This is a genomic window from Mesorhizobium sp. GW821-FHT04C10 (assembly GCF_059420305.1).
Window position 1 is genome coordinate 1,982,501 of sequence record NZ_JBWKTL010000001.1, and the last position, 225,495, is coordinate 2,207,995.

The 225,495-nt window shown below is 63.6% G+C and carries 214 protein-coding genes, 2 tRNA genes and 2 rRNA genes (2 of these 218 only partly in view); 103 read left to right on the forward strand and 115 right to left on the reverse strand.

From position 1 onward, the window contains the following. The 3 genes from AC07UC_RS09600 to AC07UC_RS09610 all read left to right on the forward strand — a co-directional run. Positions 1-2,585: ribosomal RNA gene (locus AC07UC_RS09600) — 23S ribosomal RNA — on the forward strand; it begins 270 nt to the left of the window's first position. Between the two features lie 148 nt (positions 2,586-2,733). Beyond that, positions 2,734-2,848: ribosomal RNA gene (rrf, locus tag AC07UC_RS09605) — 5S ribosomal RNA — on the forward strand. A 297-nt stretch (positions 2,849-3,145) separates the two neighbouring features. Then, positions 3,146-3,222 (forward strand) — tRNA-Met (locus AC07UC_RS09610). Positions 3,223-3,775: 553 nt separating this feature from the next. Here the strand turns inward: AC07UC_RS09610 and AC07UC_RS09615 are convergent. Further along, positions 3,776-4,558, reverse strand: a complete 783-nt coding sequence (locus tag AC07UC_RS09615) for a hypothetical protein (RefSeq protein ID WP_494905357.1) — start codon at positions 4,556-4,558, stop codon at positions 3,776-3,778. A gap of 180 nt (positions 4,559-4,738) precedes the next feature. Here AC07UC_RS09615 and AC07UC_RS09620 point away from each other — a divergent pair, with 180 nt between their 5' ends. Next, positions 4,739-5,518, forward strand: a complete 780-nt coding sequence (locus AC07UC_RS09620) for a DeoR/GlpR family DNA-binding transcription regulator (RefSeq protein ID WP_494905358.1) — start codon at positions 4,739-4,741, stop codon at positions 5,516-5,518. An 18-nt stretch (positions 5,519-5,536) separates the two neighbouring features. Here the strand turns inward: AC07UC_RS09620 and AC07UC_RS09625 are convergent, their stop codons facing one another. Both AC07UC_RS09625 and AC07UC_RS09630 read right to left on the reverse strand, forming a co-directional pair. Continuing rightward, a complete protein-coding gene (locus tag AC07UC_RS09625) occupies positions 5,537-6,982 on the reverse strand; it encodes an ROK family protein (protein ID WP_494905359.1) in 1,446 nt (481 codons plus the stop codon). Between the two features lie 84 nt (positions 6,983-7,066). Then, positions 7,067-7,975 (reverse strand): tagatose-bisphosphate aldolase, encoded by a 909-nt coding sequence (locus tag AC07UC_RS09630; protein WP_494905360.1) that lies wholly within the window; start codon positions 7,973-7,975, stop codon positions 7,067-7,069. Between the two features lie 288 nt (positions 7,976-8,263). On the opposite strand from AC07UC_RS09630, the gene AC07UC_RS09635 reads away from it, so the two are divergent. The 4 genes from AC07UC_RS09635 to AC07UC_RS09650 all read left to right on the forward strand — a co-directional run bounded on the left by AC07UC_RS09635 (position 8,264) and on the right by AC07UC_RS09650 (position 12,506). Next, entirely contained in the window at positions 8,264-9,169 is a 906-nt protein-coding gene (locus AC07UC_RS09635) for a sugar-binding transcriptional regulator (RefSeq protein ID WP_140772214.1), read from the forward strand. Positions 9,170-9,618: 449 nt separating this feature from the next. Continuing rightward, a complete protein-coding gene (locus tag AC07UC_RS09640) occupies positions 9,619-10,596 on the forward strand; it encodes an ABC transporter substrate-binding protein (RefSeq protein WP_140772212.1) in 978 nt (325 codons plus the stop codon). A 100-nt stretch (positions 10,597-10,696) separates the two neighbouring features. Continuing rightward, positions 10,697-11,758, forward strand: coding sequence for an ABC transporter permease subunit (locus tag AC07UC_RS09645; protein WP_140772210.1), 1,062 nt, complete (start codon positions 10,697-10,699; stop codon positions 11,756-11,758). Beyond that, positions 11,751-12,506, forward strand: a complete 756-nt coding sequence (locus AC07UC_RS09650; RefSeq protein ID WP_494905361.1) for an ATP-binding cassette domain-containing protein — start codon at positions 11,751-11,753, stop codon at positions 12,504-12,506. The genes AC07UC_RS09645 and AC07UC_RS09650 overlap by 8 nt, the downstream gene beginning before the upstream one ends. Positions 12,507-12,662: 156 nt before the next feature. Here the strand turns inward: AC07UC_RS09650 and AC07UC_RS09655 are convergent, their stop codons facing one another. The 6 genes from AC07UC_RS09655 to AC07UC_RS09680 all read right to left on the reverse strand — a co-directional run bounded on the left by AC07UC_RS09655 (position 12,663) and on the right by AC07UC_RS09680 (position 18,481). Continuing rightward, positions 12,663-13,169, reverse strand: a complete 507-nt coding sequence (locus tag AC07UC_RS09655; RefSeq protein WP_494905363.1) for an L-2-amino-thiazoline-4-carboxylic acid hydrolase — start codon at positions 13,167-13,169, stop codon at positions 12,663-12,665. Next, positions 13,166-13,951, reverse strand: coding sequence for an ATP-binding cassette domain-containing protein (locus AC07UC_RS09660; RefSeq protein WP_494905364.1), 786 nt, complete (start codon positions 13,949-13,951; stop codon positions 13,166-13,168). The genes AC07UC_RS09655 and AC07UC_RS09660 overlap by 4 nt, the downstream gene beginning before the upstream one ends. Beyond that, on the reverse strand, positions 13,948-14,793 hold the full coding sequence (locus AC07UC_RS09665; RefSeq protein ID WP_494905365.1) for an ABC transporter ATP-binding protein: 846 nt from the start codon (positions 14,791-14,793) through the stop codon (positions 13,948-13,950). The genes AC07UC_RS09660 and AC07UC_RS09665 overlap by 4 nt, the downstream gene beginning before the upstream one ends. Further along, positions 14,790-15,620, reverse strand: a complete 831-nt coding sequence (locus AC07UC_RS09670) for an ABC transporter permease (RefSeq protein ID WP_494905366.1) — start codon at positions 15,618-15,620, stop codon at positions 14,790-14,792. Before AC07UC_RS09670 ends, AC07UC_RS09665 begins: the two co-directional genes overlap by 4 nt. Further along, the gene (locus AC07UC_RS09675) at positions 15,617-16,603 is read right to left on the reverse strand and encodes an ABC transporter permease (protein ID WP_494905367.1); all 987 of its coding nucleotides are present in this window, start codon (positions 16,601-16,603) and stop codon (positions 15,617-15,619) included. The genes AC07UC_RS09670 and AC07UC_RS09675 overlap by 4 nt, the downstream gene beginning before the upstream one ends. A gap of 267 nt (positions 16,604-16,870) precedes the next feature. Further along, positions 16,871-18,481, reverse strand: coding sequence for an ABC transporter substrate-binding protein (locus tag AC07UC_RS09680; protein WP_494905369.1), 1,611 nt, complete (start codon positions 18,479-18,481; stop codon positions 16,871-16,873). A 367-nt stretch (positions 18,482-18,848) separates the two neighbouring features. Between AC07UC_RS09680 and AC07UC_RS09685 the strand changes: the two genes are divergently transcribed. After that, the gene (locus AC07UC_RS09685) at positions 18,849-20,039 is read left to right on the forward strand and encodes a M24 family metallopeptidase (protein WP_494905371.1); all 1,191 of its coding nucleotides are present in this window, start codon (positions 18,849-18,851) and stop codon (positions 20,037-20,039) included. Here the strand turns inward: AC07UC_RS09685 and AC07UC_RS09690 are convergent. From AC07UC_RS09690 to AC07UC_RS09705, 4 genes are all read right to left on the reverse strand, one after another. Then, positions 20,036-20,404, reverse strand: a complete 369-nt coding sequence (locus tag AC07UC_RS09690) for a hypothetical protein (RefSeq protein ID WP_494905373.1) — start codon at positions 20,402-20,404, stop codon at positions 20,036-20,038. The genes AC07UC_RS09685 and AC07UC_RS09690 overlap by 4 nt on opposite strands. Positions 20,405-20,656: 252 nt before the next feature. Next, entirely contained in the window at positions 20,657-21,073 is a 417-nt protein-coding gene (locus tag AC07UC_RS09695) for a cupin domain-containing protein (protein ID WP_494905375.1), read from the reverse strand. A 7-nt stretch (positions 21,074-21,080) separates the two neighbouring features. Beyond that, the gene (locus tag AC07UC_RS09700; RefSeq protein WP_140772192.1) at positions 21,081-21,947 is read right to left on the reverse strand and encodes a phosphoenolpyruvate hydrolase family protein; all 867 of its coding nucleotides are present in this window, start codon (positions 21,945-21,947) and stop codon (positions 21,081-21,083) included. Between the two features lie 11 nt (positions 21,948-21,958). Beyond that, on the reverse strand, positions 21,959-23,155 hold the full coding sequence (locus AC07UC_RS09705) for a Tm-1-like ATP-binding domain-containing protein (RefSeq protein WP_494905378.1): 1,197 nt from the start codon (positions 23,153-23,155) through the stop codon (positions 21,959-21,961). A gap of 51 nt (positions 23,156-23,206) precedes the next feature. Here AC07UC_RS09705 and AC07UC_RS09710 point away from each other — a divergent pair, with 51 nt between their 5' ends. The 7 genes from AC07UC_RS09710 (at position 23,207) to AC07UC_RS09740 (ending at position 29,919) form a co-directional block, all read left to right on the forward strand. After that, entirely contained in the window at positions 23,207-23,902 is a 696-nt protein-coding gene (locus AC07UC_RS09710) for a TetR/AcrR family transcriptional regulator (RefSeq protein ID WP_494905380.1), read from the forward strand. A gap of 359 nt (positions 23,903-24,261) precedes the next feature. Then, positions 24,262-25,578: an ABC transporter substrate-binding protein gene (locus AC07UC_RS09715; protein ID WP_140772186.1), complete on the forward strand. Its 1,317-nt coding sequence runs from the start codon at positions 24,262-24,264 to the stop codon at positions 25,576-25,578. Positions 25,579-25,646: 68 nt separating this feature from the next. Further along, on the forward strand, positions 25,647-26,552 hold the full coding sequence (locus AC07UC_RS09720) for a carbohydrate ABC transporter permease (RefSeq protein ID WP_056568286.1): 906 nt from the start codon (positions 25,647-25,649) through the stop codon (positions 26,550-26,552). A gap of 1 nt (position 26,553) precedes the next feature. Next, positions 26,554-27,513 carry a carbohydrate ABC transporter permease gene (locus AC07UC_RS09725; RefSeq protein WP_056568289.1) on the forward strand — a complete coding sequence of 320 codons (960 nt, stop codon included), beginning with the start codon at positions 26,554-26,556 and terminating at the stop codon, positions 27,511-27,513. Continuing rightward, entirely contained in the window at positions 27,510-27,734 is a 225-nt protein-coding gene (locus AC07UC_RS09730; RefSeq protein WP_140772182.1) for a hypothetical protein, read from the forward strand. Before AC07UC_RS09725 ends, AC07UC_RS09730 begins: the two co-directional genes overlap by 4 nt. Continuing rightward, positions 27,731-28,834 carry an ABC transporter ATP-binding protein gene (locus AC07UC_RS09735; protein WP_140772180.1) on the forward strand — a complete coding sequence of 368 codons (1,104 nt, stop codon included), beginning with the start codon at positions 27,731-27,733 and terminating at the stop codon, positions 28,832-28,834. Before AC07UC_RS09730 ends, AC07UC_RS09735 begins: the two co-directional genes overlap by 4 nt. Further along, positions 28,834-29,919, forward strand: coding sequence for an ABC transporter ATP-binding protein (locus tag AC07UC_RS09740; RefSeq protein ID WP_202325855.1), 1,086 nt, complete (start codon positions 28,834-28,836; stop codon positions 29,917-29,919). The genes AC07UC_RS09735 and AC07UC_RS09740 overlap by 1 nt, the downstream gene beginning before the upstream one ends. A gap of 48 nt (positions 29,920-29,967) precedes the next feature. Here AC07UC_RS09740 and AC07UC_RS09745 read toward each other — a convergent pair whose 3' ends face one another. Further along, positions 29,968-30,954 (reverse strand): AraC family transcriptional regulator, encoded by a 987-nt coding sequence (locus tag AC07UC_RS09745; RefSeq protein WP_140772176.1) that lies wholly within the window; start codon positions 30,952-30,954, stop codon positions 29,968-29,970. 91 nt (positions 30,955-31,045) lie between these two features. Between AC07UC_RS09745 and AC07UC_RS09750 the strand changes: the two genes are divergently transcribed. Beyond that, positions 31,046-32,260, forward strand: a complete 1,215-nt coding sequence (locus AC07UC_RS09750; RefSeq protein WP_494905385.1) for an MFS transporter — start codon at positions 31,046-31,048, stop codon at positions 32,258-32,260. Positions 32,261-32,297: 37 nt separating this feature from the next. Here AC07UC_RS09750 and AC07UC_RS09755 read toward each other — a convergent pair whose 3' ends face one another. Then, complete coding sequence (locus AC07UC_RS09755; protein ID WP_494905387.1) at positions 32,298-32,876, reverse strand: TetR/AcrR family transcriptional regulator; 579 nt, start codon at positions 32,874-32,876, stop codon at positions 32,298-32,300. Positions 32,877-32,974: 98 nt separating this feature from the next. Between AC07UC_RS09755 and AC07UC_RS09760 the strand changes: the two genes are divergently transcribed. After that, positions 32,975-33,883, forward strand: a complete 909-nt coding sequence (locus tag AC07UC_RS09760) for an SDR family oxidoreductase (RefSeq protein ID WP_494905389.1) — start codon at positions 32,975-32,977, stop codon at positions 33,881-33,883. A gap of 16 nt (positions 33,884-33,899) precedes the next feature. Here the strand turns inward: AC07UC_RS09760 and AC07UC_RS09765 are convergent, their stop codons facing one another. Next, the gene (locus AC07UC_RS09765) at positions 33,900-34,247 is read right to left on the reverse strand and encodes a GFA family protein (RefSeq protein ID WP_494905391.1); all 348 of its coding nucleotides are present in this window, start codon (positions 34,245-34,247) and stop codon (positions 33,900-33,902) included. 200 nt (positions 34,248-34,447) lie between these two features. On the opposite strand from AC07UC_RS09765, the gene AC07UC_RS09770 reads away from it, so the two are divergent. Next, on the forward strand, positions 34,448-35,743 hold the full coding sequence (locus AC07UC_RS09770; RefSeq protein ID WP_494905393.1) for an amidase: 1,296 nt from the start codon (positions 34,448-34,450) through the stop codon (positions 35,741-35,743). A 25-nt stretch (positions 35,744-35,768) separates the two neighbouring features. On the opposite strand, the gene AC07UC_RS09775 is transcribed toward AC07UC_RS09770, so the two are convergent. Genes AC07UC_RS09775 through AC07UC_RS09795 form a run of 5 tightly spaced genes read right to left on the reverse strand, consistent with a single transcriptional unit; the run spans position 35,769 to position 40,031 of the window. Further along, positions 35,769-36,158 (reverse strand): hypothetical protein, encoded by a 390-nt coding sequence (locus AC07UC_RS09775; protein WP_494905395.1) that lies wholly within the window; start codon positions 36,156-36,158, stop codon positions 35,769-35,771. A 41-nt stretch (positions 36,159-36,199) separates the two neighbouring features. After that, positions 36,200-37,192 carry a hydroxyacid dehydrogenase gene (locus AC07UC_RS09780; RefSeq protein ID WP_494905397.1) on the reverse strand — a complete coding sequence of 331 codons (993 nt, stop codon included), beginning with the start codon at positions 37,190-37,192 and terminating at the stop codon, positions 36,200-36,202. Between the two features lie 2 nt (positions 37,193-37,194). Next, positions 37,195-37,911 carry a FadR/GntR family transcriptional regulator gene (locus AC07UC_RS09785; protein WP_140772164.1) on the reverse strand — a complete coding sequence of 239 codons (717 nt, stop codon included), beginning with the start codon at positions 37,909-37,911 and terminating at the stop codon, positions 37,195-37,197. A 2-nt stretch (positions 37,912-37,913) separates the two neighbouring features. Continuing rightward, positions 37,914-39,083, reverse strand: coding sequence for a mandelate racemase/muconate lactonizing enzyme family protein (locus AC07UC_RS09790; protein ID WP_056568326.1), 1,170 nt, complete (start codon positions 39,081-39,083; stop codon positions 37,914-37,916). Positions 39,084-39,143: 60 nt separating this feature from the next. Next, positions 39,144-40,031, reverse strand: coding sequence for a sugar phosphate isomerase/epimerase family protein (locus AC07UC_RS09795; RefSeq protein ID WP_140772162.1), 888 nt, complete (start codon positions 40,029-40,031; stop codon positions 39,144-39,146). Between the two features lie 401 nt (positions 40,032-40,432). On the opposite strand from AC07UC_RS09795, the gene AC07UC_RS09800 reads away from it, so the two are divergent. The 3 genes from AC07UC_RS09800 (at position 40,433) to AC07UC_RS09810 (ending at position 43,848) form a co-directional block, all read left to right on the forward strand. Then, positions 40,433-41,488, forward strand: a complete 1,056-nt coding sequence (locus AC07UC_RS09800; protein ID WP_494905400.1) for a sugar phosphate isomerase/epimerase family protein — start codon at positions 40,433-40,435, stop codon at positions 41,486-41,488. Positions 41,489-41,635: 147 nt separating this feature from the next. Next, positions 41,636-42,823: a Gfo/Idh/MocA family protein gene (locus AC07UC_RS09805; protein WP_494905402.1), complete on the forward strand. Its 1,188-nt coding sequence runs from the start codon at positions 41,636-41,638 to the stop codon at positions 42,821-42,823. 173 nt (positions 42,824-42,996) lie between these two features. Beyond that, a complete protein-coding gene (locus tag AC07UC_RS09810) occupies positions 42,997-43,848 on the forward strand; it encodes a sugar phosphate isomerase/epimerase family protein (RefSeq protein ID WP_494905404.1) in 852 nt (283 codons plus the stop codon). Between the two features lie 87 nt (positions 43,849-43,935). Here the strand turns inward: AC07UC_RS09810 and phnE (AC07UC_RS09815) are convergent, their stop codons facing one another. From phnE (AC07UC_RS09815) to phnG, 13 genes are all read right to left on the reverse strand, one after another. Further along, positions 43,936-45,312, reverse strand: a complete 1,377-nt coding sequence (gene phnE / locus AC07UC_RS09815) for a phosphonate ABC transporter, permease protein PhnE (protein ID WP_494905406.1) — start codon at positions 45,310-45,312, stop codon at positions 43,936-43,938. 95 nt (positions 45,313-45,407) lie between these two features. Further along, on the reverse strand, positions 45,408-46,364 hold the full coding sequence (phnE, locus tag AC07UC_RS09820) for a phosphonate ABC transporter, permease protein PhnE (protein WP_140772155.1): 957 nt from the start codon (positions 46,362-46,364) through the stop codon (positions 45,408-45,410). Between the two features lie 56 nt (positions 46,365-46,420). Next, positions 46,421-47,329, reverse strand: a complete 909-nt coding sequence (phnD, locus tag AC07UC_RS09825; RefSeq protein WP_140772153.1) for a phosphonate ABC transporter substrate-binding protein — start codon at positions 47,327-47,329, stop codon at positions 46,421-46,423. A 102-nt stretch (positions 47,330-47,431) separates the two neighbouring features. Then, positions 47,432-48,289, reverse strand: a complete 858-nt coding sequence (gene phnC / locus AC07UC_RS09830; protein ID WP_494905409.1) for a phosphonate ABC transporter ATP-binding protein — start codon at positions 48,287-48,289, stop codon at positions 47,432-47,434. Between the two features lie 233 nt (positions 48,290-48,522). After that, positions 48,523-49,233 (reverse strand): DUF1868 domain-containing protein, encoded by a 711-nt coding sequence (locus AC07UC_RS09835; RefSeq protein WP_494905411.1) that lies wholly within the window; start codon positions 49,231-49,233, stop codon positions 48,523-48,525. A 103-nt stretch (positions 49,234-49,336) separates the two neighbouring features. Next, complete coding sequence (locus AC07UC_RS09840) at positions 49,337-49,954, reverse strand: DapH/DapD/GlmU-related protein (RefSeq protein WP_494905413.1); 618 nt, start codon at positions 49,952-49,954, stop codon at positions 49,337-49,339. Next, positions 49,951-50,658: a phosphonate C-P lyase system protein PhnL gene (phnL, locus tag AC07UC_RS09845; protein WP_140772145.1), complete on the reverse strand. Its 708-nt coding sequence runs from the start codon at positions 50,656-50,658 to the stop codon at positions 49,951-49,953. The genes AC07UC_RS09840 and phnL overlap by 4 nt, the downstream gene beginning before the upstream one ends. A gap of 69 nt (positions 50,659-50,727) precedes the next feature. Beyond that, positions 50,728-51,504 carry a phosphonate C-P lyase system protein PhnK gene (gene phnK, locus AC07UC_RS09850; RefSeq protein WP_013892928.1) on the reverse strand — a complete coding sequence of 259 codons (777 nt, stop codon included), beginning with the start codon at positions 51,502-51,504 and terminating at the stop codon, positions 50,728-50,730. Beyond that, positions 51,501-52,400, reverse strand: a complete 900-nt coding sequence (locus AC07UC_RS09855) for an alpha-D-ribose 1-methylphosphonate 5-phosphate C-P-lyase PhnJ (protein WP_494905416.1) — start codon at positions 52,398-52,400, stop codon at positions 51,501-51,503. Before AC07UC_RS09855 ends, phnK begins: the two co-directional genes overlap by 4 nt. Further along, positions 52,397-52,816, reverse strand: coding sequence for a FosX/FosE/FosI family fosfomycin resistance hydrolase (gene fosX / locus AC07UC_RS09860; protein WP_494905418.1), 420 nt, complete (start codon positions 52,814-52,816; stop codon positions 52,397-52,399). The genes AC07UC_RS09855 and fosX overlap by 4 nt, the downstream gene beginning before the upstream one ends. Beyond that, positions 52,813-53,925, reverse strand: coding sequence for a carbon-phosphorus lyase complex subunit (locus tag AC07UC_RS09865; RefSeq protein WP_494905420.1), 1,113 nt, complete (start codon positions 53,923-53,925; stop codon positions 52,813-52,815). The genes fosX and AC07UC_RS09865 overlap by 4 nt, the downstream gene beginning before the upstream one ends. 1 nt (position 53,926) lies before the next feature. Beyond that, on the reverse strand, positions 53,927-54,538 hold the full coding sequence (gene phnH, locus AC07UC_RS09870; RefSeq protein ID WP_494905422.1) for a phosphonate C-P lyase system protein PhnH: 612 nt from the start codon (positions 54,536-54,538) through the stop codon (positions 53,927-53,929). Continuing rightward, positions 54,538-54,999, reverse strand: a complete 462-nt coding sequence (phnG, locus tag AC07UC_RS09875) for a phosphonate C-P lyase system protein PhnG (RefSeq protein ID WP_494905424.1) — start codon at positions 54,997-54,999, stop codon at positions 54,538-54,540. Before phnG ends, phnH begins: the two co-directional genes overlap by 1 nt. 121 nt (positions 55,000-55,120) lie before the next feature. Between phnG and phnF the strand changes: the two genes are divergently transcribed. Next, a complete protein-coding gene (gene phnF, locus AC07UC_RS09880; RefSeq protein ID WP_494905426.1) occupies positions 55,121-55,870 on the forward strand; it encodes a phosphonate metabolism transcriptional regulator PhnF in 750 nt (249 codons plus the stop codon). Positions 55,871-56,158: 288 nt separating this feature from the next. Here phnF and AC07UC_RS09885 read toward each other — a convergent pair whose 3' ends face one another. The 6 genes from AC07UC_RS09885 to AC07UC_RS09910 all read right to left on the reverse strand — a co-directional run bounded on the left by AC07UC_RS09885 (position 56,159) and on the right by AC07UC_RS09910 (position 63,939). Continuing rightward, positions 56,159-57,178, reverse strand: a complete 1,020-nt coding sequence (locus tag AC07UC_RS09885) for a zinc-binding alcohol dehydrogenase family protein (RefSeq protein ID WP_494905428.1) — start codon at positions 57,176-57,178, stop codon at positions 56,159-56,161. 123 nt (positions 57,179-57,301) lie between these two features. After that, positions 57,302-58,270 (reverse strand): ABC transporter permease, encoded by a 969-nt coding sequence (locus AC07UC_RS09890; protein WP_056577896.1) that lies wholly within the window; start codon positions 58,268-58,270, stop codon positions 57,302-57,304. Then, positions 58,267-59,820, reverse strand: a complete 1,554-nt coding sequence (locus AC07UC_RS09895) for a sugar ABC transporter ATP-binding protein (protein WP_494905430.1) — start codon at positions 59,818-59,820, stop codon at positions 58,267-58,269. The genes AC07UC_RS09890 and AC07UC_RS09895 overlap by 4 nt, the downstream gene beginning before the upstream one ends. A 167-nt stretch (positions 59,821-59,987) precedes the next feature. Then, the gene (locus AC07UC_RS09900) at positions 59,988-60,983 is read right to left on the reverse strand and encodes an ABC transporter substrate-binding protein (RefSeq protein ID WP_056577892.1); all 996 of its coding nucleotides are present in this window, start codon (positions 60,981-60,983) and stop codon (positions 59,988-59,990) included. A 329-nt stretch (positions 60,984-61,312) separates the two neighbouring features. Beyond that, positions 61,313-62,311: an aldo/keto reductase gene (locus AC07UC_RS09905; RefSeq protein ID WP_494905432.1), complete on the reverse strand. Its 999-nt coding sequence runs from the start codon at positions 62,309-62,311 to the stop codon at positions 61,313-61,315. A 122-nt stretch (positions 62,312-62,433) separates the two neighbouring features. Continuing rightward, positions 62,434-63,939, reverse strand: coding sequence for a UxaA family hydrolase (locus AC07UC_RS09910; RefSeq protein WP_494905434.1), 1,506 nt, complete (start codon positions 63,937-63,939; stop codon positions 62,434-62,436). A gap of 253 nt (positions 63,940-64,192) precedes the next feature. On the opposite strand from AC07UC_RS09910, the gene AC07UC_RS09915 reads away from it, so the two are divergent. The 6 genes from AC07UC_RS09915 to gnd all read left to right on the forward strand — a co-directional run bounded on the left by AC07UC_RS09915 (position 64,193) and on the right by gnd (position 70,191). Continuing rightward, positions 64,193-65,095 carry a GntR family transcriptional regulator gene (locus AC07UC_RS09915; RefSeq protein ID WP_140772122.1) on the forward strand — a complete coding sequence of 301 codons (903 nt, stop codon included), beginning with the start codon at positions 64,193-64,195 and terminating at the stop codon, positions 65,093-65,095. 257 nt (positions 65,096-65,352) lie between these two features. Then, positions 65,353-65,709, forward strand: a complete 357-nt coding sequence (locus AC07UC_RS09920) for a DUF2946 family protein (protein ID WP_140772799.1) — start codon at positions 65,353-65,355, stop codon at positions 65,707-65,709. A 96-nt stretch (positions 65,710-65,805) separates the two neighbouring features. Next, positions 65,806-66,342 carry a copper chaperone PCu(A)C gene (locus AC07UC_RS09925; RefSeq protein ID WP_202325875.1) on the forward strand — a complete coding sequence of 179 codons (537 nt, stop codon included), beginning with the start codon at positions 65,806-65,808 and terminating at the stop codon, positions 66,340-66,342. 39 nt (positions 66,343-66,381) lie between these two features. Beyond that, positions 66,382-66,900, forward strand: a complete 519-nt coding sequence (locus AC07UC_RS09930) for a YcnI family copper-binding membrane protein (protein ID WP_494905437.1) — start codon at positions 66,382-66,384, stop codon at positions 66,898-66,900. A 53-nt stretch (positions 66,901-66,953) separates the two neighbouring features. Next, complete coding sequence (locus tag AC07UC_RS09935; protein ID WP_494905439.1) at positions 66,954-68,582, forward strand: copper resistance CopC/CopD family protein; 1,629 nt, start codon at positions 66,954-66,956, stop codon at positions 68,580-68,582. A gap of 181 nt (positions 68,583-68,763) precedes the next feature. After that, positions 68,764-70,191, forward strand: a complete 1,428-nt coding sequence (gene gnd, locus AC07UC_RS09940; protein ID WP_494905441.1) for an NADP-dependent phosphogluconate dehydrogenase — start codon at positions 68,764-68,766, stop codon at positions 70,189-70,191. A gap of 58 nt (positions 70,192-70,249) precedes the next feature. Here the strand turns inward: gnd and AC07UC_RS09945 are convergent, their stop codons facing one another. Further along, positions 70,250-71,293, reverse strand: coding sequence for a LacI family transcriptional regulator (locus AC07UC_RS09945; protein ID WP_140772113.1), 1,044 nt, complete (start codon positions 71,291-71,293; stop codon positions 70,250-70,252). A gap of 394 nt (positions 71,294-71,687) precedes the next feature. On the opposite strand from AC07UC_RS09945, the gene AC07UC_RS09950 reads away from it, so the two are divergent. The 7 genes from AC07UC_RS09950 (at position 71,688) to mgrA (ending at position 79,071) form a co-directional block, all read left to right on the forward strand. Continuing rightward, positions 71,688-72,926 carry an ABC transporter substrate-binding protein gene (locus AC07UC_RS09950; RefSeq protein ID WP_140772111.1) on the forward strand — a complete coding sequence of 413 codons (1,239 nt, stop codon included), beginning with the start codon at positions 71,688-71,690 and terminating at the stop codon, positions 72,924-72,926. Between the two features lie 82 nt (positions 72,927-73,008). Then, the gene (locus AC07UC_RS09955; protein WP_140772109.1) at positions 73,009-73,902 is read left to right on the forward strand and encodes a carbohydrate ABC transporter permease; all 894 of its coding nucleotides are present in this window, start codon (positions 73,009-73,011) and stop codon (positions 73,900-73,902) included. Beyond that, positions 73,895-74,830 carry a carbohydrate ABC transporter permease gene (locus AC07UC_RS09960; RefSeq protein WP_056577868.1) on the forward strand — a complete coding sequence of 312 codons (936 nt, stop codon included), beginning with the start codon at positions 73,895-73,897 and terminating at the stop codon, positions 74,828-74,830. The genes AC07UC_RS09955 and AC07UC_RS09960 overlap by 8 nt, the downstream gene beginning before the upstream one ends. Positions 74,831-74,832: 2 nt before the next feature. Further along, entirely contained in the window at positions 74,833-75,936 is a 1,104-nt protein-coding gene (locus AC07UC_RS09965; RefSeq protein WP_140772105.1) for an ABC transporter ATP-binding protein, read from the forward strand. 51 nt (positions 75,937-75,987) lie between these two features. Beyond that, positions 75,988-76,734, forward strand: a complete 747-nt coding sequence (locus tag AC07UC_RS09970; RefSeq protein WP_494905444.1) for a sugar phosphate isomerase/epimerase family protein — start codon at positions 75,988-75,990, stop codon at positions 76,732-76,734. Positions 76,735-76,745: 11 nt separating this feature from the next. Continuing rightward, the gene (locus AC07UC_RS09975) at positions 76,746-77,888 is read left to right on the forward strand and encodes a Gfo/Idh/MocA family protein (RefSeq protein WP_494905446.1); all 1,143 of its coding nucleotides are present in this window, start codon (positions 76,746-76,748) and stop codon (positions 77,886-77,888) included. A 136-nt stretch (positions 77,889-78,024) separates the two neighbouring features. After that, positions 78,025-79,071 carry an L-glyceraldehyde 3-phosphate reductase gene (mgrA, locus tag AC07UC_RS09980; RefSeq protein ID WP_494905448.1) on the forward strand — a complete coding sequence of 349 codons (1,047 nt, stop codon included), beginning with the start codon at positions 78,025-78,027 and terminating at the stop codon, positions 79,069-79,071. A 91-nt stretch (positions 79,072-79,162) separates the two neighbouring features. On the opposite strand, the gene AC07UC_RS09985 is transcribed toward mgrA, so the two are convergent. Next, a complete protein-coding gene (locus AC07UC_RS09985; RefSeq protein WP_494905450.1) occupies positions 79,163-80,260 on the reverse strand; it encodes a serine protease in 1,098 nt (365 codons plus the stop codon). A 400-nt stretch (positions 80,261-80,660) separates the two neighbouring features. On the opposite strand from AC07UC_RS09985, the gene AC07UC_RS09990 reads away from it, so the two are divergent. After that, complete coding sequence (locus AC07UC_RS09990) at positions 80,661-81,755, forward strand: trypsin-like serine peptidase (protein ID WP_140772095.1); 1,095 nt, start codon at positions 80,661-80,663, stop codon at positions 81,753-81,755. Between the two features lie 171 nt (positions 81,756-81,926). Continuing rightward, complete coding sequence (locus tag AC07UC_RS09995; RefSeq protein WP_494905452.1) at positions 81,927-83,732, forward strand: MORN repeat-containing protein; 1,806 nt, start codon at positions 81,927-81,929, stop codon at positions 83,730-83,732. A 179-nt stretch (positions 83,733-83,911) separates the two neighbouring features. On the opposite strand, the gene amrB is transcribed toward AC07UC_RS09995, so the two are convergent. From amrB to AC07UC_RS10020, 5 genes are all read right to left on the reverse strand, one after another. Beyond that, entirely contained in the window at positions 83,912-85,576 is a 1,665-nt protein-coding gene (gene amrB / locus AC07UC_RS10000) for an AmmeMemoRadiSam system protein B (RefSeq protein WP_494905454.1), read from the reverse strand. Between the two features lie 59 nt (positions 85,577-85,635). Then, positions 85,636-88,668 (reverse strand): caspase family protein, encoded by a 3,033-nt coding sequence (locus AC07UC_RS10005; protein WP_494905456.1) that lies wholly within the window; start codon positions 88,666-88,668, stop codon positions 85,636-85,638. A 2-nt stretch (positions 88,669-88,670) separates the two neighbouring features. Then, the gene (locus AC07UC_RS10010; protein WP_494905457.1) at positions 88,671-89,378 is read right to left on the reverse strand and encodes a DUF4760 domain-containing protein; all 708 of its coding nucleotides are present in this window, start codon (positions 89,376-89,378) and stop codon (positions 88,671-88,673) included. Then, the gene (locus tag AC07UC_RS10015) at positions 89,375-89,755 is read right to left on the reverse strand and encodes a hypothetical protein (protein WP_494905458.1); all 381 of its coding nucleotides are present in this window, start codon (positions 89,753-89,755) and stop codon (positions 89,375-89,377) included. Before AC07UC_RS10015 ends, AC07UC_RS10010 begins: the two co-directional genes overlap by 4 nt. A gap of 117 nt (positions 89,756-89,872) precedes the next feature. Then, on the reverse strand, positions 89,873-92,074 hold the full coding sequence (locus AC07UC_RS10020; RefSeq protein ID WP_494905459.1) for a caspase family protein: 2,202 nt from the start codon (positions 92,072-92,074) through the stop codon (positions 89,873-89,875). A 245-nt stretch (positions 92,075-92,319) separates the two neighbouring features. Here AC07UC_RS10020 and AC07UC_RS10025 point away from each other — a divergent pair, with 245 nt between their 5' ends. Beyond that, positions 92,320-92,724 carry a Fur family transcriptional regulator gene (locus AC07UC_RS10025; RefSeq protein WP_140772085.1) on the forward strand — a complete coding sequence of 135 codons (405 nt, stop codon included), beginning with the start codon at positions 92,320-92,322 and terminating at the stop codon, positions 92,722-92,724. A 95-nt stretch (positions 92,725-92,819) separates the two neighbouring features. On the opposite strand, the gene AC07UC_RS10030 is transcribed toward AC07UC_RS10025, so the two are convergent. Both AC07UC_RS10030 and polA read right to left on the reverse strand, forming a co-directional pair. After that, positions 92,820-93,440 (reverse strand): LysE family translocator, encoded by a 621-nt coding sequence (locus AC07UC_RS10030; RefSeq protein ID WP_202327235.1) that lies wholly within the window; start codon positions 93,438-93,440, stop codon positions 92,820-92,822. A 10-nt stretch (positions 93,441-93,450) separates the two neighbouring features. Then, positions 93,451-96,414: a DNA polymerase I gene (gene polA, locus AC07UC_RS10035; protein ID WP_494905460.1), complete on the reverse strand. Its 2,964-nt coding sequence runs from the start codon at positions 96,412-96,414 to the stop codon at positions 93,451-93,453. Between the two features lie 421 nt (positions 96,415-96,835). On the opposite strand from polA, the gene AC07UC_RS10040 reads away from it, so the two are divergent. The 9 genes from AC07UC_RS10040 (at position 96,836) to AC07UC_RS10080 (ending at position 105,030) form a co-directional block, all read left to right on the forward strand. Continuing rightward, complete coding sequence (locus AC07UC_RS10040; RefSeq protein WP_494905462.1) at positions 96,836-98,221, forward strand: M20/M25/M40 family metallo-hydrolase; 1,386 nt, start codon at positions 96,836-96,838, stop codon at positions 98,219-98,221. Between the two features lie 77 nt (positions 98,222-98,298). After that, positions 98,299-98,919 carry a ribonuclease D gene (locus AC07UC_RS10045; protein ID WP_494905463.1) on the forward strand — a complete coding sequence of 207 codons (621 nt, stop codon included), beginning with the start codon at positions 98,299-98,301 and terminating at the stop codon, positions 98,917-98,919. A 143-nt stretch (positions 98,920-99,062) separates the two neighbouring features. Further along, a complete protein-coding gene (locus AC07UC_RS10050; protein WP_140772080.1) occupies positions 99,063-99,266 on the forward strand; it encodes a hypothetical protein in 204 nt (67 codons plus the stop codon). Between the two features lie 108 nt (positions 99,267-99,374). Then, positions 99,375-99,629: a GlsB/YeaQ/YmgE family stress response membrane protein gene (locus AC07UC_RS10055; protein WP_027056594.1), complete on the forward strand. Its 255-nt coding sequence runs from the start codon at positions 99,375-99,377 to the stop codon at positions 99,627-99,629. A 25-nt stretch (positions 99,630-99,654) separates the two neighbouring features. Then, positions 99,655-99,801 carry a hypothetical protein gene (locus AC07UC_RS10060; protein ID WP_027031097.1) on the forward strand — a complete coding sequence of 49 codons (147 nt, stop codon included), beginning with the start codon at positions 99,655-99,657 and terminating at the stop codon, positions 99,799-99,801. Positions 99,802-100,075: 274 nt separating this feature from the next. Further along, positions 100,076-101,086 (forward strand): SMP-30/gluconolactonase/LRE family protein, encoded by a 1,011-nt coding sequence (locus tag AC07UC_RS10065; protein ID WP_494905466.1) that lies wholly within the window; start codon positions 100,076-100,078, stop codon positions 101,084-101,086. A gap of 114 nt (positions 101,087-101,200) precedes the next feature. Then, positions 101,201-101,584, forward strand: coding sequence for a hypothetical protein (locus AC07UC_RS10070; protein WP_140772078.1), 384 nt, complete (start codon positions 101,201-101,203; stop codon positions 101,582-101,584). A 354-nt stretch (positions 101,585-101,938) separates the two neighbouring features. Next, the gene (locus tag AC07UC_RS10075) at positions 101,939-104,197 is read left to right on the forward strand and encodes a transglycosylase domain-containing protein (protein ID WP_202325890.1); all 2,259 of its coding nucleotides are present in this window, start codon (positions 101,939-101,941) and stop codon (positions 104,195-104,197) included. Positions 104,198-104,277: 80 nt separating this feature from the next. Next, entirely contained in the window at positions 104,278-105,030 is a 753-nt protein-coding gene (locus AC07UC_RS10080) for an SDR family NAD(P)-dependent oxidoreductase (protein ID WP_056577838.1), read from the forward strand. Between the two features lie 10 nt (positions 105,031-105,040). Here the strand turns inward: AC07UC_RS10080 and AC07UC_RS10085 are convergent, their stop codons facing one another. Next, the gene (locus tag AC07UC_RS10085; protein ID WP_494905469.1) at positions 105,041-105,961 is read right to left on the reverse strand and encodes a zinc-binding dehydrogenase; all 921 of its coding nucleotides are present in this window, start codon (positions 105,959-105,961) and stop codon (positions 105,041-105,043) included. Between the two features lie 105 nt (positions 105,962-106,066). On the opposite strand from AC07UC_RS10085, the gene AC07UC_RS10090 reads away from it, so the two are divergent. After that, the gene (locus tag AC07UC_RS10090) at positions 106,067-106,873 is read left to right on the forward strand and encodes an AraC family transcriptional regulator (RefSeq protein WP_494905471.1); all 807 of its coding nucleotides are present in this window, start codon (positions 106,067-106,069) and stop codon (positions 106,871-106,873) included. Here the strand turns inward: AC07UC_RS10090 and AC07UC_RS10095 are convergent, their stop codons facing one another. The 3 genes from AC07UC_RS10095 to AC07UC_RS10105 all read right to left on the reverse strand — a co-directional run bounded on the left by AC07UC_RS10095 (position 106,874) and on the right by AC07UC_RS10105 (position 109,758). Further along, the gene (locus tag AC07UC_RS10095; RefSeq protein ID WP_494905473.1) at positions 106,874-108,658 is read right to left on the reverse strand and encodes a cation:proton antiporter domain-containing protein; all 1,785 of its coding nucleotides are present in this window, start codon (positions 108,656-108,658) and stop codon (positions 106,874-106,876) included. Positions 108,659-108,879: 221 nt separating this feature from the next. Beyond that, complete coding sequence (locus tag AC07UC_RS10100) at positions 108,880-109,329, reverse strand: baeRF12 domain-containing protein (RefSeq protein ID WP_140772791.1); 450 nt, start codon at positions 109,327-109,329, stop codon at positions 108,880-108,882. A gap of 198 nt (positions 109,330-109,527) precedes the next feature. Then, positions 109,528-109,758, reverse strand: a complete 231-nt coding sequence (locus AC07UC_RS10105) for a hypothetical protein (protein ID WP_494905475.1) — start codon at positions 109,756-109,758, stop codon at positions 109,528-109,530. Between AC07UC_RS10105 and cysG the strand changes: the two genes are divergently transcribed. The 7 genes from cysG (at position 109,759) to AC07UC_RS10140 (ending at position 117,162) form a co-directional block, all read left to right on the forward strand. Next, complete coding sequence (gene cysG / locus AC07UC_RS10110; protein ID WP_140772070.1) at positions 109,759-111,210, forward strand: siroheme synthase CysG; 1,452 nt, start codon at positions 109,759-109,761, stop codon at positions 111,208-111,210. Continuing rightward, a complete protein-coding gene (locus AC07UC_RS10115) occupies positions 111,207-111,500 on the forward strand; it encodes a DUF2849 domain-containing protein (RefSeq protein WP_140772068.1) in 294 nt (97 codons plus the stop codon). The genes cysG and AC07UC_RS10115 overlap by 4 nt, the downstream gene beginning before the upstream one ends. Positions 111,501-111,545: 45 nt before the next feature. After that, positions 111,546-113,216: a nitrite/sulfite reductase gene (locus AC07UC_RS10120; RefSeq protein ID WP_494905477.1), complete on the forward strand. Its 1,671-nt coding sequence runs from the start codon at positions 111,546-111,548 to the stop codon at positions 113,214-113,216. Further along, positions 113,191-113,955 carry a phosphoadenylyl-sulfate reductase gene (locus AC07UC_RS10125; RefSeq protein ID WP_202325895.1) on the forward strand — a complete coding sequence of 255 codons (765 nt, stop codon included), beginning with the start codon at positions 113,191-113,193 and terminating at the stop codon, positions 113,953-113,955. Before AC07UC_RS10120 ends, AC07UC_RS10125 begins: the two co-directional genes overlap by 26 nt. Before the next feature lie 165 nt (positions 113,956-114,120). Continuing rightward, positions 114,121-114,654, forward strand: coding sequence for a DUF934 domain-containing protein (locus AC07UC_RS10130; RefSeq protein ID WP_494905478.1), 534 nt, complete (start codon positions 114,121-114,123; stop codon positions 114,652-114,654). 96 nt (positions 114,655-114,750) lie between these two features. Continuing rightward, positions 114,751-116,358 carry a GMC family oxidoreductase gene (locus AC07UC_RS10135; protein WP_494905479.1) on the forward strand — a complete coding sequence of 536 codons (1,608 nt, stop codon included), beginning with the start codon at positions 114,751-114,753 and terminating at the stop codon, positions 116,356-116,358. Between the two features lie 183 nt (positions 116,359-116,541). After that, complete coding sequence (locus AC07UC_RS10140; RefSeq protein WP_494905481.1) at positions 116,542-117,162, forward strand: DJ-1/PfpI family protein; 621 nt, start codon at positions 116,542-116,544, stop codon at positions 117,160-117,162. 39 nt (positions 117,163-117,201) lie between these two features. Here the strand turns inward: AC07UC_RS10140 and AC07UC_RS10145 are convergent, their stop codons facing one another. Beyond that, positions 117,202-118,224, reverse strand: a complete 1,023-nt coding sequence (locus AC07UC_RS10145; protein ID WP_140772057.1) for a fatty acid desaturase — start codon at positions 118,222-118,224, stop codon at positions 117,202-117,204. A gap of 134 nt (positions 118,225-118,358) precedes the next feature. Next, positions 118,359-118,559: a hypothetical protein gene (locus AC07UC_RS10150; RefSeq protein WP_140772055.1), complete on the reverse strand. Its 201-nt coding sequence runs from the start codon at positions 118,557-118,559 to the stop codon at positions 118,359-118,361. 227 nt (positions 118,560-118,786) lie between these two features. Between AC07UC_RS10150 and grpE the strand changes: the two genes are divergently transcribed. Both grpE and AC07UC_RS10160 read left to right on the forward strand, forming a co-directional pair. Continuing rightward, positions 118,787-119,419, forward strand: coding sequence for a nucleotide exchange factor GrpE (gene grpE, locus AC07UC_RS10155; RefSeq protein WP_494905483.1), 633 nt, complete (start codon positions 118,787-118,789; stop codon positions 119,417-119,419). A 120-nt stretch (positions 119,420-119,539) separates the two neighbouring features. Beyond that, entirely contained in the window at positions 119,540-120,178 is a 639-nt protein-coding gene (locus AC07UC_RS10160) for a trimeric intracellular cation channel family protein (RefSeq protein WP_494905485.1), read from the forward strand. 75 nt (positions 120,179-120,253) lie between these two features. On the opposite strand, the gene olsB is transcribed toward AC07UC_RS10160, so the two are convergent. The 6 genes from olsB to AC07UC_RS10190 form a co-directional block, all read right to left on the reverse strand. Next, on the reverse strand, positions 120,254-121,129 hold the full coding sequence (gene olsB, locus AC07UC_RS10165) for a l-ornithine N(alpha)-acyltransferase (RefSeq protein WP_056577807.1): 876 nt from the start codon (positions 121,127-121,129) through the stop codon (positions 120,254-120,256). A 285-nt stretch (positions 121,130-121,414) separates the two neighbouring features. After that, positions 121,415-123,703 (reverse strand): hybrid sensor histidine kinase/response regulator, encoded by a 2,289-nt coding sequence (locus tag AC07UC_RS10170; RefSeq protein ID WP_494905487.1) that lies wholly within the window; start codon positions 123,701-123,703, stop codon positions 121,415-121,417. A gap of 142 nt (positions 123,704-123,845) precedes the next feature. Next, positions 123,846-124,835 (reverse strand): acrylyl-CoA reductase (NADPH), encoded by a 990-nt coding sequence (gene acuI / locus AC07UC_RS10175; RefSeq protein WP_202325900.1) that lies wholly within the window; start codon positions 124,833-124,835, stop codon positions 123,846-123,848. A 57-nt stretch (positions 124,836-124,892) separates the two neighbouring features. Beyond that, entirely contained in the window at positions 124,893-125,390 is a 498-nt protein-coding gene (gene lspA, locus AC07UC_RS10180; protein ID WP_494905490.1) for a signal peptidase II, read from the reverse strand. A gap of 25 nt (positions 125,391-125,415) precedes the next feature. Then, the gene (locus tag AC07UC_RS10185; RefSeq protein WP_140772048.1) at positions 125,416-126,273 is read right to left on the reverse strand and encodes a TrmH family RNA methyltransferase; all 858 of its coding nucleotides are present in this window, start codon (positions 126,271-126,273) and stop codon (positions 125,416-125,418) included. 17 nt (positions 126,274-126,290) lie between these two features. Further along, positions 126,291-127,376 (reverse strand): RsmD family RNA methyltransferase, encoded by a 1,086-nt coding sequence (locus AC07UC_RS10190; RefSeq protein ID WP_494905492.1) that lies wholly within the window; start codon positions 127,374-127,376, stop codon positions 126,291-126,293. Positions 127,377-127,511: 135 nt separating this feature from the next. On the opposite strand from AC07UC_RS10190, the gene AC07UC_RS10195 reads away from it, so the two are divergent. From AC07UC_RS10195 to AC07UC_RS10205, 3 genes are all read left to right on the forward strand, one after another. Continuing rightward, positions 127,512-128,201 (forward strand): helix-turn-helix transcriptional regulator, encoded by a 690-nt coding sequence (locus AC07UC_RS10195; RefSeq protein WP_494905493.1) that lies wholly within the window; start codon positions 127,512-127,514, stop codon positions 128,199-128,201. Between the two features lie 73 nt (positions 128,202-128,274). Then, positions 128,275-128,655, forward strand: coding sequence for a VOC family protein (locus AC07UC_RS10200; RefSeq protein WP_494905495.1), 381 nt, complete (start codon positions 128,275-128,277; stop codon positions 128,653-128,655). Further along, the gene (locus tag AC07UC_RS10205) at positions 128,652-129,089 is read left to right on the forward strand and encodes an EVE domain-containing protein (RefSeq protein ID WP_494905496.1); all 438 of its coding nucleotides are present in this window, start codon (positions 128,652-128,654) and stop codon (positions 129,087-129,089) included. Before AC07UC_RS10200 ends, AC07UC_RS10205 begins: the two co-directional genes overlap by 4 nt. On the opposite strand, the gene lhpI is transcribed toward AC07UC_RS10205, so the two are convergent. From lhpI to sppA, 4 genes are all read right to left on the reverse strand, one after another. Further along, the gene (gene lhpI, locus AC07UC_RS10210) at positions 129,086-130,051 is read right to left on the reverse strand and encodes a bifunctional Delta(1)-pyrroline-2-carboxylate/Delta(1)-piperideine-2-carboxylate reductase (RefSeq protein WP_494905498.1); all 966 of its coding nucleotides are present in this window, start codon (positions 130,049-130,051) and stop codon (positions 129,086-129,088) included. The genes AC07UC_RS10205 and lhpI overlap by 4 nt on opposite strands. 37 nt (positions 130,052-130,088) lie before the next feature. Next, entirely contained in the window at positions 130,089-130,445 is a 357-nt protein-coding gene (locus tag AC07UC_RS10215; protein WP_494905499.1) for a DUF1049 domain-containing protein, read from the reverse strand. 53 nt (positions 130,446-130,498) lie between these two features. Then, positions 130,499-130,783, reverse strand: a complete 285-nt coding sequence (locus AC07UC_RS10220; RefSeq protein WP_006200394.1) for an integration host factor subunit beta — start codon at positions 130,781-130,783, stop codon at positions 130,499-130,501. An 80-nt stretch (positions 130,784-130,863) separates the two neighbouring features. Continuing rightward, a complete protein-coding gene (gene sppA / locus AC07UC_RS10225; RefSeq protein ID WP_494905502.1) occupies positions 130,864-131,820 on the reverse strand; it encodes a signal peptide peptidase SppA in 957 nt (318 codons plus the stop codon). Positions 131,821-132,155: 335 nt separating this feature from the next. Here sppA and lptC point away from each other — a divergent pair, with 335 nt between their 5' ends. From lptC to ptsN, 6 genes are all read left to right on the forward strand, one after another. After that, positions 132,156-132,869 (forward strand): LPS export ABC transporter periplasmic protein LptC, encoded by a 714-nt coding sequence (gene lptC, locus AC07UC_RS10230; protein WP_140772036.1) that lies wholly within the window; start codon positions 132,156-132,158, stop codon positions 132,867-132,869. Further along, the gene (locus AC07UC_RS10235; protein ID WP_202325908.1) at positions 132,856-133,461 is read left to right on the forward strand and encodes an LptA/OstA family protein; all 606 of its coding nucleotides are present in this window, start codon (positions 132,856-132,858) and stop codon (positions 133,459-133,461) included. The genes lptC and AC07UC_RS10235 overlap by 14 nt, the downstream gene beginning before the upstream one ends. Next, positions 133,461-134,279: an LPS export ABC transporter ATP-binding protein gene (gene lptB / locus AC07UC_RS10240; protein ID WP_010911489.1), complete on the forward strand. Its 819-nt coding sequence runs from the start codon at positions 133,461-133,463 to the stop codon at positions 134,277-134,279. The genes AC07UC_RS10235 and lptB overlap by 1 nt, the downstream gene beginning before the upstream one ends. 260 nt (positions 134,280-134,539) lie before the next feature. Then, positions 134,540-136,066, forward strand: a complete 1,527-nt coding sequence (rpoN, locus tag AC07UC_RS10245) for an RNA polymerase factor sigma-54 (protein ID WP_494905506.1) — start codon at positions 134,540-134,542, stop codon at positions 136,064-136,066. Positions 136,067-136,434: 368 nt separating this feature from the next. Beyond that, positions 136,435-137,019 (forward strand): ribosome hibernation-promoting factor, HPF/YfiA family, encoded by a 585-nt coding sequence (hpf, locus tag AC07UC_RS10250; RefSeq protein ID WP_027043252.1) that lies wholly within the window; start codon positions 136,435-136,437, stop codon positions 137,017-137,019. 59 nt (positions 137,020-137,078) lie between these two features. Continuing rightward, positions 137,079-137,543, forward strand: a complete 465-nt coding sequence (gene ptsN, locus AC07UC_RS10255) for a PTS IIA-like nitrogen regulatory protein PtsN (protein ID WP_010911486.1) — start codon at positions 137,079-137,081, stop codon at positions 137,541-137,543. A 78-nt stretch (positions 137,544-137,621) separates the two neighbouring features. Here the strand turns inward: ptsN and AC07UC_RS10260 are convergent, their stop codons facing one another. Continuing rightward, positions 137,622-137,879 (reverse strand): BQ00720 family protein, encoded by a 258-nt coding sequence (locus tag AC07UC_RS10260; RefSeq protein ID WP_140772032.1) that lies wholly within the window; start codon positions 137,877-137,879, stop codon positions 137,622-137,624. 64 nt (positions 137,880-137,943) lie between these two features. Beyond that, positions 137,944-138,369, reverse strand: a complete 426-nt coding sequence (locus AC07UC_RS10265; protein WP_096450220.1) for an Hsp20 family protein — start codon at positions 138,367-138,369, stop codon at positions 137,944-137,946. Between the two features lie 303 nt (positions 138,370-138,672). On the opposite strand from AC07UC_RS10265, the gene AC07UC_RS10270 reads away from it, so the two are divergent. Beyond that, positions 138,673-139,614: a nucleoside hydrolase gene (locus AC07UC_RS10270; RefSeq protein ID WP_494905510.1), complete on the forward strand. Its 942-nt coding sequence runs from the start codon at positions 138,673-138,675 to the stop codon at positions 139,612-139,614. A 156-nt stretch (positions 139,615-139,770) separates the two neighbouring features. Here the strand turns inward: AC07UC_RS10270 and AC07UC_RS10275 are convergent, their stop codons facing one another. From AC07UC_RS10275 to AC07UC_RS10310, 8 genes are all read right to left on the reverse strand, one after another. Then, positions 139,771-140,385 (reverse strand): LysE family translocator, encoded by a 615-nt coding sequence (locus tag AC07UC_RS10275; RefSeq protein WP_010911482.1) that lies wholly within the window; start codon positions 140,383-140,385, stop codon positions 139,771-139,773. Between the two features lie 107 nt (positions 140,386-140,492). Continuing rightward, positions 140,493-141,938: an amidase gene (locus AC07UC_RS10280; protein ID WP_494905512.1), complete on the reverse strand. Its 1,446-nt coding sequence runs from the start codon at positions 141,936-141,938 to the stop codon at positions 140,493-140,495. 1 nt (position 141,939) lies between these two features. Then, positions 141,940-142,845: a ribokinase gene (locus AC07UC_RS10285; RefSeq protein WP_494905514.1), complete on the reverse strand. Its 906-nt coding sequence runs from the start codon at positions 142,843-142,845 to the stop codon at positions 141,940-141,942. Positions 142,846-142,999: 154 nt separating this feature from the next. Next, positions 143,000-143,482: a hypothetical protein gene (locus AC07UC_RS10290; RefSeq protein ID WP_202325913.1), complete on the reverse strand. Its 483-nt coding sequence runs from the start codon at positions 143,480-143,482 to the stop codon at positions 143,000-143,002. Beyond that, positions 143,457-143,984, reverse strand: coding sequence for a hypothetical protein (locus AC07UC_RS10295; protein WP_494905516.1), 528 nt, complete (start codon positions 143,982-143,984; stop codon positions 143,457-143,459). The genes AC07UC_RS10290 and AC07UC_RS10295 overlap by 26 nt, the downstream gene beginning before the upstream one ends. Next, the gene (locus tag AC07UC_RS10300; RefSeq protein WP_140772022.1) at positions 143,951-144,343 is read right to left on the reverse strand and encodes a hypothetical protein; all 393 of its coding nucleotides are present in this window, start codon (positions 144,341-144,343) and stop codon (positions 143,951-143,953) included. Before AC07UC_RS10300 ends, AC07UC_RS10295 begins: the two co-directional genes overlap by 34 nt. A gap of 22 nt (positions 144,344-144,365) precedes the next feature. Then, positions 144,366-144,836 carry a hypothetical protein gene (locus AC07UC_RS10305; protein WP_172348593.1) on the reverse strand — a complete coding sequence of 157 codons (471 nt, stop codon included), beginning with the start codon at positions 144,834-144,836 and terminating at the stop codon, positions 144,366-144,368. A 221-nt stretch (positions 144,837-145,057) separates the two neighbouring features. Continuing rightward, the gene (locus AC07UC_RS10310) at positions 145,058-145,936 is read right to left on the reverse strand and encodes a methylated-DNA--[protein]-cysteine S-methyltransferase (protein ID WP_494905518.1); all 879 of its coding nucleotides are present in this window, start codon (positions 145,934-145,936) and stop codon (positions 145,058-145,060) included. 115 nt (positions 145,937-146,051) lie between these two features. Here AC07UC_RS10310 and AC07UC_RS10315 point away from each other — a divergent pair, with 115 nt between their 5' ends. After that, positions 146,052-146,867, forward strand: coding sequence for a class I SAM-dependent methyltransferase (locus tag AC07UC_RS10315; RefSeq protein ID WP_202325916.1), 816 nt, complete (start codon positions 146,052-146,054; stop codon positions 146,865-146,867). A 2-nt stretch (positions 146,868-146,869) separates the two neighbouring features. Here AC07UC_RS10315 and AC07UC_RS10320 read toward each other — a convergent pair whose 3' ends face one another. Continuing rightward, entirely contained in the window at positions 146,870-147,364 is a 495-nt protein-coding gene (locus AC07UC_RS10320; protein WP_140772016.1) for a DUF2244 domain-containing protein, read from the reverse strand. Positions 147,365-147,386: 22 nt separating this feature from the next. On the opposite strand from AC07UC_RS10320, the gene nth reads away from it, so the two are divergent. Then, the gene (gene nth / locus AC07UC_RS10325; protein ID WP_494905521.1) at positions 147,387-148,193 is read left to right on the forward strand and encodes an endonuclease III; all 807 of its coding nucleotides are present in this window, start codon (positions 147,387-147,389) and stop codon (positions 148,191-148,193) included. Here the strand turns inward: nth and AC07UC_RS10330 are convergent. After that, entirely contained in the window at positions 148,187-148,642 is a 456-nt protein-coding gene (locus AC07UC_RS10330; protein WP_494905522.1) for a DUF2214 family protein, read from the reverse strand. The genes nth and AC07UC_RS10330 overlap by 7 nt on opposite strands. A gap of 220 nt (positions 148,643-148,862) precedes the next feature. Here AC07UC_RS10330 and AC07UC_RS10335 point away from each other — a divergent pair, with 220 nt between their 5' ends. Continuing rightward, positions 148,863-149,396, forward strand: a complete 534-nt coding sequence (locus tag AC07UC_RS10335) for a GNAT family N-acetyltransferase (protein WP_494905524.1) — start codon at positions 148,863-148,865, stop codon at positions 149,394-149,396. A gap of 16 nt (positions 149,397-149,412) precedes the next feature. On the opposite strand, the gene AC07UC_RS10340 is transcribed toward AC07UC_RS10335, so the two are convergent. The 3 genes from AC07UC_RS10340 to AC07UC_RS10350 form a co-directional block, all read right to left on the reverse strand. Further along, complete coding sequence (locus AC07UC_RS10340) at positions 149,413-151,911, reverse strand: EAL domain-containing protein (protein WP_494905526.1); 2,499 nt, start codon at positions 151,909-151,911, stop codon at positions 149,413-149,415. Positions 151,912-152,299: 388 nt separating this feature from the next. Next, positions 152,300-152,776 carry an NUDIX hydrolase gene (locus AC07UC_RS10345; RefSeq protein WP_140772008.1) on the reverse strand — a complete coding sequence of 159 codons (477 nt, stop codon included), beginning with the start codon at positions 152,774-152,776 and terminating at the stop codon, positions 152,300-152,302. Positions 152,777-152,903: 127 nt separating this feature from the next. After that, positions 152,904-153,287, reverse strand: a complete 384-nt coding sequence (locus AC07UC_RS10350) for a hypothetical protein (protein ID WP_494905528.1) — start codon at positions 153,285-153,287, stop codon at positions 152,904-152,906. A 521-nt stretch (positions 153,288-153,808) separates the two neighbouring features. On the opposite strand from AC07UC_RS10350, the gene AC07UC_RS10355 reads away from it, so the two are divergent. Continuing rightward, a complete protein-coding gene (locus AC07UC_RS10355; RefSeq protein WP_494905530.1) occupies positions 153,809-161,884 on the forward strand; it encodes an autotransporter outer membrane beta-barrel domain-containing protein in 8,076 nt (2,691 codons plus the stop codon). Positions 161,885-161,919: 35 nt separating this feature from the next. After that, positions 161,920-162,498 carry an invasion associated locus B family protein gene (locus AC07UC_RS10360; protein WP_140772005.1) on the forward strand — a complete coding sequence of 193 codons (579 nt, stop codon included), beginning with the start codon at positions 161,920-161,922 and terminating at the stop codon, positions 162,496-162,498. Between the two features lie 63 nt (positions 162,499-162,561). On the opposite strand, the gene coaBC is transcribed toward AC07UC_RS10360, so the two are convergent. The 4 genes from coaBC to ubiE all read right to left on the reverse strand — a co-directional run bounded on the left by coaBC (position 162,562) and on the right by ubiE (position 166,870). Next, a complete protein-coding gene (gene coaBC / locus AC07UC_RS10365; RefSeq protein ID WP_494905532.1) occupies positions 162,562-164,034 on the reverse strand; it encodes a bifunctional phosphopantothenoylcysteine decarboxylase/phosphopantothenate--cysteine ligase CoaBC in 1,473 nt (490 codons plus the stop codon). Between the two features lie 73 nt (positions 164,035-164,107). Next, a complete protein-coding gene (locus AC07UC_RS10370; protein WP_494905534.1) occupies positions 164,108-164,401 on the reverse strand; it encodes a hypothetical protein in 294 nt (97 codons plus the stop codon). A 50-nt stretch (positions 164,402-164,451) separates the two neighbouring features. Beyond that, a complete protein-coding gene (gene ubiB / locus AC07UC_RS10375; protein WP_140772003.1) occupies positions 164,452-166,026 on the reverse strand; it encodes a 2-polyprenylphenol 6-hydroxylase in 1,575 nt (524 codons plus the stop codon). A gap of 67 nt (positions 166,027-166,093) precedes the next feature. Beyond that, positions 166,094-166,870 carry a bifunctional demethylmenaquinone methyltransferase/2-methoxy-6-polyprenyl-1,4-benzoquinol methylase UbiE gene (gene ubiE / locus AC07UC_RS10380; protein ID WP_056577729.1) on the reverse strand — a complete coding sequence of 259 codons (777 nt, stop codon included), beginning with the start codon at positions 166,868-166,870 and terminating at the stop codon, positions 166,094-166,096. Positions 166,871-167,004: 134 nt separating this feature from the next. On the opposite strand from ubiE, the gene AC07UC_RS10385 reads away from it, so the two are divergent. The 3 genes from AC07UC_RS10385 to AC07UC_RS10395 all read left to right on the forward strand — a co-directional run bounded on the left by AC07UC_RS10385 (position 167,005) and on the right by AC07UC_RS10395 (position 169,441). After that, positions 167,005-167,979: an adenosine deaminase gene (locus AC07UC_RS10385; protein WP_056577727.1), complete on the forward strand. Its 975-nt coding sequence runs from the start codon at positions 167,005-167,007 to the stop codon at positions 167,977-167,979. 148 nt (positions 167,980-168,127) lie between these two features. Next, positions 168,128-168,757, forward strand: coding sequence for a uracil phosphoribosyltransferase (gene upp, locus AC07UC_RS10390; RefSeq protein ID WP_010911460.1), 630 nt, complete (start codon positions 168,128-168,130; stop codon positions 168,755-168,757). 120 nt (positions 168,758-168,877) lie between these two features. Then, on the forward strand, positions 168,878-169,441 hold the full coding sequence (locus AC07UC_RS10395; RefSeq protein WP_140772002.1) for a TIGR02281 family clan AA aspartic protease: 564 nt from the start codon (positions 168,878-168,880) through the stop codon (positions 169,439-169,441). Here the strand turns inward: AC07UC_RS10395 and deoA are convergent, their stop codons facing one another. From deoA to AC07UC_RS10425, 6 genes are all read right to left on the reverse strand, one after another. Further along, positions 169,442-170,761, reverse strand: a complete 1,320-nt coding sequence (gene deoA / locus AC07UC_RS10400) for a thymidine phosphorylase (RefSeq protein WP_494905537.1) — start codon at positions 170,759-170,761, stop codon at positions 169,442-169,444. Then, a complete protein-coding gene (locus tag AC07UC_RS10405; protein WP_202325929.1) occupies positions 170,761-171,570 on the reverse strand; it encodes a purine-nucleoside phosphorylase in 810 nt (269 codons plus the stop codon). The genes deoA and AC07UC_RS10405 overlap by 1 nt, the downstream gene beginning before the upstream one ends. A 13-nt stretch (positions 171,571-171,583) precedes the next feature. Further along, positions 171,584-171,976, reverse strand: a complete 393-nt coding sequence (cdd, locus tag AC07UC_RS10410; RefSeq protein WP_140771997.1) for a cytidine deaminase — start codon at positions 171,974-171,976, stop codon at positions 171,584-171,586. Between the two features lie 167 nt (positions 171,977-172,143). Further along, positions 172,144-173,214, reverse strand: a complete 1,071-nt coding sequence (locus tag AC07UC_RS10415; protein WP_172372180.1) for an ABC transporter permease — start codon at positions 173,212-173,214, stop codon at positions 172,144-172,146. Between the two features lies 1 nt (position 173,215). Beyond that, on the reverse strand, positions 173,216-174,355 hold the full coding sequence (locus tag AC07UC_RS10420) for an ABC transporter permease (RefSeq protein ID WP_483126145.1): 1,140 nt from the start codon (positions 174,353-174,355) through the stop codon (positions 173,216-173,218). Beyond that, the gene (locus tag AC07UC_RS10425) at positions 174,352-175,884 is read right to left on the reverse strand and encodes an ABC transporter ATP-binding protein (protein ID WP_494905541.1); all 1,533 of its coding nucleotides are present in this window, start codon (positions 175,882-175,884) and stop codon (positions 174,352-174,354) included. The genes AC07UC_RS10420 and AC07UC_RS10425 overlap by 4 nt, the downstream gene beginning before the upstream one ends. A 216-nt stretch (positions 175,885-176,100) precedes the next feature. On the opposite strand from AC07UC_RS10425, the gene AC07UC_RS10430 reads away from it, so the two are divergent. Together AC07UC_RS10430 and AC07UC_RS10435 are read left to right on the forward strand one after the other, a co-directional pair. Then, complete coding sequence (locus AC07UC_RS10430) at positions 176,101-176,310, forward strand: SlyX family protein (RefSeq protein ID WP_056577711.1); 210 nt, start codon at positions 176,101-176,103, stop codon at positions 176,308-176,310. 17 nt (positions 176,311-176,327) lie between these two features. After that, the gene (locus AC07UC_RS10435; protein ID WP_494905543.1) at positions 176,328-176,765 is read left to right on the forward strand and encodes a hypothetical protein; all 438 of its coding nucleotides are present in this window, start codon (positions 176,328-176,330) and stop codon (positions 176,763-176,765) included. A 115-nt stretch (positions 176,766-176,880) separates the two neighbouring features. Here the strand turns inward: AC07UC_RS10435 and AC07UC_RS10440 are convergent, their stop codons facing one another. The 4 genes from AC07UC_RS10440 to AC07UC_RS10455 form a co-directional block, all read right to left on the reverse strand. Beyond that, the gene (locus AC07UC_RS10440) at positions 176,881-177,870 is read right to left on the reverse strand and encodes a BMP family lipoprotein (protein WP_140771989.1); all 990 of its coding nucleotides are present in this window, start codon (positions 177,868-177,870) and stop codon (positions 176,881-176,883) included. A 336-nt stretch (positions 177,871-178,206) separates the two neighbouring features. Then, positions 178,207-178,869 (reverse strand): peptide-methionine (S)-S-oxide reductase MsrA, encoded by a 663-nt coding sequence (gene msrA / locus AC07UC_RS10445; RefSeq protein WP_202325932.1) that lies wholly within the window; start codon positions 178,867-178,869, stop codon positions 178,207-178,209. 39 nt (positions 178,870-178,908) lie between these two features. Next, positions 178,909-179,232, reverse strand: coding sequence for a hypothetical protein (locus AC07UC_RS10450; protein ID WP_494905545.1), 324 nt, complete (start codon positions 179,230-179,232; stop codon positions 178,909-178,911). 130 nt (positions 179,233-179,362) lie between these two features. Next, positions 179,363-180,046, reverse strand: a complete 684-nt coding sequence (locus AC07UC_RS10455) for a hypothetical protein (protein WP_494905547.1) — start codon at positions 180,044-180,046, stop codon at positions 179,363-179,365. A gap of 403 nt (positions 180,047-180,449) precedes the next feature. Between AC07UC_RS10455 and AC07UC_RS10460 the strand changes: the two genes are divergently transcribed. Then, positions 180,450-180,539 (forward strand) — tRNA-Ser (locus AC07UC_RS10460). A 499-nt stretch (positions 180,540-181,038) separates the two neighbouring features. Here AC07UC_RS10460 and AC07UC_RS10465 read toward each other — a convergent pair. Together AC07UC_RS10465 and AC07UC_RS10470 are read right to left on the reverse strand one after the other, a co-directional pair. Then, positions 181,039-181,434 (reverse strand): ArsR/SmtB family transcription factor, encoded by a 396-nt coding sequence (locus AC07UC_RS10465; RefSeq protein WP_140771982.1) that lies wholly within the window; start codon positions 181,432-181,434, stop codon positions 181,039-181,041. A 390-nt stretch (positions 181,435-181,824) separates the two neighbouring features. Then, positions 181,825-182,658 (reverse strand): class I SAM-dependent methyltransferase, encoded by an 834-nt coding sequence (locus tag AC07UC_RS10470; protein WP_494905549.1) that lies wholly within the window; start codon positions 182,656-182,658, stop codon positions 181,825-181,827. Between the two features lie 257 nt (positions 182,659-182,915). On the opposite strand from AC07UC_RS10470, the gene AC07UC_RS10475 reads away from it, so the two are divergent. Beyond that, positions 182,916-183,218 carry a DUF982 domain-containing protein gene (locus AC07UC_RS10475; protein WP_172348624.1) on the forward strand — a complete coding sequence of 101 codons (303 nt, stop codon included), beginning with the start codon at positions 182,916-182,918 and terminating at the stop codon, positions 183,216-183,218. A 154-nt stretch (positions 183,219-183,372) separates the two neighbouring features. On the opposite strand, the gene AC07UC_RS10480 is transcribed toward AC07UC_RS10475, so the two are convergent. Both AC07UC_RS10480 and AC07UC_RS10485 read right to left on the reverse strand, forming a co-directional pair. Then, positions 183,373-183,570, reverse strand: a complete 198-nt coding sequence (locus AC07UC_RS10480; protein ID WP_494905552.1) for a hypothetical protein — start codon at positions 183,568-183,570, stop codon at positions 183,373-183,375. Positions 183,571-183,723: 153 nt separating this feature from the next. Next, positions 183,724-183,960, reverse strand: a complete 237-nt coding sequence (locus AC07UC_RS10485; protein WP_140771976.1) for a DUF6894 family protein — start codon at positions 183,958-183,960, stop codon at positions 183,724-183,726. 219 nt (positions 183,961-184,179) lie between these two features. On the opposite strand from AC07UC_RS10485, the gene AC07UC_RS10490 reads away from it, so the two are divergent. Next, positions 184,180-184,899 carry a Crp/Fnr family transcriptional regulator gene (locus AC07UC_RS10490; RefSeq protein WP_202325935.1) on the forward strand — a complete coding sequence of 240 codons (720 nt, stop codon included), beginning with the start codon at positions 184,180-184,182 and terminating at the stop codon, positions 184,897-184,899. 101 nt (positions 184,900-185,000) lie between these two features. On the opposite strand, the gene AC07UC_RS10495 is transcribed toward AC07UC_RS10490, so the two are convergent. Together AC07UC_RS10495 and AC07UC_RS10500 are read right to left on the reverse strand one after the other, a co-directional pair. Then, positions 185,001-185,498 carry a YciE/YciF ferroxidase family protein gene (locus tag AC07UC_RS10495; protein ID WP_202325936.1) on the reverse strand — a complete coding sequence of 166 codons (498 nt, stop codon included), beginning with the start codon at positions 185,496-185,498 and terminating at the stop codon, positions 185,001-185,003. 81 nt (positions 185,499-185,579) lie between these two features. Then, a complete protein-coding gene (locus AC07UC_RS10500; protein WP_202325937.1) occupies positions 185,580-185,861 on the reverse strand; it encodes a hypothetical protein in 282 nt (93 codons plus the stop codon). On the opposite strand from AC07UC_RS10500, the gene kdpF reads away from it, so the two are divergent. The 6 genes from kdpF (at position 185,860) to AC07UC_RS10530 (ending at position 194,032) form a co-directional block, all read left to right on the forward strand. Next, on the forward strand, positions 185,860-185,949 hold the full coding sequence (kdpF, locus tag AC07UC_RS10505; RefSeq protein ID WP_019861144.1) for a K(+)-transporting ATPase subunit F: 90 nt from the start codon (positions 185,860-185,862) through the stop codon (positions 185,947-185,949). The genes AC07UC_RS10500 and kdpF overlap by 2 nt on opposite strands. 20 nt (positions 185,950-185,969) lie before the next feature. Next, positions 185,970-187,673, forward strand: coding sequence for a potassium-transporting ATPase subunit KdpA (gene kdpA, locus AC07UC_RS10510; protein WP_140771971.1), 1,704 nt, complete (start codon positions 185,970-185,972; stop codon positions 187,671-187,673). A gap of 213 nt (positions 187,674-187,886) precedes the next feature. Beyond that, positions 187,887-189,980 (forward strand): potassium-transporting ATPase subunit KdpB, encoded by a 2,094-nt coding sequence (kdpB, locus tag AC07UC_RS10515; RefSeq protein ID WP_494905556.1) that lies wholly within the window; start codon positions 187,887-187,889, stop codon positions 189,978-189,980. 11 nt (positions 189,981-189,991) lie between these two features. Beyond that, positions 189,992-190,555 (forward strand): potassium-transporting ATPase subunit KdpC, encoded by a 564-nt coding sequence (gene kdpC / locus AC07UC_RS10520; RefSeq protein WP_494905558.1) that lies wholly within the window; start codon positions 189,992-189,994, stop codon positions 190,553-190,555. Positions 190,556-190,613: 58 nt separating this feature from the next. Beyond that, positions 190,614-193,343, forward strand: coding sequence for a DUF4118 domain-containing protein (locus tag AC07UC_RS10525; protein ID WP_494905559.1), 2,730 nt, complete (start codon positions 190,614-190,616; stop codon positions 193,341-193,343). Beyond that, positions 193,343-194,032 (forward strand): response regulator transcription factor, encoded by a 690-nt coding sequence (locus AC07UC_RS10530; protein WP_140771964.1) that lies wholly within the window; start codon positions 193,343-193,345, stop codon positions 194,030-194,032. The genes AC07UC_RS10525 and AC07UC_RS10530 overlap by 1 nt, the downstream gene beginning before the upstream one ends. A 27-nt stretch (positions 194,033-194,059) precedes the next feature. Here the strand turns inward: AC07UC_RS10530 and AC07UC_RS10535 are convergent, their stop codons facing one another. From AC07UC_RS10535 to AC07UC_RS10560, 6 genes are all read right to left on the reverse strand, one after another. Continuing rightward, the gene (locus tag AC07UC_RS10535; protein WP_494905560.1) at positions 194,060-195,496 is read right to left on the reverse strand and encodes an MFS transporter; all 1,437 of its coding nucleotides are present in this window, start codon (positions 195,494-195,496) and stop codon (positions 194,060-194,062) included. Positions 195,497-195,789: 293 nt separating this feature from the next. Next, a complete protein-coding gene (locus AC07UC_RS10540; RefSeq protein WP_140771961.1) occupies positions 195,790-196,275 on the reverse strand; it encodes a DUF992 domain-containing protein in 486 nt (161 codons plus the stop codon). Positions 196,276-196,437: 162 nt separating this feature from the next. Beyond that, positions 196,438-196,914, reverse strand: coding sequence for a DUF992 domain-containing protein (locus AC07UC_RS10545; RefSeq protein ID WP_202325941.1), 477 nt, complete (start codon positions 196,912-196,914; stop codon positions 196,438-196,440). 206 nt (positions 196,915-197,120) lie between these two features. Beyond that, positions 197,121-197,960 (reverse strand): tetratricopeptide repeat protein, encoded by an 840-nt coding sequence (locus AC07UC_RS10550; RefSeq protein ID WP_140771959.1) that lies wholly within the window; start codon positions 197,958-197,960, stop codon positions 197,121-197,123. 192 nt (positions 197,961-198,152) lie between these two features. Then, positions 198,153-198,419 (reverse strand): 30S ribosomal protein S21, encoded by a 267-nt coding sequence (gene rpsU, locus AC07UC_RS10555; RefSeq protein ID WP_010911429.1) that lies wholly within the window; start codon positions 198,417-198,419, stop codon positions 198,153-198,155. Positions 198,420-198,595: 176 nt separating this feature from the next. Beyond that, positions 198,596-198,982 carry an SET domain-containing protein gene (locus AC07UC_RS10560; protein ID WP_064981678.1) on the reverse strand — a complete coding sequence of 129 codons (387 nt, stop codon included), beginning with the start codon at positions 198,980-198,982 and terminating at the stop codon, positions 198,596-198,598. Between the two features lie 319 nt (positions 198,983-199,301). On the opposite strand from AC07UC_RS10560, the gene AC07UC_RS10565 reads away from it, so the two are divergent. The 8 genes from AC07UC_RS10565 (at position 199,302) to AC07UC_RS10600 (ending at position 207,091) form a co-directional block, all read left to right on the forward strand. After that, the gene (locus AC07UC_RS10565) at positions 199,302-200,555 is read left to right on the forward strand and encodes a sarcosine oxidase subunit beta (protein WP_140771954.1); all 1,254 of its coding nucleotides are present in this window, start codon (positions 199,302-199,304) and stop codon (positions 200,553-200,555) included. Positions 200,556-200,557: 2 nt separating this feature from the next. After that, a complete protein-coding gene (locus tag AC07UC_RS10570; RefSeq protein ID WP_494908919.1) occupies positions 200,558-200,980 on the forward strand; it encodes a hypothetical protein in 423 nt (140 codons plus the stop codon). A gap of 11 nt (positions 200,981-200,991) precedes the next feature. Further along, positions 200,992-201,303: a sarcosine oxidase subunit delta gene (locus tag AC07UC_RS10575; protein ID WP_023765878.1), complete on the forward strand. Its 312-nt coding sequence runs from the start codon at positions 200,992-200,994 to the stop codon at positions 201,301-201,303. Further along, a complete protein-coding gene (locus tag AC07UC_RS10580; protein ID WP_494905562.1) occupies positions 201,300-204,308 on the forward strand; it encodes a sarcosine oxidase subunit alpha in 3,009 nt (1,002 codons plus the stop codon). Before AC07UC_RS10575 ends, AC07UC_RS10580 begins: the two co-directional genes overlap by 4 nt. Beyond that, positions 204,301-204,885, forward strand: coding sequence for a sarcosine oxidase subunit gamma (locus AC07UC_RS10585; protein ID WP_494905563.1), 585 nt, complete (start codon positions 204,301-204,303; stop codon positions 204,883-204,885). Before AC07UC_RS10580 ends, AC07UC_RS10585 begins: the two co-directional genes overlap by 8 nt. A gap of 59 nt (positions 204,886-204,944) precedes the next feature. Beyond that, on the forward strand, positions 204,945-205,178 hold the full coding sequence (locus AC07UC_RS10590) for a hypothetical protein (RefSeq protein WP_140771947.1): 234 nt from the start codon (positions 204,945-204,947) through the stop codon (positions 205,176-205,178). A 78-nt stretch (positions 205,179-205,256) separates the two neighbouring features. Then, the gene (locus AC07UC_RS10595; RefSeq protein ID WP_494905565.1) at positions 205,257-206,042 is read left to right on the forward strand and encodes a ThuA domain-containing protein; all 786 of its coding nucleotides are present in this window, start codon (positions 205,257-205,259) and stop codon (positions 206,040-206,042) included. Next, entirely contained in the window at positions 206,042-207,091 is a 1,050-nt protein-coding gene (locus tag AC07UC_RS10600) for a Gfo/Idh/MocA family protein (protein WP_494905567.1), read from the forward strand. The genes AC07UC_RS10595 and AC07UC_RS10600 overlap by 1 nt, the downstream gene beginning before the upstream one ends. Positions 207,092-207,222: 131 nt before the next feature. On the opposite strand, the gene AC07UC_RS10605 is transcribed toward AC07UC_RS10600, so the two are convergent. The 6 genes from AC07UC_RS10605 to AC07UC_RS10630 form a co-directional block, all read right to left on the reverse strand. Then, complete coding sequence (locus AC07UC_RS10605) at positions 207,223-207,471, reverse strand: DUF680 domain-containing protein (RefSeq protein WP_202325947.1); 249 nt, start codon at positions 207,469-207,471, stop codon at positions 207,223-207,225. Between the two features lie 189 nt (positions 207,472-207,660). Further along, positions 207,661-208,305 (reverse strand): TetR/AcrR family transcriptional regulator, encoded by a 645-nt coding sequence (locus AC07UC_RS10610; protein WP_494905568.1) that lies wholly within the window; start codon positions 208,303-208,305, stop codon positions 207,661-207,663. Positions 208,306-208,396: 91 nt separating this feature from the next. Continuing rightward, positions 208,397-209,173 (reverse strand): SDR family NAD(P)-dependent oxidoreductase, encoded by a 777-nt coding sequence (locus tag AC07UC_RS10615; protein WP_494905569.1) that lies wholly within the window; start codon positions 209,171-209,173, stop codon positions 208,397-208,399. Positions 209,174-209,185: 12 nt separating this feature from the next. Then, complete coding sequence (locus tag AC07UC_RS10620; protein WP_140771938.1) at positions 209,186-210,220, reverse strand: phosphotransferase family protein; 1,035 nt, start codon at positions 210,218-210,220, stop codon at positions 209,186-209,188. Further along, positions 210,217-210,702: a MaoC family dehydratase gene (locus AC07UC_RS10625; protein ID WP_019861112.1), complete on the reverse strand. Its 486-nt coding sequence runs from the start codon at positions 210,700-210,702 to the stop codon at positions 210,217-210,219. Before AC07UC_RS10625 ends, AC07UC_RS10620 begins: the two co-directional genes overlap by 4 nt. Before the next feature lie 39 nt (positions 210,703-210,741). Then, a complete protein-coding gene (locus AC07UC_RS10630; protein WP_202325949.1) occupies positions 210,742-211,557 on the reverse strand; it encodes an SDR family oxidoreductase in 816 nt (271 codons plus the stop codon). 120 nt (positions 211,558-211,677) lie between these two features. Here AC07UC_RS10630 and AC07UC_RS10635 point away from each other — a divergent pair, with 120 nt between their 5' ends. From AC07UC_RS10635 to AC07UC_RS10660, 6 genes are all read left to right on the forward strand, one after another. Continuing rightward, the gene (locus tag AC07UC_RS10635; RefSeq protein WP_202325950.1) at positions 211,678-212,919 is read left to right on the forward strand and encodes an acyl-CoA dehydrogenase family protein; all 1,242 of its coding nucleotides are present in this window, start codon (positions 211,678-211,680) and stop codon (positions 212,917-212,919) included. Positions 212,920-212,971: 52 nt separating this feature from the next. Then, positions 212,972-214,009: a zinc-binding dehydrogenase gene (locus tag AC07UC_RS10640; RefSeq protein ID WP_494905571.1), complete on the forward strand. Its 1,038-nt coding sequence runs from the start codon at positions 212,972-212,974 to the stop codon at positions 214,007-214,009. Positions 214,010-214,229: 220 nt separating this feature from the next. Next, entirely contained in the window at positions 214,230-215,426 is a 1,197-nt protein-coding gene (locus AC07UC_RS10645; protein WP_494905572.1) for a glycosyltransferase family 87 protein, read from the forward strand. Further along, positions 215,419-216,405: a glycosyltransferase family 2 protein gene (locus tag AC07UC_RS10650; RefSeq protein WP_140771930.1), complete on the forward strand. Its 987-nt coding sequence runs from the start codon at positions 215,419-215,421 to the stop codon at positions 216,403-216,405. Before AC07UC_RS10645 ends, AC07UC_RS10650 begins: the two co-directional genes overlap by 8 nt. Then, the gene (locus AC07UC_RS10655) at positions 216,402-217,217 is read left to right on the forward strand and encodes a ChbG/HpnK family deacetylase (RefSeq protein WP_494905573.1); all 816 of its coding nucleotides are present in this window, start codon (positions 216,402-216,404) and stop codon (positions 217,215-217,217) included. The genes AC07UC_RS10650 and AC07UC_RS10655 overlap by 4 nt, the downstream gene beginning before the upstream one ends. Next, complete coding sequence (locus tag AC07UC_RS10660; RefSeq protein ID WP_140771927.1) at positions 217,214-217,624, forward strand: GtrA family protein; 411 nt, start codon at positions 217,214-217,216, stop codon at positions 217,622-217,624. Before AC07UC_RS10655 ends, AC07UC_RS10660 begins: the two co-directional genes overlap by 4 nt. Before the next feature lie 63 nt (positions 217,625-217,687). On the opposite strand, the gene AC07UC_RS10665 is transcribed toward AC07UC_RS10660, so the two are convergent. The 3 genes from AC07UC_RS10665 to AC07UC_RS10675 all read right to left on the reverse strand — a co-directional run bounded on the left by AC07UC_RS10665 (position 217,688) and on the right by AC07UC_RS10675 (position 222,988). Continuing rightward, complete coding sequence (locus tag AC07UC_RS10665; RefSeq protein ID WP_494905576.1) at positions 217,688-220,819, reverse strand: efflux RND transporter permease subunit; 3,132 nt, start codon at positions 220,817-220,819, stop codon at positions 217,688-217,690. Further along, positions 220,816-221,976, reverse strand: coding sequence for an efflux RND transporter periplasmic adaptor subunit (locus AC07UC_RS10670; protein WP_494905578.1), 1,161 nt, complete (start codon positions 221,974-221,976; stop codon positions 220,816-220,818). Before AC07UC_RS10670 ends, AC07UC_RS10665 begins: the two co-directional genes overlap by 4 nt. A gap of 184 nt (positions 221,977-222,160) precedes the next feature. Continuing rightward, a complete protein-coding gene (locus AC07UC_RS10675) occupies positions 222,161-222,988 on the reverse strand; it encodes a MurR/RpiR family transcriptional regulator (protein WP_135881356.1) in 828 nt (275 codons plus the stop codon). A gap of 136 nt (positions 222,989-223,124) precedes the next feature. Here AC07UC_RS10675 and AC07UC_RS10680 point away from each other — a divergent pair, with 136 nt between their 5' ends. Together AC07UC_RS10680 and AC07UC_RS10685 are read left to right on the forward strand one after the other, a co-directional pair. Next, positions 223,125-223,943, forward strand: coding sequence for an N-formylglutamate amidohydrolase (locus AC07UC_RS10680; RefSeq protein ID WP_494905580.1), 819 nt, complete (start codon positions 223,125-223,127; stop codon positions 223,941-223,943). Between the two features lie 21 nt (positions 223,944-223,964). Then, positions 223,965-225,495: the 5' portion of an amino acid permease gene (locus AC07UC_RS10685; RefSeq protein WP_140771919.1), read on the forward strand. Its footprint extends 29 nt past the window's final position; 1,531 of the gene's 1,560 nt are visible here — the first part of the coding sequence; it begins with the start codon at positions 223,965-223,967; its stop codon lies off the right edge, out of view.

The following is a 225,495-nucleotide window of genomic DNA, read 5'->3' on the forward strand; positions in this document are numbered from 1 at the left end:
ATACATAGGGGTAAAGTGGCGAACGCGGGGAACTGAAACATCTAAGTACCCGTAGGAAAGGACATCAACCGAGACTCCGGAAGTAGTGGCGAGCGAACCCGGACCAGGCCAGTGGCGATTGAGAGACAAGCGGAACCTTCTGGAAAGTAGGGCCATAGTGGGTGACAGCCCCGTACGCGTAATGCAATCAATCGTCCTCGAGTAAGGCGGGACACGTGAAATCCTGTCTGAAATTGGGGGGACCACCCTCCAAGCCTAAGTACTCGTGCATGACCGATAGCGAACTAGTACCGTGAGGGAAAGGTGAAAAGCACCCCGACAAGGGGAGTGAAAGAGTACCTGAAACCGATTGCCTACAAACAGTGGGAGCCCGCAAGGGTGACCACGTACCTTTTGTATAATGGGTCAGCGACTTAGTGTGACGAGCAAGCTTAAACCGCTAGGTGTAGGCGCAGCGAAAGCGAGTCTGAACAGGGCGTTCAGTTCGTCGCATTAGACCCGAAACCGAGTGATCTAGCCATGAGCAGGTTGAAGGTAAGGTAACACTTACTGGAGGACCGAACCCATAACTGTTGCAATAGTTCGGGATGACTTGTGGCTAGGGGTGAAAGGCCAATCAAACTCGGAAATAGCTGGTTCTCCGCGAAATCTATTTAGGTAGAGCGTCGACCGAATACCCCAGGGGGTAGAGCACTGGATGGGCTAGGGGTCCTCACCGGATTACCAAACCTAACCAAACTCCGAATACCTGGGAGTACTAGTCGGCAGACACACGGCGGGTGCTAACGTCCGTCGTGAAAAGGGAAACAACCCTGACCTACAGCTAAGGTCCCCAAGTTATGGCTAAGTGGGAAAGGATGTGAGGATCCCAAAACAACCAGGATGTTGGCTTAGAAGCAGCCATCATTTAAAGAAAGCGTAACAGCTCACTGGTCTAAATAAGGGTCTTTGCGCCGAAAATGTAACGGGGCTAAAGCCATACACCGAAGCTTAGGGTTCGTAGCAATACGAGCGGTAGCGGAGCGTTCTGTAAGCTGATGAAGCCATACCCGTGAGGGGTGGTGGAGGTATCAGAAGTGCGAATGCTGACATGAGTAACGTAAGGGGAGTGAGAGACTCCCCCGCCGAAAGACCAAGGGTTCCTGCTTAAAGCTAATCTGAGCAGGGTTAGCCGGCCCCTAAGACGAGGCGGAAACGCGTAGTCGATGGGAACCACGTTAATATTCGTGGGCTTGGAGGTAGTGACGGATCATTGAGGTAGTCCAATCTTATCGGATTGAACGGGCTGCTGCGTGGTTCCAGGAAATAGCTCCTCCTTATAAACCGTACCCGAAACCGACACTGGTGGTCTGGTAGAGTATACCAAGGCGCTTGAGAGAACTATGCTGAAGGAACTCGGCAAATTGCACGCGTAACTTCGGAAGAAGCGTGACCCTTTTCTACGCAAGTAGAGGAGGGTGGCACAGACCAGGGGGTAGCGACTGTTTATCAAAAACACAGGGCTCTGCGAAGTCGCAAGACGACGTATAGGGTCTGACGCCTGCCCGGTGCTGGAAGGTTAAGAGGAGGGGTGCAAGCTCTGAATCGAAGCCCCAGTAAACGGCGGCCGTAACTATAACGGTCCTAAGGTAGCGAAATTCCTTGTCGGGTAAGTTCCGACCTGCACGAATGGCGTAACGACTTCCCCGCTGTCTCCAGCATAGACTCAGTGAAATTGAATTCCCCGTGAAGATGCGGGGTTCCTGCGGTTAGACGGAAAGACCCCGTGCACCTTTACTATAGCTTTACATTGGCATTCGTAGTGGCATGTGTAGGATAGGTGGTAGGCTTTGAAACCTGGGCGCCAGCTCAGGTGGAGCCACCCTTGAAATACCACCCTTATTACTATGGATGTCTAACCGCGGCCCGTTATCCGGGTCCGGGACAATGTATGGTGGGTAGTTTGACTGGGGCGGTCGCCTCCTAAAGAGTAACGGAGGCGCGCGATGGTGGGCTCAGAACGGTCGGAAATCGTTCGCTGAGTGCAATGGCATAAGCCTGCCTGACTGCGAGACTGACAAGTCGAGCAGAGACGAAAGTCGGTCATAGTGATCCGGTGGTCCCGCGTGGAAGGGCCATCGCTCAACGGATAAAAGGTACGCCGGGGATAACAGGCTGATGACCCCCAAGAGTCCATATCGACGGGGTTGTTTGGCACCTCGATGTCGACTCATCGCATCCTGGGGCTGGAGCAGGTCCCAAGGGTATGGCTGTTCGCCATTTAAAGCGGTACGTGAGTTGGGTTCAGAACGTCGTGAGACAGTTCGGTCCCTATCTGCCGTGGGTGTAGGAATATTGAAAGGATCTGTCCCTAGTACGAGAGGACCGGGATGGACGGATCTCTGGTGGACCTGTTGTGGCGCCAGCCGCATAGCAGGGTAGCTATATCCGGACGGGATAACCGCTGAAGGCATCTAAGCGGGAAACCCACCTTAAAACGAGTATTCCCTGAGAACCGTGGAAGACGACCACGTTGATAGGCCGGGTGTGGAAGAGCGGCAACGCTTGAAGCTTACCGGTACTAATAGTTCGATCGGCTTGATCGTTCTCATTCCTTATGCTCATCGCTCCAATGGAGGATGACAGGCACATAAAGACCAGCGAACAGCCCCGAGAGGCACCCGACAGCTCCGCTGCCGACGCCTCTTCGTGCTCTTTGCTCAAAAGCTTCTCGAATAACGTGCGTTTTGCCGACCTGGTGGTTATGGCGGAGCGGCTGCACCCGATCCCATTCCGAACTCGGCCGTGAAACGCTCCAGCGCTGATGGTACTTCGTCTCAAGACGCGGGAGAGTAGGTCGCTGCCAGGTCTGCTAAACGCACGTTTTATGTGTCACATCGTACTTTCCAAAAATCGAAGCCGATTTTTGGGGCGACGTGATGAAATCTTCTCTCTACGAACAAGGCCCGCCAACGGGAAACACGGGCCGCGTAAGCGGCCCTTTCATTTGGTGAGCCATCTACCTATTTGTAGGCCATCCTATTCGTAGGTGTGCGCTTACGTCCAAAGCAAGCAAACGCTTGCTCGGATCAGCAAGCAAACGCTTGCTTAGTTCGGCAAGAAAACGCTTGCCTAGGTCAGCAAGCAAGCGCTTGCCTAGGGTTGACGCGGGGTGGAGCAGCCCGGTAGCTCGTCAGGCTCATAACCTGAAGGTCACAGGTTCAAATCCTGTCCCCGCAACCAAATACAAAAGAGCCCGCCATCGTGCGGGCTCTTTTGCATTTTGCCGTGGGGCCGGCCGATTTTAACCCGCCATCAGGGGCCCCAAGGAGGCAAAGCCGACGCCGCGGGACAGAAAACTCAAATTCTGCCCCAAAACCAACATCACAAACGGCCCGCCCGGCATCCCCGCCGGCGGGCCGTTTTGCTATCCGGATGAACCACAACACCCGAAATCAGCCCGCCTGGCTCACAGCCCGCGGGCCGTTCCCGTCTCGGAAGGCGGCCGCCGCCATCAATCCGCTCCCAGCATCCGGGGGCTCAGCCTCCGCTGACGCGGCCCGGCAAAGCCCAGACCCAAGCCAGTCCCAAACGCCCGGCCCAACGGCGAAGGCCGAATCAGAGCCGCCATCCAAAACCAGGCCCAGACGAATAATGCCGGTCAGGTTCCCTCCCTCCCGCCTTCACTGCGCCTATGACCAGAAAATCGACCCACCATAAAAATCCCAAACCAAGCATCCCCGACGGCGTCGGCATCGGCACGCTTCTCGCCTCGGGCAAGGGCGGAAAGCCGGCCTCAGCCGAGCCCGGCCGATGCCAATCGCATCAAGGCCTCACGGACGCCGACGCGGCGATAGGTTTCGGTGACGAGGCCGTCCCGTCTCAACTCTTGGCGGCGGCGTTCGACAAAGGCGCGTTCCTCGGCGGTCAAATCGTGCTCGCGCTTGCGAAGCCAGTCCTGGTAGGACGAGTCGAGTTCCTTGACCGGCTTGGCCGCCGTTGAAACAGAAGCCGGCCGGCTGTCGGTGTAGCGCGGTCGCAAGGCACTGTTGGGATTGTATTCGGTCCGCTTGTCGTTGCCAGAAATGACCAGGTCGGGATCCGGGACCCGGCCCGACGGACTGTAAACGAATGCCGAGGCAATGCGGTCCAGCGCGGCATCGACCTCCTTCGGCCGATGCACGACATCGCGCGGTGCGCGGTCGGGAACGGCCAGCCTCGTGATGCCGCGATCATTGATGGCGTCGAGTACCTCGCGATGATCGCGCGAGGTGATCACCTCACGCCGGGCCGGCCAGAAATCATATGGTGCATGCGCGCCATGACCCTTGCCGATGTGGAAGGCATAGATCTCCGGATAGACCGTGAGCTCGGTGCGGCGGCTTGGCTTGATGTCGTAGAAGGAGGTGATGGCGATCTGCAGCAGATGGGTGGCACCGATGCCGCCAAGCGCATCGTCGATCACCAGGCCGAACCGGTCATGCGGGTTCCAGTCCGGCAAGGCCTGCGCGATCGAAGCGGGCTTGCCGTCGATCTCGACGTCGAACATATCAGCCTTCAGCAATGTCACGACATGCATTGCGATCTCCGTCGTTTTGCGGCGATTCGTCAGGACGTCATCTGATCAGCAGCGCTTGCACTTGTCAGCCGGCATCCGGCTTGAACCGCTCGACCCGAGGCAAATCAGCCGGGCCCCGCGAGACTCCTTTCCCATCCGCTTCGGCATGGTTAATAGTGTCAATTTCGCGGAGGATCGATCATGGAACAAAGCCGGCTATCGAAGAAGGAGCGGCATGAGCTCATTCTGTCGGAAGTGCGGCGCTCGGCCTCCATCCGTATCTCCAGGCTCGCAATGCGCCTTGGTGTCGCCGGCGAAACGATTCGGCGCGATCTTATCGAGCTTGGCGACGCGGGATTGCTCAACCGGACCTATGGCGGCGCGACGATCTCGCTGGTGACATCCGAGCCTGTGATCGCCGAGCGCAGCCAGACCATGATCGAGGAGCGCGCCCGGATCGGGCGTGGCGTAGCCGGGCTGGTTGAGAAAGGCCAGATCGTGATGATCGACGGCGGCTCGACGACTTACGAGGCGGCGCGCAATCTCTCGCAGCTAAGGCGCGACCTGACCATCATCACCAACTCCATCGGTGTCGCCTCGGTGGCCGGCGCCAATCCAACCTTCCGGGTTATCCTGTGCCCCGGCACCTATGACAGCCGCGAAGCCAGCGTGCTCGGCGAGGACACTGTGGAATTCGTCAGGCGCTACAATGCCGATGTTGCGATCATCGGCGCCTCAAGCCTGTCCGTGGATGGGCCCAGCGACATGATCTCGGGGGCGGCCGCCGTGAAACGAGCAATGATTGCACGAGCGCTGTCGACAGCGCTTGTGGTGACCCATGACAAGTTCGGCCGCAACAGCCTCGAACGCGTCTGCGCAATCGGCGAGCTTTCCGACATCGTCACCGATCGTGAGCCGCAGCCGGCGCTGCGCGCCGTCATCGAAGCGGCTGGCACGGAACTCCACGTCCTGGGCGGCTGAACGGGACCGCCCGGCTATCTATGCGTCGCCAGCCATTTTGGCTCGCAGCCAGGCCGTGATCGCATCGAAGTCGATCGGTTTCGTGGTGTCGACGTTGAAGAGCGGCCCGCGCCGCAACGGCTCGGCGCGCTTGGCGAGCTCGATCAGTTCGGGAATATAGGCGGCACCGGGATGGCCGGCGGGGCGCTGGTCGAGTCGGGCGCCGTATCGCTCGGCAAGCACTTCGCCTGGCGCGTGGCACCATACTTCAACGGTCTGCCCGACACCGGCTTTTCGCAGATGATCCTCCAGAACCTCGCGTGGCTGGAAGCCGAACCAGGCGTCGACGATTACGGTGGTCCCGGCGGGAGCTTCGCCGACGACGGACCAGATCGCCTGGTAGCTGGCGCGGCCGAGCGTGCGGTTGAACAGGCGGTCGCCGCCGCCGAGCACTTCGAGAAACGGGTTCTTGATCGTGTCGAGCGCCAGCAAGGGCCAGCCCATGCGATCGGCGATGCCGCGCGAGACGGTGCTCTTGCCGCTGGCGGGGATTCCGTTGACGAGCACCGCGCGCTTGATCTGGCCGGACAGGGCCGAGGGGGCAACCGAAACGGCATGCGGCTCCCCCGCCAGGGCCTGCAGGCCGGCTCCGATCACACCGGCGTCATCACCGAGCTGCGCGGGTTCGACCTGGCATTGATACCAGGGCGCCAGCGCCGGTGCGCGGCCGAGCGCTAGGTGCGCCGCCCGGCCGAGGCCGCCGCCAAGCAGCACCAGGTCGGGATCGAGCACCGCAACGGCGGTGTCGATGGCGGCGCGCAGCGGCCTCGCCCAGGCATCCAGTACGCCGCGCGCGGTGGTGTCGCCCGCCGTATCGCGGGCAAAGAGCTGATCGACCGAAATGCCGGGGCCGAGCCCGGCGCGTGCAATGTGACGGCCGAGCGCCGTGCCCGAACTGGTGGTCTCGACGCAGCCGCGGCGGCCGCAGGCGCAGACCTCGCCATCGACGTCGACAGTGATGTGGCCAAGCTGCCCTGCCGTTGCCGAGCCACGCGTGATCCGCCGATCCTGGGCGACAGCGCCGCCAATGCCGGTGCCGATAGTGAACATGACAATGTTGCCGTGACCACGCCCGGCGCCGAGCGCCATCTCGGCGGCCAGCGCCATGTTGCAGTCATTGTCGATGACGACAGGCTTGCCCGTCATGTCTTCCAGGCGCCGCGCCAGTGCAACCGAGGCGAGGTTGACATAGCCGCCTGACAGGACCGCGCCGCGCCGCGCGTCGACGCGGCCGGGAACACCGACGCCGATGGCCTTCACATCAGGCGTGTCGAGAAGGCGCACCATGTCGGCGATGCGGCCGAGCACCAGCTCGGGGTCGGGCGCGCTCTTTTCGGAAACGCGCTTGAGGATCTCACCGGTCTCGGCGATGCGGGCGGCACGCAGATTGGTGCCGCCGATGTCGATTCCTATGCTGAGAGGCATGGCGTCCTGCATTTGTTTTCACGCAATTCCGGACGCAAACCGCTTCACACTTTTGCTGGAATAGCTCTAGTCCAAATTCGACTATCAGGCAGCGGCTTTTTGCCGGTAGTGCCCGATCACGGCCTGGATCTCACGCAATCGCGGCACCGCGATGGTCTTAAGCCTTTCGCGCTGGATGTCACGGTCGAGCGAGATGCAGTCCTTCCAAAGCGAGCGGCCGGCGATGACGCCCGAGGCGCCGTTCTGCATGGCGATCTCGACCTGGCCGAGGAAGGTGGCGTGGTTGACGCCGGCCGAAAGCACGGCCCAAGGCACCTCACCGGCCATTTTGGTGATGTTGGCGCAAGCTTGCGGCGTTCCGGGGTAGGGAAGCTTCAGCACCTTGGCGCCGCAGTCGAGCGAAATCCTGGTGCCTTCCTCGACCAGCCACGGTGTCTTGGCCGCATAGTCCTCGGGGCTTTCGCCTTCGAGCTGATAGGTCAGGAACTCGACGACCAGCAGCAGGTCTTCCTGCCCGAAATCGGCGATGCACTGGCGCAGGATGGCGATGTTGTGCTCGTTGGCTTCAGGCTTGTCGGCCCGCAGATACACCATGATCTTGCCGCCCGTGCCGCCGAGTGCGCGGACACGGCGCGCGTCGATGTCTGGAACCAGGCGCGACAGACGGTAACCCTCGGGCGAGACGTCGAAACCGGAAGCGTCGAGGCCGATGAGAAGCGCCGTATCGCGGTTCAGCACACCCTCGTCGACAATGCGCGGCACCGCGCAGAGCGGGTCGAGCAGCACGCAGGATGCGGCACTGGCGAGGTAGCGCGTGATATCCGCCTTGGTGTCGCCAAGCATGTCGTTGGTGATCCTGGCCTGTTCGGCCGGGTCGGACGCCAGCAAGGTCCGCATGCCGCCGCGCTGGTCGCAGGCTATGGCCACCATGGCCCCGTCCTTGCCGCATATCTGCTGATAGCCGCGCAGTTCCGCGGTGGTCATCTTCGTCATGGTCTCAATCCGATGTTGGCGCTCTCTCACGAAGGGCGCGGATCCGTGAAAACAAGAATATTCGGTTCTGCCCGCCTTGCCGGCAGACAGGGAGATTTGCCGAGGTGCTGCGCCATCCGCCCTCGCGAACGACGCCTCGCCGGCCTTGTGACCAGGGATCGGCGGCAAGTTGCGAGTTGGCTGGATTTGCGCGATAACTCCCGTCGGCGTATGTGTGTGTAACACGTTGCTGAAAGGAATTGCAAGCTGTCTGTTTCTCCCATCCAGGATGCCACCCCATCGCGGACGATGCTGCACACGGTGGCCAAGCTGCATTACGTGGAGGAGATGTCGCAGGTCGACATCGCCCGGCAGCTCGGTGTCTCCACCGCGACGATTTCGCGTCTGCTGCAGCGGGCGCGGGCCGAGGGTATTGTCCGCATCGAGGTTCTCGACCTTGCGACACCGGAGGACATCACAAGGCAGCTGGTCGACGGCTTGAAATTGCGGGATGCCGCGGTGGTGGAGACGCCGGCGGCGGGTACGCTGGCGGCGCTCGCGGCGCCGCTTGGCGGTCTGCTCAGGCAGGCGCAACTGGTGGCGGGCTCCGTCGTCGCCATCGGCTGGGGACGCGCGGTGCGCGAGGTCATCCGGGCCGGCCTGCCGCGCATGCCGGGCGTGCTGACCGTGGCCGCCACCGGCGGCATGCAGCAGCAGGCGGCGCATTTTCAGGTCAACGAATTCGTGCGACTCGCCGCCGAGGAGTTCGGCGGCACACCGCATTTCATCCATGCGCCTTATCTGCCGTCCACCGAATTGCGAGAGGTCTTCCTGCGCGACACCGCCATTCGCGATGCCGTCGCTTTGTGGGAGAGGACCGATGTCGCGATCGTTGGCATCGGCTTGCCGCACGCCATCAATGCCCCGGAGGCAAGTGCCGCCACGCCCAGTGAGCAGGCGCTCGTTCATGCGGCCGGCGACGTGCTTCGCCATTATTTTGATGCCGAGGGCACGCTGATCGCTTGGGAAGGGGAGAGCCGGATGATCGCAATGTCGCCGGCGCAGCTGCGAGCCGTGCCGCTGGTCATCGGCGTTGCCGCATCGCCGGAGAAGGCGACGGCGATCATTGCCGCCGTTCGCGCCGGACTCATCAACACGCTGGTGACGGATACCAAGACCGCGCAGGCCATTCTGGCCACCCTCTCGCAGACATAGACCGGCGGCAATAGCGCGTTGACGCTGCCCTTCTGGAGGTGGCTCCAGGGCGCTGCCGCGAAATAGGTTGTGTCGCCGAAGGCGCGGAGCAATAGTTGGCCGGGGCTCCACGGAGCGGTCAGATGTTGGACTGTGTGAATATCCCGGCGCTGCAAGCTCGGAAAAACCGGGTTGCAATTTATTTCTGCAAAGTATTACAAGTTCGAACGCCCGCTGGCAAAGCGTGGCGCGGGGCACAGTTTGTCGGACCTCTCGGAGGCAGAGGACGGGGCTGTGGCCCAGTGCGCCGGTCGGCTGACCGGCCGACATGTTGACTGGAGGGCGCTTGGGAGGAGCTGCCCGCGAAAGGCAAACAGGCGTTCACGGCCGTTGGCATCCGTCTCTGCACGGATGACGGCCATTCCAATGTCACTCGCAACGGCAGATCTGCCAATAATGAGGAGGATGTCATGAAGAAGATCGTTGCCGCGCTCGCGGCGCTCGCCGTCAGCGCGACGGTGTTGATCGCGCCCGCGCAGGCGCAGGACAAGAAATACACCATCGCGCTCATTCCGGGCCTCACCACCGACGGCTTCTACATCACCATGCGCAAGGGTGCCCAGGCAGCGGCTGACGCGCTCGGCGTGAACCTGGTTTTCCAGGGAGCTTCGGACTTCAACCCGGTCACACAGGTGCCGGTGCTTGACGCGGTCATCGCCAAGAAGCCGGACGCGATCCTGATCGCACCGACCGACAAGGTCCAGTTGGTCGAGCCGTTGCGCAAGGCCAATGATGCCGGCATTCCGGTCATCACCGTCGACACCTTCATCGGCAGCGGTGTCTACCAGACCGGTGCCGGCGATGCCGATTTCCCGCTGTCCTACATCGCCTCGGACAATGTTCTCGGCGGCGAGATCGCGGCGCGCGCGCTGGCAACCGCCATTGGCGACAAGGGCAAGGTCTATGTCTCGAACGTCAAGCCTGGCGTCTCGACCACCGACCAGCGCGAGGAGGGCTTCAAGAAGGAGATGGCAAATCATCCCGGCATCACCGTGCTGGAGACCCAGTTCAATGACGACGACGCCAACAAGGCGGCTTCGCAGCTGCAGGCGGTGTTCGCGCGCAATCCCGACCTGGTCGGCGTGTTCGGCGCCAATCTGTTCTCGGCGCTGGGTGCCGCCAATGGCGTCAAGCAGGCCGGCCAGACGGGCACCGTCAAGGTGGTTGCCTTCGATGCTCCGACCAGCATCGTCGACAACATCAACACCGGCCTGGTCGACGTGGCGATTGCCCAGCATCCCGCCGAGATCGGTTATTATGGCGTTGTCTCGGCCTACGCCCACCTGACCGGCCACTCGATCCCGGTCACGATCGGCACCGGCTTCACGATCATGAACAAGTCCAACATCGCGGACCCGAACATCTCGAAGTATCTCTACTCCGAGTAAGTCCAGACGTGCTTGGCTCCTCCCGCTCAACGGGAGGAGCCTGTGCCGGTCCTCGCCAGAGGCGGGACCTGTTTGAAGGCAGCCGCACCGCGGAGTATCCATGACCTCGACATCACCAGCCCAACCGGCCGAGAAGCATGTCGCCCCTCAGGCCGACCACGGCGATCCGGCCAGAAGCCTGATCGGACGTATCGCCGAAGCGCGCGCCTGGCTGTTCCTCGCCGGCCTGATCGTCTGTTTCGAGATCTGGTCGAGGCTCGCCTTCGGTGTGACCTTCGTCCTCAATCCGTTCAACCTGCAGTCCATCGCGATATTCGCCGTGGCGCCGCTGCTGCTGGCGACCGGGCAGACCTTTGTCATCATTTCGGGCGGTATCGACCTGTCGCTCGGCTTCATCATGGGGCTTGCCGCCGTCGTCGCCGCGCACGCCACCAACATGGCGGGTGCTGCCATCCCCTTGCCGCTGGCCATGCTGGCGGGCATCCTCGCCGCGGTCATCGTTGCCGGCGTGCCCGGCGTCATCAACGGCCTGCTCATCTCGCGCCTCAGGGTGCCGCCCTTCATCGGCACGCTCGGCATGTTCGGCGTCGCGCGCGGTGCTGCGTTCCTGCTTGCCGGCGGCACGACCGTGCCGGTGCAGAATTCCTGGTTCGCGCTGCTCGGCAACGGCAAGGTCCTTGGCGTGCCCTATCTGGTGCTGATCACCGCTATCTTCGTCGTCGTGATGCACTATCTGCTCAGCCAGACCCGGTTCGGCCAGCACAATTATGCCATCGGCGCCAATGTGCAGGCGGCGCGTCGCTCCGGTATCGATATCAGGGGCCACATATTGCGGCTCTATGTGCTGTCGGCAATGTGTGCCGGCCTTGGCGGCGCGCTCTATGCCGCGCGCTTCACGGCGGGTGCGGCGCAAGCCGGCGAGCCCTTGCTGCTCGACAGCGTCGCGGCGGTGGTGATCGGCGGCGCCAGCCTGTTCGGCGGTTCCGGCACCATCTTCGGCACGGTCGCCGGCGCGCTGGTAATCGCGGTCATCCAGTACGGGCTGGTCTTCGTCAATGTCGAGCCGTTCTGGCAGTTCATCGCCGTCGGCGTCGTCATCATCATTTCCGTCCTTATCGACCAGGCGCAACGCCGGTTCAGTGGAGCCCGTCAGGATGAATAGCAGCAACCAGACCACGCCCCTGCTGGAGGTTCGAAACCTGTCCAAGCACTTCGGCGCCGTGCGCGCGCTCAACGACTTCTCCATGGCCGTGCGACCGGGCGAAGTGGTGGCGCTGGCCGGTGACAACGGTGCCGGCAAGACGACGCTGATCAAGGCGATATCGGGGGTGTTCCAGCCGACGGGCGGCGAAATCCTGCTCAGGGGCCAGCCGGTGACGTTCGCGACGCCGCAAGAGGCGCGCGAAAAGGGCATCGAGACGATCTACCAGGATCTCGCGCTCGCCGATAATCTGTCGATCGGCGCCAACATATTCCTCGGCCGCGAACCGATGCGCAAGGCGTTCGGCTTCCTGCCGGTGCTAGACCGCAAGGCCATGGCCGAGGCGGCCAAGGCGACGATGGGCCGGCTGGACTTCCATGTCAGCCGGCTCGAGGCCCCGGTCAGCAACTTCTCCGGCGGCCAGCGCCAGGCCGTCGCCATCGGCCGCGCCGTCTACTGGGATGCACAGATCCTGATCATGGACGAGCCGACCGCCGCGCTTGGCGTGCCGGAGCAGCGCAAGGTCATTTCGCTGATCCACCAGCTCAAGGCGCAAGGGCGCGGCGTGATCTTCATCTCGCATAATCTGCAGGACATCTTTGCGGCCTCGGATCGCATCGTCGTGCTGCGGCGCGGCGTCCAGGCCGGTGAGCGCAAGATCTCCGAGACCAATCATGACGAAGTCGTCAAACTGATGGTTGGCGGCTAAGGTGGATTGATATTCAGGTGATGCCGGTCTGCAAACGACGGCCTCCTGCGCTTCCGGTGCTCGCGTACTTTAAGTACGCTCCGCTCCGGTTCTCGGAAGCCATCGTTTTCGACTCGGCCTGACCTGAATCTCAACACACCTTAGACCGTCGATTGCTTAGGCGGCATCGCGGTTGGTCAATGCGATGTGGCAGCAGCCGGAGCCGTGGCCCGGCGTCCAGGTGACGTTGTCGAAGCGCACGCCGGTCGCCTCGAACAGGCCACGGTCGAAGGCGCCGGCGATGCGGCAGAGCGTGGCGAGCTTTTCATCGCCGACGCCGGCCTCGACCCAGGCATCCTTCAGCGGGCAGCGTTTGACCTTGAAGGCGATGCGGTCATCGCCGCGCTCGACATCGGTCGGATACATCTGGCCGCCATCCGGGCTGACGGCCAGGAAGGCCTCGCCGATGGCGCGCGCATCATTGGCGCCGAAGCTGGCGAAGGCAGCCGCGGCCACTTCCTTGCCGCGCTGTTCGATGGCGCGGATCATGATCGCCTCCGCCTTCTCGGTGCCCAGCTCTCCGGTCAGTTCGTCGAGGAAGAGGCGGTAGAGATCGGCGCGGTTGCGGAAGGCGGAATCGAGTTCGCGCGACAGTTTCTCGGCTCTGGCTTCTGGGTCGGTCATGATGCGTCCTGTGTGGTTCTTTTGAGCCTTGGCGCAGCTGCCACCAACGCCTTGCCAATGGCCGATTGCGGTGCGTCGATGACGGCACGGGCGTCGCCGCTCTCGGCAATCCGCCCGGCATCGAGCAGGATGACGCGGTGGGCGACCGCGCGGACGACGCCGAGATCATGGGAAATGAAGAGATAGGCGATCCGTTCCTGTCTTTGCAGGTCAAGCAACAGGTCGAGGATCTGGCCGCGTATCGAAACGTCGAGTGCCGACACGGCCTCGTCGAGTACGATCAGCGATGGCTTCGTGGCGATGGCGCGGGCGATGGCTACACGCTGCCGCTGGCCGCCGGAAATTTCATGGATGGCGCGCGGCGCCAGATCGGCCGTCAGCCCGACACGCTCGAGCAAGGCAGCAATGCGGCGCGGGCGTTCAGTGCGAGAGGCGATACCATGGATGCGCAAGGGATCGTCGAGCACGCGCGCCACCGTGGCGCGCGGATTGAAGGCGGCAAGCGGATCCTGGAACACCATTTGCAGGCGAGCGCGGCGTGCTCTAAGCGCAGCGCCACTCAAGGCCAGGAAATCATCGCCTTCGAATTCGATGCGACCGGCGTCCGGTTCGATCAGGCGCAGCACCAGCCGCGCGATCGTCGACTTGCCGCTGCCGGAGGGGCCGGCCAGCGCCAATGTTTCGCCGGGCTCGATATGAAAAGAGACATCGTCGGCCGCAATGACGGTCTTGCCGCTGCGACGGTAGCGTTTGGTGAGATTGGACACCGAGAGCAAGCTCATCCGTGGAGCTCGCTTCGGTTCAGCAGCGGTTCGGCGTCGAGGCCGATATGGGCGTCGAGCAGCGCGCGGGTGTAGGGCTGGGCCGGCGCGCCGACAATCCGCGCCGCCGTGCCAAGCTCGACCAGCTGGCCGTGGCGGAAGACGGCGATGCGCTCGGCGAGATCTGCCGCCAGCGCGATGTCGTGGCTGATGAACAGCAGCGTCATGCCATCCTCGGCCACCAGCCTGCGGATCAAGTCGACGATCTCGGCCTGCACGATGGTGTCGAGCGCGCTGGTCGCTTCGTCGGCGATCAGCAGTTTCGGTTCGGCAGCGATCGCGGCGGCAATCGCCACGCGCTGCTTCTGGCCGCCGGAGAGTTGATGCGGAAAGGCATGCAGGGCCGAGTCCGGGTCGGGCAGGTGGACGCGCTGGAGCAAGGTCTTTGCCTTCGCGTATGCCTGAGGCCAGGTAAGGCCGAGATGAGTGCGGGCGACTTCGGCGATCTGTTTGCCGATGGTCATGACGGGGTCGAGGCTGGCGGAAGGGTCCTGAAAGACGAAGCCGATGTCGCGACCGAGGAGGGGAACTCCACCGCGAAGATGACGAAGTTGGCGCTCTACGGTGCCCAAGATTGGTTGTGTTCGCCAGAACCAATCGATCCGCCCTTCAACCCTGGCGCTCGCCGGCAAAAGCCCCGCAATCGCCAACGCCAGCGTGCTTTTCCCTGAACCGCTTTCGCCGATAATCGCCAGACGCTCGCCAGCCACAATATCGAAGCCGACGCCTTTCAGCGCTGCCACTTCGCGACCGTCGCGGCGGTAGGTCACCGTCAGGTCGCGGTTCGAAGCCAGCACGGTCACGACAGGCCTCTCCTGACCGCCGTCGTCTCGACGATGCCTTCGCCGGCGAGATAGACGCCGAGCACGGTGAGCACCAGGGCGATGCCCGGGACGATCGACAGGAAGGGCGCGGTGCGCAGAACCGCGCGGCCTTCGGCGATCATCCCGCCCCAGGTGACAAGGTTGGGATCGCCAAGGCCGAGAAACGACAAGGCCGCCTCGGTGAGGATGGCGGCGGCGACGATCACCGAGGACATCGCCAGCACCGGCGGCAAGGCGTTAGGCAGCACCTCGCGAAAGGCGATTTCGAGCGGGTGCATGCCGATGGCGCGCGCACTGGCGACATAATCGCGTTCGCGAATGGAGAGGACTTCGGCGCGGGCTATTCGAGCCGGTCCGGTCCAGGTGCCGAGCGCTATTGCCACAACGACAATGCCGAGCGACGGGCCGACGACGCTGACGAAGGCCAGCGCGAGCAGGAAGCTGGGTACTGTCTGGAAGGCATCGGTGATGCGCATCAGCACCTCGTCGGCGAGGCCGCCGGCAAAGCCGGCCAGCGTACCTATCACCGCGCCGATGGCGAGTGCCGCCGCCGCCGCTGCTAGGCCGACAACCAGGGAGGTGCGGGCGCCATGGAAAAGCTCCGCCAGCACGTCGCGGCCGAGCCGGTCGGTGCCGAGTGGCAGCGACCAATCCTGGAAAGGCGGCAGCAGCGCCGGGCCGGCGATGGCTTGCGGGTCACCTGGAAACAGCAGCGGCGCGATGAGCGCCATCGCAATCAGCGCGGCCAAGAGGATGGCGCCGGCGACGGCCTCGGGCGTGCGCAGAAAGCGGCGCAGCGGGTTCATGCGCTGGCCTCGCCGGCACCAACGCGCGGGTCGAGGAAGGCATAGGCGATGTCGACGAGAAGGTTGATGATGATGACCAGGACGGCGCTGGTGAGGATGATGCCGAGCAGCAGGGGCGTGTCGCGCGAAGCCACCGCTTCCTGCGCCAGCCGGCCGAGGCCGGGCACGGAAAAGACGCTCTCGATGACGACGCTGCCGCCGAGCATCTGCGCCGACTGCAGGCCAAGCATGGTGACCAGTGGCAGCAGCGCGTTGCGGGCGACGTGGGCGAGCACGATGCGGCGACGCGAAAGCCCCCTGGCGCGGGCGGCCAGCACGAAATCCTGGCGCCAGGCCTCGGCCATGCCGGCGCGCATCATGCGCAGGTAGAGCGCCAGATAGATGAAGCCAAGGGCGCAAACCGGCAAGACGAGATGGACGGCGATGTCGGCCGCACGGTCGAGGCCGGTCTTGTCCGAGGCGAGCGTCTCGATACCGCCGATCGGCAGCCAGCGCAGGTCGACGGCAAAGACCACGATCAGCACTAGGCCGAGCCAGAAACCCGGCACGGCATAGAGCGCCAGCGAACCGATCGACAGGAAGCGGTCGCGGGCGCTGCCGGGCCTGGCGCCGGCATAGATGCCGAGTGCCGAGCCGAGGCCGAAGGACAGCGCGGTGGCGCTGACCATCAACAGCAGCGTGTTGGGCAGGCGCTCGAGGATGACGTCGCGGATCGGCCTGGAGAAGGTCACCGACTGGCCGAGATCCAGATGCAGCAGCGCCCAGAGGTAGCTGGCCAGCCGCGTCAGTTCCGATTGGTCGAGGCCCCAGCGATGGCGCAGCAATTCGATCATGCCGGCGTCGCCGCCGGTCGAGACGATGTAGGCGTCGACCGCGTCGCCGGGTGCGGCCTCGAGCAAGAGGAAGGTGCCGATGACGACGATCAGCAGCACGAAGATGCTGCCGAGGAGGCGGCGGCGGATGAGGGTGAGGGCGCGGTTCATGGGAAAGCCGCACTCGGATTAAGCCATAAGGGTCGAGTTCTACGGCGCCCCCCTCTGTCCTGCCGGACATCTCCCCCACAAGGGGGGAGATCAGCTGTTGTCTCTGTCTTCGCTAATTTCCAACGCTGCAGGATTGAGCGAGGCGCAAAAACTGCCAATCTCCCCCCTTGTGGGGGAGATGTCCGGTAGGACAGAGGGGGGCGCGACGGAACTCTCACCGTGGAAGCTGAGCACCCGACTACACGATGCGCAAGCCTTGAGAGTACACTAGCCCGCCAGATACGTGTCCGCCCAGTTAGACACCGCCCAGCGCGGATTGTTGGCGATGTTGCCCACCGTGTCGCGGGCAACGCTGATGAAACTCCATTCGGCGACGTTGATCAGCGGCAGGTCGGCCGCCACCTCCTTCTGGAACTCCTTGTAGAGGTCGGTGCGGGCCGTGGTGTCGAGCGTTTCCGAGGCCTTGGTGATCAGCGCGTCGAGCGCATCGTTCTTGTAGCCACCCTGGTTGGAGAACGGCACGCCGTCGGGAATGCCGCTCTGCACCAGGATGGTGGTCGAGATCGCCGGGTCGCCGCGGAATACGGGCGGGCCGACGGCGAGGTCGAAGGCGTGGTCGGTGTAGACCGCCTTGATGTGCGCGGCGGAGTCGTTGTTGACCAGCTGCGCGTCGATACCGATGGCTGCCAGCGCCTGGCGCAGATAGTCGCCGAACTGCTTGGTCTCGTTGAAATAGGGCGCCGGCAAAAGTTTCAGCGTGAAGCGCTTGCCGTCCGGGCCTTTCTTGTAGCCAGCTTCGTCGAGCAGCGCGTTGGCCTTGGCAACGTCGAAGGCATAGATCGGCACATTGGCGGTGTAGAATTGCGGATCGTTCTTGGGCACCGGGCCGGTGGCTGTCGCGGCATAGCCGAGGAACACCGTCTTGACGACGAAATCCTTATCGATGGCATGCGCGATGGCCTGGCGCACTTTCAGATCGGCCAGTTCCTTGCGGCGATGGTTGATCTCGACGACGAGCTGATAGGTCAGCCCCTCATAGCCCTTGGAGATCACCTTCAGGCCCGGCACCTTGGAGATGCGGTCGAGGTCGGCCAGCGGCACTGCGGAAAAGGCGGCGAGCTGGATCTCTTCGGCTTCGAGCGCGCTCGCCGCCGACGTCCGGTCGGGCAGAACCTGGTAGATGATCTCGTCGAGATAGGGCTCGTCCTTGCCCCAGTAATCGGTGTTCTTGATCAGCCGGTAATACTGGCCGGCCTTGTAATCGCCGAATTTGAATGGGCCGGTGCCGATGGGGGCGGTGTTGGCCGGGTTGTCCTCGATCTTGCCGACTTCGTAGACGTGTTTCGGCACGACGCTCGACAGCGCCGGCAGCGCGTTGCGGATCAGCTGGAACGGCGTCGGCTTGGCGAATTTGAAGACGGCGGTGAAATCGTCCGGAGTGTCGACGGCCGCAAGGTCCTTGAACACGGTGCGGCCGAGATTCTGCAGCGGCTTCCAGATCTGCAGCGCCGAGAAGGCGACGTCGGCAGCGGTGAACGGCTTGCCGTCATGCCATTTGACGCCTTCGCGCAGTTTGAACGTCACTGAAAGTCCATCGGCGGAACCTTCCCAGCTCAGCGCCAGGCGTGGCGCGAGCCCGTCCTTGCCATCGAAGGAGGCTTCGGCCAGCGTTTCGACGATCTTGCTGGAGATGAAGAAGACGCCGTTCGAGGCGACGATCGCCGGGTTGAGGTTGCGCGGTTCGGAGTCCGCGGCCAATACCAGCCGTCCACCCTTCTTCGGCGTCTGCGCCCAGCCCAATGTCGGCATGGCCGTGGAAGCCAGAAGCATCGCCGAGCCGGCAAGCATCGTGCGTCTGGAAATCGTGGAACCTGGCATGATCGAACTCCGTCCTCTCCGCGACCCGACCGGGCGCGACAACACCCCTCGGATGCCGGCATCGGCATCCTTGCGGCGGCGATTATGAGCCTTGCCGAGGGTTTCGCCAGAGACGGAATTGGCGCATCCTTGCTTGGCTTTGAAATTTTCGTCCGCTGGACCAGTTTGAGAGAACGGGCTCAAGCCAAACAATCTGGTAGGACCAGATTTGGCGCATATGCGACAGATGACGAGTTGGTGACCGTTCAGAAGCGCCGGTCGCGTATTTCTGGCTAGACCAGAGTGGGCAAAATGGTGCAGATTTGATCCACCGCCAAGGGATATGGGCGAAACAGCATCGATCCCAGGCAAATTCAGGGAGAGAGACATGAACATTGCGCCGGGCAAGAATGCCGTCAGCAATATCCCTTTTGACCAGGCGAGGGTCGACCGGCTGATGGAGGAGGCCGGCATCGATGTGCTGCTCGCAACTTCCAAGCACAACACGCAGTACCTGCTGGGCGGCTACAAGTTCATCTTCTTCGCCGCCATGGATGCGATCGGCCACAGCCGTTACCTGCCCATCGTCGTCTACGAAAAGGGCGGTCCGGATCACGCCGCCTATATCGGCAACCGCATGGAGGGCGGCGAGCACCAGAACAACCCGTTCTGGACGCCGACGCTGCATGCCGCCTGTTGGGGCACGCTGGATGCCGCGAACCTGGCTGTCGAGCATGTCAGGAAGATCGGCAAGGATGGGGCGCGCATCGGCATCGAGCCGGGCTTCCTGCCGTCGGACGCCTATGCGCTGATCCGCAAGGCGCTGCCCGACGCCAAGCTGATCGATGCGACAACGATGCTGGAGAGCATGCGCGCCATCAAGACCGATGCGGAACTGGAGAAACTGCGCACCGCCTCCGAGCTGATCACCGATTCCATGCTGGCGACCATCGCCTGGGCGCGCGAAGGCACGACCAAGGCCGAGATGATCGAACATCTGCGGCGCGAGGAAACCAATCGCGGCGCGCATTTCGAATATTGCCTGCTGACCCTGGGCTCCAGCCACAACCGCGCGGCATCGCCGCAGGCGTGGAAAAAGGGTGAGGTGCTGTCGATCGATTCCGGTGGCAATTATCACGGCTATATCGGCGACCTCTGCCGCATGGGCACTCTGGGCGAGCCGGATGCCGAGCTGGAGGATCTCCTGGCCGAAGTCGAGACAGTGCAGCAGGCCGCCTTCTCGAAGGTGAGGGCGGGCACGCTGGGCGGCGACATGATTTCGCATGCCGAGGGCGTGCTGAAGTCATCGAAGGTCGCGGCCTACACGGATTTCTTCGCGCACGGCATGGGCCTGATCACGCATGAGGCGCCGTTCCTGATGACCAACCACCCGGTGGCCTATGAAGGCACCTACGCGGCCAAGCCGCTGGAGAAAAACATGGTGCTGTCGGTCGAGACGACCATGCTCCACCCGACGCGCGGCTTCATCAAGCTGGAGGATACGCTTGCGGTGACCGACAGCGGTTATGTGATGTTTGGCGATCGCGGGAGGGGGTGGAACAGGGGCGGGGTGGCTTAATTGTAGTACGCAAGAATTGCTATTTTCAGGCTCGGTATAACGACAAGCTCTCCGGACAGCTTTGTCGTGAAATACGAGCCAGGCATTTTTAACGCATCGGATATGGCTTTGTCCGTTTCGCGTGAATTGTTCATGCACTGCAAAGATAGCGAGAAAAAGCCCTCTGGGCCGACCCAGCCTTGTGGTACCGGCGTCTTCTGCCATTCCGCATAGCTGAAGTAGTAGGCGTTCCGATCCGTGGCCGGATAGCCCCTACCCTGACGGGCATTTTGGAAAAACGCTAACCCCTGTTGGCCAATTGCGGAAAGTGTTTCATCGGTCAGGTCGAAAATGACTCCGCCACATGCCTTCCCCAGAAGAAGCACTGCGTCGCTTCCCTGTGTGTTGACGCTATATGTCTGAATTTTGTCGGGTAGCGCTTTCGTATAAAAAGCATCCCTATAGTGATCCCAGGCAATCCAAATCGATAGCGCGCCCACTATCGGAATTATCACTAAGGACCGGCGCAAGAATACGTCCTTTTCTGAGCGGAAAGTCAGCTATCTCGTAGCCCATGGTTTCGCCTCGAAGCCGGATATTCGAAGGCGTTTATGTGCAAATTTCTACGATTTGGAAATCTATGCGCCCGCCGGGAGCAGCTTGAAATCCGGCAGCTCCCGTAAAACCAGCTCCGGCCCGGCCGGCGAGTAAACGACGAAGAGTTGCATCGGTTCGTCGCCGGTATTCAGCGTCGAGTGGAAACGGCTCTCAGGCACGTAGATGGTGCAGCCGGGGCCGACCTTGGCGACCACCGCATTGCCCTTTTCGTCCTCGACCATCTGTTCGCCATGGCCGGAGATGACGAAGATGATCTCCTCGGCGCCCGGATGGTTGTGGCGGGTGTGGCCCTTGCCGGAAGGCAGGTCGACGACGCCGCCGGAAAAGCGGGTCGCGCCATTCACTTCCGGCGCCACCGTCAGCGCCAGCCTGCCCCAGTCGAAGCCGAAGGCGCTGACGTCCTTCGGATAGACAAACACCTTGCTCTTGTCGGTCATCTCTCTCTCATCCCTTCTTTTTCTTCGTGGTCGCTTTGTCGCCGCCCAGTGTGACAGCCTTGAAATCGGCCGTCTGTCTGGCGATCGCGGCTTCCGCCGGCAGCCGTTCCATCGAACTCGCGCCGTAGAAGCCATGCAGGCCCTTGGCGCGAGACAGAATGTAGCGGGCGTCATCCGGCATCGAGATCGGGCCGCCATGGCAAAGCAGGATGACATCCTTGCGTACCGAGCGTGCCGCCTCGGCGATGGCGTCGATCGCGACCACGCAGTCGTCGAGCGACTTGGCCGAGGTGGCGCCGATCGAGCCGCCCGTCGTCACGCCCATATGGGCAACCACGATGTCGGCGCCGGCCTTGGTCATGGCGCGCGCCTCGTCGGGGTTGAAGACATAGGGCGTGGTCAAGAGGTCAAGCTTGTGCGCCTCGGCGATCATGTCGACCTCGAGCCCGAAGCCCATGCCGGTTTCCTCGAAACTCTGCCGCATGGTGCCGTCGAACAGGCCGATGGTCGGGAAATTCTGCACGCCGGAAAAGCCCATCGTCTTCAGTTCGGCCAGCAGCAGCGGCATGATGACGAAGGGGTCGGTGCCGTTGACGCCGGCCAGCACCGGCGTCTTCTTGACCACCGGCAGCACCTCATAGGCCATTTCCTTGACGATCTCGTTGGCGTTGCCATAGGCGAGCAGGCCGGCGGCGGAGCCACGGCCGGCCATGCGATAGCGGCCGGAATTGTAGATGATGATAAGGTCGATGCCGCCGGCCTCCTCGGCCTTGGCCGACAGGCCGGTGCCGGCCCCGCCGCCGACGATCGGCACGCCCTTGTCGATCATTCCACGGAATTTCTTCAGTATGTCCTTGCGCGGTATTGCGGGCATTTCTTGGAACCTCAGTGTCTGGCTATTTCGAGAAAAGCCGCGACCGCGGCCCTGGCGAATTCGGGGTCGTTGATGTGCAATGGCAAGCGCGTGACGCGACGGTTGGCACTTGGCTTGATCGAGCGCTCGATGGCTTCGAACAGGGCGGCGTCGGCTTCTCGATCGAAGAAGGCGCCACCTTCGATGTCGAGTGCCGAGACGCCTTTTTCAGGAATGAGAAAATGCACCGATCCCTCGCAGAGGGCGAGCCTGGTGCCGATCCACTCGCCGATCGCGCGGCATTCGTCCGCGCTTGTGCGCATCAGCGTGACGTTGGGATTGTGCTCGTAGAACAGCCGGCCGCGATAGCGTTCCGGTATGGTCGACGGCGCCCAGAAGTTGACCATGTCGAGCGCGCCGACCGAACCGATGTAGGGTAGCTTGCCGCGGGCAATCGCGCCGAAGCGATCCTCCGTTGCCGGCAGCACTCCGCCGAATAGGAGATCGCAGACCTCGGTGGTGGTGATGTCCAGGACGCCGGACAGCAGGCCGCTGTCGGCCAGCTTCTCCATGCTGCGGCCGCCGGTGCCGGTGGCGTGGAAGACCATGCAGTCATATCCGGAGCGGAGCTGGTCGGCGATCGCCGTCACGCAAGGCGTGGTGACGCCGAACATGGTGAGCCCGATCGACGGCTTGCCGTCGGGCGCCGGCGCCGGGCTCGCCGCCATGCCCGCTATCGCCTGGGCGGCGTTGTGCAGCACGACGCGGGAAAGCCGATTCAGTCCCGCCATGTCGGTCACCGATGGCATCATGATGATGTCCGAGACGTCGACATAAGGCGCCGTGTCACCGGAGGCCAGCGTCGAGACCATGATTTTCGGCAGGCCGAGCGGCAGCGCGCGCATGCCCGACGTGATGATCGAGGTGCCGCCGCCGCCGCCTATGCCGATCAGGGCGGCGATGTCGTTTCGCGATTGGACGAAGCGGGTGAAGGCGACACCCATGGCGGCAACCGCGGCGCCACGGTCATCGCCGCCGAGCACGGCCGCACTGCCGTCAGGATGATGACCGGCCACCTGCTTCGCGCTGATGTCGACGGGAACGGTTGAAGCGCGTGTTCCGACATCAACGCGAGAAACGGCAGCGCCCGTGGCGGCGATAGCGTCGGCCAGGAAGGCAAGTTCCTCGCCCTTGGTGTCGGCGGTGCCCACGACGTAGATGCGCTTCATGGGCGGTTCCCAGGTCATTGCAAATTTTTGAGACGCGCGTATCATATTGATATGGATATCTCACGTCAACGAGCCACTGCAGGCGACGACACGGAGCGGGGAACCGGCCTGGCCGCCGAGCGTGGACCCCGGGCGCGCACGAAACGGCTGATGCTTGAGACGGCGACACGGCTGATGCAGGCGGGCGTCACGCCGTCGGTGAGCGAGCTGGCGGAAGCGGCGGAGGTTTCCCGCGCCACCGCCTATCGCTATTTCCCCAGTCAGGCGGCACTGGTGCAGGCCGTCGTCGACGAGGGGCTGGGACCAATCCTGACCTGGCAATCGACCTCTGCGGACGCCGAGCGCCGGGTCGCGGATCTGTTCGACACGGCGATGCCGCGCATCGAGGCTTTTGAGGCGACGTTCAAGGCGGCACTGAAACTGTCGCTCGATCAATGGGCGCGACGCCAGGCCGGTACGCTGGGCGGTGAGCCGGCCTTCACCCGCGGTCATCGCGTCGATCTGCTGCAGCAGGCGATTGCCCCGCTCAAGGGCCATTTGCCGCCGCGCGACTTCAAGCGCCTGGCGCAGGCGCTGTCGCTGATCTTCGGTGTCGAGGTGCTGATCGTGCTCAAGGATATCTGGGGTCTGGACAGCCGCAAGACGCGGTCCGTCGCGCAATGGGCGGCAGGCGCCCTGGTGCGCGCGGCGGTGGCGGAATCGATTGGTGAAGGAGGTGGCGACGGTTCAAGCGTGGTCGTGAAGTAGGACCCATCTGGTTCGACCAGATTTGCATGCCGACTATCAATATTGTCCCTGACGCAGGGATCTGTGCAACGCCCCTGTGTATCACTGAGTAGGAAAATCATTGGAAAACAGGCAGATAAAGCCTGAATTCCGTCGGAATGACCAAGCCCGTCTTCCAAGAAAGGGCTTGACGACGATGCAAAATTGGTAATACCAGATTAGAAAAGAAAAGTGGATCAAAAGTGAGGGCTGCGATCCATTTTCCGGCAGGGCGAGGAGGCCCGAAACCGGAAAGGTGCGATCACGGGAGGAACTACCGGAGCCGGCCCCGTTGCCGGCTCGCATGACAGGGTAGAATGCGCACAAGGGAGGAAATCATTATGCGCAAGTTAGTGACCAGCGTGCTTGCTGGTATCGGCTTAACGCTTGCCTGCGGAACGTCAGTCTACGCGCAGGAAAAGTCGCTCACCATCTTCTGGGCGGAATGGGATCCAGCCAATTACCTGCAGGAACTCGGCAACGAATACGAGAAGGAAACCGGCGTCAAGATCACGGTGGAGACCACGCCGTGGGCCGACTTCCAGACGAAGGCCTTCACCGAGTTCAACGCCCATGGCGACGCCTATGACCTGGTCGTCGGCGACTCGCAATGGCTGGGCGCCGGCTCGACCGGTGGCCACTATGTCGACCTGACGGACTTCTTCAAGAAGCACGATCTCGGCAATGTCATGGCACCGGCGACGGTGAAATATTACGCCGAATATCCCGGCAACAGCGGCAAGTACTGGGCCATTCCGCTCGAAGGCGACGCTGTCGGCTGGTCCTACCGCAAGGACTGGTTCGAGGATCCCAAGGAGAAGGAAGCGTTCAAGGCCAAATATGGCTACGACCTCGATGTGCCGAAGGATTTCAAGGCGCTGCGCGACATAGCCGAGTTCTTCTATCGGCCCGACCAGAAGCGCTACGGCATCGCGATCTATACCGACAATTCCTATGATGCGATGGCAATGGGCTTCGAGAACGCGCTGTTCTCCTACGGCGGCGAGCTGGGTGACTATGCGACCTACAAGGTCGATGGCCACATCAATTCCGACAAGGCCGTAGCCGCGCTCGACGCCTACAAGGAACTCTACAAGTTCACGCCTCCCGGCTGGGCCAAATCGTTCTTCGTCGAGGACAACCAGGCGATCACCGAGAACCTGGCGGCGATGAGCATGAACTTCTTCGCCTTCTTCCCCTCGCTGATAAACGAGGCGTCGAACCCGAACGCCAAAAACACCGGCTTCTTCGCCAACCCGCCGGGACCGAATGGCGACCAGTTCGCCGCACTCGGTGGTCAGGGCATCTCCGTCATCTCGTATTCGAAGAAGCAGGACGAGGCGATGAAGTTCCTTGAATGGTTCATCAAGGACGAGACCCAGAAGAAGTGGGCGGCCCTTGGCGGTTATACCTGCAGCGCGGCGGTGCTCAAATCGCCGGAATTCCAGAGCGCAACGCCTTACAACAAGGCCTTCTACGAGACCATGTTCAAGGTGAAGGACTTCTGGGCGGTGCCGGAATACGCCGAACTGCTGCAGCAGCTCAACCAGCGCATCTATCCCTACATGATCGGCGGCGACGGCACCGCCAAGGAAACGCTGGACGCGCTGGCCGCCGACTGGAACGCGACGTTCAAGAAGTACGGCCGCGTTCAGTAACAATCATGCCTCACGGAGGGGGCGTTGGTGCCTCCTCCGTTTCTTTTTCTGCAAATGGGAGAGGGGTCTTGGCGACCACGATGATCACAACGCTGGACAGGTCCTCGCGGGCGGCCACGCGCGGCCTGAGCGACATTTCGATCCGCAACCTCTTCATTGTTCCGACGGTCCTGTTCCTGATCGTCTTCAACATCTTTCCGCTGATCTATTCGCTTGGCTATTCCTTCACCGACTTCCGCGCCTCGACCAACGCGCCGGCGAATTTCGTGGGGCTGCAGAACTATCGCGACCTGCTCAACGATCCCTATGTCTGGTCCAACTTCGCCATCACGGCGAAATATGTCATCATCTCGGTCGCCGGTCAGCTGCTTGTCGGCTTCGGCGTGGCGATGCTGCTCAACCGCGATATCCCGCTCAAGGGCCTTATCACCACGCTGCTGCTGCTGCCGATGATGCTGTCGATGGCTGTTGTCGGCTTGTTCTGGAAGCTTCTCTACGACCCGTCATGGGGCGTCATCAATTATGCGCTCGGGCTCGGCAATTTCGAGTGGCTGGCCGATCCCAAGATGGCGCTCTACGCCGTCGCGCTGACCGACATCTGGATGTGGTCGCCCTTCGTCATGCTGTTGTCGCTGGCGGGTCTCTCGGCGGTGCCGAAACATCTCTACGAGGCCGCCGCGATCGACCGCGCCGGGCCGTTCTATACGTTCTTCCGCATCACACTGCCGCTGGTGGCGCCGATCCTCATGATCGCGGTCATCTTCCGGACCATGGAAGCCTTCAAGACTTTCGACCTCGCCTACATCCTGACCAGCCAGCCGACGGCCGAACTGATCTCGATCCGGCTCTACAAGATGGCGTTCCAGGAATGGCAGACCGGGCGCTCCTGCGCGATGGCCTACATCGTGCTGATCATGGTGCTGGCCATCACCAACATCTACGTCAAATACCTCAACAAGGTGAAGGAGCGCTGAGATGGCCGCCGTCCGCACTTCTTCCGAGATCGGCTTCAACCGCGTCGCCATCGTCGCCGTGCTGGTGGTGACGATCATCTTCCTCGCCCCAATCTACTGGATCGCCTCGACGGCATTCAAGCCGCGCAACCTGGCCACGACCATCCCGCCGACGGTCGTCTTCCAGCCGGAAATCTCGCCTTTCGTGAAGCTGTTCACCAAACGCTCGCAATTGCGCAGCCCGCCGACGCCCGAAGAATACGCGGCGGCGCCATGGTGGGAGCGGGTCGTTTTCGATGGCGGCGAGAAGATCGTGCGCGACGGCAAGGGCCAGGTGCAGTGGTCGGGCTATCCGAGCCGCTTCCTGAATTCGCTGATCATCGCCATCACCTCGACAGTGCTGGCGGTCGGCATGGGCACGTTCACCGCCTACGGCTTCTCGCGCTTCAAGGTGAAGGGAGAGGCGGATCTGCTCTTCTTCATCCTGTCGACACGCATGCTGCCGCCGGTGGTGGTGGCGATCCCGATGTTCCTCATGTACCGCGCGGTCGGCCTCAACGACACCCATATCGGCCTGATCATTCTCTACACCGCCTTCAACCTGTCCTTCTCGGTGTGGCTGATGAAGGGTTTCATGGACGAGATTCCGAAAGAATATGAGGAAGCGGCCCTCGTCGACGGTTACACGCGCATGGAGGCCTTCTTCAAGATCGTGCTGCCGGAGGCCGCTACCGGCATCGCCGCCACCGCGGTGTTCTGCTTCATCACGGCGTGGAACGAGTACGCCTTCGCGCTGATCATGACCAATCGCCGTGCGCAGACAGCGCCGCCCTTCATCCCCAGCCAGGTCGGTTCCGGCCTGCCCGACTGGACGGTGATCGCCGCCGGAACGTTCCTGTTCCTGCTGCCGGTCGCCATCTTCACCTTCCTGCTCCGCAATCATTTGCTGCGCGGCATGTCCTTCGGAGCGATCCGCAAATGAGCTTTCGCGCCATCAATCAGAAATACCTGGAGCCTGGTTCGCAGGTGCTCATGGTGCTCGGCATCGTGGCACTGTGCCAGCCCTGGAACATGCTGCTGCACACATACGGCCTGACCATCATCCTGATCGGGCTGATCGGCTTCAACATCACCTCGAAAATCGCGCCTGAGGAGGAAGCCGGCACCGGCCATGCCGCGCGAAATCCGGGAGCAGAGCATTGACCCAGATAGAGCTTCGCGGCGTGCAGAAATTCTTCGGCGCCGTCCAGGTCATCAAGGACCTCAACCTCAAGATTGCCGACAACGAGTTCATCGTGCTGCTCGGCCAATCGGGCTGCGGCAAGACGACGACGCTGCGCGCGATCGCCGGGCTGGAGACGATCGACGAGGGCGACATCCTCATCGACGGCAAGCCGGTCCAGCATCTGAAGGCCGCCGACCGCGACATCGCCATGGTGTTCCAGTCGTTCTCGCTCTACCCGCATATGAGCGTCTACGAGAACATCGCCTTCCCCTTGCGCGCCACGCGCAAAAGCAAGGCCGAGATCGACAGCGAGGTGCGCTCGGTCGCCAAGACCCTGCAGATATCGGATCTGCTCGGCAAGAAGCCATCGGCACTTTCGGGCGGCGACATGCAGCGCGTCGCCATCGGCCGGGCGCTGGTGCGGCGGCCGAAGGCTATGCTGATGGACGAGCCGATCGGCGCGCTCGATGCCAAGTTGCGCGAGGAGATGCGGGCCGAGATCAAGCGGCTGCACATCAAGCAGGGCTCGACCACGATCTATGTCACGCACGACCAGATCGAGGCGATGAGCCTCGCCGACCGCATCGTCATCATGCATGAAGGCGTGCTGCAGCAGGTGGGCACGCCCGACGAGGTCTATTCGCGCCCGGCCAATCTGTTCGTGGCGCAATTCGTCGGCAGCCCGGTGATGAATGTCGCCGACGCGGCGGTGGCCGAGAAAGCCGCGTCCGCATCGGTGACGGTCGGTGACGCGGCCACCGGCTTCGAGTTTCCGCGCGCTCTGCTGTCGAAGCTCAACGGCCATGCCGGCGGCCAGCTGGCGCTCGGCATCCGTCCGGAAGGCGTGCTCATTCGCCGTGACGCGGCCGACGGCTTCATGGCCGTCGAGACGCAGATCGTCGAACCGCTGGGGTCCTTCGATATCGTCGACCTGAAGGTCGGCTCCAAGATGCTGCGCGCCCGTACCAAGAGCGGCTTCATCTCGGGGCCCGGCGAGAAGGTCTTTGCGCGGATCGATCCGACGCAGGCGCATTTCTTCGACAAGGCAAGCGGCAAGTCGCTGGAAGTGAGATTGTGATGGCCCATATCCAGCTCAAGAATATCTCCAAGAGTTTCGGTAATCACACGGCCCTGACCGGGCTCGATCTCGACATCGCCGATGGCGAGTTCTTCGTGTTGCTCGGCGAGACGGGCGCCGGCAAGACGACGACGCTGCGGCTGATCGCAGGCCTCGAGAAACCGAGCGAGGGGCAGGTCCTCATCGACGGCGTCGACGTTGCCGACTGGGGCGCGGCCGAACGTGACGTGGCGCTGGTGCTGCAGCAATATTCGCTCTATCCGCGCTACACGGTGCGTGAAAACCTCGAATTCCCGCTGAAGCCAAAGATCCGCCGGCTGCCCGATGCCGAGATCAAGGACCGCGTCGACCGCGCTGCCCGCACACTGCGCATCGAGCACCTGCTCGACCGCAAGACCGACCGCCTGTCCGGCGGCGAGATGCAGCGCGTCTCGATCGGCCGCGCCATCGTGCGCAAGCCGCGCGTGTTCCTGATGGACGAGCCGCTGTCGGCGCTCGATGCCAAATTGCGCGAGGCGCTGCGCACGGAACTGAAGAACCTGCAGATACAGCTCGGCGCCACGTTCCTGTTCGTCACCCACGACCAGATCGAGGCGATGTCGATGGGCGACAAGGTTGGCGTGCTCAACCATGGCCGCATCGTCCAGACCGGCACGCCGCACGAGATCTACAACAACCCGCGCGACACCTATGTGGCAAGCTTCGTCGGCTCGCCGCCGATGAACCTCATCGACGGCAAGCTGGTCAACAACCGCGCGGTGATGGCACCGATGAATTTCGAGCTGCCGCTTTCTGGGGGAGCCAAGACGAGTGCGGCGACCGACGGTCGCCCGCTCGTCTTCGGCATCCGTCCCGAAGATGTCTATCTGGAAAGCGGCGCTCCGGTCGAGGCGCGTGTCCATGACGTGGAAAATCATGGCGTCGAGAAGATCCTGACGCTGCGCGTCGGCGACACAACACTGCGCGCAACGGTGCCGGCCAGGACCGATGTCGCGATCGAACAGCCGGTGCGTTTTGCCTGGAACCCGGACAAGGTGGTGCTGTTCGACAAGGGCAGCGGTGTCAGCTTGCGCCACGCCGGGTGACGCGCTGTTTCTGATCAGCCGGGTAGCCTTGCTACGAAGGATACTGGCTCAACTGGCCTGGCGGATTTCGGCCTGTTCCTCGGCGCGAAGGTGGCTGGGCGCCGCGCCGATGACCCGCTTGAAGGCACGGCTGAAGGCGGCGTCCGATTCATAGCCAAGGCGGGCGGCAACGACTGATATTTTCATCCGGTCGCGGACCAGCCACTGACGCGCCTGATGCATCCTGACCTGGGTGACATATCTTGCCGGCGTTTCGCCGACGATGGTGGCGAAACGTTCGGCAAAACCCGAGCGCGAGGCGCCCATCATCCGGGCCAGCGACTCGACCGTCCAGTCATGGTCAGGTTCGAGATGGATGGCGGCCAGCACGCGACCGATGTCGCGGTCCTTGACCGCGGCGATCCAGCCGGAGGAGTCGCCGCAACCACGTTCGACCCAGGAGCGGATGACGGTGGCGGCAAGCACATCGGCCAGCCGTGCCAGGATGCCGCCGGAGCCGACACGCTCCATCGTCACTTCGCGCGCCATGGACTCCAGCAGGTGTGGAATGCCGGGCTCGTAGGCTTCCAGCTCGTGCGTGCGCATCACGTCCGGCATCATGCCGAGCAGGGGGTGCAGGCCGTCGATGTTGAAATACATCGCGGCGCAGAAAAGCAGCGTTCCGGGCTGACAATTCTTGTCGCACATCTCCGCGTTTGACGTGCAATAGACATCCTTGCAGACTTCCTCGAGCTCGTAGCCATGGATCGGCCAGGCCTGCGCCCCGGGTTCGCTGGCCAGCACATGCGCCTCGCCTCGTGGAAGCAGCACCGCGTCGCCAGCATTGAGCTGCACCCATTCGCCGGATGGCTGCTTGAGCCAGCAGCCCTTGCGGCCGATGAAATGAAACCGCGCTCCGGGCTGAGCCGGGAACTGGATACCCCAAGGCTCCTTCATTTCGCAGCGGCCATACTCGACACCGTCGAGACGCAGGCCCCGCAATATGTCCGTCAGCGGGTCGCCGGTAATCGGGATTTTGGACGAACGGTCATGCATGATGGGGTTTCTAGCATGGAAACTCCAACCCGTCACTCCCTATGTTGCATCGCAGCCAAATGTTGCGCCGCAAACAAATCGGAGACTGACCATGGCCGAACCCGCGACAGGCGTCATCGACGCCGCACTTCTGAACCCCACAGAAACCGATGAGCGAGCCGAGCCGGCATGGGGTGCCGTGGTTTCGCTGGCGCTTGGCGTTTTCGGCCTCGTCACCGCCGAATTCCTGCCCGCCAGCCTGCTGACGCCGATGGCGCGCGATCTCGGTGTCAGCGAAGGCGTGGCCGGGCAAGCGGTGACGGCAACCGCCATAGTCGGCGCCATCGCAGCGCCCACCATGGCCATCATCACAAGGCGCATGGACCGCAGGTTCGTGATGTGGATGCTTACGGCATTCCTCATCCTGTCCAACCTCCTGGCCACCTTTGCCTCATCGCTGTCCATGCTTCTGCTTGCCCGCGTCGTGCTCGGCGTTGCGCTCGGCGGCTTCTGGGCGATGTCGGCGGCCATGGCGTTGCGGCTGGTGCCGATGCGGCTGATGCCGCGCGCCATGTCGATCATCCTGACCGGGGTCTCGCTGGCCACCGTCACCGCCGCTCCGGTCGGCGCCTATGTCGGCGACATCTGGGGATGGCGCACGGCGTTCATGATTGCCACCATCGTCGGCGCCTTGGCGCTGCTGGTGCAATTGGCCACCATTCCGAAGCTGCCACCGGTGGGTGTCGCAAGCTTCCGCACCTTGCTCGATGTGCTGGAGCGGCCGTCGATCCGGGTGGCGCTGCTGGTCGTGCTGCTGGTCGCGTCCGGGCATTTTGCCGGCTTCACCTATGTGCGCCCCTTCCTCGAAAAGGTGCCGGTGCTCGACATCGAGACGATCTCGCTGGTGCTGCTGGCCTATGGCGTAGGCGGTTTCTTCGGCAATATCGCCGGCGGCATCCTGGCGGAGCGTAACCTCAAGGCGGCCGTTGCCCTGGCGCCCTTGCTGATTGCGCTGGCCGCCGCCTCGATGCTGATCTTTGGCGCTTCGCCGACGATTGCCGCCACCGCCGTCGCCGCCTGGGGTTTTGCCTTCGGCGCGGTGCCGGTCGGGCTGCAGAGCTGGCTGGTGCGGGCAGCGCCGGACCAGGCCGAAAGTGCCGGCGGCTTGATGGTGGCGACCTTCCAGGTGGCGATCGCGCTGGGCGCCGTCTTCGGCGGCTTGCTGGTCGACCATACCGGCGTGGCCAGCGCCTTCGCCTATTGCGGCATCGCAACGCTGCTGGCGGCGATCGTCGTGTTCCTGCGCGGCCCGAAGCAGGCCGAATAGTCTCCCATCCCTGACCTGCCCAGCGGCCCGAGAACCATCATGGTTCTCGGGCCGCTGCCGTTGTGATGGCAGCAACGAAGCGGTTGAGGCTGTCCTCGATATAGGTGGCGACTTCAACTGCCGGATCGAAGCTCCACCAAAGGAGGGAGCCTTGCCAGTGCGACGCCATCAGCAGGCCGATGTCCCGCGGAGGTGTGGGCGTTGCCGCGAAACAAGCCGCCAGTGCATTGCAAAGGGCTGTCTTCCAGGCCGCACCGCGCGTCCTGAGCACGGGGTCTCGCAAATCCTCGCGCAAGACGAGCAGGCCTTCGGCATAGGCTTCGATGCCGCCATAGCCTTGCGACAACGCCACCAGCAATTCAATGGCGCCGGCCGGAGTCTTGGGCACGCTGGCGGCCAGCATCCTGGTCCTGTCGTCGAGGCCGTCCCAGGCATGCAGCAAGGTGCGCTGCTTCAACCGCGCCTTATTGCCAAAGCGCTGCACCAGTGTTGCACCGGAGAGGCCGCAGGCCTTTGCCAGGCGCTCGAAGGTAAGCGCCTCCGGGCCATGCTCGTGCATCAGCCGCAATGCGCTCTCCAGTACCTGCTCGTCGGATTGGGTCTTGGGACGGGTCATCTTGACATTCCATTATAACCGAACGATCATTTATATATGATGGACGTGGCGCAAGCCATCCTTATTTGATCGATGCATGCCGTTCTTGGGAGAGTTCAATGACGTTGCAAGGAAAAGTTGCCCTGGTTGCCGGTGGCACACGAGGTGCCGGGCGCGGCATAGCGGTCGAGCTCGGCGCTGCCGGCGCCACTGTCTATGTCACCGGGCGGAGCACGCGCGCGCAGCAATCGGAGTATGCGCGGCCCGAAACAATCGAGGAGACGGCGGAAATGGTCACGGCGACCGGCGGCAGGGGCATCGCCGTGCAGGTCGACCATCTCGTGTCCGACGATGTGCGCAGGCTGGTCGAGCGCATCCGCACCGAACAGGGCCGTCTCGATATCCTGGTCAACGACATCTGGGGCGGTGAAAAGCTCTTCGAATGGGACAAGCCAGTCTGGGACCACAATCTGGAGAACGGTTTGCGCATGCTGCGTCTGGCCATAGACACGCATCTGATCACCGCCCACCATGCGCTGCCCCTCATGATCGAGCAGCCGGGCGGGCTGCTGGTCGAAGTCACGGACGGCACCGCCGAATACAATGCCGATCACTACCGCCTGTCGCCTTTCTACGATCTCGCCAAGGTTGCGGTGAACCGCATGGCCTGGGCCCATGCCAAGGACCTTGCGAAACACGGAGCCACCTCAGTCTCGTTGACGCCCGGCTGGCTGCGATCGGAGATGATGCTGGAGGCTTTTGGAGTACGCGAGGAAAATTGGCGTGATGCGACGGCAAAGGTGCCGCATTTCATCATTTCGGAGACGCCGCGCTTCGTTGGGCGCGCCGTTGCCGCGTTGGCTGCGGATCCTGATCGCTCACGCTGGAACGGGCAGTCGCTGTCCAGCGGCGGGCTGGCGCAGGTCTACGGCTTTACCGATCTCGACGGTTCGCGGCCCGATGCCTGGCGCTATGTGCCGGAGGTCCAGGACGCCGGCAAGCCAGCCGACGCAACGGGTTACCGGTGATGCGGTCTGGGGTCGCTCAGGCCGAACGCCCGTCGAAATCGAAGACCGGCAAGGTGGACGGGTCGATATCGGCGACGCAGTTGAGGTTGATGTAAGCGTTGCGTTCGCCGCTTTCGCGGATATCCTCGGCGAAAGGGTGGATGCCGCAGGTGCGGCAGAAGCGGTGCGCCATGGTGTGGCTGCCGAATGTGTAGGTGCCCAGATCATCGCCCCAGGCCAGGACCGTCAGGCTCTCATGCGGGATGGCGCACAGCAGGGCGCCCTTGCGTGAGCAGATCGAACAATTGCACCTGATGGCACCGGTCAGTTCCGCCTTGAATTCCAGGCCGACCTTGCCGCAGTGACAGCTGCCTTTGTACAGCATCAGTATCTTCCTATCGCTGGCAGGTGCAAAGGCACGCTGGCCGGGTTATCCCTTTCGCAGGCCCAACCGGCTGCGTTAAGTCTTTGTTTTTTCGCAATTCCCAAGGGCAAAGCGCCATGCGCTTTGCCCGGGGAAAACCGCACACACTTTTCCTGGAATTGCTTTAAAGACGTTGCATTCTGGCGGAGTCCGACATCGACATGCAATCCATCCGTGACCGTCTCGAAATCATCCTGTCACGTCTTGCCAATCGTGCGGCCGACGAGAAGGTCTTCACCAGGCTCTATGCCGAACCCGCGCGGGCCGCGGCGGCCGCCAGCGATGCCCGCAAGCGCGCCGGTGTGACGCTTGGGCCGCTCGACGGCACCATCGTCTCGATCAAGGATCTGTTCGATGTCGCGGGCGAACAAACGACGGCGGGCTCGCTGATGCTCAGAACCGCCGCGCCCGCGTCGGGTGACGCCGCCATCGTCCTTCGTCTGCGGCAAGCCGGTGCGGTCATCATCGGCAAGACCAACATGACCGAATTCGCCTTCACCGCGATCGGCGACAACATGCACTACGGCACGCCAGGCAATGCCGCTGACGCCACCCGCATCCCCGGCGGTTCGTCGTCCGGCGCCGGCGTTTCCGTCGGCGAGGGGACGAGCGACGTCTCGATCGGATCCGACACCGGCGGGTCGATCCGCATTCCTGCCGCGCTCAATGGCGTCGTCGGCTTCAAGCCGACGGCGCGGCGCGTGCCGCTGGCCGGCGCCTTTCCGCTGTCTGGCACCTTGGACTCGATCGGGCCGCTTGCCCGAACCGTCGCGCAATGTGCCGCCACCGATGCCGTGATGGCCGGCGAGGTGCCGACCGAGCTGGTGGCCGTATCGCTCGCGGGACTTCGCGTTGGTGTGCCGCGCGGCGTTCTTTTCGGCGACACGGAAGGTGAGGTCATGACGTCGTTCGAGCGTTGTCTCGGCAAGATCGAACAGGCTGGCGCGCGCATTGCGGATCTGTCGATCGACGACATGATTGCCGATCTGCGCGCGGCGACCAAACGTGGCTCGATCGCTGCCATGGAAGGGGCCGAGGTGCATGCCGACTGGCTGGCGACAGGCGCATCGGCGCCAGTCGACCCGCATGTCAGCGGGCCTTTGTCGCGAGCGGCGATGCTGCCGGTGCCGGTCTATATCAGGGCCTTGCGCCGCCGCCGCGCGCTTGTCGCCGCCATGGATGAGCGGCTGACGGCGATCGATGTGCTGGCGCTGCCGACCACGCCGGTGGCGGCGCCGACCATCGTCTCCATGGCCGAGAATGCCGAGTTGCGCGATCACGTCGAAGGCCTGCTGTTGCGCAACACCCAGGTCGCCAACCAGTTCGACCTCTGCGCGATCTCGCTGCCGATGCCCGATATGGCGCTGCCGGCGGGGCTGATGCTGGTCGCACGCAATGGCCACGATCGGCATCTGCTGCGGATTGCCGCCGAGGTGGAGAGGCTGCTGGCTGATTGATCGGTAGGGAGCCGCGAATTGCGGATCAGTGTGACGAACAATGCTTGCGTTCGCTGTCCTTGGCGGTGCGCACGATGCGGGTCGCGACCAGCCAGGGCAGGCTGTGGTCCTTGCCGGTGATGGTCTGGGTGCGGTGCTCGATCGAGCCCCTGACGACGATCTCCCCGCTGTACAGCACGTCGGACTGATCCGTTATCGCCTTGTCGGCCTGCGGCAAACCGCTGGTGTCGATCGACACACCCTTGATGATCGTGCCAGTGGCAAGATCAAGCGCGCTGTTCGATGGGCAGGGCGCCTTGAAGCAGCGCAGCCCATTGTCACAATAGACATAGCTGCTCTCGGCTGCGGCGACTGCCGGCAAGGCGCAGATGGACGAGGCTGCGGCAATCAGAAATGCGAGGCGAAGACCGGACATGGCCGCACCGTCGCGAAGAATTGGGGCGAAACCGCGATGCTCTAGATGTCGAGTGGAAACCGTCTCCGGTAATGATCGACAACTTCCGGATTGCGCAGATTGACCGGTAGCTTGCCGGCCAGCACGAGCAAGGCTTCGCCCGCCGCGCCGACGCCCATGCGCATCATCGATTCCTCGGTAATCCCTGCCATATGCGGGGTGATGATGACGTTGTCGAAGCCGAAATAGGGATGATTGGACGGCAGCGGCTGCGTCGAGAACACGTCGAGCGCGGCGCCGCCGATGCGGCGCTCCCGCAAGGCCTCGATCAGGGCGTCGTCATCGACGACCGGCCCACGCGAAACGTTGATCAAAAGCGCGTTGGGTTTCATGCGGGCGATGCGCTCACGGCTGATCAGGCCACGCGTCTCCGGCGTCAGCGGACAGCACAGCACGATGATGTCGCTCTGCTCGACCAGCGCGTCGATCGACAGGAAGCCGACTTTGTCCGGCGCCGGCTGCATGCTGCGCGTCGTTGCCACCACCTTCAGGTCGAAACCATGCGCCGCGATATGGCCGACGGCCTGGCCGACGGCGCCGAGGCCGACGACGCCGATGGTCTTGCCGGCAAGCTCGATATTGGCGTTGGCATGCTCGCGTCCGGCGAGCCAGCCTTTGGCGCGCAGGTCGCGGTCGACCCTGCGGAATTGCCGCAGCAGCGCCAGCGCGGTGAACATGACGTGTTCTGCGACCGAGCGCGCATTGACCGCCGGCACGTTGGCCACCAGCACGCCGGCGGCGGCCGCCGCTTCCATTGGTATCATGTCGAGCCCGGCGCCATGGCGGATCGCCGCCCGCAGCTTCCAGGCACCCTCAAACAGGGCTGGTGGCAACGGCGCGCGCACGATGACGATGTCGGAATCCTTCGCCTCCCGGGTCAAGGTGGCGGCATCGAGGGCCGAAGCGATGACGAGTTGACCGGCACCGGCGAGCTTGGCCGAGGCGCGCGGGTGCAGCGGATGGGTCGACAGGATCTTTGGCACGGACTGGACCACGGTCAGGCCTTTTCGAGCGCCGGGCTCGCGGCAACCGCGTTGCCGCCCTCGATCAGCCCCTTCCAATAGCTCTCCGCGCCTTGAAGGTGGGCACTCATCAGCGCCTGGGCGAGGTTGCCGTCGCGGCGCAGCAGAGCCTCGTAGATCTGCACGTGCTCGGCATGCGAGCGAACGCTGCGTTCGGGATCGTTGAAGTAGATCGGCAGGCGCTGTTCGCCCATCAGATAGTAGACGCTGCAGATGTTGTGGAAGACGCTGTTCTTGGTGGCGCGAACGATCTCGAGGTGAAACTCGCGGTCTTCCTTGGCGAGGCCTTCGCCGGCGGCGATGCGCTCCTCGGAAGCCCTGAGGATTTCACGCAGCCGCTCGAAATTCTCCTCGGTGGCGCGCGAGCAGGCAAGCTCGGCGGCCTTGATTTCGTGGATCTTGCGCAACTCGACCGTCTCGTAGATCTGCAGCGGATCGAGCGGCAGGCCGGCGCGCGCGAACAGGGCCAGCGCCTCGACGCTCGCCTGCTTGGTGTCGATGTAGATGCCGGACTTCGCCCGACGCTCGACGATGCGCATGGCTTCCAGAATGGCCAGCGCCTCGCGGATCTGGCCGCGGCTGACGCCGAAATGCTCGGCCAGTTCACGCTCCGACGGCGTGCGGCCGGTCTCGCTGTCCGAGTGGGAGAACAGATAGGCGGCGAGTTCCGCGAGGAGGTTCTTTTCTTTCATCGTCAACTGCGTTGCGCGTGCGCCTCCAGGAATCGCTCAGAAATGGTGAACCCCAATCCGGGCTTTTCCGGGATCGCTATCATACCGTCCGTTGCTTCGACAGTCTCTTCGATCAGATCATGGATCATCGGGTTGGCGCCGAGCGAATATTCGACGATGAAACTCGACGGCGAGGCGGCGCAGACATGCAAGCCGGCGAAGAAGCAGGGCGCGCCGGCCCACAGATGTGGCGCAAAGCGCAGATTGAAGGCGCTGGCGATGGTGCCGATCTTCATCGCCTCGCTGATGCCGCCGCAGAAGGCGGGATCGGGCTGGAAGATATCGGCTGATTTGAGCACGGCAAGATCGCGGAAGGCGTAACGCGTCGCCTCACTCTCGCCGGTGGCGATCGGAACAGCGCCGGAGGCCCGCACTTCCGCCATGCCCGGCTTGTCGTCGGCAATGATCGGCTCCTCGAACCAGGCGAGATCGAGGTCGTTGACAAGGTGGATGAAGCGCTTGGCTTCCGCCACCGTATAGGTGCCGTGGGCGTCGACCATCAGTTCGACATCGGGGCCGAGCGCCTGGCGTGCGGCGCGCACACGGGCGGCGGAGACGTGTGCTGCCCCATCCATGGCGCCGACCCGCATCTTCAGCGCCTTGAAGCCGCCCCGGGCTATGTAGGATTTCAATTGCTCGCCGATGGCATCCGCGGACGCCCAGCCGCCCGAGGCATAGGCCTGCATGCGGTCGACCTTGCGGCCGCCGAGCAGCCGCCAGACCGGCACGCCGAGCGACTTGCCCAGGATGTCCCAGAGCGCGATGTCAATCGCGCTGATGGCGGCGATGCTCATGCCGCGCCGGGCGAGCTGCGGCATGGCGTGGCCGGTGCGCGCGGCACTGTCGTGGCGCACGCCGTTGTAGAGCATCTCCCAGATGATTCCGATATCGGCCGGATCCCGGCCGATCAGCTGCGGGCCGACCTCATGGTTCAGCATGTGGACGAGGGCGCCGTAGCTGCCGGCGCTGCCGGCGGCGTTCTTGCCTTCGCCCCAGCCGACCAGCCCGTCATCGGTTTCGATGCGCAGGATGGCGGCGTCGAAGGTCGTCACCTGGCCGAAGTCGCTGCGGTGCTGCCGAGCGGCTTCGATCGGGATGCGGACCCACCAGGCTTGGACGGTCTTGATGCGCATGTTTTTCCCCAGCCCTGCCGCCGGTCAGGGCGGAAGGGCAAATTTCCCAAAAAGTGTCGACTACTTGATCAGCGGCAGCAGCGTTTCGGCGGTGATGCGCATCTGGTCGGTGTAGAATTTCTCGGTCAGCACGCTGGAGCCGTGATCCTGGATGAATTTCAGCTGCTCAGGCGAGATATCGACCGGGTGGCGCTCGACCATTTCGGGATAGGGCGCCGCCGGCGTGCGGTCGACCGGAGCGACGAACTCGTTGGTCAGCGCGCCGTCGTAGCCAACTTCCTTCAAGGTGGCGACGATCTTCGGCCAGTCGATCTGGCCGAGGCCGGCGGCGAAGCGGTTGTTGTCGGCGACATGGAAGTCGAACAGCCGCTTTCCGATCTTACGGATGGCGTCGTAGACGTTAAATTCCTCCATGTGGATGTGGTAGGCGTCGAGGCAGACGCCGCATTCGGGGCTCACGGCATCGGCCAGCGCCAGCGCCTGGGCGCCACGATTGAACAGGTAGGTCTCGAAGCGGTTGAGCGGTTCGACGGCGATCTTGACGCCGACCTTCTTGGCATGGGTGAAGCACTCGCGGGTCGCGTCGACCACCCACTTCCATTCCTCTTCCTCGGTGCCGTCCGGCACCACCTTGCCGACGGTGGCGGGGACGAGCGTGATGATCTCGCCGTCAAGCTCGCTGACCATGGTCAGCACGTCCTTGACGTACTGCACCGAGCGCTCGCGCTGGCCCTGGTTCTTGGCGGCAAGGTTGCGTTCGCCCAGCATCAAGGTCACCGCGCCCCAGCAGCGGATGCCATGCTCCTTCAGCAGCGCCCGCGTCTCCTTGGTCTTGTACTGTTCGGGCTCACCGGAAATCTCTATCGACTCATAGCCGAACTTCTTGATGCGCTTGAGGGTAGTCTCCAGGGGTTCCGCGCGCATCCAGTTGTGCGTCGAAAGATGCATGGTCTGTCCTTCCCAAATTCGTCCGTATGGTTTGCCTGCGACATGCATCGCCGAAAGGCGACGCAAGGGTTCCTCCCCAAGGCACCCCCAGCCTTTTCCTGCAAACTGGTTCGACCAATTGGGCCTGAAGTGAGGTCTACAGCAAATTGCCTGGAACGGCAAGAAGTGCGGAAGCGCAACTTCTTGTGTGAATTATTCCATTGATTGTATTGCGATATATGACGATATTTCGGGTGTGCCGACGGCTTTGAAGATGCATTGCGAGGCTTGACCAAATTCCGCTATTTGGTAATACCAGAATGGCAGTGCCTGCAAAGCGCCCGGTGCGAAAAGACCAAAATGGCTGGCCCTGCTTCCAATCGGCGCTATGCTTGGTCGCGACAAAATGAGGGAGGATGCCGATGCCGACGACAATGAAGGGCCCTGGGCTGTTTCTGGCGCAGTTCGCGGGTGACGCGGCGCCATTCAATTCGCTGGCCTCGATCACCAAATGGGCCGCCGGTCTCGGCTATAAAGGCGTGCAGATCCCGACCTGGGACGGGCGCCTGTTCGACCTCAAGAAGGCAGCCTCTTCCAAGACCTATTGCGACGAGGTCAAGGGCATCTGTGCCGATGCCGGCGTCGAGATCACCGAACTGTCGACGCATCTGCAGGGGCAGTTGGTGGCGGTACATCCGGCCTATGATACGCAGTTCGACGGCTTCGCACCGGCCTCGGTCCACAACAATCCCAAGGCGCGGCAGAAATGGGCGGTCGAGCAGATGAAGTTCGGCGCCAAGGCATCGCGCAATCTCGGGCTGAATGCCTCGGTGTCGTTTACCGGTTCGCTGGCTTTCCCTTATCTCTATCCGTTCCCGCAGCGGCCGGCCGGACTGATCGAGGAGGCCTTTGGCGAACTCGGCAAACGCTGGAAGCCGATCCTCGATGTGTATGAGGACAATGGCGTCGATGTCGGCTACGAAATTCATCCCTCCGAGGACGTGTTCGACGGCACCACCTTCGAGATGTTCCTCGATGCGGTCGGCGGCCACAAGCGCTGCAACATCAACTACGACCCGTCGCACTTCCTCCTGCAGCAGCTCGACTATCTCGAATTCATCGACATCTACCACGAGCGCATCAAGGCGTTCCACGTGAAGGACGCCGAGTTCAATCCGACCGGCCGGCAAGGCGTCTATTCCGGCTATCAGAGCTGGACCAACCGCGCCGGCCGCTTCCGCTCGCTCGGTGACGGGCAGGTGGATTTCGGCGGCATCTTCTCCAAGCTGACGCAGTACAATTATGATTCCTGGGCGGTCCTGGAGTGGGAGTGCTGCCTGAAGCATCCCGAAGACGGCGCGGCCGAAGGCGCACCCTTCATCCAGCACCACATCATCCGCGTGACGGAAAAGGCATTCGACGACTTTGCCGGCGGCACCACCGACAAGAAGCTGCTGCGCGCGATGATGGGCATCTAGCGCGGCTTGCCCCTCCCCTCGAGGGGAGTGGCCCGAAGGGCCGGGTGAGGTCGGTTCGTGCCGAACTCCGCCTCTACGACCCCACCAGATCCGCTGCGCGGATCGACCCCTCCTCGAGGAGAGGTAAATAGCACCAGGGAGAAGAACATGGTCGGCGCATCGAAGTCGGAAACGGGAGGCGGCCCGATCCGCTACGGCATGGTCGGCGGCGGGCAAGGCGCCTTCATCGGCGCGGTGCACCGCATCGCGGCGCGCATGGACAATGATTTCTTGCTGGTTGCCGGCGCACTGTCGTCCGACCCGGCGCGTGCCAAGGCTTCGGCCGCCGAACTCGGCCTCGATCCGGACCGCAGCTACGCGTCCTACGCCGAGATGGCCAAGGCCGAGGCGAAGCGTCCCGACGGCATCGAGGCGGTGGCCATCGTCACGCCCAACAATGTGCATGTGCCGGCAGCCAAGGCCTTCCTCGAGGCCGGCATCCACGTGATCTGCGACAAGCCGCTGGCGACGACGCTGGCCGAGGCGAAGAAGCTCGCCGCGGTCGTCGAGAAGACCGGCAAGGTGTTCGTGCTGACCCACAATTATACCGCCTATCCGATGGTGCGGCAGGCACGCGAAATGGTGGCAAAGGGCGTGCTCGGCGACATCCGCATCGTGCAATCGGAATATCCGCAGGACTGGCTGACCGAGGATCTCGCCGCCACAGGCCAGAAGCAGGCCTCATGGCGCGGCGATCCCAAGCAGGCGGGCGCTGGTGGCGCGCTGGGCGATATCGGCACCCATGCCTACAATCTCGCCCGCTTCGTCTCCGGGCTGGAGCTCGATTCGCTGTCGGCCGATCTCGATGCCTTCGTGCCGGGGCGGCTGCTCGACGACAATGTCAACGTCATGCTGCGCTTCAAGCCCGCCGGCAAGACGCATCCCGCCAAGGGCATGATCTGGGCGAGCCAGGTGGCGCCCGGACACGAAAACGGACTGAAGCTGCGTATCTATGGTTCGAAGGGCGGGCTGGAATGGGTGCAGGCCGACCCGAACTATCTCTGGTACACGCCGTTCGGCCAGCCCAAGCAGTTGATCACGCGCAACGGTGCCGGCGCGCTGCCGGTCGCGGGCCGTGTCAGCCGCGTTCCGTCAGGTCATCCCGAGGGCTATCTCGAAGGCTTCGCCAATATCTATCAGGAGGCGGCGCGCGCCATCCGCGCGGCGCGCCGCAAGGGTGGCAAGCCGGCAAAGGAGGTCGTCTTCCCGACCATCCAGGACGGCGTCGAAGGCATGGCCTTCATCGAGGCCTGCGTGAAGTCGTCGAAGAAGAATGGAGCGTGGACCAAGCTCTGACCGGAATGCCGATCTTCAGGTGATGCCGGCCTGCAAATGACAGTTTCCTGTGCTTCCGGTGCCCGCGTACGAAAAGTACGCTCCGCTCCGGTTCCCGGAAACCACCATTTTCGGCTCGGCCTGACCTGAAGCTCAACACCCCGGTAGGGCCTAAAAAGGGGGGAGGGGCGTCGATGAAAATCGGCATGTGCATGTTCTTGTGGACGACCGCGGTGTCGAAGAAGCACGAGCCACTGCTTCGCGACATCAAGGCCACCGGTTTCGACGGTGTCGAGATTCCGATCTTTGCCGGCATGCCCGACGACTACAGGAAGCTCGGCGAACTGCTCGACCGCATCGGCTTGGAACGGACCGCGGTATCTGCGATGGGCGATCCCTCAATGAACCTGATCTCGGCCGATGCCGCGACCCGCAAGGCGGGTGTCGAGTACATGAAATGGGCTGTCGATTGCGCCGACGCGCTTGGCGCAAGGACGCTCAGCGGACCGCTGCATTCGACGCTGGGCGCGTTTTCCGGCTCCGGGCCGACGGCCGCCGAGAAGAACCGTTCCGTCGCCTCGCAGCGCGCCATTGGCGACCACGCCGGCAAGCGCAACGTCACCATCGGGCTGGAGGCGCTGAACCGCTTCGAATGCTATCTTCTCAACACGATGGCTGATCTGTCGGAGCACATCGATGCCATCGACCGGCCGCACATCAAGGCGATGTACGACACCTTTCATGCCAATATCGAGGAGGCCGACCCGATCGGCGCCTATACGAAGCACCACAGGAATGTCGTGCACATCCACATATCGGAAAATGATCGCGGCGTGCCGGGGCGCGGCAATATTCCGTGGAAAGAGACGTTCGCCGCGATCCGCAAGAGCGGCTATGACGACTGGCTGACGATCGAGGCGTTTGGGCGCTCGCTGAAGGATTTGGCGGCGGCGACCAAGGTGTGGCGCGATTTCTCGGAAACGCCGGAAGCGGTTTATCGCGAGGGCTACAAGCATATCAAGAACGGGTGGAAGAAAGCGGCTTAGGGTGTCGGGACGCCGTCTGACGAGCGCCGGCAGGACAGAGGGGGCGCTGTCCCGCCGACCTCTCCTAATCGTGCACCACAGGACGACCTAACCCTGCTCGGCCTGGATCCGGTTGTAGTCGTGGATCGTGCGGCTCAGCCGCCGGCGCAGGAAGTTGGATATGTTGTCGAAGATGAAGACGACGAGCAGGATCAGCAGCACCATGTAGAAGACGTTGGCCCAGTTGGAGTTGGTGCGCATCGCTTCCCACAATTTCAGGCCGATGCCGCCGGCGCCGACGGCGCCGATGATGGTGGCGCCCCTGGTGTTGGATTCCCACTGGTAGAGGGTCTGGCTGATGAAGACCGGAATGACTTCCGGCATCACACCGTAGCGCTGCACTAGGAGACCGTTGGCGCCAGTCGACAACACACCTTCGCGCGGCTTGTCGTCGATGTTTTCCAGCGCCTCGGAATAGGTTTTGCCGAGCGTGCCGATCTCGGTGAAGAAGATCGCGGCACTACCAGCGAGCGGGCCGGGGCCGAAGGCGCGGGTGAAGAACAAGGCCCAGATCAGCATGTCGACCGAGCGCATGAAGTCGAAGAAGCGCTTGAGGACCTGGCCGAGCACGCCGCTCGGCGTGATGTTGCGGGCGGCGAAGAAGGCAAGCGGGAAGGCGACGATGCCGCCGAGCAGGGTGCCCAGAAACGCCATGACGATGGTTTGCAAAAGCTTCGTCCAGACGTCGCCGTGTTGCCACTGGGCGTTGTTCCAGATGTTGTCGCCGGCCAGCGCCAGGTTCGACGTGCCCGGCTTCAGCTCGGGCCCCGACACGATCAGCGAGAGCACTTCGCCCGCCGATTTGCCGAAGAAGGGCGAGCGTGTGTCGAAGACGAAATTCGCCCAGCCGAGGAAGCGCTTGCGCACCTTGACGCGGTCTACGGTGACACGCACCTCGCCGACGAAGCCCATCTTGGCGACCACCTCGTCGTCATGCGCGGTGATCCAGTCCGGCACCGGACCTGATATCACCGGCTTGCCGCTGGTCAGCGCAACAGGCACGGTCTCGCCGTTGGCCGTGATCGTCGCCTGCGCCTTGTCGAAGGTGACGGATTTTGCCGGGCCGTCGATCAGCACGGTGAAGGTGCCGTCCGGGTTCTTGATCACCCAGTCGGGGTTCGGGTTCTCGCCAAGGGCCGAAAAACGCGGGTATTTTGGCGTGATCTCCGGCTGGTCGAGGCGGAATTCCGGCTGCAAATCGTAGCTGATCCATTGTGTCAGGAAGAGCGGCAGACGCTCCCAGTGCGATTCCCGCAGCACTTGCGGCAGGTTGAAGAACCACAGGACATAGATGAGGTAAGTCAGGATGCCGACAAACAGAAAGAGCGGGGCGAAGCGCTTGTGCAACGGCCGCCGGAACACCTGGGGATAGCGCTCCTCGATCGACAGCATTTCCTCGGCGGTCATGGTCGTTTGTCTTTCCATTTGGCCATGACCTCTTGGACAAAACGGTTCCCGTTTGTCCGAGAAAACCGGATGCCACTTTTCGCTAACGCGGTCCTTCGGTTCGGGGTCATGGCCTAAGCCCCCATCAGAAAGGCTTGCTCGCCGACCAGCTTGCGGCGCAGCCAGGCGGAAAACTGGTCGATGATGAAGATGGTCGTGAACAAGAGCAGCACCAGCGCCAGTGTCTTGGCGCCGAAGCCGCGCGAGATGGAGAGCTTCAACTCCTCGCCGATGCCGCCGCCGCCGACGGCGCCGATGATGGTCGAGGCGCGGACATTGATCTCGACGCGCAGCAGCGTGTAGGACGTGAAATTGGGCAGCACCTGCGGCAGGCCGGCAAAGCGCACCCGCTCGAACCAGTTGGCGCCGACCGCGCGAAGGCCTTCCTCGGCACGCATGTCGATGTTCTCGTTGATCTCGTAGAACAGCTTGCCGAGCGCGCCGATCGAATGCAGGCCGATGGCGATGATGGCGGCGATCGGACCGATGGAGACAATTGCCGCGAACAGGCCGGCAATGACGATCTCGGGGAAGGCGCGCAGCAGCTCCATGAAGCGCTTGACGATCAGCCGCAGCGCCGGATGGGGCGTCAGGTTGCGGGCCGCGATGAAGGAAAAGGGCACGGCGAAGATGAAGCCGATGAAGGTCGAAACCAGCGCCACGTTCACCGTGGTCAGCATCAGCTCGAAATATTCGGGAATGTAGAACCCGCCCCAGACATAGATGCGGCCGAGCGGGAAATTGTATTCCTGGGTGCCGGTATCATGCGGCGAGGCAATGTCGAACAGTGCCCGCCAGACGTCGTTCCAGTCCTTGGGGACCAGCCAGCTCAGGAAATCCAGGATATGCGGCAGCCGGTCGAAGAAGTGCCCTGCATTGGCTTCGTCGGCGAACCACATGCTGGCGAACATCGCGGCGAGCAGCAGGCCAACGCCGAGCACGGTATAGAGCCTGCGCAGCGACGTCTGGCGTCGCCAGGCATCGGCCATCGGATGAGGGGCGCCGGAGGGAGCTGTCACGGAAAGGGTCATGATCGGAGATGCAAAAAGGGCGGTGTTTTTGAACACCGCCCTTCTTGATTTCGCCGTTAGCCGCCGATGGCTGCCTTACGGGCTTCGACGATGACGTTGTAGAAATCCGGCTTCACCGGAACGTAGCCGGTGAAATCGCCACCTTCGACGCCTTCGAAGCAAGCCTTGTCCTTCTTCGGCAGTTCGGTGAAGAAGGCGGCGAGCTTGGCGGTCATCTCGTCGCCGAGCGCGGTGCGCACGACCAGCGGGCCGTTCGGGATCAGGCCCGAGCGCCAGACTTCGACGAAGTCGTTCGGGTCGACAGCACCCTTGGCGACGACCTTGTGGAAGGTGCCGGAGGTGAAGCCGTTCTTGAAGTCGCCGATGCCCGAGGAATCGTCGACAGCGACATCGACCTTGCCGTCGCGCACGGCCAGGATGTTGTTCTCATGGCCGCCGTTGAACTGGGTCGAGGCGAAATAGGTCTCGTTGGAGGCGCCGGTGTCCTTCGGAATCTGGGTCAGCGGGATCAGGTAGCCGGAGGTCGAATCCGGATCGGCATAGCCGAGCTTCTTGCCCTTGGCCGACTTGATGTCGGTGATGCCGGAAGACTTGAGCGCCAGGCCGATCGAATAATAGCCGGTCGCGCCGTCGGTCTGCTGGGTGGTGAGGATCGGGGTGACCGCCTTCGGATCCTTGATATAGACGCTGGCATAGCCGGAGGCGCCGAGTTCGGCGAAGTCGAGCGTGCCACCGAGCAGGCCCTGGATGACGCCGTCATAGTCGGCGGCGGGGAACAGCGAGACCTTCTCGAAGCCGAATTCGGCCTTCAGATGGTCGGCCAGGCACTGGTAGTTGCGCAGCCGGTCGGTTTCGTTTTCACCGCCGAGGATGCCGACGCGGAATTCCTTCAGATCGGCGGCGTGGGCCATGCTGGTCGCCATGGCGAGCACCGAAACGGCGCCGAAAACCATTTTCCTGAACATTTGATGTCTCTCCTGTAAGTTCCGGCCCCGCGCCGGCAACGTTCTTGATCTTGACAAATGCCCTTCACGCGGGCGGACGATCCAGGCCGCTCTTTCTTGAACTCAGTAACCCGGGAATGCGGGTTCGAGCGGTCCGGCGGATGCTGCGATCTTTTGCTTGAAGGCAACGCTGGTGGAGGTGATGGCCTCCGATATCTCCGCGCCATTGCTGTCGGCGCCATAGACGAGGCGCACGGCCTCACGGTTCAGCTCTTCGGGCGGGCCGTCGAAGACGACCTTGCCGGCGGCCATGCCGATGATGCGGTTGCAATAGGCGCGCGCGGTATCGAGCGTATGCAGATTGGTGACGACGGTGATGCCTTCGCGCAGGTTGATGTCCTGCAGGGAATCCATCACCACCTTGGCGTTGAGCGGGTCGAGCGAGGCGATCGGCTCGTCGGCGAGGATAACCTTTGGCTGCTGCATCATGGCGCGGGCGATGGCGACGCGCTGCTGCTGTCCGCCTGACAGCGTGCCGGCTGGCTGCAGAGCGGTACGGGCGATGTCGAGCCGCTCCAGGGCGGCGACTGCCTCGGCGCATTCGGCGCGCGAAAACATGCCGAGAAGGTTCGACAGGGTCGAACGATGGTTCAACTTGCCGAGCAGCACATTGGTCAGCACATCGAGGCGCGGCACCAAGTTGAACTGCTGGAAGATCATGGCGCAGTCGCGCTGCCAGTGCCGCAACGGTGAGCCGCGCAACTGGGAGACCTCGGCGCCGTCAAAAAAAATCGACCCCTGGCTGGGGTCGACAAGACGGTTGATCATGCGAAGAAGGGTGGATTTGCCGGCGCCCGAACGGCCGATGACGCCGACCATCTGACCCTGCGGGATCGAGATGGTGACGTCGCTGACGGCGGTGTTCTTGCCAAATCGTCGGCTGACACCGCGGATTTCGAGCGTGGCAGAGCTTGCTGACATGGGCTGGTTCCAGTCCGGTCCATATTGATCGTCAGGCATTCGCCTAACGCAGCCACATGAACCTGCCGTGTCGCCAGCATGTCAGTTTTGTTACGCTCCACAGGCTTGGCGGCTGAAGCGCATCGCGCTGAAACGAATTCATGCGATGCGCTTCAGGTCTTTGTAATTATGCATATCGTTCTCCCAAAACCGAGGTCACTTTCGGGCGCCATGCATTGGCACCTTGCGGACAATCAGCCGAGCACCAGCAATTCCTCGAAATGCTTCATGTCGCGGAAAGCGCAGAAAGCGGGCGCCTTGATCTCGATTGTCGGAGCCTGCCTTGCGAAAAGCGCCAGGCAATCGTCGAACAGCGCCTGCCAGGCCGCGGCCCTGTCGTCGGCGAGACGCTGGATCTGGTAGGCGAAGGTGATGTGGAAGACGTAAGCGTCGTGATCGGGATGCCGGTAGCCGAACGGAACCGCCAGTGCATCGCGCCACTTACACATGACCCGCACATCCTCGTCCGTTGCGCCGGCAACGGTGAGGCCGGTCGGCACGACCTCGACCACCTTGATGTTGAAGGGGCCGAGCCCCTCGAAACCCTTCAGGCGTTCCAGATAAAGGCGAGTCATCGCATCGATGCTGGTGTCGAGCGGCACGTCCTGCGGCCAGTATGGCAGGCGGCGGCGATATTCGATGATGCCCTGGAATAGGGTCATGTGCAGGCTGGAGGCAGGCGTGAAGGCGAGCCGGTCGGCGTCAGGCATCGCCAGCATCTTCTCACGCACGCCAAGCACCACAGCCTCGGATGGCGAACCTCCGACCAGGTGGCTGACGACGGTGTTGCCTGGCTCGGTCAGAAAATTGCCTGAGGTGTCGTAGCGCGTGCCGAGATGCGCCGGCGGCATCGGATTGGAGCCGGCAAAGAATCCGGCGAGTGAGGGTTTGACTGTGTCGAGCATGGCGATCTCCTTGGGGAGATGGCGTCCTGTCCGAGTCCTGTGTCAAGGATGTGAACAGGCTCCCCGATGATGATGCAAGGGAGCCATCTTTGCTGGAACTGCCCTACCCCTCGTATTTCTCCAGGAACGCCTCGGCTGAAAGTTCGCGAAAATCGTCAAGTGACGCGCGCAGCCTGGCATGGTCCCAGTCCCACCAGGCAAGCGCCTGGTAGCGTTCGGCGGTGCGGCGGTCGAAGCGCTCGCGGATCGGCTTTGCCGGCACGCCGGCGACGATGGTGTAAGGCGCGACATCCTTCGACACGACGGCGCCGGCGCCAACCGCCGCGCCATCGCCGACAGTAACGCCGGGCAGGACGGTCGAACCGTGACCGAGCCAGGTGTCGTGGCCGATGCTGACGCGCTTGGCGCGGCGCTCAGCGAAGAACTCGCTCTCATGCTCGGCATCGTCCCAATAGTCCGAGGCGCGGTAGGTGAAATGGTGCAGCGTCGGCCGCCAGGTCGGGTGGTTGGTGGCGTTGAGGCGCACGCTTGCGGCGATGTTGGCGAACTTGCCGATCGTCGCGCACCAGACGGCGCAGTCCTGCATCATGTAGGAATAGTCGCCGAGTTCGCTTTCCGAGACCCGGCTGCGGTCGGCGATCTCGGTCCAGCGGCCAAGCGTCGAGTTGTGTACCTCCGCCGTCGGGTGGATCAGCGGCGTCTCCGACAATTTCCTGGTCATGCGGCGAGTTTTCCCGGAGCAAAGGCGGTGACGTCGATGATGCGGTCGGCAACCGCCTCGCGCACATCGTGATCGTGGAAGATGCCGAGCAGGGCGACATCCGCCGCCTTCTTGGCGGCGATGAGTTCGATCACCACGTCGCGGTTGGTGGCATCGAGCGAGGCGGTCGGCTCGTCGAGCAGCAGGATGGGGTGTTCGGTGATGAAGCCGCGCGCGATGTTGACGCGCTGCTGCTCGCCGCCGGAGAAGGTCGCCGGCGGCAGAGCCCAGAGTTTTTCCGGCAGGTTGAGCTTCGCCAGCAGTGCGCGCGCCTTGCCTCTGGCCGCCTCGCGCTCCTCGCCGCGTTCGACCAGCGGCTCCGCGACGACATCAAGCGCCGAAACGCGCGGCACGGTGCGCAGGAACTGGCTGACATAGCCGATCGTTTGCCGGCGCACGGCAAGCACGGTGCGCGGGCTGGCATTGGCGAGATCGATCAGCCCGTCGTCGTGCCTGACGATGATCTGGCCTTCATCGACGGCATAGTTGCCGTAGAGCATCTTCAGGATCGAGCTCTTGCCTGCACCGGACGGGCCGCCTAGCACCGTGCATTCGCCAGCCTTGATCGAGAACGAGACGCCAGCGACGACGGGCAGCTTGATGCCGTCGCGCAGGTGCATGGTGAAGCTCTTGGCGACGTCGGAAACAACGAGCGGGGTTGGCATGATCAGTGTCCTTTGTCTTGCCGCATGATCCGGTCCGAAAACCGGCTTCCACTTTTCGGGATCATGCGGCTACACCTGCAAAATCGAGGAAACGAGAAGCTGCGTGTAAGGGGCGCGGGGATCGTCGAGGACGCGGTCGGTGAGTCCGCTTTCGACGACGCGGCCGTCCTTCATCACCATCATGCGCTGCGACAGAAGACGTGCGACGGCAAGGTCGTGGGTGACGACGATGGCCGCCAGCCCAAGATCGGTGACCAGCCCGCGCAGCAGATCAAGCAGGCGCGCCTGCACCGAGACGTCGAGGCCGCCGGTCGGCTCATCCATGAACACCAGCCGTGGCCCGGTGACGAGGTTGCGGGCGATCTGCAGGCGCTGGCGCATGCCGCCGGAAAAGGCGCGGGGCTCGTCGTCGATGCGGTCCTGCTCGATCTCGACGCGCGACAGCCAATCGACGGCCGTGGCGCGGATCTTGCCGTAGTGGCGGTCGCCGACCGCCATCAGCCGTTCGCCGACATTGGCGCCGGCCGATACCGTCATGCGCAGGCCATCGGCCGGGTTCTGGTGGACGAAGCCCCAGTCGGTGCGCATCAGGAAGCGGCGTTCGGCCTCGCTCATGCGGTAGAGCTCACGGAACTGGCCGTCACGCATGCGGTAGCTGGCGGTGCCGGAGGACGGCAGCAGCCGCGTCGACAGACAGTTGAGCAGCGTCGTCTTGCCGGAGCCGGATTCGCCGACGACAGCCAGGACTTCACCGGGCCACAGGTCGAAGGAGACGTTGTCGCAGCCGACGCGCGAACCGTAGAATTTGGAGAGCGCCGAGACGCGCAGCAACGGTTCGTCGGTCATTGTGCCGGCTCCATTTTTTCCGAGGCATGATGGGCATCGGGGGCAAGGTGGCCGCGATGGCCGTCGGCTCGCCGCTTCTCGCAGTGGTCGGTGTCGGAGCAGACGAACATGTGGCCGCCATGGTCATCGAGGATGACTTCGTCGAGATAGACATTCTCGGCGGCGCACAGTGCGCAGGGCTGGTCGAAGGTCTGCACCTCGAAGGGGTGATCCTCGAAGTCGAGGCTGACGACCTCGGTGAAGGGCGGCACCGCGTAGATGCGCTTTTCGCGGCCGGCGCCGAACAGCTGCAAGGCGGGCGAGCGGTGCATCTTGGGATTGTCGAATTTCGGCGTCGGCGAGGGGTCCATCACATAGCGGCCTTCGACCTTCACCGGATAGGCATAGGTGGTGGCGATGCGGCCGTGCTTGGCGATGTCCTCGTAAAGCTTCACATGCATGAGGCCGTATTCCTCCAGCGCATGCATTTTCCGCGTTTCCGTTTCGCGCGGTTCGAGGAAGCGCAGCGGCTCGGGGATCGGCACCTGGTAGACCAGCACCTGGCCCGCGGTCAGCGGATGCTCGGGGATGCGGTGGCGGGTCTGGATGATGGTGGCGCTGGCGGTATCGGTGGTCACCGCGACATTGGCGACCTTCTTGAAGAAGGCGCGGATCGAGACCGCGTTGGTGGTGTCGTCGGCACCCTGGTCGATGACCTTCAGCACATCATCTGGGCCGATGATCGAGGCAGTGACCTGGACGCCGCCGGTGCCCCAGCCATAGGGCATCGGCATTTCGCGCGAAGCGAACGGCACCTGATAGCCGGGGATGGCGATGCCCTTGAGGATCGCCCGGCGGATCATCCGCTTGGTCTGCTCGTCGAGATAGGCAAAGTTGTAGGTGGCGATGTCGGTCATGATGCTGCCTCCAATCCCTTGGCATAGCGCTCCAGGCGGTCCGCAAGCGTGCCGGTGTGCAGTTCGAACATGTGATTGTCGTCGTCGTAGAAATAGATCGAGCGGCCTTCACCCTCGACGCGCGGACGCGGCGGACGCATGTCGAGGCCGAGCTTGGCGACACGCTCGGCGTAGTGGTCGAAATCGGTGTCATCGATCTTGAAGGCGATGTGGTTGTAGCTGCGCTCCGGCAGCGCCTCGCCTTCCATGATGGCGATCCAGATGTCGCCGATCAGGAAGAATTTTTCGCGCGACAGCGAGAACTGTTCGGCATCGCTGGCATAGACTTCGCGCGCTTCGAAAACTCCGGTCAGGATCTCGGTCATCCGGTCGAGATCCCTGACGATGAAGGTCATGTGGGACAGGCCTTCGATCATTCCGCTGCCTCCCGCTTTTCTTCAGCCTTGGCGGGGTTCTCCCGGGCCTCATACTCAGCGCGCATGCGGCGCACGAGGTCGAGTTCGGCCTGGAAGTCGACATAATGCGGCAGCTTCAGATGCTCGACGAAGCCGGTCGCCTGGACGTTGTCGGAATGCGAGATGACGAACTCCTCGTCCTGGGCGGCGGCGACTATGTCCTCGCCGAGTTCGGAGGCGCGCAGAGCCCGGTCGCAGAGCGCCATGGCCATCGCCTTGCGCTCGCTCTGGCCGAAGACGAGGCCGTAGCCGCGGGTGAATTGCGGCGGTGCCTTGGCCGATCCCTTGAACTGATTGACCATCTGGCATTCGGTGACCCGCACCGTGCCGAGCGGGGCGGCGAAAGGCAGTTCCGGAATGTCGAGTTCCAGCTCGACCTCGCCGATGCGGATTTCGCCGACGAAGGGATGGTTGCGGGCGTAGCCGCGCTGGGTGGAATAGCCGAGCGCCAGCAGGAAACCTTCGTCACCGCGCGACAGGGCCTGCAGGCGGATGTCGCGCGCCATCGGGAATTCCAGCGGCTCGCGGGTGATGTCGCCAGGGGCATGATCCTGCGGCATCTCGCCATCCGGTTCGATCAGGCCTTCGCGGGCGAGGATCGCCGAGACGCGCGGCATGGCCTGCGCTTCCGTCTCGCGCCGCAGGGGCTCGGCGACATCGGCGCCGGCGGCAAGCTCGGGATCGAGCAGCCGGTGGGTGTAGTCGAAGGTCGGGCCGAGAAGCTGGCCGCCGGGCAGGTCCTTGTAGGTTGCCGACACGCGCCGTTCGACCCGCATGGCGCCGGTGTCGATCGGTCTGGAATAGCCGAAGCGCGGCAGCGTGGTGCGATAGGCGCGCACCAGGAAGATCGCCTCGATCATGTCGCCGCGCGCCTGGACGATGGCAAGTGCCGCCAGTTCACGGTCATAGAGCGAGCCTTCGCTCATCACCCGATCGACGCCGAGCGACAGCTGCTCGACGATCTGGTCTAGACGCAGCGCGGGCACCGAACGGTCGCCGCGCCGGCGGTCGGCGAGGAGGCTGTGGGCATTGGCGATTGCGGCCTCGCCGCCTTTTACCGCGACATACATCTTACGCCTCCATCGTCTTGATACGTGTCGTGCGCGGAAGGCAGGCTATGCCTTGCGATGTGGCGAGGATGACGTCGACACCGCGCGGAAAGCGCTTGTTGTTCTGTTTCCACTGCTCGATGAAATGACGCGGCATCTGCGCCGGCGCGATCACGGCGCTGGTTTCGATGCCGGGGCCTTCAAGCAAGAGCGGCGCACCTGACACGAGGTCGCTGACCTGGAGGATCAGCGTGGTCGATCTGTCGGGATAATCCTGCGTGCCTTGCGCAAAACCGTCGAGCGCCATCATCTCGGCCGGTGTTGCGACAAACGCGAAATGCGCGTCGGCCGGCGTGTTGGCCAGCGGCGCGCCGGTGTGGAAACCAAGCCAGGAGCCGATCGCGGAGGAGGTGTGCAGGGCCGGGTCGAGCCAGAGCGGCGTGTCGTTGTCGCACAGCGCCAGTGCCACCGCGCCTGACGTTGCCGAGAGCGGTGCCGGCGGACGGGCCAGGGCAGGCAAAGGCTGCACCATGCCTGGCCGCGCCATCGCGTCCATGATTGCGCGGAACACGGTCTGGGCATTGAAGACCGGATCGGCGAAGCCGCCCTCGATCGATTGTGCTGCGATATCCATCAGTCTTCTCCGCGAACCATGGTGAAGAAATCCACCTTCGTTGCCGCCGTCTCGGCGCGGCGTTTTTCGTTCGCGGCGGTAAGCGCCGACCTCAGAGGCGCGATCAGCCTGGTCTCGACTTCGGCGCGGCTGGCAGGGTCCTGCCACAGCGCGTCGGCTATTGCCGCCAGCTTTGCCTTCTGCTTGTCGCGACCAAGCGCGTAGCAATGGCCGACCTGACCGGACGGCAACCGGACGGTGGCGCGGGTGACGGTCGCCTCGCCGACATTGAATGGTGCGCCGCCGCCGCCGATACGACCGCGCAGCGTCACCAGCCCGGTCTCGGGACCACGCAGCAGTTCGGCTTGCGAAGGCAGGCCAGCCTCGTTCCAGAGCCGGACGATGTCGTCGCCGCTCGATTGCGCCAAAGTCGCCATGGCGGCCTTGCGTTCGGCCTGGTCGCGGGCTTCCTGTCCTCGCATCAGCAGCATTCCTCTTTGCCAAATTTGTCTATTGATATAGACAACTATACAAATTATACATATTACCTAGCGCGAGTCCATGACGCGTGGATGACAGGCGATGGAAGGCGGGGGCAAATTCATGACCGGACGACAGGAAGCCGACAGTATCGAACGGCGCAGCGGCGTCTCGCTGTGGCGCCAGATCGCCGACAGGATCCTGCAGGCCATCGCCACCGGGGATTTCGCCGAGAATGCCGCGCTGCCCCCGGAGGTGGCGCTCGCCGAGCGCTATGGTGTCAACCGTCACACGGTGCGCAGCGCCATATCGGCGCTCGTGCAGGAAGGGGTGCTGCGGGCCGAGCAGGGGCGCGGCACCTTCGTCTTGTCGCGCAAACGGCTGTCCTATCCGATCGGCGCGCGCACGCGCTTTTCAACAGGCTTGCAAGGGCAGACATCGGAACGGCATATCGTGCTGCTTGCCTCATCGGTCGAGCCGGCAAGCCAGCGTGTCGCCGAGGGCCTTGGGTTGGCCAGGGGGGCCGAGGTGATTAGGCTCGAGACACGCGGCGAGGCCGATGGGCGGCCTGTGTCGCGCGCTGCTGGATGGTTCGATGCCAGGCGCTTTGCCGGCATCGACAAGGCGATGGCCGAGACCGGGTCTGTCACGGCGTCGCTGGCTCGTTTCGGGATAGACGATTATCTCCGGCAATCGACCGTGCTGTCGGCGCGCCATGCCGATGCCGCCGATCTTGCCGACCTGGACCTGCAGCCGGGCGCTATCGTGCTGGTCACGGTGGCCGTCAACGTCACGCCGGACGGCCAGCCTATCCAGTTTTCAGAATCGCGGTTTCCGGCCGAGAGGGTGGAGTTGAAGCTGTCGGCGCTGTAGGGAATGCCGGCCTCTTACGAGACCGTGACCAGCCCGGTCGTGCCTAACTGTCGGCGGCTGCTCGTTCGAGGATCGGCTTCCGCCAATCCGTCGCTGCTTCGCAGCGCCACCTTTCTCCCCTCCGGAGGGAAAGGAAGGGAGCATCTCTGGAGGAGCGGTGGCTGCAATAGGTTAGTGCCCTTCCTCTACCCGGTCGATCGGGGGAGAGGTGGCTCAGCGAAGCCGAGACGGAGTGGGGGTCGACTGCGCTGCGCGTCCTCAATTCGGGCCGGTTCACCGCTTGCCGTATTAGGACACCACCTCGATCACAGCCTTGATCAGGCCGGATTTCTCATGCGCCCAGCGGGCCAGATCGCGCGGCGTGCCGTCGAGCGTGGTGCGGTGGGTGACGAGCTTGGCCAATGGCACGGCACCGTTGCGGATCGAGGCAGCGACATGGTCGAAGTCGGCGCGCAAGGCGTTGCGGCTGCCGATCAGCGTCATTTCACGCTTGTGGAATTCAGGGTCGGAAAAGACGATGTCGTCCTTGACGACGCTGACCAGCACCAGCGTCCCGCCGTGGGCGACATGGGCGAAGGCCGACTGCACCGATTGGGTGTTGCCGGTGGCGTCGAAGACCACGTCGAAGCCTTCGCCTGATGTCGCTTCCCTGACCAGATCGGGCACCGCGCTACGCGAGCCATCGAGGGTCTTGAAGCCGAGTTCGGTTGCGGCGAAGGCGAGCCTTTCGCTGCTCATGTCGAGCAGGGTCACATCAAGCTCGGCGATGCGGGCGAAGATGGCGGTACCGAGCCCGATCGGGCCGGCGCCAATAACCAGCGTACGGGCACCGGGATCGGCGCGGGCGCGCCGCACGGCATGCGCGCCGATGGCCAGGAATTCGACGGCGGCGGCGTCGGCCAGCGACAGGCCATCGGCCGGATAGAGATTCTGCGCCGGGACAAGAATGCGTTCGCACATGGCGCCGTCGCGGTGGACGCCGAGCACCTCGATCCTGACACAGCAATTCGGCTTGCCGTGCCTGCAGGCGATGCACTTGCCGCAGGAGAGATAGGGGTTGATGACGACCGGTTCGCCAATGGCAAGGTCGACGCCCTCGCCGGTCTCGACGATGGTTCCCGACACCTCATGGCCCATGATGCGGGGGTAGGCGAGGAAGGGGTGCTTGCCCTCGAAGATGTGGTAGTCGGTGCCGCAGATGCCGACATGGCTGACCGCGACCAGCGCCCAGCCGGCAGGCGGCGCGCCAGGCTGGGGACGGTCTTCCAGGACGAGTTCGCCGGGCGAGCGGCAGACGACGGCTTTCATGTTTTCAATCCAGTCTCCAATGAAATCGCCGGCCTGAAACGATTGACGCAATTCCGCGCGGAAAACCGTTTCACACTTTCCTGGAATGCTTCAGACAGGCCGGCGATCGCTTTCGGTTTGTTGCTATTTACCGCCGCGGCGGCGCAGACCGTCGAAATAGACGATGACGATGATCAGCGCGCCGGTGATGATGCGCTGCCAGAAGGCGTTGACGTTGAGCAGGTTGGCGCCGTTGTTGATGGTGGCGAGAATGAAGGCGCCGAGCAGCGGGCCGTGCACCGAGCCGACCGCGCCGAACAGCGAGGTGCCGCCGATCACCGAGGACGCGATCGCCTGCAACTCCCAGCCTTCGGCCTGGGTCGGGTTGCCGATGCCGATGCGCGAGGCCAAGAGCACGCCGACAAAGGCCGCGCAGAGGCCCGACAGCGTATAGGCCATGTAGATGGTGCGCTGGACGTTAACGCCGGACAGGCGCGAGGCCTCGGCGTTGGAGCCGACCGAGAAGAGATAGCGGCCCCAGCGGCTGTGATGCAGGAAGATGTAGGCCGGAATGCCGACCAGGATCACCATCCAGAACAAATTGGGGACGCCGAGGAAGGAGTTGCGCGAGAATTCCTGGAAGGCATCGTTGTTGATGGAGATCGAATTGCCGTTGGTCATCAAAAGGCCGATGCCGCGCAGTGAGGTCAGCGTCGCCAGCGTGATGATGAAGGGCGGCAGCCCCATCTTGACGATGCCGAAGCCATGGAACAGGCCGATGGCGACGCCGACCAGCAGCGTGATCAGGATGGCCAGGAAAACCGGTATGCCGGCATTGATCAGCATCGCGGCGATGACGGTGGCAAAACCGACCACGGCACCGACGGACAGATCGATGCCGCCGGTTATGATGACGAAGGTCTGGCCGACCGCCAGGATGGCGATCATCGAACCCTGACGCAGAAGGTTCGAGATGTTGTTGGCCGAGGCGAAGCTCGATGTCGACAGCGACAGGATGACCCAGAGCAGCACCAGCAGCGCCAACAGCGTCAGCCCGAACAGGGCGTTGTAATTGCGCTTGGGTTTTTCGGCAGGAATCGCCTCGGTGCTCATATCTTTCCTCCCAGCCTTTCTTGTTTCTCGGCGAGCGCCTGTGTCAGAATTTCCTCGTGATCGGCGGTGCGGAACCCATGTGTCGCCACCAGCTTGCCGCGGCGGAACACATGCAGCGTGTCGGCCAGCTCATAGACTTCCGGCAGATAGGACGAGATCAGGATGATGCCGGCGCCCTTCGACAGGAGCGCTCCGAACAGGCGGTAGATCTCGGCCTTGGTGCCGACATCGACGCCGACCGTCGGCTCGTCGAAGATGAACAGCTTGGCGCCATGCGCCAGCCATTTGCCGATGACTATCTTCTGCTGGTTGCCGCCCGACAGGCTGGAGGCCAGCGCATTGCGTGTCGGCGTCTTGATGCGCAGATCGGCGATCTGGCGGTCGGCCTGGGTCTTTTCCTGCGCGCCGGAGATCAGCAGGTTGTTGGAGATGCGCTTGTAGATCGGCAGGTTGAGATTGAGGCCGACCGGCAGGTTGAGGCAAAGGCCCTGGTCGCGGCGGCTTTCCGGCGCCAGCGCCATGCCGAGCTTGATGGCGTCATGCTCGGAGTTGATCTGAACCGGCTTGCCTTCCCACAAAATCTCGCCGGCCGATTTGCGGTGGCGCCCGTAGAGCGTGGTGACGAACTCGCTGCGTCCGGCGCCGATCAGCCCGTAGAGCCCGACGATCTCGCCGGCGCGGACCGTCATCGAGACATTTTCGAAGCCCTTGCCCGACAGGTTCCTGGCCTCGACGATCGCGGCGCCGGGGGTGAAATGTTCCTTGTGATAGACCTGCTCGATCGAGCGGTTGATCATCAGCTTGACCAGTTCGGCGTCGTTGGTCTCACTGATGTTCCTGGTGCCGACCAGCGTGCCGTCACGCAGCACGGAGACGCGATCGGCCAGCTCGAACACTTCCTCCATGCGGTGGCTGATGTAGATGATGGTCACGCCTTCGGACTTCAGCCGGCGGATCAGGGTGAAGAGCTGGTCAGCCTCCTTGCGGGTGAGGTAGGCGGTCGGCTCATCGAAGATCAGGAATTTGGTGCCGCGCACGGTGGCGCGGGCGGCGGCGATCAACTGCTGCTGGCCGATGGTGAGGTCGCCGAGCACGACATGCGCCGGCAGGTCGAAGCCGAGATCGTCGATAATCTTCTGCGCTTCCTTGACCATGGCGCGCTGCTGCAGGATGCCGAAGCGCGAATTCTCCTCGCCGAGGAACATGTTGGCGGCGACCGTCAAATGCCGGCAGAGCACGACTTCCTGGTGCACGGCGTTGATGCCGAGCGCCATCGCTTCATGCGGGGTCGCCAGCGCCGCTGGCTTGCCTTCCCAGACGACCTCGCCGGAGGTGCGCGGCATGACGCCGGTCAGGAGCTTGATCAGTGTGGATTTGCCGGCGCCGTTCTCGCCGACGATGGCGTGGATTTCGCCTGCCTTGAAGGCCAGCGTCACCGGCTTCAGCGCGTGGGTGCCGGGATATTTCTTCTCCAGGCCGCGCAGTTCGAGGATCGTCCTGCCAGGCTCCAGCACAGGGGCAGGATGCAGGTCTTGCGCCGTCGGTGTCATGACAATCCTCCCAGATTGGCCTCCCAGATTGGTCTCACAATCCGGTGCGCGGCAAGGCTCTTAAAACGCCCGCCGGAGCAGCCTAGCCCAGGCTGGCGGATTTCCAAGCGATATGGCTGTTGTTTCCGGGGCACGAGGCCCCGGAAACCGTGCGGCTGCGCCGAGGCTCAGTTGAGCTTCGGGTTGAGCAGCGCGTCGATCTTGGGATCCTTCATGTTGGCCTTGGTGACGAGGTTGGCGCCGGTGTCGACATTGGCCTCGACCTTCTCGCCCTTGGAAGCGGCGAGCGCGGTCTTGATACCGTCATAGCCCATCCGGTAGGGATCCTGGACGACGAGGCCGGAAATGACACCGTCATTCAGGAACTTGATCAGCTTCTCGTCGCTGTCGAAGCCGATCAATCCGACCTTGCCGGCAAGCTTGTTCTCGGCGATCGCCTGGCCGACGCCCTGCGCCATGATCAGGTTGGAGGCGAAGATGCCCTTCAGGTCGGGATTGGCGGTGATCAGGTCGGTCGCGATGTTGAGGCCGGTGGTGGCCTGACCGTCGGCATATTTGTCGGCGACCAGTTCGAGGCCGGGATACTTGGCCTTGAGCTGTTCCTTGAAGCCCTGGGCGCGCTGCTCGAGCGAGCCGGCGCCGGGCAGTGCGGTGATCAGGGCAACCTTGCCTTCGACCTTGCCGCCATTGGCCGCGCCGATGGCCGCCGCAAGACCGTCCGCGGCGACGCGGCCGCCCTGGACGTTGTCGGTGGTCAGGAACGAGGTGAAGGCCTTGGAGTCGGCGCTGGAGTCGATGCCGATGACCTTGACCTTGCTTGCGGCCTCGTCGATCGGCTTGCCGAGCGCCTTGGCTTCGGTCGGCGCGATGACGACTGCGGCCGGGTTGCCGGCGACGGCGTTCTCGAGGATGGAGATCTGGCCGTTGACGTCGGTTTCAGCCTGGGCGCCGAGTTCCGGCACGTTGACGCCGAGATCCTTGCCGGCCTTGCGGGCACCGGCGAGCACGATCTGCCAGTAGAAGGACGTGGTGTCCTTGACGATGATCGGAATGGTCACGTCCGCCGCCGAAACCGGCGCCGAATGCATGACGCCGGCGAGCATCGAAGCTGCCGCCATCGCCATCACGGCACGGCGGTTGAGAATGCTGGTCACGAATTTCATAGGATTCCTCCCTAAGTCGCCCGGTGAACGTTACGGAAGCTCCGTTCGGATAGGCGCGGCCCAAACAGAACTTTATCAATAAAAAACATTTACGATGTTTTGATAGTGCATCGATCTGGACGATGCAAGCGGTGTTTCGCACCCGACCTCCCATGGCAGGCACAGACTCATGCCGCTCCTCCCTGGACGCGGCCAACGCTCCCGTTCCGTTCCACTAACACATGGAATATTAATTCCATGTGTTAGTCAATATGGAACATTCATTCTTTCTTCGGGGTCGCGGATTTGTGAAGTCGAGCCCCTCTCATCAGCGCTGATGGGTGCCGGCGTCACGCCAGGCCCTGCACCACCGTGTAGGGACGATATTTCTGATATTCCGTCTGCGGCACGTCGATGTCGAGCAGTTCGAGGTTGCGGGTCAGGTTCGCAAGTTTTGCGGTCCCGGTCAGCACGGTGGCGACCGTCGGCTCGTGCAAGGGAAACTGGAAGGCGGCGGCCGCCAGCGGATAACCGCCTTCGCCGGCGATCTTCTCCATGGCATCGACCCGGTCGAGCACATCGCGGCTCGCGGGCTGGTAATCGAAATGCGCGCCCTGCACCGGTCCGGTCGCCAATATGCCGGAGTTGAAAACGCCGCCGATCACCAGCGACGTCTGTTGCTTCAGGCACAGCGGCAGCAATTCGGCTTCCGCGCTGCGGTCGAGCAGGGAATAGCGGCTCGCGAGCAGGATGCAGTCGAGCGGCGCCCGGCGCATCACGTCAAGGCAGATCTGGACTTCGTTGACGCCGAGCCCATAAGCGGAAATCGTGCCGGCCCGCTTCAGGTCCTCGAGCGCCTTGAGCCCGCCGTCCATCAGCTGGCGAAAATGCAGTTTTGTCTTCTCTACGCCATGCGTGTAGACGCCGATGTCGTGCACATACAGGATATCGATCTTGTTCAGGCCAAGCCGTGCGTAGCTGAAGTCGACCGACCGCATGATGCCGTCGTAGGAATAGTCGTAGTCGAGCGCGAACGGCAGTGGATCGACATAGGAGTGATCGGGCACCTGGTCTTCAGGCACCGGGCGGAACAGGCGTCCGACCTTGGTGGACAGCACGTAGGAATCGCGCGGCTTGTAGCGCAGGAAATCGCCGAAGCGTCGCTCCGACAGGCCGAAACCATAGAAGGGTGCGGTGTCGAAATAGCGCAGGCCGGCCTCCCAGGCGCCTTGCAGCGTCTCCATCGCCGCCTCGCGTGAGCAGGCGCGGTAGAGGCCGCCGATCGCGGCGCCGCCGAAGCTGACCTCTGTGACCTCGAGCGCCGTCTGGCCGATGCGGCGTTTTTCCATGCAAACCCTCCCCGTTGCCGGCCGCTGTCCCGCCCGGCAGTCTACCACATGTCAGGTGAATGCTGAGCAATTCCAGGAAAAGTGTGTAGCGGTTTCCTTGGGAATTGCGCAGAAACAAAAAGTTAGAGCGTCGCGCCGAGATGCCAGGGCACGAACTCGTTGTCGCCATAGCCAAAATCCTCGCTCTTGGTCTTGCGGCCCGAAGCCGTCTCGACGATCAGTTCGAAGATTTCGCGGCCCATGCCGGCGATGGTCTTTTCGCCCGAGGCGATGACGCCGCAATTGACGTCCATGTCCTCTTCCATCTGGTGATACATGGTGGAGTTGGTGGCGACCTTGATCGAAGGTGTCGGCCGGCAGCCGAAGCACGAACCGCGACCGGTGGTGAAGACGATGACATTGGCGCCACCCGCGACCTGGCCGGTGGCCGAGACCGGGTCGTAGCCGGGAGTGTCCATGAACACCAGCCCGTTGCCGGTGACCTTTTCGGCATAGCCGAACACGCCGTTGAGCGGCGTCTGGCCCCCCTTGGCGACCGCGCCCAGCGACTTTTCCAGGATGGTGGTGAGGCCGCCGCGCTTGTTGCCGGGCGAAGGGTTGTTGTCGATCGAGGCGCCATGCTTGGCGACATGATCTTCCCACCACTTCACATAGCCATCGAGCTTCTTGGCGATTTCTGGCGTCGCCGCGCGATAGGCGAGCAGATGCTCGGCGCCGTAGATTTCCGTGGTCTCGGAGAGGATGCCGATGCCGCCGACGCCGGCCAGTATGTCCACGGCAGCACCCAGCGCCGGATTGGCCGTGATGCCCGACATGCCGTCGGAGCCGCCGCATTGCAGGCCGACGACGATCTCGCTGACCGGGATCGGCTCGCGCTTCAACTGGCCGACTTCCTCGGCGATCTCGGCCAGCACGCCCATCGCCTTTTCCACCGATTTGCGCGATCCGCCGGCGTCCTGGATGTTGAAGTGGCGTTTGCCGGCGGCGACGCCCTTCTGGCCGTAAAGGGTGAGCTGATTGACCTCGCAGCCGAGGCCGACCATCAGCACGCCGCCGAAATTCGGGTGGCGGGCATAACCGGCGAGCGTGCGGTGCAGCACCATCATGCCGTCGCCAGTGCCGCTCATGCCGCAGCCCTGGCCGTGGACGATGGGCACGAAGCCGTCGATGCCTGGATATTTCGGCAGCAAGGTCCGGTTGGCCGTGTCGGCGATCGAATGGCAGACTGTGGCCGAACAATTGACGCTGGCGATGATGCCGATGAAGTTTCGCGTGCCGGCGCGGCCGTCGGCGCGGCGGTAGCCCATGAAGGTGCGAGCGCGATCGGCCTCGGTCGCGTGCTCGGCCTCGCTCGGCGGCACCACCGGCAAACGGCCGGCCTCGAAAACCAGATTGTGCGAATGGACATGCTCGCCGGGCGCGATGTACTGCGTGGCGCGGCCGATCGCCTGGGCATATTTCACCACGGCTTCACCGGCGGCAATCGGCTTGATCGCGACCTTGTGGCCGGGCTCGATGACGGCGGTGGCAAGCGCGCCGCCCGGCAGGACGGTGCCGATCTCGATGCGGCCATTGGCAACGGCGACATTGTCGGCGGGGGACAGAAGGATGGTGTTCGACACGTTCACGGGCGGTTTCCTGGGTGATCCTGGGATGCGCGGATTGACACGCGCCTGTTAAGAGTTAATGTCTTTTATCGTGAAAAAACAGTTTTGCGTCAATTATTTTTTCGCGGCGTTACAGGGTGCTCCTGGGCAAATGGTGGCGCCGCAAACAATGGACCGGACCCGGCGAAAGCGATTCCTGCTTTTCAGGGTCATGGGAACGTCATATTGCGCTTCAAGCCGGCCGCCGCAAGCGCCGGCATGAATGGGTCAGGGGATGTCGAAGAGCAACAACGTCTACAAGGACGCCTACAACAGGTGCCTCAGGCTGCTTGACGAGACGCGCAGCCTGCCGTCGGAGCCGGAACTGGGCGCGCTGCTCGGGGTCAGCCGCACCACCGTGCGAAGCATCCTGGCACGCATGGAGGAAACCGGGCTGATCGCCTGGAACAAGCGCGCCAAGACGGTGCTGCGGGACCCCGGACCCGGCGATTTCTTCCCCGAGGAAGAGACCGACACGCTGGCCGAGATCATCGAGCGATCGTTCATGCGGCGGCTGCTCGCGGGCGGCGCCGAAGCCGGCATGCAGATCAACGAGCTCGAACTGGCGCGTGAGATCGGCGTCGGCACGACCAGCGTGCGCGAGTTCCTCATCCGCTTCTCGCGCTTCGGCTTGATCGAGAAGCGCCGCAACAGCCATTGGGTGCTGAAAGGCTTTACGCGGGCCTTCGCGCTGGAGCTGACCGAAATCCGCGAGATGTTCGAGCTGCGCTCGGCCGCTGCCTTCGCGGCTTTGCCGCAGGACAGCCCGGTCTGGGCCGATCTAGACCGCCTGGAGGACGAACATCGCCAGCTGGCACGCGAGATCGCCACGCGCTTCAACGAGTTTTCGGAACTGGACGAGCGCTTCCACCGGCTGATCCACCGCGCCTCGCGCAACCGCTTCATCGTCGATTTCTACGACGTCATCGCCATGATCTTCCATTACCACTACCAGTGGAACAAGGCGCAGGAGCGCGAGCGCAATGAAGTCGCGGTCGGTGAGCATCTTGCCTATATCGAGGCGCTCAAGTCGCGCGACCTCGGCAAGGTCGACGCCGCCTGCCGCAAGCACCTGAAGTCGGCGCGCCAGACATTGCTGACCTCGATTCCCGAAAGCCGTTTGCCGCAAAAACCCTGAGCCGCGTTGGGGAGGCAGCATCGCGGCTCGAATTTCTGTTTTATGCGTGTCATTGTCCCAATGCCGCTGCGCACCCCCGGGTCGGGCCCGAGGGCATGCTTTGGGCGACATGGATCAGTCGTGCTGCGTTGCCGCAGCCTCGAATTGGCGATTTTCCGGTCGCCGGTTGCGTGATAGGTATCCTTACGAGGACTGCTCGAAGAGGCAGATGGTTTGAACAGGCAAGTCATTTGAGCAAGAAGGCGAGACGCTGGAGCATGCCGGCCGCGCTTGTTGCGGCCTGTCTGCTGCTGCTCCAGTCGACGCTCGGCGCGTTCGCCTTCGGCACCGGCCCGAATGCCGCGCAGCTCGATGCTTTCGGCAACGTCATCTGTACCCGCGACGGTGCCACCCAGCTCCCCGGCGGCGACCAGCACCCGTCCCATCTGCCAGCCTGCTGCTCGCTTGGCTGCGGCATGTTTTCATCGGCCTTCGCGCCGCCTGCCAATGCCGGGCTGGCCCTGGGCAGCCTGTCCTTTGAAGCGGTCGCCTTCGTCTTTCCGGCGAGCATTCATCTCGACTTGGCGCGCGAACGCTCGCCGTCGAACCCGCGCGCGCCGCCGCTGGCGGCCTGAGCTGCTTGCCCGGCGGAACCTTTCGCGGGCGCACCCATCCAAAGATTAAACGGCTCGCGACCGGCGACGGCGCGATCATCACTTCATGGAGCAACCATGTCCCATTTTTCCCCCATAGCGGCGGGCACTCTGTTCAGCCGCACTCTATCTCGTTTCCGGGAGCATCTCGGCCGTGTCACGCTGGCGTTTGCGATCATGTTCGTCGGCGCCCAGTCAGTCCTGGCGCATGAGTTCAAGGTCGGCGATCTCGAAATCGAGCATCCCTGGTCGCGCGCCACGCCGGCGGGCGCCAAGGTGGCCGGCGGCTATTTCACCATCATCAACAATGGCAGCGCGCCGGACCGGCTCGTGTCGATTTCCTCCGACATTTCGGACAAGGCCGAGCTGCATGAGATGGGCGTCAAGGACGGCGTCATGACCATGCGGCCGGTTACCGGCGGCCTGGATGTCCCCGCCGGCGGCAAGGTGGCTCTGGCGCCGGGCGGCTATCACCTGATGTTCATCGGCCTGAAGCGGCAACCCAAGCAAGGCGAGAAATTCGCCGCCACGCTGACCTTCGAGAAGGCCGGCACGGTCAATATCGAGTTCGCCGTGGAGGGCATGGGCGGCGGTATGGACGACCACGCCAATTGATCCGGCCAATTCCAGAATTTTGAAATCAGAGGGACCATCATGAACAAGTATCTTTTGGCGGCTGGCGCGCTTCTCGCGCTGGGGACCAATGCCGCCTTCGCGCACATCACGCTCGAAACCCAGGAGGCACCCGTCGGCTCGACCTACAAGGCAGTGCTGCGCGTGCCGCATGGCTGCGACGGCAAGGCGACGACCGCCGTGCGCGTGCAGATTCCGGAAGGTGTGATCGCGGTGAAGCCTATGCCGAAGCCTGGCTGGACGCTGCAGACCAAGAAGGGCAAATATGAAAAATCCTACCAGCTCTATGGTCAGGCGGTGAGCGACGGCGTCAAGGAAGTCGACTGGAGCGGAGGCAATCTGCCGGATGAATTCTACGACGAGTTCGTCTTCCGCGCGACGCTGACGGCGGATCTGCCCGTCGGCCAGAAGCTCTATTTCCCCGTGGTGCAGGAATGCGACGGCGCCACCGACCGCTGGATCGAGATCCCGGCAGCCGGGCAGGATGAAGACGCACTGGAGAACCCGGCGCCCGGCATAAAGCTGACACCGAAGAAATAACTTTCCCTGGTGCGCTCTGCTTGCCGGAGCGCACCGCATTCCCATGGCATGGCATGACCGCAATACCGTTTCGGATGGCCGATACCACCGGCAAGCTCGTAGGCTGGATCGCCTGCGGGCTGCTGGCCGTGGCGTTCATTGTCATCGCTTCGACAAATCAGGCCTTTGCCCATGCCGCGCTGATCAAGACCGACCCGGCCGACGGTGCGGTGCTGATGCAGGCTCCGGCACAGTTTTCGCTGACCTTCAGCGAGCCGGTTTCGCCCCTGGTGCTGACGCTGATAAAGCCCGACGGCACGCCGGTTGCGCTGACATCCTTCCGCCTTAGCGACCAGACGGTCGAGATCGACAATCCGCAGGCCCTCAAATCCGGCACGCATGTGCTGAGCTGGCGTGTCATTTCCGCCGACGGCCATCCGGTTGGCGGCTCGCTCTTGTTTTCCGTTGGCGCGCCAAGCGAGCCGCCCGTCGTGTCCGAAGCGGTCGACTGGCCGCAGCGATCGGCGATCTGGATCGGCAAGATCCTCCTCTATGCGGGCCTTTTCCTCGGTGTCGGCGGCGCTTTCGCCCTTGCCTGGCTGGCCGGGGATGGCCGCGCCGGTCAGCGATTTGTCGCGGCGGCGATCCTGTGCGGGCTGGTGGCGGCGCCCTTGTCGCTCGGCTTTCAGGGGCTCGATGCGCTGGGAGCGCCGCTCCCCCATCTGGTGCAGCCGGTGATCTGGCGGACCGGGCTGGGCACCAGCTTTGGCTGGACGGTGCTGGTCGCCCTGATCGCGCTGGGACTCGGTCTGCTGTCGCTGGCCGGACCGCGTGTGGCCGCCAAGCCGTTTGCCCTTGCCGGCCTTGCCGGCGTCGGCGTCGCGCTCGCCGCCAGCGGTCACGCCAGCGCGGCCGAGCCGCAATGGCTGACGCGGCCCATGGTGTTTGTGCATGGCGCCGGCATCGCCTTCTGGGCCGGCGCCCTGGTGCCGCTCGGTCTCGCGCTCAAGCATCGGACGACCGACGCTGTCGGTTTTCTGCGTCGCTTCTCGCGGGCGATCCTGCCTGCCGTGGCCATGCTCGCGGTAGCCGGGATCGTATTGGCCGTCATCCAGGTGCAGACGCCCTCGGCGCTGATCGGCACCGCCTATGGCCGGCTGCTGCTGGTCAAGCTCGTGCTGCTGATCTTCCTGTTCACGCTGGCCGCCATCAATCGCTGGAGGCTCACCGCCTCGGCCGAGGCGGGATCAACGGAAGTGCAGCGCAGGCTCACCCGCTCGATCGGCGCCGAAATGCTGATCGTACTGGCAATCTTCGGGGTTGCTGCCGGCTGGCGCTTCACGCCACCGCCGCGCGCCCTGGCGATCGCGGCGGCGCAGCCGGTCTCGGTTCACATCCACACGCTGCAGGCGATGGCCGATCTCAGCATCACGCCGGGCCATGCTGGCTCGGTCGCCGCCTCGATGATCATCATGACCGGTGATTTCGGGCCGCTCGACGCCAAGGAAGTGACGCTGGTGCTGTCGAAACCCGATTCCGGCATCGAACCGCTGAAGCGCGCGGCGACCAAACCCGGCGACGGCAGCTGGCGCGTGGACAACCTCGTCATCCCGATTCCCGGCCGCTGGACAGTGCGCCTCGACATACTGGTCTCGGACTTCGAGATGGTGAAGATCGAAGCGCCGGTGGACATCAGGCCGTGATGGTCTATATGGCCGCTTGCGACGCGGTCCAGTGTCCTGCTTGCAACACAAATCGGCGAGGCGGTTGACGCGGCCCGAAAGGGCCGTCAATCATCTTGGGAAGAGTGGGCAACTTGGGAAGACTGGGCATCCCACCAAATCGCGGCTCCAACCAACAAGATCCGAAAGCAGGGAAGAAACGATGGAACAAGCCGAAATCGGCCTGATCGGCCTTGGCACGATGGGCTCCAACCTGGCGCTGAACATCGCCGAACACGGGCACCGCATCGCCGTCTTCAACCGCACCCGGGCGCGCACCGACGCCTTCGTCGAGAATGCCGGCGCGCTGAAGAACATGGTTGTCCCCTGCTACAGCCTGGAGGAACTGGCCGCCGCGATCCGGCCGCCGCGTCCGATCATCATCATGGTGCTGGCCGGCAAGCCGGTCGACGAACAGATCGAAGCCTTGCGCGGCGTGCTGTCCAACAACGACATCGTCATCGATGCCGGCAATGCCAATTTCCGCGATACGATGCGGCGCTTCTCCGAGCTGTCGGGCTCCGGCCTGACCTTCATCGGCATGGGCGTGTCCGGTGGCGAGGAGGGCGCGCGCCATGGCCCGTCGATCATGGTCGGCGGCACGGAAGATAGTTGGAAGCGGGTCGAGAAGGTGCTGACCGCCATCTCCGCCAAGTTCAAGGACGAACCGTGCGCGGCATGGCTCGGCACCGATGGCGCCGGGCATTTCGTCAAGACCATCCACAACGGCATCGAATATGCCGACATGCAGATGATCGCCGAGATCTACGGCATTCTGCGCGATGGTCTGGGCATGGGGCCGAAGGAGATCGGCACGGTCTTCGAAAACTGGAACAAGGGCCGGCTCAACTCCTACCTGATCGAGATCACCGCCAAGGTGCTGGCGGCCGACGATCCCAAGACCGGCAAGCCGGTGGTCGACATCATCCTCGATTGTGCCGGGCAGAAGGGCACCGGCAAATGGTCCGTCATCGAGGCACAGCAGCTCGGCATTCCGGCAACCGCGATCGAGGCCGCGGTGGCGGCGCGCGTGCTGTCGTCGATCAAGGATGAGCGGCTGGCGGCGGAAAAAGCCTATGGCACTATCGGCGTGTCGAAGATTTCTGGTGACAAGGACGCACTGCTGAAAGACCTCGAACTGGCGCTGTTCGCCGGCAAGATCGCCGCCTACGCGCAGGGTTTTGCCGTGATGAGCGGTGCCTCGAAGGAGTTCAACTGGAACCTGCCGATGCCGACCATCGCCAAGATCTGGCGCGCCGGCTGCATTATCCGTTCGCAGATGCTGGATACGATGGCAGAAGCCTTCAGCAGCGGCGGCGCTTCGACCAACCTTTTGATGGCGCCGGCTTTCATCAGCTTGATGCAGGAGGCGCATCCGTCGCTGCGGCGTATCGTGGCAAGGGCTTCCGAAGCCGGCGCGCCGGTGCCGGCGCTGTCTTCCGCGCTTGCCTATTTCGACAGCTATCGCCAGGGCCGCGGCACCTCGAACCTGATCCAGGCGCAGCGCGACTTCTTCGGCGCGCACGGCTTCGAACGCATCGGCGAGCAGGGGGCTTTCCACGGTCCCTGGGGCAGCGGCGCGGCTGGCTGAAGCAGGGCCGGCCTGTAGATGGCGGTTTGGCCTGAGCTGATGCTCAGGTCGCGCCAGGTCAGCCGCGATAGGGCAAAACCTCGCTCGGCTTGCTCAGCGTCTGCAATGAGCCGGGTGCGGCGCCACCGATCCAGCCGAGCACGGCGCGGGCAAGCTCGGAGCCGGCCAGCCGGAAGCTCTCGTTGACGACGAGCAGTTCCCGCCGGAACAAATGCAGCAACTCCGAGGATTGTTTCGACACCACGTCGACGTCGCGGCCGAGCTTGAGGCCGGCATCCTCGATGCCGGCCACGATGGCGAGCGTGGCGGCGGCGGCGCTGCTGACAAAACCGTCCGGCCGGTCCTTGCGCCGCATCAACTGCGCGGTCCGCATCCTGATCTGCTCGATCGATTGATCGATGGAAACGGTGTTGAACGGCACCTCGCTGGCGCCGACTTCGCTCAGAGCATCGACGAAGCCGTTCACCGTATGGCCGTAATAGGTGAGGCCAACGGGCGGCGTGACAAGGGCAAGGCGGCTGCGGCCCCTGCCGGCGAGATAGCGCACAGCCTCGTTCGCAAAGGCGTAGTTGTCGAAATCATGATAGGGATGCACCAGCCCCATGTCGGTGCGGCCATGCGTGGCAAAGGGAATGCCGCGCTCCAGCATGTAGCGGGCCCGGGGATCGTTCGGCTGCGTGCGGGAGATGATGACGCCGTCGGCTGATCCGGTCTCGACCAGATAGCGCACCGGATCCAGCGGATCCTGCGAGCGCGAGTATGGCGTGACGATCAGGTGGTAGGGCGTATCGGCGATGACCTCGGTCACGCCATAGATGATATCCGAGACGAAGCTCATGAGCTCGTGCTCGGTGTTCAGCACAAGACTGATGACATTGGTCTTGCCGGTTCTGAGCCTGACGCCGGCGCGGTTCGGGCGGTAGCCGATCTGCTTGGCGACGAGCTGGACACGCCGCCTGGTCTCGGCGCCGATCTCCGGCGCGTCCTTCAGCGCACGAGACACGGTGGTGACGCCAAGCCCGGTCATGAAGGCGAGCGTCTTCAACGTCGGCCGTTCCTGCGCCGACGCTTCCTCGTTCCTGTCCGTACGCTGTCTGTCCATTCGTCCCGCCCGTCAGGCGCATAGCAGTCGCCGGGCGGCCCGGCAATCTTCGCGATTGCCACGAAGCACGATTTCAAGCCCGGCAATGCGTCAATATACTGAAACGTTACAGATTGCCAATCTCGTCGCGCCGATGACGAATTTGGGTGGCCGTGAAATTCCCTTGAGAATCCAAGGTCAAACGCCATTTCGGCAGTTCCTTGCCGATTTTCATGTGGCTACGGCCTGTTTTGCGCTGCGATTGCTCATATTGCGGCGCACAATGCAGCAGCCGATGGGAGCATTTTATTCGAGGCTCGAAAAAATACCTGTCGGGTTTACGCCTGGGGTTGCGCCATCCGCGCAATTGCCGTATCGAAAATCTGTAACGTTTCAGATTCTGGGAGGAACCGAAATGCGATACAAATTTCTGACCGCCGCGCTGGCGGCAACGGCCGCGCTGCAGTTCGCCGGCCCGGCGGCAGCGACGGACCTGGAAGTCACTCATTGGTGGACTTCCGGTGGCGAGGCGGCGGCGGTCGCGGAACTCGCCAAAGCCTTCGATGCCACAGGCAATCACTGGGTCGACGGCGCGATTGCCGGGTCCGGCGGCACCGCACGGCCGATCATGATCAGCCGCATCACCGGCGGCGACCCGATGGGCGCCACCCAGTTCAATCACGGACGGCAAGCGGAGGAACTGGTGCAGGCCGGCCTGATGCGCGACCTGACCGATGTCGCCACCAAGGGCAAATGGACCGAGGTCGTGCGGCCGAAGAGCCTGCTCGACAGCTGCACCATCGACGGCAAGATCTACTGCGTGCCAGTCAACATCCATTCCTGGCAGTGGCTGTGGCTGTCGAACGCCGCGTTCGAGAAGGCCGGCGTGCCGGTGCCGAAGGACTGGAATGAGTATGTGGCGGCGGCGCCGGCGTTGGAGAAGGCAGGCATTGTCCCGCTGGCGGTGGGAGGGCAGGCCTGGCAGTCGTCCGGCGCCTTCGACGTGCTGCTTGCCGCGGTCGGCGGCACCGACACCTTCCTCAAGGTCTACAAGGACAAGGACGCCAAGTTCGCGGCCGGTCCGGAAGTCGCCAAGGTGTTCAAAGCGGCCGACGATGCGCGCAAGATGGCCAAGAACACCAATGTGCAGGACTGGAACCAGGCCACCAACATGGTCATCACCGGCAAGGCCGGCGGCCAGATTATGGGCGATTGGGCGCAAGGCGAGTTCCAGGTCGCCGGCAAGACCGCCGGCAAGGACTATACCTGCCTTCCCGGCCTTGGCCTGAACGAGGTCATCGCCACCGGTGGCGATGCCTTCTACTTCCCGTTGCTCAAGGATGGCGAGAAGGCCAAGGCGCAGGAAGTGCTGGCCGAGACCTTGCTCGATCCCAAGACGCAGGTCGCCTTCAATCTCAAGAAAGGCTCGCTGCCGGTGCGTGGCGACGTCGACCTCAACGCAGCCAACGATTGCATGAAGAAAGGCCTCGCCATCCTGGCCAAGGGCGCCGTCATCCCCTGGACCGACCAGCTGCTTTCGCAGGACAGCCAGAAGCAGAAGGAGGACCTGTTCTCCGAGTTCTTCGCCAAGCCGGAGATGACCGTGGAAGAGGCGCAGAAGCGCTTCGCCGACATCATCGCCACGGCTGACTGACCGCCCGGGTCCTCCCAACTCCCGGTCTTGCAGGCGCAGGACCGGGAGTGACCACCTTACCCCTTTCAACGCGGCTGGCGAGATGAGCAAGAGCGAACGCCCGAACCAGCTTTTTCGCAACCTCAATGCGAAGATCGCTTCGATCCCGATGATCCTCACCGCGCTGGTGGTATTCGTCGGCGGCACGGCGTGGACGGTGCTCTATTCCTTCACCAATTCGAAGCTGCTGCCGCGGCTGAATTTCGTCGGCCTCGACCAGTATTACCGGTTGTGGGCGACGCCGCGCTGGCTGGTTTCGATCGAGAATCTTCTGATCTACGGCGTGATCTCGCTGGTGTTCTCGCTGGTGATCGGTTTCATCCTGGCGGCGCTGCTCGACCAGAAGATCCGCTTCGAGGACACGTTTCGCACCATCTTCCTCTATCCCTTCGCGTTGTCCTTCATCGTGACCGGCCTTGTCTGGCAATGGCTGCTCAATCCGGATTTCGGAATCCAGGGCGTGATACGAAGCCTTGGCTGGACGAGCTTCAATTTCGATCCGCTCTACAATTCCAGCATCGTCATCTACGGCATATCGATCGCGGCGCTCTGGCAAGGCACCGGGCTCATCATGTGCCTGATGCTGGCCGGCCTGCGCGGCATAGACGAGGATATCTGGAAGGCCGCCCGGGTGGACGGGATACCGATGTGGAAGACCTATCTGTTCATCATCATCCCGATGATGCGGCCGGTCTTCATCACCACGCTGGTCATCATCGCGTCGGGCATCGTCAAGGTCTACGACCTCGTCGTCGCCCAGACCAGTGGCGGGCCGGGCATCGCCTCCGAAGTGCCGGCAAAATATGTCTACGACTACATGTTCTTCGCCCAGAATCTCGGCCAGGGCTTTGCCGCCTCGACCATGATGCTGCTCTCGGTGATGATCGTCATCGTGCCGTGGGCCTATCTCGAATTCGGAGGCAGGAAGCGTGTCTGACCATGCCGTTTCCCTGTCCGCGCCGTCCGGCGCCATTCGTGCCGACGCCTCGGGGCCGAGCGGATCGAAGCCGCGCCACATGTTCTCGCGCCGCAACATCTTTCTCTACGGCACGCTCATTGTCGTGGCGCTCTACTACCTCTTGCCGCTCTATGTGATGATCGTCACCTCGCTCAAGGGCATGCCGGAAATTCGCCTCGGCAACATCTTTTCGCCACCGCTCGAGATCACTTTCGAGCCATGGGTCAAGGCGTGGTCGACGGCCTGCACCGGCCTCAATTGCGATGGGCTTTCGCGCGGCTTCTGGAACTCCGTTCGCATCACCGTCCCCTCGGTGATCCTGTCGATCGCGATCGCGTCCGTAAACGGCTACGCCCTGGCCAACTGGCGCTTCAAGGGCGCCGACACCTTCTTCATCATCCTGATCGTTGGCGCCTTCATCCCCTACCAGGTGATGATCTATCCGATCGTCATCATCCTGCGCGAGATCGGGCTCTATGGCAGCCTCAGCGGACTGGTGGTCGTCCACTCGATTTTCGGCATGCCGATCCTAACGCTTCTGTTCCGCAACTATTTCACCTCCATGCCGGAGGAATTGTTCCGGGCGGCGCGTGTCGATGGCGCCGGTTTCTGGGGCATCTACCTGCGCATCATGCTGCCGATGTCGCTGCCGATCTTCGTCGTCGCCGTCATCCTGCAGGTCACGGGCATCTGGAACGACTTCCTGTTCGGCGTCGTCTACACGCGCCCCGACACCTATCCGATGACGGTGCAGCTCAACAACATCGTCAATTCGGTGCAGGGCGTGAAGGAATACAACGTCAACATGGCGGCCACCATCCTGACCGGACTGGTCCCGCTCGTCATCTACTTCATTTCCGGCAGGCTTTTCGTGCGTGGCATCGCTGCCGGCGCGGTGAAAGGGTGAGGATGGCCGAAATCGCAAACCCCAGCGTATCGATCCAGGACCTGTCGCTGAACTATGGCGCGGTGTCGGTTCTGCAGACACTCAATCTCGATATCGCCGAGGGCGAGTTCATCGTGCTTTTGGGCCCCTCCGGCTGCGGCAAGTCGACCTTGCTCAACTGCATTGCCGGGCTGCTCGACATTTCGAAGGGCCGCGTGTTCATCAAGGGCAAGAACGTCACCTGGGAAGAGCCCAAGGATCGCGGCATCGGCATGGTGTTCCAGTCCTATGCGCTCTATCCGCAAATGACGGTGGAGAAGAACCTGTCCTTCGGCCTGCGTGTCGCGGGCGTGCCCAGGGACGAGATCGCCAGGCGCATCGCGCGTGCCGCGGAGATCCTGCAGATCGAGCCGCTGCTGCAACGCAAGCCCTCCGCGCTTTCCGGCGGCCAGCGCCAGCGCGTTGCGATCGGGCGGGCACTGGTGCGCGATGTCGACGTCTTCCTGTTCGACGAGCCGCTGTCCAACCTCGACGCCAAGCTGCGCTCGGAACTGCGCGTCGAGATCAAGCTCTTGCACCGCAAATTGCAGAACACCATGATCTACGTCACCCACGACCAGATCGAGGCGATGACGCTCGCCGATCGCATCGCGGTGATGAAGGGCGGCGTCATCCAGCAGTTGGACGCGCCGCAAACCATCTACAACCGGCCGGTCAACCGGTTTGTCGCCGGGTTCCTGGGTTCGCCGGCGATGAATTTCATCGAGGGTCAACTGGAAACGGGCGATAGCCCTGCGTTCGCCGCCGATGGCGTTTCGATACGGCTCGACCGATATGAGTTCGACAAGGATGGCGGCGGCGCTGGCAAACCCTGCGTGTTCGGCATCAGGCCCGAGCACATCGCCTTTGGAGATGCGGCCAAGGCAATGCCATTCACGGCCGAGTCGGCGGTTGAGATCGTCGAGCCGATGGGCTCCGATACACTGGTGTGGACAAAGCTCGGCGGCCGTAATTTTTCCTTCCGCGTCGAGGCGGAAAAGACGCTGCGCACCGGCGACCCGGTCCGGATCGGCTTCGACCCGGCCCGCGCCTCGCTGTTCGATACCCCATCCGGCAACCGTATGTAGCTTCCAGAACCATCCTTCCAAAGACACTCCACAAGCAAACGGACAGAGACGATGAACTGGTCATTCCAACTTTACAGCGCCCGCAATTTCCAACCCTGGGAGGGCGTGCTCGCCACACTCGGCAAGCTTGGCTATACGCAAGTCGAAGGCTTCGGCGGCGTCTATGAAGATCCCAAGGCCTTCCGCGCCGAACTCGACAAGAACGGCCTTTCCATGCCGACCGGGCATTTCTCCATCGATGCGCTGGAGAAGGATTTCGACGGCGTGCGCAGCATCGCCGAGGCGCTCGGCATCAAGCTTTTGATCTGCCCCTACCTGATGGCGGAGGACAGGCCGTTAGACGCCGCCGGCTGGCGCGGCTTCGGCGAGCGCCTGGCCAAGGTTGGCGAGGCGGCCTCGAAGGCCGGTTATGGTTTTGCCTGGCACAACCATGATTTCGAATTCAAGGCACTTGCCGACGGCTCGGTGCCGCAGGATCACATCCTGTCTTCCGCCCCCGGTATCGGCTGGGAGATGGATCTCGCCTGGGTGGTGCGCGGCGGCGCCGATCCACAGCCCTGGATCGAAAAGCATGGCAAGCGCATCGTCGCCGTGCATGTGAAGGACATCGCCAGGCCGGGCGAGGGCCTGGATGAGGACGGATGGTCGGATGTCGGTCATGGCACCATCGACTGGGCAGGCCTGATCAAGCTGCTGCGGGCCAAGAGCGCGGCAAAATACTTTGTCATGGAACAGGACAACCCCAACGACATCGAGCGTTTCGCCCGACGTTCGATCGCAACCGTCAAGAATTACTAGGACCGATCACCATGGCAAAGAAACTGGGTATTGGCGTTATCGGCTGCGGCAACATCTCGAAGGCGTATTTCTCGCTGGCGCCGCTGTTTCGCGGCATCGAGATGCGTGCCTGCGCCGACATCAACATGGACGCGGCCAGGGCGCGGGCGAAGGAATTCAAACTGCGCGCCGAGACCGTCGAGGACCTGCTCAAGGCCGACGACATCGACATCATCGTCAACCTGACGATCCCGGCGGTGCATTACGAAGTGTCGAAACAGGTGCTCGACGCCGGCAAGCACGTCTATTCGGAAAAGCCGTTCGTGCTCTCGCTCAAGGAGGGCCAGGATCTCAAGGCACGCGCCGAGAAGAAGGGGCTGCGCATCGGCTCGGCGCCCGACACTTTCCTCGGTGGCGCGCACCAGCTGGTGCGCGAGCTGATCGATGAGGGGAAGCTCGGCAAGATCACCAGCGGTACCTGCCATGTCATGGGCCACGGCATGGAACACTGGCACCCCAACCCGGATTTCTTCTTCCAGCCGGGCGCCGGACCGGTGCTCGATATCGGGCCGTACTACATCACCAACCTGATCCAGCTGATCGGGCCGGTGAAGCAGGTGGCGGCCTTCGCGACGACGCCCGCCAAGGAGCGGACGATTTCATCGAAACCGCGCGCGGGCGAAAAAATCCCGGTCAACACGCCGACCACTATCCATGCCGTTCTGGAATTCGAGAACGGTGCCGTGGTGACGCTCAACACCAGCTGGGATGTATGGGCCCATGGCCACGCGCCGATGGAGCTCTATGGCGAGGCGGGCACGGTGTTCGTGCCGGATCCGAACTTTTTCGGCGGCGAGGTACGCTTCACCGAGGAGGGCAAGCCGGTCAAGAAGCTGCCGAAATGGAAGCACCCGCTTGGCGTCCCGAATGAAATGCACGGCCAGGGCATGATGGCCAATTATCGCACGTCAGGCCTCGCCGATATGGCGCTGGCGATCGTCGAGGGGCGGCCGCACCGCTGTTCGATGGAACTGGCGCTGCATGCCGTCGATGTCATGACCGGTATCCTGCGCTCCGGCGAGACGGGAAAATTCGTCGCCATGCAGACGACCTGCGAGCGGCCGGCCGCGCTTGGCGTCAAGGCAGCCAAGGAGCTGCTGGCGAAGAAGAAGTAGGCTCCAGAGATTATCGATAATTTTGGTTGCCCCTCTCCCCGTTTGCTCGGGGAGAGGCTAAAGGGTGGGGCGCTGGGCTTGGCCATTGCGCACGCAATTGCCGTGCCCGTCCTTTTTCAAATCCGAGGATTTCCCCATGCCCTATGTCGCCGCCGAAAATCGCTATGAAAAAATGATCTACAACCGTTGCGGATGGTCCGGCCTCAAGCTGCCGGCGATCTCGCTCGGTCTGTGGCACAATTTCGGTAACGACACGCCGCACCAGACCAAGCAGGCGATCGTCCGCAAGGCGTTCGATCTCGGCATCACCCATTTCGACCTCGCCAACAATTACGGGCCGCCGCCCGGTTCGGCCGAGACCGCCTTCGGCGAAATCCTGCGCACCGATTTCGCCGGCTACCGGGACGAGCTGATCATCTCGACCAAGGCAGGCTATGAAATGTGGGCCGGGCCCTACGGCGAATGGGGCGGGCGCAAATACATGCTGGCCAGTCTCGACCAGAGCCTGAAGCGGATGGGGCTCGACTATGTCGACATCTTCTATTCGCACCGCTTCGATCCCGACACGCCGCTCGAGGAAACCATGGGGGCGCTCGACCATGCGGTGCGCTCAGGCAAGGCGCTCTATGCCGGCATCTCGTCCTACAACTCGCAACGCACCCGCGAGGCGGCCGACATATTAAGGCAGCTCGGCACACCCTGTGTCATTCACCAGCCGAGCTATTCGATGCTGAACCGCTGGGTCGAGGAAGATGGGTTGCTCGACACGCTGGAAGGGCTCGGCGTCGGCTCGATCGTGTTCTCGCCGTTGGCCCAGGGTATGCTGACCGACAAATATCTCGGTGGTATCCCCGAGGGCAGCCGCGCCACGCAGGGCAAGTCGCTGAAGACAGCTTTCATCAATGACAAGACCATCGCCAACATCAAGGCACTCAACGTCATTGCCGGCAAGCGAGGCCAGACGCTGGCGCAGATGGCGCTGGCCTGGGTGCTGCGCAAGGGCAAGGTAACGTCGGCACTGATCGGCGCCAGCCGGCCGGAACAGGTCGAGGACTGCGTCGGCGCGCTGAAGATGCTCGACTTCAGCGACGCCGAATTGGCTGAGATCGATGGCTACGCGCGCGAATCCGACATCAATCTGTGGGCGGCCTCCGCCGAGCGCAAAGGCCCCGCGAGAAAGTAGGCTCGCCAAGAGACAGGCTCGCCTGGCAAGCCGGCAAACAAAACGGCGGGACATGTCCCGCCGTTTTCACGTGGACGCAAATGGCGGGGCTTCAGGGCGTTGCCGGTTTCTGAGCTGTACCCAGGCCTGCCTTCGGCTTTGCCGGCGCGGGAGCAGGGGTCTTCATCTTCGCCTCGATCCAGCCGCTGTAGTTGGCCAGCCGCGTGTAGATGCCATAGGCGTCCTTGTGGCCGCAGGCCGCGCTGCCGTCGGCCGGGCCTTCGCCCCAGCTGACGACACCGACCTGGACCGGGCCGTCGGCGCCGGTCATGAACAGCGGGCCGCCGCTGTCGCCATTGCAGGCATCACGCACACCATTGGTGGTACCGGCGCAGATCATGTTGCCGGTCAACGGATCGGTCATGTCGGCGGCGATCGCATTGGCGGCGGCATCGATGCCCTTTTCGGAATAGCGCATGCGATGGGACAGATCGCCAAGTGCCGCCTTCAGGTCATGCGCGTAGATGGCCTTGATGCCGCTGTTGCAGGCACTGTTCGGCTGCAGATCGAGATCGGCGACCATCAGCGTGGTCGGGAACGTTCCGTCCTGCATCTTGCCCCAGCCGGTTACGGTGGTCTTGCCGTTGTCGGGGGTCGATTCGCGGGCAAGCTTGATGGTCGGCGCGTCGGCCGGCTCGGCAAGCCGGAGCAGGCCGAGGTCGTTGTCGAGCGTCTGCTCGCTGTAACCCTCGTTGACGATGACCTCCACCACTTTATGGCGCTTGCCTTCGCTGAGGTCGGTGGCACCGGTCAGCACCGTGACCGAGTCCGGCGAGATCGGCTCGCCCTTGTCGTTGAGGCAGTGCGCCGCCGTCAGCACCCATTGCGGCGCGATCAGGCTGCCGCCGCAGAATTGCGCATTGGCCTGCGAAGCCGGGTTCTCGTCCAGCCTGGCGGTGGTGAGCAGCGCGACCTGGAACGGATAGGCGCCCTTTTCGGCCTGGTTGCCGCCATAAACGCGGTCGGCGCCGTCGGGGTTCTCCGCCGCTGCCTTGGCCCTGGCATCGGTCACCCGCTGCATCGGCGAGATGGCCGCTTCCGGCCTGACGGTGCTCTCGTCCGCCCGAACAGTGTTGATGAATGCAACGGTAGCAGCAACGCCAAGCAGCGATGCGGCAGCGATTGGCCCGAACCGATTTGTGATGTGCACCTGAACCTCCTGAGACATTTCTCCCGTGCGGATCGACGCCGGGCATTGTGCAAGGAGGTGTTGCCGGTTCAACGATCCGCACGCGCGCCGCATCGAAACGGTGCGCGATCGGTCACAAAACCGAATCCCACTTTTGCTAACCGTGCCCGCGAGCAGAACCCGCACAAAATCCTATAGCCCCCCACGGGCTACGTGGAAGCGATTTGTCATTGCCAATCTTGGATTATTTTAGGCAATATACCCGTGCAGAATTTTTTTGGCGGGGGCCTTGAAAATGACAGCCTAGAAGAACGCTCGCAGGGGATGCCGGCGAGCAAACTCATTTTTCGGCGTCACCACGATCTCGACAATATTTCTGTATTTTGATCCAGTCCTTGCTGACTTTTGGGAGAGTCTCACCATGACAAAACTGACAAACCTTATGATAGCATCCGCATTGCTTTCCACCGCAATGTGGACGGTCCCGGTCTTCGCCGCCGATCCTGGCTCCGCCAGTGCCGGTAATGGCGAAAGTATGCGGGATGTATCTTCAGGCGACTTCAAGGCCGGTCGGGCGAAACCGATCACCACGCCGAAGCTTACCGACGAAGACAGCCGCGCCGCGCCGCTTGCTGACGAGGCGACGGCTGTCAAATCCTATGGCATCGTCGGACGGTCCGCCGATGGCAAGGAGATCAAGATCGAGCCGAGCGAAGCTCTGCGCGATCTCATCATCAAGGAACTGAACGCTCCGGCCAATGGAGCGGATGGGGTCCAGCGCAAGACCGAAGACCCCGGGCTCGGCGAGGGCGAAGCCGGACGTCAGGTTTTCGGCCCCGATGATCGCGAGCAGGTCAAGAACACCAAGACCTATCCGTTCTCGGCAATCGGCTATCTCGAAGCCAAGTCGCCGAAGACCGGCAGCTATGGCAGCTGCTCGGCAACGCTGATCGGCCCGCGCACGGTGCTCACCGCGGCGCACTGCCTCTACAGCCATGAGGACAAGGACTGGCTCTCGGAATATCTGTTCGTGCCGGGCCTCAATGGCAGCACTGCCGACGACGCACCCTTCGGTGCCTTCAGCTATGAAAGCGCCTATGTGCTGCAGGGCTTCATCGACAACTACCAGGGCTATTACGGCTCGGTGATCCCGTGGGACCTGGGCATCATCACGCTGAAGCAGGATGTCGGCACCAACCTTGGCTGGCTTGGCTATTCCAACTATGACGATCTCGGTGACTTCACCGCCAACCTCGTCGGCTACCCCGGTGACAAGCCGATGGGCACGATGTGGAAGACAAGCTGCGAAGTGCATGCCGAGAACATCGCTCCGGAATATTTCCAGTATGACTGCGATACGTTCCCGGGGTCGAGCGGCAGCTCGGTCTATGCCTATGACACCAACTCCAAGCAGCGCATCATCACCGGCGTCAACGTGGCGGAAAGCCCCGACGCGAATACCGCCGTGCGCCTGAACGCCGCAAACGTCCAGTGGATCAACAGCCTGTATAAATAACACGCGCTCGCGCGGTTGCGAAAAGAGGCGGCGGATCAATCCCGTCGCCTTTTTTCGTGCCGATCGTTCAGCACGGGCTTCTCTTGCACGAGGCAGGCTCGCCGATTACGCTTGGCCTGCCAAGGGGGCGAGGCATCCAGGGGGTTCAAGAGGATGGCGCGGGCAAGGGCAATGTTCGGGGTCGTGGCCGCATCGATGCTGGGCGCGTTGATGCTTTCGACGGCTTTTGCCGATCCCGCCCCTGTTGGCGGTGCCTGGGCGGAGCGGGTGCAGATCCTCTATCAGGCCGACACACGCTCCGTGCTGCGCAGGACCGTGCGTGTCTGGGATTTCCATCCGGAGAAGAACCTCGATTTCGTTTGGGAGCCGGCGGCCGGCCAGTCGCCCGACCGGACGATAGCCGAAGACGGCACCATCAACGGCAAGGGCAGGTTGGTGTGGCGGGTGCGTGGCTCGGCGAGCTATGACCCGAAGACGGTCTATTCCAGCTATTTCGGCGACGTCAGAAACGGCCGCCCCGATGGGCAGGGCCGGCTCGACCTGCGTTCGGGCGAGGTGTTCGACGGGCACTGGTCCGCCGGGGTACTCAACGGGCAGGGCATTCGTGTCGATGCAGACGGCAACCGCTATGAGGGCCAATTCGTTGGCGGCGTCCCGAATGGCGGGGGCCGGTTGCTGTCGAAAACCGGCGAGATCTTTGCCGGCTCTTTTGTCGATGGATTGAAGAACGGCAAAGGCACCACACGGCTCGCCGGCGGCACGGTCTATACATCGCAGTGGGTAATGGGCAAGGAGGTCGGAGGCTCGCGTCCCGACGTGCTGGCCGATGCCAGGGTCGGCGGCCTGCTCAAGGCGCAGGCGGGTGGCGGCGACGCCGACAAGGTCGAGATCGGCGTTGTGGTCGATCAGCGCATGACCCAGCAGGCCGACTTGAAATACCAGCATCTGGTGCGCGACGACGACATCGCGATCTATCCGGAGGACAACCTCTACAACGATGCCTGGAACGGCACCGGGCAGGTCAGGACCAGCAATGTCTATGACGGTCCGGACTGGGAGAATAGCCCGGCCTTTGCCGAAGTCGACCTCGGCACCAAGGATCAGTCCAGGGTCAAGCTCGACAGTCTGGAAATGAAGGTCGCCGCCAGCGACGCCTATCGCAAGCCGATGCTGTCGATCTCGGAACATTTCGGCTGCATCGGCTTCAGGCCGGATTTCTCGATCATCAACAATGGCTGGGGCGATGCCAAGGACATGAAGATGTCGATCCAGTTCACCGCCGTGGACGAGGAGGGCAATCCGACCGGCCAGCCAAGCCGCATGTTCACCAAGGACATCGGCGGTTTCGGCGAGGGCGTCGACGTGTCGATCAAGAGCGTACTCGACGAGGCCGGCGTCGATACGGCCAGCCTGGAGACGGGGCGTTTTTCCTGCCCCTCGGCCGACAGCCTGAATGTCTGCCGCAGCCAGCTCGCCAACAAGGTCAAGTTCGGCGAGGTCGGCGACTATCTCGGCAATTTCAACCAGGCAATGACGCTGAACGCGATCGGCAAGTTCGATTATTCCTGGGCCGACGATCAGGGCAATGTCTTCCAGCAGAGCGAGCCCTTCCGTGCCCAGATGACCATGGCGGTCTTCGAGATCCCCGAATCGATGGCCGAATGCGGTGATGGCGGTGGCGGCAACCCGGAAGCGATGCGCTACCAGAACATCGAATTTCCGATCGGCAAGCATGACTACACGATCGCCATGCCAGTGCGCGGCAACAAGAATGTCAGCGCCTACACGGCGCGGCTGAAGATGTGGTCGGCGATGTCGTCGATCCATCGTTTCAGCATCGCCGCGCATTTTGCCGACGGCAGCGTGCGCGAGAGCAAGCCGGTGACCTTCTTCTATTTCCGGCCGAAGCAGTCGCTGTTCGAGACCAGGACCGAACCGGCGGCGTGCTATCTGCCCCGCCAGATGGGCAGTTGCTAAGGTATGTCGATATTCAGGTGATGCCGGCCTGCAAATGGCTGATACCTGCGCTTCCCCGTTCTACTGCGTTGCAGTAGAACTGAGCTCACGTACGAAAAGTACGCTCCGCTCCGGTTCTCGGTATCAGCCATTTTCGGCTCGGCCTGACCTGAATCTCAACATACCTTGATCGGGCAATGCTACGTCCGGCCCATCTCGAAATAGTTGGGCAGCGGGATGAGCCTGGTGAAGATCGTGCCCTGGGGGAAGACGCGCAGTTCCAGCATCGATCCTGACGAGCGTTGCGCGCTCTGGTCGAACAGGAAATTGCCGAGCGAATAGACCTCCGCCACGTCGCCGCCGGCAAGCGGGACGATCGCCTCGCTCGACACATGCGGATGGCCGCCGACAATGGCCGAGACGCCGCGCAGGCGCATCTGGTCGGCAAGCATGTCTTCGCGCGGCGACGGTTCTGTCTTGTACTCACGGCCCCAATGAACGAAGGCGACCACCGGACGCCGCGCATTGTCGTGCAGCAGCCGGTCGAGCAAGGCAGGGGTCAAGAGGTCGGTGTTCTTCGAGCCGTTGGTGTCGATGTCGGTGAGGCCGACAAGATCGAGATCGGCAAGCGCCAGCGTTTCTCCCTGGCCGAAATGCGGGATGCCGGCCGCGTCCAGGGCGCGCAGCGTCTCGGCATAGCCTGATGGGCCGAGATCGTAGGCATGATTGTTGGCCAGGCCGACGCCGGCGACATGCAGCCGCTTCAGCATGCTGGCGGCGAGATCCTCCGGCATGGCCAGCGTCATGTCGTCGATCGCTTCCGGCACGTTGGGCAGGATGACACCTTCGAGATTGACGATCAGCGGCCGCGATCCGGTCAGCGCCAGGATGCTGTCGACGATCTTGTCGGCAACGGTGTCGCGCAGCAGGATCTTCTTCATGGCGCGGCCGAAATTCACGTCGCCGGCGAGATAGTAGATCCTGTCTTTTGGCCGCGCCGGGTTGTTGAAGCCGGGGCCGAAGGCTCCGAACAGCGCCACCACATAGCTGGTGGTCCGCTCGACATAGTCGGACGTGTGTTCCTGCGAATTCTCGTTGGCGACAACCAGCGGCTGGGCGCCGAACAATTCGCGCTGCAGCCTGGTCTGGATGTAGAGCGCGCCGACGGAATCGGCATGATCGGGCTGGCGAAGCGCGGCGATGCCGTCGAGCGAGCCTGCGGCCAGCATGTTCAGCGTCTGCTGGTCGAAGCGGCGCGCGTCATGCTGCGGCAGATAGTGTGAGAAATCGGTGGATTCGACGATCAGCGTGTCCCGATCGACGATGGCTTTGAGCGCCTCGGCCAGCCTGTCCCAGTCGCCGCGTTTCGCCTTCACCGACATCGCCACCGGCACGATCTTCGCCTCGGGGAAATAGTGATGCAGGAACGGCAGCATGGCGCGCACGCCATGTTCCTTGTCGAACAGGCAGGACTCTTCGACCATGTCGCCATGTGCTTCCAGAAGGCGCACCGCATCGCTGTCGGCTGCCACGGGGCCGAGCACGGTGTCGAAGCCGCGCGCCGTGGTGGCGTAGAGCTTGTGCGTCTTGTGGAAATGGTCCGGCGACAGGATGACGATGCGCTTGTAGCGGAAGCCGGACGCGGCTCGGAAACCAAGCGCCACCAGGTCGGCGGCCAGCAGATGATGCGGTACCGTGATGCCGGTCAGCCGCTGGCTGGATGGCTGGACATCGGCGACGCTGGCGACGGCATCCCTGAAGAGTGTCGCGTCGTCGTAGAAAGGCGGAAAGTCTTCCGTGCCGGGTGGGCAGACGACAGGGGCGGCGAAGGTGGGGAGAGGCAGCGTGAGGAGCAATAGCAGCATTGCCGCGATACCGGGCCACGATCGCGCGAGGGGGATGCCTTGGCGCAGGCCCGGCCTCCTCACGGCTCGGCCAACACGATATTCTCCACGCCGCCGACATAGTAGAACGGCTTCTGCTTCGAAGAGGTCAGCCGCACCACCTCGCGTGAAATGAAATCGGCAAGCCCAAACAGCGTCACACCGCCATCGGATGTTCTTGCCTTGCCGCGCAAGCCTTCGAGGATCGAATAGGTGAAGACGCCGTGGCCGAGCTCCGGCAGTTCCGCGGCGGTGTTGTTGGCGGCCGTGGCTGAAAAGACGACGATGCGTGCGTCCTGCGCATCCTTTTCCAGGCGCGGGTTGAAGGCATTGGCCGCGTGGCAGGTGTCGAGCAGCATGAAGCGCATGCCCTTGGCCCGCTCGACCGATTTCTGGATGTCACCCCAGTCGACAAGCGAGGAGCGCTTCCAGCGATCGGCATCCTGCTTGCGGCCGTCGGTCGGGATGAAATAGTAGTCCTCGTCGATGTTGATGCCATGGCCGGCGACGAAGACGATGGTGGTGTCGTGCTCGCCGGGCTTGTCGAGAAAGTCCGCAAGCTGGTCGTCGATCGTATGCGAATCCGGCTCCATGATGGTGTCGGCGCTGGCGACCGTGTAGGTCTGCTGGGCCTTGTCGGGGTTCTCGTCTAGCGCTTCGCGGTTGACCAGCACCAGCGATTCCATCGACGAGAACAAAGGCGCCGATTTCTGTGCGACCACCTTGAGGAACTCGGTGGCATCGTCGACGGGGTAGCGCAAATCGCAGGCGCGGCCGGAACAGGCGTCGGTCAGGAACGGATATTTGTCGACGCCGATGACCGCGACATAGAGCTTGCCCTTGGCCTCGGCCTTCTCGGTCTTTCTCGCCAGCGCCGCCACGCTGCGCTCGGTCAGATAGCCATACTCGTTGGTGCCGGTGATGCGGATGGTGTTTTGGCCGTCCTCGACCGGCACCTCGACGATGGTGCTGTTGCCGTCCGCCGAGCGCGTGGTGATGTCGCCGACATTGCGGCTGTTCGACAGGATCGAGAAGCCGGCGACATCGGTGCCGGCTTCCTTGGCGCCTGTTATCTCGACGGCGACGTAACCGTCGCGAACCTTGCTCTGGTCGGCGGCGAGGCGGATGCCGAATTCCGGCGGCTTGCGCTGCAGGAGCTTCTGCAGCTCGTTGTCGACGCCCGGCCGCATCTCCTTGACCGACTGTTTGGCGCTGCGCAGGATGATCGCCCGGCGCACCATTTCCGGGCTCCAGAGGTATTTCTTCAACTGGCCGGCGCGGATGAAGCGGCCTTCATGGTCGCGGCCCTGGTTGACGTGCCAGCCGATCAGCTTGTCGCCTTCGTCGGAGGAATAATAGTAGCCCTGCGGCATCCAGGCGATCCATTGCGAGCCGGCAAAGAACATCGACACGATCAGCTCGTGCGTCTTCAGGTTCCACAACCTCACTGTCTGGTCGGCACTGCCGGTGACGAGCAGGCCGGCTTTCTCCGACGCGACCATGGCATTGATCTCGCCGGTATGGCCGGTGAATTCGCCGGAGACCCTGGCGGTCGCGGCCTTGTATTCCAGCAGCGTGCCGTCACTGCCGCCGGTGATCAGGCCAAGCCCGCTATCGATCAGCGTGAAGGCGGAATGGGCAAAGCCGTTGGTGGCATCGTTCTCGATCGAGCGCACCACCTTGCCGCCATTGGCGATCTCCAGCACCGCATTTTCCAGCGCGTCCTTGCCGCCCGCCGCGGCGTGCAGCGACCACTGGCCGTCGGCAAGTGCCGCGCGGGTAAACGAGTCTGGCTCGGTGAGGGGCTGAGGGTCATCGAAGAACCGCTCGGTGGTGGGCAGTTCCAGCCTTTTGTCCAATGCGCCCAGCTGCTCCGGGCAAGCCACGCGCTCGGGGCAGGGGTTGGCATTGCCCCAGGCGATGACGCCGTTTGTCGGATCGATGCCGATCGCGGTCACCGGTTCGCCCAAACCCTGCAGCAAGGCCTTGCGTTCGCCGGTCGCCGGGTCCCAGACCTGGATGGCGTTGCGGGTGCCGCCGGCGGTCGCCACCAGCGAGCCGTCGGCACTGGCGGCGCTGGCATAGACGCTGCCGTCATGGCCGCTGTAGTCGAGCAGCTTCTCGCCGGTGGCGGTGTTCCAGACGGTGGAGCGGTGCTTGTCGGCGCAGCGGTAGCCGCAAGAGGCGACCAGCCGTGACCCCTTTGCAAAAGTCAGCGAGCCGATGAGGAAATCCTGCTTCGGCATGGCGCGCACCAGCGTGCCGTCGGAGGCGCGCCAAAGCTGGACCTGCCCGTCCTTGCCGCCGGTGGCGAACAGGCTGCCGTCCTGCGAGACGGCCAATGCCAGGACGCTGATGTTCCGCAATTGTTCGGCCTCATCGGGCAAGGCAATTTCCTCGCCCTTGGCGACATCCCAGAGCCGGATGCCGTTGTCGGTCGTCGTTGCCGCCAGCCGGGTTCCCGCAGCGGCGAAGGCCAGCTTGTCGATGTGCCAGGAATCGGCATCGAGCTTCCTGTCCAGCGTCCAGCCGTTCGCGGATTTGTCGTCGAGCCGCCAGAGATAGACGACGCCGTCGCCACCACCGGCAGCCAGGGTCTTGCCATCGGGAGAGAAGGCGAGGTCATAGGTCGCGTAGTCGGCGGCCTTGAGCACGGCCTTGACCTTGCCGGTGGCGAAGTCGAACAGCCTGATGTCGCCATAGGGCGGCCTGTCGCCGAGGCCGGCGCCGAAATAGCCTCCGGCGGCGATCGTCTTGCCGTCCGGCGAGACGGCCACCGCGAAGATCTTGCCGTCGCTGCCACCGCCGAGATAGCCGCGTATGGTGCGCAGGGTCACCCCGCTCTGCCAATCCCAGATGCGGATGGTCTTGTCGTCGGATGCCGAGACGAGGTCCTCGCCGTCAGGAGTGAAGGCGAGGTCGGCAATCCGTGCGGTATGGCCTCCGGTATCGAGGTCGAGGTGGAAATCCGGGGCGTCCTCGGCGCGGGCGACCGGGGCCGTGAGCAACGCTCCAGCCATGGCCAACCAGCAGCAGGCACGCATGAGGCGGACGCTGATCTTGGCTTTTCCCATCGCTATTTCGCTTCAGCCGCCGGTTGCCCATTGCGAACATAAGCCTCGATCGCCGTGGCGAAAGTAGGCGAACCCGCCTTGCGCTGCTTGTCGATATAGCCGGCAAAATAACTCCAGAACGAGACGGCATAGTCACGGAAATAAGCGTCGGTCACCTTGCGCGAACACAGGTCGCCATCGACGCAAAAGGACAGACGGTTGAGGAAGTAGACGATGCGGTCGAAATTCTCGCCGAAATCGGCGAGGGGCATGTCACCACCCGAGGCTGTCATCGCCTCGATACCGATGCGTTGCCGGAAAACCTGTTCTTCCGTCGGCGAGGGGTTGGCGCTGAGCAGATTGTCGTATTTGGCGTTGAGGGCAGAGAGACGATCCTTCAAGGCCCGCTGCGCCTGCTGGTAGTCCTTGGTTTCCCAGAGTTCGACCAGCGACATGGTCTGTTCGACGCGCTTCTGTTCCTGGTTGGCCAGGAACTGGTAGACCGAGAATGCCAGGGTGAAGATGATGGCGAAACGCACCAGCATGCCCGACCAGGCATAGACGAGCATGCGCCAGTCGCGATCGGTAAAGGGATTGCTCTCCTTCTTGATCTCATGGCTGCTTGGCCAGGGGAAACCTTCCGTGGTCTCCGGCAGCGTCTGCTTCGCCGCTGGCGCCTTGGCGGGCGCGGCCGCCTGTGTCTGCTTTGTCGTGCCCCCCGGCTTCTTCATTTGCAGCTGTCCAGTTCGATGGTGACGGAGGGATCAAGCACCACGCCCGGCGCCTCAAGCTGCTTTTTCAGGCATGCGAGCTGCGGGCGCGAAACAATGAACTGCACATCCGGCTCCGCCAGCGCCTTGTTGGGCGAAGGCAAGGCTTCGACCACGCCGCGTGAGGCGCAGCTCGAGAGATCCACCACCACCGCGTCACTGCTGGTTTTGGCGAACTGGTCGTACTGGTCGAGGAAGCACGTTGCCAGTTCCGAATTGATGATCACCTGCTTGGCGCAGAGGCCGCAGCTGTCCTGGGCCGAGGCATTGGCAATCAGCAACAGGCCGCCGGCAAGTCCGGCAACCGTTCCGCGCCAGGAGAAAATAGACTTCGTCACAATCGATCCTATCTGTTTCATCCTGCCGCTGGGCTCTTGGCCGCGGCTGGGAATGTTCTCATATCGCGCCAATCGCGCAAGAGCCGGCACCAGGGCCGTGCGGCCTGGTGGCGGAGCTCAGGCGCGCGGCACCGTCTCCATCGGGAAGATCATCACCGCGCCCTTCGGGCCGCCCTTGTCGGCAAGCCGCATCACCGAGCGGGTCGGCGGCGCCATGCCGATATCGGCGAGCATGTCGGAGAAGCTGGCGGGGCCGAGGCCGCGCGTTATCGACGTGACGCCTTCCTGCGCCAGGAAGCTCAGATCTTCCTTTTCGCTTTCCGGCGGCGCCTCGGTCAGCACCGCGATCATCCGCTCCATGCCGAAGCTGGTGTCGGTGAAGGCGAGCAGCCCTTCCTCCAGCGTGGCCCGCGGCGCGAGGCGCTCGGCGACGATGTGGGTGATCGAATAGTCGCTGCCGACATAGAGTACGTTGATGTCGACCAACTGGTCCGAACTGTTCTTGGCCAGCACATGCACCTCATCGCCGGGCGAGACGCGCGGCACCGCGGAAGCCTGCAACGGTTCGAGCCCATCCTTGTCGCGGCGTTTGACCTGGAACTGGACGTCGACATCCTCGGGCTTGTAATCGGAGGCCGCCGCCAGCCGCGAAAGGCCGGTGGCGCGGAAGATGGTGCGCAAATTCCTGGTCGTGGCGTCGACCAGCTTCTGGCGGTCGTCGCGATGGATGATGACCAGCGGCGGCTTGCTGCCGTCCTTCAAGGTCACGTCGCCGGACGCCGGCAGGAACCACAGCGCCGGTTCGTCGGAGGCGTCCCCGGCGGCGCCTGCAATGGCGTTCTCGCGCATCACGGCGAAGCGCAACTCGGCGCTCTTGCCGGGATCGACCAGTTCGATGTTGAAGCCGGTTTCCTGCGCCGCGGCCAGTTCGTCGAGAACCGAATTGACCAGCGTGGTTTCCTTCTCCAGTCCCTTGGTCGCGGCCGGCCGCGCCACGGTGAGCTTGTAGTCGACGGCGATCTCCGCCACCCGCGCATAGGCGTTGGCGGGAATGTCGGCGAGCTTCAGCGCAGGCTTCTTCTCGAACTCGACCGGCTTGACCTGGCTCTCCAGGTTCTTTGCCGACCGCACTTCGAGATAGCCGACTGCGTCGGATAGCGGCGACAGCGCCGAAGGCAGGATGGCAAGCTTGCTGCCGGGCGTCAGGCGATGCAGCAGCCCGGCGCCGATCGACGCCTCACCGTCCTTGACGACGATGGGCCACTGCATGACCGCGTCCGTCTTGTCGGTGCCGAAGACGCGCGCGTCGAGTTCGCCCTCGAACAGCGGCGTCGGCCGGGTGCGGCTGTCGGCCGAATATTGCTGCAGAACGGCCTGGCCAAGCTGGCGATAGGTGACGTTTGGATTTTCGGCGAGCTTCGACAGGATGGTGAAGGTGAAAAGGCCAAAGCGTGGCGCGTCCGCCGTACCCTTGGGCAGCGGCATCTCCGGCGTCGTCTCCACCGTCTGAGCGGCGTAGAAGGCAACCAGCTTGCCCTTGGTGATCGGCTCGGCGCCGGTCGGCGTCAGGTTGAAGGCGGGCTTGCGCGCGCCATTCTCGTCAAGGCCGCGCGACGCGCTTGCGACAGTGTCCTCATAGGTCTTGACGGCCGCCGCCCTTGCGGCCTCGTCGCCGCCGACCAGATCGGCGAATTCGACCTTGCGCTCCAGCTCGTCATCGACCTCGACGGCTCGGGTCGCGGTGCCGGAATGGCAGCAGTCGAACACGGCCCAGACAAACGCACCCTTGTCGCGGATCGCATCGAGCGCGTCGCCGATCTCATTGTCGACCAGCGCGTTCGGCACGCCGGCATCGCGGTTGATCCACTTCTCGATGTCGACCGGCAGGAAAATCTCGTCGAGCCCGTCGGTCTCGTCGCCCTTGACCATTTCAGGCTGCTGGGCGCCATGGCCCGACAGATGCAGATAGACGAAATCGTCGCGCTGAACCTTGGCCGCAAGGTCTGCCAGGGCCGCCTTGATCGCCGCATGGGTCGGCAAGTCTTTGGCGCCGGGCACATCCTTGGCGAGCAGCGTGACGTTCTCCGGCGCGAACCGCACCGGGTCCGGCACGTTTTTCAGCAGATATTCGTGCACCAGGCCAGCATCATTCTTCGGCCCGATCAGCCAGTTTCTCTGCGGCAGGGCAGGATATTCGGTGCAGGCCACCAGCAGCGCATGATAGGTGCGCGATGCCGCAAGTGCCCGGAACGAAACCGTACCGGCCGCCATCAGCGCGGACGTGCCGACAAGCAGCGTCCGACGTGTCAATTTGATCATATTGCTTCCCCAAGCCCGATCGAATTTCCCAAGCGAGATTACCCTCGTTGAGGATTTTGTCAGTATTTTGAATGTCGCTACGCCATCAGGCCTGCCATCATCAAATGTGCCGGAACGCCGTCGATTGGTTCTGGACAACAACAGAAGAGTAGCAAAGACGACGGTTCGTCGCTATCTGAATGGCATTGGAACGTTTGCACCGGCAAACAGCCTGCGGATGGCGCAGAACAAGTTGGAACAGGACCATGGCTGCGAGGGATGTGCTGACGAAAAACCAGTTGTGCGTGCTCGAGAAGCTCGAGACCGCCAGCGGACCGCTCAGCGCCTATACCTTGCTCGACCAGTTGCGTGAGCGCGGCTTCCGCGCGCCGCTGCAGGTCTATCGCGCACTCGACACGCTGGTGAAGTCCGGCTTCGTGCACCGGCTGGAAAGCATCAATTCCTTCGTCGCCTGCGCCGAGCCGCACGACCACAGTCATTCGATGACAGCTTTCGCGATCTGCGACACGTGCGGGCAGGTGAACGAAATGTCGGATCACGACGTCGACCACCGGCTGAACGAATGGGTGAGTTCGACCGGCTTCGCCGCCAAGAAGGCGGTGATCGAGTTTCGCGGCACATGTGCCAAGTGCCGGGCCGAAGCGGCCTAGTGCCTGTTCCATGCCGATGGAATCTGGATGAGGCTCTTTCCTTGTTTCAGCCTGATCTCTTGCGAAAACCGGATTCCGGTTTTCAGCATCATGCCTTAACGCGCGGTCGACCAGGCGAACCAGAACGCAACGAGCGCCAGCAAGGCCGAAAGCAGCCGCCGGCTGGTCCGCTCCAGCCGTGGATCGTTTAGGAATGGCTGGAGGGCTCCGGCCAATATGACAATCAGTGCATGGATGGCTGTCGCCACAGCCACATAGATCAAGGTCAGCACGACAGTTTGGGCAAGTATCGGTCGTCCAGCCTCGACGAAGGTCGGCAGTACGGCGACATAGAAGATCGCCGCCTTCGGATTGAGGAGATTGGTGACAAGCCCGCGCAAGAAATATTTCCCGCCCGGATCGCTATTGCTCGAGACCACATCGGTCCCAGCGGTCCAGCCCTCCCAGGCGAGATAAAGCAGGAACAGTATGCCTGCCCAGCGGAGCCCTTCGTAAAGCAGGGATGAAGCCTGGATCAGTTCGGCAACGCCCAAGGCAGCGATGCCGCCGATGAACGCGAGGCCCACCGCGATGCCGGCCACGGTGGCGAAGCCGGCGCGGCGACCGTCGCTCGCCGAGACCAGCGCCAGATAGGTCATGTTGGGGCCTGGCGTCAGTTCGATCAGCAGGGACGCAAGCGCGAACGACAGGAATGTGGCCGTCGAGAACGGCAGCATTGCCTCCACGTCAATGCGCCTCGTCCCAGTTGTTCGCCGCCCGCGCATCGACATGCAGCGGGACCGACATCGACACCGCCGGCATTGCCGCGTTTTCCATGACGTGGCGCACGACGGGGATCGTCGCCTCGACTTCCGCCTCGACCGTTTCGAAGATCAGTTCGTCATGCACCTGCAAGAGCATGCGGGCCGACAGCTTGGCCTTCTCCAGCGCTTCCTCCATGCGCACCATGGCGCGGCGGATGATGTCGGCGGCGGTGCCTTGCAGGCGGGCATTGATCGAGGCGCGCTCGTTGAAAGCGCGCAGCGACGGGTTGGACGAGCGGATATCGGGATAATGGATGCGGCGGCCGAAGATCGTTTCGACGAAGCCGTGCTCACGGGCATAGGCCTTGGTTTCCTCGATATAATCGCGGATGCCTGGGAAGCGTTCGAAGTACTTCTTGATGTAGTTGCTGGCTTCCTCGCGCGGGATCGACAGCTGGTTGGCGAGGCCGAAGGCCGAGATGCCGTAGATGATGCCGAAATTGATCGCCTTGGCGCGGCGGCGTATCTCGGAAGGCATGCCTTCCACGGGAACGTTGAACATTTCCGATGCGGTGATGGCGTGGATATCGGCGCCATCGGCGAAAGCCTGCCGCAGCTGCGGGATCTCGGCGACATGGGCAAGCACGCGCAGTTCGATCTGGCTGTAGTCGGCCGAGACCAGCCGATTGCCCTTGTCGGCGATGAAGGCGGTCCTGATCTTGCGGCCTTCGGCGGTGCGCACCGGAATGTTCTGCAGGTTCGGGTCGGAGGATGACAGCCGGCCCGTCGTCGTCGCGGCCAGCGCGTAGGAGGTGTGGACGCGCTTGGTGTCGGGATGGATGAAGCCGGGCAGCGCATCGGTATAGGTCGATTTCAGCTTGGTGAGCTGGCGCCAGTCGACGATCTTGCGCGGCAGTTCGTGGCCTTCGGCGGCAAGGTCTTCCAGCAGCTGCGCCGAGGTCGACCATTGCCCGGTTTTGGTCTTGGAGCCGCCGGGCAGGCCCATGCGGCCGAACAATATGTCGCCGAGCTGCTTGGGCGAGCCGATGTTGATGCGTTCACCGATGAGCTGATAGATTTCCTCTTCGAGCCGGGCGGCACCTTGCGCCAGTTCGCCCGACAGCCTGGACAGGATCTGCCGGTCGACCGAGATGCCGCGCTGTTCCATGCGCGCCAGCACCGGCACCAGCGGCCGCTCCAGCCGCTCATAGACCGAGACCAGGCCCTTGGCGGCAAGTCGGGGCTTCAGCACCAGCCAGAGCCGCAGCGTCACGTCGGCGTCTTCGGCGGCGTGCGCGGTCGCCCTGTCGATGTCGACCTGGTCGAAACCGACCGAGCTCTTGCCCGAACCGGTCACATCCTTGAGCTGGAGCGGGGTGTGGCCAAGCCATTTCTCGGCCAGCGCGTCCATGCCGTGACCATGCGGGGTGCCGGCATCGAGGACGTAGGAGATCAGCATGGTGTCGTCGAACGGCGCGACATCGATGCCGTAGCGGCTCATGATGACCAGGTCGTATTTCAGGTTCTGCGCGATCTTGAGGACCGATTTGTCCTCGAGCAGCGGCTTCAGCGCCGCCAGAGCCTCGCGAAGCGGGATCTGGTTTTCGAGCGTGCCGCCGCCGAGCAGATCACCATTGCCGCTCTTGTGGGCGAAGGGAATGTAGCCGGCGCGGCCGGGCGCCGTGGCGATCGCCATGCCGATCAGTTCGGCCTGCATGGGATCGGCCGATGTCGCCCTGACGTCGAAGGCGGCGACGCCGGCCTCCCGTGCCTCGGCGACCCATGCTTTCAGCGTCGAGATATCGCGAATGCAGGGATAGGCCGAGGTGTCGATCTTGCGGGTTGCCGCGCGCTCCAGCCGCAAGGCCGAGAGCAGGGAAGGGGTATCGCCTTGCTTCGCGACGTCCGTCGCGGGCACCGTTGCGTCCTCGGCTTGACCTGGCCCAGTGGCCGCACCGCTCCGGGCCACAACCGGCGATCCGGCGCCCACATCGGGGCCATGTGCATTGTCGGCGCGCTCGACGGTCACCGCGACGGCCTGGACGTCGCCTGCCTCGGTGCCGGTCGCTTCCGCCACGCGGCGGGTCAGCGAGGTGAATTCCATGGTCTTCAAGAAGCCGATCAGCTTCGGCCCGTCCGGCGCGTGGAGGGCGAAATCGTCCAGCCCCTCGGCCACCGGCACGTCGTTCTTCAGCGTCACCAACTGGCGCGAGATCAGCGCCTTGTCGGTATTGGCGATGATCGATTCGCGCCTTTTGTCCTGCTTGATCTCGCCGGCGCGGGCCAGCAGCCCGTCGAGGTCGCCGAACTGCTCCAGCAACTGCGCCGCCGTCTTCGGCCCGATGCCGGGCACGCCAGGCACATTGTCGACCGAATCGCCGGTCAACGCCTGCAGATCGACCATCTTTTCCGGCGGCACGCCCCATTTCTCGATGACCTCGGGAATGCCGATCTGGCGATCCTTCATCGGGTCGTACATGCCGACCGTATCACCGACCAGCTGCATCAAATCCTTGTCGGAGGAGATGATGGTGGTGTCGCCGCCGGCTTCGCGAGCCAGCCGGCAATAGGTGGCGATGAGATCGTCGGCCTCGAAGCCTTCCATCTCGATACAGGGCAGGTTGAACGCCTTGGTCGCCTGGCGGATCAGGCCGAATTGCGGGATCAGGTCCTCGGGCGGCGCCGAACGGTTGGCCTTGTATTCGGGGTAGAGATCATTGCGGAAGGTCTTCGAGGAATAGTCGAAGATGACCGCGAAATGCGTCGGCACAATACCTACATCGGTGTTGCGGGCATCCTGCATCAGCTTCCACAGCATGTTGCAGAAACCGGAAACAGCGCCGACCGGCAGGCCGTCGGACTTGCGGGTCAGCGGCGGCAGGGCGTGATAGGCCCGGAAGATGTAGCCGGAACCGTCGATGAGGAAGAGATGGTCGCCTTTTTTCATGCCGGCAGGGATAGCGCGGCGCGATCGCTTGGTCCATGCCAAAGACATCGCCGGATATCGGTTCCGTCAACACCCTGACAGATTGGGTTATACAGATCCGCTCACGGGCACGTTACAAAAGTGTAACGTTGATGCCCTTGAATCGCCACCTTCACAGACCCAAATACACGTCATCGGCAGTTTTCGCCGAAGTCCGGAGCAAGGCCCGTCCCCCGCCTATCCCGGACAACTGCGGCAGCCTATCCCCCCTCTCCGGGCTGCCGCATCGTTTCGAGTACGAGGCCGCCGTGGTTCCCCCTCCACCACGGCGGTCTTTTTTTGCCTTGCGGCGGCTGTTGCGGGCCGTGGTCCAATGGTCCCGGGCTTTTCGTTTGCCCGCTCTGCCTTTACGGTTCCGGCACTGAATCGAAAGGCTTGCCAAATGTCCGCAGTTTCCTCCGTCCTCGACCGCCTCGACCAGAATCTCGACCAGAGCCTGGAGCGCCTGTTCGGCCTGCTCAGGATCAAGTCGATCTCCACCGATCCCGCCTATGCCACCGACTGCCGCAAAGCGGCGGAATGGCTGGTGGCGGAGCTCAAGCTGATCGGCTTCGATGCCAGCGTGCGCGACACCCCAGGACATCCGATGGTGGTTGCGCATCATGACGGGCCGGCTGGTTCGCCGCATGTGTTGTTCTATGGCCATTACGACGTGCAGCCGGTCGATCCGATCGAACTCTGGGAAAACGATCCGTTCGCGCCAGCGATCAAGGAGGTCGGCCCCGACCACAAGGTGATCACGGGGCGTGGCTCGGCCGACGACAAGGGCCAGTTGATGACTTTTGTCGAGGCTTGCCGCGCCTGGAAGCAGGAGCATGGCAACCTGCCGTGCCGTATCACCATCCTGTTCGAGGGTGAGGAGGAATCCGGCTCGCCGTCGCTGAAACCGTTCCTTGAGGCCAATGCCGAAGAGCTCAAGGCTGACTTCGCGCTGGTCTGCGATACCGGCATGTGGAACCGTGACACGCCGTCGATCTGCGTGGCACTGCGCGGGCTTGTCGGCGAGGAGATCACGGTGAAGGCCGCCGACCGCGACCTGCATTCGGGGCTCTATGGCGGGGCCGCCGCCAACCCGATCCGCATCCTGGCCAAGGTGCTGGCCGACATCCACGACAAGGATGGCCACATCACCATTCCGGGTTTCTATGACGGTGTCGAGGAGACGCCGTCGCAGGTGCTGAAATCCTGGGAGACGCTGGGCGAGACGGCCGAGACCTTCCTTGGACCTGTCGGCCTGTCGATCCCATCAGGCGAAAAGGGCCGCTCGGTGCTGGAATTGACCTGGGCTCGGCCGACAGCCGAGTTCAACGGCATCATTGGCGGCTACACCGGCAAGGGGTTCAAGACTGTGATCGCGGCGGAAGCCTCCGCCAAGGTGTCGTTCCGCCTGGTCCACAAGCAGGATCCAAAGAGAATCCGCGCCGCCTTCCGCAAGTTCGTCGAAGACCGCATCCCGGCCGACTGCTCGGTCGAATTCCACGCCCATGGCGGTTCGCCGGCAATCCAGCTTTCCTACGACTCACCGTTCCTGGCCAAGGCCAAGGATGCGCTGTCCGACGAATGGCCCAAGCCCGCGGTGACGACCGGCAGCGGCGGTTCGATCCCCGTGGTCGGCGACTTCCAGACCTATCTCGGCATGGAATCGCTGCTGGTCGGGTTCGGCCTCGACGACGACCGCATCCACTCGCCCAACGAGAAATACGAGCTGAACTCCTTCCACAAGGGGCAGCGCTCCTGGGCCCGCATTCTGGACGCGCTGACGCGCTGAGCGCGGGAAAGTCGTTTTCCTGTTGATTTTTCACCGGATCGCGGCGAGGACGGGGTACGCCGCGACCGGAGAAGACAATGGCCGACATTCGTTTCCACAAGCAGGATCTGCCCGACCTCATGCATTACAATGTCGGGGCAGTGGCCATCGATACCGAGACGCTGGGGCTGAACCCGCATCGCGACCGGCTCTGCGTGGTGCAGATCTCGCCCGGCGACGGCAGCGCCGACGTCATCCAGATCGCACCCGGCCAGAAGAAGGCGCCGAACCTCGTCAGCCTGCTCAGGAACCGCAGCGTGACGAAGCTGTTCCACTACGGGCGCTTCGATCTCGCCGTGCTTTACAATGCCTTCGGGGTGATGCCGGAGCCGGTGTTCTGCACCAAGATCGCGTCGCGGCTGACGCGCACCTATACCGACCGCCACGGGTTGAAGGACATCTGCTTCGAGTTGCTCGGCGTCGGCCTGTCCAAGGCGCAGCAATCGTCGGACTGGGCGGCCGAGACGCTGTCTCCCGAACAGCTCGAATATGCCGCTTCCGACGTGCTGTATCTGCACCGGCTGCGCGACGTGCTGGCCGGGCGATTGGCACGCGATGGGCGGACCAAGGAGGCCGATGCCTGCTTCCGCTTCCTGCCGACGCGGGCCAAGCTTGACCTGATGGGCTGGGACGAAGAGGATATCTTCGCTCACAGCTGACCGTCTTCGCGGCGACCCGCGCCTCCGGCCGGTTGGAACCAGATGCCGGCCGTCGCGTTCTGTGGGCTTGAATTACTTGCTTTCGCGATTCCGGACGGGATACCGCTACATACGTCCCGGAATTGCTCGAAAAGGGGGACGAAATGGTGGACAGGAAGCCGATATCGACCGCGCCGACCGATGGCTCCAAGGTCACCATTACCTGGAAGGACAGCGACGGCGTGCTCAACGAATCCATCGGGCAATACCGCGATGACGGCTGGTGGGTCTATACCGACAGCCATACGCAAAAGAAGGTCGAGCCGACCAGCTGGCGGCCGACGTCCAGCGACGACGACGATCAATGAGCGCCGCTGGCGGGACCAGCTGCTTTCGAATAGCCTGAAGCCGTTGATATCGAGGTCGATTCGGAGCCTTCCGCTCCGCGTTCGCCCTCTTGCTCGGAGGAAATCGCCATGGGCGTCGAAAGCCTTCTCGTCTTCATCATCATTGGTGCCATCGCCGGCTGGCTTGCCGGTCTCATCGTTTCCGGTTTCGGCTTCGGCCTGATCGGCAACATCATCGTCGGCATCGTCGGCGCCTTCATCGCCGGCTGGCTGTTCCCGCGGATCGGTTTCTCCATCGGCGGCGGCATCATAGCTTCCATCATCCACGCCACGATCGGCGCCATCATCCTTTTGGTGCTGGTCAAGGTTCTGAAGCGAGCCTGAGGCTCGAAACGACAAAGGGCGCGCCGTGAAGCAGAACACACTCTACCTCCTCATTGGCGCGCTCGTCGTCGTTGTCATCGCGCTTGGCGCCTATGTCTACCGCGAGCAGACGAAGCCGAAAGGCGTCGAGCTCAAGATTGACGACAAGGGCATTTCGATCCAGCAGAACTGAGCCAGCCGCCGATTTGGGGTTGTCATGCCGCTTGATTTCCGGATGGCGGGCAGAGTTGATCGATAAAGGCGGGGGACATGGCTGGCGGCCCGAAATCCGGGGCTGCGCGGCGTTGCCGTCGCCCTAGAGTTCCCGCATTCCGCTTGACCGTCCAGGGCGCCATCAGGCTTAGTCGGCGCCGGCAAAAGCGGGGGCAGACAGCCATCAAATGGGCCGGGGGCAGCAAGACAATTCTCTATTTCCTGCATCGTTCGACCTCCCGTGCGGAGAACGGATGATCGCCGGGATAGACTTCAAGGCGAACGCGGCGGTGCGGGCGGCGCTTTCGGCGATCGGACGCACGGAAGACCTGCGCTTCTCACCGGACAATCGATTGCTGGCAATTGCCGGCTATGCGTGCAAGCGCTTGTTGGTCCTGCGCATCGACATCGAGGCCGGACCTGATGGTCCCGATGTGACGATCCGCGATTTCATGCAGCTGACGTCGGACAATATGGGCGAAATCCATGGCCTGGATTTCATCGATGACCGCACCCTGGCGATCGCCAACCGCGACGGGATGGTCGCTATATTCGGCCTGCCCCGCGAGGAGCCGGCCGGTCAAAGCCGCGAGATATCAGCCATTCGCCGAGTCCGGGGCAGGCGGCTTTGCAAACTGAATTCCCCGGGTTCGATTGCCGTCAGGCCCGAGTCGCGCGGCCGCGTCAGCCTTCTGGTCTGCAACAACTACACGCATCTGGTGACCCGCCATGTGATCAACCGGTGGCTTGGCTATCGCACGACAGGCAATCAGCGGCTGCTGGAGCGTGGTCTCGATATACCGGACGGTATTGCGCTCAGCCATGACGGTCGGTGGATCGCGGTCAGCAGCCACGGCACCCAGGACGTGAAACTCTACCGTATGTCCGCGTCGCTTGGGCCTGATACCGAACCCGCCGGGGTCCTGCGGAACGCGGGCTATCCGCATGGTGTGCGTTTCACCAGGGATGACCGGCATATCATCGTCGCCGATGCAGGCAGCCGGGTGGTAAACGTCTACGCCGGCGACGGTGGCTGGAGCGGGCATCGCGCGCCGGTGCGCTCGGTTGCCGTGCTCGACGAGGAAACCTTCCTGCGCGGCAGGGCCAGCCCCGAGGAAGGCGGCCCGAAAGGCCTCGACATCGACCGGTCGAACAGCGTCGTGGCGTTAACCTGCGAGGAGCGGACGCTGGCCTTTTTCGCGCTGCCGTCGATACTCGGTGGCGTTGCAAATTGCCGGCAAGACGAGGCCATTGCATCGGCGTAGCACCGGAACAGCGATCACTCCGGCATGGAATTAGAATGACGGATCGACGCTTCGGCGCTATGATGTCGGCATAGGGCGTTTGGGGCCAACCAACCTAACGAGTAGGAGGTTGCCATGAAGCACCAAACACTGGACCAACTGCATGCAGTTGCCGAGGTCAGCACCACACAGCCGGTAATGAGTCGTACCCAGCGTCTTGTCCGTTGGGCAGAACTTCTTGAACGTGAGCCCAGCCGGCTGCTCACCGCGCTTGCCGGGACAGAATACCGTGCGCCGCCCGAGCGCGATGTCATGCGAGGCGATGGCTCGCCGATAGCGGTTGCCTTCACGGACCCCATATTGCACGACGAGGGTCTGAAAGACGACAGCTATGGCGAAGCCAAGCGCTTCTTCGAGCTGACCGACCACCAACTGCACGAGATCGTCTGTTACTGTCATGTCGGCGAGGTTATGCAATCGTCCAGGGCAGCGCTCTCGGTTCGTGCGGCGATCGGCTGACGCATGTCCACCAGGTGATCATCTGGTGACGGGTGATCTAGGGCGCGGTCGAACGCGAAGTTGCAACCATTTGCGATCGCGCCCTAACGCGGAACATGTCCGCGACCGTCTGTGTCGCGGTTGACAGTGGCTTGGGCTTCGCGCCCCAGGCAAAAATGCCACGGCGAGGATTGCTCCATCGTGGTGGGCCGCCTGCCAGCGGCAAAAGCAGGTCTCGAACCGAGCGCTAAATGCCGGATCCCAGGCATTTGACTATCAATCGTTTTGAATTTTTCCGACTTAACCCGCCCTTAAATCGCCGCATCTACTCTTCAACCCGGACGCCATTGGCCCCGGGGATATCAAGCACAGCGCATGGCGAACCGCAGAGACAGCCGCATCGAGCCCAGTTTCGAGGGACCGCCACAGGCGCGATCCCAACCGGGTCTTTCGGTGAGCGAGGAGGACCGCGTCGTGCCAAGCAACCGCAAAGCCTCCGCCAAACGCAAATCGTCGAAGGCGAAATCGTCGCGCGGTGGGCGTGGCAGAAGCCGGCGCGGCCTGTTCGGCGTGCTCGGCCGGCTGTTCTACTGGTGCTTCGTGCTCGCCATCTGGGGCGGTATCGCGGTGGCCGGCGTCGTCATCTACTACGGCGCCAAGATGCCGGCGGCCACGACCTGGTCGATCCCCGACCGCGCTCCCAACATCAAGATTGTTTCGGCCGATGGTCAGTTGCTTGCCAATCGCGGCATGAGCGGTGGTGAAGCCGTCGGCCTGCACGAAATGTCGCCCTATATTCCGGAAGCCGTCATCGCCATCGAGGATCGCCGGTTCTATTCGCATTTCGGCGTCGACCCGATCGGCCTTTCGCGCGCCATGGTGACGAACCTGCTCGGCGGGCATTTCTCGCAAGGCGGCTCGACGCTGACGCAGCAATTGGCGAAAAACCTGTTCCTGAAGCCCGACCGTACACTGGAGCGCAAGGTGCAGGAGGTGCTTCTGGCGCTGTGGCTGGAGCACAAGCACACCAAGGACCAGATCCTCGAAATGTACCTCAACCGGGTCTATTTCGGCTCCGGCGCCTATGGCGTCGAGGCGGCTTCTCGGCGCTATTTCGGCAAGAGCGCTCGCGACGTCACCCTGTCGGAAGCAGCCCTGCTGGCCGGCTTGCTGAAAGCGCCGTCGCGGTTGTCGCCGGCGCGCGATCCGAAGGCCGCCGAGGAACGTTCGCAGCTCGTGCTCGCCGCCATGCGCGAGGAGGGCAAGATCAGCGACAAGGAGCTGAAGACAGCGCTCAGCGCGCCGGCGACGCGCTCGCCCTCCTACTGGACCGGCTCGGAAAACTATGTCGCCGACGCCATCATGGAAGAACTGCCCGACTTGATCGGCGATGTGCGCGGCGATATCGTCATCGACTCCACCGTCGACCTGAACCTGCAGAAACTTGCCGAGCAATCGATCCGCAAACTGATCGACGACAGCGGCAAGAAGCTCAACGTCACCCAGGGCGCGCTGGTGTCGATCGACGATTCCGGCGCGGTGCGTGCCATGGTCGGCGGCTATGACTATTCGACCAGCCAGTTCGACCGCGCCTCGGAAGCGCGCCGCCAGCCCGGCTCGGCGTTCAAGCCGTTTGTCTATATGGCCGCCCTTGAGGCGGGCCGCACGCCCGACAGTGTGCGCAACGACGCGCCGATCAAGATCGGCAACTGGACACCAGACAATTACGGCGGCAAGTACTTTGGCAAGGTGACGCTGGCGACGGCGCTGGCCAAATCGCTGAACTCGGTCGCCGCGCAGCTGACCATGGAGGTCGGGCCGAACGCGGTGGTCGAGGCCGCGCACCGCATGGGCATCCAGTCCGATTTGCAGGCCAACACCTCGATTGCGCTCGGCACTTCGGAAGTGACGCCGCTTGAGCTGACCTCGGCCTATGTGCCGTTCGCCAATGGCGGCTACAAGCCGGACATCCATTTCATCCGCCGCATCACCACCGCCGAGGGCAAGGTGCTCTATGACAGCGGTGGCGGCAACGCGCCGCGTGTCGTCAAGCCCGAGATCGTCGGCATGATGAATTCGATGATGATGGGCACGGTCGAGTTCGGCTCGGCAAAGAAGGCGGCCTTCGCCTGGCCGTCGGCGGGCAAGACCGGCACCAGCCAGAATTCGCGCGATGCGTGGTTCGTCGGCTACACCGCCAATCTCACCACCGGCGTGTGGTTCGGCAATGACGACGGCACGGCGATGAAGAAGGTGACCGGCGGCGCTTTACCGGCGCAGGCCTGGCATGAGTTCATGGTCGCCGCGCATGAAGGCGTGCCGGTGCGGCCGCTGCCCGGCACCTGGAAGTCGACGCCGGCCGATACGATCGTGCCCGACGACATACCTTCGGCCGACAACAACCAGCAGGCGCCGGTTCCGTCGGTATCCGTTGGCCAGCAGGCGCCAACCGCGCAACCGGCGGCGCCGGCCCGCGTGGCGCGGCCTGCCCAGACCGTCGATGCCGACGGCTTCAACATGCCCGCGGACGACGGCACCACCGCTTCGGTCGGGCATCCCGTGCCACCAGGCAGCGTCGGTGGCCCGCTCAAGAAGCGGCAGACCTCGATCCTGGATATTCTGGGCGGCGGCTGAGACTGTCTTCCCGAGCGGCGTCAATCCGCCTCTCGCCAGCGCCACGGTGTTCGGCTACATCTCCGGCCGGAGACCGTGACATGGCTGAACCCGACACCAGAAAAACCATCGTGCTGACCGGCGCCAGCCGCGGCATCGGCCACGCCACGGTCAAGCGCTTTTCGCGCGAGGGCTGGCGAGTCATCACTTGTTCGCGCCAGGCCTTCGCCGAGGACTGCCCGTGGCCCGCGGGCCCCGAGGACCACATCAAGGTCGATCTTGCCGACCAGGAAGATGTCGGCATCGCCGTCTCGGAAATCCGCCATCGGCTGGAAGCGCATGGCGGCCAGTTGCATGCGCTGGTCAACAATGCCGGTATCTCGCCCAAGCTCAAGGACGGCAACAGCCGTATGAACTCGATCGACACGCCGATGCATGTCTGGCGCGACGTCTTCCAGGTCAATTTCTTCGCGCCGATCATGCTTGCGCGGGGGTTGTTCAAGGAGTTGGCCGCGGCCAAGGGCTCGATCGTCAACGTCACCTCGATCGCCGGCACGCGCGTGCATCCTTTTGCCGGTACCGCCTATGCAACCTCGAAGGCGGCTCTTGGCTCGCTGACGCGCGAGATGGCGCATGATTTCGGCCCGCACGGCATCCGCGTCAACGCCATCGCGCCGGGCGAGATCGACACCGCGATCCTGTCGCCGGGCACGGACAAGATCGTCGAGACCATTCCGCTCAGGCGTCTCGGCACCACGGCCGAGGTCGCGGACATCATCTTCTTCCTGTGCTCGCAGCAGGCCTCCTATGTGACCGGCTCGGAAATCCACATCAATGGCGGCCAGCACGTGTGAGGCGGGGGGCTCATCCTGCGATCGTGAGAACGGCCTTGCCGCTGAAGCTGCGCTGCCGCAGGGCGTCCAGGGCCTGAGCGATATCAGTCCACGGCACGGTCAGGGCTACGCGGGGTTCCAGCCGGCCAGCCGCGACCAGGGCGAGCAGCGCGGCGATGTCGGCGCCGATGCCTGAGCCGGACGTGTAGTAGGCGAAGGTCTGAAGCCTCGCCCCCTCATGGCCCGGAACGAACTGGCGGAAGCCAACCGGGGTGAGTGCGCCACTGCTCGAACCGAACATCACGATGGTCCCGCCGGGTGCGACGCGTTCTATCGCGTGGGCGAGGCTTTCGCCGCCGACGGACTCGGTGATCAGCGAGAAAGGGCCTTCGGCCAGTTCGATCGCCTCGACCACCTGCTCGGCGCCGAGATCGCGGAGATCCCCGGCATGCCGGGCGGCTGCGATCGCGGTCACCGAGGCGCCTTGCTCGCGGGCGATCTGGATCTGGAAACGGCCGACCGCGCCGCTCGCGCCGGTGATCAGCACCTTTAGGCCGGCGAGGTCACCGCCATGGCGCAACGTCCTCAGCGCCGTCGTGCCCGCGACCGGAAGCGTGGCCGCCGAGACGAAGCCGACCTCATCGGGCAGGACGGCGAGACGGTCGGTCGGAACGGCGACACGTTCGGCCCAGCCGGCTTCGTCGACCAGGGCCACGACCCTTGTGCCCACGGCAGGCCCGGAGCCATCAGCCGCCGCCTGCTCCACGATCCCAACGACGTCCTGGCCAGGTATCCAGCCGTTCGCGCGTATGGCCAGCAGGCGCAGTTCGCCGCGGTTCAACGAGGTTGCGTGGACGGCGATCAGCGCTTCGTTCGCGCAAGGGCGCGGCTCGTCCACCTCGGTGAGTTTCAATCTGGCTGCGTTGTCGGAACAGACGGTGAGCGCGAGCATGGGTACACCTTTGCCAATGGTGGCGAAAACGACCCCGAGCCTACCGATTTTGTGCGATCGAATAATCTAGATATAAAATCAATCGATCGCTAAAAGCGGGCAATCATGAGACAACCTCTCCGCTACCCATGGCTCGATTTCGATGTCGACGACGTCCTTGCTCCGGCGATCGCGGTGCGCGTCGACGTCACCGAAACCAAGGCCGAGGTGTCGCAGCATTGGCATCGCAAGGGACAACTCGTCTTCGCGCTCGGCGGCGGCGTCACCTGCCGCGTTCCCAGTGGCCTCTGGATGGTGCCGCCACATTGCGGCGTGTGGGTGCCAAGCCGCATGCGGCACAGCAACATCGCCACGGCCAATGCGCGGATTTTCTTCGTTTACATCGAGCCGGGCGCGGCCGAACTGCCGGATCGGTGCTGTACGCTTTCGATCTCGCCGCTGCTACGCGAACTCATCATCGAACTGTCGGACTGCGCACCTGACGACGCGAGGTGCGCTTTCCTGGGAAGTGTCCTGCTCGCCGAACTGCCTGACATGCCGGTCCAGCAATTGCATCTGCCTCTGTCTTCCGAGCCGCGCTTGCGACGGATCGCCCAAGCGTTGGCGGACGATCCGGCTGACCGCAGCACGCTGGCGGAGTGGGCCAGCCGCGTTGCACTCAGCGAGAGCAGTCTTGCCCGTCTCGTCGTAAAGGAGACTGGGCTAAGCTTCGGCCGCTGGCGCCAGCAATTGCACTTGATCGTCGCGATAAGGGAGCTGGCTTCCGGGGCAAGCGTTCAGCGGGTTTCGGGCGATCTGGGTTATGAGTCCGTCACCGCCTTCATCACCATGTTCAAAAAAGCGCTCGGCAAGCCTCCCGCACAGTATCTCAGCAGCATCGCACGCAATGGCGGGTCTGCTTTCGTGACGTGATCAGGCGGCGGACGGTTCAGTCGCGGATGGCTTGTTACCGAGCACCTCTTCCACGATCCCGCGCGCGATCTCCCGTTCGCCCATGATCACCGTGTCGGCGCCGAGCCCTTTGAGATGCTCGACCTCGGCATCGGAATGGGCGCGGGCGACGACGTTGATGCCGGGTTTGGCGGCGCGCGCGCGCAGTACGATCTGGCCGGCCTCGAACGCGTTGGGGATGGCGAGGATCAGCCGGCTGGCGCCTTCGGGATTGGCGGCGGCGAACACTTCGGCGTTGGCCGCATTGCCGGCGACGGTTTCGATGCCGTCCGCTTTCAGCCTGGCCAGCGTCTTGTCGGCGTCCTCAATGACGAGGAAGGGCAGGGCAGCATCTTTCAGCGCGGCACCGACAAGGCTGCCGACACGGCCGTAGCCGATCAGGATGGCATGGCCGGCAAGTGTCGTCCTCGGCGGCGGGCCGTCTTCCTTCCTGGACGTGGCGGCAACCGAAGCCACCCGGCCTGGTTCCGTCGCCGGGCCGACGGGCTTTGCGTCCGCCGGCGGTGCCGTCTTGGCGGCGCGGGCTTCCAGCCAAGGTTTCATCCAGTCGATGATCAGGAACATCAGCGGGTTGAGCACGATCGACAGGATGGCGCCGGCCAGGATCAGGTCGCGGCCCTGCTCGGGCAGAAGTTTCAGCCCGACGCCGAGCTCGGCCAGGATGAAGGAGAATTCGCCGATCTGGGCAAGGCTTGCCGAAATCATCAGGGCCGTGGCCAGGGGATAGCCGAAGGCGACGACGATGACGAACGCGGCCAGCGACTTGCCGATGACGATGATGGCCAGCGTCGCCAGGATCGGCAGGCCGTTGCTGATCAGGCTGAACGGGTCGAACAGCATGCCGACCGAAACGAAGAACAGCACCGAGAATGCATCGCGCAGCGGCAGCGATTCTTCCGCCGCGCGGTGGCTGAGCTCGGATTCGCTCATGATCATGCCGGCGAAGAAGGCGCCGAGCGCCAGCGAGACGCCGAACAGTTTTGCCGCGCCGAAGGCGACGCCGAGCGCAATGGCGAGCACGGAGAGGCGGAACAGTTCGCGAGACCCGGTATGGGCGACGTAGTGCAGGATCCAGGGAATGACCCGGCGGCCGACCACCAGCATGACGACGACGAAGGCGGCGACCTTGGCCAGCGTAATGCCGACGATGCCCCAGATGCCGTAGCTGGCCGGCAACGACAGCAGGCCGCTGACATGGGCTTCGGCCTGTTCCTGGCCACCCAGCACGCCGGCAAGGGCCGGCAGCAGCACCAGCGCCAGCACCATGGCCAGGTCCTCGACGATCAGCCAGCCGACGGCGATGCGGCCGCGCTCGGTCTCGATAAGCCGGCGTTCCTGAAGCGCGCGCAGCAGCACCACGGTCGAGGCGACCGACAGCGCCAGGCCGAACACCAGGCCCGCGCCCACCGACCAGCCGAGCATCCAGGACAGCCCGGCGCCGAGTGCCGTGGCGAAGCCGATCTGGACGATGGCGCCGGGCACGGCGATGGCGCGCACCGACAGCAGGTCCTTGAGCGAGAAATGCAGGCCGACGCCGAACATCAGCAGGATGACGCCGATTTCGGCCAGTTCATTGGCAAGGCCGGCATCGGCGACGAAACCGGGCGTGTTCGGCCCGACCAGCACGCCGGCTACGAGATAACCGACCAGCGGCGGAATTCGGAACCGATTGGCGAGAGCTCCGAAGACGAAAGCCAGCCCCAGACCGGCGACGATGGTGGCGATAAGGGGCGTGTCATGCGGCATTGTCTATGGAGCGCCTTTCAAGCTAGCGATGTCGGATATGCGCCGCCCGAAGCCGTCGCCTGTTTTGCAATATGGTGGAAGGGGTGACGTTGATGCAACCCGCAGGCCGCGAAAATCGACGGTGCGGCGGCAAATACTCGGCCGGCGGCTGAAAAGCCGCCGGCCTGCCGGAAGTCCCGCGATGTTGTCGCCCGGTTTTCGCGGCAGTCGGTCGCCGGCGATCAGGCGGCCCGCAGCAAGGCCTCGATCTCGAATATGGCGTGATTGGTCAGCGTCTTGGGAATTTCGGCGGCCACTTTGCCCTCGACCTCCTTGTGCAATTTCTTGCGCATGGTCCCGAGCACCATTGGCGGCGCGACAAGGACGATCTCGTCGAATGCCCCGCCATGCGCGAGCTTGTAGAGCCGGGCGGCAATGTCATCGGCGAAGCGTTCCTTGCCGATCCGGTGCCAGTCGGTCTCCTCGACGGCGCTGCGATGCACAGACGGGCCGTCATTGTACCGGCCTGGACTGTCGGTCCCCTGTTCGCGGGTGGGCGGATTGTCCTGCTCCATCATCTGCACGACCTCAAGGTTGGGAAACTTGTTGTCGCCGATATTCTTGAGGAAGAGCGCTTTTTCGCCATCGGCCACCATGATCCAGATGCCGTGCTTCAGCTTGATCGTGCCCATGATGACGGGTTCCTTTCTCTGCTGCGTGATGGCCTGCGCGGCACTCCGCCGCGGTTTCGGTTTTGGATGGCGGGCGAGATGGGAACGCCTTGCGAAGCGGTAATGTTCCCACCGCCAAGGTCTGCTGAACGCCCGCTGCCCGAGGCCGAAGGTTGAGAATTGTTGGCTGGCGGCTTTAATCTACTAAATTGGTAGAAATTAGAAAAAACTGTTTTGCGAGATAGCGAGCCCGCGGCTAAAAAGACCTGAAATCAAGGCCTGCTTCAGCGACTTGAGTTCGCCCACACCCAGGATGTGGAATATTTTTCTCCTGCCTTTCGCAGTTGCGAAAAAGCGATTGCCTGCCATCACAGGATGCGCGAGTGCTTTGCTTCTGGTTTTTCGCGCCCGGGCGTAAAACTGCGACACTGTTCCCGGATTGCTTTTCACATGCCGCAGGCCAATGCCAAGCTCAATGCCTTCCCCGTCTTCGTGCGGGTCGAGGGCGAAGCCGTGGCCATTGTCGGCGGCGGTGAGGAAGCCCTGGCCAAAGCACGGCTGATCGGACAGTCGAGCGCGGTCTTGCGCATCATCACCGAAAATGCCGAGCCGGAACTGCTCGCCTTCATCGCTCAGTCCGGCGCCAGCCATGTCGCGGCGGCTTACGATGCCTCGCAGCTCGACGGCGCGGTCATGGTATTTGCCGCCAGCGGCGACGAGACGCTCGACCGCCGCGTCGCCGCCGACGCGCGCAAACTGGGCATTCCGGTCAATGCCGTCGACCGGCCGGAGCTCTGCGATTTCTTCACCCCGGCGCTCGTCAACCGCGCGCCGGTCGCCATCGCGATTGGCACCGAGGGTGCGGGCCCGGTGCTGGCCCAGATGCTGCGTGGCCGCATCGACCAGATGCTGTCGCCGTCGCTTGGATCGCTGGCGACGCTTGCCGCTTCACTGCGCGGTGCCGCCGAGAAATTGCTGCCGAAAGGCAATGCCCGCCGCCGCTTCTGGAGCAGTTTTTTCCAGGGTGCGCCTGCCCATGCCGTGGAAGCCGGCCAGTTGTCGCGGGCGCATGACGCCGCCGTGGATCTTCTGTTGTCGAACGCACCGGCTTCGGGCCACATCGCCCTGGTGGGCGCCGGTCCGGGTGCCGAGGACCTTCTGACGCTGCGGGCGCACCGCCTGCTGATGGAAGCCGACGTCATCGTCCATGACGCGCTGGTGCCGGAGGCGGTGGTTGCGATGGGCCGCCGCGATGCCGAGCGCCTGGGTGTCGGCAAGCGCAAGGGCTGCCACACCAAGAGCCAGGCCGAGATCAACGCGCTGCTGGTCGAGCTCGGCCGGGAGGGCAAGCGCGTCGTGCGGCTGAAGTCGGGCGATCCGCTGGTGTTCGGCCGCGCCGGCGAGGAGATGGCGGCGTTGCGCGATGCCGGCATCGCTTATGAGGTGGTTCCGGGTGTCACCGCGGCCTTCGCCGCCGCCGCCGATTTCGAACTGCCGCTCACCTTGCGCGGGGTGTCCTCGTCGATGGTGTTCACCACCGGCCACGACCTCAAGGGCAATTCGTTGCCCGACTGGGCCAAGCTTGCGATTTCCGGCGCCACCGTTGCCGTCTATATGGGGCGCTCGGTCGCGGCCGAAGTCGCCGGCCGCCTGATCGAGGCCGGGTTGTCGCCGGACACGGCGGTCGCGGTGGTCGAGAATGCCAGCCTTGCCAATCGGCGCCGCTTCCACGGCACGCTGGCCGACCTGCCATCGCTGGAAGCGCGTGGCGATCTTTCCGGGCCGGTCATGACAATTATCGGCGATGCCGTCGCCGGCGCCAATTTCGAACGGTCCGAGCCGCTCGCGGCACACAAGCATGCGGGTGCGGCAACCGCCGCCACTGAGAGAGTTCAGCCATGAAGATACTGACCGCCAACCGCCTGACCGATGGCATCGCCGTCTGGTACGCCGATGGCGGCTGGGCCGAGACGGTGGGCCATGCGGACCTTGCTCATGACAAGGCTGCCGAGGACCGCCTGGAGGCGATCGGCGCCAAGGCCTATGCCGACAATGAAGTGGTCGACGTCAATCTGATCGACGCGGACGTCGTCGACGGCGTGGTCGAGCCGGTGCGATTGCGCGAGAAGATCCGCGCCGCCGGGCCGACCATTCGCGGCGATCTCGGCAAGCAGGCCGAGCGGGCCGCATAGCCAGGAATTAGATGAAACGGGCGGACGCGCCCTGAAAGACGAAACATGTACCGTTACGATGAGTTCGACCACGATTTTGTCCAGGCCCGCGTCGCCGAGTTCAGCGACCAGGTCCAGCGCCGGCTGTCCGGCGAGATCACAGAGGACCAGTTCCGGCCGCTCAGGCTGATGAACGGCGTCTACCTGCAACTGCACGCCTACATGCTGCGCATAGCGGTGCCCTATGGCACGCTGAACAGCAAGCAGTTGCGCATGCTTGGCCACATCGCCCGCAAGTACGACAAGGGCTACGGCCATTTCACCACGCGCCAGAACATCCAGTTCAACTGGCCGGCGCTGTCGGACATTCCGGCGATCCTGGCTGATCTGGCAAGCGTCGAGATGCATGCCATCCAGACCAGCGGCAACTGCATCCGCAATGTCACCGCCGACCATTTCGCCGGTGCCGCGGCCGACGAAGCCGCCGACCCGCGCCCCTATGCGGAAATCCTGCGGCAATGGTCGTCGGTGCATCCGGAATTCTCGTTCCTGCCCAGGAAATTCAAGATCGCGGTGACCGGTGCCGAGCGCGACCGCGCCGCCATCCAGACCCATGATATCGGCCTGCACCTGAAGAAGAACGCGGCCGGCGAGCTGGGCTTTGCCGTCTATATCGGTGGCGGCCAGGGCCGCACGCCGATGGTGGCAAGAAAGATCCGCGACTTCCTGCCGGAAGCCGACCTGCTATCCTACTGCACGGCGATCCTGCGCGTTTACAATCTCTATGGCCGCCGCGACAACAAGTACAAGGCGCGCATCAAGATCCTCGTCCACGAGACCGGCGTCGATGAGATCACCCGTCAGGTCGAGGCCGAGTGGCAGGAACTGAAGGACGCCGAACTGAAACTGCCGGAAGCCGACATCCGTGCCATCGAAGCCTATTTCGCGCCACCGGAACTGACCGAGCGGCCGAACGGCGACGCAGCGGTCAAGCTGGCGCGTCTCGATTCCAAGGGTTTCTCGGAATGGCTCGACCAGAACGTGGTGACCCACCGCCATCCCGACTACGCGGCGGTGACGATCTCGCTCAAGGGCATCGGCGAGGTGCCGGGCGATGCGTCGGACAGCCAGATGGAAGCGGTCGCCGACATCGCCGAAAAATATGCCTTCGACGAGCTGCGCGTCAGCCATGAGCAAAACCTGATCCTGCCGCATGTTGCGCGCGCCGACCTCAAGGCGGTCTATGACGCGCTGGTCGATATCGGGCTGGCGACAGCCAATTCCAATTTGATATCCGACATCATCTCGTGCCCGGGCCTCGACTATTGCGCGCTGGCGACGGCACGCTCGATCCCGATCGCGCAGGAAATCTCGCAACGCTTTGCCTCGCTTGAACGGCAGCGCGAGATCGGCGAGTTGAAGCTGAAGATCTCCGGCTGCATCAATGCCTGCGGCCATCACCATGTCGGCCATATCGGCATTCTCGGCGTCGAGAAGAAGGGCTCCGAACTCTATCAGGTGACGCTGGGCGGCTCGGCCGACGAAAACACGTCGGTCGGCGAGATCATCGGCCGCGGCTTCTCGTCGGAAGAGATCACCGACGCCATCGAACAGATCGTCGAGACCTATCTCGGCCTTCGGCTCAACCCACAGGAAAAGTTCATCGACGCCTACCGCCGTGTCGGTCCCGCGCCGTTCAAGGAGGCGCTCTATGCTGGCGAAGCCAAGGCCGCTTGACCGTATCGCCGATGTCGATGACGGCGTCGCCGCCAAGGCGGCGGGGTTCGATGCGCTTTACGGTCACCTGAAGCCGCTCGAGATCATCGAACGCTCGGTTCGCGAACTGTTTCACGACGAGATCGCCGCCGTGTCGTCCTTCGGCGCGGACTCGGCTGTGTTGCTGCACATGATCGCCGAGATCGACCGGTCGCTGCCCGTCATCTTCCTCGATACCGGCAAGCATTTCGAGGAGACGCTCGGCTATCGCGACGCGCTCGTTGCCGATTTCGGGCTGACCAACATCCAGGTGATCAAGCCCGAGGAAGCCGCACTCGAGCGGATCGACCCGACAGGCAATCTGCACCAGAGCAGCACCGATGCCTGCTGCGATGTACGCAAGGTCGAGCCCTTGGCGCGCGGCGTGGCACCGTTCCGCGCCTGGTTGACCGGCCGCAAGCGCTTCCAGGCCTCGACGCGGGCTGCGCTGCCGGTGTTCGAGGCGGTCGGCGCGCGCATCCGCATCAATCCGCTGGCGCACTGGACGACATCGGACCAGGCCGACTACATGCGCGCCCATGTGCTGCGCGAAAATCCGCTGGTCGCCTATGGCTATCTGTCGATCGGCTGCTTTCCGTGCACGCAGCCCGTACAGCCGGGCGAGGACGCGCGCAGCGGCCGCTGGGCCGGTCACGCCAAGACCGAGTGCGGCATTCACCTGTCGGGGCTGGAGAAGTCGCTGACCGACGCATCCCTATAGGATATGCTGATAATCAGGTGAGGCTGGCCTTGCCAACGGCGGCTTGCCGCGCTTCCGGTGCTCACGTACTTCAAGTACGCTCCGCTTCGGAAGCCGCCATTCTCGGTGCAGCCTGACCTCAGTCTCAACACATCCTTGGCTCGTTTGAATATTTAGGAATTCTTGATGACCGAAACGACGACACCGGAGATCCGGCTCTGGACCCCGGAGGGGTTTCGTGAGGACGAGTGGGCTCATGCCGAGAATGCGGACGCGCTTTCCGGCAATGGCCGCTTCATCCTGCCGCTGCAGGCATTCCTCGACCTTGATCCGGAGGTGCGCCGGTCCGCCAAGGAGCGGCTCGGTGTCGTGTTGCAGCCAGGCGATCAGCTCGAGAAGATCGCCGACCTGCTCGACCAGCTGTCGCTGGTGGCGCTGGTCTTCCCGGCCTTCAGCGACGGGCGCTCCTTCTCCAAGGCCGAACTGCTGCGCAGCCGCTATCATTTCGAAGGTGCCGTTCGCGCCACCGGCCAGGTGCTGGTCGATCCCTTGCCGCATATGCTGCGCCTTGGTTTCGATGAGTTCGAGATCTCCAATCCCGTGCTGCTGAAACGCCTGGAGGAAGGCCGCACCGGCGGGCTGGGTCTTTACTATCAGCCAGCCGCCGTGCCGGAGCCCAAGGGCCCGAAATATTCCTGGCGGCGCCTTCGCAACAGCTGACGTTGGGGTAATTCCGCACGTCTTTACATAGGCCGTAATCGAGCTTTCTCTTGGTCATCCGGACGGAAACATCCGCCGGGTGCAAGGGAGGAAGTCATGGATTTCGACTATGTCATCGCCGGCGGTGGGTCCGCTGGCTGCACGCTTGCCGCGCGGCTGTCCGAAGATCCATCGAAAACGGTCTGCCTGATCGAAGCCGGCGGCACGGGCAGCAACCTGCTTGTCCGCGCGCCGGCAGGCATCATCGCCTTGTTGCCGGGCCGGCCGAAGATCAACAACTGGGCGTTCGAGACGGTGCCGCAGCAGGGGCTTGGCGGCCGCAAGGGCTACCAGCCGCGCGGCAAGGCGCTGGGCGGATCCAGCGCCATCAATGCCATGCTCTATACGCGCGGGCACCGCGGCGACTATGACGAATGGGCCGACCTCGGCTGCGACGGCTGGTCATGGGACGAGGTGCTGCCCTATTTCCGGCGGGCGGAAGGCAATCAACGCGGCGCTGATGCCCTGCATGGCGGTGACGGTCCGCTGCGGGTTGCCGAGCAGCAAGAGCCCCGTCCGCTCTCCCGGGCTTTTGTCGAGGCCTGCGGCGAAAACCAGATCCGCCGCAACGATGATTTCAACGGGGCCGAGCAGGAAGGTGCCGGACTTTATCAGGTGACGCAATTCTGGGGCGAACGCCGCAATGGCGAGCGCTGCTCGGCGGCCGCTGCCTATCTGCAACCGGCCATGAACAGGTCGAACCTCACCGTCATCACTGGAGCGCATGCCACTGCGGTCATCCTCGACGGCAAGCGCGCCGCCGGCGTGCGGTATCGCGCGGGGAAGGGCGAAGCCGTTGCGAAAGCCAGGCGCGAGGTGATCGTCTGTGGTGGCGCCTTCGGTTCGCCTCAGCTCCTGCTGCTGTCAGGCATTGGCCCGGCCGCCGAGCTTGCCATGCATGGTATTCCGGTCATCCATGAACTGCCCGGTGTTGGCAAGAACCTGCAGGACCACCTCGATTTCATCATGGGCTGGACGTCGAAAGATGCCGACATGATGGGCATCGGCCTGCGCGGCCTGCCTGGCCTGCTGCGGCACATGCTGCGCTGGCGGAAAGATGGGGGCGGGATGATCGCTACGCCCTATGCCGAAGGCGGCGCCTTCCTCAAATCCGATCCGGTGATGGAACGGCCCGACCTGCAACTGCATTTCTGCATCGCGATCGTTGATGATCATGGCCGCAAGCTGCATATGGGATATGGCTTTTCCTGCCATGTCTGCGTGCTGCGGCCGCATTCTCGCGGCGAGGTCGGGCTGTCGACGCATGATCCCATGGCACCTCCGCGCATCGATCCACGCTTTCTTTCGGACGAACGCGACGCCGAGCTTTTGCTCAAGGGGGCCAGGATGATGCGCTCTATCCTGGAGGCACCGGCGCTGGCCAGATATCGCCACAAGGAAATCTACACCGCCGGTGTTTCGAGCGACGCGGAGTTGATGTCCCACATCCGTGCCCGCGCCGACACGATCTACCACCCGGCCGGCTCTTGCAAGATGGGCGTCGACGAGATGGCGGTGGTCGATCCGCAATTGCGGGTGCGCGGACTGCAGGGGTTGCGGGTCGTCGACGCCTCGGTGATGCCGACGCTGATCGGCGGCAACACCAACGCGCCGACCATCATGATCGCTGAAAAGGCGGCGGATATGATCAGGGCAGCCGCTTGACTCCGGTCCAGGTCGGCCCGGGATACTGTTTTCATGCGCCATGAAGGGCTTGCTCCGCCCTCCGGGAAAGAAAACTGGTCGTCCCAATTGGCGATTTGCGCTTTTCCTTTTTTCGTCCTGCCCTTAGGATAAGTCTATTATTTCGCGACCCGAAATAAATGGGCCACAAGGGAGGAACCGGGAATGGCTGGCAAGAAAATATTGATGCTCGTTGGCGAATTCAGCGAGGAATACGAGATTTTCGTCTTTGAACAGGCCATGCATGCCGTCGGCCACACGGTGCATGTGGTCTGCCCCGACAAGAAGGCCGGCGATGTGCTGAAGACCTCGCTGCACGACTTCGAGGGTCACCAGACCTACACGGAAAAGCCCGGCCACGACTACATCCTCAACAAGACGTTTTCCGAGGTGGATCCGGCCAAGTACGACGCCGTCTACGCAGCGGGCGGACGCGGTCCCGAATACATCCGCATCGACAAGCGCGTGCAGGCGCTGGTGCGGCATTTCCACGAGGCCGGCAAACTGATCTTCACCATCTGCCATGGCGTGCAGATCCTGATTGCCGTCGATGGCGTGGTGCGGGGCAGGGAAGTCGCGGCGCTGCACTATTGTGAGCCGGAGGTGACGCTGGCCGGCGGCATCTACATCGATGTCGCGCCGACCGGTGCCCATGTCGATGGCAATCTCGTTTCAGCCAAGGGCTGGCCGGGCCTGTCCAACTTCATCCGGGAATGCCTGAAGGTGCTGGGCACCGAGATCCGCCACGGCGAGATCCTGATGCGCGACGAGCGCCAGGCAGCTTGATCAGGTGGCAGACTGTCGCGCCATGGCGCGGCAGTCTTCCTACGCCGCAGCTCGGGCCTCACGGAACGACACCAGCTTGCGGCGGTTTTCGTCCCACAATGCCAGTTTGACGCAACGCAGGCTGTCGAGCAGCGTGACACGGCCAATGCCGCGCAGTTCCGGATAATCCCGCAACACTTCCTGCAGCCGGTAGCCCGGCACCTTGGCGGAGAGGTGATGGACGTGGTGGACGCCGATATTGCCGGTGAACCAGTTCAGCACCGGCGGCAGGTCGTAATAGGACGAGCCATGCAGGGCGGCATGCTGGAATTCCCAATCGTCATCCTTTGCCCATTCCGTCTCCTCGAACTGGTGCTGGACATAGAACAGCCAGATGCCGGCCGAGCCGGCGAGAACGACGATCGGCAGATGGACCACCAGGAACGCACCGGGGCCGACGGCCCAGATGAGCAGGGCCGCCGCAAGCGCGATGGCGAGATTGGTGGTCATGGATGATACCCAGGGCGTCAAGCCGCCGCGCATCATGCCGACGGGCAGCCTTTGCGAAAAGATGAACAGCCAGATCGGTCCCAGACCGAACATCACCAGCGGGTGGCGATAGAGACGATAGCCAAGGCGCCCGCGCCAGGACAATCCGCGGTATTCGGCAACGGTCAACGTGAGGATGTCGCCCATGCCGCGCTCGTCGAGATTGCCGGCGCTGGCATGATGGGTCGCGTGGGCGCGGCGCCAGCAATCGTAGGGCGTCAGCGTCAGGACGCCGAGTGCGCGGCCGATCCAGTCGTCGGCATAGCGGTTGGCGAAGAAGGAGCCATGGCCGCAATCATGCTGGATCATGAAGATCCGCACCAGGAACCCGGCCGCCGGAAGGATCAGGACCAGCCCCCACCAATGGCCGTAGGCATAAGCGGCCGCGGACATGGCCCAGAGCGTGGCGAAAGGAATGAGGGTGATCGCGAGTTCGACGGCGCTGCGCCGCCGGTCCGGCTTCTTGTAGCGCGCCAGGATCTTCAGCCAGGCCCGCTTGCTGTTGGCGGCCGCGTCGGGGGAAATCATGTTCATCAGGAAGCATAGTCGGAGGCGCTCCCCTCCCGCAAGATGGCAGTCACGCGAAATTACTGTGTGTAATTGTCGCGCGACACGCCATTCCTGCCTGGTCTTCCAAATTCCGCAATGCGCGGAGGCCGGCCAGGTGGCTATCGGCGGCCGCCACCAAGGCTGTTTCTCTCCAGCCGGTCCAGCCGGTCAAGCAACTCGCTGAATCGGTTGGGAATGTCGGCTTCGGTGCGGAAAGAAGGCAAGGTACGCAGAAAGCGTGTCATCGCCTCGGCACCGAACTGGCGCCTGACTTCGGTGGCGAGCTTTTCTCCTTTTTCTGCCTTGTCGCGAGTCATCATTTCAAAATCCTGTGTCGGCTTCGAAACTCCTCCAGCAAGGGAATGGTTCCCGCATCACGCTTCTGTGGCAAGCGAAGCCGGCAGGTAAGGTAAAGTTTGAATTAAAATCGAAGTAACGCCATTGGTCACGGTTCAGGCCGGTCCGGTGGCTTACCCCTTGATTTTTGGCCGCCAAACCTCGATATCGGGCTCAAAATCCATACCATTCGAGATGACGGGAAACGGCGATGAGCGACCAGGCAAAAGACGAACGCGCGCCCAGTGAAGTCGATGCGGCAGAGGCCAATGCCGAGCGCACGGAAGGCAGTATCGACGGCGATTATGAAGCGCTTGTGCGGCTGCTGAAGGAAAATGAGGAGCTCAAGGACCGTGCGCTGCGCGTCGCGGCCGAGATGGAGAACCTGCGCCGCCGCACCGCACGCGACGTGCATGACGCGCGCACCTATGCGGTTGCGAATTTCGCCCGCGACATGCTGTCGGTGTCGGACAATCTGCGCCGCGCACTGGACGCCATTCCCGCCGAGGCCAAGGCGTCGGGTGATGCCGGCTTCAAGGCGCTCATCGAGGGCGTAGACTTGACCGAGCGCGCCATGCTGTCGGCACTGGAACGGCACGGGGTCAAGAAACTCGCGCCGGAAGGCGAAAAGTTCGATCCCAATTTCCACCAGGCAATGTTCGAAGTGCCCAATCCCGACGTTCCGGCCAACACGGTGGTCCAGGTCGTGCAGCCGGGCTATTCGATCGGCGAACGGGTGCTGCGCCCGGCCATGGTGGGCGTCGCCAAGGGTGGCCCGAAAATCGCCGCCGAGGCGCCGGTCGAGCCGGGGCCAGTGAATGAGCAGGCGGAGAAAGATGCTTGATAGGCAGTAGGCAGTAGGCAGTAGGCAGTAGGCAGTAGGGGAAGTAAGGCAGTCGTATCAATCGCGCGGCTTCGTGCTATTCATACGTGCAAAGCCCTACTGCCTAACCCCTATTGCCTCATGCCCTTAAATCCCATCGCCCTTCTCGACTATGCCGGCGTTGCCGTTTTCGCGGCGACCGGGGCGTTGGCTGCGTCGCACAAGCAACTCGACATTATCGGTTTCCTGTTCCTGGCCAGCGTCACCGGCATTGGCGGCGGCACGTTTCGCGACCTCATCCTCAATGTGCCGGTCTTCTGGGTGGGAAACCGCGACTATGTGCTCATCTGCGCTGTCGTTGCGGTCCTGGTCTTCTTCACCGGGCACCGTGTCGAATCCCGCTACAAGCTGCTGCTGTGGCTCGACGCCATCGGGCTGGCCGCCTTTTCGGTGATGGGCGCGGCAAGGGGCCTGGCAATCACCGGTTCGCCCGTGGTTTCGATCATCACCGGCATGCTGACCGCGACCTTTGGCGGCATATTGCGCGATCTCCTGGCCGGTGAGCCTTCCGTGCTGCTGCGGCCGGAAATCTACGTCACGGCGGCCCTGGCCGGCGGCGCCATCTTCACTCTGGGCGATGTCGCCGGATTGCCGCAGATTGTCTCGGGGTTGGCCGGCTTCGTCGTGGCGTTTGCCGTGCGCGGTGGCGCGCTGCGTTTTGGCTGGTCGTTTCCGTCGTACAGGAGCCGGCCGGGAAGGCGGCCGGAGGATATTCCGTGAGTGAGTAGGAAATAGTCAGTAGTCGATAGGCAGCCCGTGATGTCGCGGCGTAGCGTTCACTACTCACCGCTCACTTCAAGCCGCGAAACGCTGCGCTTCCCCGCCATAGTAGTTGACGTAGCGGGCGCCGATCTCCTTGACCGGCATAACCACGAACACGTCGACCGTCGAGAATTCACGGTCGATGACGCAGCCGTCGCCGATGCGGGCGCCGACCCTCAGATAGCCCTTGACCAGAGGCGGCATCGCCGCGATCGCCGCCTTGGCGTTGACCGCCTCGATCGGCATCAGGTCCATGGAGCAGTACCGATCGGAAACCGCGCGCACGTCCCAGGCGGAGTTGGTACGGCAGTGATGGGCAAGATAGGTCAGCGCCTCGGCATGCGCGGCCGGCACAGTGCCGTGGAAGGAAGCGCAGCCGGTCATCACGCCGATTTCGTAGTGATTGATGTAGGCCCAGATGCCTTGCCACAGCGCCTCGATGGTGCGCTTCGAGCGGTATTGCGGCAAAACACAGGAGCGGCCGAGTTCGAGAAAACGCTGGCCGGGATGGCGGGCGATGAGCTTGGTCAGCTCGAATTCGCCTTCGGAATAAAAGCCTCCGGCGGTGGCCGCGATTTCTTGCCGCAGCAGCCGATACGTGCCGACGATGCGGCGATGTTCGGGGCCGGAAAGCGTGGTGTCCAAGACCAGAAGGTGATCGCAGAGCGGATCGAACCGGTCGGCGTCGCGGCGATCCTGCGCCTGGAACAGGTCCTTCCTGGCGCCAAGCTCGTCGTAAAATACCCGGTAGCGCACTTCCTGCGCGGCCGCGATCTCGGCCTCGTTGCGGGCGAGCCGCACTTCGAGGTTGCCTATACGGCCGAGCGCTGCGCCTTTTATGACGGAATCGACATTACGTCCGGCAAGCAAGGCGCTGCTGGCGTTCGGCCGAGTGTCACATTCCGGCATAACTGTATGCACGAGTGATTCTCCTTCGAGCCATCCCTCTTGGCACGGGGATACGGTGTAGGTGCAACAGGATTGTGACAGTACCGTGATACGGCGTCGCGGGCAATACTTCGTCGGCTGGCGAAAACGGTCAACCGGCTACGTTAGATGAGAAGACATGAAGCGTGTCGCGCCTACGCGGGCCGCGATGCCGTGCTTCAGGCTTCTTGTTTTCATGCATGTCCTCCCGGCAAAACCGGGGTCACTTTTGGTTGACATGCATCGGCCGCGGGCCAGAAAACCGGTTCAAGCGGCGACCTGGCCCTCGACGGCGTTGACCAGCGCATCGGGGTCGAGCGGCTTGGTGACGAAGCCGCTGGCGCCGTGGGCGAGCACCGCATGGCGGGTCTTTTCCTGGCTGTCGGCCGACAGCACCATGATCGGCACCGGCGGGACCGACATTTCCTCCTCATGGCGGCGTATCGCGGCAATCGCGTCCAGCCCATCCATGACCGGCATGTGCAGGTCCATCAGCACCACGTCGAAGCGATGCTTGTGCCCGGCGCTGGTGACGGCCTCCACGGCGGCCTTGCCATTGCCGACCACCTTGACGCGGTGCCCTGCCTTCAACAGCGTGGCGCGGGCCAGCATGGCATTGATGTCGTTGTCCTCGGCGATCAGCACGGACAGGCCCTGCTGTCGGTCGGTCGAGGTGCGGAGCGCCGGGGCGCGGCGCTTCTCCGGCTGCGGCTGCGCAAGCGCCGGCCCATGGCTGGTCAAAAGGACACGCAAAAGTGTTCCTCCGCGCACCGGCCGGGCAAGGAACGTCGCGTAGCCGCTGGCGCGGAACTCGCCAAGCATGCCGCGGTCCGTCGGCGCTATCAGCGTGACGGCTTCGCAATCGGAAAAGCCGCTTAGGCGCAGCCGCCTGAGCAGCCTCCCGTCGCTTTCTTCCATGGCGGCGTCGACCAGGAGCACGTCACAGCCGTCGGCCAGGGACGCGGCCTGCGCCACGGTGGCGGCGATACCGGCCGTACCGCCATTGGCGCGGATGGTGCGGGCGATGGCGTCGGCCTCGACGGCGTTCCTGGACAGGATCACCGCGTGCCTGCCGGCAAGCGCATTCTGCCGGCCTTGCGGCGCGTCGGTGGCCTCCGTGGCCGGGATTTCGAAGACAAATTCCGACCCTTGGCCAAGCCGGCTGGAGACCGAAATCGTGCCGCCCATGGCAGTCACCAGGCGCTTGGAGATGGCAAGTCCCAGTCCCGCCCCGCCATGCGTGCGCGTCGAGGTGCCGTCGGCCTGCTCGAACTCCTCGAAAATGCGCTCCATGTCCTCGTCGCGCAGGCCGGGACCGGTGTCGGCGATGGTGAAGCAGATGCGATCGCTGGTCTCGGTGCGGGCGCGCGCGACGCTGACCAGCACGCCGCCGCTGTCGGTGAACTTGATGGCGTTGCCGATGAGGTTGAGCAACACCTGCCTGACCCGGCCCGGGTCGGCGGTGATCATCTGCGGGACATCCGGCTCGACATGGCAGCCGAGGCCGATATCCTTGGCAAAGGCGCGCGCGGCGAGCAATTCGATAATGTTGTCGGCGATCTCGCGCACCGACATCGGCTGCGGTTCCGGGTCGAAGCGACCGGCCTCGATCTTGGAATAGTCGAGCAGGTCCTCGATCAGGGCGAGCAAGGCACTGGCCGAGGTCGAGATGGCGCCGACATAGGTCTGCTGCTCCGGCGACAGGCTGGTGTCGGCGAGCAGCCTGGCCATGCCCATGATGCCGTTCATCGGCGTGCGGATTTCATGGCTTACGGTGGCGAGAAAGCGCGATTTCGCCTGGCTTGCGAATTCGGCTCTTTCGCGCGCGGTGATCAGCGAGGATTCGGCGCGCTTGCGGGCGGTGATGTCGCGGGCGATGGCGCGATGCGAAACCGAGCCGCTGTCCTTGTCGCGCACAGACAGTTCGATCCACGAGAACCAGCGCGAGCCGCCCGGCGTGCGGATGGCGACATCGGTGGAACTCAGGCACTCGTGATCGGAAAAGGCGGCATCGGGAACGATGCCGACCTCGATGCCGAGTTCGGCCAGGGTCTTGCCGGCAAGATCGCGATGATCGGCTTCGACGAGATCGGCGAACACCTTGTTGGCATAGACGATATTGCCGTCGCGATCGCGATGGATGACAAGATCGCCAAGCGCGTCGATGAGACCGCGAAAGCGCTCCTCGCTTTCCTGCATTTCCCACATGCGGTCGGCAAGCGTCTCGATCTCGGCGCGGCTGCGGGCGGTGGTCTCGTCCAGCAGCACCACGGTGCGCTGGACGCTGCGTCTGGCATGCAGATGCAGCGCAAGGCCGGCGAGGCCGGTTGCCAGCAATGCGAGGCTGATGAAGATCGGCGCCCCGGTCAGATGCGCAAGGCCGGCCAGTATCATGATGGCAACGAAGGTGAGCAGGGGCAGCCCTTCACGCCTGGCCAATTGCTGCTCGGGCACCAGCGGCGGCGCGGCGATAAAGCGCCGCGCCGCCGTCGGCGCGGCCACCGCATCGACGTCGTCGCCCTTGCTTGCCTGCTGGCTGTCGGATTCCGCGATCATGCGAAACCCTTGCCAGACAGAGATTATGGAAAATTGCGGCGGATCGTTCGAATTTTAGCGGATAGGGCGTTTTTGTCCCGGTAGCGGCGGCTTCGCCACCGGATTTGGCACTTCAGTCCGCCGGCGACGATCCGCGAGGACGTTACATGTCGACGACGACGCGTCCGCGGATCTTGCCGTCGACGATGTCGCGTGCCGTGTCGACGATGCCGTCGAAGCCGATGGTCGTGGACAGGCTGGCAAGCTTCTGCAGGTCGAGATCGGAGCCAATGCGGCGCCAGGCCTCGAGGCGCACGGCCTTTGGCGCCATCACCGAATCGATGCCAAGCAGCGAGACGCCGCGCAGGATGAAGGGGGCGACGCTCGATGGCAGATCCATTCCACCGGCCAGGCCGCAGGCCGCGACGGCGCCGCCGTAGGAGGTCATCGACAGGACGTTGGCCAGCGTATGGCTGCCGACCGAATCGATGCCGCCGGCCCAACGCTCCTTGGCCAGCGGCTTGGCGGGCTGGCTGAGTTCGTCGCGCGAAATCACCTCGGCGGCGCCGAGGTTGATCAGATAAGGGCTTTCGGCATTGCGGCCGGTCGATGCAATGACGTGGTAACCGAGGCTGGACAGGATGGAGACCGCGACCGAACCGACGCCGCCGGCGGCACCGGTCACCACAACCGGGCCGCGGTCGGGCAGGATGCCGTGCCGCTCCAGCGCCATGACGCAGAGCATGGCGGTATAGCCGGCGGTGCCGACCGCCATCGCGTCGTGCGCGCTGATGCCATCCGGCAGCGGCACCAGCCAGTCGCCCTTGACGCGGGCGCGCCCCGCATAGGCGCCGAAATGCGTTTCGCCGACGCCCCAGCCGTTCAGGATGACCTTGTCTCCCTTGCGCCAGTCGGGATTGGAGGACGAAATCACTGTTCCGGCCAGATCGACGCCCGGCACAAGGGGCCAGCGGCGGACCACCGGCGCCTTGCCGGTGATGGCCAACCCGTCCTTGTAGTTCACCGTCGTCGCCTCGACCGCGACGGTGACGTCGCCCTCCATCAGATCGGCTTCGGTGAGATCCGTCACGGCGACCGACTGTTTCTTGTCGGCGTCGCGCGAGATGAGGATGGCTTTGAAGGTTTCGGACATCTTTTTCTCCGCGAGCTTGCTTGTCGGTCTGGACTGTGCGGCGATGGCCGCGCGGGGTCAATCTTTGGAAGGCTTGGCGTTCGAAGACTTGGGCTCGCGACGCCAGCCGATGAGTTCGTCGAAGACGACCAGGGCCGCGCCCACGGAAATGAAGGCGTCGGCGAGATTGAAGACGGCAAAGGACCAGACTGGCGTGTGGAACAGGATGTAATCGATGACGTGGCCGTAGACGGCGCGGTCGATCAGATTGCCCAAAGCGCCACCGATGATCAGGGCGAAGCCGGTGCGGGCGATGACATGGCCCGATGGCGTGCGGGTGGCGAGATAGAGCACGAAGGCAACGACCAGCACGGCGATGATCACCAGGCCGGTGTCGCCGAAGGAGGAAAACATCGAAAAGGCGATGCCGGTGTTATAGGTGCGAAACAGCGCCAGGAACGGCACCAGATCGACTTTTTCCTGAAACGGCAGGCCGGTCTCGACCAGATGCTTTATCCACTGATCGAGCGCTATGGCCGCGACGACGAGCAGCGCGTAGGGGGACCATGATCTCACGGGCTGGCAACCTTCATTGCTGGCTTCATTGCTGGTCGGCGATTGGCTCGAGCTTCAGCGCGCCGCGCCGGATCTCGAACAGCATGATGCCGGTGGCGACGGCGAGATTGAGCGAATCGGCACGGCCCGCTTGCGGGATTCTGAGCAATCGGTCGCAACTCGCCGCCAGGCTTTCGGGCAGGCCCTGCTGCTCATTGCCCATCATCAGCAGAACCGGCCCACGGGAAAAATCGACCGAGCGGTAATCGACGGCACCCTTCAGATGCGTGCCGGCGACGAGGCCTGAAAACCCGCCACGCCAGGCCAGGAAAGCCTCTGTCGTCGCCTTGGCCACCGGCACGGCGAAAATGGACCCCATGGTGGCGCGCACCGTTTCCACGGAAAACGGGTCGGTGGTGTCGCCGACCAGGATGATGCCCTTGGCGCCGACGGCATCGACGGTGCGGATGACGGTGCCGAGATTGCCGGGATCGCGCACCCTGTCGAGCGCCACCCAGACGTCGCCATTGTCAGCGCGGATGTCCTTCAGGGCCAGGAATTTCTGCGAGAAGACGCCGACCACCATTTGCGGATTGTCACGGCGGGTGATGGCGACAAGCACCTTCTCCGACACTTCGAGCACCGTGCCGCCGGCGGCAACCGTGCGTGCCGCGACCTTTTCCACGGCCGCGTTGCCACGCCCTGCCTTGGCGAACACGAGCGTCCTGATCTGCCAGCCAAGGTCGAGCGCATCGATGACCAGCTTCAGCCCCTCGGCCATGAAGGCGTTCTGCTGGTCGCGGAATTTCTTCAGGGCGAGAGCCTTGATGTCCTTGACCAGCGGGTTGGCGAGGCTGGTGACTTCCTTCACCTGGCCGGGTGCGCCTGCGTGCCGCTCGTTCATTCAGGACTCCCGGGCATTCAGGCCACCCAACGCGAAAACAATGAGGTCGAAAGCGCCCTGCCGGCTGACTTTTCACGGATGATCAACTCGCCCGATTCAACCTTGCCGCCCATGCCGGCAAAAGTGTCGCGCATCAAAGCGTGGATGGCGAAGAAGGAGGCGCGGATCGAATAGGCGGTCAGCACCACGGCAAGCGGTTTCGGCGTCAGGATCGCGCGGCAGAGGTCGGTGAGCGCCGGCAGATCCTCGAACAATTGCCAGACCTCGCCCTTGGGGCCGCGGCCATAGGCCGGCGGATCGAAAAGCACGATGTCGTAGCGGCTGCCGCGGCGCTCCTCGCGCTCGGCGAATTTCACCGCATCGTCGACGATCCAGCGGATCGGCTTGCCGCCGAGTCCGGCCATCTCCTGGTTTTCACGCGCCCAGCCGATCGCCTTCTTCGAGGCATCGACATGGGTGACCTCGGCGCCGGCGCGGGCCGCCACCAAGGAGGCAAGACCAGTGTAGCCGAACAGGTTCAGCACCTTGACCGGCCGCCTGGCCGCCGCGATCAGCCCGGCCATGTGGTCCCAGTGCGAGGCCTGCTCGGGAAATACGCCGACATGGCGAAACGAGGTGAAACGGCCGAGATAGTCGATGCCGTCATGCTTCATCGGCCAGGTTTCGCCAAGCGGCGTCTTGGGGAAGCGCCAGCGGCCGATGCCTTCCTCGTCGGTGTCGCCGGTGAAGATGGCGTCGGCGCGTTCCCAGTCCCTGGCCGGCAGGGCCTTCTGCCAGATCGCCTGCCCCTCGGGCCGTACGATGCGGTAGGGGCCGTATTGTTCAAGTTTCTGGCCGGCACCGCTGTCGAGCAGCGCATAATCGGCATTCGGGGCCACTTCGAGGATGAGCGGAAGCTGCTCGGCCGGCAGGACACCGTCACGACGGGCAAGGATGCGCGGTGCCGACTTCGGCGCGGGCTGGCTCTCCGCTTTCAAGTCACGCGCTTCGCGCGGCCTGGCGTCCGGCCGTGCCGTGCCACGCGCCTCGTGCGGACGCACCTCTCCGGCTCCGCCTTTGGCGGGCGGGCGGCTGTCGCGGCGTTTGTCGCGAAAAGACTTCAAGCGGGGGCATCTCCGAGCGGCGTGCCGCTTTTGGCATAGGGCAACCAGCTTCGCAACCAAGTCTGCCGCTGCCGCCGCTCCTGTTCATGTCGGTCAGAGATGGACCGATGTCAAAGAAACAGGCAAATCTGCTGGATGTCCCGCTCCGAACGCCTCCTCGACCTCATCCAGTGCCTGCGCCGACACCGCCGGCCGGTGAGCGGACAGGCGCTGGCCGATGAGCTCGGGATTTCGATCCGCACGCTCTATCGCGACATCGCCACGCTGCAGGGGCAGGGCGCGCCGATCGAGGGGGAGGCGGGCCTGGGCTATGTACTCAAGCCCGGCTTCATGCTGCCGCCGCTGATGTTCAGCGACGACGAGATCGAGGCGATCGTGCTGGGCTCGCGCTGGGTCGCCAAGCAGCCGGACCAGCGTCTCTCGGCTGCGGCCGCCAATGCGCTGGCCAAGATCGCGGCCGTGCTGCCGGATGATCTGCGCGAGGATCTCGACGCCTCCACCCTGCTGGTCGGGCCGCCGGCGCAAGCCATGGAGGGCATCGATCTCGGCACGGTGCGGCAGGCCATCCGCAACGAGCGAAAACTCGGCTTTCTCTACCGCGACGCCGGCGGTGTGGCCTCGCAACGCGTCGTCTGGCCGTTCGCACTCGGTTTCTTCGACAAGGTGCGGGTGGTGGTGGCGTGGTGCGAGATGCGGCAGGATTTCCGGCATTTTCGCACCGATCGCATATCCGGCCTCAACCCCATCGATACGCGCTATCCGCGTCGCCGCCAGGTGCTGCTCATGGAATGGCGGGCGACACTCGACAAGCCGCGTGGGCCATAAGGCTACTGCCAGAATCTGACAGCATCCTGTTCTAGGTTCAGCGCACCGAAACGCTGAACTCTGGAGAGTACACATGACCACCCCTAATCTCGTCATCCTCTATGTCGACCAGCCGCTGCGGAGTGGTGCCTTCTACAGCGCGCTGCTTGGTCGCGAGCCGGTCGAAAGCGCGCCGACCTTCGTGATGTTCGTGCTCGACAACGGCTTCAAGCTCGGCCTCTGGTCGCGTCATACCGTGGAGCCGGCGGCAGAGGCGGCGGGTGGCGGCGCTGAGATCGTGTTTGCACTGAAGACGCCGGAGGCGGTCGACGCCGCCCATGCCGACTGGTCGGGGCGTAGCTTGAAGATCCTGCAGGCGCCGACCGACATGGATTTCGGCCGCACTTTCGTTGCGCTCGATCCCGACAATCACCGCCTGCGTGTCTACTGGCTGTCGGATGGGGAAAAGAAATGAGCGCGTATTGGATCGCAGTGGCGTCGGCGCAACATGTCCGGCGCGGCCGCACGGACGGCTTCATGCAGGTCAACCACGGCAAGGCGGCGCCGTTGCGTCGCGTCAAGCCCGGCGATGGTGTCATCTATTATTCGCCGACCACGGTTTTGGGCGAAAAGGATGGCCTGCAGGCTTTCACCGCAATCGGCACCGTGCGGGAAGGAGAGCCTTATCAAGGCGAAATGGGCGGCGGCTTCACGCCGTTCCGCCGCGACGTCGAGTGGATGGCGGCTGAAGAAGCGCCGATCAAGCCGCTGCTCGACCGGCTGGACTTCACCGCCGGCAAGGCGAACTGGGGATATCAGCTGCGCTTCGGCCTGTTCGAAGTCACCGATCACGATTTTCGCCTGATCGCCGACGCGATGGCTGCCGAAAAGCGGGGGACGGTGAGCTAGGCCTTCAGCACGTTATAAACGGCAATGCCGGCGGCAAGGTCCTCGAGTGCCGCGCCGACCGACTTGAACAGCGTGATCTCGCCAAGGCTTGTGCGGCCTTTCTTCTGGCCGCGCGCCAGTTCGTGCAAATCGGCGACGATGGCGTCCGGCTTCAGCAGGCTGGAGGCCAGTGGCTGGACGATGTCGCCGGCTTCCCTGGTGGCGCCGGCGCGGGTGTCGACATAGACCCGGGCACGGGCGACCGCGTCATCATCGCTTTCGCGCATTGTCGGGGTGAAGCCGCCGACCAGGTCGACATGGGTTCCAGGCCGCAGCAGCGCGCCCTTGATCAGCGGCGTGGTGGTGATTGTCGCCGAGGAGACGATGTCGGCCTGACCAAGCTCGGCATCGAGGTCGGTCGCGGCGCTGGCGGCGAAGCCTTCGGCGCACAAATCGGCCGCGACTTTCTCAGCGTTGGCGGGGGTGCGGTTCCAGATGCGGATGGTTTTTATCGGCCGCACCGCCGAATGCGCCCTGGCGAGGAACGGCGACAGGGCGCCAGCACCGATCACAAGCAGCCGCGAGGCATCGTCGCGGGCGAGGTAGGACGCCGCCAGCGCCGAAGCACAAGCCGTGCGCCACTGAGTCAGGCGCTGGCCGTCGATCAAGGCTTCCGGTTCGCCGGTGCTGCCGTTGAGCAGGAGATAAAGCCCCATCACGGCGGGCTTGCCGATGGCGTTGTTGTCAGGCGAGACGGTGACGATCTTGACGCCGATATGGCCACCGGAGGAGGTGCCGGCGGCGTTGAAATCGGTCCATGCCGGCATCAGCAGCAGGGTCGAGGCCTCGCCGTCGGGCCGTTCGACCGCGTGATGATGCCTGACGGGCTGTACCGCCCCGTCACGGAAAGCCGCGCGCAACGTCTCGACCAATCCGGGAAAGGTCAGCGCACGGTCGACCTCGGCGGCCGAAATGGTCAGCATGAAAAGCTCCGTGGGAGGAAAGGCGCCGGCAGGCCGCTCAATTGGTCGGTTTTGGCAATGCCGATCCCTGGGCCGATCCCTGGATCGGTCCCGGTGTTGCCGACGGCGTGCGACTGATTGCCTGCCGCAGGTTTTCCGCCTCGACGCCGCGCTGGCGCGCCAGCTTGCGGTAGCGGCCCTGCTTCACCCAGGTTGCCAGGCTGCCGACGATCATGCCGATGGCGAGCGCCAGGAAGAGGAAAATGAACAGCGGCAAGGTAAGCGTCAGCTTCGGATTGCCGGGATTGAACGGGTCCAGCGTGAAGGCGACGAGTTCGCGGTTGGCGACGGCAAGCGCGATCAGGATGATCGCCAGGGGCACGAAGACCACGATGAGCATGAAGCGATTGAGCATGATTTCTTCCGTGCAAGCGGGCCGGACAAGGCCGTCTGGCGCTGACGCCGCGCCTACTTGCCGCCGTTCAGCCTTTCGCGCAGTTCCTTGCCGGTCTTGAAGAACGGCACCCATTTTTCCTCGACCTCGACGGATTCGCCGGTGCGCGGGTTGCGGCCGGTGCGGGCGGGGCGGTTTTTCACCGAAAAAGCACCGAAGCCGCGCAGCTCGACCCGGTTGCCTTCGGCAAGGGCGTCGGTGATCTCATCGAAGATCGCGCCGACGATGTTTTCGACGTCGCGCAGGAAAAGATGCGGATTGCGCGTGGCAATAATCTGCACAAGTTCGGACTTGATCATCAGACGGGTCCCCGTGAAAGCAGTTCGGTCAAAATTATGAGGATGATTTTATTGGCTTTTTCAGCTGTCCCAAACGGCGCTCAAGGGTGCCAGACGGAAACGAGGCCGTCAAGAAACAAGCGGTCGGCCCCAAGTTCGTGGATGACATCACCGCTGTAATCCGGCAGGCCGAGGGCGCTGCCGATCGTTTTCACCATGGCTTTTGACCACAGGAAACTGCCGCGCCGTTCCGTGTCCTGCCACTCGACCACCTTGAGCTTGGCGTCGACCCCCTTGGTCGCCAGCCAGTTGATCGCCTCGGTCTCGCCGCCGACGGCGTCGATCAATCCGTTGGAAACGCCCTGGCGGCCGGTGAAGATCGACCCGTCGGCAAGCGCCAGCGCCTGTTCGTGCGTCATCTTGCGGCGCTCGGCGACGATGCCGACAAACCAGTAGTAGCTGTCGAGGATAAGCTTGCGGACCATGGCGCGCTCGTCGTCATTGGTCGGCTTGAAGGGAGAGGGAGAAGCCTTGAGCGGCGAGGATTTCACTTCCTCCAGCTTGACGCCGAGCTTGTCCATCAGGCCGCTGACGTCAGGGTACTGGATCAGCACGCCGATCGAGCCGACGATCGAGGTCTTGCGGGCTACGATGTGATCGGCCGCACTGGCAATCATATAGCCCGCCGATGCGGCGAGCGTGCCGACTTCCGCCACCACCGGCTTGTCGGCGGCCAGCTTGCGCACTTCCTCGTAGATCGATTCGCCACCGACGGTGGTGCCGCCGGGTGAATCGATCGCCAGGATCACGCCTTTCACCTTCGACGACTCGCGGATGTTCTCCAGCCGCTTGATCAGTTCCTCGTCCTCGGTGATGGTGCCTTCGATCCTGACCTTGGCTATATGGTCGACGGCCGAGCCGCCGAGATCGTCGCCGTAGAGCCAGGCCGACAGCGCAATCACCCCGAGTGCCACGATGCCGATGGCCACAACACGCCAGAATGTCAGCTTGCGCCGCAAGCGGCGGCGGTCGATCAGGTCGTCGGCTCTCAATGCCATGGTCAGCCTCACAATCGGCGGGAAGAGACGCTTTTAGACCATGATGTCCTTATCGGGAAGCAGTTCCGTCTTCGGCAATCCCAACGCTGTCTGTTTTGTGACTGGCCTGCGCAAGGGACGCAAGGTAAGGGGAGAGACGGCAGTGATGAAAAAACGGCGCAAGGACGTGCATTTCTGCTATGAAGTATCGGTTGTTGTGCTGACCTCGTTTTCGTTTGTACAACCACAGTTGTCACATTTTTGCGGTTTTCATGGGCTTGTGCTTGCTTGAAGGCGCCGGCCCCCCACCTATAGGCGGTGCTCCCTGGCGGACAGGGGTCTAGAAGAAAGCAGTCATGTTAGCGCGATCGAATGAACCGACCAGCCCCGAGATGGAGTTGGCTCCCCCGGCGGATGGCTGGACGCGGGGCGAGGCGTTCGACCGCGCCCAGCGTCATTCGCGCCGCGTGCGCGTGCTCAAATTCGCCGTGCCCCTGGCCGCGGCGCTGATCGCCGTCGCCTTCCCGGTCTATTCCTATCTGGCCGCACCCGTCTCCGTCGCGGTGCAGGCGGACGGCACCGCTTTTTCCAACGGCAAGCTGGTGATGGCCAATCCCAAGCTCAACGGTTTCACCAAGCAGAAGCAGCCCTATTCAATGACGGCCTTGCGGGCGATCCAGGACGTCAGCACGCAAGGCATCATCGAGCTCGAAGGCATAGACGCCAAAGTGCCGGTCGGGCCAGACAATGTGGCGGCTGTCAAAGCGTCGCGCGGTACCTACGATCGCGACGGCAACACGATGAAGTTGAACAGCGACGTCGTGATCACCACGACCGACGGCATGCAAGCCAAGTTCAAATCGGTCTTCCTCGACATGGGCAAAGGCACTATGAAGACGGATGATCCCGTCGATGTCAGCCGTGGCGGGTCACAGATCACAGCGAATTCCCTGACGGTCCAGGACAATGGCAAGGTCCTGGTGTTCGAGAACAGGGTGCGCGTCAACATCGATCCCGCCGCTCTGAAGGCGGCTGAGGCAAAGGGCGAAGAAGCGAATGTGGCTCAATAGTTCGACACGGCTTGCGGCCGCAACTTCGGCGATGCTCCTGCTGGGCCTCGTGCCGTCGCTGGCACAGTCCGGCGCCACCAGTCAGGTGTCGGGCCTGAAACTGGCGGGCGACAAGCCGATCCAGATCGAAAGCGACAAGCTGGAAGTCCGGCAGGCCGAGAATGTCGCCATCTTCACGGGCAATGTCACCGTCGTCCAAGGGCCGACGCTGATGAAGGCCGGCAAGATGATGGTCTATTACATCAAGGATCCCAATGCCGCGGCCAAGGGCACGGAAGCCGCCGGCGCGGCGATGACCGGCTCGGCCAACATCGACCATCTGGAGATCTCCGACAAGGTCTACATCAAGTCGGATCAGCAGGTCGCGACCGGCGATCAGGGCAGCTTCGACATGAAGAGCCAGGTGCTGGTGCTTTCGGGCAAGAAGGTCGTTCTGTCTCAGAACGACAACGTCCTGGTCGGCTGCAAGCTCACCGTGCAGATGAAAAGCGGGCTGGCCCAGGTTGATCCATGCGCTGGCCAACGTGTCCAGATGTCGATCACCCCGCCGCCGAAGTCGGATGCGCCGAAATCCGGAGCGACGAACCCCTGATGGCCAGCCTGTCATCGCTGACGGCGCGTCTTCCGGGACGAGCCGCGGCTAAGGTTTCGGCTCCGGCCACGATCACCGTCGACAAGACCAAGTTCAAGGGAACCTTGATCGCCAAGGGGCTGACCAAGAGCTACAAGGGCCGCAAGGTGGTCAGTGGCGTCACGCTTGGCGTGCGTGCCGGCGAAGCCGTCGGGCTGCTCGGTCCCAATGGCGCCGGCAAGACGACCTGTTTCTACATGGTCACCGGCCTTGTACCGGTGGATGAAGGCACGATCGAGATCGACGGCTTCGACGTCACCTCGATGCCGATGTACCGCCGTGCGCGCCTCGGCATCGGCTATCTGCCGCAGGAGGCGTCGATCTTCCGCGGCCTCAACGTCGAACAGAATATCCGTGCCGTGCTCGAAGTGGTCGAAAAGGACCGCAAGGTGCGCGAGCGCAATCTCGACGAACTGCTCGAAGAGTTTCACATCAGCCATCTGCGCAAGGCGCCATCCATGTCGCTTTCCGGCGGCGAGAGGCGGCGCCTGGAGATCGCGCGTGCGCTGGCGACGCGCCCGGCCTACATGCTGCTCGACGAGCCCTTTGCCGGCATCGATCCGATCGCCGTCGCCGATATCCAGCAACTGGTCCGCCACCTGACGGCGCGCGGCATCGGTGTCCTCATCACCGACCATAATGTACGTGAGACGCTCGGTCTGATCGACCGCGCCTACATCATCCACGCCGGCCAGGTGCTGACCCATGGCCGCGCCGACGAAGTGGTGGCGAACCCGGATGTGCGGCGGCTTTATCTCGGCGAGGGTTTTACGCTCTGACTTTTCCCGCGCAATTCGGGACGGGAAGCCCTGACGCGGTTTTCCGTCCGGAATTGCCTTGGGCGTGAAATTTGTTTCCTGACACGATTTTTTGCGCTTGAGAGCCTGATTTTCGGTGATTTTGCTCCGGCATAACGCTCCGGTAAGCGGCTTTTGCTAGCTTTGCCTTGACAAGCAAAAGCCGGGCCAGTTTCTATGGCCGGCCGTGAAATTCATTTCCGGGAGTCCGGACGCGTAGAGGAGGCGTTTGAAACCGAACCATGGCGTTGGCGGCGAAACTACAGCTCCGACAGTCGCAGTCGCTGGTGATGACGCCGCAGCTGATGCAGTCGATTCGGCTGCTGCAGTTCACCCATGTCGAGCTCGAGCACTTCATCGACGAGGAAATCGAGCGCAACCCGCTTCTGGAGCGCGCCGAGCCGCAGGACGACGCCGCGAGCGACCAGGCGCAGAAGATCGACGCGGAGCCGCAAGCGGCCGCCGATGGCGACTGGTTCGAGAAGGAGGCGGGATGGAGTGCCGAGGCGATTTCGGAAAAACTCGATACGTCGCTGGAAAACCTGTTTCCCGACGATCCCGGCACCAGCGAGCGGCTCGGGCCTGACCTGACGGCGCAATGGAAGTCGGCTTCGGGCAGTGGCGGCGGCTCGTCGTCCGAGGGGCTCGACGCCGGCGACATGGCGGCGAGCGCCATCACCTTGCGCGACCATGTCGGCGAGCAGGTGGCACTGGCCTTTGCCGATCCCGCGGCGCGGCTGATCGCAGGCGAACTCGCCGATGGCCTGGACGAGACCGGCTATGTCAGGGTCGATCTCGCGGAGATCGCCACGCGTCTGGGCACTGACGCTGCGAGCGTGGCCAAGGTGCTGGCGGTGTGCCAGACTTTCGAACCAGCCGGCCTGTTCGCCCGCGACCTTGCCGAATGCCTTTCGCTGCAGCTTGCGGTGCGCGACCGCCTCGACCCGGCGATGAAGGCCCTGGTCGCCAATCTGGAGCTCCTGGCGCGGCGCGATTTCCAGACGCTGAAGCGGATCTGCGGCGTCGACGAGGAGGATTTGCTCGACATGCTGGCCGAGATCCGGGCCCTCGATCCGCGCCCGGGCATGGCGTTTTCGGGCGGTGCGAGCGACGCCATCGTCGCCGATGTCGAGGTGCGCGCGGCCAATGACGGCAGCTGGACCGTCGAACTCAACGCCGAAACGCTGCCGCGCGTGCTGGTCGACCATATCTATTTCGCCCAGGTGTCGCCGCATGCGAAGAACCAGGCGGAAAAGGATTTCCTCGCCGAGTGCCTGCAAAACGCCAACTGGCTGACGCGCAGCCTCGACCAGCGGGCAAAGACGATCCTCAAAGTAGCCTCGGAAATCGTTCGCCAGCAGGATGCGTTCCTGGTCCATGGCGTGCGCCAGCTGAAGCCGCTCAATTTGCGCACGGTGGCCGACGCCATCGGCATGCACGAATCGACCGTCAGCCGCGTCACCGCCAACAAATACATGCTGACCCCGCGCGGCGTGTTCGAGCTGCGTTATTTCTTCACCGCCTCGATCGCCGCGTCGGGCGGCGGCGACGCGCATTCCTCGGAAGCGGTGCGGGACCGCATCAAGCAGCTGATCGACGAGGAGAAGCCGGTCGACGTTCTGTCCGACGACGCGATCGTCGACATGCTCCGGGAAAGCGGGGTCGATATCGCTCGGCGCACGGTCGCCAAGTACCGGGAAGGCATGAATATTCCGTCTTCCGTGCAGCGCCGGCGCGAAAAGCGGGCACTCGCCAGCGCCGGCCGCTAAGGCAATTCCAGGAAAAGTGTAAAGCGGTTTTCCCACAGGAATCGCGTCAAGGCAAAGAGGTGGAGTGGCTCGGCGTTTCCGTGAAACGATGAACCGCTCCATGCGCTCCTGATTTTCCACAGCTTTCGAGCTTCATTGACAAGCCCTGGGGAAGTGGCTAGAAGCCCGCCCGCATGAGACGGGCCCGACGCCCGCTAGCGGATGGTCCGTCACGACAATGGCCTCGGGACGGTCAAAAAGGCGGCTTGTGATCAACCGGAAAGTTCGGATTTAAATCGGCGCCAGTGACGCCGCAAAGCTTGTGCGCACGGACCACAAGTATAAACTCAGGCCAGTTTGAAGCCTGAGCAAGGAAGGTCAGTTTTCAGATGAATCTGCGCATATCGGGAAAACACATGGATATCGGCGATGCGTTCCGCACGCGCATCAACGATCGTGTCGGCGAAGCGATCGGCAAATATTTCGATCGCGGCTTTGCCGGACACGTCACCGTCATCAAATCGGGCTCGCGCTATTCGGCGGATTGCATGATCCGGCTGGATTCCGGCGCCTCACTGCAGGCTACCGGCGACGCCCAGGATCCGACGCTCGCCTTCGAGGCCGCGGCCGACCGGCTGGAGACCCGGCTTCGGCGCTACAAGCGCCGTCTCAAATCGCACAATTCAGGCAATGGCAATGGTGAGTTGACCGACATCGCCTATACGGTGATGGCGCCGCTCGCCGATGACGACGAGGAAATCCCGGAGGATTTCGCGCCGGCCATCGTCGCCGAATCGACCATGACGCTGAAGACCATGTCGGTGGCCTCGGCGGTCATCGAGCTCGATACCAAGGACAGTCCGGTGTTCGTTTTCCGAAATGCCGGAACCGACCATCTCAATATCGTCTATCGCCGGCCCGACGGAAACATTGGCTGGATCGACCCGTCCACGACCAAGGTCGCGCAGGGATAAAAGCCAGCCGCACGAGGGGTGGGGACTGGCGACGGCAGGCGAACAAGGGATTTTCAAGCATGGATCTGAGCGATCTTATCAGCGTTCCGGCGATTTTGCCGGCGTTGAAGGCGAACTCCAAGAAGCAGCTTCTGCAATTGCTGTCCGAACGGGCGGCGGCGATTTCGGGCATTCCGGAGCGGGAAGTGTTCGACACCATCCTGCAGCGCGAACGGCTGGGCTCGACCGGCGTCGGCAACGGCATCGCCATTCCGCATGGCAAGCTCGCCGGCGTGAAGCGCATCGCCGGTGTCTTCGCCCGGCTGGAAACGCCGGTCGATTTCGAGTCGCTGGATGACCAGCCTGTCGATCTGGTGTTTCTGCTCCTGGCGCCGGAAGGGGCGGGCGCCGATCATCTCAAGGCCCTGTCGCGCATCGCCCGCGTGCTGCGTGACGCCGACACGGTCGCCAAAATCAGGGGGACGCGCGACGCCACGGCGATCCACGCGCTTTTGTCGGACACGCAGGCCTCGCACGCGGCCTGAGGCCATTTTGAATGGAATCTCCAAGGGCCGCCGTGAGCGGCCCTTTTCGTTTCAGTCAATCGCCCTGGTGAATGGCGCTTAGTGAATGGCGACGGTGGTCAGGTCGTTTTCCATGGCACCGGCCAGTGCGCGGTCACGCGCATCGGAAAGCAGGATCGGCTGACCGTTGGCGGAAAACAGCGCCCACAGTTCCAGGCCGGGCGCGATTTCACCGATGTTCGGGAAGCGGCCGAGCAGGTCGTCGCTCGAGACCTTGCGCAGATAAGCGACCGAGCCTTCGCCGAGATGGGCGAATTCACCGCTGGTCATGGTGATATTCTCTTCAGTTCTGGTCATTTCAAGCCTCCTTGGCGCGAGGACGCCGCTCAAGGCCATCCCGCATGAGAGCCATCGGTGAAGATCAGTCTTTCACCGATATGTTTATTTTCCGTACCAGCCGTTCGGACTCAGGCCGATCGAGGTCGATCGACAAAAGGCCGTTCTTCAGCTCCGCCGCGATCACCCGCATGCCGTCGGCCAGCACGAAACAGCGCTGGAACTGGCGCGCGGCGATGCCGCGATGAAGGAATTCGCGCTCGGTGTCGTCGGTCTGACGGCCGCGCACGACCAACTGGTTTTCCTCCGTTGTCACATCGAGGTCGCTTTCGGCGAAACCGGCGACGGCGAGCGTGATGCGCAGCCTTTCGGCTTTGCCGTCAGTGCCGCTGAGGCGCTCGATGTTGTACGGAGGATAGCTGTCACCGGATTTCGCCAAGCGCTCCAAGGTCTTTTCCATGGCATCGAAACCAAGGAGAAGCGGGCTGGAGAAAGGCGTCATTCGGCTCATGTTACACTGTCCTCTCAAGAGCGACATAAACTGGAAAAACCCGGATGGCATTTTTCCCGATGCTCTTGATATGGTCCGCCCCGCGACCAAGTTCAAGCCACCAGAAGACCCGCCCAAAAAGACCAGGCCTTGGACTCACAGGAATAATCGAGATGGCGCTTGAAGCGACGCGCGGATGCAGGGAGAAGCGCTGGGGCCGGGACCGTTCCCGGTCGGTCGCTTCGGCAGCTTGCAGCCGGTTCGGCGCCCTTCACGCGTGCGATCGGTCCGGTGAGCTCACGGCCACCCAAACAAGGAATTGAAATGCCCCAACCACGCAAGATCATCATCGACACCGACCCCGGCCAGGACGATGCCGTCGCCATTCTGCTGGCACTTGGCAGCAGCGAATTGGAGATCGTCGGCATCACCGCCGTTGCCGGCAACGTGCCGCTGAAGCTCACCGAAAAGAATGCCCGCAAGATCTGCGAACTGGCCGGCCGGCCCGATATCAAGGTCTATGCCGGGGCCATCCGCCCCCTGGCGCGCCAACTGGTCACCGCCGAGGAAGTGCATGGCAAGACAGGCCTCAACGGGCCGCAATTGCCCGAGCCCACGATGCAGCTGCAGGAGCAGTATGCCGTCGACTTCATCGTCGAGACGCTGATGAAGGAAGAGAGCGGCACCATCACGCTCTGCCCGCTCGGGCCGTTGACCAACATCGCGCTGGCGCTGATCCGCGAACCGCGCATCGCCCCGCGCATCAAGGAAATCGTGCTGATGGGCGGCGGCTTCTTCGAGGGCGGCAACGTCACTCCGGCGGCCGAATTCAACATTTATGTCGATCCGCAGGCCGCCGATCTGGTGTTCAAGTCCGGCATCCCGATCGTGATGATGCCGCTCGACGTCACCCACAAGGCGCTGACCACCGCCAAGCGCACGCAGGCCTTCCGCAAGCTCGGCACCAAGGTCGGCACGGCTACCGCCGAGATGCTGGAATTCTTCGAACGCTACGACGAGGGCAAGTACGGCACCGATGGCGGCCCGCTGCACGATCCCTGTGTCATCGCCTATCTGTTGAAGCCGGACCTGTTCAAGGGCCGCAACTGCAATGTCAGCGTGGAAACCACCTCCGAGCTGACCATGGGCATGACCGTGATCGACTGGTGGGGCGTGACCAAGCGGGAAAAGAACGCCATGGTGATGCGCGACATCGACCATGACGGCTTCTTCGCCCTGCTGGTGGAGAGGCTGGGGCGGCTGTGAAAACTTCCTTCTCCCCGTTCACGGGGAGAAGGCCCCGGCAGGGAGATGAGGGGCGGCGCAAACGCCGATATTTCGCCTGCATCCTCAGCGCTGCCCCTCACCCGATCGCTTCGCGACCACCCTTTCCCCGTGAACGGGGCCAGGGAAGGGGCGCCGTTACTTCGACCTCGAAAACGCCAGCCACAGGCCGCCGCCGACCAGGAAGCTGCCGCTGATCCGGGACATGAGCTTGATGCGGCTGGCCGACAGCAGGCGCCCGGCGCGGCCGGCGGCGAGTGCATAGGTCGAATCCGACATGGCGGCGAAGATCATGGCGGTGAGGCCCATGACGACGATCTGCAGTGAGTAGTTGCCTTGCGGCGCGATGAACTGCGGAAAGAACGCGCCGAAGAACACCAGCGTCTTGGGATTGCTGAGCGCTACCAGCAGGCCTTGCAGGAAGAAACCGCCACGCGGCTTCCGCGCTGTTCCGTCGGCATTCAGCGTGCCCTTGGAGCGGAACATCTGCACACCCATCCAGATCAGATAAGCGGCGCCGATCAGCCTGACCCATTCGAACCAGTGGCCCATGCCCGCGATCAGCGTGTTGAGGCCGATGCCGACAATGGCGATCATGATGGCAAGGCCAGCCTGCGTGCCGGCGACATTGGCGAGACCGGCGCGGGTTCCGTGGCGGATGCTGTTGGCGATGATCAGCGTGACCGTCGGACCAGGAACCAGGATGATGACGATGCAAGCGAGAACATAGGCGGCGTAGAGTTCCAGCGACATGGCTTTTCCCTTGGAATGCCGCTGACGCGGCGCGACTGGGGACAATCAATGCATGACGACAGCCTCCGCGCAAGACATGGGCGAAGTGGTGCGTTGTTGCACGCGGGTCAGGCGCCAGCCTGCCAGGGTAGCGTCGCCTCATAGGCAGCCGCGGCCTTCAGCACCGCGAGGTCGCCGCGCGGCCGGCCGATCAGCTGCATGCCCATTGGCCGGCCCTTTTCGTCGAAGCCGACCGGCACGTTGACCGCCGGGCAGCCGCCCAGCGTGGCGAAGGCGGAAACCTGCATCCAGCGGTGATAGCTGTCCATCGACCGTCCGGCGACCTCGCTTGGCCAGTGCGTGGTGACATCGAAGGGAAAGACCTGCGCCGTCGGCAGCGCGATGAGATCGAAGCGGTCGAAGATCGACAGCAGCGTGCGATGCCAGGAAGTGCGGATGACCGAGGCCGCGCGGATCTGCGGCGCCGTCAGCCGCATTGCGTTCTCGATTTCCCATATGGCTTCCGGCTTCAGCAGGCCGCGCTTGGAGGGGTCGTCGTAGTGGGCCTGTAGGGCGCAGCCGCTGCTGGCCTGGCGCAGCGTCACGAAGGCCTGCCACAGCGCCTCGAAGTCAAAATCGGGCAGCAGGGGTTCAATCGCGAAGGACTGGCCCGCGAGCCGGCCTAGCGCTGCCTCGCACAGTTCGAGGATGCCGGGTTCGACCGGCAAATGGCCGCCGAGGTCGCTGAGCCAGGCGACGCGACCGCCAGTCGAGGGCGTTGCGAGCCCTTCGAGGAACGAGCCCGGTTTCTCATAGGACAGTGGTGCCTGCGGATGATAACCCGCCTGCACGTCGAGCAGCAGAGCCATGTCGGCGACATTGCGGCCCATCGGACCCTCGACGCCCATCTGCGCATGGAAGACCTCGAAATCCGGCCCGGCGGGCACGAGCCCCTGCGACGGGCGGAAGCCGTAGACATTGTTCCAGGCGGCCGGGTTGCGCAGCGAGCCGCCGAAGTCGCTGCCGTCGGCGACGGGCACCATGTCGAGCGCCAGTGCCACCGCCGCGCCGCCGCTCGACCCGCCGGCGGTGAGCGCCGGATCGAAAGCGTTCAGCGTCGGTCCGAAAACGTTGTTGTAGGTGTTGGAGCCAAGTCCGAATTCGGGGACATTGGTCTTGCCGATAATGATGGCGCCGGCATCGCGGATGCGCTCGACGAAGAAATCGTCTTCCTGAGGCACGAAATCGGCGAAGATCGGCGAGCCGAAGGAGGTCCTGAGCCCAGTGGTCGAGGCAAGGTCCTTGATGGCGATCGGCAAGCCGAAGAGCGTTCCGGTTTCGCTCGCCTGCCTGCTATCGGCAGCATCCGCCTCGTGCAGGATGTCGCCGCGATCGCGCAGTGAGACGATGGCGTTGACCAGCGGGTTGACCGCTTCGATGCGGTCGAGGAAGGCCGTGACCACCTCACGTACCGAAAGCTTCCTGTGGCGGATCGCGTCGGCCAGTTCGACAGCGGACAGGCGGCAGATGTCGCCGGCCGGCGGCACGGCATGTTTGGTCCGGGGGCGCATCATCTCAGCTGACTTTCTGCAACGCCTGATCGACATCCCTGGCCAGCGGGATCGCCGGTTGGGCGCCCGGCTTCAGGCAGGCCAGCGAGCCAGCCGTACCGGCGCGCGCCAGTGCCTTTTCGAGCGTGAGGCCGGACGACAGGCCGGCAGCGAAATAACCGCAGAAGGTGTCACCGGCGCCGACCGTGTCGACAGGAGTGATCTTCATGGCCGCAACGGTCAGGAAGTCGGTCGGCGTCGCCGCCATGACGCCGTCGCCGCCGAGCGTGACGACGATGGTGCGGCCGGTTTTCGCGGCGAAGTCGCGCATGCGTGCCGCACGGTCGCGGCCGTTCAGCGCCAGCGCCTCGCCATAAAGGTCGAACTCGGTCTCGTTGGCGACGGCATAATCGGCCTTGCCGAGGAAAGCCGCCGCGTCGCCCTGGAAAGGAGCGGTGTTGAGCACGGTGATGGCGCCGACCGCCCGCGCCTGGTCGAGCGCGGCATCGACGGTCGCCAGCGGGATCTCGTGCTGGAGCAGCACGACGTCGCCCTTTTTCAGGAAGGCCTTGGAAAGGTCGCCGGGCACCACGGAAGCATTGGCGCCGGGGACCACGGCGATGATGTTCTCGCCGTCGTCACCGACCATGATCAGCGCCGTTCCGGTCGAGGCAAAGGTTTCGCCCACGCCCGAGAGGTCGACCTTGGCCTCGCGCAGCAATGCCAGCGCCTCTCCGGCGAAACTGTCCTTGCCGACGGCGCCGACCATGCGCACCGGGGCACCGGCGCGTGCGGCGGCCAGCGCCTGGTTGGCGCCCTTGCCGCCGGGCGCCGTGGCGAAACCGGAGCCGCTCACCGTTTCGCCGGGGCTCGGCAGGCGGTCGACTTTGGCGATAAGGTCGAGGTTGATCGAGCCGATGACGATAATCAAGCAAGGCCTCCTGCCAGCATGAATTCAAGATTCTGGAACGTCCGCGGCGCGTGGGGGCGAAGACGGGCCGTTCCAATCGCGCGGGAAGCTAACCTGTAAGGTAGCGGCTTGCCAGACCGCGCGAATGGTCCAGCTCGCTTTGTGGTATCGTGGCCTATTCACAACGCACGGTGACGGTGCCCTGATAGCTGCCGGCGGGAAAGATACCGCTCGATTTGGTGGCGATGAGGTCGATCTGCATGGCGTGGGTGCCATTGACAAGCTTCTGCGGCACACTTCCGTTGATGTCGGCTCCCGAGCCGTCGAGGCGGAAGACCGAGGCGAAGGTCACGTTTGTGCCGCCGCCGCTCGGCGCGGACGAGAACGCGGCCGGCGCCGGCGCCGAAACCGAATAGCAGTCCAGCAGATTGAGTAGGGAGCATACCAGGGAGCTTGCCACCACGGTGGCGCTGGCGCTCGATCCGCCTGCCTGCTTGGAACTCAGTATACTGATGGCGGGATTTGCGGCCATCGTTCCCGATGCCCCGACCATGATGGTGCAAGTGCCGATGATTGCCGCCGACACGGGCTGGCTGAAGCCGGCAAGTGCCGCCACCGCGAGCAGCGCGCGGTTATTTCTTCTTCTTTTTCTTGCCATCGCCATTTCCGGTCCTGAGGCTCCAGCCTTCGTTGGCCCATCCCGGTGATGCGGCCGCAGAAGCGGGAGCAGGAGCGCCGGCGGCCACGCTGGCCGTCTGGCCGTCGCCGCCGAGACCCATCTTGAGCAGCTTCAGCTCCAGTTGCAGGCGCTGGACCTCAAGTTCGTAGAGCCGGCTGCAGTCGAGACGCTTCGGCGTACGCCCGATCGGGATCACCACCCGGCCGTAGGTGGCGACACCGTTGTCCGTCTGGTTGTTGCCTCTGATAACGCCGAGATCGACATAGGCACCGGAACCGGAAACGGCGGAGCGGCAAGTGGTGCCGTCCGCGGCATGGACCTCGTCCTGGCCCTGAGGCAAGGTGACACCGGGCAAATTGAAGCCGTTCTCGTTCTGATTGAGATTGTAGATCTGGTCCTGGGCCAGGGTTGGAACCGTGTTTGTCACTGCAACCGCGAGCGCCAGCGTCAGGATTTGCGGTGCCCAAAAAACTTTCCGCATATCTGTGCCCTTATCTGCGTCTGTTGATTGGGAAAGGGGATGCTTTCGGTGCAGATACGCACTTTACGCTCGGCAGCGCCGCCGAAGGGCACGACCACAAGGACAGGACGGGAAGCCTGGGAACCCAGCTGGAACACACTTGGAGAGATCCTGGCGTCCACCGGCTGAAAATCCTGGTCGTAGACATGGATTTCGACCCTGATCTTCTGATCGTATGGATTGGCCGGGAAGACGCGAACCGCGAAGGCATCGGTGAAACTGTTGACCTCACCGCGCATGGGCGACATCGACTGCGCCTTGGCTGCAATAGGCGCCAGCCCGACGGCCAGTGCCGTCGCCAGGATTCGTGCATGTTTCAAGACCCTCTCCTTCGCGACGGCGCTATTCGCAGCGCAGCGTTACCGTTGCCTGGTAGTTTCCGTTGGCGAAGCGGTTGCTGCCGCCCTTGGTGCCGGCGAGATGGACCGAGACAAGGTCGGCGCCGGGTGTGCTGATGGGGGTCGCCGAGCCGGTCTCGACGATGGAGTGCGCACCGGCGGAAGAATAGGTTGGTGTCCAGGTGGTCGATGTCGTGTCGGCCGACGGCACCGTCGTGGTGGTAACCGGGTCGACGCTCAGCGACACGCCGCCTGTCGTCGTCAGCGTGACGGTTCCGGCCGAGCCGCCGCTGTTGTGGGAACTCAGCGACTGGAGGTCGGGGCTGACCGTCATCGTGCCGTTGGTGGCAATGACGAGCGTGCAGGTCGGAGTGATCGTGCCGTTGAAAATGACATTTTGCGTTGTGGCCATTGCGGCCTGGTCCAGGCACGCAGCCAGCAAGGCCGCACCGAAGGCGGTGCGCAACAATTTCATCGAGACCTCCTGCCAAGTCGGATCAACCCGAAGTGATAGGAGTCATGATCGCTTTATCGTGGTTAATTTAGCGTAAACTTAAATAAGTTGCGGAAATAACGTTTCATGAAAAACCAAAGGTTGTCCCCGGTTGTGTCATGAATTCCGCATAAAACTCAAGTAATACTTTTCATCACGTAATATCTGTAAATTTTTCCGGCGAAAACCGGAAAAACGATATTTCACGACGACACTTGCCCTGCCTCCCATCCCAGGATGGCGCGCTTGCGGGTCAGGCCCCAGTGATAGCCGGTGAGATCGCCGGACTTGCCGATGGCGCGATGGCAAGGCACCACGAAGGAGAGCGGGTTGGCGCCATTGGCGGCACCGACCGCGCGGCTGGCGCTCGGCGCGCCGATGCTGGCGGCGATCGAGGAATAGGTGCGGGCCTTGCCCATCGGAATCCGCAGCAGCGCCTCCCAGACCCGGACCTGGAAGTCGGTGCCGATCATGACGACATGCAGCGGTTGGTCGGGCAGCCACAATGTCGGATCGAAGATGCGCGCGGCGTAAGGGCCGGTCGCGGCCATGTCCTCGACATAGACGGCGTTGGGCCAGCGGCTGGACATGTCGGCGAACGACGCACGCTCCTCGCCCGGGTCGCTGAAGGCGAGGCCGGCAAGGCCACGGTCAGTGGCCATGATCAGGGCGGTACCGAAAGGCGAGGGGTGATAGCCGTAGCGGATGGTGAGGCCGGCGCCGCGCGTCTTGTAGTCGCCCGGCGACATCGCCTCGTGGGTGACAAACAGGTCATGCAGCCGGCCGGGGCCGGACATGCCCAGTTCGAACGAGGTTTCGAGCAGCGGCATGCCGGAATCGAGCAGCCGGCGAGCGTGGTCGAGGGTCACCGCCTGCAGGAAGGCTTTTGGCGACAGGCCGGCCCAGCGGGTGAAGAGTTTTTGCAGGCCTGTCGGCGTCTCCCCGACCTCTTCCGCAAGCTCCTCGAGCGAGGGCTGGTCGCGATAGTCGAGGCTGATCTTCTCGATGGCGCGGCGCACGATCTCGTAGTCGCTGCCTTGCGGTGTGATGTCCTTCTTGAGGACTGCTGTGTGTGTGCTCATCGAACGATCTCCTTGGCCAGGAATATCGCCCCTTGGGGCGGCGACCGCCACCCGAAACTTGCCTTCTTGCCGCGCATGCCCAGATAGATTCGGGGCTCGTGTCCAGGAGTCGCTCATGGCTGGCCAGAAAGTGCACCTGACCGGGGCAAAGGAAACCTTGCTGATGACGCTCTACGGCAAGGCGCTGGAGAGCCGGCTGCCCCATTCACTGCTTGCGGATCATTTCGCCGACGAGGCGGTGCGCAAGATCGACTATGATTTCTCCAGGCTCAAGGTCGATGAGAATCTCGGCATCGGCCTGGCGATCCGGGCCAAGACACTGGATGTCCGCGTTGAGGACTTCCTGGCCAGAAATCCCGGCGCCATCGTGCTGCATCTGGGTTGCGGGCTCGATACGCGCGTCTTCCGTGTCGATCCACCGCCAGGCGTCGACTGGTTCGACGTCGACTATCCCCAGGTCATCGAACTCAGGCGCAAGCTCTACCCGTCCCGCGACCATTACCATCTCATCGCTTCGTCGGTGACCGAACCCGGCTGGCTGGCCGAGGTGCCGCGCAACCGCCCGGCCATCGTGGTGGCGGAAGGGCTGACGCCCTATCTCCCCGCCGACGAGGGGCTGCGCCTGGTTTCGCGGCTTGTTTCGCATCTTGCCGGCGGCGAGCTGATGTTCGACGCCTACAGCCGTTTCGGCCTGACGCTGCTTCGCCTCAATCCGACCATCAAGGTCACGGGTGCCGAGGTCCACTGGGCGATCGACGATCCGCACGAGCTGGAACTGGCGGTTCCGAAACTGCGGTTCGTCGAGGATATTTCCGCCTACAAGCCTGAACACGCCGCCCGCATGGGCTGGTCCGCCAAGCTGTTCGTTCGGTTGTGGAAACACATTCCGGCGCTGCGAAAGGTAGGCAGGCTTCTGCGCTATCGCTTCTAGATTCAGCGCGCCTTTGCGGTCGCCAATGCGCGCGAAAAGGCGGTGGCAAAGCTCTCGCGGGAATCGGGATCGAGAAAGCCGCCGATCGGCACGTTCTGGCCTTGCGCTTCCACGATCATCTTGGTGATGCCGATCTCGGCGTGACGGGCGACCGAAAATCGTGCCCAGAACGGATTGAAGCGATGCGCTTCCGATTTTCCCGAAGGGGCTGTCTTGCGGATGTCGAGGCTGGTGCGGGACACCGACACCTCCTCGCGGGCGCGGGCGGCCCGATAATTGGCGCGGAAGGCGATGTAAACGGCGACCACGTCGAGGCCGAAGAAGCCGAACACCGGCCATGCACCACGCGACAGGAAAAACGCGCCTGTCACCAGCCAGCCGAACAGCAGCGCGCCCATCAGGATCAGGAAGCCCGTCCTGCCCAGCGACCGGTGTGGGGTCAGCAATGCGTGAAAGAAGGGCTCGTCAGCCTGGAACGAGGCGTTTGTGTCGCTCATGACGGGATATTATAGGAGGGAAATGGCGAGCCCCAAGTCCAAAGATTCTACCATGCCCGAAAAAAAGCTGCCGGCCGGACGACGTGACGGATCGAACGCCAAGCCGCGTCCACGGCCCGTGCGGCGGACGTCACGCTATACGCCGGCGGAAGTGCATGAGATCTTCCGGCGCTTTTCTGTCCAGCGGCCGGAGCCAAAGGGCGAGCTCGAACATGTCAACGCCTTCACGCTTCTGGTGGCTGTGGTGCTGTCCGCGCAGGCGACGGATGCCGGCGTCAACAAGGCGACACGGGCGCTGTTCAAGGCCGCCGATACGCCATGGAAGATGGTGGCTCTGGGTGAGGCCAAGGTCGGCGAATACATCAGGACCATCGGCCTCTGGCGCAACAAGGCCAAGAACGTCATCGCGCTGTCGGAGGCGCTGATCCGCGACCATGGCGGGGAGGTGCCTGATGACCGCGATGAACTGGTCAAGCTGCCGGGCGTCGGGCGCAAGACCGCCAATGTCGTGCTCAACATGGCCTTCGGCCAGCATACGATGGCGGTCGATACGCATATTTTCCGGATCGGCAACCGGCTTGGCCTGGCGCCCGGCAAGACGCCGGAACAGGTCGAGCAGGGGCTGCTGAAGATCATCCCGGACGAGTATATGCGCCATGCGCATCACTGGCTGATCCTGCATGGCCGCTATGTCTGCAAGGCGCGCAAGCCGGACTGCCCGGCCTGTGTCATCGCCGATATCTGCAAGGCCGAGGAGAAGACGACCAGCATTCCGGCGCCCCTGGTGCCGATCGCTCCACTTGAAACCGCACCAGCTGACGATCAGTAGCCGTAACCGCGCGCCATCGCCGCCGCGAAGACCGGGATCAGGAGGAAGACGAAGGCTTCCGCGCGGATGTAGGTCTTCACCGAGGCCAGTTCGCTTGCCGGCACGGCGAAGGAGGGGTTGGCGCTGGCCTGCCTGTTCCAGGAAATGAAGCGCACGGTCGGGACGATCGACAGCAGGCCGACAATGCCAAAGGCCATCATCTTGGCCCAGAACACCCAGTTGTAGACGTAGAACTCCCACCCCTTGAGGCCCCAGAAGACGCGGCCGATGCCGACGATGATGATCAGCGCGGCGATGATGCCATAGTGGCGGTCAATGCCGGCGAGCCGCTTGAGCGTCGCGGCGGGCAGGTCGCCGCGGATCAGCACGAATTCGGCGCCGATTATCCCCGCCAGGGAAAACACCAGCAGATGATGGACAATGGCAAGCACAAGGTCGGTCGTGTCCATGCTTCTTCCCTTGGGTTTGAGCACCAGCCCGCGTCGGAGAAGATCGCGTCGCAGTGTGCTGAAATCAGCCTGCCGGGAAAATAACACTGTCGGGCGGAATTCCCATAGCGGACCCACAGTACCGGCCATGCGGCTTTTCTGGATGATGGCGCGTTTCGCGCTGGCCCTTGCACCGCGGGGGCTATTTGCTAAGCGCGGATAACTTCAGCGAGGCAATCCCATGAACAATCCGCACGGCGCTCCGGTCATCGAGACGGAACGAACCATTCTAAGGGCGCACCGGCTGGAGGATTTCGACGCCTATGCCACGATGTGGGCAAACCCGGCCGTCACCCGCTTCATCGGCGGCAAGCCGCGCACGCGCGAGGAAAGCTGGATGCGCTTCCTGCGTCATGCCGGCCTGTGGTCGCTGCTCGGCTACGGTTTCTGGGCGATCGAGGAGAAGGCGACGGGCCGCTTCGTCGGCGAGGCCGGGTTTCACGATCTGAAGCGTGACATGCAACCTTCGATCGAAGGCATTCCCGAGGCCGGATGGGCACTGGCTCCGGCCGTGCACGGCGCCGGTCTCGCCACCGAGGTGGTCGGCCGTGTGCTGGCCTGGGGGGAAGAAACCTTTGGCCGTACGAAAACCGTCTGCATCATCGATCCGGAGAACACCGCATCGTTGAATGTCGCTGGCAAGGTTGGCTATCGCGAAGTGTTGCGGACCACTTATCACGATGCCCCGACAGTGCTGCTGGAGCGGCTGACCTGAACTGGAATTGGGGCCTTTACCCCGCCTTGCGGCGCAGTTTCCGCGCAAGGTCGGCCCATGGGTCGGCGCTTTGCGCGGCCGGCGTGACGCTCCGGACCAGCAGCACCGTCGAGGCATCGAACGGCGTCGGCCTGGCGATCCCATAGCCCTGGGCATAGTCGACGCCGATGGTCTTCAGGGCGGCGGCGATATCGTCGCTCTCGACGAACTCGGCGATGGTACGCTTGCCCATGACCTTGCCGATGTGGTGGATCATCTCGACCATGGCGCGGTCGATGCGGTCGTCAAGCATGTCCTTGACGAAGCTGCCGTCGATCTTGAGGTAGTCGACGGGCAGGTGCTTCAGATAGGCGAAGGATGACATGCCGGAGCCGAAATCGTCGAGCGCGAAGCGGCAGCCCAGCCCACGCAGATCGGCAATGAAGCGCATGGCGTTGGTGAGATTGGCGATAGCGCTGGTTTCGGTGATCTCCAGGCAGATCATGGCAGGCGAAATGCCATGGACGAGAAATTGCTCGCGCAGGAAGCCGAGAAACGTCTCGTCGCCGAAAGTCGCTCCGGAAAGATTGATGGCGCATGTGGCGATCGGCGGCGTGCGCGGATCGGCCTGCCGGGCGGCCAGGATGCGGAAGGTGTTGCGCACCACCCAGCGGTCGATCGACGGCATCAGGCCGTAGCGCTCGGCAGCGGGAATGAAGCTCTGCGGGGTGACGAAGCTGCCGTCTTCGTCGGTCAGCCGCAGCAAGATCTCGATATGCGCTCCCGCCTCGACGACGTCGTCGTTGAGCGGCCAGATTTCCTGGGCGTGAAGCCTGAAGCGGTTTTGCTCCAGCGCGGCGTGCAGTCGCTGTACCCAGGCCATCTCGCCGAAGCGCTCGCGCAAGGCCATGTCGCCATCGCTGTGGATCTGGACGCGGTTGCGGCCCTTTTCCTTGGCCATGTAGCAGGCGACGTCGGCGGCCCGCAGCGTCTCTTCGATCGTCACCTGCGCGTTGGCGATCTCCACCATGCCGATACTGACGCTGGTGTTGAAGGGTCTTCCGTCCCAGGCGAAATGCAGATCCTGCACCGCCGTGCGCAGCCTTTCGGCGATGTCGGCTGCGTTGGTGGCATCGCAATCAACCAGCAGCACGCCGAACTCGTCGCCGCCCAGCCGGGCGAGTACGTCGCCGGACCGCAATTCGCGGGTCAGCAGTGAGGAAATCTGGCGCAGCAACTGGTCACCCGCGGCGTGGCCGCACGTATCGTTGACCAGCTTGAACTGATCGAGATCGAGATACATCAAGGCGTGCTGCCGGGGCTTGCCTTGCAGTTCGACGATCGTCCTTTCCAGCCGGCTTTCGAAATCACGCCGGTTGGCGAGCCCGGTCAACGCGTCATGCGAAGCCTGCCATGAAAGCCGCTCGATGTAGTCCTCTTCGCGCGTCATGTCGTGGAAGGCGAGCACCGCGCCGACGATTTCACCTGAAACGATCAGCGGCGCGCCGGTCAGCGCGACGGGAACAACAGAGCCGTCCAGCCGCTGCAGCAATTGCGGACGGGCGCTGGAACGGCGTGGTTCGCCGGCCAGGAGACGCTCGACCAGCTGCGAATCCTCGACGCTGGTATCCTTGTCGACGAGGCGAAACAGCGATGCGACCGGTTTTCCCCTGGCAATGCCGAGCGGGCAGGCCAGCAGTTTCTCGGCCACCGCGTTCATGTAGTCCAGCCGCCCGTCACGGCCGGTGCTGATGACGGCCTGGCCGATCGAAGCCAGCGTAACCTGGGCGCGCTCGCGCTCGGCATTGAGCGCCAGCTGGAAGGCCTGGCGCTGTGCCAGAAGCTTGCGGGTGCGCCACACGGCCAGCAGGATCAGCAAGGCGGCGGTGACGAGATTGGCAAAGGTGAGCAGCATCCGGATGAAGCGCGATCCCTCGCCCAGACTGTCCGAGAAGGCCTTGGACAATGGGGTGACCTGACGATCGAGCCGATGGATTTCCGCTTTCCAGGCGCTGATCTCGGCTGCCGACGCCGGCCCCTTGCCCAGCGCCGCATGCATGGTGTCGCCGAGCCGCTGGATGGCGAGGATCATCGTGTCGGCCGCCGCCCAGTGCCGAATAGCGGTATCGAGATAGCTGAACTTCCGGAAATTCTGGAACAGCCAGATCAGCCCGGTGACGTCGTCCGGGTGGTTTCTGCCTTGCAGAAAGCCTGCGCGCGCTGCCTCTGTATCGGGCTCGGGCTGCTCGAGCGCCAGGCGCGCCGAGCGATCGGCCAGCGGAACGGCGATCGCCTCGCGATACTCGGTGAAGAACTCCTCATTGCCGGTGTCCGCATACAGGCTGAGGAAATAGATGGCGTGCTTTTGCCCCTTGGACCACTGGCTCTCCCCGCCGACATAGGCGCGAACCGCCGAAAGCGTGTACAGGCTGAGGCTGGCGACCAGCGCCTGGATGAGCACGACGGCGATAAACGGCCAGACGAGCCCGAGAAGACGGGGGCTGGCATCCATCGATGACGGCGTCTTCGAATTCACGGACGTGCCATGATCCTGTCAGCGTGTCTGTCCGACTGTTTCACCTGTCGGTTGAGACGATTTTCTTCCCCTCATGTCGCGCAAATGGCGACAGCAACCGGTTATCACGGGGCACTTAACAGCAAATAAATAGTTCCGTTCCCTATAAAGCCATTTCTAGATTTGGGCGGCTGAATATTACGCAACGTCAAGTGACTGCTTCAAGTTGAATCAGTTTGTATTCGAAGCTTATCGATCCTTTTCGGGCCCGTAACCGAGCGGGTCAGGGCTGCGCCTCCGCCGAATGAGGCTGGCGAGTGACGCTCAGAGTTTCTTGCCTCGACGCAATTCCCACGGGAAAACGCCATGCGCTTTTCCCTGGAAAACCGTTCCAGGCTTCTCGAATTGCTTACGCTTGGCCCGGCGGCATGGGTTCGGGAAGCTTCAGGGTCTTCACCAGCGTCGACAGATCGGGTTCGTCGATGAGCATCGCCGCGTCGGCCGGCGCCAGCCAGGCGCGCTGGCGGCGTTTGGCCTCCTGCCAGTCAGCAAGCTCTTCGGTCACTTCAAGCAGATAGACGATGACGTCGACGCGGACGAAGCGGTTGGCCAACCGTTTCCAGTAGGAATAGGTGCCGGCCGGCTCCCTCAGCGCCTTGCCGAGCACGCCGGCTTCCTCCTGCGCCTCGATGGTGGCTGCCTTGCGTCCACTCTTGCCTTTCATAGGCCAACCCTTGGGAACGATGAAGCGTCTCGTCGTTCTCGAAGTGACCAGCATGACTTCGAAATCACCGGTTGCGGTCAACCGAAAGGGGATCGCCGCGACCTGGCGGATTCGCTCGCCTTTCTTGGCCTTGCGCACGGCCTTTTTCTTGGTGGCTGCCATTCGTAAAAATCCAGTCGGTGCAGTGCCCCATAGCGTGATACGGCGCCTTTGCAAAACCCAAACTGCCGCAGGGGTACCCGAACGCCCCTATCATGTAAGTCGGCTAAATAAAAGGGTAGTCGGCCTGTCAGCGGCAGGTGCTCACGGCGGTGCTGCCGATTATCTGCGTCTGGCAGCTCGGCCTGACCTGCGGCACCACCGGCTGCGGCTGCTGGACGATCACGCGATCCTGGGCACGATATTGCTGTTGCTGCTGCTGAAATTGCTGCCGCTGAATCCTGTTTTGCAAGGTCTGCAGGTCATTCTGCTGGATCAGCGCGTTACTTTTGGCAGCGGGATTGAGCACCTGCGCGGAAGCGGGCAGGGCAAGGCCCGCCATGACCACCGCGACCAGCGAAGCCGATGCCAGAATCAACGGTCGTCTACGCGCGGACATGCGCCCATTCTGCGAAAAGATCTTGTTCATTCCCAATATATAGGGCGGCCTGTCGGCGATGTCATGGCCATGCATGGATCTCCCATAAATCAATCATACCGTCATCCGGTCCGTGACCGCAGATTGCCGTCATATGACGACTATGAAAGGCCGGAGGCTTTGGTCAGTGTCCCTTACGTAAGTTCTCGATCTAATCTGGCACAAGTTAACGTGGTCTAATTGAGCCAGAACTCCACAAGTGGGAATGCGGATACGCTGGCCTCGCTGCATCGAACCTTATTGCAGGATGCCGGCATATTGCGTGGGCTGACCATGGCGGGGGCACCAAACTCAAGGAGGGATTGAGAGCGCCTGCCTAAAGGGGGAAGTGCATGGCTTTGTTTTCAAAGCGTACTGTCGCGCGCTGGCCTTGTGGCTTGGCTGGCGGAGACCCAAACAAGTCGGGTCAGACCCGCGAGGTCCCGCAAGAGGGGTTATCCGGGCAGGTGGGCAAGCATCCTGCCGTTCTTCAAAGACGACTTGCCCTCCTGCTCGGCGCGACGGCGCTCGTCGGGCTCGTTTCGCTTCACGCTCAGTCCCCGGCCCATGCGCAACAATTGTCCATCAATACGGATGGGGCGCGGGGCGATGATGGTGACGACGGGATCGGTAGTGCCGACGCCGAGGGCGGCAAGTCGCCGACCGCGCCGGCCACGGGTACGAATAGTGTTGGCCGCACGACCTCTGGCGAGGCCGCGTTCGTGGGCAGCGCCCGGGGTGGGCGCGGCGGAGATGGCGGCTCGGCTGTCCATGCAACTGCCGTCCCGCCTTTTGTGGAGATCAAGGGCGGTAAAGGCGGCGACGGCGCGAAGGGCGGAACGGTCGATATAACAAACAATGCATCTGGAGCCCTCGAGACATCAGGAGACAATGCTCCCGGCATATCGGGTGACGCCAGCGGTGGCGATGGCGGTAACGGTGCATGGGCATTCGCCGTCGCGGTCGGCGGCAAGGGCGGTGTCGGCGGGCGGGGCGGCGATGGCGGAACGGCGACCGTCACCACCACGACCGAAAGCAACATCATCACGCATGGCAACAATTCGAACGGCATCACCGTCAATTCCAGCGGTGGGCGCGGCGGCAATGGCGGTTTGGGTGGTGCGATCGGTGCCGGCAAGGGCGGCAATGGCGGCAATGGCGGCAATGGCGGCGACGCAAAAGGCGATAATGCCGGCTCCATTTCGACGGATGGGACTTTCTCGAAGGGTATGCTTGTGCGTTCGGCGGGCGGCGTCGCCGGTGATGGCGCAAGTGGTTTCGGTATCGTCGGCGAGGGCGGCAACGGCGGTGTGCCGACAATCGGCGGCAATGCCGAGGGGATAAATTCGGGGACCATTACCACCCGGGGAGATTTTGCCAGCGGCATGGTCGTGCAGTCGGTTGGCGGCGGCGGCGGCGATGGCGGCGGCGGCCTCGGTCTGTTCGGCGGGGGTGGCGCGGGTACGAATGGCAATGACGGCCGGACGGCAACGGGTACCAATACCGGCAACATCACCACCAGCGGCCTAGGCGCCATTGGCATGCTGGTCGAGTCGGTTGGCGGCGGCGGCGGCGATGGCGGCGGCGCATTCGGTCTCGTTTCGATCGGTGGCAAGGCAAGTGGCGGCGGCCAGGGCGGTACGGCCACCGGCAATATTGGCGGCGTCATCAAGACCGGCGTCGATGGAAACGGCGGCGATGGCGCGCATGGCATCCTGATCCAGTCGGTCGGTGGCGGCGGCGGCAATGGCGGCTATGCCATCGGCGTAGCCCCCGCGATCTCGGTCGCCATCGGCGGCGGTGGCGGCACTGGCGGCAAGGGTGGCGTGGTCAACGTCAACCAAGCCGGCGCCGGTGTGACCGTTGAAACGAACGGCCGCTCCGCGAGCGGCATCATCGCACAGTCGGTTGGCGGCGGCGGCGGCAATGGCGGCGGCGCCGTTGCCATCGGCGGTTTGGTGGGCGTGTCGGTAGGCGGCTCGGGCAATGCCGCCGGTGACGGCGACAGCGTGAACTATAAAGTTGCGAACGCCAAGGTCACCACGCTCGGGGACGATTCCATTGGCGTGCTCGTGCAGTCGGTCGGCGGTGGCGGCGGCAATGGCGGTTTTGCGCTTTCCGGCTCTACAGCCGCGGCAGTGAGTGTCGGCGGCAGTGGCGGCGCTGCAGGCAAGGGCGGCGTCGTCGACGCGACGGTCGGCGGCAGCGTCAACACGTCCGGCGATCGCGCGACAGGCATCGTCGCCCAATCGATCGGCGGCGGCGGCGGCAATGGCGGCTTTTCCGGCGCTGCCAGCTTCGGCGCCAGTGTGGGTATCGGCGGCAACGGTGCAGGCGGCGGCGATGCCGATACCGTCACGTTGCGCACGGCCGAGGGCGCGATGCAATCGATCATCACGGACGGCGCGGATTCGGCTGGCCTGATCGTACAGTCGGTCGGCGGCGGTGGCGGCAATGGCGGCTTTGCCGGCACGTTGTCGGCGATTGCCGGCTTCGGCATGGGCGGAAAAGGTGGCGCTGCCGGCAAGGGGGTGGCGACGGAAGCCACTTATAACGGTTCGGTCGAGACTTTTCGCGAAAGGTCAGCCGGTATCATCGTGCAGTCGATCGGCGGCGGTGGCGGTAATGGCGGCGGCCAGTTCGGCCTGAGCGTCAATGCAAGCGTAGGCATCGGTGGTTCAGGTGCCGGGGGCGGCGAAGCCGGGACGGCAAAATTCTTCTCGACGACAGCACTCAATGTCACGACCCATCAGTCGGATTCGGCTGGCGTCATCGTGCAGTCGGTGGGCGGCGGCGGCGGCAATGGCGGCTTTTCGTTGAATGGCGCAGGTTTGGTGGCTGCAGTCAGCATTGGCGGCAAGGCCGGCACGGCCAGCGATGCCAAGGCGGTGACGGTCGGCATCCATTCAGGATTGATTCACACCTTGGGCGACCGCTCCACCGGCATCATCGCCCAGTCGATCGGTGGCGGTGGCGGCAATGGCGGCGGCACGGCCTCGGCCGGCCTCGGTGCCAACGTCACCATCGGTGGCAAGGGCGGCGGCGGCGGTGCGGGCTGGACCGTCGATGTCACCAATGGCGCGACAGTTCACACCGAAGGTGTCCAGTCTCACGGCATCCTGGCGCAATCGATCGGTGGCGGCGGCGGTTCAGGCGGCTTTGCCGTCTCGATTGGCGGGCCGTCCTTCTCGCTTGGCGGCGATGGCGCGTCGGGCGGTGGAAGCAAGAAGGTCTATGTCGAAAACACAGGCCAGATCAACACAGACAGGGATATGTCGATCGGCATCTTCGCGCAGTCGGTCGGCGGCTCGGGCGGTGATGGCGGGTTCGCGATGGCGGCCGGCGCCTTTGCCGCGGTAGGCATCGGGGGTAAAGGCGGGGCCGGCGGTGCCGCAGGCGAGGCAGAGGTCAAGAACACCACCAACATCACGACGAAGGGTTCTCTCTCTCACGGTATCCTGGCTCAATCGGTCGGCGGCGGCGGCGGCAATGGCGGATCTGTCGGAACGTTTGCTGTCGGTGTGTTCGGCGCTGCTTCCGTGGCGATCGGCGGCGGTGGCGGCGATGGCAATCTCAGCAACCAGGTCACGGTTACCCACAAAGGTGACATTCATGTCGGCGGCATGGGCTCGAAGGCCATCCTCGCGCAATCGGTAGGCGGCAGTGGCGGCAATGGTGGCTCGGCCTATTCAGGCGCGGTCAGCGCCGGTCTCTACGTGTCCGCCTCGGTCGGGGTTGCCGTGGGCGGCGAGGGCGGCAACGGAGGCAATGGCGGCAAGGTAACGGTTCGAGCCGATGGCAACCTGATTGCCGACACGGACGCAGCCGGTTCCGGCGGCATCGTCGCCCAGTCGATTGGCGGCGGCGGCGGTAATGGCGGCCGCGCCGCTACGATTTCGGGTGCAGCCAGCACCGGGGTCAGCGTTTCACTCGGTGTCACGGTTGGCGGCTGGGGTGGTGATGGTGGCAAGAGCGACCGCGTCATCGTCGACAGCGGCATGAATGGCGGCGGCAGCATCGTTACCAAAGGCGCCAACGCGATCGGCATCCTCGCACAATCGGTGGCGGGCAGCGGCGGCAATGGCGGCGATTCCTGGGGAGCCGCGGGCGGCTTCGGGGTCAATGCCAGTATCAATGCGACGGTCACCATCGGCGGCGGCGGTGGCAAGGGCAACATCAGTGGCGATGTGTCTGTTCACAACGCCATGACGATCAAAACGGGCGGCGACATGAGCGCTGCGATCGTTGCCCAGTCGATCGGCGGCGGCGGCGGTAATGGCGGGGCGACCAATGGCGCGACGGCCGATCTCGGCACGGAAAATGGCGTCAACGTCGCGGCCAATGTTGCTGTCGGTGGCGCGGGTGGCACAGGCAACAAATCCGGTGCCGTGGATGTCACGAACTCCGCCAATCTGACCACCGACGGCGATTATTCGTCCGCCATTGTTGCCCAATCGATCGGCGGCGGCGGCGGCATGGGCGGTGCAACAAACACGCAGGCATTTCATGTCGGCGGCACCGCCGGCACCAGCGTTACCGCAAATGTCAGCATCGGCGGCAGTGGCGGCGAAGGCAACGATGCCGCCTGCGCCGCGGATGCGGGCGGCAATGCCACTTGTTTCGACGGCAAGGTCGGTGTCGCGGTCGACAATTCGGGCGAGATCCGCACGAGCGGGTTCAACTCGGTCGGCATCCTCGCCATGTCCATCGGCGGTGGTGGCGGCGGTGGCGGCTCGGCTTCGACCAAAGAGGACATCGTCGGCAAAGGCGACGCCGGGGAAACCTCGGTTGGTATCGGCGCGGCGATCGCGCTCGGCGCCGGCGGCGCCGGCAACGGCGGCACGGTTTCGGTCACCAACCGCAATCTGATCATCACAGACGGCGCCGATTCCTATGGCATCAGCGCCAATTCGATCGGTGGTGGCGGCGGGGTCGGCGGATCGTCCAGCTCTGGCGTGCTCGGTACTTACGCTATCGGCGGCTCGCTCGGCGGCGCGGGCGGCAAGGGTGGCAATGGCAACCAGGTCGATGTCTCCAACTTGGCCGGCGCAACGATATGGACCAAGCAGGAGCGTTCAATCGGCATCTTCGCACAGTCGGTCGGCGGCGGCGGCGGCGCAGGTGGTGCCGGCGAAAGCAAGGGCAAGAGCGATGGCGGTGAAGTCGCGGTAAACCTGTCGCTTGGCGGCGCGGGTGACGTCGGCGGCAATGGCGGCAAAGTCAATGTCGAAAACGGCGGCATCATTCAAACGGACAAGGCCAATTCCCACGGTATCCTGGCGCAGTCGATCGGCGGCTCCGGCGGCGTCGGCGGCGCGTCGGGCACGTCATCCAACGATTCGAAGATCGCCATCACGCTGAGCCTCGGTGGCGCCGGCGGTGCCGGCGGTAGCAGCGACAAGGTTCACGTCCAGAACTTGAAGAGCGGCTCGATCCTGACACAGGACGACAACTCGCACGGTATCTTCGCACAGTCGGTGGGCGGCGGCGGCGGCGCGGGCGGCGCGGGCTCGACGGAGACCGGCAAGGCCGAGACGGCAGTCACCATGTATATCGGCGGCCAAGGCGGCAGCGGCAGCACCGGCGGCGAGGTCGAGGTCAACAACTCCGGCAGGATTGAAACGCTGGGCTATATCTCGCACGGCATCTTTGCCCAGTCGGTCGGCGGCGGCGGCGGCGCGTCGGGCGCCGCGACCGGCGCATCGGAAGCGGACATGACAATCGGTGGCGGCGCCAGCGTACCCAACGGGATTCCGATCCCGGTGATCGGCGGCCCCGACAACAAGGCCGATGGCGGCAAGGTCACCGTCACCAACGATGGTGAGATCATCACACACAAGGATGGCTCATACGGCATCTTCGCCCAGTCCATCGGCGGCGGCGGCGGTTATGGCGGAACGGTTTCGTCCGACTTCGCCGGGTCCGATTCCTTTGCCCTCAGCCTCGGCGGCAAGGGTGGCAATGGTGGTGATGGCGGCGATGTCAGGGTTGAGGTTTCCGGCTCGATCGAAACCTTTGGCGATCGCGCGCATGGTGTCGTGGCGCAGTCGGTCGGGGGCGGCGGCGGTGTGGGCGGCGACGCAAAAGGCAAAACCTCGAACGCGCTCGGCATCGGCGGCCTTGGCGGCAACGGGGGCGATGGCGGCGATGTGACCGTGATCCGCACCGGCACCATCACCACGCATGGTGTCGATGCGGTCGCCATCATCGCGCAGTCGGTCGGCGGCGGTGGCGGCATCGGCGGCGCCGGCTTCGGGCGCTTCGGGGCCACGGCGGATGGCGGAAGCGGCATCGACAACAACACCATCGGGTTCAACACGTTTGCAGGCGCCAAGGGCAATGGCGGCACGGTGACCATCGAGCAAGATGGCGCGATCGTCACTGATGGCGAGCGGGCACACGGCATCGTGGCCCAAGCGGTCGGCGGCGGCGGCGGTCTGGCCGGCACCCTCTCCACCGGCGCCGCCGGTTCCGGCGGTGGCATCGGCGACGCGGCGGCGGCGTCGGCAACGGCCATGAGCCAGGTCTGGGTGAAGGGTGCGAGTTCGTATGCGATGTTTGGACAGAGCGCGACCGGCGACGGTGATGCGCACGCGGTCGATCTGACCGCCGGAGACAGCCTGTTCGCGCAGGGCGCGGATTCGGTGGCCGTCTACGGTGAGAGCACGGCCAAGGGCGCAAAAGGCAACATCACCATAAACCTGAATGGCCAATACACGATCGGCGGCGCCGGTGCCGGCGTCGCGGCCATGCTCGTCGGCGGCGCGAGCAACACGCTGACCAACCACAGCCTGCTCTATGCGATGGGAGCGACGCCGACATTCGAGATTCAGGCTTCGCAGTTCCAGGCGTTCCAGACCTTCCTGCTGGCGCCAGGTCCGGTGGTGCCGACGAACGCAATCCTGGAATCCCTGCTCGACGACTTCAGCCCGCTGGCCATCACCGGCACTTCGGGTGACGACCATGTCGACAATTCGCCGCTGGGCGACACGCTCGGACGCGTCATCGGCAACATCGATCTCGGCGGCGGCAACAACAGCTTCCACAATTTCGCCGATGCCTCGATGGTCGGGCTCAAGACCATCAATCTCGCCGGCGGGATGTACACCAATGACGGGTTGTATACCAACCAGGGCATCGGCGTGGTTGCGAAGGTCGGCGTCGGCGGCGGATTCACCCAGGATGGTTCCGGCCGTTTCGTTACCGACATCGACCTCAACAGCCAGACCACTGATGCTCTCGCGTTGACAGGAGCAGGCAAGTTCGATGGCACCGCGCCGCTCAACTTCCTGTCCATCGACAAGCTGTTTACCGCCTATACGATAGCCACGGGCTCTTCCATGGCGGGGAATTCGCAGATCGTGGCAACGATGCCCGTGGACCATCCGGCGGCGGGCTTCAATTTCATATTCAAGGTCGAACACGGTACCGATCTGGTACTGACCACCGACAACCAGACCTTCCTGCAACTCGCGCACGATCCGCAGTCCGGCGTCAATGATCCGGGCGTGTACCAGATGGCGCAATATCTCGATGACGTCGAGGCGTCGTCCAGCCCGGACAATCCGATGGCGCGGCTGATCAATCTGGTGCGCTTCTTGCCGAGCAAAGCAGAGATTGGCGAGGCGTTGACCCGGCTGACGCCGCACTATGCCGTGCATACGTTCGACATGATCAATCGCGAAACCGACATGATGCTGGAGGCGGCGCGCGCGTGCACCGGCGTGCCAGCCTACAAGAACGCCGATGGCCGCTGCATCTGGGCGTCGATCAGCCCGCAAGCCGAATACAGCCGCGATGCGGGTGCTGGAACCACAAGCCGTGATGACGTCTTGAAGACGATGTCGCTTGGCGGCATCGGCGAGGTCGGCCAGAACTGGTCGCTCGGTGCCACGATCGGGCGTACAGAGTTCGATTCCAAGATCGGGTTCAACGGACAATTGCTCTCACAGACCACCGGTGAAGCCTGGCAGGCTTACGCGCTGGCCAAATACACCAACCATAACTATTTTGCCGACTTTGCGCTTGGCGGCGGAACTGGTTCGTTCAACGGCGAACGCGACACCCATATCGATCCGGCGTTCTTCATCCCCGGCGAGACTTTGGACGGGCACTATCTGGACGAGGAAATGCTGCCGGGCATCGGCAACAGCGTTACCTACACCCAGAAAACCGCCATGTTCGGCGGCTCGGCGCGGTTCGGCGCTACCCAGCAGATGGGTGCGTTCTACCTGCAGCCCACGCTGCAGTTCGACGCGCGCTGGCTGCGCGTTTCCGGAAAGGAAGAGGGCTCGGTCGCCGCCTTCAACTTCGACGGCAGTGCAAATACATACTATTCGGCGACACCCGCGCTCGAGATCGGTACCGATATCGCGCTCAGCGATATTGCCAGCCTTCGCCTCTACGGAAAGGCCGGGGTGGAGTTCTCCAACAAGGACTGGGAAATCGAAGGCGGTTTCGCGGCGGCGCAGAATCTGCCCGGCAACCCCGCATTGCACTTGACGGAAACGGTCGATTCGCCGCTCTATCGGGTTGGCGCCGGGCTTGAGCTGAATGGCGTCAATGGCGTCGGCATGTCCGTCAGGTACAACGGCGCCTTCGGCGAAATGGTGAAACAGAACGCAGTCAGCGCGTCTCTCAAGGTCAGCTTCTAGCTGGCCCGGGACCGAGCCGGGCGGGAGGGGTCTTGATGAGGAAATACGCGTATTTCGCGGCAGTGCTGAGTGCGGCCTGCATTGTCGGTCTGCCGGCCATGGCCGCGCAGACCAAGGGTGACAAGGTGGTGGCGAAGCCGCCCGCCGCCGATGCGCCGCAACTGCCGGGTGGTGCATCGGCCTTGTCCGAAACCCATGGCGACTGGACGGTCAATTGCCAGATATCGGGCACAGCCAAGGTCTGCAGCCTGTCGCATCAGCAGTTCAACAAGCAGAGCAACCAGCGGCTGCTGGCGATCGAGCTGTCGAGCAAGACCGGCGACGATGCGACCGGCACGCTCGCCCTGCCGTTTGGACTGGCGCTCGCCAAGGGTGTCACCCTGACAATCGACGACCAGAAGCTAGACGGCAGCCTGGCGTTCAACACCTGCCAGGTGGTCGGCTGCCTGGTGCCGGTGGCGTTCGACGCCAATATCACGCCGCTGCTCAAGAACGGCACCACGCTGAAGATCGACGCCTTCGCGGCCGATACCGGGCAAGCGGTGAGCTTTTCCATTCCGCTCAACGGCTTCAGCGGGGCGCTCGCCCGCACATCGGAACTCTTGTCAAACTGACGGCTCAGAGCGGTATCTGGTACGCGGCGTCCAACAGGCGCCGCGTATCTTATCCGTTGCGCGTCAAACGACTGTTGTTTTCAACCGCTCGGCAATGAGGGCGGCGAGCCGCGCCGCCACCTCGTCCTTGGTCATTTCGGGCCATTTCTCGACGCCGGCCTTCGACACGATCCGCACCCGGTTGCGATCGCCACCCATGACGCCGGAGGGGCCGATGCCGCTCTCGTGCGACACATCGTTGGCGACGATGAAATCGGCGCCTTTCTTCCTCAGCTTGGCCTCGGCGTTGCGCAGAAGATCCTGCGTCTCGGCGGCGAAGCCGACGACAAGGCCGGGCCGCTGGCTGTGATGACCGACGCCGGCAAGGATGTCTGGGTTCTCCACCATGCGCAGCACCGGGGGGCCTTCACCCGCCACCTTCTTGATCTTTTCGCCGGCCGAATTCTCGCTGCGCCAGTCGGCAACGGCGGCGACGAACACGGCGGCGTCGGCGGGCAGAAGCTGTTCGACGGCGTCGCGCATCTCTTGCGCCCGTTCGACATGGATGGTCTTCACGCCGGCTGGATCGGCAATGCTCACGGGACCGGAGACGAGGCGCACATCGGCGCCGAGCCTTGCCAATGCCGCGGCGATGGCGTGGCCCTGCTTGCCGGACGAACGGTTGGCGATATAGCGCACAGGGTCGATCGGCTCGTGTGTCGGGCCGGAGGTGACGATGATCTTGCGCCCCGCCAGCGGCCTGGGGCCGGCCTCGAGCAGCGCCTCGACCGCGGCGACGATCTCCAGCGGCTCGGCCATGCGGCCTTCGCCGGCCTCATGGCTCTCGGCCATCTCGCCTCTGGCCGGGCCAACGAAAGCGATGCCGTCCTTGACCAATGTCGCGCGGTTGCGGCGGGTGGCCGGATGCGCCCACATTCTGGGGTTCATCGCCGGCGCGATCAGCACCGGCTTGTCGGTGGCGAGAAGCACGGTCGAAGCCAGATCGTTGGCATGGCCGTTGGCGAGCTTGGCCATCAGGTCCGCGGTGGCGGGCGCGACCACCAGAAGGTCCGCCTCGCGCGACAGCCTGATATGGCCGACATCGTGTTCATCATTGCGGTCGAACAGTTCGGTGAAGACATGGTCGGCCGAGAGCGCGCCGGCGGACAGGGTGGTGACGAATTCCTGCGCCGCCGATGTCATCACCACCCGCACCGCCGCGCCGCGCTCGCGCAGCCGGCGGATCAGGTCGAGCGCCTTGTAGGCGGCAATGCCGCCGCCGATGATGAGCAGGATGCGCTTGCCGGACAAGGAACCACGCGGTGACGTCTTGCCGGAAGCCGCGATAGCCGCAGTCGCTTGCTGGTCTGAACCTGCCAGCGCACGCAGCGTCTGCTCGATCTGCTCGATGCGGTCCGCGTGCCCTGATCGGCCCTCGACCGCTGCCCGGATCATCAGCCGCGCCTGCTCTTCCATCGAGCAGCCATTCTCCGCCGCGAGCTGCCGCAGCAGATCCTTCACATTGTCGTCGAGGCTACGGATGGTGATGCTGGCCATGTGATTGCACTCTGCTCGACCTTGCTGAAGGCAACGATAGCAATGCAATCACGGTAGAGCAAGCCGCTGACAATCAGTCTAATTCGACTCTTCGCGATCCAATCGGACCTAAGCCATCGGCCACACGCCCCGAGACATCCTGCGTCAAATGGTGAAACGCATTGGGCTCGGTTTTTGCATACTTGTTGAAAAATTCGAGCAAAGTCGAAATTTCGCGAATTTCCGACAAGTTTCTATTAATCAACGTCTTGTTGTCTCGAAATGGATGCTGCATCACAAATTGCATCCTCTGCAAAGCATCTGGATATTTCGCTAGATAAAGATCCAGGAAGGTGTCTATCTCCTGTTCCGAGAAATGCTTGCCCATAGAGAGAGCCTATCGTTCAGCCTCAATGGCCGCTATTGCGCAAGATAAAACTAAAGAATCTTCCAGGCGATATAGACCAGCGTCAGCGCGATCACCCACAGCGCCACCCGGCCGGAGCGGCTGTAGCGCGCTTCGGCCTTGCCGATGGCGCGGGCGGTGGTCTCATCGAAGCGCAGGCCATGCTCGGCCATCAGGTCGATCTCGCGCGATAGCCGGTCGGTGCGCGCGGCAAGCTCGGGCGCCTGGCGGGCGAGCGTCAGCAGCGCCTTGGCGCCATCGCGCGCGTCGACCATCATGCCGCGTGGGCCAAGGTTGCCGGCGATCCAGCCGCCGACAACCGGCTCGGCCGTCTTCCACATGTTGAAGGCCGGGTCGAGCGTACGCGCCACGCCCTCGACCACCACCATGGTCTTCTGCAGCAGGATCAGTTCGGGCCGGGTCGCCATGTCGAAGAGTTCGGTCACCTCGAACAGAAGCGTCAGAAGCTTGGCCATCGAAATGGTCTCGGCAGGCTGGCCATGGATCGGCTCGCCAATGGCGCGAATCGCCTGCGCGAAAGCCGCGACATTGTGCTGGCGCGGCACGTAGCCGGCTTCGAAATGCACTTCGGCGACGCGCAGATAGTCGCGCGTGATGAAGCCGTAGAGGATTTCGGCGAGGAAGCGGCGCTCCTTCTTGCCGAGGCGCCCCGCAATGCCGAGATCGACGGCGACGATGGTGCCGTTGGCCTCGACGAACAAATTGCCGGGATGCATGTCGGCGTGGAAGAAGCCGTCGCGCAAAGTGTGGCGCAGGAACGACTGGATGAGGTTGGCGGCGATCGCCTTGAGGTCGTGGCCAGCGGCTTCGAGGCCTGCGATGTTGTTCATCTTGACGCCGTCGACCCATTCCATGGTCAGCACGTCGCGGCCGGTGCGTTCCCAGTCGACGGAGGGCACGCGAAAGCCCGGGTCGTCCTTCGTGTTCTCGCCAAGTTCGGAGAGTGCCGCCGCCTCGAGACGCAAATCCATCTCGATCTTGGTGGTCTGCGCCAGCGTCTCGGTGACCTCGACGGGCCGCAGCCGGCGCGAGGAGGGGATGTACTTCTCCTGCAGCCGGGCGGCGAGGAAATAGCTTTCGAGGTCTTGGAAGAAGCGGCGGCGCACGCCGGGCCGGATCACCTTCACCGCCACCTTGGTGGCAGTGCCGTCGTGGATGGTTTCGGCGGTATGGACCTGGGCGATGGAAGCGGCGGCGACCGGGTCGCCGAATTCAGCGTAGAGATCGCCCACCTTGCGCCCGAGCGAGGCCTGGATCGCCGCCACCGCCTCGGCCTTCGGGAAGGTGTGCATCTTGTCCTGCAACATGGCGAGGTCGAGTGCCATGTCGTTGCCGACGACGTCGGGCCGTGTCGCCAGGAACTGGCCGAGCTTGACATAGGAGGGCCCGAGCCTGACCACGGCCTTGGCCAAGCGGTCGCTGCGCTCATAGTCCAGAGCGCGGCGGCGGGTGAACAGCCGCGCCAGCCGCCAGCCGAATTTCGGCAGGCCGGACAGTTCCTCGCCCGGCAAGGCGGCGATAACACCCTCGCGCACCAGCACCCAGCCGGCGCGTGCGAGCCTGAAACCAGCCCCGACGCTGCTCATGGCTGCACCCTGGCCGGTCCTTGCGACCGGCACGAGCTATACCGAGGATGGGAAATGCGGTGCAGCCTCAAAGCTTCCAGCCCGAATGCAGTGCCGCGATGCCGCCGGAATAGTTGCGGAAGGAAACGCGATCGAAACCGGCGCGGGAAATCATCGCCGCGAAGTTCTGCTGGTTGGGGAATTTCGCGATCGATTCAACCAGATAGGCATAGGGTTCGCCGTCTCCGGTGACCATCTTGCCGATCTTGGGAATGGCGTTGAACGACCAGGCTTCGTAGGCCTTGTCGAGCAGCGGCATCTCGACCTCGGAAAATTCGAGGCACAGGAACCGGCCGCCGGGCCTCAGCACGCGGAACGCTTCGCTCAGCGCGACATCGATGCGCGGCACGTTGCGGATGCCGAAAGCGATGGTGTAGGCGTCGAATGTGGCATCGGCGAAGGGCAATTCCTCGGCATTGGCCTCGACGAAATCGGTGTTGCCGGACAAGCCCTTTTTCTGTGCCCGGTCGCGGCCGACGGCGAGCATCGAGCCGTTGATGTCGAGCACGGTCGCATGCGCGTTGCCATGGCTGGCATCGACGATGCGGAAGGCGATGTCGCCGGTGCCGCCGGCCACATCCAGGACCTTCCAGCCCGCGCGCTTCGGTGGATTGAGCCAGGTGACCATGGCGTCCTTCCACAGCCGGTGCAGGCCACCCGACATCAGGTCGTTCATCAGGTCGTAGCGGTTGGCGACCTTGTGGAAAACATCGTTGACCAGGGACTGCTTCTCGCCTTCCCCCACACGCTTGAAACCATAGGAGGTTTCCATGCCGCCCGCGGCCGTGGTTCTCTCAACTGACATTTTTTTGATCCGTCATAAAACCGGCGGGACCATAGCCGATCGATGCTGTGGGCGCTATTGTTTAAGGCGCGGTGTTCAGCCGCGCTTCCAGGTGGTGGGTTTTCAAGACCTGGACTGACCGACGGGATGTTTGAATGCCTTTGAAAGCGGAATTGCACTGCCACGTGGAAGGGGCAGCGGCGCCCGAACTCGTCATCCGGCAGGCGCAGAAATACGGCAAGGACACTTCGCCCTATATCCAGAACGGCTCCTTCGTTTGGCACGACTTTACCTCGTTTCTCGCCGCTTATGACTTTTCCGCCGACCTGTTCCGCACCGAGGAGGACTATGCGCGGCTGGCCGACCACTATCTGACCAGCCTTGCCCGCGACGGGGCGATCTACTCCGAAGTGTTCACTTCGCCGGACCATGCGACGAAAGCCGGGCTGTCGCCCAAGGCCTATACGGACGCGCTCGGCGAAGGCATGCTTCGCGCCAAGGCCAAGACCGGCATAGAGGGCCGCATGATCGTCACCGGCGTGCGCCATGTCGGCGTCGAGTCGATCGAACAGGCGGCGCGCTTCGCGGCGCGCTGCGGGCATCCGCTGGTCACCGGCTTCGGCGTCGCCGGCGACGAGCGCATGGGCGACATGGAGGACTATGTCAGGGCTTTCGAGATCGCCCGCGAGGCCGGGCTCGGCATCACCGTCCATGCCGGCGAACTGACGGGGTGGGAAACCGTGCAGGCGGCGCTCGACCATATCAAGCCCTCCCGTATCGGCCACGGCGTGCGTGCCATCGAGAATCCGGACCTTGTCCGGCGTATCGCCGACGAAGGCATCGTTCTGGAATGCTGCCCCGGCTCCAACATCGCGCTCAAGGTGTTCGACAGTTTTGCCGATCATCCGTTTCCCGCCCTGCAGGCGGCAGGCTGCAAGGTGACGCTGAACTCCGACGATCCGCCCTATTTCTGGACCTCGCTGAAGCGCGAATACGATATCGCGGCGGAGCATTTCTCGATGAACGAGAAGGCGCTGACAGCCGTCACAAGGACCGCCATCGAGGCCGCCTTCGTCGACAGAAAGACCAAGGCGGCACTTCTGGCCCGGCTGAACGGCGCGGCGCGCTGATTTCTTCCGACAAAGCTGTGGTCGGTGGCGGCCAAGCGGTTCCTTGGCCGGTCCATTGTCGCTAGGGTTCGGCCAGGTAGCTTGAAGCGCGACACGTCCGAAAGGATCCATGCGCGCGGTTTCGGGCGACACGCATCAGGAGAACATCATGAAGGGCGTCACCGTCGTCGACCACCCGCTTGTCCAGCACAAGCTGACCATCATGCGCAAGAAGGAGACTTCGACGGCCGGCTTCCGGCGGCTCTTGCGCGAGATATCGCTGCTGCTCGGCTACGAGGTCACGCGCAATCTCGAACTGACGACGACGACCATCGAAACGCCCATCGAGACCATGGAAGCGCCGACGCTGGAGGGCAAGAAACTGGTCTTCGCTTCGGTGCTGCGCGCCGGCAACGGCTTGCTGGAAGGCCTGCTGGACCTGGTGCCAGCGGCGCGCGTTGCCCATATCGGCCTTTATCGCGACCATGAGACGCTGGAGGCGGTCGAATATTTCTTCAAGGCGCCAAGCGATCTTGCCGACCGGCTGGTGATCGTGGTCGACCCGATGCTGGCGACTGCCAATTCGGCGATCGCGGCGATCGACAAGCTGAAAGGGCGCGGCGCCACCAACATCCGTTTCCTGTGCCTGCTGGCGGCACCCGAAGGCATCGAGCGCTTCACCAAGGCGCATCCGGACGTTCCGGTCTTCACCGCGTCCATCGACCGGCAGCTGAACGAGAAGGGCTACATCATGCCGGGTCTCGGTGACGCCGGCGATCGCATGTACGGGACGAAATAATACAGGCAAAGTTGGCTAGCAGGATTTACCAAGCGTTTACGCAAAGACATGGTTTCGCCGCGCGTTAAAGCGGCAAACACCATCCGGCGTTAAAGGATCGACCGTAACAAAGGCCGATCCATGCTGCGCAAGCTTCTCATCTTCAGCGTCTTTGCCGGTACGTCGGCATCGATCCCTGTCGTCTATCAATCGAATCCGCAGATTTTCGAAAACCTGCTGAAATCGACGGTGACGGCCAGGCCCGAGGCGCAGACGCAACCGGATGCCAATCTGGCGTCGGTTCCCGACAAGCCTGTGGCGCCGCTGCCGACCGGCCGCAAGGTCGTCGTTGCCGCGGACGGGCGCGGACACTTCTCGTCGACCTTCAAACTCAACGGCCGTCAGGTCGACGGCATGATCGACACCGGCGCGACATTGGTCGCGGTCAACACGTCGACGGCGCGCAGGATCGGGCTGTCGCTCAACCCGTCCGATTTCAGCCACGAGGTCAGCACCGCCAACGGCTCGATCAAGGCGGCCGTGGTGATGATCGATCGCCTGCAGATCGGCAGCATCAGCGTCGACGATGTGCAGGCCATCGTGCTCGACGACAAGGCGTTGCGCACCAACCTGATCGGCATGAGCTTCCTCAACCGGCTCGGCAAATACCAGGCCGAGAACGGCACTCTGCTGCTCGTCCAGTAGTCAGCCGCGCGGCAGGATCCGCCGGATGACGGTTTTGTCCGCCGGTGGTTTCGAAGTGCCGATGGCATAGGCCGAAACCACAGTCGCGGCGGCCGCCTCCGCGTCAGAGGGCGAGCGGGCGTGGACCAGCGCCAGGGCATCTCCGGCATGGACTTCCGCACCTATTGGCAGCAGCCTGGTGATGCCAACGCTGGGGTCGATCCTGTCGTCAGGCCTTGTGCGCCCGCCCCCCAGGCCAACCACCGCAAGGCCGATGTCGCGGGTGGCGATGCCGGTGACGAAGCCGTCCGCCGTTGCCTTGACCGCGAATTCCGTTGCCGGTTCCGGCAGATACTTTTCCGGCTTCTCGATGAAATCGGCGGGACCGCCGAGCACCGCCACCATGCGCGCGAAGGTGGCGGCGGCGCGGCCGCTGGTAAGTGTCTCCGTGGCGCGCCGCAGGCCATCCTGATTGGACGACACCAGTCCCGCCGACTGCAGCATTTCGGCGGCCAGCGCCAGCGTCACATCTTCCAGGCGCCGGTCGCGCAGACGGCCGGTCAGGAAGTCGACGGCGTTGCGGACTTCGACGGCATTGCCGGCCGCCGAGGCCAGTGGTTCGTTCATGCCGGTGATCAGCGCAGAAACCTTCAGCCCGGCGCCGCTGGCCACCTCTACGAGGCTGTTGGCGAGCGCGGTCGCGTCGCGCGACTTCTCCATGAAGGCGCCATTGCCGACCTTGACGTCGAGCACCAGCGAGCCCAGGCCGGCGGCCAGCTTCTTCGACAGGATCGAGGCGGTTATCAGCGGCACCGATTCCACGGTGCCGGTGACGTCGCGGATGGCATAGAGCCGGCGGTCGGCAGGCGCGAGATCGCCGGTCTGGCCGATGATGGCGCAGCCCGTTTCCAGCACCGCCCGGCGAAACAGCGCGATGTCGGGCTGGCTGACATAGCCTGATATCGCATCCATCTTGTCCAGCGTGCCGCCGGTATGGCCAAGGCCGCGGCCCGAGATCATCGGCACATAGGCGCCGCAGGCGGCGACGATCGGCGCCAGCATCAGCGAGACATTGTCGCCGACGCCGCCTGTCGAATGCTTGTCGGTGACAGGCCCCGGCAGGTCCGACCAGTCGAGCACGTTGCCGGAATCGCGCATGGCGAGCGTCAGCGCCACGGCCTCGTCGCGGTTCATGCCGTTGAAGAACACCGCCATGGCGAAAGCCGCAGCCTGGCCATCGGTGACGGCGCCCGATGTCACACCGTCGATGAAGGCGGCGATTTCACGAGCCGGCAGCCTCTGGCCGTCTCGCTTGTGGCGGATGATTTCCTGGGGAAGCATCAGCTCTCCAGCAGTCCGTCGCGGAACACGCGCTGCAGGACCGTTGCCAGCCGCGAGCCGCCAACCGGCGCCATATCCTTGGTCTCCTGGTGTGAAAGCTCGGCTCCAGTCATGCCGGCGGCCAGATTGGTGATGACCGAGCAGGCGGCGACGCGCAGCCCGAGGAAGCGGGCGAGAATGACTTCCGGCACGGTCGACATGCCGACGGCGTTGGCGCCCATGACGCGCGCCATGCGGATCTCGGCCGGCGTTTCGAAACACGGGCCGGAAAACCACATATAGACGCCCTTGTGCAATGCAGTGCCGGTCGCCTTGGCCGCGCGCTCGATGGCCTTGCGGATGCCGGCATCATAGGCTTCGGTCAAGCCGACAAAGCGGCGGTCGCTCGGCTCGCCGATCAGCGGGTTGGTGCCCGAGAAATTGATGTGGTCCGTGATCAGCATCACCGATCCCGGCGACATGTCGGGATCGACCGAACCGGCGGCATTGGTGAGGATCAGTTTCGTGATGCCGATGCCGGCGAGCACTTCCAGCACCGGGCGCATCGCCGCCGCGTTGCCATGCTCGTAGTAATGGGCGCGGCCGGACAGCATCAGCACCGGCGTGCCGGCAAACAGTCCCGCCACCACCTCGCCGGCATGGCCGCTGACGCCGCTCCTGGGAAAGCCAGGCAGGTCGGCATAGGACACGCGTACCGGATGCTCGATCCGGTCGACAAGCCCGCCGAGGCCCGAACCCAGCACCAGCGCCGTCGACGGCGCCAGCCCGTCCAGCCTTTCGATAAGATGGTCCACCGCCTTTTCGGTCATTGCAGCCAGCCCATCATTTCAAGATGTCGCCGCGAAAACCATAAGGCAGCATGTCGCCCATGGTCACGGTCTCGACGACGCCGGTATTGTCGCAGAGATAGAGTTTTGTGTCCGGCTGGCAGAATTCGGCCAGCCGCTGGCGGCAGCCGCCGCAAGGCGAGCATTTGGCCATGCGTTCGGCAAGGACGGCGATTTCGACGATCTTGCCGCCGCCAGCCATGATGTAGTGGCCAAGCGCTGTCGTCTCGGCGCACCAGCCCTCCGGGTAGGAGGCAACCTCGATGTTGGCGCCGGTGAAGACGCGTCCGTCCTCGGTGCGCAAGGCGGCACCCACCGGAAATTTCGAGTAGGGCGCATAGGCCTTGGCCATGGCGGTCCTGGCCGCTTCGAACAGATCATGCGACATCTCAGTTGTTCTCTCCGATGATCGTGTCCAAAACCCGGCGCATCCTTGCGCCGAGCCGTCGGCCCTTAAAGCGCGTCGCGTCGAAACGGATCCAGGCGACGCGCTTCAATTTTTTGTCTTGTGCATGTCGTTCTCCCAAAACCGAGGTCACTTTTGGGCGACATGCATTAGCGTTCCTTGACGTAGGGCACGCCGCCGGCGCGCGGCGGGATTGCCTTGCCGATGAAGCCGGCGAGCAGGATGACGGTGAGGATATAGGGCAGCGCCTGCATGAACTGCACGGGCACCTTGCCGATAATCGGCAGCGGCGAGCCCTGCAGGCGTATTGCCGCGGCATCGAGGAAGCCGAACAGCAGGCAGGCGAACATGGCGTTGACCGGTTTCCATTTGGCGAAGATCAGTGCTGCGAGCGCGATGTAGCCCTTGCCGGCGGTCATGTCCTTCACGAAGCCGCCATTCTGCACCATCGACAGATAGGCGCCGGCGACGCCGGTCAGGATGCCGGTGCAGATCAGCGCGCGATAGCGCAGCCAGGCGACCGAGATGCCGGCGGTGTCGACTGCGGCCGGGTTCTCGCCGACGGCGCGCAGCCTGAGGCCGAAGCGGGTGCGAAACAGCACCCACCAGGTGAACGGCACCATCGCGAAGGCGAAGTAGACGAGGATGGAATGACCAAGCACAAGCTCGGCGAACACCGGGCCGAAGCCGGGGATCCTGGCGAGCGCATCGAACAGCAGCGCCGGCAGGTAAAGGATGAGCCCGCGGATCGAAGCCAGGACATCGGCGAGGCTTGCGGTGCTGAAGCTGTAGGTGGACAGGAAGTTCGAGATCACATCAGCCGTTATCGATTCAAACCGTTCGCCCGGCTGCAGGGCCGGGGTGCGCCCGCCCTGCTGGAACCAGGCCTGGCCCAGGATGATGGTCGATCCGGCGGCGATGAAGTTGATGGCCACGCCGGAGACGATCTGGTTGCCGCGATGGGTGATGGAGGCGAAGCCGTGCACCATGGCGAAGGCGACCGAGATCAGGATGGCCATGCCAAGGCCGAGAAAGGCTGAGTGGAAGACCGAGGCCGCGGCGGCCCCGGCGAAGGCGCCGACCAGCATCTTGCCTTCCAGCCCGATGTCGAAGATGCCGGACCGCTCGGAGAACAGGCCGGCAAGGCAGGCGAGCAGCAGCGGCACCGAAAGGCGGATGGTGGAGTCGAGGACCTGGACGACAGCGTTGAGAAGATCCATCTCAGGCGCCCTTTCCCTTGACCGCTTCCATGCCGACCGACCGCGGACTGAACGAGGCGAACAGCGCCTGGATATAGGGCCTGAACATGTGTTCGAGCGCGCCGGCGAACAGGATCACCAAGCCTTGAATGATGACGATCATGTCGCGGCTGATGGCCGGCATCTCGAAGGCGAGTTCGGCGCCGCCCTGATAGAGCATGCCGAACAGGATCGCCGCCAGCACGATGCCGACCGGATGCAGGCGCCCCATCAGCGCCACGGCGATGCCGACGAAGCCGGCGCCGGAGACGAAGTCGATCGCGACATTGTGCTGGTCGCCCATCACCGGGTTGAGCGCCATCATGCCGGCCAGCGCGCCCGAGATCATCATCGCGGTGATGATGATGCGGGTTTCCGAGATGCCGGCATAGCGCGCCGCCTTGGGGCTGTGGCCATAGGTGCGCATCTCGTAGCCGAGCCTGGTGCGCCAGATCAGCAGCCAGACCAGGAAGGCCATGACCAGCGCCAGCAGGAAGGTGACGTTGAGCGGCGCCGAACGGATCTTGGCGCCGAACAGTTCGATGATCCAGTTGAGCTTCGGCAGTTCGGCGCCGGCGAGGAAGTTGCGGGTTTGCGGGGCTTGCGACCCGGCCGGCTTCAACGGCCCGACCAGCAGGTAGACCATGATCGAGGCGGCGATGAAATTGAACATGATGGTGGTGATGACGATGTGCGAGCCGCGCCTGGCCTGCAGATAGGCGGGGATCAGCGCCCACAAGGCGCCCACCAGCGCCGATGCGACGATGGCCAGCGGGAAGGTCAGCCACCAGGGCAGCACGCTGTCGAAGGACAGGCAGACGATGGCGATGCCGAGACCGGCAATGTAGGCCTGCCCCTCGGTGCCGATGTTGAACAGGCCGCAATGCGCCGCCACCGCCACCGAAAGCCCGGTGAAGATGAAGGTGGTGGCATAAAACAGGGTGAAGGCGATGCCTGTTCCCTTGCCGAAGGCGCCCTCGACCAGGATGACGGCGGCGCGGAATGGATTTTCGCCGACCAGAAGCACGACGAAACCGGCGACGATGAACGCCACCGACAGGTTGATCAGCGGGATCAGCCCATAGTCGGCCCAGGCCGGCAATTTGGCGTAAGGCGTGCTCAAAGGGCGGCCTCCTGGTGCTCGACACCCGCCATCAGCAGGCCAAGCTCGCCCTCGGTCGCCTCCGGACCGCGCTCGCCGACGATGCGGCCGGCAAACATCACCAGGATGCGGTCGGAGAGCGAGCGGATCTCGTCGAGCTCGACCGATACAACCAGCACTGCCTTGCCCTGGTCGCGCATGGCGATCAGGCGCTTGTGGATGAATTCGATGGCGCCGACATCGACGCCGCGCGTCGGCTGGCCGACGATCAGCACGCCGGGATCCTGTTCGATCTCCCGCGCCAGCACGATCTTCTGCTGGTTGCCGCCGGAGAAATTGGCGGTCTTCAGGCGCGGATTGCCCGGACGGATATCGTATTTCTCGATCTTGTCCCTGGCATCGGCCATTATGGCATCGACGTTGAGGAACGGCCCTTTGAGATAGCGGGGGTCGTCGTGATAGCCGAGGATCGAATTCTCGTGCTCCTCGAAGGCCAGCACCAGGCCGACATGGTGGCGATCCTCCGGCACGTGGGCCAGCCCCCGGTCGCGCAGTTCGCCGGGATCTGCCGCCCCCGTCAGGTCGATCGGCTTGCCGTCGAGCATGACCGAGCCGGAAACGGCACGCCTGATGCCGGAAATCGCCTCCAGCAGTTCGGATTGACCATTGCCGGCGACACCGGCAATGCCGACGATCTCGCCGGCGCGCACGTCGAAGGAGATGTCGTCGACCATGGTGACGCCGCGCGTATCCTTGACGGTCAGCTTCTCGACCGCGAGCTTGACGGCGCCGGCTTGCGCCTCGCCCTTCTCGACCCTCAAGAGCACGCGCCGCCCGACCATCAGTTCGGCCAGTTCCTCGGCGGTGGTCTTCTTCGTCTCCCTGGTCGCCACCATCGTGCCCTGGCGCATCACCGACACGGTATCGGTGATGGCCATGATCTCGCGCAGCTTGTGGGTGATCAGCACCACCGTCTTCCCCTGTTCCTTCAACTGCCTGAGGATGCGGAACAGGTGGTCGGCCTCGGCCGGCGTCAACACGCCCGTCGGCTCATCGAGGATCAGGATCTCGGCGCCGCGATAGAGTGCCTTGAGGATCTCGACGCGCTGCTGCAGGCCGACCGGCAGTTCCTCGATGATGGCGTCGGGATCGACCTCCAGCCCGTATTCGCGCTCCAGCCGCTCCAGTTCCGAACGCGCCTTGGCGATGCTGCTCTTGAGGAGAGCATCGTTCTCCGCGCCGAGGATGATGTTTTCCAGCACCGAGAAGTTGTCGACCAGCATGAAATGCTGGTGCACCATGCCGATGCCGAGCGCGATGGCGTCATTGGGTGTCTTGATCGAAGCCGGCTTGCCGCCGACATGGATCTCCCCGCTGTCGGCCTGGTAGAAGCCATAGAGGATCGACATCAGCGTCGACTTGCCGGCGCCGTTTTCGCCGACAATGCCGTGGATGGTGCCGCGCGCGATCTCCAGATTGATGTCGCGGTTGGCGCGAACCGCGCCAAAACTCTTGTTGATGCCAATCAGTTCGATTGCCGCTTGCACCATGCAGCCTTGTCCCACTCTTATTTTTTTATCGCTTGGTCAAAATGCCTAGCATGACGCTCCGCTCATGCCAATTGGCCCGAGCAGAGCCCACTCTCGACAAATCCCCGCGCGCTTGTCAATTTCGAACGTGGCCGACGCTCTCACATTCGCTAATATGGCGAAGCCGATTTGACACTTGTGGCGCAAGGCATCGCGGTACGAAACTGGGGACTTTGCATGACCATGCCCGCCGACCGGCTGACGACGCTGGAAATCCGCGCCGCCGAGCAGGAGAAGACCATCGAGGAATTGTCGGGCCAGATCGCCGAGCAGTGGACGGTGATCGAGCGCATGCAGCGCAAGCTTGACGCGCTGACCGAACGCTTCCTGGCGTTGGAGGAACAGGCGGCACCCGACGTGCCTGTGACCAAGCCGCCGCACTGGTAGGGGAGGGGGCGGGAGCCATGGCCAGTGAAAGCGATCGCATCGCACGGGCCGGCGACTATGTGCTCGGCCTGATGAACGATGCCGAGCGTGAACGGGCAGAGCGCGATCTGGAGATCGATCCTGCCTTCCGCGACGCGGTGGTGCGGCTTGCCGAACGCATGCATGTTTTCGACCGGGTCGAAAAACCCGCCTTGCCCGCCAATCATTGGACGCTGGTCACGCAACGCCTCGCCGAGTTGCCGCAGATGCGCAGTGTTGGGCTGGACGTGGACGGGTCGAAATCAACGCCGGTGATCCGCAGTCTGGAGCGCCGGCCTAACGGCATCGGCGTGCATTCGCTTGGCGGCCGGCGCGGCGCCGTCATCGCCGTCGTGCTGATCGCGGTCTTCGCGCTGGGCTACCTCGTGGGGGTTTGGTCGACGGGCAGTGCGTTCCTGCCTCGACCTCCAGGATAATCGCATAGGGCGCTCCCTGGCGCTGTGCTATGCCACTGGCCTGCCCCAACCTCCAGCCCCCAAAAACAAAACCGCCGGGACAAGGCCCGGCGGTTCGCAAATTGGTGTCTGCCGATCAATACGGGCAGGCGTTGTCAGCCGTGTAGTCGTGCACCTGGATCTTGCCGGCGATGATGTCGGCCTTGGCCTTTTCGACGGCGGCCTTCATCTCGTCGGTCACCAGCGCCTTGTTGTTGTCGTCCATGGCATAATCGACGCCACCTTCCTTGAGGCCGAGGTTCTCGAGACCGCCCTTGAAGGTGCCGTTCTTACCGTCCATGAAGGCGGTGTAGACGGCAACGTCGACGCGCTTCATCATCGAGGTCAGCACCTTGCCGGGCTGCAGGCCGTTCTGGTTGGAATCGACGCCGATGCCGAGCTTGCCGGCATCAGCCGCCGCCTGCAGCACGCCGACGCCGGTGCCGCCGGCCGCGGCGTAGACCACGTCGGAGCCCTGGTCGATCTGCGTCTTGGCGATTTCACCGCCCTTGGCCGGATCGTTCCAGGCAGCCGGCGTGTCGCCGGTCATGTTCTGGATGACTTCGGTCGCGCCGGCCGCCTTGGCGCCGCCGACATAGCCGCATTCGAACTTGCGGATCAGCGGGATGTCCATGCCGCCGATGAAGGAGACCTTCTTGGACTTCGATGCCATCGCCGCCATGATGCCGACGAGGTAGGAACCTTCATTCTCCTTGAACACCAGCGAGCGGACATTGGGCAGGTCGACGGCATCGTCGATGATGGCGAAGTTGAGATCGGGATATTCGGCCGCGACCTTCTTCAGCGCGTCCTCCCAGGCGAAGCCGGCCATGACGATAGGGTTGTGGCCGTCCTCGGCGAAGCGGCGCAGCGCCTGCTCGCGCTGCGAGGCGTTGGACACCTCGAATTCGACATAGGGCGTGCCGGTCTCGGCCTTGAACTTCTCGGCGCCATGGTAGGCGGCCTCGTTGAAGGATTTGTCGAACTTGCCGCCCAGATCATAGAGGATGGCCGGCTGGACATCGGCGGCGAAAGCCGGAAGAACCATTGCGGTTGCGGCCAGGAGGCCGAGAACGATACGTTTCATGTGATCCACACCCTGTCGGTTATTTTTTCCGTTACGCCTCGCCTGCCCGCCCGGTTCTGCGGCAGGCATGCGACGTCAGCCAGGAGTGTATTTCCTCCCGCTCGGCGGCAATCTGGCACGGCCCGAAACAAAATTCACGCGGAATTTTGACCTTTTGGAAAAGCGTGCCACGGGCAGGCCGTGCAGCAGTCCGATCCTTGCGCGATCGAGCGGTTCATCGTTTCACGGATACGCCGAACCGCTCTAACTTCGTGTTTTGACGCAATTCCTGTTGGCAGAGCGCCATGCGCTTTGCCTGGGAACCGCTTCGCACTTTTCCTGGAATTGCCCTGGCCGTCAGGAGGCGGCGGCCGGCATGGCGCAGGCTATGCCGGTGCCCTTGAGGTTGCAGTAGCCGTGAGGGTTTTTCGCCAGATATTGCTGATGGTCGGCTTCGGCGAAGTAGAAGGCGGGCGCCGGTGCGATCTCGGTGGTGATACCGCCGTGGCCGGCACCCCGCAGCGAGGCCTGGTAGGCCTCGCGCGAAGCGCCCGCCGCCTGGAATTGCGCATCGCCCGATGTATAGATCGCGGAGCGGTAGGCGGTGCCGACATCATTGCCCTGGCGCATGCCTTGAGTCGGGTCGTGGCTTTCCCAGAACAGCCGCAGAAGGTCGGCATAGGAGACGGTTTCCGGGTCGAAGACGACCAGCACCACTTCGGCATGGCCGGTCAGACCGGTGCAGGTTTCCTGATAGGTCGGGTTGGGCGTGATGCCGCCGGCATAGCCGACGGCTGTGACCCAGACGCCTTCGGTCTGCCAAAACATGCGCTCCGCGCCCCAGAAGCAGCCGAGCCCGAACATCGCCGTCTCCAGCCCATCGGGATAGGGGCCCTTGAGCGGCCGTTTGGAAACAAAGTGCCTGGGCGCGGTCGCGATCGCCCTGGCGCGGCCGGGCAGCGCCTCGGACGGCTTCGGCAGATTGAGTTTCCGGTTCAGCATGTCGCTCAGAAAGAACATGCGCGGCCTTCCTTCCCTTGGCGGGGTGCAAGAAATCGATCAATTGGTGGCGAATTGGCCTGTGCGCCGCTGGCGCCTGTGGCCGATGGCGTAAAGCAGGAAGGCCAGCACCGCGAACACGGCAAAGCCGGGCTGGTTGAGCACCCAGGCGACGGCGCCATCCCACAGAAGCGGGCCGGCCTTGGCGCGGACAAAGGTTTCGAACGCCGCCCGCGTGTCCGGCGAGACGGCCAGCCAGCTGGCGTTGAGCGGGGTCAGCACCAGGGCCGAAGCCGCCACCGTGCGCGTCGTGTCGAGCACCGCCATGATGACGGAGACCGACAGCGCGATCATGGCGGCAAGACGAAAAATGAAGCGAAACATCAAGCTCTCCCCCGGCCGATCCCAGACGCTTTCCCTGGGATCTCCGGCACGTGTCCCGAACGAGAAATAGAATGCGCTGGACCTGCCCGCAACCGCGATACGCGAATTTGAAGGCTTGGGCCTTCCGCCCCTACGCCATCGGCTTGCGTCCGCGCCGGTGAACGAACCAGACTGCGAGAATACCGCCGCCGATCGCGCCGACCACCAGTCCGGCGAGGCCGATGAAGGCGGCGAAATAGCCGCAGCCGCCCTCGAAGCAGCTGACCTCGGCGACCTCGGCGATCACGGAACCGGCGAAGAAGCCGCCCAGGGCGCCGACAACGGCGCCGAGGATGATGCCGAGCAAGGCGGCGACAATCGAAACGAAAACCGGCGGCGCCTCGGTTTGCTGCTTGGCATAAACGGTCTCGGCGCCGGAGCCGCGGCGCAGCAGGTAGATGCACAGCAGGCCGATGCCGATCTCGATGGCGGTGATGCTCAGGCCCCTGGCGGAGAAGACGAAATCCGGCACGGTAAGCACATAGGCCTGCCTTGCCAGCAGCCACACGATGGTGGCGACCTGCCAGATGGTGAAATGGCGTGGGAAGCGCCCGGAGCGGCCAAAGGCGAGGCCGAGCAGATAAAGACCCCACAGGATGGTGATGACATTGGCGACGAGCCCGCCAAGGAGGAAATAGAAGATCTTGTCCGGCAGGCCGGAATTTCCGACCAGCCACCAGGCCGACGCCAGGCCATAGACCGACCACGCCATGACGAAGATGAGCCAGCCCACGGGGACGTAGGACAGGTCGTTGCCCGCGCGCCCGGCCGGCATCTGTCCACTGCCCGGTTGCTCACCTGATGTCATGTCCGGACGATGCCCCCCGCAAAGCCTCAGCTTCACTCGACAGGCGGCCGGCGGCGAAGTCAAGCACGGCCGGCCTTGCTGGCTTGGCTGTGCACATCATTCGCGGCGCGGGCACCCCGAAAACGGGCGCGACAGCGGCCTTGCGAAACACCATGTGTCCGGCAAAGCGAATAGACTGCCGTTATGGCTTGGCATTCGGCGCGGGATCGACTAGATGAGCCCCGCGCCTGTTGCTTTGACGGCTCAGGTGCCGGGGAAGGATGTCCGCTGGTTGGGCGGCGTCCACGGCGCGGACATTCCGCACCGAAGCCCCAAGGGAGAGCATCTCCCCAACCCGCGCGGCGAAACCGGCCGGCGCGAAGGCAAGGACGGAGAGGTGGCCGAGTGGTTGAAGGCGCACGCCTGGAAAGTGTGTTTACGGGAGACCGTAACGCGGGTTCGAATCCCGCTCTCTCCGCCATTCCACAGGAACCGCAAGCCATAGCCGTCGAAGTAAACGGTGTTTCGCTTCACACCTAAAAATTCGAGCTTCGCTGTAAATGATCGGCACTGCGAGCGCGCCCTTTGGCAACCCCAGGCATTGCCTTCGGCGGGAAATTTGCGCCAACCGCGAAGAAGCCGCCGGCGGCAAGCATTAATGCGCAGCCAAAAAGCAAAAGGCCCGCCGGTCGGAGCCGGCGGGCCTTCAATGCTTTGCTTTAAGAGATCAACCAAGCGGCGGTGTGATTGAAGGACCCGATGCAGCAGTGACGGTCGAAAGGCGGTCGCGTTTCGTGAGCACGGGCTTTTCGTAGATTTTCTTCATTCCTAGAACCCCTTAGACGTTGGTGAAACTGCCTGCGCCGCTACCGCCGCCAAACGCTCACGTCTGGTCAGGATCGGCTTCTCGTAAATTTTCTTCATGGGAATCCCCCGGTTGTCCCTCAAGCCGGCAACGTGCCTTGCGCGAACCAAAATTGTCAACCCGGCGGATTTGAGGGTGCCCCGGGAAGCATGTCATTTCGGGCCAGATCATCCAGCAGCCGGATGACAGCCTTGGCGTCTTCCGACTTGCAGGAATAGTAATGCCAGGTGCCTTCGGCGCGGCATTCCACAATCCCGTGTTCAACAAGCACGCTGAGATGTTTTGAAAGGGTGGTCTGACTGCCGCCCACCCGGGAGACCAGATCGGTCACCGTTCTTTCCTGATCCACCAAATGAATAACTATCAACAGGCGCTTGTCCTGCGCCAGGACAGCAACCCACCGCGCCGCGACGCCCGCCTGCTTGCGCAGCGTAAGGCGTTTGGTCCGGCGCCACCGCAGAGCGGGGTTTGCCTTGATTTCCGCAAGTCTTTGCCTGACGTATGAGGCCATTTTTATGTCCCTGTCCGCAGCGGAGCAAAATCGTTGCCCCGGCTTCGCGAGTCAACAGGCGTCAAAAAGGCCCACTGCCGGATAGGTAATGGCAGCGGGCCAGGGTCCGAGTGCTGGGATCAACCAGCATAGGTCAACGAGCTGCCGCGGAGTTGGTTGCGACTACCACCGCAACCCAACAAGCCGAATCGGCTATTCCCCTTTCGGCATGCGGGCCTATGTCTCCAAGCAGTCCTATTCAGCCCGAGCGTCGTTCATGCCTGCTCCTCGTCGTTTAATAGAATACGCGGCAATCGTTGCGCTGATCGCGCTGGCGATATGGTTCGCGGTCCAGAATTGGCTCCGCGGTCAATTTGGGGATGCGCGTGGGCAATCTGACGGACCGGTTGATCAACGGCCAAGTGAGCGAGCCCGTTTGACAAGGCGATCAAGCCAGCGATCAAGCCTCGTTTCCGGCCGCGTTCGTTCGATTGCCGTCCTGTCTCCCTTGGCTGAAGCAGGCTTTGTGCAGACGATCAGGTCTGTGTATTCGCCAAGGATGCCGTGCGTGCGATCGGCGAAGCGATACACGCGAACATCAAATGCCGCCCACTCCGCGATGGCCAGATGCAGATCGTAGCCGTAGTCGACGGTCACGATCGAACCTTCGTTGCTAACCGGATTTCCGTGGATTTCCGGCTCCTTCAAATGCTCTCTCGTTCCATCCTCATGCTGGATGAACCTGCGTTCCCACGCGCTGGTCTGAGATTTCCGGACCGGAAAAGTACAGATGTAAATTCCACCGGGTCTCAGAGTTCTGAAGACCTCGGAAACTACCTTGTCCGGATGATACACGTGCTCCATCACGTCAAGCGTCACCGTGATATCAAAGCTGCAATCACCAAAAGTCAGATTTTCGAGATCCTCGTTGCGGACCCCCTTGTGCATCGAGCCAAATGGCTGATCCGGGAAGTACTGAGACGCAATGTAGTGTCGCGCGTCACGTTTCATGACCGCCGATATGCCCCTGCTTACGGGCGAAGACTCATGGATATGCAAGCCGCGCCAGTCGGGTCTCAGCTCGTTGAGGATGAGCGCCAGTGCTCGTTCCCGGGGGATTGATCCCTGCGGGCAGGATGTGCAGACCAACTCGTCACGCAGCCAGGCGCCCTTTGCCACAAATTCCGTATTTTTCTGGCAAATCGGGCAAAACCCGGAAATTTTCCAAGCCTGAAAGTCCCTCATGGTTGTCGATAGCCGATAGCTGGCGACATCTCAACCGGCTCCACCGTGTGCGTGGCCGGGCCAGGTGAGCGAGGTTTTGTATACGCCTGACTGGCGCGAACGGTGGCTGCCGAAAAGCGGCAAGCGGGCAATCGCCGTTTTCTCGACTGGCAACTCCTGGCCCGGAACCTCTTGGCCCTCCGCGCGTTTCACGGCGTCCCATTCGTGGACCAGCCCGGATATCTCTCCTGGCGCTGCGACAATCAGGAGCCCGCTTCATGCACGACAAGCTGTTTCACTCACCGGTCGCACTGACCGTCGGCCTCGGCTTCAAGCGCGAGATCGCCTCGTTGGCCGAAATGCACGACTTCCTGACCAATTGGACGACCTCGCGCCGCGGTCCCCTCCATCGCAATGCCGTCGAGGCGTGCGGCCTCGCGCTGGAAGGCTGCATCACCAGGGATGAGGCGCGCCATGCGCTCGTCGAATTCGCGAAAGCCGCCGGCATCCTCTGGCCGGAGATCGAGCCGGTCATCGTGGCGCGCGCCGTCGCGCGCGGCTATGGCGGCTACGCCGCCTGAGTTCGAGGCCACCGCCGTTGTGGTGGCCAATTCCGCATTGGCCATCATGGAAAGCCCGGCTTGGCCCTCCCAAGCCGGGCTTTCGCCTTTGCCGCGCGAAGATCGCAAAGATCACAGCTATTCATCGATAATGTTGCGCGGCGCCTTTGGGGCATCAACCTTTCGAATGTGCGTCCCGGCGCGTCGGCTTGGGCCTCGCCGGATCAGGCCCCGGCGCTGACTGCGCCGCAAGGCGCAATTCTCTCAGCCTGGCTGTCTTTGCCTCGCGAGCCGCGCGCTCGGCGTCAATCACGATCTGCGATTCACGCTTGGCGCGCTCGTCACGCTGGGTGTCGACCTTTGCACGGACCATGTGCTGCTACCTCCATCCCACGGGGCGTTGGTTCGGAACAATCGCCGCCTCCATCATGCGCCGGCTCCACATTGTGCAGCGTTGCGGCAAGGGTCGCGATTACAAATGATGGTCGGTAGACTTTTTGCCGCCGATGCCTGAAGCGAAGAGCTGTCAGTCACACCAACCGGACGAGACGACGAGCGACGCCTCGAAGATCTGGCGTCCGCCCTCGTCGCGGACCTTGACCGTGATGGCGGTGTGGTCGTTTTCGATGATCTCGTCGCGGACGATGTCAGGCAGGATGCGGATTGCCTCGCGCCGCATGCGCTCGCGCGTTTCGAAGACCTGGCCGTCATCATCCACCGTGAGACCGTCGCCATTGTAAAGGTCAAGATAATATCGAGGCATGATGGGCTGGACCTCAGACTGATGAAATGGCGAGATATTCAATCGACAATTCGCAGACTGGACAGTTGTTCCATCAGCGGCGGCATTTGCTGCGGAACAAGCAGCTCTAACAAATGTTAATGCCTATCAGCGGCCAAAGGCTTAGTGCATCCCGAGCCGCCTTTGCTCCCGACAGAACACATGGCGATGGCTTCCGAAGCCCTTTCGCGGGAGATTGCGGTGCTTGAATCCCTCTACCTCAACCTGGGCCAGCATGACGCGCTGTCAGACGCCGAGAAGGCGCTGCTGGCCGGCGCCATGACCTTCGAACGGCATTTCGCCATCGGCCAGGACATCGTCGCTTCCGGGTCGCGGCCGACCTATTCGACGCTGATCCTTGACGGGCTGGCGGCGCGCTACAAGGTGCTGGAGGATGGCGGCCGGCAGTTCACCTCGTTGCAGGTGCCCGGTGACTTCGTCGATCTCCACGCCTTCCTGCTGAAGACCATGGATCACGGCATCGTCGCTTTGTCGCCTTGCCATGTCATGTTCGCCGATCACGCCCGGCTTCGCACCATCACCGAGCAGGCGCCGCATCTCACACGGCTCTTATGGCTGGACACGCTGGTCGACGGCGCCATCCACCGCGAATGGATCGTCGCCATGGGGCGGCGCTCCAAGACCTCGCATCTGGCCCATCTCGTCTGTGAGCTTTTCGTGCGGCTGCAAGTGGTGCAACGGACCAACGGGATGAGCTTCCATCTGCCGCTCTCGCAAGCAGAGATGGCCGACGTGCTTGGCCTCTCGGTGGTGCACATGAACCGGGTCATCGGCGCCCTGCGAAAGGTCGGCGTTGTCAGTTGGGCGAACCACACGGTGACCATCCTCGACTGGCACCGGCTGCAGGAAATCGCCGAGTTCGATCCAACCTACCTCAGCATGATGCGTGAACCACGCTAAGGTATGTTGATGTCCAGGTGAGGCCGGCCTGCAAAGGATGGCTTTCCGCGCGGCCTGACCTGAATCTTGCACGCCTCAGGGCTGCCCCGATCTTTGCGGATCTATGCTGCTTCCGCCGCGACGTTGACCGCCGACTCCGCGATCTGCGTCAACGCTTCATCAGTCGCCTTCTCTTCCTTCAGCGTCGCTTCGAGCAGTGTCACGGCCTCGGTCAGGCCGAGTTCACCGGCCCACGTCCTCAGCGTGCCATAGCGTGAGATCTCATAGTGTTCGACCGCCTGCGCGGCGGCCAGCAGGCCGGCGTCGAGCGCGGGCGATCCCTTGTACTCCTCCATGATTTCGGCACCTTCCTCGGTGATGCCCATGATGGCCGCGCAGGTCTTGCCGACCGGCTTCTTGCCGATGACGCCGAAGACTTTCTCCAGCCTCGCAACATGGCCCTCGGTCTCGGTGCGGTGCTTTTCAAAGGCGGCCTTCAATTCGGCGCTTTGCGCGGCCTTGGCCATTTTCGGCAGCGTCGCCAATATCTTCTTTTCGGCGAAATAGATGTCCTTCAACGTGTCGTGAAAGAGGTCGTCGAGCATTTTCTGCTTTGCCATTGTCATCTCCTTTGGTGATCCCTCAAGGTCGACAATCTCCGGCCGCAAGATTCGTTCCCGCCGTTGCGAAGCGGAAAACCTTTATAAAATTCCTATTTCTTTCCGCCCTTGGCCGTCTCGAACCTTTATGGCGATCGGGTCCATATTCCCTATTGGAAAACGTCGAACGCTGTCACTGCTCGAAGTGCGGCGCGCCGTTTCACGTAATTGTCCGCCTGCATCCGGCAGGTGCGAAGTAAAAAGCGGAAGCAAGGAAGAAGCACAATGGACATCATTGTTGTCGGGATAGGGCTTTTGTTCTTCGCCCTGTCCTTGGTCTACGTCAAAGCCTGCGACAGAATTTGAGCTGAAGGATCGCATCATGCTTTTCGATTACATCCTCGGTGGCGGCGTGACCTTGTTCCTGCTCGCCTACCTGACCTATGCGCTCGTTCGTCCAGAACGCTTCTGAAGGCACGGAAAGCCACAGCCATGACACTCAACGGTTGGATACAGATCCTGGTCTTCTGCGGGATCATCGTTTTGCTGACGAAGCCGCTTGGCTTCTACATGCACCGCGTCTTCAACGGCGATCGCACACTGCTTTCGCCGATCTTCGGCCCGCTCGAGCGCGGACTTTACCGCGTTTGCGGAACCAGCGAACGCGAGGAGCAGCACTGGACCAGCTATGCGGTGGCCCTGCTGCTCTTCAACGTTGCAGGCTTCCTGGTGCTTTACCTCCTGCAGCGCCTGCAGGGCAGCCTGCCCTACAACCCGGCCGGCATGAGCGCGGTCGATCCGGCGCTTGCTTTCAACACCGCCGCCAGCTTCGTCACCAACACCAACTGGCAGAACTATGGCGGCGAAAGCACCATGTCCTATCTCGTGCAGATGGCGGGGCTGACCGTTCAGAATTTCGTTTCGGCGGCCACCGGCATCGCGATTGCGGTTGCGCTGATCCGTGGATTTGCCCGTGCCTCCGGCAAATCGATCGGCAATTTCTGGGTCGACATGACCCGCTGCACGCTCTACCTGCTCCTGCCGCTGTGCATCGTGCTGACGCTTGTCTATGTCTGGCTCGGCATGCCGCAGACGCTTGGGCCTTACGTCGACGCTACCACGCTGGAAGGCGCCAAGCAGACGATCGCTCTCGGCCCGGTCGCCTCCCAGGTCGCCATCAAGATGCTCGGCACCAATGGTGGCGGGTTCTTCAATGCCAATGCGGCGCATCCGTTCGAGAATCCCGACGCGATCTCCAATCTGATCCAGATGGTGACCATCTTCGCGCTGGGTGCCGCGCTGACCAACGTCTTTGGCCGCATGGTCGGCAACCAGCGCCAGGGCTGGGCGATCCTCGCCTCCATGGGCGCGCTGTTCATCGCCGGCGTCGCCGTCTGCTACTGGGCGGAGGCCGCGGGCAATCCGCTGGTCCATGCGCTGGGCATCGACGGCGGCAACATGGAAGGCAAGGAAACCCGCTTCGGCATCGCGCTCTCGGCGCTGTTCGCTGTCGTCACGACGGCCGCATCCTGCGGTGCGGTCAACGCCATGCATGACAGCTTCACCGCGCTTGGCGGCATGATCCCGCTCATCAACATGCAGCTCGGCGAAGTCATCGTCGGCGGCGTCGGCGCCGGCTTCTACGGCATCCTGATGTTCATCGTGGTCGCCGTCTTCGTTGCCGGCCTGATGGTCGGCCGCACGCCCGAATATCTCGGCAAGAAGATCGAGGCCAAGGAGGTCAAGATGGCGATGCTGGCCATACTGTGCCTGCCGCTGGCGATGCTGATCTTCACGGCTATCGCCGTTGTCCTGCCCAGCGCCGTGGCTTCGATGGCCAATGGCGGCCCGCACGGCTTCTCCGAAGTGCTCTATGCCTACACCTCGGCCGCGGCGAACAACGGTTCGGCCTTTGGCGGCCTCACCGGCAACACGCCCTGGTACAACATCACCATCGGCATCGGCATGCTGATGGGCCGCTTCTTGGTCATCATCCCCGCGCTTGCCATCGCCGGCGCGCTGGCGGCCAAGAAGACGGTGCCCGCCTCGGCCGGCACGTTCCCGACAGACGGTCCGCTGTTCGTCGGGCTGCTGGTCGGTGTCATCGTCATCGTCGGCGGCCTGACCTTCTTCCCGGCGCTCGCCGTCGGGCCGATCGTCGAGCACCTGGCGATGATCCACGGGCAGACCTTCTGAGGCGATCATGCCCTGGTTCAGCACCATGCGCCGCAGGACCCGGCGGCCAGCCGGCAATGAGGGGGAGGCGAAGCCTCCTCCCTTCCCGACCGTGTCCACATTCCTTGGCATTGCGGCGGTCATGATTGTGATCTGGCTGCTGGTCTACGGCCCACCCTTTTCGGCATCCAACCGACCGGTGCCGCCCACCAACACTGAAGCCGGAGCTTCAAAATGAGTCACACGAAATCGGCCAGCATCATGGATGCCGGCATTCTCTGGCCCGCCATTGGCGGTGCCTTCCGCAAGCTCGACCCGCGTACGCTGGCCCGCAACCCGGTGATGTTCGTCGTCGCCGTCGTCTCGGCGCTGACATCGGTGCTGTTCATCAGGGATCTCATCGTCGGCGGCGGCGATCTGCGCTTCACATTGCAGATCATCATCTGGCTGTGGTTCACGGTGCTGTTCGCCAATTTCGCCGAAGCCGTCGCCGAGGGGCGCGGCAAGGCTCAGGCGGATTCACTGCGCAAGGCGCGCACCGAGACCCAGGCTAAGCTTCTGGCCGGCGAAGACAGGACCAAGTTCAAGCTCGTGCCCGGCACCAGCCTGAAGGTCGGCGACATGGTCCTGGTCGAAGCTGGAGACATCATCCCGTCCGACGGCGAAGTGGTGGAAGGCGTCGCCTCGGTCAACGAGGCGGCGATCACCGGTGAGTCGGCCCCCGTCATCCGCGAATCCGGCGGCGACCGCTCGGCCGTCACCGGCGGCACGCAGGTGCTGTCCGACTGGATCCGCGTGCGCATCACCGCCGCCTCCGGCCACACCTTCCTCGACCGCATGATCTCGCTGGTCGAAGGTGCCGAACGCCAGAAGACGCCCAACGAAATCGCGCTCAACATCCTCTTGGTCGGCATGACGCTGATCTTCGTGCTGGCCACGGCGACGATCCCGAGCTTTGCCTCCTATTCGGGCGGCTATATCTCGGTGACCGTTCTGGTTGCCCTGTTCGTCACCCTGATCCCGACCACCATCGGAGCGCTGTTGTCGGCCATCGGCATCGCCGGCATGGACCGGCTGGTGCGCTTCAATGTGCTCGCCATGTCCGGCCGTGCCGTGGAGGCGGCCGGCGACGTCGACACGCTGTTGCTCGACAAGACCGGCACGATCACGCTCGGCAACCGCCAGGCGACGGAATTCCGTCCCGTCAAGGGTGTCACCGAGCAGGAACTGGCCGACGCCGCGCAGCTTGCCTCGCTCGCCGACGAGACGCCGGAAGGCCGTTCGATCGTCGTGCTGGCCAAGGAGAAATATGCCATCCGCGCCCGCGACATGGCGACTTTGCACGCCACCTTCGTGCCTTTCACGGCGCAGACCCGGATGAGCGGTGTCGACATCGATGGCTCCTCGGTGCGCAAGGGCGCGGTCGATTCCGTGCTCGCCCATGTCAACCAGTCGACGTCAGCCGGCCACGCGACGCGGCCGAACAGCGATACGGTCAGGGATCTGCAGGCAATCGCCGACGAGGTCGCCAAGTCCGGCGGCACGCCGCTGGCGGTCGAGCGGGACGGGCGCCTGCTCGGCATCGTGCACCTCAAGGACATCGTCAAGGGCGGCATACGCGAGCGTTTCGCCGAGCTGCGCAAGATGGGCATCCGCACGGTGATGATCACCGGCGACAACCCGATGACGGCGGCGGCAATCGCGGCGGAGGCCGGCGTCGACGATTTCCTTGCCCAGGCGACGCCCGAGGACAAGCTGAAGCTGATCCGCGACGAGCAGGCCAAGGGCAAGCTGGTTGCCATGTGCGGCGACGGCACCAACGACGCGCCGGCGCTGGCGCAGGCCGATGTCGGTGTCGCCATGAACACCGGCACGGTGGCGGCGCGAGAGGCCGGCAACATGGTCGACCTCGACAGCGATCCGACCAAGCTGATCGAGATCGTCGAGATCGGCAAGGCGCTGCTGATGACGCGCGGCTCGCTGACCACCTTCTCGATCGCCAACGACGTGGCCAAGTATTTCGCCATCATCCCGGCCATGTTCGCCGTCTTCTATGTCGCGCCCGGCCAGACAACCGGCCCGTTGCAGGCGCTCAACATCATGCATCTGGCGACGCCGCAGAGCGCCATCCTGTCCGCCATCATCTTCAACGCGCTGATCATCATCGCGCTGATCCCGCTGTCGCTGCGCGGCGTCAAATACCGGGCGATCGGTGCCGGCGCGCTGCTCAGCCGCAACCTTCTCGTCTACGGCCTCGGCGGCATCATCGTGCCGTTCGTCGGCATCAAGATAATCGACATGGCCGTCACGGCCCTTGGCCTTGCATAAGGATCATTCCGATGCTCAAGCAAATCAGACCCGCGATCATCATGATCGTCTTCTTCACCGTGCTGACCGGCCTGGTCTATCCCCTGGGCATGACCGGCATCGCCCAGGCGCTGTTCCCGCGTCAGGCCAATGGCAGCCTGATCGAGAAGGACGGCAAGGTCATCGGCTCCGAGCTGATCGGCCAGGTCTTCGCCAGCGACAAGTATTTCCATGGCAGGCCTTCGGCCGCCGGCAACGGCTATGATGCCGGCGCCTCCAGCGGTTCCAATCTCGGCCCGACCAATCCCAAGCTGATCGACCGCATCAAGGGCGACACCGAGAAGCTGAAGGCGGAGAATCCGAACCAACCCGTGCCGATGGACCTGGTGACGACGTCAGGCAGCGGCCTCGATCCGCAGATCAGCCCGCAGGCCGCCTATTTCCAGGTGCCGCGTGTGGCCAAGGCCAGGGGCCTCGACGAGGCCAAGGTCAAGGCGCTTGTCGACGGCCAGGTCGAGGCAAGGGAACTCGGCTTCATGGGAGAGCCGGCGGTCAATGTGCTGACGCTCAACATGGCGCTGGACGCCGCGAAATAAGTGATGGCCGGTGCCGGGGATCGACAGCATCCCCGGCGCCATTCATGATCGGTTCTTGATGCCGGAAGAAAGAAGCAGCGAAAACAGACCTTCCCCCGACGCGCTGCTCGAGCATGCCGAGCGGGAGGGGCGCGGCCGGCTGCGGATATTCCTCGGCGCCGCGCCCGGTGTCGGCAAGACCTACGAAATGCTGATGTCGGGCCGCGCCCGGCTGACCGACGGCATCGATGTGGTGATCGGCATCGTCGAGACGCATGGCCGCAGGGAAACCCAGGCCCTGGTCGAGGGGTATGAAGTCATCCCCCGCCGCAAGGTCGACTACAAGGGGCGCATCCTCGAGGAGATGGATATCGATGCCATCCTCGCCCGGCGCCCGGCGCTGGTTCTCGTCGACGAACTCGCCCACACCAACGCACCCGGCAGCCGTCACCCCAAGCGCTATCTCGACGTCCAGGAGATACTGGCGCGGGGCATCGACGTCTACACGACGCTCAACATCCAGCATGTCGAAAGCCTGAATGACGTCGTGGCGCAGATCACGCGAGTCAGGGTGCGTGAAACGGTTCCCGATTCCATCATCGACCAGGCCGATGACGTCGAAATCATCGATCTGACGCCCGACGACCTGATCAAGCGACTGGAGGAGGGCAAGGTCTATTTCCCCAACACCGCGCAGCGCGCCATCGAGAATTATTTCTCGTCAGGCAATCTGACGGCACTGCGGGAACTGGCGCTGCGCCGCACGGCCCAGCGTGTCGACGAGCAATTGCTCAATCACATGCAGTCCCATGCCATCCAGGGTCCCTGGGCCGCGGGCGAGAGGGTGCTCGTCTGCGTCGACGCAAGACCGGGCGGTGCGGCCCGCATTCGCTACGCACGCAGGCTGGCCGACCGGCTTCGTGCGCCATGGACGGCGCTTCATGTCGATACGCCACGCTCGGCTGGCATGTCCGAGGAAGACAAGGACCGGCTCGCCACGCTCCTGCGCCTTGCCGAACAACTCGGCGCCGAGGTGACGACCATTCCCGGCCAGAATGTCGCGCAGGACATTGTGCGCCATGCGACGGCGAACAATTTCACCCATATCGTGGTCGGCAGGCCGACGCGGTCGCGCTGGCGCGAGCTGATCGAGGGCTCGCTTACCTATGACCTGATCCGCAATGCCGGCGATATCAGCGTCCACGTCATTTCGGGTACCGAGCGGGACGCCGAGGCTAGTTCGAGAAGCGTCAGGGCGGCCGACGAGCAATGGCAATTCCAGATATGGCCCTATCTCAAGGCTACGGGGTTTGTCGCCGGCTCGCTGGCCTTCGCCGTCCTGCTCGACCAGTTTCTCGACGTTCGCAACCTCGCCATCATCTTCCTCATCGGGGTGCTGACATCGGCGGTGACCGGCGGTCTCTGGCCGGCTCTCTATGCCTGTGTCGTCAGCGCCCTTGCCTTCAACTATTTCTTCCTCGAGCCACGCTATACGCTCACGATCCGGGATCCGGAGAGCATTGTCGCGCTTGGCGTGTTCCTGGTCGTTGCCGTCATTGCCAGCAACCTGACGGCGCGCGTGCAGCGCCAGGCGGTCGCCGCCCGCTCGCGGGCGCGGGCGACGGAAGATATTTATCTCTTCTCCAAGAAGCTCGCCGGCGCCGGCACGCTCGACGATGTGCTGTGGGCCACCGCCTTCCAGATCGCTTCGATGCTGAAGCTGCGCGTGGTGTTGCTGCTGCCGGAAGACGGCTCGATTACCGTCAAGGCCGGCTATCCGCCCGACGATACGCTGGCCGAGGCCGACATCGCCGCAGCCCGCTGGGCCTGGGAGCACAACCGCGCCGCCGGGCGCGGCGCCGACACGCTGCCTGGCGCCAAGCGCCTCTACCTTCCCTTGCGCACGGGGCGCACCGCGATCGGTGTCGTTGGCCTCGACAACGACAAGCAGGGCCCGCTGCTGACGCCCGAGCAACAGCGCCTGCTCGACGCGCTGGCCGATCAGGCGGCGGTGGCGATCGAACGCATCCAGCTCGTCGCCGATGTCGACCGCGCCAAGCTCGCCGCGGAAGCCGACCGGTTGCGCTCGGCTTTGCTGACTTCGATTTCGCATGATCTGAAAACGCCGCTCTCGGCCATCATGGGAGCGGCCGGCACGCTCAAGGAATTCGCACCCGATCTGCCCGAGCAGGACCGGGTGGAGCTTCTGTCGACGGTGATCGACGAATCGGAGCGGCTGAACCGCTTCATCGCCAACCTGCTCGACATGACCAAGATCGAATCCGGTGCGATGGAGCCGAATTACGCCCTCCATTATGTCGGGGATATCGTCGGCACGGCGCTCAACCGCGCCCGCAAGATCACCAGCGAACACAAGATCGAGGTCGATATTCCATCCGATCTGCCGATGCTGAAGCTCGATCCCGTGCTGTTCGAACAGGTTCTGTTCAACCTTCTCGACAATGCGTCGAAATATTCCCCGCCCGGCTCGACGATCCGCGTGCAGGGATGGGCCGACAATGGGTCCGTCATCGTGCAGATCATGGATGAGGGACCAGGCATCCCGGCGCAGGACCTGGAACGCGTCTTTGACACTTTTTATCGGGTGCGCAAGGGTGACCAGGTGCGCGCCGGCACCGGGCTTGGTCTGTCGATCTGCCGTGGCTTCGTCGAATCGATGGGTGGCACGATCTCGGCCGCCAACCGGACCGACCGCCCCGGTGCTGCTTTCACCATCAGGATGCCGGTGCCGGCGGAAATGCCCGATGCCGACAATCGTGGCGAAGAGACCAGCGTGGATCAGCCGTGATGACCAACTCGAATGTCAGGATACTGGTTGTCGATGACGAGCCGCCGATCCGCAAGCTGCTGCGGGTCGGGCTTGGCAGCCAGGGCTATTCGGTCAGCGAGGCGCCGAACGCCAAGGTGGCGATCGAGCTGATGGAACAGGAAAAGCCGGACCTGGTGCTGCTCGACCTCGGCCTGCCCGGCATGGGGGGCCATGATCTCCTGCGCAAATGGCGTGACGAGGGCGTCGACATTCCCGTGGTCATCCTCTCCAGCCGCACCGATGAGGCCGGTATCGTCAACGCGCTGGAACTCGGCGCCGACGACTATGTCACCAAGCCATTCGGCATGAACGAACTGGTGGCGCGCATCCGCGTGGCGCTGCGGCACAAATTCCAGCAGCAGGGCGAGAAGCCGATTTTCCAGAGCGGTGACCTCAGCGTCGATCTGGTCAAGCGCATCGTCAAGGTCGAGGGCAAGGAGATAAAGCTCTCGCCGAAGGAATACGACATATTGCGCATCCTGGTGCAGCATGCCGGCAAGGTGCTGACCCACCACTTCATCCTGAAGCAGATCTGGGGGGACTCGACCGACGTGCAATATCTCAGGGTCTATGTCAGGCAGCTCAGGCAGAAGATCGAGAAGACCCCGGACCAGCCACGCTACATCACCACCGAAACCGGTGTCGGCTATCGTTTGCGGGTCGAGTAGGACAATCTCCTTCGATTGAACTCGGCGTCAGCCAATGGCTTCCAGCGGCCGGTTTGCCGTCGATGATGCCCGCAAGGCCGCCAGGCAGCCGAGAATGCCAAGCGGGACGAAGGCCAGAAAGAGCCAGCTCGCGACATTGGCCGCCGCGTCGTGGTTCAGCCCCTGCGAAAAGCCGCTGGCATTGGCGACGATGCCGGCGAGAGCGGCGCCCACGGCATAGCCGATACGCTGCATGGTCGGCACCGCGGCCGAGGCGATGGTCTGTTCGTCGTCCGGAGCGGAGGCGACGATGACGCGGGTCAGGAACGGCCAGGCGATGCCGAAGCCGCCGCCTTGCAGCAGGGCGCAGACCAGGATCAGCGGGATCGAGCCCAACGGTATCGTGTAGGCGAAGCCGGCGATGCCCGCCGCGATCATCAAGGCGCCGCACACAATGATCAGCCGCTCGCGCTGAGGCGGGGCGTTGGCGACAAGGATCGACAGGATCGACCAGGCGATAGATTCGGCAGCGATAATGTAGCCGGTGGTCAGCAGCGGAATGTCATGCAGGCTGGTCAAAAGCAGCGGTCCGTAGACGCCGAAGGAACAGGTCGCGATGGAAAAGGCGGCGACCATGGTCATGCCCGCGCCCACCGGCGTCCGCCACGAGAACAGCCGGGCCGGGAAAAGCCGTGAGCGCGGCTTCAGCGCGTCGACGTAGAAGAACAGCGCCAGGCCGGCCAGGCCCAGCACGATCAGCAGCGAGGAGCGCAGCAGCGCGATATCGACGCCGGCCGAGGCGATCAGCACCACGGCGACGGCAAGACAGCCAAGCGCAGCGAACGGGAAGGGAGGAGCCTTGCCCGCGCCGGCGATAGGTCGCTTCGCTTCCGGAGTGTTCAGAACGAGGAAGCTGGCCAGAGCCATGGCGGTGCCGCCGAAGGTGAAGACGCCGAAGGCCCAGCGCCACGACAGGAGCTCGGTCATGATCGCGCCCAGCAACGGGCCGCTGAAGGCGGCGACGCCCCAGATCGCCGACATGATGCCGAAAAGCTGCGGCCAGATGGCGCGTGAAAACAGCCGCTCGACCGAGACGAAGGCCAGCGATACAAGCGCGCCGCCGCCCAGCCCTTCGATCAGACGGCCGGCGAGGAACAGTTGCATGGAGGGAGAGGTGGCGCAGATCAGCGCGCCGGCCGCGTAGAGCAGGGCCGCGACCACCATGTTGGTGCGCAGCGCCACATAGCTCACCATGCGTCCGGCCGCGGCGCCGGCGACGATGGCGCCGAGTTCGTAGACCGCCAGCGACCAGCCGACGAGCTGTACGCCGGCCATTTCACCGACCATGGCCGGCATGACGGTCGCCACCATCGTCTCATTGGTAGCGTGCAGCAGGATGCCGAGGCTGATGAAGCAGAAGCGCGCCAGGTCGCCGCTCGCCCACAATGCGCGCCAGTCGACCCTGTTTGTGCTGATTTCAGTCATATCCACCCTATGCTTTGCATATCTCGATCGCGGCGTACGGCACCAGAAGCCAGCAAGGCTTTCCGGCAGGACCATGCGCGGCGATAGCGCCGTATCCAGGCGCTGCTCAGTCGGGGCAGGTTTGTAAGACCTCAACCACGGTTGAGTTCAAGCGGTTCGTTTCGGTGGATCATCGCAACGTTCGAGATTGGCCGAAGCCTCGCAACTTCGTCGTCACCCTAAACGCCAGGCTCAGAGACGCCACCATTCCTCAGAGTTGATGACGAAACGACAAGCGACCGCCCTTGACGCGATCAGTTCTCGATGCTGCGCAGTTGGAACTGGCTGACGCCGATGGCGAGATTGACGCCGGTCTGGGTCTGCAGGCTGAGTGGCTGGAGGGTGAAAGCCTGCGAAGAGCCGCCGACCAGAAGATTGGCGCCGGCTCCAACGGCCGCCGTGACCTCCGCGCTGGCGCCGATATAGTCGCCCGCCAGCGCACCGGGCGCGTAGATGTTCTTCAGCGGCGTCAGCACGAGCCATTGCATCACCGCCTGCTTGGTCGTGCCGATGTCGAGGCCGTATTTGTTGACGGCACCGAAATAGGCCTCAGGCGCGAAGGTCTTGTCGGCCGGAGTGAAGGTGCAGCTGAGGTCCTTGGACGAACCGAAGATGAAGCCGGTGCCGCCTGATATGGCGCATTCAAGGGTACCGAGTTCGATGCCGCGGTCCTGCGCCTGCGCTGGTGCCGCGCCAAGCACGAGTGCGATCACGGCAGCGGCGATGGCTGTCTTCGGCATGGCGTTCCCCGCGGTTCGGAACCGCTCTATCTTTTTTGACGCGATTCCAGACGGAAAACCGTTTCACACTTGTCCTGGAATTGCTCGAAAAATCAAACGGCGCGGAACCATCCTATATGGTTCCGCGCCGCAAGGTAGAGAGGAGCGAGTAGCTCCTTGCGATCACTTGAGCGAGTGGATCAGCTGAAGCGAGGTTACAGCCACGGCGAGGTTGACGCCGGTCTGCGCCTGGACGCTGAGCGGCTCCAGCATGAAGGCGCTGTCGAAGCCGCCGACCAGCAGATTGGCGCCGCCGCCGGTCACGACGCTCGCCTCGGCGTTGACGCCGTAATAGCTGCCGGCAAGGTCACCCGCGTCACGGTCGCGGGTTGCGGCCAGCACGGCCCAGACGAGCTGGCCCTGATGCGTCTGGCCGAGATCGACGCCGATCTTGGAGATGACGCCGGTATAAATCTCCGACGGTCCGTGATGGTGAGGACGGAAGACGCAGGACACGCCCTTGTTGGAGGCCACGATATAGGCGGTGCCGCCGTCGATGGTGCAGTCGAGCGTGCCGAGCTGCAGCCTGCCGGCGCTGGCCGGGGCGGCAGCGAACACGGTCGTTGCAAGGGCAGCGGCGCAGACGAGTTTCTTGATCATGGGAGGGTCCTTTCGCAAATCGCTTGGAAATAACGGCTTGAATGGCCAGACCGTTCCGCTGAAAACTTGGCGCGAACAAGGCAAGGGTTAACGGCCTGCCGCAGGGGTTAATGCACGGTTGCCGGATTGCGGGCGATCTTCAGCGCCGCGTGTCCTTTTGGACACGCGGGATGGCGCTGTAATATCGGGATCGACCGAAGCCGAGGTCAGCTGACGCGGGCGAGGCCATCCTTGGCCGGCTGATAGCTGGGGTCGAGGCGCACGGCCTCGCGATAGGACTTCGCCGCCTTGGCCTTGTCGCCGCGCCGCTCGTAGATCAGCGCCTGGTTGGCCCAGGCCTCGGCGTTCTTGCCGTCGAGCTTGATGGCCATGTTGAAGTCGGAGAAGGCATTGTCCTCGTCGCCCGTCGCCAGATAGGAGAGGCCACGGCCGTTGTAGGGCTCTGCCGCATCCGGCGCCAGCGAGATGGCGGTCGAGAAGTCCTCAATGGCGAATTTGTGCTGGCCCTGGCTCTGATAGATCAGGCCGCGATTGTGGTAGGCGCGGGCGTCCGTCGTATCGAGCTGGATCGCCTTCTGGAAGTCGCTGAAAGCATCCTGGGTCCGGCCCGCCTTGCGGTAGAGATTGCCGCGGCCGATATAGGCGGCATCATAATTGCCGTTGATCTGGATCGATCGGTTGTAGTCGGCGAGAGCGGCTTCCTGGTTGCCGAGGAAGCGCTGGATGAGAGCCCGGTTGGAATAGGCCTGGTAGAAATTCGGGTTGAGCTGGATGGCCTGGTTGAAGTCCTTGAGCGCCGCCTGGTACTGGCCGCCACGGCCATAGGCCGAACCGCGCACATTGTAGCCTTCCGGATCCTGGGGATTGCGCTGGATCACCGTCGACAGCGAGGAGATGTTCTCGCTCGATCCCTGCGCCTTGTCGATGTTGTTGAACTCGCCGGTCGGGCCCGATGTCTGGCAGCCGGCAAGCACCAGGGAAAGCAGGGCCGCTGTCAGGGCGAAACCACGCAATGCGGTCCCGCGCTCCACGCTTGTTGCGTTCATGTCTGCCCTGTCCTCACTTGCGCCGTCGTTCAGGTCCGGTTCCCCCCTCCGGGCCGGGTCACAATGTCATAAACTGTCAGAGCGTGATTTGTGCGCCCAGATGGTCGCGAGTCGCTCTAAACAAAAAGGTGGCGGCGATTCCGCATCGCGCCACCTCAGTATCCTTCGAAAAGGACGAAATATTGGCGATAATCAGCGCGGCGGACGCGCTGCACCGGCAGCGCCGCCGGCAGCCACCGGACGCGGCGTCATCGGCAGCAGGCCTTCGCGCTGGGCGCGCTTGCGGGCCAGCTTGCGGGCGCGGCGGACGGCCTCGGCCTTTTCGCGGGCGCGCTTCTCGGAAGGCTTCTCGTAGTGACCGCGCATCTTCATTTCGCGAAAAATGCCTTCGCGCTGCATCTTCTTCTTGAGCGCGCGAAGCGCCTGATCAACGTTATTGTCGCGGACGAGTACCTGCACGGGCAATCCTGTCTTTCGGGTTTGATATCATCAGGCAAGTGGCCATAGCCACTAGCCTCCGCGGCGGTCGACACCACGAATTGTGGCGGCTGATAGCAGAATCAGGCCGCGCTGTCCACAGTCGAAATGCAGGACGTCTGTCAAATTGCCACGGTAGCGCCGAGATAGGGCGCCGACTACGCCGTGGCCAGGTGCAGCCGCTCGAAATCCTCGAAGAATTCGCCGTAGTCGCAGGTGATCTCCTCGCCCGCGGCGATGTCGCGCGTCGCGGTCGCGCCGCCATACTGTGAAAAGTCGGTATTCGGCGTCGCCGAATGGTTCATGAAGCGGCCATTGTCGACCTCATAGACCATGAAACCCGGCCGATCAGGGCTCGGATAGGCGTAGCGATCGAGCAATTCCTTGAGAGGCTGCGGTGCGGCCTCGTATTTGTCCATCGGGATCAGCCGGTCGAAATCCGGGTCGAGCCGCCAGATCGAGGCGCCTTTCCGGATCGGTTCGGCGGCAAACATGCCGACGCCCTCGATTGCGCTCGCGGCCACATAGGTTCGGATCAGCATCATGGTTTCGGGACCCGTTTCGACAGGAGACGGAATCGCCAAATCGCGCGGAAAAAGCAAGACCGGCAAGCTGCGTCACTTGGACGAACAGGCCTGTTGGCGGCAAAAACCCTTCACGTCCGGTTGATCGACGGAAGCCACCGAACCGGCCAATGTCTCGACGCCCTCGCATGGGTCTTTTTCGTCGCGGCGCAAAACGGCAAGCGCCGTCGCAAACAGCGCAAGGGTGGAAGCGCTGTTTCGCTAGTGATACACCTCGCGCGCCGGGCCCAAGAAAAGCCCGGCTGCAATCCGCGAGATCTGTTGGCGCGAGGCTGGGACGTTGAAAAAATATTCGGTATTCGCCATCGCCCGCGAGGCCATGCGCGGCCACAAGGGCTGGGAGGAGCAATGGTCCTCGCCCGAGCCCAAGAAGGAATACGATGTCATCATCGTCGGCGCCGGCGGCCATGGCCTGGCCACCGCCTATTATCTCGCCACGGTGCACGGCATCACCAATGTCGCGGTTCTGGAAAAGGGCTGGCTCGGCGGCGGCAACACCGGCCGCAACACCACCATCATCCGCTCCAACTACCTCTATGACGAGAGCGCCGGCATCTACGACCATGCGCTGAAGCTGTGGGATGGGCTCTCCCAGGAGCTCAACTACAACGTCATGTATTCGGCGCGCGGCGTCATGATGCTGGCGCATAATGTGCACGACATCCAGGTGCTGAAGCGCCATGTCCATGCCAACCGGCTGAACGGCATCGACAATGAGTGGCTGACACCGGAGCAGGCGAAGGAATTCTGCCCGCCGCTCAACATCTCGAAGGACGCACGCTACCCGGTCGTCGGGGCTGCCCTGCAGCGCCGTGGCGGCACGGCGCGCCACGACGCCGTTGCCTGGGGCTATGCGCGCGGCGCCTCGGCGCGCGGCGTCCACATCATCCAGAATTGCGAGGTCACCGGCGTCAAGCGCGCGCCGAACGGCGCGGTCATGGGTGTCGACACGACGCGCGGCTTCATTGGCGCCAAGAAGGTCGGCGTGGTTGCCGCGGGCCATTCCTCGGTCATCATGAATATGGCCGGCGTGCGCATGCCGCTGGAAAGCTATCCGCTGCAGGCGCTGGTGTCGGAGCCGATCAAGCCGGTCGTGCCCTGCGTGGTGATGTCGAACACGGTGCACGCCTATATCTCGCAGTCCGACAAGGGCGAGCTGGTGATCGGCGCCGGCACCGACCAGTATGTCTCCTATTCGCAGACCGGCGGCCTGCACATTCTGCAGCACACGCTCGACGCCATCTGCGAAATGTTCCCGATCTTCACGCGCATGAAGATGCTGCGCTCCTGGGGCGGCATCGTCGACGTCACGCCCGACCGCTCGCCGATCCTGGCCAAGACCCCGGTACCGGGCCTCTATGTCAATTGTGGCTGGGGCACGGGCGGCTTCAAGGCAACACCCGGGTCGGGCCATGTCTTTGCCCACACGATCGCCAAGGACGATCCGCACCCGATCAATGCGCCCTTCACCATCGAGCGCTTCCGCACCGGCCGCCTGATCGACGAGGCGGCGGCAGCGGCGGTGGCGCACTGATGATGATGGCCGAAATGGCTGTCGCGATGCCGCTGATGCTGGCGGGGGAACAGGGCATGTTCCATTTGCCGTCGCCGGAAGAGGTGCGCACGCAGCCGATCAGCCGCGCCGGAAACGAGGCCAACTGGCCGTTTTCCGTTGACGACGGCATATTGGCCTGCGTGTGGAGCGGCGGCCAGAAGGTGGTGATGTTCGTGGAGAACAGGCCTGCCGATCTCGGCGAGGACGATCCATTCGAGCCACGCCGCGTCATCGTCACGACCGATCCGGTGCAACTCACCATCGGCAACATGGCGTATCGCGACCTGTTTCGTCCGGCCGCGAGTGTCGAGGAGCGCATCCGGCTCGTCGCGCCGTTTGCGGCAATGGGCCAGAAGCTTTGCGACCAACCCCCCGCCGCCCGCGTCGGCCACGGCGAATTGTAGGAACGAACAGAATGCTTCTCATCCGCTGCCCCTATTGCGAGGAAGAGCGCCCGGAACTCGAATTCCGCAACGCCGGCGAGGCGCATATAGCACGCTCAGCCAACATGGCCGGCGAGAGCGACGACGACTTCGAGAAATTCTTCTTCATCCGCTCGAACCCCAAGGGCATCATCTATGAACGCTGGCGGCACATGCATGGCTGCGCGCGCTTCTTCAACGCGGTGCGCGACACCGTCACCGACAAGTTCGTCATGACCTACAAGGCCGGCGAACCCAAACCCGCCAAGCTGCCCAAAAACTCCAACGAAGTGGTTGCCAAATGAGCGGCGCGTTCCGCATTCCGGGCGCCGGTCGCCTCAGCCAGGCCAAGACGGCGCGGTTCAGCTTCGACGGCCAGTCCCATACCGGCATCGAGGGTGATACGCTGGCGTCGGCACTGCTTGCCAATGGCGTGCATCTGGTCGGCCGCTCGTTCAAGTATCACCGCCCGCGCGGCTTCCTGTCGGCCGGCGCGGAAGAGCCCAACGCACTGGTGCAGATCGTGCGGGACGATGCGCGCAAGACGCCGAACGTGCGCGCCACCGTGCAGGAACTCTATGACGGGCTCGCCGCCAACTCGCAGAACCGCTGGCCGTCGCTGTCCTTCGACGTCGGCGCGGTCAACGACCTGGCGTCGCCGCTATTTTCGGCCGGCTTCTACTACAAGACCTTCATGTGGCCGAAAGCAGCCTGGAAGAGCCTTTACGAGCCCAAGATCCGCGAAGCCGCCGGCCTCGGTGTTTCTCCGGACAAGCCCGATCCCGACCATTATTCCTCGCGCTACGCGCATTGCGACGTGCTGGTGTTGGGCGGTGGTGCCGCCGGCATCGCGGCGGCATTGGCCGCGGCCGAAACCGGCGTGCGCGTCATCCTGGCCGACGAGCAAGCCGAGTTCGGCGGCAGCCTGCGTTTCGAGACCGGCGCGAAGATCGACGGACAGAACGGTTTTGCCTGGGCTCAAGCGGCGGTGGCGAAGCTCGCCGCCATGGACAATGTCCGCGTGCTCTCGCGCACGACGGCCTTTGGCTACTACGCGCAGAATTTCGTCGGCCTGGTCGAGCGCGTCAGCGATCACCTGAAAGCCCCCGGCCATGACCTGCCGCGCGAGCGGCTGTGGCAGATCCGTGCCAAGCGCGTCGTGCTGGCCTCCGGCGCCATCGAACGCCACATGGTGTTCGCCAACAATGACCGGCCGGGCATCATGCTGGCGGGCGCGGCGCGCATTTTCCTCAACCATTATGGCGTCGCGGTCGGCAGGGATGTCGGCGTCTACACCGCCAATGATTCAGCCTATGCGGCGGCGATCGACCTCAAGAAGGCCGGCGTCAACGTCGCGGCGATCGTCGATCTGCGCGACAATCCGACTGGACCGGTGATCGACGAGGCGCGGGCGCTTGGCATCGAGATCAATTTCGGCCGCGCCGTGATCCGCGCCGGCGGCAAATTGCGCGTGTCGTCGATGACGGTGCAGCCGAAGAATGGTGGCGGCGAGCGTACCATTCCCGTCGATGCGATCCTGATGTCGGCCGGCTGGACACCGTCGGTGCATCTGTTCTCGCAGTCGCGCGGCAAGGTTGCCTTCAACGACGAGACCAAGCGCTTCGTGCCCGGCACCTATGCGCAGGACTGCGTCTCGGTCGGCGCCTGCAATGGCACGGATGGGCTGGCTGCGACGGTGGACGAGGCCTATGCCGCCGGTGCTAAGGCGGCGAAGGATGCGGGTGCGAAGGATTCCAGCGTTAAGGCGGGCAAGGGCACCAAGCCGAAGGTCGATGCCTCGGAGAGCTGGTCGCGCGGCATGCTGGGTGCCGCACCCGGCGCCGGGCCGGACACGACGGTGAAGGCGTTCGTCGATTTCCAGAACGATGTCACCGCCAAGGACATACGCCAGGCGGTGCATGAAGGCATGCGCTCGATCGAGCACGTCAAGCGCTTCACCACCAATGGCATGGCCACCGATCAGGGCAAGACCTCCAACATGCATGGCCTGGCGATTGCCGCCGAGACGCTGGGCAAGCCGATCCCCGAAGTCGGCCTGACCACCTTCCGTGCGCCCTATACGCCGGTCACTTTCGGCGCGATCGTCAGCCATGCGCGCGGTCCGCTGTTCGATCCGACACGCAAGACGGCGACGCATCCGTGGGCCGAAGCGCAAGGCGCCGTGTTCGAGGATGTCGGCCAGTGGAAGCGCGCCTGGTATTTCCCCAAGGCGGGCGAGGACATGCATGCGGCGGTCGACCGCGAGTGCGTCGCGGTCCGCACGACGGCGGGCCTGTTCGACGCCTCGACGCTCGGCAAGATCGAGGTGGTCGGGCCGGATGCGGCGAAGTTCATGGAGCTGCTCTACACCAATCCGTGGGAGAAGCTGGAGCCCGGCCGTTGCCGCTACGGCATCATGCTGCGCGAGGACGGCTTCATCTATGATGACGGTGTCGTCGGCAGGCTGGCGCCGGACCGCTTCCATGTGACGACGACGACGGGCGGGGCGCCGCGCGTCATGAACCATATGGAAGACTATCTCCAGACCGAGTTCCCGCACTTGAATGTCTGGCTGACTTCGATCACCGAACAGTGGGCGGTCATCGCGGTGCAGGGTCCCAAGTCGCGCGACATCATCGCGCCGCTGGTCGAAGGCATCGACATGTCGGACGAGGCGCTGCCGCATATGTCAGTGCGCGAAGGCAGGATCTGCGGCGTGCCGACAAGGCTGTTTCGCATGTCGTTCACCGGCGAGCGCGGCTTCGAGGTCAACGTGCCGGCCGACTATGGCCAGGCCGTGTGGGAGGCGCTGTGGGCCGAGGGTCAGAAACATGGCGCTGCCGCCTACGGCACGGAGTCCATGCACGTTCTGCGCGCTGAGAAGGGCTACATCATCGTCGGCCAGGATACGGACGGTACGGTGACGCCAAACGATGCCGGTCTCGACTGGGCGGTCGGCAAGAAGAAGGCCGACTTCGTCGGCATCCGCGGCATGGCGCGGCCGGATCTGGTCGCCAAGGGGCGCAAGCAGCTGGTCGGCCTGAAAACCAAGGATCCCAAGGTGGTGCTGGAAGAGGGGGCGCAGATCGTCGAGGATCCCAAGCAGGCGATCCCGATGAAGATGATCGGCCATGTCACCTCCAGCTACTGGTCGCAGAATTGCGGCCGCTCGATCGCGCTGGCGCTGGTCGCCGGCGGTCGCGAACGCATGGGCGATACGCTCTACGTGCCGATGCCGAACGGGGTGATCGAAGTGGAGGTTACCGGCATGGTGTTCTTCGACGAGACGGGAGGCCGCCTCAATGGCTAAGGCTGCTGCAAAGAAGACGGCTGCGGCCGCATCGCCTTCGGTGGACCGCCGCCCGGCATTGGCCGGCCGCGCCACATCGGGGGCCGGCGTGAAGGTTGAAGTGCTGCCGCCGGCCGAGCGCATCTCGCTGCGCGCGCCGGAGGCATCGGTCGCCGCGCTTTCCAAGGCGCTTGGCCTGACCTTGCCAAAGAAGCCGAAAACTTCCGTCTCGAAGGGCGGACGCACCGCGCTGTGGCTCGGCCCTGACGAGTGGCTGGTGATCGACGAGGCTGGCAACGATCCACTCGCTGATTGCGCAGGGGTTGCCGCGCTGCATTCGGCGGTCGGCATCTCGCACCGCAACATCGCGATATCCGTCGCCGGCCCGGCGGCTGAAACCGCGATCAATTCGGGCTGCCCGCAGGATCTGTCGCTCGAAGCCTTCCCGGTCGGGGCGGCCTCGCGCACCATCCTGGGCAAGGCCGAGATCGTGCTGTTGCGCACCGCCGATGATGCCTTCCGGGTCGAGTGCTGGCGTTCCTTCTCGGACTATGTCTTTACTTTCCTCTCCGAGGGAGCCCGCGACGCGGCTGGCTGACCCCGGAACGTTTGCCGCCCGCGTCCGTTGTGCGGCGACAGCTCGAGGGAGAAACGCCGATGCCGTCGAAGTCCGCGCCGAAGTCGCCGCAGTCCAAAGCCAAGACCGCGGCGGTCCGTTCGCTCGAACACGAGCGGCGTGAGGCCGACGCCGAAGAGGAACTCGAGGAAGGCCTGGAGGATACTTTCCCGGCCAGCGATCCGGTGTCGATCACCAGTTCGGCTATCCCCGGCGCGCCCGCCAAGCCCGGCAAGGCCAAGACCGTGCCTGGCCGGAAAACCCGCAAGCCCTGATTTTCCGTAATTTTGGTCGCTAGGCATCTTCCCAAGGCCTCCGCAGATGCGATATTCAAAGCGCTTTGGAGAGGAATAATGCCGATAAAAGCTGTTGTCTGGGGCGAGAACGTCCATGAGCAGACCAATGCCGCCGTGCGCGACCTCTATCCACTGACCATGCATGGCACGATTGCCGCGGCGCTCAACCAGGACCAGGGCATCAAGGCGACCACCGCAACTCTGCAGGAACCCGAACACGGTTTGAGCGAGAAGCGCCTCGCCGCCACCGATGTGCTTTTATGGTGGGGGCATGCCGCGCATGGCGAGGTCAAGGACGAGATCGTCGAGCGGGTGCAGAAGCGGGTCTGGGAAGGGATGGGGCTGATCGTGCTGCATTCCGGCCACTACTCGAAGATCTTCAAGCGGCTGATGGGCACGCCCTGTTCGCTGAAATGGCGCGAGGCGGGCGAACGCGAGCGCGTCTGGGCGATCAACCGCAGCCACCCGATCGCGCAAGGCATCGGCGAATGCCTGGAGATCGGCGAAACGGAAATGTATGGCGAGCCGTTCGCGGTGCCGGAGCCGCTGGAGACGGTGTTCATCTCCTGGTACGAGGGCGGCGAGGTGTTCCGGTCCGGGCTGACCTACCAGCGCGGCGCGGGCCGCATCTTCTATTTCTCGCCCGGCCACGAGACCTATCCGATCTATCACAACGAGGGCGTGCAGCAGGTGCTGCGTAACGCCGTGCACTGGGCACACAATCCGGCGCCCGCATGGTCGGGCATCACCAATGCACCCAACGTGCCGACGGACAAGGCCAAGGAGAAGATCGTGCAGAAGGGCCTGCGCCTGCATGCCGATGGCGACAAGGGCCTCAACTGATGCATCGACTTCTTCTGCTCGGCACCGGCGGTATTGCCGGGCATCATGTCGAGGAGTTCGCAACGTTACCCGGTTGCATCATCGTCGCTTGCGTCGATCAGGTGCCGGGCCGCGCGGCTGCATTCGCGGCCGCCAACAAGATCGGCGACTTTTTCGAGAGCCTGGAGGCGGCGATCGCCTGGGGCGCGTTCGACGCCGCCATCAACGCGACGCCGGACGGTGTGCACAAGGCAACGACGCTGGCGCTGCTGGCCGCCGGCAAGCATGTCTTCTGCGAAAAGCCGCTGGCGCCCAACCATGCCGACGCGCTGGCGATGACGGAAGCCGCTGAAGCGGCCGGCGTCATCAACATGGTCAACCTGACCTATCGCAATTCGCCGGCGATCCAGGAAGCGCGGCGCATGGTGCAGGCCGGGAAGATCGGCGCGTTGCGCCATGTCGAGGCGAGCTACCGGCAGAGCTGGCTGGTCAGTAAATCCTGGGGTGACTGGCGGGTCGAGGACAAATGGCTGTGGCGCCTGTCGAGCCGGCATGGTTCGACCGGCGTGCTGGGCGATGTCGGCATCCACATCCTCGACTTCGCCACCTATGGCGCCGCCCAGGATATCGTGAGCCTGCATGCCGATCTGGTGACGTTTCCGAAGGCCGAAGGCGACCAGATCGGTGACTACGTGCTCGACGCCAATGACAGCGTGGCTATGACGGCGCGGCTGACGTCCGGCGCACTCGCCACGATCGTTGCGAGCCGCTACACGACGGGCCATGCCAATGATCTGTCGCTGGCGCTGCACGGCACCAACGGGGCCATCAAGGTCGAGACCGACGGCAAAGTATCGAGCCTGTCCGCGTGCCTTGGCGCGGATATCGACGAGCAGCGCTGGCGGACGCTGGCGCCGCCTGACGTCAAGCGCAACGCCCGGCGCTTCGCCGATGCGCTGGATAGCCGGCAGAACGGCGATCCGTCCTTCCGGCGCGCCGCCGACATGCAGAGGCTGATCGACGCCGCCTTCGAGAGTTCAGCTGCCAAGCTGCAGATTACAACAGGCTGACATGGCCGCCCGGCCGGCTTGCGCCGGCCAGGCGCGTTTCGGCGTAACTTTTTGTTTGGACGCAATTCCCAAGGGCAAGCGCTCCGCGCTTGTCCCGGGAAAACCGCTGCACACTTTTCCTGGAATTGCTCTTAGAACGCGCTAGGCACGATCCAGGGATTGATGCTGATGCCAAGGCGCGGGCCCTTGCCTTCGGCCTTGTTTTCCGTGGCGGCCTTCTTCTCGACCGAGCCGGTCGATGCGCAATCGAGCTTCACATTGGTCTTGGTGTCGACGCAGGTCGCGGCCGGCGGGTGCTTGACCGGCTGGGTGGCACCGGCGGCGAAGGCCGAGCCGGAAAGGGCCAGCACTGCGGCGAGGGTGAGGAGTGCCTTTTTCATCGTCAGTCTCCGATTTCGACGGTTGAATTTTTTGTCGTACATGTACGGTATTGCGTACAAATACGACCGCCGATCACGAAGTGCAAGTCAAGATCGTACGCGTACGATAAATTTATTGTTAACCAAGAATCTGCCCTCGGTTTGGTTCGAAAGGGTGGCGAGGAAGCGTGAAAACGAAGCAGATGTCGTTCAGCAGTTGACCGTTGCGTCGGTCAATGGCGGCACGTTCTGCGTGCTGAGTGCGGCCAGTTGGAAATCGCACATGCGTTTCACGAAAGCATGCGGGTCGCCGAAGGGATAGAAGGGAAAGGTGATCAGCAGCGAGATCGTGCCGTGGCCGACCGCCCACAGCATGGTGGCGATGGCGCGCGGATCGCCTTGCAATTTTCCGGCGGCGACGCAGGCTTCGACCCGCGTGATCAGCACCTTCATCGCCGGGTTGGCCTCGTGCATTTCTTGAAAACTCCGACCTTCCGGCGGCCTGGTCTTTTCGGTCATGAAAACGGTGCGGTATTCATTGGGATTGCCGAGCCCGAAGGCGGCATATTCGGTCATCACCGCCTGCAAGGCCTCGATCGGATCGTCGGACGGATGCTCCTCGATGCGGCGGGCAAGCGTTTCGAAGGCGTCCTCTGCCAGCGCGAACAGGATGTCCTGCTTGTCGGCGAAGTAGGAATAGACCGACATCGGCGCATAGCCGACCCGCTTGGCCAGCTTGCGAATGGTCAGGCCTTCATAGCCTTCTTCCTGGACAAGCTTGTGCGCGGCCTCGACCAGTTCGGAGCGCAGTTCGGCCTTTTGTTTTTCGCGGCGTGTCTGGACGCTCGGCGGCAAGATCCCGTGCCTCGTTGGGTTGGTGCGTGGCTAAATTATATACGCTGTACGGAAACGGACAAGGGCGTCGCAGGTTCCCAAACGGCAGGCGTCAGATGGCACCGACACCGCCGTCGACGGCGAGTGCATGGCCGGTCATGAACGAGTTGGCCGGGTCGGCGGCGAACAGGATGGCGGTGGTGATTTCGTCGACTTCGGCCACGCGCCGCATCGGTACGCCGCGTGTCAGCTCGGCCAGGGCTTCCGCCTCCGATGCGCCGGAGACGCGCACGAAACTGTCCACCATCGCCGTCCTTGTATGCGCCGGGCAGATGGCGTTGATGCGCAAGCCCTTGCTGGCATATTCGATTGCCGCCGAGCGGGTCAGGCCGACGACGCCATGCTTGGCGGCGGCGTAGATCGAGAGTTTCGGCGCGCCGGACAGGCCGGCGGCCGAGGCGATGTTGACGATGGCGCCGCCCCTGGCCGTAGACCTGAACTGTCGTTCCATCTGCGGGATCTGGTGCTTCATGGCGTAGAAGACGCCAAGCAGGTCGATCTCCAGCACGCGGCGAGCTTCGTCCGACGGCACCTGTGGCAGGCGCACGAAACTCTGGACGATGCCGGCATTGTTGACGGCGACATCCAGCCGGCCGAATTTCTCGACCGCCAGCCCGACCAGATCCTCGGACAGTTTTTCGTCCGTGATGTTGCCGGCCAGGATCGCCGTTTCGGACGGCAAGGTCGCGGCAAGATCGGCGAGCGCCCTTTCGTCGATGTCCGACAGCACTAGTCGGGCGCCTTCGGCGGCAAAGCCCTTGGCCGCACCACGGCCAAGCCCGCCGGCGGCACCCGTGATCAGCACCGTTGCTCCGTCAAAGCGGCCCATCATGGCTCCCCATCATCTCTGCTTGTCGATCAGTTCCGCGGCGAGACGCGAAAGCAGCTTCACCGCCTCGCCATAGGTCCTGGCCTTTTCGGGGTTGGAGGCATTGCCATCCAGCGCGCGCCTGTAGACGCCCTGGCAGATCGCCGCCAACCGGAAGAAAGAGAAAGCGAGGAAGAAGGTCCAGTTGCCGATGCCATCCAGCCCGCGCCGGCGGCAATAGGCGGCGACATAGGCCTCTTCGGAGGGTAGCCCGAGCGCGGCGCGGTCGATACCGCCCAGGCCGCGAAAGCCAGAAGCATGCGGCAGACGCCATTGCATGCATTGATAGGCGATGTCGGCGAAGGGATGGCCTGACGTCGACAGTTCCCAGTCGAGCACCGCCAGAACCCTTGGCTGGTCCGGCGCGAAGATCAGATTGTCCAGCCGGTAGTCGCCATGCACCAGAGAGACACGGCCGTCATCCGCGGGCATGTGCGTCTCCAGCCAGGCAATCAGCCGGTCCATGTCGGCAATGGTGCCGGTCTCCGAGGCACGATACTGGCTGGTCCAGCGTGCCAGCTGCCGTTCGAAATAATTGCCCGGCCGGCCGAAATCGGCGAGACCCACGGCCTCGACCTCGACATCGTGCAGGGCCGCGAGCGTGGAGTTCATGGCGTCGTAGATCGCGGCGCGCTCATCATTGTCGCGCGCTTCAGGCAGCGCCGGATCCCAGAAGATGCGGCCGTCGAGGAAATCCATGACGTAGAACATGCGACCGATCGGCGAGTCCTCCGCCGACAGATGCAGCATTTCGGGTACCGGCACGGCGGTGACGGCCAGCGCCTTCATCACGCGGAATTCGCGGTCGACCTGATGCGCCGATTTCAGCAATTGCCCGGGCGGCTTGGCACGCAGCACGTAGCGGCCGCTGGCCGCCGTCAGGAGATAGGTCGGATTGGACTGGCCGGATTTGAACTTTTCGATTGACGCGAGCCCGCAAAAGCCCGGGATTTCCGCCTCGAGATAAGGCGCAAGCGCTGCCTGGTCGAGCGCGTTGGCGTCGCTCATGCGGTCTCGGGCTGGCGTTCGATCAGGGTCAGCGTCAGCCAGCGAGCGGTCAGCGCCGGCTTCTTCGAGCCCTCGATCTCGATCGTCACGTCGTGCGCCGTCTGCACCCAACCCGAGGGTCTCACCTTGACATCGGCCAGCACGAAGCGGGTGCGTATGCGCGCGCCGGTCTTCACCGGGGCCAGGAAGCGCAGCGAATCGAAGCCATGGTTGACGCCCATCTTGCCGTTTTCCAGCGGCGGCATGGTCTCGAACGTCATCGCCGAAAGCAGCGACAGCGACAGGAAGCCATGCGCGATGGTGCCGCCGAACGGCGTTTCGCGCTTGGCCCGCTCGGGGTCGCAGTGGATGAACTGGTGGTCGTCGGTGGCGTCGGCGAACTGGTCGATCATGCGTTGCGTGACCACCCGCCACGGTGAGACGCCGACTTCCTTGCCGACACTGGCCAGAAGCACATCGAGACTGATTGGTTCCACGCTCATGTCCTCCAGTTCACCTCCGGCTTCTGCGGCCGGAAAATGTCATTCCTTGAACAAGGTCAATCCATGCTGCACCGACTGCCCGCCGTCGATCGGGAGGATGGCGCCGGTGACATAGCTGCCTGCACGGCTGCACAAATAGAGTGTTGCGCCGGCAATGTCATCCGGTGCGCCGATACGGCCGATCGGAACGTGGCCGCCGACATGGCTGGCCTGTTCATCCGTGCCGGTGGCGAAAGCCGTCATGCGGCTCTGGAAGGGGCCGGGGGCAAAGGCGTTGACGGTGATGCGGCGGGCGGCGAACTCGAGCGCGAGCGTACGCGTCAGGTGATGCACCGCGGCCTTGGACGCCGTGTAGGAATAGGCATCGTCGGCCAGCGGCTGCGTGCCCATCACCGAACCCAGATTGATCACCCGGGCCGGATCGCTATCGCTGGCGGCGGCTTCGAGCAGCGGCAGCAATTCGCGCGTCAGATGGAAGACCGCGGTGACATTGACGCCGAAAACCTTCGCCCATGCCGAATAAGGGAAACTCTCCAGCGGCGCGCCCCAGGAAACGCCGGCATTGTTGATCAGAATATCGAGTTTTCCGGTCCGCGCCTTGACCTCGGCGACGAGTGCGGCGATGCCGGCCTCACTTGAGACGTCGCCGGCAAAGCCATCGGCCCGGCCCGGCGCGCCAAGCCCGTTCAGTTCCGCGGCGACCTTGATGCAATCCTCGCCCTTGCGCGAAGCGATCATCACGTCGGCGCCGGCTCTCACCAACGCGGTTGCCGCCATGCGGCCGATGCCCGTTGCCGCGCCCGTTACCAGAGCCGTCTTGCCGGCCACAGAAAACAGCTCGTCGAGATAGGCCATTCCAATCCTCCAAGCTTCGCCTCGTCGTCGGGCAAAGAGTTCGCGTTGACAAGGCTATCCGAAGTACGGTCATCCTTGCCACGGGTAAAATGCCCGGCCTGCATGAAGGGTTAGCGACCGATGACGGAGATGAATCTCGGCATGACCGAGCGGCTGAAGCCGATCCACGCACGCGTCGCAGCCATGGTGCGCGACGAGATCATGCCACTCGACAAGGAATTCTTGGGCGAAGTGGGCAAGGCAGGCGACCGCTGGGTCTACAGCGCGCGCCAAAGCGAGATCCTCGAAGGGCTGAAGAAGACCGCAAGGGAGCGCGGCCTGTGGAATTTCTGGTTGACCGGCTCGGATCGCGGCTACGGTCTTTCCACTGTCGAATACGCCTATCTGGCCGAAGAGATGGGCAAGGCGCATTTGGGGGCCGAGACCTTCAACTGCTCGGCGCCCGACACCGGCAACATGGAAGTGCTGGAACGCTACGGTTCGGCCGACCATAAGAAAGCGTGGCTGGAACCGTTGCTCGAGGGCAAGATCCGCTCGGCCTATCTGATGACCGAACCGGACGTGGCGTCATCCGACGCCACCAACATTTCGATGCGCTGCGAGCGGCAGGGCGACGACTACGTCCTCAACGGCGAAAAGTGGTGGGCGTCAGGCGCCGGCGACCCGCGCTGCGCGATCTATATCGTCATGGTGCGGACCGGTGGTGACGAGGAACCGCAGCACCGCCGCCATTCGATGATCCTGGTGCCTTCGGATACAAAGGGCGTGACCAAGGTTCGCGCCATGCAGGTCTATGGGGACGATGATGCGCCCCATGGCCACATGCACCTTCGCTTCGACAATGTCCGGGTCCCGGCCTCGAACCTCATTCTTGGCGAGGGCAGGGGGTTCGAGATCGCGCAAGGACGGCTCGGCCCCGGCCGTATCCATCACTGCATGCGCGCCATCGGCCAGGCCGAGATGGCACTGGAGATGCTGTGCCAGCGTTCGGTGCGGCGCGAGGCCTTCGGCCAGCCCCTGGCGAAACTCGGCGCCAATTTCGACATCATCGCCGAATGCCGCATGGAAATCGAGATGGCCCGGCTGCTCTGCCTCAAGGCGGCGTGGATGATCGACCAGGGCGATGCGCGCGCGGCCGCCCCCTGGATCAGCCAGATCAAGGTCATCGCGCCGCGCGTCGCGCTGAGGATCACCGACGAGGCGGTGCAGATGTTCGGCGCGCAAGGCATCAGCCAGGACACGCCGCTGGCGCGCTCATGGACGCATCTGCGCACGCTGCGTCTCGCCGACGGCCCCGACGCCGTGCATCGCCGCCAGGTGGCGCGGACGGAGCTGAGGAAATACACGCAGGAGAAGATCTGAGCAGCTCGGCCGCTGTATTCGCGGATTTCGCCGACGAACAAGGAGTGTGACAATGACCATTCCCTCCGAAATGAAGGCGCTGCTACTGGTCGGTGACGGCTACACCAGGACACCGAGCGGCAGCGTGCTCGAGGCGATGGAACCCTATCTCGAGCCGGGTAGCATCGCGGTGCCGGCGCCCGGACCGAGCCAGGTGCTGATCAAGGTCAGCCTTGCCTCGATCAATCCATCAGACGTCGCCTTCATCAAGGGCCAGTACGGCCAGCCGCGTGCCAAGGGCCGGCCAGCCGGCTTCGAGGGGGTCGGCACTATCGTCGCCGGTGGCGACGAGCCTTATCCGAAAAGCCTCGTCGGCAAGCGCGTCGCCTTCGCCACCGGCCTCAGCAATTGGGGCTCGTGGGCCGAATATGCCGTCGCCGAGGCAGCGGCCTGCATTCCGCTGCTCGACACCGTGCGCGACGAGGACGGCGCGGCGATGATCGTCAATCCGCTCACCGCGATCGCCATGTTCGACATCGTCAAACAGGAGGGCGAAAAGGCCTTCGTCATGACAGCCGGCGCCAGCCAGCTCTGCAAGCTGATCATCGACCTCGCCAGGGAGGAAGGCTTCCGGCCCGTCGTCACCGTTCGCCGCGACGAGCAGATCGCGCTGTTGAAGGAGATCGGTGCTGCCCATGTGCTCAACGAGAAAGCGCCGGATTTCGAGGCCACGCTGCGCGAGGTGATGAAGGCCGAACAGCCGCGCATCTTCCTCGATGCGGTCACCGGGCCGCTGGCTTCCGCCATCTTCAATGCCATGCCGAAACGGGCGCGCTGGATCATCTATGGCCGGCTCGACACGGACGCCACCGTCATCCGCGAGCCCGGCCAACTGATCTTCCAGCACAAGCATATCGAAGGCTTCTGGCTGAGCGAATGGATGCGGCAATTCAAGGAGCGGCGCGCTCCCGCGATCCTGGAAGCGCAGAAGCGTTTTTCCGACGGGCGCTGGTCGACCGACGTCACGGCTGTCGTGCCGCTCGCCGAGGCAATCGCGCGGGTGCCAGCGGAACTCGCCAAGCCCAATGGCAAGGTGTTCATTCGGCCTTGATGCCGTTCGAAGGCGTGCGAAAGCGCGAAAAAGAAGGCTTTCTGAACACCTTTCCCAGCGAGATCGTTGCCATGCCCGACCATCCGCGACGTCCCGCGAAGTTGATGGCCGCGTCTTTCAGCCCCCTATGCCGTGCTGCTTTGTCCGTGATATGCCGCCGCCATCGAATGCCGGGACAGTGCTGGACTGAGCCTGTCCCGGATGTTGTTGGGGTGTCTTGATGACGATGTCCAAGCCGGTTTTCGACCGTTTGGGATTTGGCCTGTGGATCGGAGCGTTCCTGGTCGTTCTTGTCCTGGTCTTGTGGTCACCCCATACGCGGACGGTCTGGCAAGCCTATATAGACGGCAGCGAGGCGCTGCTGACCCGCCGGCCGCTCTACAATATCCAGTCCGAGATGGGATATCTCTATGCGCCGGCCTTTGCCGCGCTCTATGTTCCGGTGGTGAAGCTCGGCCCGCATCTGGGCGGCCTGGTGTGGCATACTATCGGTTTCGCGGCGCTGACCTTCGCCGCGATGCGGCAGGTGCGCAAACTCGGCGGCGGGGAATTGCCGTGGCTGCTTTCCTTCGGGCTGTTCCTTGCCCTGCCGATGGCGCTGGGTGCGATCCGTAACGGCCAGGCGACAATCCTTTTGACCGGTGCCTGCTGGCTTGTCACTTTGTCGGCGCTCGAAGGGCGGCGCGCCGAAACCTTCTTCTGGGCTTCGCTTGCCATCATAGCCAAGCCGACCGCGATCATCATGCTCTTGCTGGTGGGAGCCCTGCGTTTCCGGCTGATACCGGTGCTCGTGCTGGCGGTACTGTTCGTGCTCGCCTTACCCTACGCTTTCGCGCCCGCCGGCTATCTCAACGACCAATATCGTGCTTTCGCCGGGATGCTGACCGCGATGGCGGTCGACAACACCAGCCATTTTGTCCCCACCGACTTCACGGCGCCGTTCACCAAAATGGGGCTGCCCATCCCGGAATTCGGCGCCACGATCGTGCGCATCGTCATGGCCCTGTTTACGCTTTCAGCCGTCATCTGGTTTGACCGCAAGCTCGAACGCGGAACGGCTGGTCTCGCCATCTTCCTGACGGCGACGTTCTACATGTGCGTCTTCAACCCGCGCGTCGAGCCCAACACCTATGCCATGATCGCCGTGCCCGCCGGCCTCGCTATTGCCCTGTTGTGGCGCGAGGAACGAGGCGGCATGTTGGCCTCGGTGCTGTCCGTTATGCTGCTCCTGACAGGATTGACGGGCGTCGAGCGCCATATCCAGGATTTCACGTACCCCTGGTTCCGGCCGATCGCGGTCACCCTTATCGCCGGTTCCCTGATCTGGTGGTTTTGGGCGAGATCCGGTGACAAGGGGGCGCGAGACATGATGAGGCGAGACAAGGTGATGAATGAAAGGCCTGTCGCAAATGGCTGAGTCGCGGCCCGTTCTCGATATCGTGGCGCCGTTCCTCAATGAGGCGCAATCGGCATCGGCTTTTGCCGCATTGCTCGACAAGCTTGAAGCCGCGGTGGCGCAGCGTTTCGGCATGGAACTCCACAAGATCCTGGTCGACGACGGCAGTCGCGACGATGGCGCCGAGCGGTTTTCGCGGGCGCTGTCGGGTTCCTGGGAGATCGTGCGGCTCAGCCGCAATTTCGGCAAGGAGGTCGCGGTGCTCGCCGGCCTCGACCGGTCGCGCGGCGACATGGCGCTGGTCATGGACGCCGACCTCCAGCATTCGATGGACACCAGCCTGAAGATGATCGCAGAGCTGGTGGAGAACCCCGATATCGATGTGGTCTACGCGCAGAACGACCGCCGCGAGGCGAGCTGGCGGCGCAGCCAGCTGGCGCGGCTTTTCTACAGCCTGATCAACAGCAGCCAGCGTTTCGACATTCCCGAGAATGCGGGAGATTTTCGCGTCATGCGTGGTGCCGTGGTGCGCGCGCTGACGAGCCTGCGCGACAAGCGGCGCTTCAACAAGGGCCTGTTCGCCTGGGCCGGCTTCCGCCAGAAAGCCATACAATATTCGCCGGAGAACCGTGTCACCGGGACGTCGAAATGGAGTCGGCTCAACCTGATCGCCTTCTCGTTGGAAGGCTTTACCTCCTTTTCCGTCATTCCGTTGCGCATCATCAGCCTGAGTGGGATGCTGGCGGCGTTGGCGGGCCTCGTCTACGGAGCCAAGGTCTTCTTCGAGGTGATGTTCTACGGCATCGCCGTCCCCGGCTATCCCAGCCTTATGGTCGCCGTCGTCCTGCTGGGCGGCCTCAACCTCACCTTGCTTGGCCTGATTGGCGAATATGTCTGGGTCACGCTCTCGGAAAGCAAGGACCGGCCGGTCTATATCGTGCGCGATGTCATGCGCGGCGAGATGGCCCCCGACCGGCCGCCGGGCGCTTCCGGAACATGACGCGGCGCATCCGCCTGATCGCCGACGATTACGGCCTGGCGCCCGGCGTCTGCGCCGGGATTCTCGACCTGCTCGATCGCGGCCGCCTGACCGGCACCAGCTGCATGACCGGCTTTCCGGAATGGCCTGACGCGGCGGCGCGTATCAAGCCGCTGTGCGGCCGCGCGGCGGTCGGTCTGCACCTGACCCTTACCGACCAGCCGGCCATCACCGGCCGGTCGAGCCTGGCGCCGGAAGGCCGGCTGCCGCCGCTGCGTTCGCTGGCATTGCCGGTCCTGCGCGGCCGCGTCGACGCGTGGGACGTCCATGCCGAGCTCGATGCGCAGTACAACCGCTTCGTCGAGGCGTTGGGCCGCCAGCCTGACTTCATCGACGGGCACCAGCACGTGCATTTCCTGCCGGCCGTGCGCGCATGGCTGCGGGCACGTTTTTCCGAAGGCGCCAGACCGGCGTTGCGCGGTGCTCCGGCGATCGGCAAGGCCGCCGTGGCGCCTAAAGTCGCGGCAATCGCTGCCCTGGCCGCCGGCTTCAACCGGTCGATGGCGCGAGCCGGCTTCATCATTTTCGAGCCGCTCGCCGGCATCTACGACTGGCGGCAACCCGAGAGATTTGCCCCGGTTCTGCAAGCCGCCGTCGAAGCACTGCCGGAACGGGGCCTGTTCATGTGCCATCCCGGCCATGTCGACGAGACGCTGCGGGCACGCGACCCGATGCAAAGCGTGCGCGAGGTGGAATTCTCGGTCCTGGCTTCGGACGCTCTCGGCGCGAGCCTGGCCCGCGCCGGTGTCGAGATCATGGACGGCAAGGGATGAGCGGCGCGGAGCAGCCCCGCCGTTCGACCGGCAGCAAGATCGTGCGCTTTGCCATTGTCGGGCTGGCGAACACGGCCATCGACCTTGCCGGCTTTTTCCTGCTGCTCAAGCTGCATGTCCCGCCGCTGCCGGCCAATGTCGTCTCATGGTCCATCGCCGTCGTCTTCTCTTTCGTGGCCAATGGCTTCTGGTCGTTCGAGCGCAACCACGCCATCCGGCTGCATGACGCTTTCCTGCGTTTCGTCTCGCTTGGGGCGCTGATTTCGCTCGGCGTTTCCAGCCTGTCGATCGCACTCTTCGCCGGCATCGCCGGTGTGTGGCCGGCGAAGATCGGCGGCGTCATCGTGGCGGCAGTGCTGAATTTCCTCGCCGCGCGCTGGTCGATCGAAGGCCGGCTGCTGAAATAGCGGCCCTGTCTTGTCTGACGAAGCCACGAGCGGAAAACAGCCATCCCGCTTCCCGGACCTTGCCTACTCCGCCGGCTCCATATTGGTGTAGGCGGCTTCCTCGAGCTCACGCTTGAGGCGTGCCTCCTCATGGGTCTTTGGCGTGACGAAGCGGCCAAGCAGCAGGTAGGCGACGGGCGTCAGGAACAGCGTCGAGATGGTGGCCAGCCCCAACCCGCCGACGATCACCCAGCCGAGCGCCACGCGCGCCTCGGCACCGGCGCCGGCGGCCAGCACCAGCGGCACACCGCCAAGTATGGTGCAGATCATTGTCATCATCACCGGCCGCAAGCGAATGGTCGAAGCCTGCTCGATCGCTTCGCGCACGCCGAGCCCACGGTCGCGCAGCTGGTTGGCGAATTCGACGATCAGGATGCCGTTCTTGGCCATGACGCCGACCAGCAGCACCAGGCCGATCTGGCTGTAGGCGTTGAGGCTGGTGCCTGACAGCAGCAAGGCAAAGATCGCACAGGCGAGGCCGAGCGGCACCGTCGCCATGATGATGACGGCGCTGACGAAGCTTTCGAACTGCGCGGCCAGCACCAGAAGGATGATGACCAGCGCGAAGCCGAAGATGGTGACCATGGCGCTGTTGGTCTCGCCCAGCGTCGCGGCCTCGGCCAGCGGCAGGATACGGCTGCCCGCCGGCAGCAGCGGCGTGGCGATCTCCTCGGCGCGGGTCAGAGCGTCGCCAAGCGCGAAATTGCCCGAGAGGTTGGAGGTGATGGCCACCGATGGCTGCTGCTGCTCGCGCGACAGAGACGGCGGCACGGCGCGTTCGGTCAGCTTGGCGATGGTCGACATCGGCACGAAGCGGCCGTCGCCCGTCTTGAGGAAGACGTTTTCCAGATCGGTCGGATCGTTGATCGGGTTGGTGGTGGAGACCAGCTTCACGCCATAGCTGCGGTCGGCGATGTAGACATCGACGACATCATTGCCGTCGAGCATGGCCTGCATCGTGTTGGCGAGCCCCGTAATGTCGATGCCGAGATCGGAGGCGCGCTCGCGGTCGATGGCGACGGCCAGCTGCGGCTGCGTCGGATCGATCGACAGGCGCGGCGTCTGGAAGCGCGGGTCCTTCTGCATCTCGGCGATGATCTTGACCGCCGCGTCGCCGAGCGCCTTGCGGTCGTTGCCGACCAGCGCGAACTGCAGGCCGTTGCCGGCGCCGCGGATGCCAAGGCTGTTGGGCTGCACCGGGAAGATGCGCACGCTCGGCACCTGCTTGGTCAGCTGGCTGATCTCGGCCATGATCTCCTGCTGGCTGCGGCTGCGCTCGTTCCAAGGGGCAAGCGTCATCACCATGAAGCCGGAATTGTAGGAACCGTTCTGGCCGGCATTCTCGAAGGTTGAGCGTATCTCGCCGGAATCGCGCATCGGCTGGATCAGCTTCTCGATCTTCTGCATCTGCTGCGTCGTATAGTCGAGGCTGACGCCTTGAGGGGCATTGATGCGCAACAGCACCGCCGCGCGGTCCTCGGTCGGTGTCAGTTCCTGGCGGATGGTGCCGAACAAAGTGAAGGCGGTGCCGGCAAACAGCACAGCGACCAGAACCACGATCCAGGGCGCGTCGAGGCAGGCGTGCAGCGCGCGCTTGTAGGCGGCATTCAACGCGCCGCCGATACGGGCGCCGATGCCCTGGCCGCCTTCATGGTGGAGCGATGCGTTGGTCAGCATGCGCGAGGCGAGCATCGGGCAAAGCGTCAGCGCCACCACGCAGGACAGGAGCACCGACATGGCAAGCACGAAGCCGAATTCGCGGAACAGGCCGCCGGTCTGGCCCGGCAGGAACGAGATCGGCACGAAGACGGCAACCAGCGTCAACGTCGTGGCGACGACGGCGAAGAACACCTCCTGGGCGCCGAGCACGGCGGCGGCGCGTGGTCCCATGCCTTCGTTGCGCCGTCGCACGATATTTTCCAGAACGACGATGGCATCGTCGACGACAAGGCCCGTGGCCAGCACGAGGGCGAGCAGCGTCAGGATGTTGACCGAGAAGCCGGCCAGATAGATGGCGGCGATGGTGCCGATCATGGCGACCGGCATCGACAGGCCCGGGATCAGCGTCGCGCGCCAGTCGAGCAGGAAGACGTAGATGACGATCAGCACCATGGTGACCGACAGGCCAAGCGCGATCTCGACCTCGTGCACGGCGCCCTTGACGAAGACGGCGTCGTCGCTGGTGATCTTGATCGCCATGCCCTTGGGCAGGTTCTCCTGCAGCTTGGCGACGGCGGCCTGGACGCCGGTCGAAATATCAAGCGTGTTCGATTCCGCCTGGCGGATGATGCCGATACCGATGCCGGTCTTGCCATCGGAACGCAGCGTGGTCTGGCCGACATCGGGGCCGAGCGTGACAGTGGCGACATCGCGGATGCGCGTCGTGCCGCCGATGATGATGTTTTCGAATTCCTCGGGCGTGGTCACGTCGGCGGTGGTGCGGACGATCAGGTCCTGGTTGGTCGTGGTGATCGAACCGGCGGGCGAATCGAAAGCAACCGAGGCAAGGGCTGCCCTGAGATCGGCCACGGTGAAGCCGAGGCTGGCGAGCTTGTTCTGGTCGACGTCGATGCGGAAGATCTTGTCGCGGTCGCCATAGACCTGGACGTCGGCGACGCCAGGCACGGCGGCCAGTTCATCCTCGATCTGGTCCTGGACCACCACGGTCATGTCCTGGATCGACATGTTGTCCGAGGTCACCGCCAGGCGCATCACTGCATCGGAATTGGCATCGGCCTTGACGATGCGGGGCGGATCGGCCGTGTCCGGCATCTGGTTGGCGACGCGGCCAACGGCATCGCGCACGTCGGAGGCGGCGACATTGAGGTCGACACCATCGTTGAACTCGATGGTGACACGGCTCGAGCCGAAGGAGGAGGAAGAAGAGATCGACTTGACGCCGGAGACACGGGCGACGGCGCCCTCGATCGTGTCGGTCAGTTCGCGGTCGACGGTCTCGGCGGCCGCACCCTCGAAAGTGGTCGAAACGGTGACCACCGCGCGATCGACATCAGGCAATTCACGGATTTCGACGCCGTAAAAGGCCGCGAGACCGGCAACCGCGATAAGCACGTTGAGCACGAAGGCCATGACCGGCCTGCGAATGAACAGGGCGGTGAAGCCGGTATCGCTGGCGGCGTTGGCGGATCCGGTCATGAGCCTTCGGCGGTGTTGGCGGCGCGCTGTTCCTGGCCGGCGATGCGGACCTCACCGCCTTCGCTGACGCTCTGGGTGCCTTCGGTGACCACCATGTCGCCGCTGTCGATCTCCGCGTCGATCAGAACGGTCTCGGTGTTGCGCTGGATGATGCGCACCGGCACGCGTTTGGCTTTGCCGTCCTCGATCTGCCAGACATAGGCGCCGTCCGACCCCCACAGGATCGCCAGCGGGCTGACGGCCGGATAGGTCTCACCGGGGAATTTCATGGTGATGGAGAACGACATGCCGGCGCGCAGCGAATCGGCGGGATTGGCTATCTTGGCCTTGACCAGCAGCGTGCGGCTCTTCTCGTCGATGTGGTTGTCGATGGCCGAAACCGTGCCGGTATAGGCGTTGCTGGGATTGGCGATCGGCGTCGCGGTCAATTGAGCGCCGACCTTGACGGCGGCGGCGAAGCGCTCGGGCACCTGGAAATCCACCAGGATCGAGGAGCGGTCGTCGAGGGTGGCGATCGCCGACTGGTTGGTCACATAGTTGCCGGCCGATATCGGCAGGATGCCGACGGTGCCGGCGATCGGTGCCAGGATGGAGCGGCGCTGCAGCGCAAGCTCGGCATCCTGGAGCGCCAGCTTGGCATTCGACAAGGTCACCTCGGCGTCGGCCACCGCCACCGGGGTGGCGGCATTCGAGGCGCGCAGCGACTTGACGCGATCGAGCTTGGATTGCGCATCCTGCAAAGCGAGTTTCGCCCGGTTCTGGGCGATGACCTCGGTCTCGGAATCGAGCGTCGCGATGATCTGTCCCTTGTCGACATGGCTGCCGGACTCGACCAGCAGTTCGGCAAGGCGGCCGGAACTGTAGGGATTGACGGTCACCGAAGCGTTGGCGCGGCCGGTGCCGATCGCCTGCAGGCGATCGTTGATAACAGCCGAGGCGGCCGGCGATGCAACGATGGTGGCAATCTGGGCGCGGTTGCCCCCCGTCTGCCGGGAGCCACCTGCCGCCGTTTCTTTCGTTGGAGGTGTCGCGCCATAGGCCCAGTCGATGCCCCAGCGCGCCAGCACTTGCGGGGCGCTGGGGTAGAAGCGCGCCCACGCGGCCGCGGCGGCGACCACGATCACAAACGCAAGGACAATCTGTTTCCAGCTCGGCATCGATACTCCAGCGGCAAGAATCGTCTGCCGGTTCCAGGTGAAAGCGGATGCAGCGACGATACGGGCTGGCAGCGAAAACCGGCCACGCCACACCCGATATCACCGGTTTATGGCAATTATCACGCAATCGTGCACATTAAATCTCGGTAACGTGAAATCCGCGACGCCCGGTTGGAGCGGATGCCTAACGCAGGCCTTCCATCTCGCGGATGCGACGGGCACCGTCGGCTTCGAGCTGTCTTGTGACGGCGCCGATCAACGTTTCGGCGACGACGAAAAGTGCCGCCGAAGAATCCCATGCCGACGGCACGGCGGTTCGTCCGGCGATGACATGGCGGGCAAACCGGGCGATCGGCGACAGCCACTGATCGGTGAACAACACGATCTGGACGCCGCGCTGATGCGCCTTCTCGGCGAAGCGGACGAGACTGTCCTGGTAGCGCCTGATGTCGAAGATCACCAGCACGTCGCGCTTGCCCATGTCGATCAGCCGGTCGCGCCACATGCTCTCCTGGCCGGCGAGGTGAAAGACATCGGGCTGGATAACGGCAAGATGGGCGGCCATGTAACGCGCCAGCGGGTCGGTGAAGCGGCCGCCGATCAGAAATGTCTTGCCACGCCGATCGGCGAGCCGCGCCGCGATATCGGCAAGCTGCCTGTCGGAGAGGTGGCGGAAGGTCTCGCGCATATTGTCGAGCGTCGCTTCCAGCATCGGCGAGACAGTGCCGCCGCCGGGCGAGGGCGGGTTGAGGGTTCGTATCGCCGGCGATTGCAATTGCGCCGCCAGTTCGTCCTGCAGGGTCGACTGGAATTCCGGATAGTTCTGGAAGCCGAGCCGGGCCACGAAGCGCAGGATCGTCGGCGAGGAGACACCGGCCGCGGCCGAGAATTCGGCGACCGTCTTCAGGCCGATCATCGGATAGCTCGCAATCAGCGTCTGGGCCGCGCGCCGTTCGCCGGCCGGCATCGCTCCGATGCGGTCGGCGATCAGTTCGGCAATGCTGGAAATCATGTTTTCCCCCACCCGCTGGCCCTGCCCACGAGATCGCATTTGACAAAGCCGGGCAAACTGTATGAAATCATCCACAGGGACGCAATGAGGCAAAATACGTAACATACGATACAGCGCTCCCCGGGGACGGCAGACTATGGAGAAAGCACGGCCCGCCAGCCTTGCATCGTCTGATACCGTGGGGGTGACCAACCCTGGCGGATCAAGCCCCTTCGTGCTGACCTGCGATCACGCTTCCAATTTCCTGCCCGCCGAATTCGGTACGCTCGGCCTTGCCGCCGAGGACCTGTCCCGCCACATCGCCTGGGATCCCGGCGCGCTGCCGGTTGCGCTGCGCATGGCGCAGGCGCTGGATGCGACGCTGGTCGAAACCAGAATCTCGCGCCTCGTCATCGACTGCAACCGGCCGCTCGATGCGCCGGACCTGGTGCCGCCGGTCAGCGAAACGACGGTCATTCCCGGCAATGCCAGCCTGACCGACAAGCAGCGCGCGGCGCGGGTCGCCCTGTCATGGCAGCCGTTTCACGGCGCCATCGAGCGCATCGTCGAGGAACGGCTGGCGCGCGGCCAGGAGACCCGGCTGGTTTCCGTGCATTCCTTCACGCCCGTCTACAAGGGCCGCAACCGGCCCTGGCATATCGGCATCATCCACGATGAGGACCGCCGGCTGGCCTCGCCGCTGATATCGGCGCTCGGGCGGCTTGCCGGCATTACCGTCGGCGTCAACGAACCCTATTCGCCAGCCGACCGCGTCTATTTCACGCTGGAACGGCATGCGCGCTCGCGCGGGCTGCCCTGCGCGATGATCGAAATCCGCAACGATGAAATCTCCGGAGAGACCGGGCAGCGGAAATGGGCGGATCTGCTCACGGGCATTTTTTCGGATCTGGAACCAGAGGAGGCCACGCGGCCCAGATCGCATTCAGTCAGAAAGTCAGTCCAATCGGCCAGCTGAAAAACAAACAGGGGACTTCCAATGGCAGCACCGGGTTATACAGACGTTGACAAGGCGGAGGACGTAAAGCACCTCCACAGCATGGGCTATGCCCAGGAACTGGAGCGGCGGCTCAGCCGCTTTTCGAATTTCGCGGTTTCCTTCTCGATCATCTGCATCCTGTCGGGCGGCATCAATTCGCTGGCGCAAGGCACCTCTGGTGCCGGCGGCATCGGCATCGGCATCGGCTGGCTGGTCGGCTGCTTCGTGTCGCTGACCTTCGCGGTTGCCATGTCGCAGATCAGCTCGGCCTATCCGACCGCCGGCGGGCTCTATCACTGGGGTTCGATCCTAGGCAATCGCGGCACCGGCTGGGTCACGGCCTGGCTTAACCTGCTCGGCCTGATCACCGTTCTCGGCGCCATCAATGTCGGCACCTGGACGTTCTTCATCGGCGCTTTCGGGCCGGCGCTGGGAATTGACGGCTCGCTGACCAACCAGATGATATTCCTGGTCGTCATCACCGGCCTCCAGGCGCTGATCAACCATCTCGGTATCAAGCTGACGGCGAAGCTGACCGACTTCTCCGGTTATCTGATTTTCTTCGGCGCGATTCTGATCGCGGTGGTCTGCCTGATTTTCGCCGAGCATTGGGATGTCAGCCGTCTCTTCACCTTCCACAACTACTCCGGTGATGCAGGCGGCGGTGTCTGGCCGTCGGTGTCGAATGCCTGGGTGTTCGCGCTCGGCCTGTTGCTGCCGATCTACACGATCACCGGGTATGATGCTTCGGCGCATACATCGGAAGAAACCATCAAGGCGGCCTCTTCCGTGCCGCGCGCCATGGTTATGTCGGTCGTCTGGTCGGCCCTCTTCGGCTATCTGTTCCTCGCCGCTTTCGTGCTGATGATCCCGAACATGGACGATGCCGCCAAGCAGGGCTGGAACGTGTTCTTCTGGGCCTTCGACCAACGCGTTCCCTCCGGCCTCAAGGAGTTCGTCTATCTCGTCGTGTTCATCGCGCAGCTTCTGTGCGGTCTCGCCACCGTCACTTCGGCGTCGCGCATGATCTTCGCCTTCTCGCGTGACGGCGGCCTGCCCGGCTCGGCGACACTCGCCAAGGTCAGCCCGACCTACCGCACGCCGGTGGCGGCGATCTGGACGGCATCGATCCTGTCGGTGCTGTTCGTCTGGGGCTCGACGCTGGTTTCGGTCGCCGGCACCTCGGCCTACACCATCGTCGTGTCCTGCACCGTCATCTTCCTGTTCCTGTCCTTCACCGTGCCGATCGTGCTCGGCATGCTGGCCTGGGGCACGCCGAAGTGGGACAAGATGGGGCCGTGGAACATGGGGCGCGGCGTGTTCATGCTGTTCGCCTTCCTGTCGATCGTATCGATGATCCTGATCTTCATCATCGGCATCCAGCCGCCGAACGACTGGGCGCTCTACATCACCGTCGGCTTCTTCATTCTGACGGCGATCGTGTGGTTCGCCTTCGAACGCAACCGCTTCCAGGGGCCGCCGCTCGGCGACATCATCGCGGCGCGCCAGGCAGCGATCAAGGCGGCGGAAC

Coding starts and splice junctions, on each gene's coding strand:
- AC07UC_RS10475 (WP_172348624.1), top strand. CDS start 182,916: ATGCACGACAAGCTGTTTCACTCACCGGTCGCACTGACCGTCGGCCTC.
- ubiB (WP_140772003.1), bottom strand. CDS start 166,026: ATGAGCAGCGTCGGGGCTGGTTTCAGGCTCGCACGCGCCGGCTGGGTG.
- phnK (WP_013892928.1), bottom strand. CDS start 51,504: ATGACCGACGAACCGTTGCTGCGCGTCTCGGCGCTCTCCAAATTCTAC.
- AC07UC_RS10045 (WP_494905463.1), top strand. CDS start 98,299: ATGGCCGACATTCGTTTCCACAAGCAGGATCTGCCCGACCTCATGCAT.
- AC07UC_RS10535 (WP_494905560.1), bottom strand. CDS start 195,496: ATGACTGAAATCAGCACAAACAGGGTCGACTGGCGCGCATTGTGGGCG.
- polA (WP_494905460.1), bottom strand. CDS start 96,414: ATGAAAAAAGGCGACCATCTCTTCCTCATCGACGGTTCCGGCTACATC.
- AC07UC_RS10030 (WP_202327235.1), bottom strand. CDS start 93,440: ATGCTGCCGTTCTCGACGGCCACATTCCTGTCGTTCGCGCTTGCGTCC.
- phnH (WP_494905422.1), bottom strand. CDS start 54,538: ATGGATATCGCAGCACAATCGATCGAGGGCGGCTTCGCCGATCCGGTC.
- AC07UC_RS10660 (WP_140771927.1), top strand. CDS start 217,214: ATGAGCGGCGCGGAGCAGCCCCGCCGTTCGACCGGCAGCAAGATCGTG.
- AC07UC_RS10070 (WP_140772078.1), top strand. CDS start 101,201: ATGAAGCACCAAACACTGGACCAACTGCATGCAGTTGCCGAGGTCAGC.
- AC07UC_RS10025 (WP_140772085.1), top strand. CDS start 92,320: ATGGCTGCGAGGGATGTGCTGACGAAAAACCAGTTGTGCGTGCTCGAG.
- AC07UC_RS10500 (WP_202325937.1), bottom strand. CDS start 185,861: ATGATGCGATCCTTCAGCTCAAATTCTGTCGCAGGCTTTGACGTAGAC.
- AC07UC_RS10350 (WP_494905528.1), bottom strand. CDS start 153,287: ATGCATGGCCATGACATCGCCGACAGGCCGCCCTATATATTGGGAATG.
- AC07UC_RS10135 (WP_494905479.1), top strand. CDS start 114,751: ATGGATTTCGACTATGTCATCGCCGGCGGTGGGTCCGCTGGCTGCACG.
- AC07UC_RS09700 (WP_140772192.1), bottom strand. CDS start 21,947: ATGCCCGCAATACCGCGCAAGGACATACTGAAGAAATTCCGTGGAATG.
- cysG (WP_140772070.1), top strand. CDS start 109,759: ATGCCGCAGGCCAATGCCAAGCTCAATGCCTTCCCCGTCTTCGTGCGG.
- AC07UC_RS09745 (WP_140772176.1), bottom strand. CDS start 30,954: ATGCATGACCGTTCGTCCAAAATCCCGATTACCGGCGACCCGCTGACG.
- lhpI (WP_494905498.1), bottom strand. CDS start 130,051: ATGCTGACCATTTCGGCCGCCGAGGTCGACCGTGCGCTGACCTTTCCC.
- AC07UC_RS09990 (WP_140772095.1), top strand. CDS start 80,661: ATGACAAAACTGACAAACCTTATGATAGCATCCGCATTGCTTTCCACC.
- nth (WP_494905521.1), top strand. CDS start 147,387: ATGGCGAGCCCCAAGTCCAAAGATTCTACCATGCCCGAAAAAAAGCTG.
- AC07UC_RS10115 (WP_140772068.1), top strand. CDS start 111,207: ATGAAGATACTGACCGCCAACCGCCTGACCGATGGCATCGCCGTCTGG.
- cdd (WP_140771997.1), bottom strand. CDS start 171,976: ATGTCGCATGATCTGTTCGAAGCGGCCAGGACCGCCATGGCCAAGGCC.
- AC07UC_RS09625 (WP_494905359.1), bottom strand. CDS start 6,982: ATGCCTCTCAGCATAGGAATCGACATCGGCGGCACCAATCTGCGTGCC.
- AC07UC_RS09680 (WP_494905369.1), bottom strand. CDS start 18,481: ATGCCAGGTTCCACGATTTCCAGACGCACGATGCTTGCCGGCTCGGCG.
- AC07UC_RS10150 (WP_140772055.1), bottom strand. CDS start 118,559: ATGATGACTCGCGACAAGGCAGAAAAAGGAGAAAAGCTCGCCACCGAA.
- AC07UC_RS10480 (WP_494905552.1), bottom strand. CDS start 183,570: ATGGTCCGTGCAAAGGTCGACACCCAGCGTGACGAGCGCGCCAAGCGT.
- AC07UC_RS10290 (WP_202325913.1), bottom strand. CDS start 143,482: ATGGCAAGAAAAAGAAGAAGAAATAACCGCGCGCTGCTCGCGGTGGCG.
- AC07UC_RS09855 (WP_494905416.1), bottom strand. CDS start 52,400: ATGACCGACATCGCCACCTACAACTTTGCCTATCTCGACGAGCAGACC.
- AC07UC_RS09770 (WP_494905393.1), top strand. CDS start 34,448: ATGCAATCCATCCGTGACCGTCTCGAAATCATCCTGTCACGTCTTGCC.
- lptB (WP_010911489.1), top strand. CDS start 133,461: ATGGCCAGCCTGTCATCGCTGACGGCGCGTCTTCCGGGACGAGCCGCG.
- AC07UC_RS09675 (WP_494905367.1), bottom strand. CDS start 16,603: ATGAACCGCGCCCTCACCCTCATCCGCCGCCGCCTCCTCGGCAGCATC.
- AC07UC_RS09685 (WP_494905371.1), top strand. CDS start 18,849: ATGAACATTGCGCCGGGCAAGAATGCCGTCAGCAATATCCCTTTTGAC.
- AC07UC_RS10675 (WP_135881356.1), bottom strand. CDS start 222,988: ATGATTTCCAGCATTGCCGAACTGATCGCCGACCGCATCGGAGCGATG.
- AC07UC_RS09975 (WP_494905446.1), top strand. CDS start 76,746: ATGGCAAAGAAACTGGGTATTGGCGTTATCGGCTGCGGCAACATCTCG.
- kdpB (WP_494905556.1), top strand. CDS start 187,887: ATGAGTCACACGAAATCGGCCAGCATCATGGATGCCGGCATTCTCTGG.
- AC07UC_RS10455 (WP_494905547.1), bottom strand. CDS start 180,046: ATGCCGGCCGGGCGCGCGGGCAACGACCTGTCCTACGTCCCCGTGGGC.
- AC07UC_RS10200 (WP_494905495.1), top strand. CDS start 128,275: ATGACCACCCCTAATCTCGTCATCCTCTATGTCGACCAGCCGCTGCGG.
- phnC (WP_494905409.1), bottom strand. CDS start 48,289: ATGTCAGCAAGCTCTGCCACGCTCGAAATCCGCGGTGTCAGCCGACGA.
- AC07UC_RS10275 (WP_010911482.1), bottom strand. CDS start 140,385: ATGTCGCTGGAACTCTACGCCGCCTATGTTCTCGCTTGCATCGTCATC.
- AC07UC_RS10020 (WP_494905459.1), bottom strand. CDS start 92,074: ATGATCAAATTGACACGTCGGACGCTGCTTGTCGGCACGTCCGCGCTG.
- ptsN (WP_010911486.1), top strand. CDS start 137,079: ATGGATCTGAGCGATCTTATCAGCGTTCCGGCGATTTTGCCGGCGTTG.
- AC07UC_RS10485 (WP_140771976.1), bottom strand. CDS start 183,960: ATGCCTCGATATTATCTTGACCTTTACAATGGCGACGGTCTCACGGTG.
- gnd (WP_494905441.1), top strand. CDS start 68,764: ATGGAACAAGCCGAAATCGGCCTGATCGGCCTTGGCACGATGGGCTCC.
- AC07UC_RS10235 (WP_202325908.1), top strand. CDS start 132,856: ATGTGGCTCAATAGTTCGACACGGCTTGCGGCCGCAACTTCGGCGATG.
- AC07UC_RS10395 (WP_140772002.1), top strand. CDS start 168,878: ATGCTGCGCAAGCTTCTCATCTTCAGCGTCTTTGCCGGTACGTCGGCA.
- AC07UC_RS10570 (WP_494908919.1), top strand. CDS start 200,558: ATGATGGCCGAAATGGCTGTCGCGATGCCGCTGATGCTGGCGGGGGAA.
- AC07UC_RS10575 (WP_023765878.1), top strand. CDS start 200,992: ATGCTTCTCATCCGCTGCCCCTATTGCGAGGAAGAGCGCCCGGAACTC.
- lptC (WP_140772036.1), top strand. CDS start 132,156: ATGTTAGCGCGATCGAATGAACCGACCAGCCCCGAGATGGAGTTGGCT.
- AC07UC_RS09805 (WP_494905402.1), top strand. CDS start 41,636: ATGGTCGGCGCATCGAAGTCGGAAACGGGAGGCGGCCCGATCCGCTAC.
- AC07UC_RS09890 (WP_056577896.1), bottom strand. CDS start 58,270: ATGAGCACCGAGGCGATTCCTGCCGAAAAACCCAAGCGCAATTACAAC.
- acuI (WP_202325900.1), bottom strand. CDS start 124,835: ATGTCCGAAACCTTCAAAGCCATCCTCATCTCGCGCGACGCCGACAAG.
- AC07UC_RS09970 (WP_494905444.1), top strand. CDS start 75,988: ATGAACTGGTCATTCCAACTTTACAGCGCCCGCAATTTCCAACCCTGG.
- AC07UC_RS10145 (WP_140772057.1), bottom strand. CDS start 118,224: ATGAACATGATTTCCCCCGACGCGGCCGCCAACAGCAAGCGGGCCTGG.
- AC07UC_RS09695 (WP_494905375.1), bottom strand. CDS start 21,073: ATGACCGACAAGAGCAAGGTGTTTGTCTATCCGAAGGACGTCAGCGCC.
- AC07UC_RS10080 (WP_056577838.1), top strand. CDS start 104,278: ATGGCTGAACCCGACACCAGAAAAACCATCGTGCTGACCGGCGCCAGC.
- AC07UC_RS09615 (WP_494905357.1), bottom strand. CDS start 4,558: ATGCATGTCGTGACATTGCTGAAGGCTGATATGTTCGACGTCGAGATC.
- AC07UC_RS10665 (WP_494905576.1), bottom strand. CDS start 220,819: ATGACCGGATCCGCCAACGCCGCCAGCGATACCGGCTTCACCGCCCTG.
- AC07UC_RS09660 (WP_494905364.1), bottom strand. CDS start 13,951: ATGAGCTTGCTCTCGGTGTCCAATCTCACCAAACGCTACCGTCGCAGC.
- coaBC (WP_494905532.1), bottom strand. CDS start 164,034: ATGGCCAGCATCACCATCCGTAGCCTCGACGACAATGTGAAGGATCTG.
- AC07UC_RS09790 (WP_056568326.1), bottom strand. CDS start 39,083: ATGCGCATCAAGACCGTCCAAGCCTGGTGGGTCCGCATCCCGATCGAA.
- AC07UC_RS10385 (WP_056577727.1), top strand. CDS start 167,005: ATGCCTTTGAAAGCGGAATTGCACTGCCACGTGGAAGGGGCAGCGGCG.
- AC07UC_RS10545 (WP_202325941.1), bottom strand. CDS start 196,914: ATGATCAAGAAACTCGTCTGCGCCGCTGCCCTTGCAACGACCGTGTTC.
- AC07UC_RS10550 (WP_140771959.1), bottom strand. CDS start 197,960: ATGAACGCAACAAGCGTGGAGCGCGGGACCGCATTGCGTGGTTTCGCC.
- AC07UC_RS09670 (WP_494905366.1), bottom strand. CDS start 15,620: ATGAACCCGCTGCGCCGCTTTCTGCGCACGCCCGAGGCCGTCGCCGGC.
- AC07UC_RS09950 (WP_140772111.1), top strand. CDS start 71,688: ATGCGATACAAATTTCTGACCGCCGCGCTGGCGGCAACGGCCGCGCTG.
- AC07UC_RS10440 (WP_140771989.1), bottom strand. CDS start 177,870: ATGAAACGTATCGTTCTCGGCCTCCTGGCCGCAACCGCAATGGTTCTT.
- AC07UC_RS10280 (WP_494905512.1), bottom strand. CDS start 141,938: ATGATGCGCCCCCGGACCAAACATGCCGTGCCGCCGGCCGGCGACATC.
- AC07UC_RS10540 (WP_140771961.1), bottom strand. CDS start 196,275: ATGCCGAAGACAGCCATCGCCGCTGCCGTGATCGCACTCGTGCTTGGC.
- AC07UC_RS09885 (WP_494905428.1), bottom strand. CDS start 57,178: ATGAAAGCCGTCGTCTGCCGCTCGCCCGGCGAACTCGTCCTGGAAGAC.
- AC07UC_RS10315 (WP_202325916.1), top strand. CDS start 146,052: ATGGCTGGCCAGAAAGTGCACCTGACCGGGGCAAAGGAAACCTTGCTG.
- AC07UC_RS10310 (WP_494905518.1), bottom strand. CDS start 145,936: ATGAGCACACACACAGCAGTCCTCAAGAAGGACATCACACCGCAAGGC.
- AC07UC_RS09650 (WP_494905361.1), top strand. CDS start 11,751: ATGAATAGCAGCAACCAGACCACGCCCCTGCTGGAGGTTCGAAACCTG.
- AC07UC_RS09640 (WP_140772212.1), top strand. CDS start 9,619: ATGAAGAAGATCGTTGCCGCGCTCGCGGCGCTCGCCGTCAGCGCGACG.
- AC07UC_RS10580 (WP_494905562.1), top strand. CDS start 201,300: ATGAGCGGCGCGTTCCGCATTCCGGGCGCCGGTCGCCTCAGCCAGGCC.
- AC07UC_RS10065 (WP_494905466.1), top strand. CDS start 100,076: ATGATCGCCGGGATAGACTTCAAGGCGAACGCGGCGGTGCGGGCGGCG.
- AC07UC_RS10335 (WP_494905524.1), top strand. CDS start 148,863: ATGAACAATCCGCACGGCGCTCCGGTCATCGAGACGGAACGAACCATT.
- msrA (WP_202325932.1), bottom strand. CDS start 178,869: ATGTTCTTTCTGAGCGACATGCTGAACCGGAAACTCAATCTGCCGAAG.
- AC07UC_RS10435 (WP_494905543.1), top strand. CDS start 176,328: ATGGCCAGTGAAAGCGATCGCATCGCACGGGCCGGCGACTATGTGCTC.
- AC07UC_RS10620 (WP_140771938.1), bottom strand. CDS start 210,220: ATGAGCGACGCCAACGCGCTCGACCAGGCAGCGCTTGCGCCTTATCTC.
- AC07UC_RS10125 (WP_202325895.1), top strand. CDS start 113,191: ATGCTGGCGAAGCCAAGGCCGCTTGACCGTATCGCCGATGTCGATGAC.
- ubiE (WP_056577729.1), bottom strand. CDS start 166,870: ATGTCAGTTGAGAGAACCACGGCCGCGGGCGGCATGGAAACCTCCTAT.
- AC07UC_RS09765 (WP_494905391.1), bottom strand. CDS start 34,247: ATGCTGTACAAAGGCAGCTGTCACTGCGGCAAGGTCGGCCTGGAATTC.
- AC07UC_RS10075 (WP_202325890.1), top strand. CDS start 101,939: ATGGCGAACCGCAGAGACAGCCGCATCGAGCCCAGTTTCGAGGGACCG.
- AC07UC_RS09635 (WP_140772214.1), top strand. CDS start 8,264: ATGCTGCACACGGTGGCCAAGCTGCATTACGTGGAGGAGATGTCGCAG.
- AC07UC_RS10465 (WP_140771982.1), bottom strand. CDS start 181,434: ATGGCCTCATACGTCAGGCAAAGACTTGCGGAAATCAAGGCAAACCCC.
- AC07UC_RS10605 (WP_202325947.1), bottom strand. CDS start 207,471: ATGAAAAAGGCACTCCTCACCCTCGCCGCAGTGCTGGCCCTTTCCGGC.
- deoA (WP_494905537.1), bottom strand. CDS start 170,761: ATGCTTCCCCAGGAAATCATCCGCCACAAGCGAGACGGCCAGAGGCTG.
- AC07UC_RS09755 (WP_494905387.1), bottom strand. CDS start 32,876: ATGACCCGTCCCAAGACCCAATCCGACGAGCAGGTACTGGAGAGCGCA.
- kdpC (WP_494905558.1), top strand. CDS start 189,992: ATGCTCAAGCAAATCAGACCCGCGATCATCATGATCGTCTTCTTCACC.
- AC07UC_RS09840 (WP_494905413.1), bottom strand. CDS start 49,954: ATGACCAGGAAATTGTCGGAGACGCCGCTGATCCACCCGACGGCGGAG.
- kdpA (WP_140771971.1), top strand. CDS start 185,970: ATGACACTCAACGGTTGGATACAGATCCTGGTCTTCTGCGGGATCATC.
- AC07UC_RS09760 (WP_494905389.1), top strand. CDS start 32,975: ATGACGTTGCAAGGAAAAGTTGCCCTGGTTGCCGGTGGCACACGAGGT.
- AC07UC_RS10680 (WP_494905580.1), top strand. CDS start 223,125: ATGGAGAAAGCACGGCCCGCCAGCCTTGCATCGTCTGATACCGTGGGG.
- AC07UC_RS10260 (WP_140772032.1), bottom strand. CDS start 137,879: ATGACCAGAACTGAAGAGAATATCACCATGACCAGCGGTGAATTCGCC.
- AC07UC_RS09710 (WP_494905380.1), top strand. CDS start 23,207: ATGGATATCTCACGTCAACGAGCCACTGCAGGCGACGACACGGAGCGG.
- AC07UC_RS10430 (WP_056577711.1), top strand. CDS start 176,101: ATGACCATGCCCGCCGACCGGCTGACGACGCTGGAAATCCGCGCCGCC.
- phnE (WP_494905406.1), bottom strand. CDS start 45,312: ATGGAAAGACAAACGACCATGACCGCCGAGGAAATGCTGTCGATCGAG.
- AC07UC_RS10595 (WP_494905565.1), top strand. CDS start 205,257: ATGCCGATAAAAGCTGTTGTCTGGGGCGAGAACGTCCATGAGCAGACC.
- olsB (WP_056577807.1), bottom strand. CDS start 121,129: ATGCCGGAATGTGACACTCGGCCGAACGCCAGCAGCGCCTTGCTTGCC.
- AC07UC_RS09705 (WP_494905378.1), bottom strand. CDS start 23,155: ATGAAGCGCATCTACGTCGTGGGCACCGCCGACACCAAGGGCGAGGAA.
- AC07UC_RS10295 (WP_494905516.1), bottom strand. CDS start 143,984: ATGCGGAAAGTTTTTTGGGCACCGCAAATCCTGACGCTGGCGCTCGCG.
- AC07UC_RS10405 (WP_202325929.1), bottom strand. CDS start 171,570: ATGACCGAAAAGGCGGTGGACCATCTTATCGAAAGGCTGGACGGGCTG.
- AC07UC_RS09900 (WP_056577892.1), bottom strand. CDS start 60,983: ATGAAATTCGTGACCAGCATTCTCAACCGCCGTGCCGTGATGGCGATG.
- AC07UC_RS10010 (WP_494905457.1), bottom strand. CDS start 89,378: ATGAAGAAGCCGGGGGGCACGACAAAGCAGACACAGGCGGCCGCGCCC.
- AC07UC_RS10650 (WP_140771930.1), top strand. CDS start 215,419: ATGGCTGAGTCGCGGCCCGTTCTCGATATCGTGGCGCCGTTCCTCAAT.
- AC07UC_RS10525 (WP_494905559.1), top strand. CDS start 190,614: ATGCCGGAAGAAAGAAGCAGCGAAAACAGACCTTCCCCCGACGCGCTG.
- AC07UC_RS09920 (WP_140772799.1), top strand. CDS start 65,353: ATGCCGGCCGCGCTTGTTGCGGCCTGTCTGCTGCTGCTCCAGTCGACG.
- AC07UC_RS09915 (WP_140772122.1), top strand. CDS start 64,193: ATGTCGAAGAGCAACAACGTCTACAAGGACGCCTACAACAGGTGCCTC.
- AC07UC_RS10095 (WP_494905473.1), bottom strand. CDS start 108,658: ATGCCGCATGACACGCCCCTTATCGCCACCATCGTCGCCGGTCTGGGG.
- grpE (WP_494905483.1), top strand. CDS start 118,787: ATGAGCGACCAGGCAAAAGACGAACGCGCGCCCAGTGAAGTCGATGCG.
- AC07UC_RS10100 (WP_140772791.1), bottom strand. CDS start 109,329: ATGGGCACGATCAAGCTGAAGCACGGCATCTGGATCATGGTGGCCGAT.
- AC07UC_RS10615 (WP_494905569.1), bottom strand. CDS start 209,173: ATGGGCCGCTTTGACGGAGCAACGGTGCTGATCACGGGTGCCGCCGGC.
- phnG (WP_494905424.1), bottom strand. CDS start 54,999: ATGCGAGGACAGGAAGCCCGCGACCAGGCCGAACGCAAGGCCGCCATG.
- AC07UC_RS10425 (WP_494905541.1), bottom strand. CDS start 175,884: ATGGTGCAAGCGGCAATCGAACTGATTGGCATCAACAAGAGTTTTGGC.
- AC07UC_RS10050 (WP_140772080.1), top strand. CDS start 99,063: ATGGTGGACAGGAAGCCGATATCGACCGCGCCGACCGATGGCTCCAAG.
- AC07UC_RS10055 (WP_027056594.1), top strand. CDS start 99,375: ATGGGCGTCGAAAGCCTTCTCGTCTTCATCATCATTGGTGCCATCGCC.
- AC07UC_RS10160 (WP_494905485.1), top strand. CDS start 119,540: ATGCCCTTAAATCCCATCGCCCTTCTCGACTATGCCGGCGTTGCCGTT.
- AC07UC_RS09810 (WP_494905404.1), top strand. CDS start 42,997: ATGAAAATCGGCATGTGCATGTTCTTGTGGACGACCGCGGTGTCGAAG.
- AC07UC_RS09995 (WP_494905452.1), top strand. CDS start 81,927: ATGTTCGGGGTCGTGGCCGCATCGATGCTGGGCGCGTTGATGCTTTCG.
- AC07UC_RS10265 (WP_096450220.1), bottom strand. CDS start 138,369: ATGAGCCGAATGACGCCTTTCTCCAGCCCGCTTCTCCTTGGTTTCGAT.
- kdpF (WP_019861144.1), top strand. CDS start 185,860: ATGCTTTTCGATTACATCCTCGGTGGCGGCGTGACCTTGTTCCTGCTC.
- AC07UC_RS10170 (WP_494905487.1), bottom strand. CDS start 123,703: ATGATCGCGGAATCCGACAGCCAGCAGGCAAGCAAGGGCGACGACGTC.
- AC07UC_RS10585 (WP_494905563.1), top strand. CDS start 204,301: ATGGCTAAGGCTGCTGCAAAGAAGACGGCTGCGGCCGCATCGCCTTCG.
- phnF (WP_494905426.1), top strand. CDS start 55,121: ATGACCGGACGACAGGAAGCCGACAGTATCGAACGGCGCAGCGGCGTC.
- rpoN (WP_494905506.1), top strand. CDS start 134,540: ATGGCGTTGGCGGCGAAACTACAGCTCCGACAGTCGCAGTCGCTGGTG.
- AC07UC_RS09655 (WP_494905363.1), bottom strand. CDS start 13,169: ATGACCGACCCAGAAGCCAGAGCCGAGAAACTGTCGCGCGAACTCGAT.
- phnE (WP_140772155.1), bottom strand. CDS start 46,364: ATGACCCTTTCCGTGACAGCTCCCTCCGGCGCCCCTCATCCGATGGCC.
- AC07UC_RS09725 (WP_056568289.1), top strand. CDS start 26,554: ATGGCCGCCGTCCGCACTTCTTCCGAGATCGGCTTCAACCGCGTCGCC.
- AC07UC_RS09835 (WP_494905411.1), bottom strand. CDS start 49,233: ATGCTCGACACAGTCAAACCCTCACTCGCCGGATTCTTTGCCGGCTCC.
- upp (WP_010911460.1), top strand. CDS start 168,128: ATGAAGGGCGTCACCGTCGTCGACCACCCGCTTGTCCAGCACAAGCTG.
- AC07UC_RS10005 (WP_494905456.1), bottom strand. CDS start 88,668: ATGGGAAAAGCCAAGATCAGCGTCCGCCTCATGCGTGCCTGCTGCTGG.
- AC07UC_RS09925 (WP_202325875.1), top strand. CDS start 65,806: ATGTCCCATTTTTCCCCCATAGCGGCGGGCACTCTGTTCAGCCGCACT.
- AC07UC_RS09865 (WP_494905420.1), bottom strand. CDS start 53,925: ATGTATGTCGCGGTAAAAGGCGGCGAGGCCGCAATCGCCAATGCCCAC.
- AC07UC_RS10320 (WP_140772016.1), bottom strand. CDS start 147,364: ATGAGCGACACAAACGCCTCGTTCCAGGCTGACGAGCCCTTCTTTCAC.
- AC07UC_RS10215 (WP_494905499.1), bottom strand. CDS start 130,445: ATGCTCAATCGCTTCATGCTCATCGTGGTCTTCGTGCCCCTGGCGATC.
- AC07UC_RS09965 (WP_140772105.1), top strand. CDS start 74,833: ATGGCCGAAATCGCAAACCCCAGCGTATCGATCCAGGACCTGTCGCTG.
- phnL (WP_140772145.1), bottom strand. CDS start 50,658: ATGCCAACCCCGCTCGTTGTTTCCGACGTCGCCAAGAGCTTCACCATG.
- AC07UC_RS10205 (WP_494905496.1), top strand. CDS start 128,652: ATGAGCGCGTATTGGATCGCAGTGGCGTCGGCGCAACATGTCCGGCGC.
- mgrA (WP_494905448.1), top strand. CDS start 78,025: ATGCCCTATGTCGCCGCCGAAAATCGCTATGAAAAAATGATCTACAAC.
- AC07UC_RS10140 (WP_494905481.1), top strand. CDS start 116,542: ATGGCTGGCAAGAAAATATTGATGCTCGTTGGCGAATTCAGCGAGGAA.
- AC07UC_RS10635 (WP_202325950.1), top strand. CDS start 211,678: ATGACGGAGATGAATCTCGGCATGACCGAGCGGCTGAAGCCGATCCAC.
- phnD (WP_140772153.1), bottom strand. CDS start 47,329: ATGTTCAGGAAAATGGTTTTCGGCGCCGTTTCGGTGCTCGCCATGGCG.
- AC07UC_RS10630 (WP_202325949.1), bottom strand. CDS start 211,557: ATGGCCTATCTCGACGAGCTGTTTTCTGTGGCCGGCAAGACGGCTCTG.
- AC07UC_RS09775 (WP_494905395.1), bottom strand. CDS start 36,158: ATGTCCGGTCTTCGCCTCGCATTTCTGATTGCCGCAGCCTCGTCCATC.
- AC07UC_RS10370 (WP_494905534.1), bottom strand. CDS start 164,401: ATGGGCAAGCATTTCTCGGAACAGGAGATAGACACCTTCCTGGATCTT.
- AC07UC_RS10330 (WP_494905522.1), bottom strand. CDS start 148,642: ATGGACACGACCGACCTTGTGCTTGCCATTGTCCATCATCTGCTGGTG.
- AC07UC_RS10495 (WP_202325936.1), bottom strand. CDS start 185,498: ATGGCAAAGCAGAAAATGCTCGACGACCTCTTTCACGACACGTTGAAG.
- AC07UC_RS10220 (WP_006200394.1), bottom strand. CDS start 130,783: ATGATCAAGTCCGAACTTGTGCAGATTATTGCCACGCGCAATCCGCAT.
- AC07UC_RS10305 (WP_172348593.1), bottom strand. CDS start 144,836: ATGAAATTGTTGCGCACCGCCTTCGGTGCGGCCTTGCTGGCTGCGTGC.
- AC07UC_RS09620 (WP_494905358.1), top strand. CDS start 4,739: ATGGAACAAAGCCGGCTATCGAAGAAGGAGCGGCATGAGCTCATTCTG.
- AC07UC_RS10270 (WP_494905510.1), top strand. CDS start 138,673: ATGCCCCAACCACGCAAGATCATCATCGACACCGACCCCGGCCAGGAC.
- AC07UC_RS09645 (WP_140772210.1), top strand. CDS start 10,697: ATGACCTCGACATCACCAGCCCAACCGGCCGAGAAGCATGTCGCCCCT.
- AC07UC_RS09895 (WP_494905430.1), bottom strand. CDS start 59,820: ATGACACCGACGGCGCAAGACCTGCATCCTGCCCCTGTGCTGGAGCCT.
- AC07UC_RS10625 (WP_019861112.1), bottom strand. CDS start 210,702: ATGAGCGTGGAACCAATCAGTCTCGATGTGCTTCTGGCCAGTGTCGGC.
- AC07UC_RS10090 (WP_494905471.1), top strand. CDS start 106,067: ATGAGACAACCTCTCCGCTACCCATGGCTCGATTTCGATGTCGACGAC.
- AC07UC_RS10590 (WP_140771947.1), top strand. CDS start 204,945: ATGCCGTCGAAGTCCGCGCCGAAGTCGCCGCAGTCCAAAGCCAAGACC.
- AC07UC_RS09785 (WP_140772164.1), bottom strand. CDS start 37,911: ATGAAAGAAAAGAACCTCCTCGCGGAACTCGCCGCCTATCTGTTCTCC.
- AC07UC_RS10185 (WP_140772048.1), bottom strand. CDS start 126,273: ATGAACGAGCGGCACGCAGGCGCACCCGGCCAGGTGAAGGAAGTCACC.
- AC07UC_RS09930 (WP_494905437.1), top strand. CDS start 66,382: ATGAACAAGTATCTTTTGGCGGCTGGCGCGCTTCTCGCGCTGGGGACC.
- AC07UC_RS10130 (WP_494905478.1), top strand. CDS start 114,121: ATGACCGAAACGACGACACCGGAGATCCGGCTCTGGACCCCGGAGGGG.
- AC07UC_RS09750 (WP_494905385.1), top strand. CDS start 31,046: ATGGCCGAACCCGCGACAGGCGTCATCGACGCCGCACTTCTGAACCCC.
- AC07UC_RS09935 (WP_494905439.1), top strand. CDS start 66,954: ATGACCGCAATACCGTTTCGGATGGCCGATACCACCGGCAAGCTCGTA.
- AC07UC_RS10040 (WP_494905462.1), top strand. CDS start 96,836: ATGTCCGCAGTTTCCTCCGTCCTCGACCGCCTCGACCAGAATCTCGAC.
- hpf (WP_027043252.1), top strand. CDS start 136,435: ATGAATCTGCGCATATCGGGAAAACACATGGATATCGGCGATGCGTTC.
- AC07UC_RS10415 (WP_172372180.1), bottom strand. CDS start 173,214: ATGGATCTTCTCAACGCTGTCGTCCAGGTCCTCGACTCCACCATCCGC.
- AC07UC_RS10360 (WP_140772005.1), top strand. CDS start 161,920: ATGAGGAAATACGCGTATTTCGCGGCAGTGCTGAGTGCGGCCTGCATT.
- AC07UC_RS09945 (WP_140772113.1), bottom strand. CDS start 71,293: ATGGACAGACAGCGTACGGACAGGAACGAGGAAGCGTCGGCGCAGGAA.
- AC07UC_RS10600 (WP_494905567.1), top strand. CDS start 206,042: ATGCATCGACTTCTTCTGCTCGGCACCGGCGGTATTGCCGGGCATCAT.
- AC07UC_RS10345 (WP_140772008.1), bottom strand. CDS start 152,776: ATGGCAGCCACCAAGAAAAAGGCCGTGCGCAAGGCCAAGAAAGGCGAG.
- AC07UC_RS09795 (WP_140772162.1), bottom strand. CDS start 40,031: ATGCATCTTTCGACGCACAACTGGATGCGCGCGGAACCCCTGGAGACT.
- AC07UC_RS10530 (WP_140771964.1), top strand. CDS start 193,343: ATGACCAACTCGAATGTCAGGATACTGGTTGTCGATGACGAGCCGCCG.
- AC07UC_RS09800 (WP_494905400.1), top strand. CDS start 40,433: ATGCCGACGACAATGAAGGGCCCTGGGCTGTTTCTGGCGCAGTTCGCG.
- AC07UC_RS10640 (WP_494905571.1), top strand. CDS start 212,972: ATGACCATTCCCTCCGAAATGAAGGCGCTGCTACTGGTCGGTGACGGC.
- AC07UC_RS09730 (WP_140772182.1), top strand. CDS start 27,510: ATGAGCTTTCGCGCCATCAATCAGAAATACCTGGAGCCTGGTTCGCAG.
- AC07UC_RS10450 (WP_494905545.1), bottom strand. CDS start 179,232: ATGTTTCGCTTCATTTTTCGTCTTGCCGCCATGATCGCGCTGTCGGTC.
- AC07UC_RS10085 (WP_494905469.1), bottom strand. CDS start 105,961: ATGCTCGCGCTCACCGTCTGTTCCGACAACGCAGCCAGATTGAAACTC.
- AC07UC_RS10655 (WP_494905573.1), top strand. CDS start 216,402: ATGACGCGGCGCATCCGCCTGATCGCCGACGATTACGGCCTGGCGCCC.
- AC07UC_RS10645 (WP_494905572.1), top strand. CDS start 214,230: ATGACGATGTCCAAGCCGGTTTTCGACCGTTTGGGATTTGGCCTGTGG.
- AC07UC_RS10560 (WP_064981678.1), bottom strand. CDS start 198,982: ATGATGCTGATCCGAACCTATGTGGCCGCGAGCGCAATCGAGGGCGTC.
- amrB (WP_494905454.1), bottom strand. CDS start 85,576: ATGCTGCTATTGCTCCTCACGCTGCCTCTCCCCACCTTCGCCGCCCCT.
- fosX (WP_494905418.1), bottom strand. CDS start 52,816: ATGATCGAAGGCCTGTCCCACATGACCTTCATCGTCAGGGATCTCGAC.
- AC07UC_RS09905 (WP_494905432.1), bottom strand. CDS start 62,311: ATGGAAAAACGCCGCATCGGCCAGACGGCGCTCGAGGTCACAGAGGTC.
- AC07UC_RS09955 (WP_140772109.1), top strand. CDS start 73,009: ATGAGCAAGAGCGAACGCCCGAACCAGCTTTTTCGCAACCTCAATGCG.
- AC07UC_RS09740 (WP_202325855.1), top strand. CDS start 28,834: ATGGCCCATATCCAGCTCAAGAATATCTCCAAGAGTTTCGGTAATCAC.
- AC07UC_RS10470 (WP_494905549.1), bottom strand. CDS start 182,658: ATGAGGGACTTTCAGGCTTGGAAAATTTCCGGGTTTTGCCCGATTTGC.
- AC07UC_RS10195 (WP_494905493.1), top strand. CDS start 127,512: ATGTCCCGCTCCGAACGCCTCCTCGACCTCATCCAGTGCCTGCGCCGA.
- sppA (WP_494905502.1), bottom strand. CDS start 131,820: ATGGCATTGAGAGCCGACGACCTGATCGACCGCCGCCGCTTGCGGCGC.
- AC07UC_RS10670 (WP_494905578.1), bottom strand. CDS start 221,976: ATGCCGAGCTGGAAACAGATTGTCCTTGCGTTTGTGATCGTGGTCGCC.
- AC07UC_RS09715 (WP_140772186.1), top strand. CDS start 24,262: ATGCGCAAGTTAGTGACCAGCGTGCTTGCTGGTATCGGCTTAACGCTT.
- AC07UC_RS10120 (WP_494905477.1), top strand. CDS start 111,546: ATGTACCGTTACGATGAGTTCGACCACGATTTTGTCCAGGCCCGCGTC.
- AC07UC_RS09630 (WP_494905360.1), bottom strand. CDS start 7,975: ATGACGAAGATGACCACCGCGGAACTGCGCGGCTATCAGCAGATATGC.